Origin of the sequence: Streptomyces sp. NEAU-YJ-81, from assembly GCF_017592595.1 — a bacterium.
Classification (GTDB): domain Bacteria; phylum Actinomycetota; class Actinomycetes; order Streptomycetales; family Streptomycetaceae; genus Streptomyces; species Streptomyces hygroscopicus_B.
In genome coordinates this window covers 284,514-452,551 of sequence record NZ_JAGFNO010000002.1, presented here as the reverse complement: position 1 = coordinate 452,551, position 168,038 = coordinate 284,514, and the positions used below count along the sequence as shown (strand labels likewise).

Annotated in this window: 158 protein-coding genes, 2 tRNA genes and 6 pseudogenes (1 of these 166 only partly in view); 97 read left to right on the top strand and 69 right to left on the bottom strand. The window is 70.0% G+C overall.

The annotated features are described in order from the left end of the window. Positions 1–299 precede the first annotated feature (299 nt). From rsmA to rsmI, 5 genes are all read right to left on the bottom strand, one after another. Positions 300–1,166 carry a 16S rRNA (adenine(1518)-N(6)/adenine(1519)-N(6))-dimethyltransferase RsmA gene (gene rsmA, locus J5X86_RS07585; protein WP_208515988.1) on the bottom strand — a complete coding sequence of 289 codons (867 nt, stop codon included), beginning with the start codon at positions 1,164–1,166 and terminating at the stop codon, positions 300–302. A 323-nt stretch (positions 1,167–1,489) separates the two neighbouring features. Further along, the gene (locus tag J5X86_RS07580; protein WP_374229229.1) at positions 1,490–2,689 is read right to left on the bottom strand and encodes a ubiquitin-like domain-containing protein; all 1,200 of its coding nucleotides are present in this window, start codon (positions 2,687–2,689) and stop codon (positions 1,490–1,492) included. 130 nt (positions 2,690–2,819) lie between these two features. After that, positions 2,820–3,740, bottom strand: coding sequence for a TatD family hydrolase (locus tag J5X86_RS07575; protein WP_208515987.1), 921 nt, complete (start codon positions 3,738–3,740; stop codon positions 2,820–2,822). A gap of 134 nt (positions 3,741–3,874) precedes the next feature. Next, positions 3,875–4,369: a hypothetical protein gene (locus J5X86_RS07570; RefSeq protein WP_208515986.1), complete on the bottom strand. Its 495-nt coding sequence runs from the start codon at positions 4,367–4,369 to the stop codon at positions 3,875–3,877. A gap of 186 nt (positions 4,370–4,555) precedes the next feature. After that, positions 4,556–5,431, bottom strand: coding sequence for a 16S rRNA (cytidine(1402)-2'-O)-methyltransferase (gene rsmI / locus J5X86_RS07565; RefSeq protein WP_137967114.1), 876 nt, complete (start codon positions 5,429–5,431; stop codon positions 4,556–4,558). 118 nt (positions 5,432–5,549) lie between these two features. Between rsmI and J5X86_RS07560 the strand changes: the two genes are divergently transcribed. The 4 genes from J5X86_RS07560 (at position 5,550) to J5X86_RS07545 (ending at position 10,779) form a co-directional block, all read left to right on the top strand. Next, positions 5,550–7,328, top strand: a complete 1,779-nt coding sequence (locus J5X86_RS07560) for a dolichyl-phosphate-mannose--protein mannosyltransferase (protein ID WP_208515985.1) — start codon at positions 5,550–5,552, stop codon at positions 7,326–7,328. 150 nt (positions 7,329–7,478) lie between these two features. Continuing rightward, the gene (locus J5X86_RS07555) at positions 7,479–9,122 is read left to right on the top strand and encodes a penicillin-binding transpeptidase domain-containing protein (RefSeq protein ID WP_208515984.1); all 1,644 of its coding nucleotides are present in this window, start codon (positions 7,479–7,481) and stop codon (positions 9,120–9,122) included. A 260-nt stretch (positions 9,123–9,382) separates the two neighbouring features. Continuing rightward, the gene (locus tag J5X86_RS07550) at positions 9,383–9,883 is read left to right on the top strand and encodes a YbaK/EbsC family protein (protein ID WP_208515983.1); all 501 of its coding nucleotides are present in this window, start codon (positions 9,383–9,385) and stop codon (positions 9,881–9,883) included. After that, entirely contained in the window at positions 9,880–10,779 is a 900-nt protein-coding gene (locus tag J5X86_RS07545) for an EamA family transporter (protein ID WP_208515982.1), read from the top strand. The genes J5X86_RS07550 and J5X86_RS07545 overlap by 4 nt, the downstream gene beginning before the upstream one ends. Before the next feature lie 152 nt (positions 10,780–10,931). Here the strand turns inward: J5X86_RS07545 and J5X86_RS07540 are convergent, their stop codons facing one another. Next, positions 10,932–11,699, bottom strand: a complete 768-nt coding sequence (locus J5X86_RS07540) for an alpha/beta fold hydrolase (RefSeq protein WP_208515981.1) — start codon at positions 11,697–11,699, stop codon at positions 10,932–10,934. Then, positions 11,699–12,076 (bottom strand): DUF1330 domain-containing protein, encoded by a 378-nt coding sequence (locus J5X86_RS07535; RefSeq protein WP_208515980.1) that lies wholly within the window; start codon positions 12,074–12,076, stop codon positions 11,699–11,701. The genes J5X86_RS07540 and J5X86_RS07535 overlap by 1 nt, the downstream gene beginning before the upstream one ends. 74 nt (positions 12,077–12,150) lie before the next feature. Here J5X86_RS07535 and J5X86_RS07530 point away from each other — a divergent pair, with 74 nt between their 5' ends. From J5X86_RS07530 to J5X86_RS07520, 3 genes are all read left to right on the top strand, one after another. After that, a complete protein-coding gene (locus tag J5X86_RS07530; protein WP_208515979.1) occupies positions 12,151–12,768 on the top strand; it encodes a TetR/AcrR family transcriptional regulator in 618 nt (205 codons plus the stop codon). Positions 12,769–12,873: 105 nt separating this feature from the next. Further along, the gene (locus J5X86_RS07525; RefSeq protein WP_208515978.1) at positions 12,874–13,263 is read left to right on the top strand and encodes a hypothetical protein; all 390 of its coding nucleotides are present in this window, start codon (positions 12,874–12,876) and stop codon (positions 13,261–13,263) included. Between the two features lie 2 nt (positions 13,264–13,265). Next, the gene (locus tag J5X86_RS07520; protein ID WP_208515977.1) at positions 13,266–16,049 is read left to right on the top strand and encodes an ABC transporter substrate-binding protein; all 2,784 of its coding nucleotides are present in this window, start codon (positions 13,266–13,268) and stop codon (positions 16,047–16,049) included. Here J5X86_RS07520 and J5X86_RS07515 read toward each other — a convergent pair. Then, entirely contained in the window at positions 16,022–16,822 is an 801-nt protein-coding gene (locus J5X86_RS07515) for an SDR family NAD(P)-dependent oxidoreductase (RefSeq protein ID WP_119994609.1), read from the bottom strand. The genes J5X86_RS07520 and J5X86_RS07515 overlap by 28 nt on opposite strands. 143 nt (positions 16,823–16,965) lie before the next feature. Here J5X86_RS07515 and J5X86_RS07510 point away from each other — a divergent pair, with 143 nt between their 5' ends. From J5X86_RS07510 to J5X86_RS07480, 7 genes are all read left to right on the top strand, one after another. Then, positions 16,966–18,219 carry a serine hydrolase domain-containing protein gene (locus J5X86_RS07510; RefSeq protein WP_208516142.1) on the top strand — a complete coding sequence of 418 codons (1,254 nt, stop codon included), beginning with the start codon at positions 16,966–16,968 and terminating at the stop codon, positions 18,217–18,219. Positions 18,220–18,566: 347 nt separating this feature from the next. Next, the gene (locus J5X86_RS07505; protein ID WP_208515976.1) at positions 18,567–18,725 is read left to right on the top strand and encodes a hypothetical protein; all 159 of its coding nucleotides are present in this window, start codon (positions 18,567–18,569) and stop codon (positions 18,723–18,725) included. Further along, positions 18,664–19,845, top strand: coding sequence for a hypothetical protein (locus J5X86_RS07500; RefSeq protein ID WP_208515975.1), 1,182 nt, complete (start codon positions 18,664–18,666; stop codon positions 19,843–19,845). The genes J5X86_RS07505 and J5X86_RS07500 overlap by 62 nt, the downstream gene beginning before the upstream one ends. Then, positions 19,842–20,795, top strand: a complete 954-nt coding sequence (locus tag J5X86_RS07495) for a response regulator transcription factor (RefSeq protein WP_208515974.1) — start codon at positions 19,842–19,844, stop codon at positions 20,793–20,795. Before J5X86_RS07500 ends, J5X86_RS07495 begins: the two co-directional genes overlap by 4 nt. Before the next feature lie 182 nt (positions 20,796–20,977). Continuing rightward, entirely contained in the window at positions 20,978–21,418 is a 441-nt protein-coding gene (locus J5X86_RS07490) for a hypothetical protein (RefSeq protein ID WP_208515973.1), read from the top strand. Continuing rightward, positions 21,412–21,726 (top strand): hypothetical protein, encoded by a 315-nt coding sequence (locus tag J5X86_RS07485; protein ID WP_208515972.1) that lies wholly within the window; start codon positions 21,412–21,414, stop codon positions 21,724–21,726. The genes J5X86_RS07490 and J5X86_RS07485 overlap by 7 nt, the downstream gene beginning before the upstream one ends. Positions 21,727–21,805: 79 nt before the next feature. Next, positions 21,806–22,945 carry an ATP-binding protein gene (locus J5X86_RS07480; RefSeq protein WP_208515971.1) on the top strand — a complete coding sequence of 380 codons (1,140 nt, stop codon included), beginning with the start codon at positions 21,806–21,808 and terminating at the stop codon, positions 22,943–22,945. 6 nt (positions 22,946–22,951) lie between these two features. Here the strand turns inward: J5X86_RS07480 and J5X86_RS07475 are convergent, their stop codons facing one another. The 5 genes from J5X86_RS07475 to J5X86_RS07455 all read right to left on the bottom strand — a co-directional run bounded on the left by J5X86_RS07475 (position 22,952) and on the right by J5X86_RS07455 (position 28,799). Further along, positions 22,952–23,722, bottom strand: coding sequence for an energy-coupling factor ABC transporter ATP-binding protein (locus J5X86_RS07475; protein ID WP_208515970.1), 771 nt, complete (start codon positions 23,720–23,722; stop codon positions 22,952–22,954). Then, positions 23,719–24,483 carry a cobalt ECF transporter T component CbiQ gene (gene cbiQ / locus J5X86_RS07470; protein WP_208515969.1) on the bottom strand — a complete coding sequence of 255 codons (765 nt, stop codon included), beginning with the start codon at positions 24,481–24,483 and terminating at the stop codon, positions 23,719–23,721. The genes J5X86_RS07475 and cbiQ overlap by 4 nt, the downstream gene beginning before the upstream one ends. A 2-nt stretch (positions 24,484–24,485) precedes the next feature. Then, positions 24,486–25,616: an energy-coupling factor ABC transporter permease gene (locus tag J5X86_RS07465; protein ID WP_208515968.1), complete on the bottom strand. Its 1,131-nt coding sequence runs from the start codon at positions 25,614–25,616 to the stop codon at positions 24,486–24,488. Positions 25,617–25,809: 193 nt separating this feature from the next. Beyond that, entirely contained in the window at positions 25,810–28,053 is a 2,244-nt protein-coding gene (locus J5X86_RS07460) for an MMPL family transporter (protein ID WP_208515967.1), read from the bottom strand. 128 nt (positions 28,054–28,181) lie between these two features. Further along, positions 28,182–28,799, bottom strand: a complete 618-nt coding sequence (locus tag J5X86_RS07455; RefSeq protein WP_240450676.1) for a TetR/AcrR family transcriptional regulator — start codon at positions 28,797–28,799, stop codon at positions 28,182–28,184. Between the two features lie 133 nt (positions 28,800–28,932). On the opposite strand from J5X86_RS07455, the gene J5X86_RS07450 reads away from it, so the two are divergent. Beyond that, a complete protein-coding gene (locus tag J5X86_RS07450; protein ID WP_208515966.1) occupies positions 28,933–32,295 on the top strand; it encodes a S41 family peptidase in 3,363 nt (1,120 codons plus the stop codon). Between the two features lie 106 nt (positions 32,296–32,401). On the opposite strand, the gene J5X86_RS07445 is transcribed toward J5X86_RS07450, so the two are convergent. From J5X86_RS07445 to J5X86_RS07430, 4 genes are all read right to left on the bottom strand, one after another. Then, on the bottom strand, positions 32,402–32,755 hold the full coding sequence (locus J5X86_RS07445; RefSeq protein WP_208515965.1) for a hypothetical protein: 354 nt from the start codon (positions 32,753–32,755) through the stop codon (positions 32,402–32,404). A gap of 119 nt (positions 32,756–32,874) precedes the next feature. Beyond that, positions 32,875–33,780 carry an SDR family oxidoreductase gene (locus tag J5X86_RS07440; protein WP_208515964.1) on the bottom strand — a complete coding sequence of 302 codons (906 nt, stop codon included), beginning with the start codon at positions 33,778–33,780 and terminating at the stop codon, positions 32,875–32,877. Continuing rightward, positions 33,777–34,727, bottom strand: a complete 951-nt coding sequence (locus J5X86_RS07435) for an alpha/beta fold hydrolase (RefSeq protein ID WP_208515963.1) — start codon at positions 34,725–34,727, stop codon at positions 33,777–33,779. Before J5X86_RS07435 ends, J5X86_RS07440 begins: the two co-directional genes overlap by 4 nt. Beyond that, positions 34,724–36,253, bottom strand: a complete 1,530-nt coding sequence (locus J5X86_RS07430) for an NAD(P)/FAD-dependent oxidoreductase (RefSeq protein ID WP_208516141.1) — start codon at positions 36,251–36,253, stop codon at positions 34,724–34,726. The genes J5X86_RS07435 and J5X86_RS07430 overlap by 4 nt, the downstream gene beginning before the upstream one ends. 188 nt (positions 36,254–36,441) lie before the next feature. On the opposite strand from J5X86_RS07430, the gene J5X86_RS07425 reads away from it, so the two are divergent. Further along, entirely contained in the window at positions 36,442–37,143 is a 702-nt protein-coding gene (locus J5X86_RS07425) for a MerR family transcriptional regulator (protein ID WP_243979829.1), read from the top strand. Between the two features lie 76 nt (positions 37,144–37,219). Here J5X86_RS07425 and J5X86_RS07420 read toward each other — a convergent pair. Continuing rightward, a pseudogene (locus J5X86_RS07420) lies at positions 37,220–37,363 on the bottom strand (exodeoxyribonuclease III); the annotation flags it as partial. A gap of 28 nt (positions 37,364–37,391) precedes the next feature. Between J5X86_RS07420 and J5X86_RS07415 the strand changes: the two are divergent. The 10 genes from J5X86_RS07415 (at position 37,392) to J5X86_RS07370 (ending at position 43,897) form a co-directional block, all read left to right on the top strand. Continuing rightward, on the top strand, positions 37,392–38,978 hold the full coding sequence (locus tag J5X86_RS07415; RefSeq protein ID WP_208515961.1) for a recombinase family protein: 1,587 nt from the start codon (positions 37,392–37,394) through the stop codon (positions 38,976–38,978). A gap of 100 nt (positions 38,979–39,078) precedes the next feature. Continuing rightward, the gene (locus J5X86_RS07410; protein WP_208515960.1) at positions 39,079–39,297 is read left to right on the top strand and encodes a hypothetical protein; all 219 of its coding nucleotides are present in this window, start codon (positions 39,079–39,081) and stop codon (positions 39,295–39,297) included. Between the two features lie 1,131 nt (positions 39,298–40,428). After that, complete coding sequence (locus J5X86_RS07405) at positions 40,429–40,839, top strand: hypothetical protein (protein ID WP_208515959.1); 411 nt, start codon at positions 40,429–40,431, stop codon at positions 40,837–40,839. Next, positions 40,836–41,369 (top strand): hypothetical protein, encoded by a 534-nt coding sequence (locus tag J5X86_RS07400; RefSeq protein WP_208515958.1) that lies wholly within the window; start codon positions 40,836–40,838, stop codon positions 41,367–41,369. The genes J5X86_RS07405 and J5X86_RS07400 overlap by 4 nt, the downstream gene beginning before the upstream one ends. A 120-nt stretch (positions 41,370–41,489) precedes the next feature. Beyond that, the gene (locus J5X86_RS07395; RefSeq protein ID WP_208515957.1) at positions 41,490–41,696 is read left to right on the top strand and encodes a hypothetical protein; all 207 of its coding nucleotides are present in this window, start codon (positions 41,490–41,492) and stop codon (positions 41,694–41,696) included. After that, positions 41,696–41,992, top strand: a complete 297-nt coding sequence (locus tag J5X86_RS07390) for a hypothetical protein (protein WP_208515956.1) — start codon at positions 41,696–41,698, stop codon at positions 41,990–41,992. Before J5X86_RS07395 ends, J5X86_RS07390 begins: the two co-directional genes overlap by 1 nt. 106 nt (positions 41,993–42,098) lie before the next feature. Further along, positions 42,099–42,821, top strand: a complete 723-nt coding sequence (locus tag J5X86_RS07385; RefSeq protein ID WP_208515955.1) for a hypothetical protein — start codon at positions 42,099–42,101, stop codon at positions 42,819–42,821. Positions 42,822–42,893: 72 nt separating this feature from the next. Continuing rightward, on the top strand, positions 42,894–43,115 hold the full coding sequence (locus tag J5X86_RS50470; protein ID WP_243979660.1) for a hypothetical protein: 222 nt from the start codon (positions 42,894–42,896) through the stop codon (positions 43,113–43,115). Positions 43,116–43,314: 199 nt separating this feature from the next. Beyond that, complete coding sequence (locus tag J5X86_RS07375) at positions 43,315–43,686, top strand: hypothetical protein (RefSeq protein WP_208515954.1); 372 nt, start codon at positions 43,315–43,317, stop codon at positions 43,684–43,686. Beyond that, positions 43,676–43,897, top strand: a complete 222-nt coding sequence (locus J5X86_RS07370; protein WP_208515953.1) for a hypothetical protein — start codon at positions 43,676–43,678, stop codon at positions 43,895–43,897. The genes J5X86_RS07375 and J5X86_RS07370 overlap by 11 nt, the downstream gene beginning before the upstream one ends. Positions 43,898–44,157: 260 nt before the next feature. On the opposite strand, the gene J5X86_RS07365 is transcribed toward J5X86_RS07370, so the two are convergent. Then, the gene (locus J5X86_RS07365) at positions 44,158–45,375 is read right to left on the bottom strand and encodes a helix-turn-helix transcriptional regulator (protein ID WP_208515952.1); all 1,218 of its coding nucleotides are present in this window, start codon (positions 45,373–45,375) and stop codon (positions 44,158–44,160) included. 305 nt (positions 45,376–45,680) lie between these two features. Here J5X86_RS07365 and J5X86_RS50465 point away from each other — a divergent pair, with 305 nt between their 5' ends. Continuing rightward, positions 45,681–45,866: a hypothetical protein gene (locus J5X86_RS50465; protein ID WP_243979658.1), complete on the top strand. Its 186-nt coding sequence runs from the start codon at positions 45,681–45,683 to the stop codon at positions 45,864–45,866. Continuing rightward, complete coding sequence (locus tag J5X86_RS07355) at positions 45,863–46,117, top strand: hypothetical protein (RefSeq protein ID WP_208515950.1); 255 nt, start codon at positions 45,863–45,865, stop codon at positions 46,115–46,117. Before J5X86_RS50465 ends, J5X86_RS07355 begins: the two co-directional genes overlap by 4 nt. A 742-nt stretch (positions 46,118–46,859) precedes the next feature. On the opposite strand, the gene J5X86_RS07350 is transcribed toward J5X86_RS07355, so the two are convergent. Beyond that, positions 46,860–47,657: an exodeoxyribonuclease III gene (locus tag J5X86_RS07350; protein WP_208515949.1), complete on the bottom strand. Its 798-nt coding sequence runs from the start codon at positions 47,655–47,657 to the stop codon at positions 46,860–46,862. 63 nt (positions 47,658–47,720) lie between these two features. Between J5X86_RS07350 and J5X86_RS07345 the strand changes: the two genes are divergently transcribed. Next, complete coding sequence (locus J5X86_RS07345) at positions 47,721–48,251, top strand: GNAT family N-acetyltransferase (protein WP_208515948.1); 531 nt, start codon at positions 47,721–47,723, stop codon at positions 48,249–48,251. Between the two features lie 61 nt (positions 48,252–48,312). Here J5X86_RS07345 and J5X86_RS07340 read toward each other — a convergent pair whose 3' ends face one another. Further along, positions 48,313–49,479, bottom strand: a complete 1,167-nt coding sequence (locus J5X86_RS07340) for a serine protease (protein WP_208515947.1) — start codon at positions 49,477–49,479, stop codon at positions 48,313–48,315. A gap of 323 nt (positions 49,480–49,802) precedes the next feature. Between J5X86_RS07340 and J5X86_RS07335 the strand changes: the two genes are divergently transcribed. Beyond that, positions 49,803–50,303, top strand: a complete 501-nt coding sequence (locus J5X86_RS07335; RefSeq protein ID WP_208515946.1) for a Dps family protein — start codon at positions 49,803–49,805, stop codon at positions 50,301–50,303. Between the two features lie 94 nt (positions 50,304–50,397). Here the strand turns inward: J5X86_RS07335 and J5X86_RS07330 are convergent, their stop codons facing one another. Continuing rightward, positions 50,398–50,988 (bottom strand): hypothetical protein, encoded by a 591-nt coding sequence (locus tag J5X86_RS07330; RefSeq protein ID WP_208515945.1) that lies wholly within the window; start codon positions 50,986–50,988, stop codon positions 50,398–50,400. 274 nt (positions 50,989–51,262) lie between these two features. On the opposite strand from J5X86_RS07330, the gene J5X86_RS07325 reads away from it, so the two are divergent. Continuing rightward, positions 51,263–51,388: an integrase gene (locus J5X86_RS07325; RefSeq protein WP_208515944.1), complete on the top strand. Its 126-nt coding sequence runs from the start codon at positions 51,263–51,265 to the stop codon at positions 51,386–51,388. 73 nt (positions 51,389–51,461) lie between these two features. Here the strand turns inward: J5X86_RS07325 and J5X86_RS07320 are convergent. From J5X86_RS07320 to galU, 7 genes are all read right to left on the bottom strand, one after another. Next, positions 51,462–51,535: transfer RNA gene (locus tag J5X86_RS07320), tRNA-Ala, on the bottom strand. 75 nt (positions 51,536–51,610) lie between these two features. Further along, positions 51,611–52,798 (bottom strand): gephyrin-like molybdotransferase receptor GlpR, encoded by a 1,188-nt coding sequence (glpR, locus tag J5X86_RS07315; protein WP_308124461.1) that lies wholly within the window; start codon positions 52,796–52,798, stop codon positions 51,611–51,613. Positions 52,799–52,940: 142 nt separating this feature from the next. After that, positions 52,941–53,564, bottom strand: coding sequence for a GNAT family N-acetyltransferase (locus J5X86_RS07310; protein WP_208516139.1), 624 nt, complete (start codon positions 53,562–53,564; stop codon positions 52,941–52,943). Beyond that, a complete protein-coding gene (locus J5X86_RS07305) occupies positions 53,561–54,112 on the bottom strand; it encodes a molybdenum cofactor biosynthesis protein B (protein ID WP_208515942.1) in 552 nt (183 codons plus the stop codon). Before J5X86_RS07305 ends, J5X86_RS07310 begins: the two co-directional genes overlap by 4 nt. After that, positions 54,109–54,591 carry a cyclic pyranopterin monophosphate synthase MoaC gene (gene moaC, locus J5X86_RS07300; protein WP_208515941.1) on the bottom strand — a complete coding sequence of 161 codons (483 nt, stop codon included), beginning with the start codon at positions 54,589–54,591 and terminating at the stop codon, positions 54,109–54,111. Before moaC ends, J5X86_RS07305 begins: the two co-directional genes overlap by 4 nt. Positions 54,592–54,656: 65 nt before the next feature. Continuing rightward, the gene (glp, locus tag J5X86_RS07295; RefSeq protein WP_208515940.1) at positions 54,657–55,976 is read right to left on the bottom strand and encodes a gephyrin-like molybdotransferase Glp; all 1,320 of its coding nucleotides are present in this window, start codon (positions 55,974–55,976) and stop codon (positions 54,657–54,659) included. A gap of 4 nt (positions 55,977–55,980) precedes the next feature. Continuing rightward, the gene (gene galU / locus J5X86_RS07290) at positions 55,981–56,883 is read right to left on the bottom strand and encodes a UTP--glucose-1-phosphate uridylyltransferase GalU (RefSeq protein WP_208515939.1); all 903 of its coding nucleotides are present in this window, start codon (positions 56,881–56,883) and stop codon (positions 55,981–55,983) included. Positions 56,884–56,965: 82 nt separating this feature from the next. On the opposite strand from galU, the gene J5X86_RS07285 reads away from it, so the two are divergent. Further along, complete coding sequence (locus tag J5X86_RS07285) at positions 56,966–57,568, top strand: 5-formyltetrahydrofolate cyclo-ligase (protein ID WP_208515938.1); 603 nt, start codon at positions 56,966–56,968, stop codon at positions 57,566–57,568. Positions 57,569–57,692: 124 nt separating this feature from the next. Here J5X86_RS07285 and J5X86_RS07280 read toward each other — a convergent pair whose 3' ends face one another. Next, complete coding sequence (locus J5X86_RS07280) at positions 57,693–60,455, bottom strand: penicillin acylase family protein (protein WP_208515937.1); 2,763 nt, start codon at positions 60,453–60,455, stop codon at positions 57,693–57,695. 234 nt (positions 60,456–60,689) lie between these two features. Between J5X86_RS07280 and J5X86_RS07275 the strand changes: the two genes are divergently transcribed. The 5 genes from J5X86_RS07275 to mscL all read left to right on the top strand — a co-directional run bounded on the left by J5X86_RS07275 (position 60,690) and on the right by mscL (position 65,179). Continuing rightward, the gene (locus J5X86_RS07275) at positions 60,690–62,195 is read left to right on the top strand and encodes a potassium/proton antiporter (protein WP_208515936.1); all 1,506 of its coding nucleotides are present in this window, start codon (positions 60,690–60,692) and stop codon (positions 62,193–62,195) included. A gap of 190 nt (positions 62,196–62,385) precedes the next feature. Further along, positions 62,386–62,772 carry an FmdB family zinc ribbon protein gene (locus tag J5X86_RS07270; protein ID WP_208515935.1) on the top strand — a complete coding sequence of 129 codons (387 nt, stop codon included), beginning with the start codon at positions 62,386–62,388 and terminating at the stop codon, positions 62,770–62,772. 97 nt (positions 62,773–62,869) lie between these two features. Beyond that, the gene (locus J5X86_RS07265) at positions 62,870–63,715 is read left to right on the top strand and encodes an S-methyl-5'-thioadenosine phosphorylase (RefSeq protein WP_208515934.1); all 846 of its coding nucleotides are present in this window, start codon (positions 62,870–62,872) and stop codon (positions 63,713–63,715) included. A gap of 183 nt (positions 63,716–63,898) precedes the next feature. Next, positions 63,899–64,579 carry an RcpC/CpaB family pilus assembly protein gene (locus J5X86_RS07260; protein WP_208515933.1) on the top strand — a complete coding sequence of 227 codons (681 nt, stop codon included), beginning with the start codon at positions 63,899–63,901 and terminating at the stop codon, positions 64,577–64,579. Between the two features lie 132 nt (positions 64,580–64,711). Then, on the top strand, positions 64,712–65,179 hold the full coding sequence (gene mscL / locus J5X86_RS07255) for a large conductance mechanosensitive channel protein MscL (RefSeq protein ID WP_119994601.1): 468 nt from the start codon (positions 64,712–64,714) through the stop codon (positions 65,177–65,179). Positions 65,180–65,186: 7 nt separating this feature from the next. Here the strand turns inward: mscL and J5X86_RS07250 are convergent, their stop codons facing one another. Both J5X86_RS07250 and J5X86_RS07245 read right to left on the bottom strand, forming a co-directional pair. Then, positions 65,187–65,375 carry a hypothetical protein gene (locus J5X86_RS07250; protein WP_014054365.1) on the bottom strand — a complete coding sequence of 63 codons (189 nt, stop codon included), beginning with the start codon at positions 65,373–65,375 and terminating at the stop codon, positions 65,187–65,189. Between the two features lie 3 nt (positions 65,376–65,378). Beyond that, on the bottom strand, positions 65,379–65,921 hold the full coding sequence (locus tag J5X86_RS07245; protein ID WP_240450673.1) for an AMP-binding protein: 543 nt from the start codon (positions 65,919–65,921) through the stop codon (positions 65,379–65,381). Between the two features lie 202 nt (positions 65,922–66,123). Between J5X86_RS07245 and J5X86_RS07240 the strand changes: the two genes are divergently transcribed. Continuing rightward, positions 66,124–67,266 (top strand): P1 family peptidase, encoded by a 1,143-nt coding sequence (locus J5X86_RS07240; RefSeq protein ID WP_208515932.1) that lies wholly within the window; start codon positions 66,124–66,126, stop codon positions 67,264–67,266. Between the two features lie 89 nt (positions 67,267–67,355). Next, entirely contained in the window at positions 67,356–68,375 is a 1,020-nt protein-coding gene (locus tag J5X86_RS07235) for an FAD-dependent oxidoreductase (RefSeq protein ID WP_208515931.1), read from the top strand. Positions 68,376–68,382: 7 nt separating this feature from the next. On the opposite strand, the gene J5X86_RS07230 is transcribed toward J5X86_RS07235, so the two are convergent. From J5X86_RS07230 to J5X86_RS07220, 3 genes are all read right to left on the bottom strand, one after another. Next, complete coding sequence (locus J5X86_RS07230) at positions 68,383–70,500, bottom strand: fructose-specific PTS transporter subunit EIIC (protein ID WP_208515930.1); 2,118 nt, start codon at positions 70,498–70,500, stop codon at positions 68,383–68,385. A gap of 84 nt (positions 70,501–70,584) precedes the next feature. Beyond that, complete coding sequence (pfkB, locus tag J5X86_RS07225) at positions 70,585–71,529, bottom strand: 1-phosphofructokinase (protein ID WP_208515929.1); 945 nt, start codon at positions 71,527–71,529, stop codon at positions 70,585–70,587. Continuing rightward, positions 71,526–72,287: a DeoR/GlpR family DNA-binding transcription regulator gene (locus J5X86_RS07220; protein ID WP_014054359.1), complete on the bottom strand. Its 762-nt coding sequence runs from the start codon at positions 72,285–72,287 to the stop codon at positions 71,526–71,528. Before J5X86_RS07220 ends, pfkB begins: the two co-directional genes overlap by 4 nt. Before the next feature lie 335 nt (positions 72,288–72,622). On the opposite strand from J5X86_RS07220, the gene J5X86_RS07215 reads away from it, so the two are divergent. Then, positions 72,623–73,360, top strand: a complete 738-nt coding sequence (locus tag J5X86_RS07215) for a 3-oxoacyl-ACP reductase family protein (RefSeq protein ID WP_208515928.1) — start codon at positions 72,623–72,625, stop codon at positions 73,358–73,360. 177 nt (positions 73,361–73,537) lie between these two features. On the opposite strand, the gene J5X86_RS07210 is transcribed toward J5X86_RS07215, so the two are convergent. Beyond that, the gene (locus tag J5X86_RS07210) at positions 73,538–74,542 is read right to left on the bottom strand and encodes an RNA polymerase sigma factor RpoD/SigA (RefSeq protein WP_059148800.1); all 1,005 of its coding nucleotides are present in this window, start codon (positions 74,540–74,542) and stop codon (positions 73,538–73,540) included. 373 nt (positions 74,543–74,915) lie between these two features. Here J5X86_RS07210 and J5X86_RS07205 point away from each other — a divergent pair, with 373 nt between their 5' ends. Then, entirely contained in the window at positions 74,916–75,338 is a 423-nt protein-coding gene (locus J5X86_RS07205) for a hypothetical protein (protein ID WP_208515927.1), read from the top strand. Between the two features lie 214 nt (positions 75,339–75,552). Next, a complete protein-coding gene (locus J5X86_RS07200) occupies positions 75,553–76,683 on the top strand; it encodes a questin oxidase family protein (protein WP_208515926.1) in 1,131 nt (376 codons plus the stop codon). A 76-nt stretch (positions 76,684–76,759) separates the two neighbouring features. Here the strand turns inward: J5X86_RS07200 and J5X86_RS07195 are convergent, their stop codons facing one another. Continuing rightward, positions 76,760–77,542, bottom strand: coding sequence for a dioxygenase (locus J5X86_RS07195; protein WP_119991011.1), 783 nt, complete (start codon positions 77,540–77,542; stop codon positions 76,760–76,762). 122 nt (positions 77,543–77,664) lie between these two features. Between J5X86_RS07195 and J5X86_RS07190 the strand changes: the two genes are divergently transcribed. Further along, positions 77,665–78,165, top strand: a complete 501-nt coding sequence (locus tag J5X86_RS07190) for a MarR family winged helix-turn-helix transcriptional regulator (protein WP_208516138.1) — start codon at positions 77,665–77,667, stop codon at positions 78,163–78,165. Between the two features lie 118 nt (positions 78,166–78,283). On the opposite strand, the gene J5X86_RS07185 is transcribed toward J5X86_RS07190, so the two are convergent. After that, positions 78,284–79,792, bottom strand: coding sequence for an MFS transporter (locus tag J5X86_RS07185; RefSeq protein ID WP_208515925.1), 1,509 nt, complete (start codon positions 79,790–79,792; stop codon positions 78,284–78,286). A 176-nt stretch (positions 79,793–79,968) separates the two neighbouring features. Further along, the gene (locus J5X86_RS07180; protein ID WP_203348507.1) at positions 79,969–80,619 is read right to left on the bottom strand and encodes a TetR/AcrR family transcriptional regulator; all 651 of its coding nucleotides are present in this window, start codon (positions 80,617–80,619) and stop codon (positions 79,969–79,971) included. Between the two features lie 289 nt (positions 80,620–80,908). On the opposite strand from J5X86_RS07180, the gene J5X86_RS07175 reads away from it, so the two are divergent. Continuing rightward, entirely contained in the window at positions 80,909–82,240 is a 1,332-nt protein-coding gene (locus tag J5X86_RS07175) for a M6 family metalloprotease domain-containing protein (RefSeq protein ID WP_208515924.1), read from the top strand. On the opposite strand, the gene J5X86_RS07170 is transcribed toward J5X86_RS07175, so the two are convergent. Further along, positions 82,206–82,835, bottom strand: coding sequence for a TetR family transcriptional regulator (locus J5X86_RS07170; RefSeq protein WP_208515923.1), 630 nt, complete (start codon positions 82,833–82,835; stop codon positions 82,206–82,208). The genes J5X86_RS07175 and J5X86_RS07170 overlap by 35 nt on opposite strands. A 150-nt stretch (positions 82,836–82,985) precedes the next feature. Between J5X86_RS07170 and J5X86_RS07165 the strand changes: the two genes are divergently transcribed. The 13 genes from J5X86_RS07165 to J5X86_RS07105 all read left to right on the top strand — a co-directional run bounded on the left by J5X86_RS07165 (position 82,986) and on the right by J5X86_RS07105 (position 94,209). Continuing rightward, the gene (locus tag J5X86_RS07165) at positions 82,986–83,141 is read left to right on the top strand and encodes a hypothetical protein (RefSeq protein WP_208515922.1); all 156 of its coding nucleotides are present in this window, start codon (positions 82,986–82,988) and stop codon (positions 83,139–83,141) included. Between the two features lie 5 nt (positions 83,142–83,146). Then, positions 83,147–83,425 carry a DUF4190 domain-containing protein gene (locus J5X86_RS07160; RefSeq protein ID WP_208515921.1) on the top strand — a complete coding sequence of 93 codons (279 nt, stop codon included), beginning with the start codon at positions 83,147–83,149 and terminating at the stop codon, positions 83,423–83,425. 103 nt (positions 83,426–83,528) lie between these two features. Beyond that, on the top strand, positions 83,529–84,590 hold the full coding sequence (locus J5X86_RS07155) for an aromatic ring-hydroxylating dioxygenase subunit alpha (RefSeq protein WP_208515920.1): 1,062 nt from the start codon (positions 83,529–83,531) through the stop codon (positions 84,588–84,590). Then, on the top strand, positions 84,587–84,772 hold the full coding sequence (locus J5X86_RS07150; RefSeq protein WP_208515919.1) for a hypothetical protein: 186 nt from the start codon (positions 84,587–84,589) through the stop codon (positions 84,770–84,772). Before J5X86_RS07155 ends, J5X86_RS07150 begins: the two co-directional genes overlap by 4 nt. Further along, positions 84,769–85,737 carry a PDR/VanB family oxidoreductase gene (locus J5X86_RS07145; protein ID WP_208515918.1) on the top strand — a complete coding sequence of 323 codons (969 nt, stop codon included), beginning with the start codon at positions 84,769–84,771 and terminating at the stop codon, positions 85,735–85,737. The genes J5X86_RS07150 and J5X86_RS07145 overlap by 4 nt, the downstream gene beginning before the upstream one ends. Before the next feature lie 152 nt (positions 85,738–85,889). Further along, positions 85,890–86,915 (top strand): ABC transporter substrate-binding protein, encoded by a 1,026-nt coding sequence (locus J5X86_RS07140; protein ID WP_208515917.1) that lies wholly within the window; start codon positions 85,890–85,892, stop codon positions 86,913–86,915. A 61-nt stretch (positions 86,916–86,976) separates the two neighbouring features. Beyond that, on the top strand, positions 86,977–87,879 hold the full coding sequence (locus J5X86_RS07135; RefSeq protein WP_208515916.1) for a siderophore-interacting protein: 903 nt from the start codon (positions 86,977–86,979) through the stop codon (positions 87,877–87,879). Between the two features lie 344 nt (positions 87,880–88,223). Further along, positions 88,224–89,798, top strand: a complete 1,575-nt coding sequence (locus J5X86_RS07130) for an aspartate aminotransferase family protein (protein ID WP_308124460.1) — start codon at positions 88,224–88,226, stop codon at positions 89,796–89,798. A gap of 26 nt (positions 89,799–89,824) precedes the next feature. Next, on the top strand, positions 89,825–91,132 hold the full coding sequence (locus tag J5X86_RS07125) for a lysine N(6)-hydroxylase/L-ornithine N(5)-oxygenase family protein (RefSeq protein WP_208515915.1): 1,308 nt from the start codon (positions 89,825–89,827) through the stop codon (positions 91,130–91,132). Then, on the top strand, positions 91,129–91,728 hold the full coding sequence (locus tag J5X86_RS07120; RefSeq protein ID WP_208515914.1) for a GNAT family N-acetyltransferase: 600 nt from the start codon (positions 91,129–91,131) through the stop codon (positions 91,726–91,728). Before J5X86_RS07125 ends, J5X86_RS07120 begins: the two co-directional genes overlap by 4 nt. Next, positions 91,725–93,512 carry an IucA/IucC family siderophore biosynthesis protein gene (locus J5X86_RS07115; RefSeq protein WP_208515913.1) on the top strand — a complete coding sequence of 596 codons (1,788 nt, stop codon included), beginning with the start codon at positions 91,725–91,727 and terminating at the stop codon, positions 93,510–93,512. The genes J5X86_RS07120 and J5X86_RS07115 overlap by 4 nt, the downstream gene beginning before the upstream one ends. 163 nt (positions 93,513–93,675) lie before the next feature. Beyond that, positions 93,676–93,748: transfer RNA gene (locus tag J5X86_RS07110), tRNA-Arg, on the top strand. Positions 93,749–93,861: 113 nt separating this feature from the next. Next, positions 93,862–94,209 (top strand): hypothetical protein, encoded by a 348-nt coding sequence (locus J5X86_RS07105; protein WP_208515912.1) that lies wholly within the window; start codon positions 93,862–93,864, stop codon positions 94,207–94,209. Between the two features lie 91 nt (positions 94,210–94,300). Here J5X86_RS07105 and J5X86_RS07100 read toward each other — a convergent pair whose 3' ends face one another. Both J5X86_RS07100 and J5X86_RS07095 read right to left on the bottom strand, forming a co-directional pair. After that, on the bottom strand, positions 94,301–95,485 hold the full coding sequence (locus J5X86_RS07100) for a tyrosine-type recombinase/integrase (protein WP_308124459.1): 1,185 nt from the start codon (positions 95,483–95,485) through the stop codon (positions 94,301–94,303). 54 nt (positions 95,486–95,539) lie between these two features. Next, positions 95,540–95,821: a helix-turn-helix domain-containing protein gene (locus J5X86_RS07095; RefSeq protein ID WP_208515911.1), complete on the bottom strand. Its 282-nt coding sequence runs from the start codon at positions 95,819–95,821 to the stop codon at positions 95,540–95,542. A gap of 477 nt (positions 95,822–96,298) precedes the next feature. Between J5X86_RS07095 and J5X86_RS07090 the strand changes: the two genes are divergently transcribed. The 13 genes from J5X86_RS07090 to J5X86_RS07030 all read left to right on the top strand — a co-directional run bounded on the left by J5X86_RS07090 (position 96,299) and on the right by J5X86_RS07030 (position 106,201). Then, on the top strand, positions 96,299–96,520 hold the full coding sequence (locus J5X86_RS07090; protein ID WP_243979651.1) for an AlpA family transcriptional regulator: 222 nt from the start codon (positions 96,299–96,301) through the stop codon (positions 96,518–96,520). Positions 96,521–97,199: 679 nt separating this feature from the next. Continuing rightward, on the top strand, positions 97,200–98,369 hold the full coding sequence (locus J5X86_RS07085; protein WP_208515910.1) for a DUF3631 domain-containing protein: 1,170 nt from the start codon (positions 97,200–97,202) through the stop codon (positions 98,367–98,369). 181 nt (positions 98,370–98,550) lie between these two features. After that, positions 98,551–99,195 carry a plasmid mobilization relaxosome protein MobC gene (gene mobC, locus J5X86_RS07080; RefSeq protein WP_208515909.1) on the top strand — a complete coding sequence of 215 codons (645 nt, stop codon included), beginning with the start codon at positions 98,551–98,553 and terminating at the stop codon, positions 99,193–99,195. Then, complete coding sequence (locus J5X86_RS07075) at positions 99,195–100,904, top strand: relaxase/mobilization nuclease domain-containing protein (protein WP_208515908.1); 1,710 nt, start codon at positions 99,195–99,197, stop codon at positions 100,902–100,904. Before mobC ends, J5X86_RS07075 begins: the two co-directional genes overlap by 1 nt. A gap of 117 nt (positions 100,905–101,021) precedes the next feature. After that, positions 101,022–101,252, top strand: a complete 231-nt coding sequence (locus J5X86_RS07070) for a hypothetical protein (protein ID WP_208515907.1) — start codon at positions 101,022–101,024, stop codon at positions 101,250–101,252. Next, positions 101,230–101,742 carry a DUF6879 family protein gene (locus J5X86_RS07065; RefSeq protein ID WP_208515906.1) on the top strand — a complete coding sequence of 171 codons (513 nt, stop codon included), beginning with the start codon at positions 101,230–101,232 and terminating at the stop codon, positions 101,740–101,742. Before J5X86_RS07070 ends, J5X86_RS07065 begins: the two co-directional genes overlap by 23 nt. A gap of 27 nt (positions 101,743–101,769) precedes the next feature. Then, on the top strand, positions 101,770–102,615 hold the full coding sequence (locus J5X86_RS07060) for a helix-turn-helix transcriptional regulator (RefSeq protein WP_208515905.1): 846 nt from the start codon (positions 101,770–101,772) through the stop codon (positions 102,613–102,615). 95 nt (positions 102,616–102,710) lie between these two features. Then, positions 102,711–103,097: a hypothetical protein gene (locus tag J5X86_RS07055; protein ID WP_243979650.1), complete on the top strand. Its 387-nt coding sequence runs from the start codon at positions 102,711–102,713 to the stop codon at positions 103,095–103,097. 20 nt (positions 103,098–103,117) lie between these two features. Continuing rightward, the gene (locus tag J5X86_RS07050) at positions 103,118–103,330 is read left to right on the top strand and encodes a hypothetical protein (protein ID WP_208515903.1); all 213 of its coding nucleotides are present in this window, start codon (positions 103,118–103,120) and stop codon (positions 103,328–103,330) included. Positions 103,331–103,389: 59 nt separating this feature from the next. Continuing rightward, on the top strand, positions 103,390–104,190 hold the full coding sequence (gene dapF / locus J5X86_RS07045) for a diaminopimelate epimerase (RefSeq protein WP_208515902.1): 801 nt from the start codon (positions 103,390–103,392) through the stop codon (positions 104,188–104,190). Further along, positions 104,187–105,278: an ATP-grasp domain-containing protein gene (locus tag J5X86_RS07040; RefSeq protein ID WP_208515901.1), complete on the top strand. Its 1,092-nt coding sequence runs from the start codon at positions 104,187–104,189 to the stop codon at positions 105,276–105,278. The genes dapF and J5X86_RS07040 overlap by 4 nt, the downstream gene beginning before the upstream one ends. A gap of 36 nt (positions 105,279–105,314) precedes the next feature. Further along, positions 105,315–105,839 carry a C39 family peptidase gene (locus tag J5X86_RS07035; protein WP_208515900.1) on the top strand — a complete coding sequence of 175 codons (525 nt, stop codon included), beginning with the start codon at positions 105,315–105,317 and terminating at the stop codon, positions 105,837–105,839. After that, positions 105,839–106,201 (top strand): glutamate ligase domain-containing protein, encoded by a 363-nt coding sequence (locus J5X86_RS07030; protein WP_208515899.1) that lies wholly within the window; start codon positions 105,839–105,841, stop codon positions 106,199–106,201. Before J5X86_RS07035 ends, J5X86_RS07030 begins: the two co-directional genes overlap by 1 nt. Positions 106,202–106,313: 112 nt before the next feature. On the opposite strand, the gene J5X86_RS07025 is transcribed toward J5X86_RS07030, so the two are convergent. The 3 genes and pseudogenes from J5X86_RS07025 to J5X86_RS07015 form a co-directional block, all read right to left on the bottom strand. Beyond that, positions 106,314–107,480: a hypothetical protein gene (locus J5X86_RS07025; RefSeq protein ID WP_243979648.1), complete on the bottom strand. Its 1,167-nt coding sequence runs from the start codon at positions 107,478–107,480 to the stop codon at positions 106,314–106,316. Between the two features lie 172 nt (positions 107,481–107,652). Continuing rightward, positions 107,653–107,787: pseudogene (locus tag J5X86_RS07020) on the bottom strand (response regulator transcription factor); the annotation flags it as partial. Between the two features lie 205 nt (positions 107,788–107,992). After that, positions 107,993–108,248 (bottom strand): annotated as a pseudogene (locus J5X86_RS07015) (leucine zipper domain-containing protein); the annotation flags it as partial. A 654-nt stretch (positions 108,249–108,902) separates the two neighbouring features. On the opposite strand from J5X86_RS07015, the gene J5X86_RS07010 reads away from it, so the two are divergent. After that, positions 108,903–109,268 carry a hypothetical protein gene (locus J5X86_RS07010; protein ID WP_208515898.1) on the top strand — a complete coding sequence of 122 codons (366 nt, stop codon included), beginning with the start codon at positions 108,903–108,905 and terminating at the stop codon, positions 109,266–109,268. Positions 109,269–109,564: 296 nt separating this feature from the next. Further along, positions 109,565–113,059 carry a tetratricopeptide repeat protein gene (locus J5X86_RS52395; protein ID WP_208515897.1) on the top strand — a complete coding sequence of 1,165 codons (3,495 nt, stop codon included), beginning with the start codon at positions 109,565–109,567 and terminating at the stop codon, positions 113,057–113,059. A 175-nt stretch (positions 113,060–113,234) separates the two neighbouring features. On the opposite strand, the gene J5X86_RS07000 is transcribed toward J5X86_RS52395, so the two are convergent. The 3 genes and pseudogenes from J5X86_RS07000 to J5X86_RS06995 all read right to left on the bottom strand — a co-directional run bounded on the left by J5X86_RS07000 (position 113,235) and on the right by J5X86_RS06995 (position 115,961). Further along, on the bottom strand, positions 113,235–114,437 hold the full coding sequence (locus J5X86_RS07000) for an IS110 family transposase (RefSeq protein WP_208515896.1): 1,203 nt from the start codon (positions 114,435–114,437) through the stop codon (positions 113,235–113,237). Between the two features lie 257 nt (positions 114,438–114,694). Continuing rightward, positions 114,695–114,826 (bottom strand): annotated as a pseudogene (locus tag J5X86_RS52800) (site-specific integrase); the annotation flags it as partial. A gap of 148 nt (positions 114,827–114,974) precedes the next feature. Continuing rightward, positions 114,975–115,961: a hypothetical protein gene (locus J5X86_RS06995; RefSeq protein WP_208515895.1), complete on the bottom strand. Its 987-nt coding sequence runs from the start codon at positions 115,959–115,961 to the stop codon at positions 114,975–114,977. Between the two features lie 989 nt (positions 115,962–116,950). Between J5X86_RS06995 and J5X86_RS50455 the strand changes: the two genes are divergently transcribed. The 6 genes and pseudogenes from J5X86_RS50455 to J5X86_RS52790 all read left to right on the top strand — a co-directional run bounded on the left by J5X86_RS50455 (position 116,951) and on the right by J5X86_RS52790 (position 120,694). Beyond that, positions 116,951–117,184, top strand: coding sequence for a hypothetical protein (locus J5X86_RS50455; RefSeq protein ID WP_243979646.1), 234 nt, complete (start codon positions 116,951–116,953; stop codon positions 117,182–117,184). Positions 117,185–117,379: 195 nt separating this feature from the next. Then, positions 117,380–117,994 (top strand): CHAT domain-containing protein, encoded by a 615-nt coding sequence (locus tag J5X86_RS50450; protein ID WP_374229227.1) that lies wholly within the window; start codon positions 117,380–117,382, stop codon positions 117,992–117,994. 1,392 nt (positions 117,995–119,386) lie between these two features. Continuing rightward, positions 119,387–119,581: a hypothetical protein gene (locus tag J5X86_RS06985; protein ID WP_208515894.1), complete on the top strand. Its 195-nt coding sequence runs from the start codon at positions 119,387–119,389 to the stop codon at positions 119,579–119,581. A gap of 13 nt (positions 119,582–119,594) precedes the next feature. Beyond that, entirely contained in the window at positions 119,595–120,107 is a 513-nt protein-coding gene (locus J5X86_RS06980) for a DUF6879 family protein (protein ID WP_208515893.1), read from the top strand. Then, positions 120,065–120,301 (top strand): annotated as a pseudogene (locus tag J5X86_RS52795) (helix-turn-helix domain-containing protein); the annotation flags it as partial. The gene J5X86_RS06980 and the pseudogene J5X86_RS52795, both read left to right, overlap by 43 nt. Before the next feature lie 51 nt (positions 120,302–120,352). Next, positions 120,353–120,694, top strand: coding sequence for a Scr1 family TA system antitoxin-like transcriptional regulator (locus J5X86_RS52790; RefSeq protein ID WP_374229233.1), 342 nt, complete (start codon positions 120,353–120,355; stop codon positions 120,692–120,694). Positions 120,695–121,016: 322 nt separating this feature from the next. Here the strand turns inward: J5X86_RS52790 and J5X86_RS06970 are convergent, their stop codons facing one another. Beyond that, a complete protein-coding gene (locus J5X86_RS06970) occupies positions 121,017–121,463 on the bottom strand; it encodes a hypothetical protein (RefSeq protein ID WP_208515891.1) in 447 nt (148 codons plus the stop codon). A 39-nt stretch (positions 121,464–121,502) separates the two neighbouring features. Next, positions 121,503–122,393, bottom strand: coding sequence for a restriction endonuclease fold toxin-2 domain-containing protein (locus tag J5X86_RS50445; protein ID WP_243979642.1), 891 nt, complete (start codon positions 122,391–122,393; stop codon positions 121,503–121,505). Between the two features lie 487 nt (positions 122,394–122,880). Between J5X86_RS50445 and J5X86_RS06960 the strand changes: the two genes are divergently transcribed. Next, a complete protein-coding gene (locus J5X86_RS06960) occupies positions 122,881–126,345 on the top strand; it encodes a type ISP restriction/modification enzyme (RefSeq protein WP_208515890.1) in 3,465 nt (1,154 codons plus the stop codon). 776 nt (positions 126,346–127,121) lie between these two features. Then, a pseudogene (locus J5X86_RS52390) lies at positions 127,122–127,268 on the top strand (XRE family transcriptional regulator); the annotation flags it as partial. Positions 127,269–127,430: 162 nt separating this feature from the next. Here J5X86_RS52390 and J5X86_RS06950 read toward each other — a convergent pair. The 6 genes from J5X86_RS06950 to J5X86_RS06925 form a co-directional block, all read right to left on the bottom strand. Beyond that, on the bottom strand, positions 127,431–128,564 hold the full coding sequence (locus J5X86_RS06950; RefSeq protein ID WP_208515889.1) for a methyltransferase domain-containing protein: 1,134 nt from the start codon (positions 128,562–128,564) through the stop codon (positions 127,431–127,433). After that, entirely contained in the window at positions 128,561–129,523 is a 963-nt protein-coding gene (tgmB, locus tag J5X86_RS06945) for an ATP-grasp ribosomal peptide maturase (protein ID WP_208515888.1), read from the bottom strand. Before tgmB ends, J5X86_RS06950 begins: the two co-directional genes overlap by 4 nt. Before the next feature lie 27 nt (positions 129,524–129,550). After that, positions 129,551–129,811 carry a putative ATP-grasp-modified RiPP gene (gene tgmA, locus J5X86_RS06940; protein ID WP_308124458.1) on the bottom strand — a complete coding sequence of 87 codons (261 nt, stop codon included), beginning with the start codon at positions 129,809–129,811 and terminating at the stop codon, positions 129,551–129,553. 328 nt (positions 129,812–130,139) lie between these two features. Next, positions 130,140–130,319 (bottom strand): hypothetical protein, encoded by a 180-nt coding sequence (locus J5X86_RS06935; RefSeq protein ID WP_208515887.1) that lies wholly within the window; start codon positions 130,317–130,319, stop codon positions 130,140–130,142. Beyond that, positions 130,319–130,909, bottom strand: coding sequence for a hypothetical protein (locus J5X86_RS06930; RefSeq protein WP_208515886.1), 591 nt, complete (start codon positions 130,907–130,909; stop codon positions 130,319–130,321). Before J5X86_RS06930 ends, J5X86_RS06935 begins: the two co-directional genes overlap by 1 nt. A gap of 96 nt (positions 130,910–131,005) precedes the next feature. Beyond that, positions 131,006–132,256, bottom strand: coding sequence for a helix-turn-helix domain-containing protein (locus J5X86_RS06925; protein WP_208515885.1), 1,251 nt, complete (start codon positions 132,254–132,256; stop codon positions 131,006–131,008). 322 nt (positions 132,257–132,578) lie between these two features. On the opposite strand from J5X86_RS06925, the gene J5X86_RS06920 reads away from it, so the two are divergent. Then, entirely contained in the window at positions 132,579–132,800 is a 222-nt protein-coding gene (locus tag J5X86_RS06920) for a hypothetical protein (protein ID WP_208515884.1), read from the top strand. 417 nt (positions 132,801–133,217) lie between these two features. Here J5X86_RS06920 and J5X86_RS06915 read toward each other — a convergent pair whose 3' ends face one another. Both J5X86_RS06915 and J5X86_RS06910 read right to left on the bottom strand, forming a co-directional pair. After that, on the bottom strand, positions 133,218–134,162 hold the full coding sequence (locus tag J5X86_RS06915) for an NAD(P)-dependent oxidoreductase (RefSeq protein ID WP_208515883.1): 945 nt from the start codon (positions 134,160–134,162) through the stop codon (positions 133,218–133,220). A 56-nt stretch (positions 134,163–134,218) separates the two neighbouring features. Further along, positions 134,219–135,193, bottom strand: coding sequence for a chlorophyllase (locus tag J5X86_RS06910; protein WP_243979640.1), 975 nt, complete (start codon positions 135,191–135,193; stop codon positions 134,219–134,221). A 313-nt stretch (positions 135,194–135,506) separates the two neighbouring features. Between J5X86_RS06910 and J5X86_RS06905 the strand changes: the two genes are divergently transcribed. Then, complete coding sequence (locus tag J5X86_RS06905) at positions 135,507–136,097, top strand: TetR/AcrR family transcriptional regulator (protein ID WP_208516130.1); 591 nt, start codon at positions 135,507–135,509, stop codon at positions 136,095–136,097. A gap of 298 nt (positions 136,098–136,395) precedes the next feature. Here the strand turns inward: J5X86_RS06905 and J5X86_RS06900 are convergent, their stop codons facing one another. After that, positions 136,396–136,842 (bottom strand): cupin domain-containing protein, encoded by a 447-nt coding sequence (locus J5X86_RS06900; protein ID WP_208515882.1) that lies wholly within the window; start codon positions 136,840–136,842, stop codon positions 136,396–136,398. Between the two features lie 482 nt (positions 136,843–137,324). Between J5X86_RS06900 and J5X86_RS06895 the strand changes: the two genes are divergently transcribed. Next, on the top strand, positions 137,325–138,788 hold the full coding sequence (locus tag J5X86_RS06895; protein ID WP_208515881.1) for an FG-GAP and VCBS repeat-containing protein: 1,464 nt from the start codon (positions 137,325–137,327) through the stop codon (positions 138,786–138,788). Positions 138,789–139,011: 223 nt separating this feature from the next. On the opposite strand, the gene J5X86_RS06890 is transcribed toward J5X86_RS06895, so the two are convergent. Beyond that, positions 139,012–139,308 carry a GYD domain-containing protein gene (locus J5X86_RS06890; RefSeq protein WP_208515880.1) on the bottom strand — a complete coding sequence of 99 codons (297 nt, stop codon included), beginning with the start codon at positions 139,306–139,308 and terminating at the stop codon, positions 139,012–139,014. Positions 139,309–139,554: 246 nt separating this feature from the next. Between J5X86_RS06890 and J5X86_RS06885 the strand changes: the two genes are divergently transcribed. After that, positions 139,555–140,538, top strand: coding sequence for an alpha/beta fold hydrolase (locus tag J5X86_RS06885; RefSeq protein ID WP_208515879.1), 984 nt, complete (start codon positions 139,555–139,557; stop codon positions 140,536–140,538). Between the two features lie 175 nt (positions 140,539–140,713). Beyond that, complete coding sequence (locus J5X86_RS06880) at positions 140,714–142,219, top strand: subtype B tannase (RefSeq protein ID WP_243979638.1); 1,506 nt, start codon at positions 140,714–140,716, stop codon at positions 142,217–142,219. Here J5X86_RS06880 and J5X86_RS06875 read toward each other — a convergent pair. The 3 genes from J5X86_RS06875 to J5X86_RS06865 form a co-directional block, all read right to left on the bottom strand. Then, positions 142,214–142,945, bottom strand: a complete 732-nt coding sequence (locus tag J5X86_RS06875) for a sulfite exporter TauE/SafE family protein (RefSeq protein WP_208515878.1) — start codon at positions 142,943–142,945, stop codon at positions 142,214–142,216. The genes J5X86_RS06880 and J5X86_RS06875 overlap by 6 nt on opposite strands. A 59-nt stretch (positions 142,946–143,004) precedes the next feature. Beyond that, the gene (locus tag J5X86_RS06870; protein ID WP_243979636.1) at positions 143,005–144,237 is read right to left on the bottom strand and encodes a hypothetical protein; all 1,233 of its coding nucleotides are present in this window, start codon (positions 144,235–144,237) and stop codon (positions 143,005–143,007) included. 139 nt (positions 144,238–144,376) lie between these two features. After that, complete coding sequence (locus tag J5X86_RS06865; protein ID WP_208515877.1) at positions 144,377–146,035, bottom strand: serine/threonine-protein kinase; 1,659 nt, start codon at positions 146,033–146,035, stop codon at positions 144,377–144,379. A 188-nt stretch (positions 146,036–146,223) separates the two neighbouring features. On the opposite strand from J5X86_RS06865, the gene J5X86_RS06860 reads away from it, so the two are divergent. From J5X86_RS06860 to J5X86_RS06830, 7 genes are all read left to right on the top strand, one after another. Next, entirely contained in the window at positions 146,224–147,177 is a 954-nt protein-coding gene (locus J5X86_RS06860; RefSeq protein ID WP_208515876.1) for a TetR family transcriptional regulator C-terminal domain-containing protein, read from the top strand. Positions 147,178–147,243: 66 nt separating this feature from the next. Next, positions 147,244–148,137, top strand: coding sequence for a 3-keto-5-aminohexanoate cleavage protein (locus J5X86_RS06855; RefSeq protein ID WP_208515875.1), 894 nt, complete (start codon positions 147,244–147,246; stop codon positions 148,135–148,137). A 67-nt stretch (positions 148,138–148,204) separates the two neighbouring features. Continuing rightward, a complete protein-coding gene (locus J5X86_RS06850) occupies positions 148,205–149,218 on the top strand; it encodes a 3-hydroxyacyl-CoA dehydrogenase NAD-binding domain-containing protein (RefSeq protein ID WP_208515874.1) in 1,014 nt (337 codons plus the stop codon). Then, a complete protein-coding gene (locus J5X86_RS06845) occupies positions 149,215–149,688 on the top strand; it encodes a thioesterase family protein (RefSeq protein ID WP_078643048.1) in 474 nt (157 codons plus the stop codon). The genes J5X86_RS06850 and J5X86_RS06845 overlap by 4 nt, the downstream gene beginning before the upstream one ends. Before the next feature lie 151 nt (positions 149,689–149,839). Further along, entirely contained in the window at positions 149,840–150,769 is a 930-nt protein-coding gene (locus J5X86_RS06840) for a class I SAM-dependent methyltransferase (protein ID WP_243979634.1), read from the top strand. Between the two features lie 128 nt (positions 150,770–150,897). Beyond that, positions 150,898–151,953 carry an NADP-dependent oxidoreductase gene (locus J5X86_RS06835; protein WP_208515873.1) on the top strand — a complete coding sequence of 352 codons (1,056 nt, stop codon included), beginning with the start codon at positions 150,898–150,900 and terminating at the stop codon, positions 151,951–151,953. Between the two features lie 148 nt (positions 151,954–152,101). After that, entirely contained in the window at positions 152,102–153,118 is a 1,017-nt protein-coding gene (locus tag J5X86_RS06830) for a pyridoxal-phosphate dependent enzyme (protein ID WP_308124457.1), read from the top strand. 695 nt (positions 153,119–153,813) lie between these two features. Here the strand turns inward: J5X86_RS06830 and J5X86_RS06825 are convergent. Both J5X86_RS06825 and ligD read right to left on the bottom strand, forming a co-directional pair. Further along, positions 153,814–154,752: an ATP-dependent DNA ligase gene (locus J5X86_RS06825; RefSeq protein WP_208515872.1), complete on the bottom strand. Its 939-nt coding sequence runs from the start codon at positions 154,750–154,752 to the stop codon at positions 153,814–153,816. Continuing rightward, complete coding sequence (gene ligD / locus J5X86_RS06820; RefSeq protein WP_208515871.1) at positions 154,749–155,699, bottom strand: non-homologous end-joining DNA ligase; 951 nt, start codon at positions 155,697–155,699, stop codon at positions 154,749–154,751. Before ligD ends, J5X86_RS06825 begins: the two co-directional genes overlap by 4 nt. Before the next feature lie 30 nt (positions 155,700–155,729). Here ligD and J5X86_RS06815 point away from each other — a divergent pair, with 30 nt between their 5' ends. Beyond that, positions 155,730–156,803, top strand: coding sequence for a Ku protein (locus J5X86_RS06815; protein WP_208515870.1), 1,074 nt, complete (start codon positions 155,730–155,732; stop codon positions 156,801–156,803). A 241-nt stretch (positions 156,804–157,044) separates the two neighbouring features. Here J5X86_RS06815 and J5X86_RS06810 read toward each other — a convergent pair whose 3' ends face one another. Beyond that, positions 157,045–157,872, bottom strand: a complete 828-nt coding sequence (locus tag J5X86_RS06810; RefSeq protein ID WP_208515869.1) for an NAD(P)H-binding protein — start codon at positions 157,870–157,872, stop codon at positions 157,045–157,047. Positions 157,873–158,008: 136 nt separating this feature from the next. On the opposite strand from J5X86_RS06810, the gene J5X86_RS06805 reads away from it, so the two are divergent. After that, positions 158,009–158,617, top strand: a complete 609-nt coding sequence (locus J5X86_RS06805) for a TetR/AcrR family transcriptional regulator (protein WP_243979632.1) — start codon at positions 158,009–158,011, stop codon at positions 158,615–158,617. Between the two features lie 9 nt (positions 158,618–158,626). Here J5X86_RS06805 and J5X86_RS06800 read toward each other — a convergent pair whose 3' ends face one another. Next, complete coding sequence (locus J5X86_RS06800) at positions 158,627–160,093, bottom strand: glycoside hydrolase (protein ID WP_208515868.1); 1,467 nt, start codon at positions 160,091–160,093, stop codon at positions 158,627–158,629. A 302-nt stretch (positions 160,094–160,395) separates the two neighbouring features. On the opposite strand from J5X86_RS06800, the gene otr(A) reads away from it, so the two are divergent. Beyond that, positions 160,396–162,369 carry a tetracycline resistance ribosomal protection protein Otr(A) gene (gene otr(A) / locus J5X86_RS06795; RefSeq protein ID WP_208515867.1) on the top strand — a complete coding sequence of 658 codons (1,974 nt, stop codon included), beginning with the start codon at positions 160,396–160,398 and terminating at the stop codon, positions 162,367–162,369. A gap of 6 nt (positions 162,370–162,375) precedes the next feature. Here otr(A) and J5X86_RS06790 read toward each other — a convergent pair whose 3' ends face one another. Further along, positions 162,376–163,635 carry an IPT/TIG domain-containing protein gene (locus J5X86_RS06790; RefSeq protein ID WP_308124456.1) on the bottom strand — a complete coding sequence of 420 codons (1,260 nt, stop codon included), beginning with the start codon at positions 163,633–163,635 and terminating at the stop codon, positions 162,376–162,378. Between the two features lie 99 nt (positions 163,636–163,734). Next, positions 163,735–164,487: an IPT/TIG domain-containing protein gene (locus J5X86_RS06785; RefSeq protein WP_208515865.1), complete on the bottom strand. Its 753-nt coding sequence runs from the start codon at positions 164,485–164,487 to the stop codon at positions 163,735–163,737. Between the two features lie 467 nt (positions 164,488–164,954). Here J5X86_RS06785 and J5X86_RS06780 point away from each other — a divergent pair, with 467 nt between their 5' ends. Together J5X86_RS06780 and J5X86_RS06775 are read left to right on the top strand one after the other, a co-directional pair. After that, entirely contained in the window at positions 164,955–166,670 is a 1,716-nt protein-coding gene (locus tag J5X86_RS06780) for a serine protease (protein WP_243979630.1), read from the top strand. Then, a protein-coding gene (locus J5X86_RS06775; RefSeq protein WP_208515864.1) for a serine/threonine-protein kinase crosses the window boundary here: on the top strand, positions 166,667–168,038 show its 5' portion. The gene runs 1,184 nt beyond the window's last position; the window shows 1,372 of its 2,556 coding nt (coding positions 1–1,372); the start codon lies at positions 166,667–166,669; its stop codon lies off the right edge, out of view. Before J5X86_RS06780 ends, J5X86_RS06775 begins: the two co-directional genes overlap by 4 nt.

Genomic DNA, 168,038 nt, shown 5'->3' with positions numbered 1-168,038 from the left:
GGGGCGGGGGGGGGGGGGGGGGGGGGGGGGGGCGGGGGGGGGCCCCGGGGGGGGGGGGGGGGGGGGGGGGGGCCCCCGGGGGGGGGGGGGGGCCTGCGGCGGGCTCTTTCCCCACCCCGCCCCTTCCCGTAACCGGGGCTCCGCCCCGGACCCCGCTCCTCAAACGCCGGAGGGGCTGGGTGATGGGGCACCTCGGCCCAGAGCCCCCTTCGAGCCCCGCCACGCGGCGGAGCCGCATATCGATGCCGCGGGAAGGGGCGGGGTGGGGAACGAGCCGGCCGCAGGCGGGGCGTGTGGGGTCAGGCCGCGGGGCGATGTTCGGCGATCGCGGCGAAGTCCTCCACCGTCAGCGATTCGCCGCGCGCCTGCGGCGAGACCCCGGCAGCCTTCAGTGCCTCCTCCGCGGCCCCCGCCGAACCGGCCCAGCCCGCGAGCGCCGCCCTGAGCGTCTTACGGCGCTGGGCGAACGCCGCGTCGACCACCGCGAAGACCTCTTCCCGGGTGGCGGTGGTGCGCAGGGGCTCGTCCCGGCGTACCAGCGAGACCAGGCCGGAGTCGACGTTCGGCGCGGGCCAGAAGACGTTGCGGCCGATCGCGCCCGCGCGCTTGACGTGGGCGTACCAGGCGGCCTTCACGGAGGGGACGCCGTAGACCTTGGAGCCGGGTGGGGCGGCGAGCCGGTCGGCGACCTCGGCCTGCACCATGACCAGGGTCCGCTCGATGCTCGGGAAGCGCCCGAGCATATGGAGCAGCACGGGCACGGCGACGTTGTAGGGCAGGTTGGCGACCAGGGCGGTCGGGGCGGGCCCCGGCAGTTCGGTCACCCGCAGGGCGTCGCGGTGCACCAGCGCGAAGTGGTCGGCGCGGTGCGGCAGCCGGGCCTCGACGGTCGCGGGGAGCGCGGCGGCGAGAACGTCGTCGATCTCGACGGCGGTGACCCGGTCGGCGGCCTCCAGCAGCGCGAGGGTCAGCGAGCCGAGCCCGGGGCCGACCTCGACGACCACGTCCTCGGGGCGCACCCCGGCGGTCCGGACGATCCGGCGGACCGTGTTGGCGTCGATGACGAAGTTCTGGCCGCGCTGCTTGGTCGGGCGTACGCCGAGCCGCGCCGCGAGTGCGCGGATATCGGCGGGGCCGAGCAGGACATCGGGGTCGGTGGTGCTCACCCGGGAAGTTTACGGCCGCTCTTCGGGGCCCCGGTTCACGGACGGGACAGGGCGTCCCCAGGCCCGGGATGATTGGTCTTGCCCGTTTCCGGCCCGGGCACCTCCCAGCGGTAGCCCCGGGAGGCCGAAGCGGCCCGGAGGCGAACCCCGGAGGCGAACCGAGCCCCCAGCCTCAGCAGGTCGGACGAAGTCCACTGCGGTTCGGCGGGTGCCCTGAAGGGGCGCGGGGCTGCATGGGATATGCGGCTCCGCCGCGGAGCGCGGCCGGCCACGATGGCGCCACGGACGACCGACGGCACGGCGCGGCACATCCAGCGGAGCGCTTAGTGCTGGAGCTTGCGCCCGCACGTCGGCCACGGCCCGGTGCCGCGCTGCTGGTAGAGCTTCTTGGCGCGGTAGGTCTGTTCGGCCGGGGGCGCGTCCTGGGGGCGGCCGTGGCCGCCGAGGTCGTGCCAGGTGCCCTGGTCGAGCTGGTAGAGGCCGCCGTAGCGGCCAGAGCCGTCGACCGCGTCCGCCCGGCCGCCCGATTCGCAGCGCGCCATCGCCCGCCAGTTGAGCCCGTCCGCCGGGCCCCCGACCTGCGCGGGCACGGTCATCGTGCCGACCCGCACGATCCTGGCCACCGGCGGCTTGACGATCTCGCTGCGGATCTTCCGCGGCCGCTGCCGTACGCCGTTGACGCTGCGCACCCGGTAGCTGGTGCGCAGGGTGCCCGGTTCGCCGGGCCGCTCCACGAGCTCGGTGCCCTTGGGGAGCGTGGGGTCGGCGCGGCGGACGGTGGTGAAGGGCACCGGCTCGTCCCGGATCTTCTTGCCGCCGGTGATCCGCATCACCTTCACCATCTGGCCGTCGCGCGGGAAGCTGTCCAGGGGGACGGAGGTGGTGTCCTCACCGCGCAGGGTGAGCCCGGCCGCGGTGAGGGCCTCGCCGACGGTGGCAGCGTTGGTGCGGACGGGGTGTTCGCGCCCGTCGGCGCGGAAGGTGACGGTGCGCTCGGTGCGGACGTGCAGGAGCAGGCCGCGGCTGGTGATGGCGGCGGAGCGGGAGGCGGAGAGATACGCGCCCTCGGCACGTACGCCCAGTTGGCGCAGTGCGCCGTCAACCGTGTGAGCGGTGGTCCACACCCGGCGGCGCTCCCCGTCGAGGGTGAGGGTGACCGGGCGGCCGTAGCGGACGGCGATCTCGTCGCCGTTGGCGAGCCGCTCCCCGGGCGCGGGGGCGACGATGTCGTGCTCGCCGACGCGGACGTCCTGGTCCGCCAGCAGCTCGCCCACGTCGTCGGCGTAGGTGTGCAGGATGCGCGCGTCGCCATCCACGCTGAGCCGTACGGCCTTGTCCTGGGCGACGAAGGCGGAGGTGCCGCCCGCCAGCGCGGCGACCACCATCGCCTGCGGCAGCAGCCGGCGCATCGGGTCGGTCCGGCCGGTGGCGCCGCGGCGGGCGGCTCGGCGGGCGGCGGCTCGGCCGCCCGAGACGCGGTGGCTGCCCCTACGGCTCACAAGAACACTCCCGTAACACTCCACAAGTCCACTGGTCAGGGCGTTGAGTCCGGGACTGTAGCGGAGTGGGGGTGACTCTCCAAAGCGAAGTCATCACACAGTGTGATCGGTCGCGTCGGATCGCCACCGCCCCTCACGAGGCGTCAGCGCCGCCTCAATAGCCGAAGACACGCGCCGTATTGGCCGCTACGGCGGTCGCCAGGGTGTCCTCGGGGACGTCCTTGACCTCGGCCATGGCCCGCAGCGTGAGCGGAATCAGATACGGAGCGTTAGGCCGTCCGCGGTAGGGGACGGGGGTCAGGAACGGCGCGTCGGTCTCGACGAGAACGAGGTCGAGCGGGGCGACGGCGAGGGCATCGCGCAGCGGCTGGGCGTTCTTGAAGGTGACGTTGCCCGCGAACGACATGTAGTAGCCGCGCTCGGCGCAGATCTTCGCCATGGCCGCGTCACCGGAGTAGCAGTGGAAGACGACGGTGTCGGGCGCGCCCTCCTCGGCGAGCACCCGCAGCACATCGTCGTGGGCCTCGCGGTCGTGGATGACCAGCGCCTTGCCGTGCTCCTTGGCGATGGCGATATGGCGGCGGAACGAGCGCTCTTGGGCGGCCATGCCCTCGGGGCCGGTGCGGAAGTAGTCCAGGCCGGTCTCGCCCACGCCCCGCACCTGGGGCAGGGCGGCCAGGGCCGCTATCTGGTCGAGGGCCGCGTCCAGGGCCGCGTCGCCGCCGGGCTGCCGCGCCCCCTGCCGGGACCAGCCGTCGGGGTCGCCGAGGACGATGCGCGGTGCCTCGTTGGGGTGCAGGGCCACGGTGGCCCAGACGCTCTCGTGCGCCGCCGCGGTCTCGGCCGCCCACCGGGACCCGGCCAGATCACATCCCACCTGGACGACGGTCGTCACGCCGACCGAGGCGGCCTTGGCCAGTGCCTCCTCGACCGTGCCCGGCTGCATGTCCAGGTGGGTGTGGGAATCGGCGACCGGGACCCGCAGGGGCTCCGGCGGCGGCGGGGGCGCGTCCTTTTCCTTTTGCGCGCCGCTCGCCTTGCCACTACCGCCGGGGGTCGATGCTGTTTTCGCCATGGTCGCGATTCTATGAATCCCGGTGAATGTGCGGTGAATCGCGTCCGGCCGCTCAGTTGACCCGCGCCCGGCTCAGGTGAACCGGCTCAGGTGAACCCGCTCATGTGAAACAGCTCATATGAACCGGAACCTACTCAGTCGCGGTGGTGCTGAAAGGGGTGCAGCAGATTCGCCAGATGCCAATGGTGCGCACGGCGTCGCGCGGGGCCCTCATTTTCCGGCGCGCCATCCGCCCCGGCGCCCGTCCCGGCGTCCGCCCCGTCCGCCCCCTCCGTCGCGCCGGTGCCCGCCTCCGGGCCCCGGGCGGTGTGCGGCCTCCCGCGCCGCGCACTCTCCAGGACCGAGGAGACCTGCCCCGAGCGCATGATCCGCACCAGATGCGCACCGCAGTTGACGCAGTCGGGGCTCGTCAGCGGGGACGGAACGCGCAGGCCGCCGGTGAAGTAGACGACGAAGGCCCGGCCCTCGCCGTCCACGTGGTGTTCGATGTCGTACGACCGCTCCCAGCCGTGCCCGCACTTCATGCAGGCGAAGGCGTACGCCTCGTGGGCCACCTCGCCGGGCCCGGCGGAGGGGGTGTGGGCGGCTATCGGATGAGCACCGCTCGAGGTTCCCGCTATATCGCTCATGGCAGCTCCTCTTGTCACACAGGACAAGTCTTCCGGGATGGGATCGCCCCAGGTCTTCCACACCCAGTGGACGCCTTTCCCGCCGCTACCGCATCGACTCTTCCCGCTCTTTGAGCGAGATTTGGCACCGGCCTTCCCAAAACCGGCATGGAGCTGCCCGGCTACTAACCTGCGCTTTGCCTTTCGCTACGGTGCTTTACCTTCTCGTGGCGCGCTTCCCGTCGCGTTCTTCGCCGCCACCACGGCGTCGAACACCTGCCGTTTGGGCAGCCCGGCCTCCTGCGCGACCGCCGCGATGGCCTCCTTACGGCGCTCACCGGCCTCCTCGCGCACCGCGACCCGGCGGGCCAGCTCGGCGGGGCCCGCCTCCTCGGGGCCGGGCGCGGGGGCGCCCTCGACCACGATGGTGATCTCGCCGCGCACGCCCTCCGCCGCCCAGGCGGCCAGCTCCGCCAGCGGGCCGCGCCGCACCTCCTCGTACGTCTTGGTCAGCTCCCGGCACACCGCGGCGCGGCGGTCCGGGCCGAACACCTCGGCCATGGCCGCCAGGGTGTCGTCCAGCCGGTGCGGGGCCTCGAACCAGACCAGGGTGCGGCGCTCGTCGGCGACCTCGCGCAGCCGCGTCAGCCGCTCCCCCGCCTTGCGCGGCGGGAACCCCTCGAAGCAGAAGCGGTCCACCGGCAGTCCCGACACGGCCAGGGCGGTGAGCACCGCGGACGGGCCCGGCACGGCGGTGACGGTGATCCCGCGCTCCACGGCGGCGGCGACCAGACGGTAGCCGGGGTCGGAGACCGACGGCATGCCGGCGTCGGTGACCAGCAGCACCCGGGCGCCCTCGGCCAGCGACTCGACCAGCTCGGGCGTGCGGGCCGACTCGTTGCCCTCGAAATAGGACACCACCCGCGCGGCCGGGCGCACGTCCAGGGCCTGGGTGAGGCGGCGCAGCCGCCGGGTGTCCTCGGCGGCGATCACGTCGGCGGCCGCGAGTTCGGCGGCCAGCCTCGGGGGCGCGTCCGCCGTGTCGCCGATGGGGGTCCCTGCCAGTACGAGCGTTCCAGTCACGCCCACCATCCTCGCAGCCGCCCGCGGCAGGCCCCGCGCGCCCGCCGCCCCGGGCACGAATCCCCGGTTCGCCGCCTTTCCCCACCACACTCACAGACCCCTTCCCTACGATGGCCCGGTGAGCAGTGACACCGCGACCCACGCCCAGCCGGGCAAAGCCACCGGCCAGCAGCAGCCGGCCTGGCAGCGCCGGCTGCGCCGCTTCGGATACGCGGGCCGGACCGGGCCCGGCGTACGGGAGCGGCTGGTCCCGCCGTACGCGGAGCCGGGCACCCGGCTCTGGGAGGTCTTCGGCGCGACCCCCTCGGCGGCGGCCAGAATCGCCCGCTGGAGCGGCTGGGGCGGGCCGCTGCTGGTCGCGCTGTGCGCCGGGCTGACCCGTTTCTGGCGGCTGGGCAGCCCGGACAACGTCATATTCGACGAGACGTACTACGCCAAGGACGCCTGGTCGATCTGGGAGTACGGCTACGAGGGCACCTGGCCGAAGGCCGCCAACGACCGGATCCTGGAGACCCCGCAGCACATCCCGCTCAGCGACGCGGCCTCGTATGTGGTGCACCCGCCGGTGGGCAAGTGGGTGATCGGCCTCGGCGAGCAGCTCTTCGGGCTGCACCCGTTCGGCTGGCGCTTCATGGTCGCGCTGCTCGGCACGGTCTCGGTGCTGATGCTGTGCCGGATCGGGCGGCGGCTGTTCCGGTCGACGTTCCTCGGCTGTCTGGCGGGCGCGCTGATGGCCGTGGACGGGCTGCACTACGTGATGAGCCGCACGGCGCTGCTCGACCTGGTCGTGATGTTCTTCGTGCTGGCCGCCTTCGGCTGCCTGCTCGTCGACCGGGACCAGGCGCGCGCCAGACTGGCGGCGGCGCTGCCGGCCGGTGAGGACGGCACGCCGCGGCCGGATCCGGCGGTCGCCCGGGGCCTGAAGCTGGGCGCGCGGCCGTGGCGCATCGCGGCCGGGGTGCTGCTGGGCCTGGCCATCGGCACCAAGTGGAACGGGCTGTATGTGCTGGCGGCCTTCGGTCTGATGGCCGTCCTGTGGGACGTGGGCAGCCGCCGTACGGCGGGCGCCCTCCGCCCCTACCGGGCGGTGCTGCGGCGCGATCTGGGCTGGGCGTTCGTCTCGCTGGTGCCTGTGGCGATCGTCACGTACATCGCCTCCTGGTCGGGCTGGTTCGCCTCGAGCGGCACCTTCGACCGGGGGCGCGGCTGGCAGCACAGCGGCTACTTCCGCCACTGGGCCGAATCGCGGAAGCCGGACGGCGGCGGCTATGGCACCGGCGGCGCCTTCGACTGGCTGCTCAACCCGCTGCGCAGCCTGTGGCACTACGAGTCCGAGGTCTACCAGTTCCACGTCAACCTGGACTCGCCGCATGTCTACCAGTCCAATCCGTGGAGCTGGATGGTGCAGTCCCGGCCGGTCTCGTACTTCTACGAGTCCCCGCGGGCCGGCCAGGAGGGCTGTCCCACGGACGCCGCCGAGAAGTGCGCCCGTGAGGTGCTGGCGCTCGGCACCCCGCTGCTGTGGTGGACGGCCTGTTTCGCGCTGCTGTACCTGCTGTTCCGGTGGGCGCTGCGGCGCGACTGGCGGGCGGGCGCGATTCTGTGCGGGATCGCGGCGGGCTATCTGCCGTGGTTCCTCTACCAGGACCGGACGATCTTCTCCTTCTACGCCGTCGTCTTCGTGCCGTTCCTGTGTCTGGCGGTGGCGATGATGATCGGCGCGCTGCTGGGGCCGCCGGGGGCGAGCGAGACCCGCCGGGTGATCGGCGCGGTCGGCTCGGGCGCGCTCGTCCTGCTGATCATCTGGAACTTCATCTACTTCTTCCCGCTCTACACGGGCCAGACGATGCCGATGGACTCCTGGCGTGCCCGGATGTGGCTGGATACCTGGATCTGATCCCCGGCCCGCCGTCCGGATCCGGCCCCCCGCCCCCGCGTCCCCCCTACGGTGAGGGCGCGGGGGCTTCTCTTGGTGCCGGTAGAGTGCCGGGCACCGCGGCCTCCATCGACTGATGGAGGGAATCGAGAACACTGTGGGGGTTCTGTAATGCGGAGTGGCGCGAGAGCCGCGATCGTCGGTGCGGTGTTCGCCGCCATGGTCGGTGTTGCCGGTTGCGGCAGCGGCCAGGACGATTCATCCAGTGCGAAGGACGGTGCGAGCGCCGGCTCGGGTGACGACAAGCCGTCCCTGAAGAACGTGAAGACCGGCCCGCCCAGCGCGGCCGAGGTCAAGACCACCGCCCGCGCGTTCCTGGCGGCCTGGTCGGCGGGCGAGACGGCGAAGGCCGCCGCCCTTACGGACGACACCGGCGCGGCCACCACGGCGCTGGGCGACTACCGCAAGAAGGCCCATGTGGCCAAGGTGGCGCTGGAGCCGGGGCAGGCGAGCGGTGCGAAGGTGCCGTTCTCGGTCAACGCCCAGATCTCCTCCGGCGGTCAGAGCGTCCCCTGGACGTATGAATCCTCGCTGACCGTCACCCGCGACACCAAGACCGGTAAGCCGGTCGTCGGCTGGAAGCCCTCGGTGGTGCAGCCCGACCTCGCCGAGGGCGACACCCTGAAGACCGGCGCGTCCGAGGCGCCGCCGATCAAGGCGGTGGACCGCGACGGCAAGGAGCTGACCGCCGCCGAGCACCCGACCCTCAAGACCGTCCTGGCCGCGCTGCGCGAGCGGTACGGCAAGAAGGCGGGCGGCAAGGCGGGCGTGGAGACCTGGATCGAGCGCGCCAAGGGCTCCAAGTCCCCCGACAAGACGCTGAAGGTGCTCTCCAAGGGCACCCCGGGCACGCTCCGCACGACGATCGACGCATCGCTCCAGAGCACCGCCGAGCAGCAGGTGAGCAAGCGCACCAAGGCGTCGGTGGTGGCGGTCAAGCCCAGCACCGGTGAGGTCCTCGCGGTGGCCAACTCCCCCGCGAGCGGCTTCAACACCGCCCTGCAGGGCTCGTACGCACCCGGCTCGACGATGAAGATCATCACCTCGGCGACGCTGATCGACAAGGGTCTGGCGGCGTACGGCAAGGCCCATCCGTGCCCCAAGTACTTCTCGTACGGCGGCTGGAAGTTCCAGAACGACAAGAAGTTCGAGATCAAGAACGGCACCTTCGAGCAGAGCTTCGCCCGCTCCTGCAACACGGCCTTCATCAGCCAGGCGGGGAAGCTGAAGAACGACGACCTGACCAACGAGGCCCGGAACGTCTTCGGCATCGGGCTCAACTGGCAGACCGGTGTGCCCTCCTTCGACGGCGCGGTGCCGGTGCAGTCGGCGGCCTCCAAGGCCGCCTCGCTGATCGGCCAGGGCGGGGTGCGGATGAACCCGCTCAACATGGCGTCGGTCGCGGCCACGGCCTCCACCGGCACCTTCCGCCAGCCGTACCTGGTCTCGCCGTCGCTGGACGACCGGACGCTGGCCAAGGCGAGCAAGACGATGAAGTCGAGCACCCATGACCAGCTGCGCAAGCTGATGCGGCTGACGGCCACCTCGGGCACCGCCGCCGAGGCGATGGCCGGGATGAGCGGTGACTTCGGCGCCAAGACCGGTTCGGCCGAGGTGGACAACCAGGAGAAGCCCAACGGCTGGTTCAGCGCGTACCGCGACGACATCGCGGCCGCCGGTGTGGTCCCCGAGGGCGGCCACGGCGGCGACACGGCGGGCCCGATGGTGGCGGCGCTGCTGCGCGCGGGCGGCTGAGCCGGCAGTTGCCGGCAGTTCCACCGGCGTGACGGCACGGGAGCCGGGGGGGGGCGGGGGGGGCCCCCCCCGCCCCGTCGCCGTCAGCCCCCCCTGCGCCCGCCAGGCCCCCCGGCGGCCCGCCCCGGGCCCCGGGCGGCCGCGCCGCCCCCCCCCCCGGCTCCTTCGCGTTCAGCCGACCGGTCGAACCGGCCGGACGCGGGTGCGACCACCGGGAAATGCCCTGGCGTGGGCCGCGGGCCCGTCGATAGCGTCGCTGCATGGTCGATCCCACACCCACCCCTGACGCCGCCGCCCACCCCCGCTTCGCCGATGCCCTGCGCGAGCTCGGCCTGGACGTCGAGGTACGTCGCTTCCCCGACGCCACCCGCACCGCCGCCGAAGCCGCCGCGGCCATCGGCTGTGAGCTCAGCCAGATCGTCAAGTCGCTGGTCTTCGAGGCGGACGGACAGCCGGTGGTGGTGCTGATGGACGGGTCGTCACGGGTCGACGTCGAGCTCGTACGGCACGAACTGGGCGCCGGGAGCGTCCGCCGGGCGAACGCGGCGCTGGTACGGGAGACCACCGGCTACGCCATCGGCGGGGTGCCGCCCTTCGGCCACCGCACCCGCACCCGCGTCCTCGCCGACCGCCGGCTGCTGGACCACGAGACCGTATGGGCCGCCGCGGGCAACCCCCACACCGTCTTCCCGCTCGACCCCAAGACCCTGATCGCGCACGCCGACGGCGCCCTGGTGGATGTGCGCGAGCGGTCCGCATGACCCCGCTCGTCGCGACCGCGGTGCTCATCGCGGCCGTCACCCACGCGTCCTGGAACGCCATCGCGCACGGCATCCGCGATCAGCTGCTCGCCTTCACGCTGGTGGGCGGCGGCGGGGCGCTGTGCGGACTGGCACTGCTGCCGTTCGCCCCGCTGCCCGCAGCGGACGCCTGGCCGTATCTCCTGGCCTCCGCGGCCATCCACGTGGTCTACCAACTGCTGCTCATGCGCTCGTTCCACCTGGGCGACTTCGGCCAGATGTATCCCATCGCGCGCGGCACCGCCCCGCTGGTGGTGACCGTGGCCGCCGCGGTCTTCGTCGGCGAGCGGCCGGACCACTGGCAGGCGGCGGGGATCGCACTGGCCTCGGCCGGACTGGTGGGCTTGGCACTGTGGGGCATCAAGGGCTCCCGCCACGCTGACGACGAGGAAGGCGGGCAGAACGGCGGGCAGAACGGCGGGGGCGCACCGCAGTGGCTCGCCCTTACGGCCGCCATCGCCACGGGTCTGTCCATCGCCGCGTACACCATCGTGGACGGTCTGGGGGTACGCGCCTCCGGCAGCGCGCCCGGCTACATCGCCTGGCTGATGATCCTGGAGGGCTTCGCCATCCCCGCCTGCGCCCTGGCCATCCGCCGCGGCGCCCTCCTCCGCCAGCTACGCCCCGTCGCCGCGCGCGGCCTGCTCGGCGGATTGCTGTCGGTCTCCGCCTACGGCCTGGTCCTCTGGGCCCAGACCCAGGCCGAACTCGCCCCGATCGCGGCGCTGCGCGAATCGTCGATCATCGTGGGCGCGGCGATCGGGACGCTGTTCTTCAAGGAGCGGTTCGGCGGCCCGAGGATCGCGGCGGCGGGGCTGATGGTGGCGGGCATCGGACTGATGCTGCACGCCGGTTGATCCGCTTCCGTGTTTCAGGCTGCCTCCTGCTCAGCGAGCAGTGCCGCGACTTCCGGCACGTCCGCGTAATCCCGCAACCGGCGAAGGATGACCCGGACGCCTTCCGCCGTTCCGAACCTGATCGCTCGTGGCGGGCATCCACGTATGTGCGACTACCCCTGGTCCAGTGACGCCCAGAAACGGGTGAGCGCCTCCGCACCGCGGGCGGGGTCGTGCGTCATCCACCAGTGGCCCAGCCCATCAAGGACCTCCACCCGGGCACCGGCGCGGCGCGCGGCGCGGCGTCGCTGCTCGGCGGTTCCGACCGCGTGGTCCTCGGTGGCGAGCAGCACGAGCCCCGGCCGCCGCGCCGCGTTTTCCAGGTTCCGGCCGAGCTCGGCCATCACCGGTGGCATGGCGGAGGTGTAGAGCGCGATCACGGCCCGGCCCATCGCCTCGTTCTGCCCCTGGGCGACCCACTCGGCCGCCGCCTCGCCCATCCCCCGCTCGACGAGCGTGGCGATCCGCTGCTCGACGGGCGCGCCGAAGCGTGCGGCCACATCGGCCTCTCCGATTCCCGGTGTCTGCCATCGCTGGGCGAGCTCATGCCAGACGTAGTCGGGTTCGAAGGCCGCGATCGTGTCACTGGCCCAGCTGCGTACGAGGTCCGGGCGGCTCATCACCGCGTTGAGGACGTGTCCGCCGCCCCAGTCGTGGCCCACCAGGTCCACGGGCTCGGCGAAGCGTGTCAACTCACCGATCAGCCAGTCGCGATACTCCCCGACGGTCGCCCCGAACCCGGGCGGCAGCGGCGCGCCGAACCCGGGCGGGGACAGCCGGATGAGGTCGGCCGGAGCAGCGCCGGCGGCCTTCAGTTCGGCGAGCAGGGGATCCCAGACGGCCGCCGTCTCGGGATTGCCGTGTACGAAGACGGCGGGCATCAGACCACGCTCCCCTGGAGCGGGACGGTCGGCTGCAGGACCGATTCCACCAGCGCCTCGCTACGGAAATGGGACGCCGCCTGATAGTCAGGGTCACGGATCATGTCAGCGAATGCCTGGCGGCTGGGATAGCGCACCAGGAGCACCGCGTCCCACGCCTGCCCGTCTTCGGCGATCAAGGCGCGACCACCGTTCCCCAGGTACTCCACCCGCAATCCGTACCGCGCGTTGATCTCCGGGCCGAGTGCCTCCGCATAGCGCTGGTAGCTCTCGCGACCGCCGTCCGGGCGGAACCGCAGCAGGTTCAGCATCACCACGGGGCCGCCGGGGTCTTCGGCCAGGAAGACATCGAGGGCGCGCTCATCCATGTCGATCATCGAAACCTCCAGTCAGGATGAGTGGCACCGTATAAACTTGTTGGACAACACGCAAGCTAGTGAGGACTCTCGCCATGACGACCCCCCGTCGCACCCAGAAGCAGCGTCGCGACCAGGCCGAAGCCGCATTGCTGGCGGCCGCCGCCGAGCTGGTCATCGAGCAGGGAGTGCGCTCGCTGACGCTGGCGCGGGTGGGTGAGCGAGCCGGGTACAGCCGCGGAATCGTCACCCACCACTTCGGTTCGAAGCAGGCTCTCCTCGAACTCCTGGCCCGCAGCACACAAGCCGGGTTCGTGCCGGGCCTTGCCGATCTGCCCCCAGGGCTGGACCGCCTCCTGCGGCTGATCAACGGCTACATCGGCCAACTCGGCCAGGTGGGCGCCGCCAATCGCGCGTTCCTGCTGCTGTGGGCGGAGGCGCCCACCATGCCCGAACTGGCACCGATCTTCCGCGAGCGGGACGAGTCGTTCAGGGCCGATCTGCGCGACGATGTGGCGGCCGGAATCGCCGAAGGCACCATCCGCCACGACCTCGCGCCCGAGGAGGTCGCGGTAGCGATCGTCGGACAGCTCCGAGGAATCGGGCTGCAACGACTTCTCGACCCGCCCGCCGTCGACACGGAACGCCTGCGGCGATCGGTGACCGAGCAGTGGCGCCGGGCGCTGGCCACACCAGCGACGCGGCAGTCATGAGCGGGCGGCTTGTGCCCGAACTCCATTGACCTTGCTCTTCGTTGATCCTGCGCGGACGCCCCTGGGTAGGACAGAATCGGGAGACCGTCGTCACAAGGGGGCTTGGTGCGGATCGACGTAGCGGTGAACGGTGGGGAGGCGGAGCTGCGATCGCTCCTCGACTGGCTGAGACGGGATCCGGCCGCGCGCCGCGGCGCCCATGTGGAGCTGGTCCAGGCCGAGCCGTCACCGGGTCAGATGGGCGTGCTCACCGATGTACTGCAGCTGATCACCGAGAACGCCTGGAGCGCGGCCTCCTTCGCCCTGGCGCTGTCCACCTGGCGGCAGACACGTCCGCACGCCCAGCGGATCACCGTGCGCCGTGGTGACCTTACGGTCGACCTCGACGGTGGCGACGACGAGGAGCTGCGGCGTCTGATCGACGCCCTGGAGCGCCCGGCCGCCCCCGAACCGGAACGGGACCGGGACCGTCAGGGCGACGGAGGAGGGCGGTAGCCGTGACCGTTCTGCCCAACCCGTCCGCCACCCGCGCGGTGCTCATCGGCAGCAGCCGCTATGCCCACTTGGAGCCGATCCCGGCGGTGGCCAACAACCTGAGCGCGCTGGCCGCGGCCCTGTGCGCGCCGGGTTCCTGGGGGCTGGCCCCCGAGCACTGCACGGTCATCGAGGACCCCGCCACCGCGGTCGAGGTCCTCGAGGCCATCCGGACCGCCGCCGAGGAGGCCACGGACACCCTGCTGGTGTACTTCGCCGGACACGGTCTCGTGGAACCGCGCCGCGGCGAGCTCTTCCTGGGGCTGACCGGGTCCATACAGCACCGCTCCTACACCGGGCTGCCGTACGGCACGCTGCGCGACGTCGTGCTCGACGGACGGGCCGGGCGCCAGGTGATGCTCCTCGACTGCTGCTTCAGCGGACGCGTACTCGGCTTCATGAGCGCGGCGAGCGCCGAGGCCGTGATCGACCAGGTGGAGATCGAGGGCACCTATCTGCTGGCCTCCGTCCCCGACACCAGCTTCGCGCTCGCCCCGCCCGGCGAGCACCATACGGCCTTCACCGGTGAGCTGCTGCGGCTGCTGCGCGAAGGGGTGCCGGGCGGGCCGGAGTTGCTGGACCTGGACACGGTCTACGCGCAGGTGTACGCGGCGCTGCGGGCCAAGGGGCGGCCACTGCCGCAGAAGCGGGACCGCAATACGGCGGGCGGGCTCGCCCTGGCCCGCAATGCCGCCTGGGCACCGCCCGGCTTCGGCCCGCCGCCCCCGCCGTACGATCACGAGCCGATGCCACCGCCCACGTTCATGGGCACGCCCACGCCGCCGTACGAGCCGGGACCGGCGCCCGCGGACCACGAACCGGCCCCCGCGCCCGTGCCGCTGCCCGGGGTGCCGCCGATGCCCACCTGGTCGCCGATGGCCCTGCCGTCGCCCGCCCCGCTCCCCTCCCCCGGCGGCGCCTCTCCGGGCCGCCGCCGCGCCGTCACCTACGGGCTGGCGGGAGCGCTCTTCGTGGCCCTGGTGGCCGCGGGCATACCTCTGGCGATGTCGTGGATGAAGGGCTCTTCCAAGGACGACTCCGGGCACAACACCTCGAAGTCGTCCAGCACCCCGAAGCCTGGCCCCACCTCCGGGAACAACGCCGCGGCCAAGGGGGGCGTCGTCAACGCCTCGACCAAGCCGGGCGGGACGCTGAAGTTCATCAGCAAGGACGACGCGGATTCATGGGACCCTCAGCGCAGCTATTACGGCTTCGTCTGGAACTTCTCCCGCTACTACGCCCGCCAACTGGTCACCTATGCCCCCAAGCCCGGTAAGGACGGCACCGGGCTGGTCCCGGACCTCGCGGAGAAGAAGGCCGAGGTGACCGACGGCGGCAAGACGTACACCTACACCCTCCGCAAGGGGATCACCTGGCAGGACGGCACCGCGATCACGTCCCAGGACATCAAATACGGCATCGAGCGGATCTGGGCCCAGGACGAAATCTCCGGTGGCCCGATCTTTCTCCAGCAGGCACTCGATCCCGACCTCACCTACAAGGGTCCGTACAAGGACACTTCGAAGGACAAGCTCGGTCTGAAGGCCATCAAGACGCCGGACGACAGGACCATCGTCTTCACACTGCCGAAGGCCAACGGCGACTTCGAGCGCATGCTGGCGACGCCGTCGGCATCACCGGTGAAGAAGACGAAGGACACCAAGGACAAGTACCAGGACAACCCGTTCTCCTCGGGGCCGTACAGATTCGACTCCTACGAGCCGGGCACGTCGCTGGAACTGGTCCGTAACACCAACTGGGAGCGGTCGTCCGACCCGATCCGCAGCGCCCTTCCCAACCGGATCACGGTGAATATCAGCAGCGACGAGCAGACGAACACGAAAGCCCTGTTCTCGGGCGACTATGACCTGGATCTGCAATCCTCCGGACTCACCGGGGCCTCCCTCGCCCAGGCCACGAGGAGTTCCGACCTCAGTGCCCGGCTGGACAGCCCGTCCAACGGGTTGCTTCTGTTCGCGGCCCTCCCCCGCTCCGTCAAACCGCTGAACAACGTCCACTGCCGTAAGGCGGTCCTCTACGCGGCGGACAGGAAGAACCTGCAGACCGCCGCGGGCGGTCCACAGACCGGCGATATCGCGCCCCATATGCTCCCGCCCACCATCGCGGGCTCCGACTCCTCCTACGACCCGTACGAGACGCTCAAGAGCAAGGGCAAGCCGGACACCGACAAGGCGAAGGCCGAACTGAAGGCGTGCGGAGAGCCCAACGGATTCCGGACCACCATCGCGGTGCGCAACAACCACCCCACCGACGTGGACGTCGCCATGTCGCTCCAGGCGTCGCTGCGGAAGGTCGGTATCACCACCGAGATCGATCAGGTCGACGGCACCCATTTCAGCGAGACGATGGGCGCGCCCGCGACGGTGAAGAAGAAGGGATACGGCATCGTCCTGTACCGATGGCTGGCCGACTTCCCGACCGGCCAGAGCTTTCTGCAGCCGCTCGCCGACAGCCGTTTCATCCTGCCCGCCGGCAATTTCAATGTCGCGGAGCTGGATGACCCCACGGTCGACGACCTCTTCGACACGGCGATCGCCGAACAGGATCCGGCGAAGGCCGGGAGCGACTACGCGCAGATCAATCGGAGGATTTCCGACTCCGCCGCATATCTGCCCATTCTGTTCCAGAAGAGCGTGATCTGGCGCGGCTCCCGGCTGACCAACGTCTATACGAGCGAGCCCTGGGAGGGCCGTTACGACTATGTCTCGCTGGGCGTCTCCGAGTGACCGAAGGCCCTGCGCACCGCCACGTTCGTGGTCGTGATGCCGCCGTCCACCGGGAGGGTGGTCCCGGTGATCCAGGCGGCGTCGGAGGAGGCGAGGAAGGTGATGGCGGCGGCGATGTCGGCGGGTTCGCCGACCCGGCCGAGGGGGTAGACCTCGGCGGCGCGGCGCAGGGTGTCCTCCTGGCCGTCCCAGCCGGGGGTGCGGATCGTGCCGGGGGCCACGAGGTTGACGCGGACGCCCCGCCGGGCGGCGTGGGCGGCCAGGGTGCGGGTGAGGCTGCCCAGGCCCGCCTTGGCGGCGCTGTAGGCGTGGTTGCCGAAGTCCTGGAGGCCGTTGACCGAGCCGACGTTGACGATCGCGCCCCGGCCGTCCGCGGCGGCCAGATGCGGCAGCGCGGCGCGGGAGCAGCGGAAGGCGCCGCCGAGGGTGACATCGATGTCCTGCTGCCACTCGTCGTCGAGCTGGTCCTCGAACAGCGGGGTGTCGACGTGGCATGAGTGGGCGCTGTTGACCAGGACGTCCAGCCTTCCGAAGCTCCTTACGGCGTGCGCCACGGCCGCCTCGGCGTCCGCCCGCCGGGCCACATCGCAGCCCAGCGACTCGGCCTCGCCGCCGTCGGCCCGTATGGACGCGGCGGCCTTCGCGGCCCGTTCGCCGTCCAGGTCGGTGATCAGCACCCGGGCGCCCTCGTCGGCGAAGCGGCGGGCGGTGACCTCCCCGATCCCGCGTCCCGCGCCGGTGAGCATGACCGCGTAACCCTCGAATCTCCGCACCGTGTGCCCCTTCTCGTCGGCTCTCGGACCGCCGCAGCCCCATAGCGGCGCGTCCGCCGGTGATCCTGCCCGGCCCCGGCATGATCCTCACCCGCGGGACGTTGCACCATAAGGAGAAACACAGCACACACGCGCGGGTCGGCATGGCGGGAGTCGGATCAGTGGTGGACGTCCAGGGCACGGTGGCCGACGGTTTCGAACCGGTCCGGGACGCCTTCGCGGCGAACTTCACCCGGCACGGCGAGCGCGGTGCGGCCATGGTGCTCTACCGGGAGGGCGAGAAGGTCGTCGATCTGTGGGGTGGCACGAAGACCCCCGACGACGACGGCGAGAGCAGCCCCGAGGCTTCCGGCGGCGGTCCTGAGCCCTGGACCCAGGACACCGCGCAGGTCGTCCGGTCGGTCACCAAGGGCGTCGCCGCCGCCGTGCCGCTGCTGCTGCATCAGCGCGGCCAGTTGGACCTGGACGGCCGGGTCAGCACCTACTGGCCGGAGTTCAAGGCGGCCGGCAAGGAGCGGGTGCTGGTGCGGCATCTGCTCGCGCACCGCACCGGCGTGCCCGTGCTCGACACCCCGCTGACCCCCGCCGAGGCCGTCGACGGCATATCCGGGCCGCGGGCCGTCGCCGCCCAGCGCCCCGTATGGGAGCCCGGTACGGCCCACGGCTACCACGCCCAGACGTACAGCTGGCTGCTGGGCGAGCTGGTGCGCAGGGTCACCGGGCGGACCATCGGGCGCTGGATCGCCGAGGAGATCGCCCGGCCGCTGGGGCTCGACCTGTGGCTCGGGCTGCCCGAGGAGCAGCGAGCCCGGGTCGGCCGGATCGCGGCGGTGGAGGCCCTCGCCGCGCCCGCCGCACACGGGCCGCGGCTGCGTCCCAAGCGGTCGGTAGCCGAGGCGTACCGGGACCCCGAGTCGCTGACCCGGCGGGCGTTCGCCGCGATCACCCCGGTGCCGGACGAGAACGACCCCGCCTATCTCGCCGCCGAGCTGCCCGCCTCGGGCGGGGTGGCCACCGCCGAGGCGCTGGCCCGCTTCTACGCGGCGCTGATCGGACCGCTGCCCTCGGCCCGTACGGCCCGCTCGGGGGGCAGGCTGTTCGCCCCGGCGACGCTCACGATGGCCCGTACGGAGGAGTCCGCGGGGCCGGACCGGGTCCTGGTCGTCGGCACCCGATACGGCCTCGGCTACATGCTGCACGGCCCCGCCTGCCCGCTGTTGGGGCCGGGCTCCTTCGGCCATCCGGGGCGCGGAGGCTCCCTCGCCTTCGCCGACCCGGAGGCGCGCATCGGCTTTGCCTACGTCACCAACGGTATGCGGCGCGGGGTCACCGCGGATCCCCGTGCGCAGGCGCTGGTGCGCGCGGTGCGGACCAGCCTGGCGGCGCGGGAGGCGTAACCGCCCGAGGGGCCGCAGGTGCGGCGGGGCGGCGCGGAAGACATGGCGCCACGCGCCCCCGGTATGCCTCCGAGCGCCCTCCCGTACCCGCGCACGCGGCTCCGCCAGGGCCAAGGGTCCCTATTGCGCCGTCCCCCGGCCCCTCCACACTGGAACCAGGGAAAATCGGGGGGCACGTGGCTCGGTTACGGGGGCGGCTGACGCCGCGTTTATGGGCGTGGCCGTGGCCGCGCGAGGAACGACACCAGGGGCACGGGCGGGCGCCGCACCCCAGCGACGGACATCACCCGGCCGCCGAACCACCGGCCGACCGGCACCGGCTGGCCCGCCGGGACATGGAATGGCAGATGCTGCGCATCCTGCTGATCTTCCGGCTGATGCACGGCATCCAGCTCGCGGTGACGGTGCCCGGGATCGCCGGTCATCTGCCGCACCGGCCGGGCGTTGCTGCTGCTGATCGCGGTGGTGGCCGAATCCGTGTGGTTCGTCGGGCACATCAGCCGTAACCACCGGCGGGTGATCGCGGACGACACCGAGCGCCGGGAGGGCGCGGGCGGTCGGCCCGATCCGCAGGACACACCGCGGGCCACGCCCCAGGCCACGCCGCCGACCACGTACGACGGTCTGGCGGCCGGTGTGGAGCTGTGCTCGGCCGTCGCCTTCCTGTGGGCCTGTGCGCTGGTCCTGGGCTCGCACCGGTCGCAGGACATGGCCCCGCTGCTGGTGCTGACCACCGAGCAGATCTCCGCCGCGGGCATCGGCTCGGCGCTCGGCCAGCCGCGGCGGGTACTGATCGTCGCCACCTGCGCGATCGCCGCCTCCTACGCCGCGGTCATCGCCCTGGGCGACGGCGGCCCGCAGGCGCTGGCCCACTCCGATGTGCTCATCGGGCTCACCGGCTACGGGGCGCTGGCGTATCTCATCCGCCGCGGCGCCAAGTTCCTGCTGCAACTCGCCGCCGACCTCGGCGATATGAGCCTTCAGCTCCATGAGCAGGAGCAGCGGAAGCTGCTCGCCATCGAGCTCCACAACCACCTCGGCCACACCCTCAACGCCTTCCAGCGGATCGACGCCTCGGACCCCGAACAGATCGACTCGCTGCGCAAATCGGCGGTGGTGGCGCGGGAGCGGCTGGCCACCTTCATCGGCACCGGGCGGTTCAGCGAGTCGGTGCCACTGATCGGCATGGTCCACCGGCAGGTCGCGCTGGCGACCAACGACACCCTCACCGTGGAGCCCATCGTCACCGAGCGCGTGGTCGGCGCCGCGGCCCGGGTGCTGCCGTCCCAGGTGGAGCTGCTGGAGGCCGCGCTGCGCGCCGCGCTGATCAATGTGGAGCGCAGCGCCGGGGTGCACGACGCGGTGCTGCATGTGGACCTCGTCGAGGACGCCGACGGCGCCGGGCTGGTGGAGCTGGTGGTCACCGACGAGGGCGTGGGCTTCCCGCCCGAGGTGCTGGCGCGCGGCGTCGGCGCCATGCGGTCGCTGGCGCTCCACGACCGGCTGCTGCGCGAGCGGGGCGGGGCGCTGCGGGTGCGGTCGGTCGCCGGGTTCACCCAGGTGACGCTCACCCTGCCGATCCAACGAGACAGCACGACCGAGCCGAGTCAAGGGGGCGTCGGATGAGAGACGAGTCGGCCGAGCACGGGTCCGGGCAGCCGCTGCAGGTGGCGGTGGTCGAGGACCATGAGATGACCAGACGGGGCCTGGTGGCCGCGCTGAACGCCGATCCGCGGCTGACCGTGGTCAGCGAGGTGGACTCCGTCGAGCAGCTCGAGGTGAGCGGCGCGGAGTACGACGTGTGCGTGGCCGACATGATGGGCGTCGGCACCGCCGAGCAGTTCGCCGACCTGGTGCGGCGCTCGGATGTGGTGGTGTGCACGGCGGCGGAACAGTGGCGCCAGCGGGTGGCCCCCTGGGTGTGCGGGGCGAAGGCCGTCTTCGGCAAGACGGTCGGCGCGGCGGTCCTGGCCAACGCCGTATGGGACGCCCGCCACCATCCGCACTGGCTCAAACCGCATCTGGCCTCCGCCCTGGAGACGGCGGTGCGCGAATGCGGGCTCAGCGTGCCGCCGTACTTCGCCGATCTGCTGGGGCGCACGGCCCGCGGCGGCCGGGTGGCCTGGATCCTGGAGGAGCTGGAGGTCAGCGAGAAGCGCTACGGGGAGGATCTGCGGGACTTCCGGAGGCAGTGCGCGCGGGCCGGGCTCGGCCAGCTCACCCTGCTGGACGCGCTCTATATGGCCTCGTCGGCGCCGCAGGCGCCCGCCCATGAGCCCGTGGTGTTCTCCTCTTGGGCGGCGGGGCTGAGCGAGGGCCAGATCCGGGCGCTGGAGTGGTACGCGGACGGCTACTCGTACGAGGAGACGGCCGCCCAGCTCGATGTGAAGGTCTCGACGGTCCGTACGCAGATCGACCGGGCCATGACCGCCTGCGGGATCATCTCCAAACCGGCCGACGTCCGCATGATGTTCGCGATGTACGTGTGCTCCCGGCACACCAAACCGGATCTGCTGCTGCGCCGGCTGACCGCCCTGGGGGCGCATCCGCCGCGCCGGGGCGGGGCCGAGCGCTGATGGCCGCGTGGACCGCCCGGACCGCCCGGACGTCGGTTTCTGTCGTAGCGGGCGCCGACAGCGCCCTCCCGGATTCCCCACCGCATCGGGGGACGCGAAGCGACAGGTGTGGTGCGGAGTATGGTCATCGGGCCCTCGCGGGGGAACCGGGGGCCCGCCCTTTCGAAGGACGGGGGAGAAGCATGCCCGACCAGCGCGCCTTGGGTGATACGGCAGCCGACGGCCGTTGCCTCGGCACCTTCGACGTGACGCTCCGCGAGGTGAGCGCCCCGCTGGAGTGCGGCGGCCGGAGCCGCGCGGCCGGAAGCGGACGGAGCACCCGGAGCGCTCGTCGCGTACCGCTGCGGGCCGTTCTCACCTACCGCGATGTGGTCGCCTTCCTGGTACGCAACCGCGCGCGGGCGCCGGAAGCGGCGGCGGGGGCCGTGCTGCGGCAGCGCGAAGGGCCGGTGTTCCTCGTGCAGACCTTCTTCCTGGACCAGGAGGGCGTGCCGCTGCGCGACACCGGGACGCCGCCCGCCCCGGTGTGGGTCTGCCGGGCCCGGCGCCTGGACGGCGAGCTGCGCGCGGCCTTCGGCGACAAGGACCTCATCATCTTCGGGCAGGAGGCGCCGTCATGCTGAGCCTTTTGGGCATGGTCCTGCTCGCGCTCGGCGGGATCGGCGCGGTCGCGGTGGTCCATGTCGGTTGCGTGACCATCGAGTTCCTGGCGGACTGGTTCCGGTCCCAGGGCGAGCGGCTGCACTCCGATCCCGATCTGCGGGCGGTCACCGTGGCCGAGTCCATACGCGACGGCGAGGTCAGCTATATCCAGGGGCTGTTCGACACCTCGCGGGAGCAGTTCGTCGAGGGCCGCCGGATCGAGGCGAAGCAGGCCGAGAAGCGGGTGCGCAGCGCCCACGCACACCACAGGGTCGCGGTCTGGGGCTGAGGGCCCGGGGTTCGGGGTTCGGGGTTCGGGGTTCGGGGTTCGGTCCGGGGATCGGTCCGGCGTTTGAGGGGGAGATCCAGTGAGGAACCTGGCAAGGGCTTCGCGTATCGCCTTCGCCGTCACCGGGATTCCGGGCGGCGCCGACGATGTGGAGGCAGCGCTGCTGCGGACCCGGCTGATCGAGGCCGCCAAGGAGTTCAGCGGCCGCAACGGGCCACGGCCGCTCACCCTTACGGTCACCAACCAACCGCCGGGCAGGGAGGCGGGACCGGGGCCGGGATCGGGATCGGGGCAGGGGCCGGGGCCGGGGTCGGGGTCGCGGGCTGGATCGGGGGCGGTGGCCGAGGCGGGATCGGGGGCCGGGCCGGAGTCGGACGAGCCGTCGATCGGGGAGCGGGCGCGGCAGTTCACCGCGACGCCGCCGCTGTACACCTTCGACCGCCTGGTGCTCCCGGAGCGGACGCTGGACCAACTGCTGCGCGCCGTGCACACCGTGGAGCAGCGCCGGGTGCTCTTCGACGACTGGGGACTGCGCGAGATACAGCCGCATCCCGGCTCGGCGGTGAACCTGGAGGGCGCGCCCGGCACGGGGAAGACCCTGGCCGCCCACGCCCTCGCCGACCGGCTGGGGCGTCCGCTGATCGCGGCCCGCGCTTCGCAGTTGGAGAGCAAGTACCACGGGGAGGGCCCGAAGAACCTGGCGGCGCTCTTCCACGCCGCCCGTGAGCAGGGCGCGGTGCTCTTCCTGGACGAGGCGGACGCGCTCATGTCCGCACGGTTCGAGACCATCAGCCAGGGCGCGGAGCACGCGGTGAACGCCATGCGCAGCGAGATGCTCACCGCCCTGGACCACCACGAGGGGCTGGTCGTCCTGGCCACCAACCTGGTGTCCTGCTACGACACGGCCTTCGACAGCCGGGTGTGGCATGTGCGCTTCCCGGCCCCGGACGAGGCGGCGCGGGCCGGGATCTGGCGGCGCCATCTGCCCGACGCGCTCCCCCTCGCCGAGGACGTCTCCCCGGAGGGGCTGGCCGGGGTCGACGAGGTGACCGGGCGCGACATCCGCCGCGCGGTGATCGACGCGGCGGCGGAGGTGCTGCGGACGGGACAGCCGCGGGTGCGGCAGGCGGATCTGCTGGCGGCGGTGGAGCGGATCAAGGCCGGGCGGCCGTACCGTACGGGGCCGATACCGATGGCGGCATCCGGCGGGGCCGGATGACCGGCGTCACCTCACCGGCGCCGTCACCGAGCGGGGGTCGAAGCCGAAGGGGAGCTCCAGCCGGTGCTCGCGCATCAGCTCCTCGTCGCACAGCAGCTCCTGCGTCCCGCCGTCCGCCGCGATCACCCCGCCGCTGAGCACCACCGAGCGCGGGCACAGCTCCAGCGCGTACGGCAGATCGTGGGTGACCATCAGCACGGTCACCTCCAGGGACCGCAGGATGTCGGCGAGTTCGCGGCGCGAGGCCGGGTCGAGGTTGGACGAGGGCTCGTCCAGGACCAGGATCTCCGGCTCCATGGCCAGCACGGTCGCCACGGCCACCCGCCGGCGCTGCCCGAAGGAGAGGTGGTGGGGCGGCCGGTCGGCGAACTCCGCCATCCCGACCCGCTCCAGGGCGCGCCGCACCCGCTCCTCCAGCTCCGGGCCGCGCAGCCCGGCCGCGGCCGGGCCGAAGGCCACGTCCTCGCGCACGGTCGGCATGAAGAGCTGGTCGTCCGGGTCCTGGAAGACGATGCCCACCCGGCGGCGGATCTCGGCCAGATGTGCCTTCGCCACCGGCAGCCCCGCGACCGTGACGGTCCCGGCGCCCGCCGTAAGGATGCCGTTGAGGTGCAGCACGAGCGTGGTCTTGCCCGCGCCGTTGGGGCCGAGCAGCGCGACGCGCTCGCCGCGGGCCACGGTCAGATCGACACCGAAGAGAGCCTGATGGCCGTCGGGGTACGCATAGGCCAGACCGGCCACCTGGAGGGACGGCGCGGTGGTGGCGGGGTCGGTCATAGGAGCATCCATCCGGTCAGGCAGACCGCCAGCGCGGTCAGCGGGAGGGCGGCGGCGTGCATCCACTGGGCGCGGGACGCCGTCACATCGTCGATCACCGGCATGGTGCCCGTATAGCCCCGGCTGACCATCGCCAGGTGGACCCGTTCGCCCCGTTCGTACGAGCGGATGAACAGCGCCCCGGCCGAGGAGGCGAGCACCCCCCAGTGGCGCACCCCGCGCGCCTCGAACCCGCGTGACTGGCGGGCGATCCGCATCCGGCGCATCTCATCGGAGATGACGTCCCCGTAGCGGATCATGAACGAGGCGATCTGCACCAGCAGCGAGGGCATCCGCAGCCGCTGCAGCCCCAGCAGCAGGGCGCGCAGCTCGGTCGTGGAGGCCAGGAGGACGGAGGCGGCGACGCCGAGGGTGCCCTTGGCGAGGATGTTCCAGGCGCCCCACAGCCCGGACTCGCTGAGCGACATCCCCAGCACCGCCACCCGCGGGCCCTCCGCGATGAACGGCATCAGCACGGCGAAGGCCACGAACGGGATCTCGATCAGCAGCCGCCGCAGCAGATACCCGGCCGGTATCCGGGCCGCCGCCGCCACCCCGGCCAGCAGCAGCGCGTACGCCCCGAAGGCCCAGACGGCCTCGCGGGGCGTGGAGACGACGACGAGGACGAAGCAGAAGACTGCCGCGATCTTGCAGTGCGGGGGGAGGGCGTGGACGGGCGACCGGCCCGCCCGGTAGAGCTTGTGCGCGTGTCCCGCGCTCATCGTCAGCCCCGCCCGCTCTCGGCCGTCGCCCGGCGCCGCCGTACGACGATGAAGACCCCGGACCCGACGGCGAGCGTGGCCCCCACGCCGATCACCCCGGCGAGCCCGCCGGAGAGCCGGGCGTCGGAGATGTCCTTGACGCCGTAGTCGGCGAGCGGGGAGTCCTTGGCGGCGTGGTCCTCTTCCTTCGCGTCGATCCCCTTGTCATGGGCGACCTTCTCCAGCCCGTCGGGGCTGGCGGAGGCGTAGAAGCTCACGACCCCGGCGCACAGCAGCGCGGCCGCGAGCCCGGCCAGCCACACGCGCCGCGCCGACCGCTGCGGCACGGCGGCGGGCTCACGGGTCGCGGAGATCGCAGAGGTCTCGGGGGTCTCTGGGGCCTCGGAGGTCGCCGTCGCGGGTTCGGCCGCCGGAGCCCCGGCCCGGGCCACCGCTCCCGGAGCGGCCGGGGCCAGCGGGCTGTCGCGGATCTCCAGCGGACGCGCGGTCACGCCCCGCGCCCCGTAGACCAGATCCGGCCGTACGGCCACGACGGCACCGACCGTCAGCGCGGTGATCGCCGCCTCGCCGATGCCGATCAGCACATGCACCCCGACCATCGCCGCGAAGACCTTGCCGATCGCCACATCGGCGGTGCCGCCGAGCGCGTAGATCGCCGTGAAGGCCACCGCAGCGGCCGGTACGGAGACCAGCGCCGCCACAAAGGACGCGACGGTGACCGTACGGCGGCGATGCGGGGCCAGCTTCACGATCGTGCGGAAGATCGCGTACGCCACGACCGTGGTGACCAGGGCCATGTCCGTGATGTTGACGCCGAGCGCCGTAAGGCCGCCGTCCGCGAACAGGACGCCCTGCATCAGCAGCACCACGGAGACGCACAACACCCCCGTATACGGCCCCACGAGTATCGCGGCCAGCGCCCCGCCCAGCAGATGCCCGCTGGTCCCGGCGGCGACGGGGAAGTTGAGCATCTGCACGGCGAAGATGAACGCCGCCACCAGCCCGGCCAGCGGTGCGGTCCGCTCGTCGAGCTCCCGCCGGGCACCGCGCAAACTGACCGCGACGGCCCCGGCGGCGACCACACCGGTCACCGCCGACACCGGCGCGTCGATGAATCCGTCGGGCACATGCATGGCGGGACTCCGCTCCTGAGCTGCTGCTATCGGCCCGATGGTAGCCCGTACCTGCAAGTCATTCGCAAGAGCGCGGTCATCGCGGAATCGGTCGGGATGGCCCAGGATCAAACGCCGACGGCGGCCTTCCGGGATCGGAAGGCCGCCGTCGGGCCGAAGGTAACGCCGGCTACAGACGCAGGTCAGACGCAGGTCAGACGCGTGTCAGCTCGGCGTCCGGGTCGGAGTCGCGCTGCTGGGCCGCGGGGGTCGGCTCGAGCTGCTTGCGCAGGCCCTCGCCCTCCACGTCCACATTGGGCAGCGCCCTGTCCAGCCAGCGCGGGAGCCACCAGGCCGACTTGCCGAGCAGGGCCAGGACCGCCGGGACGATGGCCATACGGACCACGAAGGCGTCGAAGAGGACCGCGGTGGCGAGGCCGAAGCCGATCATCTTGATCATCGACTCGGACGAGCCGATGAACCCGGCGAAGACGCTGATCATGATGACCGCGGCCGCGGTGACCACCCGGGCGCCGTGCCGGAAGCCGGTGACGACGGCCTGGCCGGGGCGCTCGCCATGGACGTACGCCTCCCGCATCCGGGTCACCAGGAAGACCTCGTAGTCCATCGCCAGACCGAACACCACACCGATCATGAAGATCGGCATCATGCTCATGATCGGGCCGGTCTCCTCGACGCCGAACAGATCCGCCAGCCAGCCCCACTGGAAGACCGCGACCACCGCGCCGAGCGCCGCGACGACGGAGAGCAGGAAGCCGAGCGCCGCCTTGAGCGGGACCAGGACGGACCGGAAGACGACCATCAGCAGCAGGAAGGCCAGTCCGACGACGAGCACCAGATAGGGCACCAGCGCGTCGTTGAGCTTCTGCGAGATGTCGATGTTCATCCCCGTCTGGCCGGTCACCAGCACCTCGGCGCCGGTGTCGGCCTTGAAGCCGCTCGCCTCGTCCCGGATGTCGCCGACCAGGTTCTCGGTGTCGATGCTGCTCGGCTTGTACTTGGAGATGACGGAGAGCGTCGCGGTGTCACCGGCCTTGTTGAACGTGGCCGGGCTGACCCCGGCCACACCGTCCAGGCCGGTGATGGTCTTACGGACCTGCTCGGCCGCGCCCTTGGCGTCATCGCTGCCCTTGGCGTCGACGACCACCATCAGCGGACCGTTGTAGCCGGGGCCGAAGCCGTCGGAGATCGCGTCGTACGCCTGGCGCTTCTGGCTGCTGACCGGCTGCGAGCCGTCGTCCGGCAGGCCGAGTTCCAGGCTGACGGCGGGCACGGCGGCCGCACCGAGGCCGAGCACGGCCACCAGGAGCACCATCAGCGGGCGGCGCAGCACGAAGCGCGCCCAGCGGGTGCCCATGTTGGGCTTCTCCTCGGCGGAGGCGTCCGGACCCGCCACAAGGCGCTCCTCCAGCCGCCGGCGCGCCTTGCGCCCGAACACCCGCTTGCCCGCGAAGCCCAGCACCGCCGGGATGAGGCTGATCGCGATGAGGACGGCGATGACGACCGTACCGGCCGCGGCGAAGCCCATCTTGGTCAGCATCGGGATGTTGACGACGGCGAGGCCGACCAGCGCGATGACCACCGTAAGGCCGGCGAAAACGACCGCGGAGCCCGCGGTGCCCACGGCACGTCCGGCGGCTTCCTCCCGGTCCCGCCCCTCGGCCAGCTCCGCGCGGTAGCGGGAGACGATGAACAGCGCGTAGTCGATGCCGACCGCGAGGCCGATCATCATCGCCAGTGTCGAGGTGGTGGTGGACAGCCCCAGGGTGGTGGCGAGCGCGGTGATCGACGCGATGCCGATGCCGACGCCGATGAGCGCGGTCAGCAGCGGCAGTCCGGCGGCGACCAGCGAGCCGAAGGTGATGGCGAGGACGACCGCGGAGATCGCGATGCCGATGATCTCGGTCGATCCGGTCTCCGGCATCTCCTGGAGCGCGTCACCGCCGATCTGCACCTTCAGGCCCGACTTCTCGGCCTTCTCCCCCACCTCCTTCAGACCGTCCTTGGCGGGGTCCTTCAGCTCCATGGAGTTGACCTTGTAGCTGGTCAGGATGTACGCCGTGGAGCCGTCCTTGCTGACGGCCTGGGCCTGGTAGGGGTCGGCGACCGAGGCGACCTGCGGCGAGCTCGCCTTGAGGTCGGCGACGGTCTTGGTGACCACCGCCTTGTTGTCCGGGTCGGTCATCTTCTCGCCGCTCGGGGCGCGGAAGACCACACGGGCGGTGGCGCCGTCCGCGTTACCTCCGGGGAACCGCTGTTCCAGCAGGTCGAATGCCTTCTGGGCCTCGGTGCCGGGGATGGAGAAGCTGTCGTTGGCGGGCGGTGAGGCGGTGGCGGCGCCGACGCCCGCGACCGCGAGCAGCGCCACCCATATCAGGGCGACGAAGCCGCGTCGCCGGAAGGCGAACCGGCCGAGTTTATAAAGGAAGGTGGCCACGAGAAGAGGTGCTCCCGTCGGTTGGATGGCACTGGGCAGGGATGGGTAACCGAGCCGGCGACGAGAGCGGCGCGCCGGTCGGGGCCTTATGTGGCTGTGCGGGGAGGGAGGGAAGTGAGAGAGAAGGGCTACGCGGCGCCGAGCGCGGGGAGGATCACGGCGTCGATGTACTCCAGGAGATACGTCTGGTCCGGCTGCTTGTCCTCGACGAGCGCTCGGGTGAAGAACGCGCCGCACATCATGTGCATGACGTAGTTCAGAGCGGGCCGGTCCGGGGCGACTTCGCCCCGGTCGACGGCGCGCCTCAGCAGCGCGTGGAGCGCGTCGATCTCGGGGTAGATCAACAACTCTCGCAGGGCCTCATGAAGGTCCGGGTTGTCGTGGCTTGCGTGGGCGAGTCCCCTCATCAGCGCGGCATCCCGCTCGTGGGCGGTCTCCGAACACCGCGCGATCTCCCGCAGGTCCCCGCGGAGCGTTCCGGTGTCGACACCCTCGAGCAGAACGGGCTTGCTGTGCCGCAGCGCGGTCGCGACCAACTGCGGCTTGCCTTTCCACTGGCGGTAGAGCGTGGCCTTGCTGGAGTGCGTACGGGTCGCGACGGCGTCCATCGTCAGACCGTCGTACCCCACCTCGCCGAGCAGCTCCACCACCGCCTCGTACAACTCCCGCTCGCGCTCGGGGGAGAGTCGGCTGCGACGCACCCGGGCGGTGTCCCGGTCCTCCGTTGCCTGGTCCATGGCCGGCATGGCGTGTCGCCTCCCTCCGAACGAAACGGTTTCGTACTCCTCCAGCATAAGCGCGGCACTATCGAAACAGCACCGTTTCGCTCGTGGTCTAGGTCACAGAACCGAGTTGCTCCAAATGGCGTAGCTCGAAAACATGGGTGGGGTGGAGCCTTACGGAAGCGACGACGACCTGGCATACCTGCGATTTCCGCATCTGCACGGCGACTTGCTGTGCTTCGCGGCCGAGGACGATCTGTGGGTCGCCCCACTGACCGCTCCCGACGGGCCCCCGGGGCGGGCCTGGCGGCTGACCGTGGACCGTACGCGCGTGGGACCTGCCCGCTTCTCCCCCGACGGCTCCCAGATCGCGTTCACCACCTGGCGCAGCCTCGACCCGGAGATCTATCTCGTCCCCGCGGCCGGCGGCCCGGCCCGCCGGCTGACCTACTGGGGCAGTACGGACGCCCAGGTCTGCGGCTGGACCCCGCCGGACCAGGACGGCGTCTCCCAGATCCTCGCGGTCTCCTCCCATGAGCAGCCGTTCTCCCACTTCTCCTGGGCCTACACCCTGCCCACCGACGGCAGCCCCGGCGGACGACTGCCCTGGGGGCCGGTGGCCGATATCGCGGTGGCCGACCTCGACGGCGAGCGCCGCACCCTGCTGCTGACCGGCAAGCCGCCGCATGAGCCCGCCACCTGGAAGCGCTACCGGGGCGGTGCGACGGGGCGGCTGTGGCTGCACGGCACCCGGCTCGCGGAGGAGCTGAACGGCCATCTGGACGCGGCGATGTTCGTCGGCGGCCGGATCGCCTTCCTCTCCGACCACGAGGGCATCGGCAATCTCTACTCCTGTCTGCCCGACGGCACCGATCTGCGCCGCCACACCGACCACGCCGACTTCTACGCGCGCCACGCCTCGACCGATGGCTCCCGCGTCGTCTACCAGTGCGCGGGCGAGCTGTGGCTGGTGGACGACCTGGGCCCGGACGGCGTGCCGCGCAAGCTGGACGTACGGCTGGGCGGGGCGCGGACCGGGCGGCGGCCCTACCAGGTGCCGGCCGCCTCGCATATCGACTCGCTGTCGGTGGACACCACGGGCCGGGCCAGCGCGGTGTGCGTCCGCGGCAGCCTGTACTGGCTCACCCACCGCGACGGCCCCGCCCGCACCCTCGCCGACAGCCCGGGCGTCCGGGTGCGGCTGCCCGTGATGCTGGGCTCGACCGGCCGGGTCGCGTACCTCACCGACGCGGAGGGCGAGGACGCCATCGAGATCGCGCAGCTGCCCCGGGCCAGCGGCCCCGGCGAGCCACGCCGGCTGGCCGCCGGGCTGCTGGGGCGGGTGCATGAGCTGGAGTCCTCGCCGGACGGCGACCTGCTCGCGGTCGCCGCGGGCGACGGGCGGCTGCTGCTGGTGGACACCTCCGCCGACGGGGACGGCGAGGTCACCGAGCTGATCCGGTCGGACAACGGCCCGGCGGGCGACCTGGCCTTCTCCCCCGACTCGGGATGGCTCGCCTGGTCCCACCCCGGGATAGGCCGCACCCTGCGCTCGATCAAGATCGCGCGGCTGGCCGACCGGACCATAGTGGACGTGACCAACGGGCGGTTCGAGGACGAGGAGCCGGTCTTCACCAGCGACGGCCGCTATCTCGCCTTCCTCTCCTGGCGCGGCTTCGACCCGGTCTACGACGTGCACACCGGCGACCTCTCCTTCCCGCTGGGCTGCCGCCCCTATCTCGTACCGCTGTCCTCCGCCACCCCCTCGCCCTTCGCGCTGTCCCCCGAGGGGCGCCCGGCGGCGGGCGGGCTGGACCCGGACGACAGCGGGGACGACGGCGACGGCACGGTGACGGTCGAGGTGGAGGGGCTGGCCAGCCGGGTCACGGTCTTCCCGGTGTCCGCGTCCAAGTACTCCTCGCTGTACCCGGTCAGCGGCGGCGGACTGGTGTGGCTGCGCTGGCCGATCTCGGGCGCGCTCGGCGAGACGTTCGCCAACCCGGCCGAGACCTCGAGCCGCCCCACCCTGGAACACTTCGACCTGGCGAAGGCCAAACGGACCGAACTCACCAGTGAGCTGGACTGGTTCGCGGTCAGCGGCGACGGCACCCGGCTGGTGGCCTACGACGACGGCGATCTGCGCGCGATGCCCGCCACCGAGAGCGGCGACAGCGACTCCACGGTCCATCTCGACATGCGGCGGATCCAGCACACCGTCGATCCGGCGGCCGAGTGGCGGCAGGCGTACGACGAGGCCGGGCGCATCACCCGGCACTACTTCTGGGACCCGGGGATGTGCGGTGTCGACTGGGACGGGGTGCTCGACCAGTACCGTCCGCTGGTCGAACGGGTCGCCTCGCCCGACGAGTTCGCCGATCTGCTCCGCGAGACCCTCGGCGAGCTGGGCACCTCGCACGCCTACGTCGCCGCCGCGCGCCGCAACGAGGGTCCGCCCCACTACCAGCGCCCCATCGGACTGCTCGGCGCCAACCTCACCCGCACCAAGGACGGCCGGTGGGCGGTGGCCCGCATCCTGCCCGGTGAGTCCTCCGACTCCCGGGCCCGCTCGCCGCTGGCCGGTCTGGGCATCCGGGACGGCGCCGTCCTCACCCATGTCGACGGGCGCCCGGTGGACCCGGTGGCCGGTCCGTTCCCGCTGCTGACAGCCGGGGGCGGCACGACGGTGGAGCTGTCCTTCGAGCCGCCGGACGGCGAGGGTCCGGCGCGCCGGGTCGCGGTCTGCCCGCTGATCGACGACCGGCCGCTGCGCTACCAGGACTGGGTCGCCCAGCGCCGTGCCGTGGTGCGGGAGTTGAGCGGCGGGCGGTGCGGCTATCTCCACATCCCCGACATGGGCGGCTCGGGCTGGGCGCAGTTCAACCGCGATCTGCGTCGCGAGATGTCGCTGCCCGCGCTGATCGTGGACGTCCGGGGCAACGCGGGCGGCAACATCAGCGAGCTGGTGGTGGAGAAGCTCACCCGCAAGGTCATGGGCTGGGACCTCACCCGCAACGCCGAGCCCGTGTCGTACTCCAGCAACGCGCCGCGCGGGCCGATCGTCGCGGTCGCCGACGAGGCGACCTCCTCCGACGGCGACATGATCACCGCGGCCTTCAAGATCCAGGGCATCGGGCCGGTGGTGGGGCTGCGCACCTGGGGCGGGGTGGTCGGGATGACCGGCCGTCACCGCCTCGGCGACGGCACGTCGATCACGGTGCCGATGAACGCCGCGTGGTTCGACGCCTACGGCTGGGGCGTGGAGAACCACGGTGTGGAGCCGGACATCGAGGCGCCGCGCTCCCCCGTGGACTGGGCGGAGGGCCGCGCTCCGCAGCTCGGGGTCGCCGTCCGTACGGCGCTCGATCTGCTGGAGCGGCATCCGGCCGCGACCCCGCCGGACTACTCGGACGTGCCCGATCTGCGCCGACCCCAACTGCCGCCGCGCAAGGGAAGTAAGCCGCCGCGCAAGGGAAGTAAGTCCTCGCGCAAGGGAAGTAAGGCGCCCCGCAAGGGGAAGTGAGCGCTTCCACCGGGAGGCCGGGGCAGGAGCTGCGCCGGGCACAGACAGGCGCAGGGGCGCATTCCCATGGTCGACCATGGGGATGCGCCCCTCCGGCCCTGGCGCGTCACATCTCTTCGAAGGGCTCCTGGTCCATCGTCTCGTCGCCCATGCCCGGCTGACGGCGCTCACGGCTCATCCGCTGGGACTGCCCGCGGGCCTCCGGCCGGTCCTGCTGGCCACTGCGCTGCTCCTGCCCCGGCTCCCGGCGGGAGCGCTCCTCCATACGCTCACCGGACTGCGCACGGTCACCGGACTGCGCACGGTCACCGGGCTGCGCGCGGTCACCGGACTGCGGCCGCTCGCCGGACTGCATGCGCTCGCCGGGCTGCTGGCCGCGCCGCGGCTCCTGGCTCCGCCCGCCCTGCGGCTTCCGCTTGGCCTGCTGGCCCTTGTCTTTCGGCTGGTCCTTGGGGCCCATGTGTCACTCCTCATCGGGTGAATGGCGTCGGGCCCGACAAGAGTTACATGTGCCGACTTTCTCCGCATTTCGGATCGGAGGAGCCGACGAAAGCGCAGGTCAGCGCGGTTGACAGAGCGTTACTGGTGACGCTGCGTGCCCGCCGTGCGCGCCTTCTCGTCCGCCGCGCCGCCCTCGCCCACCAGACCGCCCCGCCCCTCCCGGGTCGCCGCCAGCCTCGGTTCGGCACGGCGCATCTCGCGCCGCCCCACGGCGTGGATGAACGCGGGCAGATAGCCGCGCACCGACTGCATACCGCGCAGCCACCACTGCGCGTACACATGCGCCGACCGGCGCTCGATGCCTGCCACCAGCCGGTCCACCGCCGGGCCCAGCGGATAGGTGCGGCCCGCGGGCCAGGGCAGCCGCTGCCGCAGCTCGCGCATCACCTCGTCCTGGTCGGCGCCGCGCACCATATCGGTGTCCGTCCAGCTCAGATAGCCCACGCCGACCCACACCCCACGGTGGCCCACCTCGGCCCGCAGACTGTGGGCGAACGCCTCGACCCCGGACTTGGACGCGCAGTACGCCGTCATCATGGGCGCGGGCGCGAGCGCGGCGAGCGAGGCGATCTGCAGCAGATAGCCGCGGCTGGCGGTCAGCGCGGGCAGGAAGGCGCGGGCCGTGGTGACGCTGCCCATCAGATTGACCTCGATCACCCGCCGCCAGGCCGTCTCGTCGGAGTCGAGGAACGGACCGGCCTGGGCCACACCAGCGTTGGCACAGACGATGTCCACCGCGCCGAACCGCTCCACGACCTCCCCCGCCACCCGCGCCATCGCCTCGGCATCGGTGACATCGGCGTGCCAGTGGGCGGAGTCGGTCGGCAGCCGCTTCGCGACCCGCTTCAGCTCCTCGGGCTCCAGGCCCACCAGCGCGACCTTCGCGCCGCGTGCGGAGAGCTTGCGCGCGAGCAGCTCGCCGACGCCCCGCGCCGCGCCCGTCACCACCGCGACCTGGCCCTCAAGGCTCCTGCGCGCACTCATGTCGTCTGCTCCTTCGCTTCGGCTGTTGCTGTCGGTTGAGACGTCCCGAACTCCTCGACCAGGCCGCGGATCACGCCGGTGACCGCCTCGGGGTCCTCCACCGGGGTCATATGGCCGAGCCCCGGAAGCTCGATGAGGCCGGTGCAGTGCGGCAGCGCGGCGGCCAGGGCATCGGCGTGCTCGGGCGGGGTGAGCCGGTCGGCGGTGCCGACGATGACGGCCGTGGGCATGGTCAGTTCGCCGACGCGCGCCTCCAGTTCGAGGTCGAGCAGGACGCGGCCCCATCCGGCGCGTACGGCGCGGGGGCAGGCGTGCAGGATCCGCGCGCACATGTCCACCGCGGCCGGGTCGGCGCCGGGGCCCATCGTGGCGTACCGCACCAGCCGCTTGGCGAGCGGGGTGACCGGGCCAAGGGGGGCGCGTGAGCCGAGGAGCACGCGGTGCACCCGCGCCCGTGCCCGCGGGGAGCGCAGCGGCACCACCCGCGACCGGTCCACCAGCCGTGAGGCGCCCGTACTGCACAGCACCACGGCGGCCGCGCGCTCGCGCAGCGCGGGGCGGTCGGCCGCGGTCATCAGCGTCATCCCGCCCATGGAGTGGCCCGCCAGCACGGCTCGCCGACCGGGCGGAAGGGTCGCTTCCAGCACCGCCACCAGGTCGTCGGCCAGGGCGTGGGTGCTGTAGCCGCCGGGCCCCGGGGCCGGGCTGCGGCCATGGCCGCGCTGGTCGTAGACGATCACCCGGTGGTCGGCCGAGAGGGCGCGCACCACCGGCGCCCAGAAGGCCGTGGAGCAGACCCAGCCGTGCGCGAGCAGGACCGCCGGGGCGCCCTCGGGGCCGTGCAGCTCCGTGTGGAGCCGGCTCCCGTCGGCCGAGACGACCGTCAACTCGCGCTCCGGGACGGGCGGGGCGTACGGCCCGACGGTCGGAGAAGGAAGCCGCCTCACCGCGATCCCCTCCCCGCACCCGCCGTGGACACCGTGGCCTTGACGGGCCCGGTGTGCGGCCGCAGCACCGTGTATTCGGCGAGGTCCACGCGCCGGGTGACCTTCCGCAGCTCGCTGGTCGTCCCGGGCCACAGGGTGGTGTTGCGGCCGTTGTCGAGGTACCAGCTGTCGCAACCGCCGGTGTTCCACACCGTGCGCCGCATCCGTTCCTGGATCATGTCCGTGTACGCCCGCACCGCGGACGGCCGGGCGTCCAGCGCGACCTTGCCGCCCAGGGTGTCCAACTGGCGCAGATAGTCGGCCATATAGGCCAGCTGCGCCTCTATGACGAGGATCATCGAGCTGTTCCCGAGGCCCGTGTTGGGCCCGATGATGGTCAGGAAGTTGGGGAAGCCCGCCGGGCTGGTGCCGCGCAGCGCCTCCATCCCGCCCTTCCATTCCTCCGCGAGCGTCGTCCCGCGCGCCCCGGTCACCCGCTGCGCAATGGGGACGTCGGTCACATGGAAGCCGGTGCCGAAGATGATCGCGTCGGCCTCGGTCTCGGAGCCGTCGGCACCGACGAGGGTGGCGCCACGCACCTCCTTCAGCCCGGCCGGGACCACGTCCACATGCGGCTGGGCGAGCGCCGGATAGTAGTCGTTGGAAAGCAGGATGCGCTTGCAGCCGATGCGGTAGTCCGGGGTCAGCGCCGCCCGCCGCGCCGGGTCCTTGATGGCCCGTCGCAAATGCGCACCGGCCAGCCGCTCGACGAACCGCATCTCGCCCGGCCGCTTGGTGAACGCCCCCACCTGCAGCTCCCGGATACCCCACAGCACCCCGCGGCGCAGCGCCCGGGTGGCCGGGATCCTTGAGTGCAGCCATCGCTCCAGGCCGCTGATCCGGCGGTCCATCCGCGGCAGCACCCAGGGCGGGGTGCGCTGGAAGAGGGTGAGCCGGCCGACCTCGCGCTGGATGGCGGGGACGATCTGTATGGCCGAGGCGCCGGTGCCGATCATCGCCACGCGCTTGCCGCGCAGATCGGCGGTGTGGTCCCAGCGCGCGGAGTGGAAGACGGCGCCGGGGAAGCCGTCGAGCCCGGGAATGTCCGGGATCCGGGGGTCGGCGAGCGGACCGGTGGCGCTGACCACGACATCGGCGGTCAGCGAGCCTCGCACCGTCTCCACCTCCCAGTGCACCGCCGCGGAGTCCCAGCGCAGGGACCGCACTTCGGCGCCGAAGCGGAGGTGCGGCCGCAGCCCGAAGGTGCCGGCGACCCGCTCCAGATACGCGCGGATATGCGGCTGGCCGGAGAAGTTCCGGGGCCAGTCGGGGTTGGGCGCGAAGGAGAACGAATACAGATGCGACGGGACATCGCAGGCGCACCCCGGATAGGTGTTGTCCCGCCAGGCCCCGCCGACCGCCTCCGCCCGCTCCAGGACCACGAAATCCGTGATGCCCGCGCGGCGCAGCCGCACCGCCGCTCCCAGACCGCCGAATCCGGCTCCGATCACCGCCACCCGCACATGCTCATGCGTCAGCCCAGCCATGCCGCCGCCTCCCACGAACGCGAATACGACCGTGCCAGCAATCACTGGCACGATGGGAGCGTAGGACAGGGATCTACCGAGCGGTAGGGGCTGTGGACAACGAAGTTACCGCCGGTCGCACCCGACCGGCCGCGGCATAGGCTTCAGTTGTGGCGACGAGCGAAGCGGACGAGGTACGCGAGTACCGCATGCCGGAACTGGCCGAGAAGGCCGGGATCACCGTGCGCACCCTGCGCTTCTACCGGGAGCGCAAGCTGATCCCGCCACCGCGCCGCGACGGCCGGATCGCCTGGTACAACGACCACCATCTGGCCCGGCTGCGGACGATCGCGGGGCTACTGGAGCGCGGCCACACCCTCGGCGGAATAGCCGAGTTGATCGCCGCCTTCGAAAGCGGCCGCCGGGACGTCGGCGAGCTGCTCGGGCTGCCCGGCGCGGCCCCCTCCTGGCCCTCGGAGACCCCGGTCCGGCTCACCCCCGAGGCGCTCGCGGACTACTTCCATGGCGAGGTCACCCCGGAGAACCTCACCACCTCGCTCGACCTCGGCTATCTGGCCGTCGACGGCGACGAGATCGTCCACCTCAGCCGCCGCCTGCTGGACGTCTCACACACCCTGGTCGAACAGGGCATCCCGCTGGCCGCGGTGCTCGCCGCGGGGCGCGAGGTGCGTGAGCATGTGGACGCGATCGCCGAGACCTTCGTCACACTGCTGCGCACCCATGCGGCGGCGGACGCCCTGGAGCGCGGCGAGGACGTACGCGAGACCGTGGAGCGGCTGCGGCCGCTGGCCACGAGCGTGGTGGACGCCGAGCTGACGATGGCCATGAACCGCCGCATGCGGGCGGAGATGGACGAGACGCCACCCGGCGGCGACTCCGGGAATCAGTGAGCCCACTGAGGTCGGCGAGCCGACGGGACCAGTCGCCGGACGTCAGCAAGCCCACGAGACCAGTGCCCCGCGAAGGTCAGTGAGCCGAGCCGTAGGCCACTGTCACCGGGGCGTGGTCACTCCACCGCTGGTCGTAGGCGGGCGCCCGCTCCACGACCGCCTTGACCGCGCGCCCGGCGAGTCCTGGGGTGGCGATCCGGTAGTCGATGCGCCATCCGGTCGAAACAGATTCCAGTACGCTCCCCGACATGACGAACCAACTGCGGGCGCTGAGCGCCATCCGACTGTCCGTCAGAACGGATGAAACGACGTCACCAGGCCGTCAGCGCGCTGCCAACTCCAACGAAGCCGCACGCCGTGGCGCCGTCGTCGTCGGCGAAGCGGAGGACCTGGACGTCTCAGCGACGAAGACGACGCCGTTCAACCGGCCGGAGCTGGGCGCCTGGCTGGCCCGCCCAGACGAGTTCGACATGATCATCTGGTGGCGTATGGACCGCGCAGTCCGATCCATGGCGGACATGGCGGAGCTGGGCCGCTGGGCGAAGGACCACGGAAAGCTCCTGGTGTTCGCTGAAGGTCCGGGAGGCGCACCGCTAGAGCTGGACATGCGGACCGTGTCACCCGTGTCGGAGCTCATCATGATGATGCTGGCCTTCAGTGCGCAGATGGAGGCCCTGGCCATCAAGGAGCGCGTGACCGGCGCCATGGCTGCTCTCCGCACACAAGGCCGATACTCCGGCGGCCTGGTCCCGTACGGGTACGGGAAGGTGAAGAACCCTGATGGCGAAGGCTTCAAGCTGGCTCCCGACCCGGAGGCCGTGAAAGTCCTGTCCGGCATCATCCGGGACGTCCTGGAGGGACAGTCCCTGACCGCCGTCGCCATGGCGCTGAACGAGAACGGCGTACCCGTACCCAGGGACTACCAGGCCATCAAGGCAGGCCGCGAGCCAGGCGGGACAAGGCGAGGCAACAAGATCGAACGCTTCCGCTGGACAGCGGGGACCATGTCGAAGGTCCTCCGCTCCCCTGCCCTGATGGGATACCGCATCCACCAGGGGAAACCCGTCCGCGACCGCGACGGAAACCCGGTCCTGATCGGGGAGCCTGTCCTGACGCGAGAGGAGTTCGAGACCCTCCAGGACCATCTCTCCACTCTGACGCCCCAGAAGAACCGCACCCGCAAGGACACCCGGGCCATGCTCCTGGGCGTCGCAAAGTGCCGTGGCTGCGGCGGGAATCTTTACCTGTCGAAGCGGGTCGGAGGCAGTGACTACAACTGCCGTGCGACGGCCCGGGGCGAACGCTGCCAGGCCCCCGCTGGCATCCGCGCTGACTGGCTGGAGAAGTACGTGGAGGAGGAGTTCCTGGCCCGCCTCGGACACTTCCAGATGACGAAGGTCATCACGCACAAGGGGTACGACCCGACCCCGGAACTGCGAGAGGTAGAGGAGGAGCTGAGGGCGCTCTACGCGGAGAAGGAGAGTCGCAAGTCCCGGACTGGCCGGATGATCTGGCAAGAGGAGGTAGACGCCTTGGAGCGGCGTGCGGAGTCCCTGGAGGCGACTCCCCGGACAGAGGCCCGGACAGAGGTCGTAGAGACAGGCGAGACGTACGCCAGCTTCTGGGCTCGGCATGACGCCCCTGGCCGCCGCCAGCTCCTCCTAGACGCTGGCGCACGCGTGACCGTGGCTAAGGGCCGTTCAGGCGGAGGGGCTGAGCGGCTGAAGGGCCCGGCCCCAGAGCGGCTGGCGTTCACGATCGGCGCGCACGACGACCCGTACGCAGCGGCTCTGGAAGCCGTGGAAGAGGAGGAGCGCGCGTCCCGTCTCGGCTGAGCCGACGACAGCACCACACATTCAGTAGGCGCCGGTCCGGACATCAACTTGCCGGAAGAGACCGGACCGGCGTCCGCCCTTAAGCGGAAGGACCATCGTAATGTCCGAGACCCGTACCCACCTCCAGGAGCTGGCCGCGCTCCAGCGCCAGGCGTCCCTCCTCTGGTCCCAGATCCTGGGCGGCCAGGACACGCCCCTTCTCCGCGAACGCGTAATGCGTCTGGAGACGATCCAGGCCGCGCTCCTGTGGGAGGCGCCCCAGATGCTGGCCGCGTGCGGATCGTGCGGCCGAGCGCCGGAGGCGTTGCCCGCCGCGTGAAGGAGGCGCCGCCAGCGGCGGAGGAGTGACTGGGGGGGTCGGCCCGATGGGGTCGGCCCCCTTCTGCGTTGTGGGGCTGGTCACTCCCGGGGGTACAACGCGATGGCCCGTCACATTCCATCTCAGCGTGGAGGAGAGGGCCGCACCCCCTCTGAGCTGGGAAAACAGCGCAAGAGTAGTATTTTTTGTTACGTAACTTGAAGAACAACTGCGCGGTCCTAATACCTGGTCCTCTGTGGTGCTCAGCTTCTTCGGGCTTATCCCCTAAAGGTCGACGGTCCTCGCGTTCCGTAACACAGCTCAGGACAGCGCCCGCGTCGCCCCCCTCCGCCGCCTCCGGCCAGCTCCCGCCAGCCTGGCCCAGGAAGCGCCACACGCCCGCCTGACGACCCCTTGGCCGCTCCAGGCCCTGGGGGCTCCGTGTGACTCTCAGGCCCTCCAGCGCCCGCGTATGCGGCTTCGACCGGGAGCCTGGCCCCCGCCTTCGTGAACGCACCATGGCCGCCTGACCCGCGTCTGCCTCCAGCCTGGCCCCGCGTCGCATGCCTCTGTCGCTGCCTCCGCTGTCCTGCCGCCGACCTGCACCACGTCTGCCGTTCACGGTCACGAGGGCGGCTCGAATCGGGAGAGGCCCGCACCTGTAAGGGAGCGAGGCAAGAACGCTCCGGCGCCTTCTCACATCCTCACCGGTCAGTAGGGAAGGCACTTCGCGTGCCTCCGTACGGCCGTCTGCGATCACAGGCCGTCCACTTGCTTGGCCTCTGGTCAGCGCCCCCGGAATCGCAGCCGGGCGGAGCGCGACCGGAGGCCATTTCTACTTCCTGGGGTCACACCCAGGGAGGCCATCGAGGGGTCGATGGTGACGCTTCGGCGTCCACGCCCCCGGTCGCTCACTTGCGCGGCTGGCCGGGGGCGCCCCTCCTCCTTCTTCCGTCTCCAGCGCGTAGGCCCACCACGCTGACGCGCTCCCTCAGTCTCCGGCCCGGACGCCGGTACCAACGTCCGAACCCTCTCCCTGGCCGATGCGGTTGGAGGAGCGACAGTCACGCGCCTGTGGTGGGCCCGCGTACCTGTCGTTCCCCCTGCCGCGTCGGCCTTCGCCATTTCACGATCAAGGAGGCCCACCACCTCATGACCACGTACGAGACACATTGCGGCGGCTGCGACGCACCGCTGACCGGCCGTCAGCGCCAGTGGTGCTCCGACGCATGCCGTCTGAGGCAGTACGGCAAGCCGCTGGCCCTCCGTGACTGCCGCCTCTGCGGCCAGCCCTTCCAGCCGATCAACGCCCGTCAGCGCGTCTGCCGCTACGGCGTGGACAACGAGCGCGGGGACGCGTGCTTCGACGCCCAGGAGGCCGCAGAGGAACACGAGGACGACGTCGTCAACTACTGGCGCGAAGTCCGTGACTCCGCCGTGTGTGAGGGCCCGACGTGTACGGCAGAGATCCCGTACGCGGGCAGTGGCCGTCCGAAGCGCTTCTGTTCCGCCCGATGCCGTGTCGCTGCCAACCGCGCCGCGAAGAAGGGGGCTGCCAAGTGAGTGCCGACACCGCTACCGCAGTCACGTCCATCGTGAACGCTCTCCGCCAGGAGGGGTACGGCTGGGTCATGAGTCAGCGCGCCTGGCTCCACGGTGAGCGCATCGACCCCGACGGGGTCCGCGCCGCTGCCATCGGCAAGGCCAGTGCCCAGGGCCTCCGCCCGACTGGCCGCCTGATCGGGGCAGTCATGAACCTTTGTGTCAACGTGCCGGAGAGTCGTCCCGCGCCGGAGCCGGAGCCTGCCGACCTGGCCCTTCCGGTCCCCTCCACGGAGGACCTGGCCCAGGACGCCGCGTACATGGTGGACCTGTTCTTCATGTTCTCCCTGGCCTTCACGCCGGAGCCCTGGGCGTTCACGAACGACGACGTGAACTGTGCCGCGCTTCCCGCCGACATCCGGCGCACCTGCTACCGCGCTGGCCTGACCGTCGCTGCTGGACACGGTGTACCTGACCGGGCCCCAACGATGCGCCAGGTAGCAAACGCCCTGATCCGTCGCATGGCCCGCGAAAGCCGAATCAAGCGCTGACGCTCCCCTGGTCCGTCCCTCCGTGGGGCGGGCCTTCGGGGGGGGGTGCCAGGCGCCTCAACTGGGGCGCCTACCTGTTGAACGGACACCACCGTGAACGCCTCCCCTTCCCCTGCCGACATGCCGCCCCGCACTCCTTCACCGGACGCCCTCCAGCGCCAGACGATCCGCGATCTGATCACGGGCACGGCCCTGAAGCTGTCCGCCTCCGCAGACATCGACCTGGACGGCCTGGAGGTCCTGGCCAAGATCCTGGACGCTCAGACGCGGGCCCAGGAGGCGAACCTTCGCCGGACCCAGTTCTACGCCGCGAAGGGTGACCGCTGATGGGCCGCGCGTCGGCCCCTCTGGGCACTGAGGACGCACCATTTATCGAGCCGCTGTCTGCGGTTCTGGCTGACGTTCTGGAACCGGACCCTGACGGGTCGGTCCTGGTGATCGGCCTTCACAAGATTGTGCTGTCTGTGATGCATCGCCGCTTCGGCCACGGCGTCCCGATCAGCACCCTGAAACGGGTCCTTCGTGCGACTGGCCTGGTCGTCCGCGCCCCGAATGGCGAAGACAGCCGCGTGTATGGCGTCAACGTCAAGCCGTACCAGTCGGGCGCCCCAGAGGCTGCCTGACGCCCTCTCTCGCCTCCCTGGCATCCGAAACGTCCAGGGAGGCCCAGCCAGCGGCTCAGACGGCCGCCTGGCCCCGTACATCACTACCTCCCGAATGGAGATCCTCGTGTCTGAGACCAACACCTTCCGTGCCATTGACGCTGGCGCTGCACAGTCCGTGGCTGACACCGCGTCCCGCTTCCTGTCTGAGTTCAGCGCCGCCGCCCCGCGTGGCTACGAGATGGGCGCCGATATCCGGGGCCTGGTCAACAACCTGACCAACACGGTGTCGGGGACGATATCGCTGGCTGCCCAGGCTGGCCGCGAGTCTGCCGCGATCCTCGCGGACGACACCCTGTACCCGGAGGGCCGTAGCCGCCTCGCCCGTGAGGCGAAGGAGTCGGCGCGCGCCAAGGTTGCGGAGGCGGACGCCGCCTTCGATGTGAAGTACACCGTCGCGGAGGCGGCCCTCTACCAGGCGGCCCGCCCGGTCGTCCCGAAGGCGGAGACGGCCAGCGCCCGCATGGATGCCCAGATGCTCCTCGACGGCGCGCTGAACCGTAAGGACGTCTCGATCTCCCGGGTCCTCCAGCGGCTGGCCGGTCGACAGGACGCAGTCGGCGCCCTGGTCTCGTCGGACTGGCTGGAGGACTACGCCGTGGCGCGCGGCATCGACACCGAAATCCTGGAGCCTGCCAAGGTCCTGATCCAACATTCGGCGCTGGAGGGCGCGGCCAAGTCGGGGGACCCGGAGCGGTCCGCCGCCGCCCGTGCCGCGCTGGCCCTCCGTTCGCTGCGGCAGGCGCAGACATCCGCCCGCGCCTTCGCCCGGCTGACCCTCGGACGCTGATCGTCAACTCACCTTCGGGGTCTGGGTAGTTCACGCGCCTAGGCCCCGCCCTGGCCCCTGAAGGAGGCCCGCATGAAGGTGCGTGTCGGCATGGGCCGCCGCTTGCTGGGCGGCCAGGTCCACGATCCTGGCGACGCCCAGCCTGACGCCCGATTCGTGGATCACGTCGATGGCCTGGGCCCGCTGGGTCCGCGTGGTCACGACTGGGCGAACCTGCGAGCGATGACGAAGGCGCACCACTCACGCGAGACAGCGAAGGCTCAGCCCGGAGGCTGGAACGACCGCACTTCGTGACGCTGTGACATTTCCGCAGGTCAGAGGCTTACAGGGACTCGCCGGCCTGACCTTTCCGCAGGTCAGGGCCCTGGGGGGTGACCCCTTCGAGGTAGGGGGCTCCGAACGCGAGGGAGGTCTCTGCCCAGTTTGCAGAGCGTACGACCCCAACGACGACCGTCTACGGACACACTCCGTGACACGAAAGGAGGCCCCGACCATGGGCCGACCCCGTAACCCGTCCGCGCCGTACTCCCGCTTCCGGAGCGGTGCCGCGTCCCCGGCGACGAAGGCCGTGGTCCTCCCGCCGGAATGCCCGTACGACCCGCCGCCCGTGCCCGCGTACGTCGACTGGGACGACGACCAGCGCGCCCGCTGGGACGACCTCTGGAAGTCCCCCCAGGCCACGATGTGGGACCAGTCCGCCGCCGTCGTGGTCGCCGTCCTGGTGACGTACGAACGCGCCATCCTGACCGGCTCCGCGTCGGCCTGGCAGGCGCAGGAGTGGCGCTACGCAACGACCGCGCTGGGCCTGACGCCCGAAGCGCTTCAGAAGCTCAACTGGACGATCGGAGATGGCAATGACAACTGACCGCCGCGCCCAGCGCGCCGCACGCCTGGACGCCGCGCGCCAGGCTGAGAACCCAACTCCGGTCGACCCGAACGCGTGGCTGGCCGCCCTCAGCGACGCGGAGCTACGCGCCTGGTGGGCCGAACATGCCCCGCTGGCGTGGGAGTTCTACAAGACGCTTCCGATCCGCGTCCGGGTCCGGCTGTCCCAGTTGGAGGACGCACGATCGTGAACGCTGTCCGTCGTCTGGCCGCCGACGCTGTCCGCTGTCCGGCCTGAAGGTGGCCAGGCGCAATGCCTGTCCACGCTCCTGGTCTGCGGGTTGTCCGCGCTGTCCGGGCCCGCAATGGGCCTGGCCGCGTCCTGGCCGCCGTCTGAGTTCACGATGTCCGCGCTGGCCGGCCCGCCGTGTCCGCGCTGGCCACTGTGTCCGGCCATGTGAAGGCCCCGACCGCTTCCCTGTCCGGGAGGTGGCCGGGGCCTTTCGTGCGTTCAGGCGGCCTGGTGTTCGGCCAGGAGCGCGGCCACTTCCGGTACGTCCGCGTAGTCCCCCAGGCGCCGCAGGATGACCCGGACCCGCTCCGCCGTCCTCTCGGACGCGACGTCGGACGAAATGCTGATGACGCGCCCCGCGACGGCCGCCGCCTCTTCTGGCTCGTTCGCGTCAGCCAGCGCCACGGCCAACCACGAGAGGTACAGCGCCATTTCACGCGTGTGTGTCGCGTCGTACCCGCCGAGGACCTCCCGAAGGAGAGGCACAGCGCGGAGGGGCTTGTGTAGTTCCGTGTAGACCCTGGACTCCATGACACGTAGTTCGCCAGCGTCGACCCAGTACAGGTACGCAGGGGACTCCGTCCCTGGATTGACCTCGCTGAGTGAGTGCCCGGCTTCCCCCAGCGCGCGCATGGCCCGCTGCCCGTTCTCCGTCCCGCCTGCCTTCGTGTGCGCCCAGGCGACGCGGTCCAGGTACAGCGCCCGTGCTTTCGCTGGGGCGTCCGGTCCCGCGTCGTGCAGCGCAGCTTGGGCCAGGGTCACGCCTTCGGCCTCACGGCCCGTGTTGCTGAACTGGTAGGCGAGTGACCCAGCAATATTGCCTGCCAGCGTGTGGTCCTCCGCCTGCCTTGCCGCGCTGATCCCCAACCTGTAGATCCGCTCAGCTTCGTCGTGCTGTCCGGCGTCGCTCGCAATCCATCCCGCGATCTGTGACAACTCGCCAATTTGACACAGGAGTTGATCTCCAACGTCGCCGCTGTACGTGCTCTCCCGGTAGAGGCTCACGGCGCGTCGGAGGTCACGCAGTGCGGGACGGATCAGGTCCCCACCTGCCAACACGTCATCAGCTAACCGGAGTCCGTGTACGCGCCGCTGAAGGTCACCCACGTCTCCCATGCCGATCCGGCGTCCGGGGCGCACCTCCAGCGGACTTAGTGGGTCGCCTCCGGGAAGGAAGTCAGCGAGCGTCGGCAGCGGAGTTTCGGCTGGAGCCTCTGGCGTCATGACTTCGTCCACCGGCACGCCGAAGGCCGCAGCGATGAACGGTAGCCATTCGCGCGGCTTGCGCTTCCCGTTCTCCCACCGGCTGACCTCCTGGCGCCCGACAGGGTCTCCCTGAACGCGGGCGGCTCGGCATACTTCGCGCGCTAGGTGTGCCTGACTCCATCCACGCTCTTCGCGAAGGCGCTTGATGTTGGCCCCGATGACGCTGGTCATTCCCCCATTCTGGCCGACAGTTGGCCGACAGTAGGCCGCTATGCAGTCACTCAATGGGGCGGAAACGTGAGGAGAGCAGCAAGGACCCCCGCACCGGGGCGAACCGGCCGGGGGCATGGTCACGCTGAATAGGAGCGCAACGAATGCAGGCTACCCGCCTACGTCTACTGCCATGGCCAGGGCCGAACGGCAAACCCGCGTACACACCGGATGACTCCCCCAACAGCCGGATTGCCCGGTTAGCCGATCGCGTCGAAGCTCAACAGCTCGCCACGGCAGAGGCTGTTCTGTCTCTCGCCAAGGGCATGTTGGACACCGGTCTCCGCATCGAACCGGACGAGTGCGGCTATCTGATGAAGCGCCTCACCGAATGCCTGGTGGACGTGCTCCGCGTGGCGGAGTCCCGGGGCGGACGTCTCCCGGCCCCGAACCCGCTGGAGCCCGAGGCGGAGCGTGTGCTGGAGGACAAGTCCCAGGAGGCCACGTCATGAGCCGACGCACGCAGTCAACGCCCATGTCCGCGCCCCTGCCTGACGGCTGGACGTACTTCCTCTCGGAGGCGGACCCGGTACCCGGCGGCCAGCTCCCCCAGTGGTACGCCACTGCTCCGTACCGCATTCCCCTGCTCCCGCCGGGGAAGGGCAGGGGGAAGCTGGACCAGACCGTGAGCGCGCCCACCTGGGCCGAACTTCATCGCCTGGTCGCTGAGCAGGTGGAGACGTACAACAGGCTGACGGGATGACTGCCGATCCGTATGCGGAGACCGCGTACGAGGGGTCGAAGGTCGGCTGGTGGACGAAGTACGGAGGCGCCCGGGACCCCGTTTCCGGCGTCGTCATCATCCCGGCGGGGGCTGACCTCCCGCCATGCCCGTACCCGTGCGCTCACTGCCGCCGGAAGGGCCTCCAACCGCAGACAGGGGAGACAGATGGGGAAGCCGCAGAGGGAGCGTCCAGCGGACATGCGGGGGGATCACGAGTGGTTCCCAGGGACCATCGGGGATGACCTGCTGACTGTGCATAAGTTCAGCGTGACGCCCCTGGTTCCACGGTGTGAGGCCGAGGTCTCCACAAAGCGAGAGGTGTCCAGGTGGCAGCGACGGGTGAACTGCCCGGCCTGTCTGGCTGCTGACTGAGCCACCGCACGGCCGACCGGCCGGAGCGGGCCCAGGCCCCGTCCATGCGCTCCCCCGTGGCGATGGGCGGGGCCTTGCCTTGCCTGTGCCCCTCCGACCAACAGAGGGCGCCGTGCACGAAGGGGCACCGGGACGCCCTGGCCCAGGCTGAGGCTCATTACCGGCTGAAGGGTCCGACCTGTCGTTGGCGTTCTCCTGGTCCGTCAGCATCGAGCGGCCAGTCCGGCGAAACGCCCCTGCCCGGTATGCGTCGGTGGGGGTGCGGAACCTATCCGCTGGTGAACGACAACGACCGTGGCCCCTGGCATCACCAGGGACCCTATGTGTGTCGCAATTCACTCAGGCGCATCTAGCGGTTGAACACGACTGTCACAGGAGCATGGTCTGACCAGCGCTCTTCGTATGTAGCGGGCCGCTCCACGTACGCCTTCACGGCACGCTCAGCGATGCCTGGCGTTGTGCAAACTAGGTCGATGCGCCAGCCCGCGTCATTGTCGAAGGCCCGCCCGCGGTAGGACCACCACGAGTACGGACCGGCGACGTCCGGATGCAGGGCGCGCACCACGTCCACGTACCCCGCCTCCTCGAAGACGCTGGTCAGCCAGGCGCGCTCCGCCGGCAGGAACCCGGACTTCTTCTGGTTGGCCTTCCAGTTCTTGAGGTCGGCCTCCTGGTGGGCGATGTTCCAGTCGCCGGCCACCAGCGCCTCGCGCCCGCCGGCCGCCGCCCGTTCGCGCAGCTCCTTCAGATACGGAAGGAACTCCGCCATGAAGCGCTCCTTCTCGTCCTGGCGGTCCGTGCCGACCTCACCCGAGGGGAGATACAGGCTGCCGACGGTCACGCCGGGCAGATCGACCTCCACATAGCGGCCGCTGCCGTCGAACTCGGACGACCCGAAGCCGACCCGGACGCCCTCCAGCTCGCGCCGGGCGTACACCGACACCCCGGCCCGGCCCTTGGCCGCCGCGGGGGCGTGCACCACATGCCAGCCGTCGGGTTCGCGGACCGCCTCCGGCAGCTCCTTGGGTTCGGCGCGTACCTCCTGGAGGCACACCACATCGGCCGCGGTAGCGTCCAGCCAAGGGCCGAAGCCCTTCTTGGCGGCGGCGCGCAGCCCGTTTACATTCACGGTCGTCACGGTGAGCACCTCCGGCACGATACGCGACAAAAACCACGCGCCCATCCACTGCATAGAAGTACGATTCGACGCATGAATATTCAACCAATCCGCTACGACCACCCCGACGCCCTCAAACTCGACGAGGAAGTGCAGGCGGAGTACGCCGTGCGCTACGGCGAGGGCGATCTGACGCCCATGGACGCGGCCCACTTCGACCCGCCGCACGGCCTCTACCTCATGGCCTACGACCCGGACGGCACCCCGGTCGCGACCGGCGGCTGGCGCAGCCAGGAGCGCAGCGAAGAGGGTTACGAGGACGGCGACGCCGAGATCAAGCGGATGTTCGTGGTGCGCGCGGCGCGGGGGCGCGGGCTGGCCCGGCGGATCCTCGCGGCGCTGGAGGACAGCGCGCGCGAGGCGGGGCGGGTGCGGATGGTCCTGGAGACCGGCACCGAGCAGCCCGAGGCCATTGAGCTGTACACCTCGTCCGGCTACGCACCGGTGACGAAGTTCGGGCTCTACCGCTTCGAGGAGAGCAGCCGCTGCTACGCCAAGCTCCTTACGGGCGCGCCCGTAGAGCCATCCACAAGCCCATCCGTAAAGCCATCCGTAAGGCCATGACGAGGGGCCCGCTCCGGATCCGGAGCGGGCCCCTTACGTCTGCCGTGCGACTGCGGGCCGGTCAACCCTGACCGGCGTACTTCTTGCTGATGGCCTCGAACACGCCCTTCGCCTCGGCCCCCAGATGCGGACCGGCGAGCCAGGTGTGTCCGTAAGAGCCGATCGAACTGTTGGACACCAGCACCGTCTTGCCGTCGTTGTTGACGAACCAGCCGCCGCCCGAGGTACCGCCGGTCATCGAGCAGCCGATCCGGTACATCGTCGGCGAGGTGGGCGAGAACGACAGCCGACCCGGCCTGCTGGTGCAGTTGAACATCTTCGCCCCGTCGTAGGGCGGGGCCTGCGGATAGCCGTACGCGCCGATCGAGCTCACCCGGTCCGCCGACGGCGCCCCGAACCACACCGGCACCGAGGCCCCGACCGTCTCCTGCAGCGACTTGCCACCGCCGCCCTCGGGCTTCACATGCAGCACCCCGAAGTCGTACGCCGACCCCACCCCGCCGGTCTTACCGCCGTTCGCGATCCACTCGGACGAGGTCTGCGACCAGTCCGCCCACCACACGCCGTAGGGGCTGACCTCGTTCTGGGCCGCCGTCTGGGTCTGCTCGGCCCCCAGTCCGTTGTCGTTGTACGAGGGCACGAAGACGATGTTCCGCATCCAGCCGCCCTTCTTGCCGGAGTGCACACAGTGGCCCGCGGTCCACACCAGGTTGGACTTCCCCGGATGCGCCGGGTCGTCGACAACCGTGCCGGAGCACACCATCGGCCCCTCGGGGCTGTCGAAGAACACCTTCCCGACCGGCGCCATGTTCTGGTGGTACGGCCGCGAGACCTGCTTGGCCGGCACGGCGGGCGGCTCGGGGTCGGTGGCCGCCTGGTTCTGGCCGGTGCTCTGTGTGGAGACGGTGGTCGACGAGTCCTTCGCCTTGGCCATCCGGGACGGCTGCCAGAAGTTCTTGATTATCGGATTGGCGAATTCCGATGCCTTGCGGGCCCACTTGTCCCAGTCCTTCCAGCCGCCCTCCTTCCACTTCTTCAGGTCGTCCAGACTCGTCGGGACGCCTTCCGGCAGCTGGATCCCGTCCTCGGCCTGCTGCCCGGCGGGCGCGGCCGAGGAGTCCGACGCGGAAGCCGCCTCGTCGTCACCGGGCCCGCAGGCGGAAGCGGAGACCACCAGCAGCGCGGTCATGGCCGCGACCGCCACGGTGGAACGGCGTATGAGTGGCATGGAGCCTTATCCCCCTGTTGTGGTGCAGTTGTTGTGCTGTGCTGTGTCGCGTCTGCCCTACGGCGCTTTCACGCCACGAAGCCACTGGACAGGGCATCTACTATGCCCGCGCCCCTGGCCTGCGCCATCACCTGTCCCCCGGCCCGCACCAAACACGAACGCGGTCAGCACGATTCCATGACATCGCCGATCTCGGGCGTCCACCCGACTGGATCAGGCGCGGTGGCGGCGGAGAGAGACCTCCATAGGCTGGATCGCATAGGAAGTCGGGCCTTCTGTTCCAGGGGTCTGCCGTGCCGTGATGTTTGCGAAGGAGACACGCCATGCCCGCTTCTGCCGGGGGTTCCCGACGCTCGGAGACCGATGCCGCCGGACTCACGGCCTCGCCGCAGTTCGCCCAGGCGTTGCAGCAGATCGTGGTGGATCTCGTCGAACTGCACCTCCAGGGAAAGCAGGCCCACTGGAACGTGGTCGGCCACAACTTCCGGGACCTGCATCTGCAGCTCGATCAGATCGTCGACGACGCCCGGGAATCGGCCGACACCATCGCCGAGCGCATGCGCGCTCTCGCCACCGTGCCGGACGGCCGCTCCGACACCGTCGCGGCGACCACCACACTCCCCGCGTTCCCGGCGGGAGAGGTGAATGTGAGCGCCGTTGTCGACCTCGTCACCACGCGCCTGCGCACCACCGTCGACACGCTGCGCACCCACCACGACCAGATCGACAACGAGGACCCCTCCACGGCCGACCTGCTGCACGCGATCATCGACTCCCTGGAGAAGCACGCCTGGATGGTCAGCGCGGAAAACCGATCCGTCTGACACCACTGCTGCTGGGCTGGTCAGCCCGTCGGGGGACGGGCCGACTCGAAACCCCACTTGGCTGACGGGTGGCAATCACGACGACGTCACTCAGTCATGCGTCACCGAGCCCCGCACGACGATAGACATGCACGATATTCTCCGCTTCCCGCCGCACGCGTTCGTCCGCATCGCTCTCGGCCATCACCTTCACGATGGGAAAAAGCTCGGGCCATTCCATGTAGGCGGTGGTTCGGGCGGCCGCGGCCCGCACCATGGGCTGTTCATTCGCCAACCCGTGTGCCAGCGGCGGCATGAACTCCGCGAAGTGGACAGGAGGAGCACCCAGGCCGAGACGGAAGAGGGACTGGGCCAGGCGACGAGGGTCCATCTCCTCGTAAGGCGCTTCGCGGAGCTCCGCCAGGGACCAGGTGTCCAACTCGTGTTCCGCTTCCCCGAGCAATTGACCGAGCCGTTCGCGGTCGGCGCCGTAGAAGAAGCAGCTGAATTCCCCGGAGTCGCGATCGCGCGTGGCCTGGAAGTGGATGCCGTCGTCCACTGACCAGATCCTCGACTTCCGTCCGGTGCCACTGTCCTCGGTGGGCTGCTCGAGCCAGCCTTGTCGCTCGGCGAGGGCCTCGGCCGCTGCCCAGTCACGCTGCTTCAGCACCAGGCGCCGGGTGCGGGTGGGAGCGTCCGTTGGCATGTGACCCCTCTTGTCTCTTTCCGGTGTTCAGGGCCTCGTCGGCCCTCTTGCTCCAGTACACCGCCAGCCCCACCCTTCACCAGCGCTCGGGCTTCCGTGTCATCGGCACCGCCCTGGCCCGAGCCGACTTGCATAAGGCTCTGGCCGGTTGAGGGTTGATCGCGGTCGAACAGGTCACGCTGTTGGTGCTGTCCGAATGGATAACGAACGCCGAGCGTGACCCCACGGACAGCCGTGGGCAAGGCGGTCTGGGCAGTCCTCGCGCTGCATCGCGATGCGGATCCTGCGGCACAGCAAGATCGCGGTGACCATGGAGATCTACACGCACGTCCCGTCCGAGGCCACCCGTAAGGCGCTGTGGGGGCTCGGCAAACAGCTGGGGAAGCAAGATCGGAAGTAATTACTGCACTTCGCTGCTGTACGGCACCAGAAAGCCCCCGCCGAATTTCCCCGGCGGGGGCTTTGAGCTGCGGTGGACCTGAGGGGATTTGAACCCCTGACCCCCTCGATGCGAACGAGGTGCGCTACCAGTCTGCGCCACAGGCCCTTGCAACGAGTGAAACTCTAGCATCCCCTCCGGGGTGCTTGGTAATCCGTTCCTCGCTGGTCAGTGAAGGGCCCGTCACTCGTTGGCAGCACGCGGCCGGTCCTCGTCGGCGTACTGGTCGAAGAGGGGAGTGCGGCCGCGGTCGCGGGCGCCGCGGGGCGGGGTGGCGGCCGGGTCCGGGGCCGGGGCGGGGCTCTGGGCGGAGGTGGGGTCGACGGTGCTGGAGCGGGCGGAGCTCCAGGCGTCGGGGGCGGCCAGGTCGACGCTGCCGGTGGCGCGCGGGGCGACTGGGGCGGTGACGTAGGTGGGCAGCGGGACGGGCACCGGCTCCCAGCCCGCCCCGGCGGCCGGGCCCCGCTCGCGCTCGCGCTCCTGGTCCACCCACTCGGCGTGATCGGTCTGCTCGACCAGCGCGCGGCGCCCGGCCGCGTGCCGGGAGGGCACGGGCGCGGGGGCGGGCTCGGCCTCAGCGGGGGCGGGAGGGCCTGCGGGGCCATCGTCGGCGGTCCGGCTCTCGGCGGGCGGATGGGCCCGGGGGCGGCGCTCCCGCAGCCGCTGCGCGGCCTGCTCGGCGTGGCGCTGGTCCATGGTGAACGCGAAGCGGCGGCGCTCCTGGGCGCGGAGGTAGGCGATATAGGCGCTGAGCAGTATGGCCGGGATGCCCGGGGCCCACAGGAAGGCGAGGCCACCGACGGCGGCGGCGATCGCGCCGAGGGTGAAGGCGAGGAAGAGCATCACGGTGGTGCGGCGGCGGCGCGCGAGCACTCGCGCGCGCCGTCCACGGTCCAGCGCGCTCCAGGCTCCGCTGCCGCCCGCGCCGCCCGCGCCTCCCCCGCCGCGCGCACCCCCGGCCGCCGGTGCCGGCGCGGCCTCGGAGGGGGCTTCGGCGGCGGGAGCGGGGGCGCGCAGGGTTACGGGGTCGGCGAAGGCCCGGACGTCGACCGCGTCGGTCACCGCTTCCGGGTCGGCCGCGTAGCGCCCCGGCCCGGACGCGGGGGCGCCCCCTGCGGCGGGGGCGTCCGCGTCCTCGGCGGTGCGCTCCACGGGGTCGTCCGCCTGGTCCCCGGGGCGCTCGAGGTCCGCACGGCTCTTGGCGTAACGGCGCTCCATGCCCGCCCGTCCGGACAGCAGCCGGATGGCGGTGCTGAAGCGTTCCGTCGGACGGGCCTCATTGAGCTCGTCCTGCCTACGAAGCCACATCGGCACCAAATAGGCGGCCCAGGCCCCGACGATGACTGCGTAGATGAGGCCACTGCTGCTCACGCTCACACGGTAGAGGGGTCCGCATGAGGCCATCTGCCAATTGGCGCGGTGTGTCGCACGATCTGGCTGATATCTCGAAAGTTTTTTGTGATTGATGGGATGACCAGGCTGGAAATGTTCTCCCGTTATTCGAACAGGTATTTCATTTCTGCGACGCGCCTGGTCGGGTCCGGTGCCACCGGCTCAGCAGTCCCTCGGACAGTTCCTCCACCGTGAGCGCGTAGACCAGGTGATCCCGCCATGCGCCGTCGATGTGGAGATAGCGCGGCCGCAGTCCCTCCTGGCGGAATCCGAGTTTCTCCACCACCCGGCGGCTGGGCAGGTTCTCGGGCCGGATGCACACCTCGACGCGGTGCAGTCCGACGGCGCGGAAGCAATGGTCGACGGCGAGCGCGACGGCGGTCGGCATCACTCCGCGCCCGGCCACCGACTGGTCGATCCAATAGCCGACGTGGCCCGAGCACATCGACCCCCAGGTGATCCCGGCGACCGTCAACTGCCCGGCCAGCCGCCCCTGGTACTCGATGATGAACGGCAGCATCCGCCCCGCGTGCGCCTCCGCCCGCAGATGGCGGACCATCTGCCGGTAGGTGGGCCGGTGGGTGACGGGGCCGCCCGGCGGGGGCGGCGGGATGGTCGCCTCCCAGCGCCGCAGCCACTCCCGGTTGCGCTGGTTGACCTCGCGCCAGGCGCGCTGGTCGCGCAGCTTTATGGGGCGGAGGACGGTGTCGCCGTCCGCCAGTGCGACCGGCCAGGGGGCGTTCAGCGCGCGCTCCCGTCCGGCCCCGCGGAATCGGCGGGAGCAGCGGGGTCGGCGGGTCTGCGGTGGTCCCCGCCGTGGATCTGGTCGACCGCGTGGGCCAGGAGGCGGCCGAGCACCTTAAGGCCGTCACGCACGCCTCCGGTGGAGCCGGGCAGATTGACGATCAGGGTGGTGCCGGCGACCCCGGCGAGCCCCCGGGAGAGCGCGGCGGTGGGCACCTTGGCGAGCCCCTCGGCGCGGATGGCCTCCGCGATGCCGGGGATCTCGTAGTCCAGGACGCCGCGGGTGGCCTCCGGCGTGCGGTCGGTGGGGGTGAGACCGGTGCCGCCGGTGGTCACCACGACGTCGTACGAGGCGGCCACGGCGTCCCGCAGGGCGGCCTCCACCGGATCGCCGTCGGGCACCACGCGCGGGCCGTCCACGGCGAAGCCGAGGGCGGCCAGCCCCTCGGCGATCAGCGGGCCCCCGGTGTCGGCGTAGACCCCGGCGGCGGCGCGGTTGGAGGCGGTGACGACCAGGGCGCGGCGGTGCGGCGCCGCTGAGCCGCTCATGTCCGGCTCCAGTCGCCGGACTTACCGCCCGTCTTCTCCTCCACCCGGACGTCGGTGATGACAGCTCCCTTGTCGACGGCCTTGACCATGTCGATCACCGTCAGGGCGGCGACCGAGACCGCCGTAAGGGCCTCCATCTCCACGCCCGTGCGGTCCGTGGTCCTCACGGTGGCGGTGATCTCGACGGCGTCGTCGGCGACCGCGAGGTCCACCGTGACGCCCGACACCGCGAGCGGATGACACAGCGGGATCAGGTCCGGGGTCCGCTTGGCGCCCATGATGCCCGCGATCCGGGCCGTGGCGAGGGCGTCGCCCTTGGGGAGGCCCTCGCCGCGCAGCAGTTCCACGACGCGCGGCGCGACGCGTACGCGGCCGCTCGCCCGGGCGGTGCGCGCGGTGACGTCCTTGGCCGAGACGTCGACCATGCGGGCGGCACCCGACGGGTCGAGGTGGGTGAGATGGTCCTGGGCGCTGCTCATCGTTCTCCCGGTCCGGGCCAGGTGGCTCCTGTGTGGGACGACACCGTACCCGCCGCTGATGGCGGCTAGGCCAGCAGGACGACGTCCACCTCGGCGCCGGGGGCGACCTTGGTGACGTCCTCGGGGACGACGATCAGCGCGTTGGCGTGTGCCATGGCCTTGATCAGGTGCGATCCCGCGCCGCCCACCGGGCTGACGGTGGCCGGGCCGTCGATCGTGGCCGGCTCGTACCAGCCGCGCAGGAACTGGCGTCTGTCCTTGGGCGAGGAGGCGACGCCCTCGGGGCAGACCGCCCGCTCGATGGTGCGGTGGATGTCGGTGCCGCCCAGCATGGTGCGGATGACGGGGCGCACGAAGAGCTCGAAGGAGACGTAAGAGCTCACCGGGTTGCCGGGCAGGGCGATCAGCGGGGTGTCCTCCGGGCCGACGCGGCCGAAGCCCTGGGGCTTGCCGGGCTGCATGGCCAGCTTGCGGAAGTGCACCTCGTGCATCGCCTCCTTGACCACGTCGTACGCGCCGACGCTGACCCCGCCGCTGGTGACGACGACATCGGCGCGGACCAGCTGGTCCTCGACGGCGGCGCGCAGCGTCGCCGCGTCGTCGGCCACCGCGCCCACCCGGTAGGCGATCGCGCCGGCCTCCCGGGCGGCGGCGGTGAGCTGGAAGCTGTTGGAGTCGTGGATCCGGCCGGGGCCCACGTCCTCACCGGGCTGGACCAGCTCGCTGCCGGTGGAGATCACGACCACCCGCGGCCGGGGCCGCACCTTCACGGTGGCGCGGCCGAGCGCGGCCAGCAGCCCGATCTGCGGGGCGCCCAGGAGCGTGCCGGCGCGCAGCGCGAGCTCGCCCGCGTCCGCGTCGCTGCCCCGGGTGCGCACGTGCTGGCCCTCCCGCACCGGGCGGAAGACGCGCACCCTGCCGCTTCCGCCGTGGGGGTCCGAGCCGCGCGCGGGCATATGGGTGACCGGCCCGCTGTCGAGGCCGCCGTCGGTCCACTCGACGGGGACGACGGCCTGGCCGCCGGGCGGGGTCGGGGCGCCGGTCATGATCCGGGCCGCCTCGCCGGGGCCCACGGCGGGCAGGTCACCACTGCCCGCCGCGATGTCGCCGACGACGGTCAGCACCGCGGGATGGTCCTCGGTCGCGGCCGCGACGTCAGCCGTACGGACGGCATAGCCGTCCATGGAGCTGTTGTCGAACGGCGGAAGGGCGCCGGGGACGGTGACGTCCTCCACCAGGACGCAGCCCTGGGCTTCGAGCAACTGCAGCTCGATGGGCTCCAGCGGGTGGACATGCCCGAGGATGTCGTCGAGGTGCTCGGCCACCGTCCAGACCCGGTCCTGGTCCGGGCCGTGATCGGCGGCCCGTTCTGCGGTGCTGCTCAAGGTGCTACATCTCCTCAGTGACGTAACTGCGAAGCCATTCCCGGAACTCCGGGCCCAGGTCTTCACGTTCGCACGCGAGTCTGACAATGGCACGCAGATAGTCGCTACGGTCGCCTGTGTCGTAACGGCGTCCCTTGAAGACGACGCCATGCACCGGGCCGCCGAGGTCCGGACTGGAGGCTAGCGCCTGCAGGGCGTCGGTGAGCTGGATCTCGCCACCGCGGCCCGGCTCGGTCCTGCGCAGCACCCCGAAGACGGCCGGGTCGAGCACATAGCGGCCGATGACGGCGTAGTTGCTGGGCGCGTCCGCGGGGTCGGGCTTCTCGACCAGGCCGGTGACCTGGACGACGTCGTCGTCCACGGTCGGCTTGACCGCCGCGCAGCCGTAGAGGTGGATCTGTGCCGGGTCCACCTCCATCAGGGCGATGACGCTGCCGCCGTGCTGCTCCTGGATGTCGACCATGCGGGCCAGAAGCGGGTCGCGGGCATCGATGAGGTCGTCGCCGAGGAGGACGGCAAAAGGCTGGTCACCTACGTGCGGGGCGGCACAGAGCACGGCGTGGCCGAGACCCTTGGGGTCTCCCTGGCGGACGTAGTGCATGGTCGCAAGGTCGCTGGACTCCTGGACGCGGGCGAGTCGGGTCTCGTCGCCCTTGCGGGTCAGTGCCTCTTCGAGCTCGTAGTTGCGGTCGAAGTGGTCTTCCAGGGGTCGCTTGTTACGACCGGTGACCATGAGGACGTCGGACAGTCCGGCGGTGACGGCTTCCTCGACGACGTACTGGATCGCCGGCTTGTCGACGACCGGCAGCATCTCCTTGGGGGTGGCCTTGGTGGCCGGAAGAAAGCGGGTTCCGAGCCCCGCGGCAGGGATGACAGCCTTGCTGATCCGAGTACGCGATTGAGTCATGTTCCGAACCCTATCCGGTCCCTTTGGGACGAATGATGAGCATTCGGTGAATATGGCATGAGACAGGAAGATTGCGCACCCAGTGATCAACTTCGACGGTAGTAAGCGCGCATTGCGGAGACGTCACCTGACGATGAGGTCCAGGTTTACGGCGGATGACATCGAGAAGGCCGGCGCCGCTCTGGCGTGTCGTGCCCTGGAGCTTCCCGAGATCGCCGGGGCGGCCACGGTGGCAGCCTATGTGTCCGTGGGGAGCGAGCCCGGTACGCACGCCCTGAGGGAGGCCCTGCGCGCCCGGGGGGTGCGGGTGCTGCTTCCGGTGCTGCTCGAGGACGACGATCTCGACTGGGGCGAGGACGAGGGGCCGGAGCGGCTGGTGCCCGCCCGGCGCGGCCTCCTGGAGCCCGAGGGGCCGCGGCTCGGCCCCGAGGCGGTGACCCGGGCGGACGTGGTGCTGCTGCCCGGGCTCGCGGTGGACCGGCGCGGGATGCGGCTGGGCCGCGGCGGCGGCTCGTACGACCGGGTGCTGGCCCGGCTGGCAGGGGCGGGGGCCGATCCGGCGCTGGTGGTGCTGCTGTACGACGGTGAACTGCTGGACGAGGTGCCCGAGGAGGGCCACGACCGCCCGGTGCACGCGGCGGTGACCCCGTCGGGCCTCCACCGCTTCACGCCGCGGCCCCGCTGAAGGCGCCCGGAGGCGTCTCCCGGCGGGGCCGCGAGGGTCGGCGGGCCCGGGACCGGCCGGGAGCGGAAACGCCCCTCAGACGGCCACCGGGCCCTTCAGAGCCCCGCGCGGGGCTCCGGGGTCACTACGGGGTGAGCGCCAGCTCGTCCTCCGTCGACTTGTCCACGGCGCTCTTGTTGAACGCCCAGGGCAGCAGCTCGCCCTTCGCCCACTTCTCGGTCTGGTCCGTGTAGTGCGCGTTGTAGGCGTGGCCGGAGGCACCGGTGAGGTTGATCCAGCGCGACTTGTCGAGGTTGTCGAGGTTGACGACCATCCGCATCGACGGGACCCAGGTGACGTCGTAACCGCCCGCCGCGTTCCAGCCGGTGGCGTTGACCGCCGCCTCGCCTCCCGAGAGGTTCCACGGACCGCGGTTGAGGAGCCACTGCACCACGCCGGGGCCATCGGTGCCCAGGGTCTGGTTCTTCAGCGTCAGCCGGTGCAGCCGGCCCCAGCTCCAGCTGTTGATGTCCTTGCCCAGCTTGGCGGTGAGCTCGGATCGCGCGGCCCGCATGGCCTGCCCGAGCAGCTCGTCACGGTTGGTGGCGCCGGGCTTGTTGCGGGTGCCCGCCGTCTTCCACCAGTTGTTCTTCGGATCCTTGATGATGTCGCGCATGACCTCGTACCAGCGGTCGCCGCCGTCCGGCTGGGCCATGTCGGCGTCGCGCTTACCGCATTCGCGCACCAGCCGGGCGTTGCCGTTCAGGTCCTCCAGCGGACCCGAGTCGTCGGCCGGGCGCACCCGCAGGCACTCCCCCTTGACCCGCAGCTCCTTGGGGAGCTTGTCGCCGAAGGCCAGCTTGAGGGTGTTGCGCCAGACGGCGTTGAAGTACGCGGCGGCCGCCGAGTCCGAGTCCTGGGTGTAGTCCCAGCTCTCCAGCAGCTTCTGCGCCTGCCGTACGTAGTCGTCCTTGACGTCGATCTTCAGCAGATAGGGCGTCAGCACCTTGGCGATCTCGCTGCTGTTGTCCATCTGCAGGGACTGCATGTCGTCCGTGGAGATCTTCCCGCCGTCCTTGGTCTTCGACTCGATGAGGTCGGTGATGCGCTGGCTTCGCGCGCCGTACCCCCAGTCGTCGGTCAGCAGATACGGGTAGTTCTTCTTGTCCACGACGGCCTGGTTGGCGGTGACGATATAGCCGCGATCGGGGTTGAGCTCCCAGGGCAGCGCCGACTGCGGGATGTACTTGCTCCACTTGTAGCGCGAGTCCCAGCCGGGCGCCGGATAGCGGCCGTCGCCCCTGGAGCGGACCGGGATCTGGCCGGGCGCCTGGTAGCCGATGTTGCCCTTGGTGTCGGCGTAGATGAGGTTCTGGGAGGGGACCGCGAAGTCGCGGGCCGCCTTACGGAAGTCGCTGAAGTTCTTCGCGGTGTCCAGCTTGAAGACCGCGTCCATCGTGTTGGACGGGGTGAGCGCGGTCCACTTCAGCGCCACCGCGTAGCCGTCGCCGCGGTCGGGGGCCACATCATCGGCGCCGCTGCCCACCGGGGCGTCCTTGCCGACGGAGGTGAGCTCGTCATCGCGGTCGGAGACGATCGGGCCGTTGTTGGTGGTGCGGACGGTGATCGTCCGGCTCTTGCCGCCCGCGACCTTGATGGTCTCCTCGCGGGTGGTGAACGGGAGCTGCTTGCCGTCGTAGAGATAGCCGTTGTCGGTGACCTTCTCCAGGTACAGGTCGCTGACGTCGGCGCCCAGGTTGGTCATGCCCCAGCTGATGTCCTGGTTGTGACCTATGACCACGCCGGGCAGGCCGGCGAAGGTGAAGCCCGCCGCGTCGTACGGACAGGCGCTGGTGACCTGCTTGCAGTGCAGCCCCATCTGGTACCAGACGGACGGCAGCTGGGGCGCCAGGTGCGGGTCGTTGGCGAGCAGCGGCTTGCCGGTGGTCGTGTACTTGCCGGAGACGACCCACGAGTTGGAGCCGATACCGGTCCCGTTCGGGCCGAGCAGCGCCGGGACGTCGTCCAGGGTCTTGGAGAGCGAGGAGAGCTGGCTCTGCAGCCCCTGAGCGGCTCCGGTGGCCCCTCCGTCCGCCGTGCCGCCCGTACCGCTCGTGGAGCCCGCCGGGGTGGCCTTGGGGTCGAACTCGTCCGTCAGCTCGTTGACGCCGCCGCCCTGGACGATCGGCTTGTTCCGGCTGTACGGGTAGGACGGGTAGAGCTCATCTATCTGCTTGGCGCTGAGCCTGCTGGAGGCCAGGGCGCGGTCCACCTCGTCCTGCATATTGCCGCGCAGGTCCCAGGCCATCGCCTTGAGCCAGGCCAACGAGTCGACCGGGGTCCACTTCTCGGGCTTGTAGCCGTCGTTCTTGAAGTCCAGGGCCGCGTACTCGACGGACAGCGCATCGCCCTGGTGGTCCTTGAGATAGGCGTTGACGCCGTCGGAGTAGGCCCGCAGATACTTCTTGGTGGCGGGCGACACCTTGGTGTCGTACTCCTGCTTGGCCACCCGGTGCCAGCCCATGGTGCGCAGGAACGCGTCGGTCTCCACCTGGCCGGAACCGAACATCTCCGAGAGCCGCCCGGCCGTCATATGACGGCGGACGTCCATCTCCCAGAAGCGGTCCTGCGCCTGGACGAAGCCCTGGGCCCGGAAGAGGTCCTCGGAGGTACCGGCGTAGATCTGAGGTATCCCATAGCCGTCACGTTTGACCTGAACGGGGCCGGACAACCCCTTCAGCTGCAGCGATCCCGTGGTCTCCGGGAATGAGGCACGAACTGTACTGATGCTCCAGTACGCGCCGTAGCCGACGCCCCCGACGAGCAGCAGCACGACTGCGATCACGATCAGGCGGAGACGTCGGCTCTTCTTCTTTTTGGGAGAAGAGCCGGTTGTGTTGGCGGGCATCGCTGTCCTTCGAGGGGCAGGGTGAACCTGGAGTGCTGGAGCAACCATAGGCGCAGCGCTGTCGCCGCCCCTACGCGGAGTCATGACTGACGCTTCGCACCGGCCACCGACCGGGCTCGTACACCTCGGCGAAGGCTCCTCGTGGGAGGCTCGCGTCAAGATCCCGTAAAATGTTAGGTAAGGCAATGAAGTTCCGGTCGGCGGGGACCTGTTCGCAGCGTTCCCTCCGCTCCCGTGAGAAAGGGTCGGCCCCTGACTGTTCACCACCTCAATGAACTGCTGTTGATCTGCTCGCTCGTCCTGCTTTTCGCGGTGGTGGCCGTAAGGATCTCCTCGCACAGCGGGCTGCCCACGCTGCTGATCTATCTCGGGATCGGCGTCGCGATCGGCACGGACGGGATCGGCGTCACCTTCAACGACGCCGAGCTGACGCAGGTCCTCGGCTACGCCGCGCTGGTCGTCATCCTGGCCGAAGGCGGTCTCGGCACGAAGTGGGGCGAGATCAAACCCGCCCTGCCGGCGGCCGCCGTCCTGTCCACCGTGGGTGTCGCGGTGAGCGTGGGGCTCACCGCGACCGCAGGGCACTATGTGGTGGGACTGGACTGGCGGCAGGCGCTGATCATCGGCGCGGTGGTGTCGTCCACGGACGCGGCGGCGGTCTTCTCGGTGCTGCGCACGGTGCCGCTGCCCAAGCGGCTCACGGGCATCCTGGAGGCCGAGTCGGGCTTCAACGACGCCCCCGTGGTGATCCTGGTGGTCGCCTTCTCCAGCCAGGGCCACATGGAATCCTGGTACGCCCTGATCGGCACGATCGCCCTGGAGCTCGCGATCGGCGCGGTGATCGGCCTCGCGATCGGCTGGCTGGGCGCGTACGGCCTGCGGCATGTGGCGCTGCCCGCCTCGGGTCTGTACCCGATCGCGGTGATCGCCATCGCGGTGACCGCCTACGCGGGCGGTGCGCTGGCACACGGGTCCGGCTTCCTCGCCGTCTACCTCGCCGCGCTCCTTATGGGCAACGCACGGCTGCCGCACTGGCCGGCGACACGCGGCTTCGCCGAGGGGCTGGGCTGGCTCGCCCAGATCGGGATGTTCGTCCTGCTGGGACTGCTGGTCACCCCGCATGAGCTGGGCGATGACGTCCTGCCCGCCCTGGCTGTCGGACTGGTGCTGACCGTGGTGGCCCGGCCGGTGTCGGTCCTGCTCAGCACGGCGCCGTTCCCGCTGCTCTGGCGGGAGAAAGCACTGCTGTCCTGGGCCGGGCTGCGCGGGGCGGTGCCGATCGTCCTGGCGACCATCCCGGTGGTCAGCGATGTGCCCGGCAGCAGCCGGATCTTCAACATCGTCTTCGTGCTGGTGATCGTCTACACCCTGGTCCAGGGGCCGACGCTGCCCTGGCTCGCCACCCGGCTGCGGCTCGAGGAACCCGAGCCGGCCGACCTGGGCATCGAGTCGGCGCCCCTGGAGCGGCTGCGCGGCCATCTGTTGTCGGTGTCGATCCCCCAGGCGTCCAAGATGCACGGCGTCGAGGTCGGCGAGCTGCGGCTGCCCACGGGAGCCGCGGTCACGCTGGTGGTCCGGGGCGGGAACAGCTTCGTACCGCTGCCCTCGACGATGCTGCGGCGCGGTGACGAGCTGCTCGTGGTGGCCACGGACCCGGTGCGCGACGCGGCGGAACGGCGGCTGCGGGCGGTGGGCCGGGGCGGCAAGCTGGCGGGCTGGCTGGGCACGGGAGCGGGCTGAGGGGGCGGGAGCGGGGGCCCGCCGGGGGCCCGCGAGGGCCCGGAACGAGAGCCGGGAGTGGGAGCCGGGAGCGGGCCTCGGACGGTGGGTTCGATCACCGTATATCCCGTCCCAGTGGACTGACGCGCAGGAATACTGCACTATGGAGCGTCGTTAGCACTCATTGAGTGAGAGTGCCAGGAGGAAGAACGTGCCGACCTACCAGTACCAGTGCACCGAGTGCGGCGAGGGCCTCGAGGCGGTGCAGAAGTTCACCGACGACGCGCTCACCGAGTGCCCCAACTGCGAGGGACGCCTGAAGAAGGTGTTCTCCGCGGTCGGCATCGTGTTCAAGGGCTCCGGGTTCTACCGGAACGACAGCCGCTCCTCTTCCAGCAGCACGAGCGGCGGTTCCAGCAAGCCGGCGGCGAAGAGCGACAGCTCCGACTCGTCGTCTTCCTCGTCTTCGTCCTCGTCCTCGGACTCTTCTTCCTCGTCCTCCTCCTCGACGTCTTCGTCGTCGGGGTCTTCGTCGTCCTCGGCGCCCTCCTCGTCTTCGTCGTCTTCGTCGTCTTCGTCGTCGAGTTCGGCCGCCTGACCCGGCCACCTCTCTTCGGCTTCATCGGCACCCCGCCGCCTCCACCGGGAGGAGGCGGGGTGTCGTTCGTGCGGACGCGGGTGGCTAGGGTGATCGCATGGTCGAGACCAGCAGGCAAGCAGACATAGGGGTCATCGGGGGATCGGGGTTCTACACGTTCCTCGACGACGTGACCGAGATCACTGTGGAGACTCCCTATGGGGCGCCGAGCGACTCGCTCGTCCTCGGCGACATCGAGGGGCGACGGGTCGCCTTCCTCCCGCGGCACGGCCGCAAGCACCACCTGCCGCCGCACCGCATCAACTACCGCGCCAACCTCTGGGCCCTGCGCTCGCTCGGGGTGCGGCAGGTCTTCGGCCCGTGCGCGGTGGGCGGGCTGCAGCCGGAGTACGGACCTGGAACGCTGCTCGTCCCCGACCAGCTGGTGGACCGCACGAAGGCGCGTACGCAGACCTACTTCGACGGCGAGCCGCTGCCGGACGGCCGGATTCCGAACGTGGTGCACACCACCTTCGCCGACCCGTACTGCCCGGTGGGGCGGAAGACGGCCGTGGACGCGGCACGCGGACGCGGCTGGGAGCCGGTGGACGGCGGGACGATGTGCGTGATCGAGGGGCCGCGCTTCTCCACCCGGGCCGAATCGCGCTGGCATGCGGCGCAGGGCTGGTCGGTGGTCGGCATGACGGGCCACCCGGAGGCGGTGCTCGCCCGTGAACTGGGGCTCTGCTACACGTCGTTGACGCTGGTCACCGACCTGGACGCGGGGGTGGAGACCGGTGAGGGCGTCACCCACACCGAGGTGCTGAAGGTCTTCGGGGAGAACGTGGGCCGACTGCGTGAGGTGCTCTTCGACGCAGTGGGCAAGCTGCCGGAGACCTCCGCGCGGGACTGCCTGTGCACCCACGCCCACGACGGCTGGGACCTGGGGATCGAGCTTCCGTAGGGGCGGTGCGGGGTGGACGGGTAGACGCGCACGGCGGCCACTGTGGGGCGGGTGTCGCTCGCCTGGGTGACCGAGTTGTCCACAGCCCGGTGGCCGTCCACAGGCCCGAGCGGGATCGGGTGGGGGCGGGCATGGTGAGGGGGCCAGAAGCACTCGGTCCCTCACGGCAGGCGGTGATGTGCCATGTCCCATCCGTCCCCCACCCTCGCGTTACCCCGCTCCGCTCCCCCGGTCCGTGCGGTGCCCCGCTTCGATCCGGTGCGCACCGAGCGCTCCGGCGGATTCCGGCTGCGGCGGGCCGTGCGGCGGCGGCGCCGCGCGATGGCGGCCGGGCTGGCGCTGACGGCCGCCGCACTCGCGGCCGCGGCACCGCCCGGCCGGGGCCACACGGACGCGGAGTCCTCGCGGGCGCCCGCTCCGGCAGGCGAGGAGCGGCGGGGCGGCCCGCGCCCCGCCATGGTGTCGGCACCGGTCCGGATCGCCGACGCGGCGGCGGTGCGGCTGCTGCACCCCGGCGACCGGGTGGATGTGCTGGCCACCCCGCTCCCGGACGCCGCACGGACCGGGTCGTCCGGTGCTACGGCACGGGTGGTCGCACGTGGGGTCCGGGTGGTCGAGGTGCCGGGATCCAGGAGCGGCCCCGCGGCGGGCGGCCGCTCGGCGGACGGTGGGACCGACGGCGGTGCGCCGGAGGCCGGTGCGGGGGTGGATGCGAGCGGTGACGGCGACGGAGCGCTGGACGGAGACAGCACGCTGGACGGCGGCGGGGCGCTGGTGGTGCTGACGGTTCCGCGAGCGGACGCCACCGCCCTGGCCGGGGCCGCGGCCGGCTCCCGACTGGCGGTGACGCTATGCCGCTGCTGACTCCCCCGACTCCCCTGATGCCCCTCTCACCTGCGGGTGTAGGTTGCGGAACCGTCCGCTCCAGCACCGACGCGGCGAGAGAGAGGCAGTGGGTTGAGCCAGGAGAAGGTAACCGAGGAGAAGAAGAGCGTCATGGAAGGGTTCAAAGCCTTCCTGATGCGCGGCAATGTGATCGATCTGGCCGTCGCGGTCGTCATCGGAGCCGCCTTCACCGCCGTCGTGAACTCGATAGTGAAGGGCCTCATCAACCCCATAGTCGGAGCCTTCGGCACGAAGGATCTCGAGAAGTACCGCTCCTGCCTCGAGGCGCCCTGCGAGACCAACGCCGCTGGCGATATCGTCCACGGCATTCCGATCCTCTGGGGAAGCGTGCTCTCGGCCGTGCTGACCTTCCTGATCACCGCGGCGGTGGTGTACTTCCTGATGGTGCTGCCGATGTCGCGCTATCTGGCGCGCAAGGCCGCCAAGGAGGCGAAGGCGGAGGAGGAGCAGGCCGTCGCGGAGGCCGAGGAGATCCTTCTGCTGCGCCAGATCCGCGACGAGCTGGTGGCGCAGCGCGGCGCCGCCGTCGACGGTGGCGGCAGCGGCTCCAGCGCCTAGGGAGCCGTCAGAGGTGGTGGGGCGGCTTCTCGTCGAGGAACCGGGCCAGACCAGCGGCATCGTCGGCGCTGTCACCGCCGGGAACCCGCTCACCCCACCCGTGGTCCGTATCGTCCGATGACCGCTGCGCCAATGGATCGTCGAAGATCAGCGCGGCGGCCGGATCGCGCGGTCCAGGGGCAGGGGCGGTGTTCATGCCTCAAGAGTACGGCCCGGGCAGCGGCTCGGTGTATCGGCCGAGCTCGTCGTGCCACCACAGGTCACGCCCGGGCGTCCAGGACACCGGGCAGGCGAGCCGGTGGACGACCAGCACGGACCGCACCCCGGGGCAGCCGGCCAGCGCCCGGTCGACCTGCCGCTTGAGCGGCTGCAGCTCCCCGCGGTGCTGCCCGGCGTCCGCAGTGATGACGACCTTCGCGTCGACCTCCCTGATCCGCTCACGCAGCTCATGGGGGCGCAGCCCCACGGGGAGGCTGGCGCGGACGACGTCGAGCCGTCCGCAGGCGAGCGTGGCGATCACTGACTCGGGCACCAGCGGCAGATGGACCGCCACCCGGTCCCCGGCGCGGACGCCGAGCCGGGTGAGTGCGGCGGCGGCCCGCGCCGCCTGGTCGAGCAGCTCGGCATGGGTGAGCTCCTCGGTGCAGTCCGGCTCGCTGATCCAGCGGAGGGCGACCCGGGCGGCCCGCCGAGTGTCGGCGGCCAGTGTCGGGAGCTCCTCCGTCCGAGACGTACGGGGCACGGCGGTCTTCTTTCGGACGGGGGCGAACGGCATACAGCCCAGACTGCTGTCACGCCATCAACGTCTGATGAACGCCCTCTATATGAGAGGTCCTCATCCCGTCCTGGGGCCTTCGCCGGCGATCGCGGGCGGGCGGACAAGGGAGTGGTTCGCGCCTCGGCACCCGACCATGCCATGGCTTCCCGTGCTACGCATAGCTTCCATGGATGCCGAGCGGACAAACTCCGAATCAACCCCCACCGGTCCGGCCGACGGTCTGACGGATGTCCACGGACTGCGGGTGGGCCATGCCCAGCGGTCCGGTGGCGGCCGGTTGACCGGGACGACCGTGGTGCTGGCCCCCGAGGGCGGTGCGATCGCCGCGGTCGATGTGCGCGGCGGTGGTCCCGGTACCCGGGAGACCGATGCCCTCGATTCGAGGAATCTGGTCCAGCGCGTCGATGCCATCGTGCTGACCGGCGGCAGCGCGTTCGGGCTCGACAGCGCCTCGGGGGTGGCCTCCTGGCTGGAGGAGCACGGCCGGGGCTTCCGGGTCGGTCCCGATCCGGCGCAGGTCGTTCCGGTGGTCCCGGCCGCCGCCCTCTTCGACCTGGGCCGGGGCGGCTACTGGCGGGCCCGCCCGGACGCCGCGCTGGGGCGCGAGGCGATCGAGGCGGCGGCCGGTTCGGAGGCCGGGGCGCCAGTCGCGCAGGGCAATGTGGGGGCGGGCACGGGCGCGGTGGCCGGTGGGCTCAAGGGCGGCACCGGTTCGGCCTCCACGGTGCTGCCGTCCGGCGTCACGGTGGCCGCGCTGGCGGTGGTCAACGCCGTGGGATCGGTCGTCGATCCCGGTACGGGTGTGCTGTACGGGGAGCACTACGCGCCGTCGGACGAGGGCGGGCCCCGCAGGCCCGGTGCGGCCGAGCACGCGGAGGCGATGCGCCGGCTGACCGCCGCACGGGCCGAATCGGAGCGGCGGCAGGCCGCGTCGGTGCGGCCTCCGCTGAACACCACGCTGGCCGTGGTCGCCACCGATGCCGTGCTCACCCGGGCCCAGGCGCACAAGCTGGCGGGTACGGCGCATGACGGTTTGGCACGGGCCGTCCGGCCGGTGCATCTGCTCTCCGACGGCGACACGGTCTTCGCCCTGGCCACCTGCGGGCGCCCGCTGATACCGGAGGGCGGCCCCGAGGGCTCCGAGGATCCGGCGTTCGGGGTGCACCGGGAGAGCGGCGCGCTGAACGAGGTGCTGGCGGCCGGGGCGGATGTGCTGACCCGGGCGGTGGTCAAGGCGGTGCTCGCGGCGGAAACCGTGGACGGCCCGGGCGGTGTCTTCCCCGCGTACCGGGATCTTTACAGCCGCTGATCCGGCCCGTTGCTCGCCCGACCGGAGGGAAGGAAGCGTCCGGCCGGGCGAGAAACGGGCCGGAGAGACGGAGAGAAGGGGGGCTTCACATGGACACCGATCTGCTGATCGTCGGGGGTGGCCCGGCGGGCTGCGCCGCCGCCGTGATGGCGGCGAGCGTAGGGATGCGCTCGGTGCTGATCGAGTCGGGCGACGCGGTGTGCGGGGCGCTGCGGCGCATCCCGGTGGTGAGCAATGTCCTCGGAGTCGCGGGCGGCCCGGATCTGGCAGCGGCGATCGAGGCCGATCTGGCGCGATGTGATCTGTGCCGGGTGGAGTTGGACAGCCGCGCCACGCTGATCGATGCCTTCGACGACCGCGTCGAGGTCTCGGTCCAGCCCGTGGCGCCGGTGGGGTCCGCGCGGGGGCCTGGAGCGCGGCTGACCGCTCCGTATGTGGTCGTCGCCACGGGGGTCGGGCCGCTGGGTCCTGAGGGCGCCGGATGGCTCGGGGGCGTGGCGGGCCGGGCGCTGCCGCCGCTGTGGGAGGCGGATCCGGCGGCGATCGACGACCGGACGGTGCTGGTCCTGGGCGCGGACCGCCCCCTGGGCACCGTGGCGCGGGCTCATCCGGAGCTGAGGACCCGCTTTGTGGTGGCGTATCCGCCCGAGGACGCCTACAAGACCGAGGAGATCCGGCGGGACTCGCGGGTGGAGCTGGTGGCCGTGCGGCGGTTGGAGTTGGGGCCCACCTCGGCACCGGTCACCGCCGAGGTCTGGACGGTGGAGGGCGAGCGGCGGGTCCTCACGGCCGATCTCGCCTTCCTCAACCTGGGCAGCGCCCCGGCGCCCCCGGCCGGGGCCGTGGCCGCCGACCGGTCCGGGTACTGCCCTCCCGGGAGCCAGCACCCGAGGGTCTTCACCGCCGGTGATCTGCGGTCGGCTCGCTTCCAGCGGATCGCGACCGCCATGGGGTCGGGTGGCGAGGCCGCGCTCGGCGCCTACTACGCCTCGCGCGGCCTGCCCACGAAGACCGGGGATCTGTCCACGGAGACCGGCGGCCCGCCCACGCAGACCGGCGGCCCGCCCATGGACGTGGGCGGGCCGCCGGACCCGGCAGGGGGTGGTTGAGATGCGGTCAGGCCGCGACCGCCACCTTCGACTCGTCCTCGGTGGTACCGCCCGGGGCGGCCTTGCCACCCGCCTGGCCGGTGACCTCCGCCTCCGCCGTCTTCCGCAGCCCCTTGAGGAAGACCACCAGACCGGCCGAGACCACCGTGCCCGCCACGATGGCCAGCAGGTAGAGGAACGGCTCGCCGATCAGCGGGACCACGAAGATGCCGCCGTGCGGGGCGCGCAACGTGCAGTCGAAGGCCATCGACAGCGCACCGGTGACGGCACCGCCCACCATCGACGAGGGGATCACCCGCAGCGGATCCGCCGCGGCGAACGGAATGGCGCCCTCAGTGATGAAGGAGGCACCCAGCACCCAGGCGGCCTTGCCGTTCTCCCGCTCGGTCTTGGTGAACAGCCGTCCGCGCACGGTGGTGGCGAGGGCCAGTGCCAGCGGCGGGACCATACCGGCGGCCATCACCGCGGCCATGATCTTGAGGCTTCCGGTGGAGGGGTCCGACACCGCGATACCGCCGGTCGCGAAGGCGTATGCCACCTTGTTGACCGGACCGCCGAGGTCGAAGCACATCATCAGGCCGAGGAGGACGCCGAGACCAATGGCGTTGGCGCCGGAGAGGCCGTTGAGCCAGTCGGTCATCGCCTCCTGCGCGGAGGCGATGGGCTTGCCGATCACCACGAACATCAGGACGCCGACGATCGCCGAGGAGATCAGCGGGATCACCACCACCGGCATGATGCCGCGCAGCGCCGCCGGGACCTTGAACCGCTGGATGCCCATGACGACCGCGCCCGCGATCAGACCCGCGACCAGACCGCCGAGGAATCCGGCCTTGATGGTGGTCGCGATGTAGCCGCCCACGAAACCGGGGACCAGACCCGGCCGGTCGGCCATGCCGTAGGCGATATAGCCCGCCAGGACCGGCACCAGGAAGGTGAACGCCGCACTGCCGATCTGGAAGAGCAGCGCAGCCCAGCTGCTGGTCTCGGCCCAGACGAAGTGGTCCGCCACCGACTTGGCACTCGCGATCTCGTAACCGCCGATCGCGAAGGCGAGCGCGATCAGCAGACCGCCCGCGGCGACGAACGGGACCATGTAACTGACGCCCGTCATCAGCCACTTGCGCAGCCGGGTGCCGAAGCCGTCACCGGCAGGACCGTCCTCGTCCATCGGCGCCGAGCGCCCCGCCGAGCCGTCGGCCGGTGCGCCGACCTCGCCGCGTGCGGCCTTCGCACGCGCCTCGGCGATGAGTTCGGCGGGGCGGTTGATGCCCGCCTTCACTCCGACGTCCACTGTCGGCTTGCCCGCGAAGCGGGCCTTGTCCCGGACCTCCACATCGTGGGCGAAGACCACCGCGTCGGCGGCGGCGATGGTGGCCGCGGGGAGCTTGTCGAATCCGGCCGACCCCTGGGTCTCGACCACCAGCTCGACACCGGCCTCGCGACCGGCGTTCTCCAGCGCCTCGGCGGCCATATAGGTGTGGGCGATACCGGTCGGGCAGGACGTGACGGCGACGATCCGGAAGGGGGCCACCGGCTCCGAGTCGGTGGCCTCAGCAGCGGCAGGCTCAGCGGTGGCGGGCTCAACGGTGACGGGCTCACCTGTTCCGGCGGGCTCCTCGGCCCCCTTCGGCGCGGCTCCCGTTCGCTCGGCCTCCGTCCCCTCAGCGGCGGGTGCGCTCTGCTCCTCGCCGCGGATCAGGGCGGCCGCCCGTTCGGGCCGGTCGGCCGAGCGCAGCGCATCGGTAAAGTCGGCGTTCATCAGCTGCCGCGCCAGGCTCGACAGGATGGTCAGATGGTCGCTGTCCGCGCCCGCCGGGGCGGCGATCAGGAAGATCAGATCGGCCGGCCCGTCCGCCGCGCCGAAGTCGATCCGGGCCGCGCTGCGCCCGAAGGCCAGAGTCGGCTCGGTGACATGTGCGCTGCGGCAGTGGGGTATGCCGATGCCGCCGTCCAGGCCGGTCGGCATCTGCTCCTCGCGCGCCGCCACATCGGCGAGAAAGCCGTCGAGGTCGGTGACCCGGCCGGCCGCGACCATGCGTTCGGCGAGCGACCGGGCGGCGGCTTCCTTGGTGTCGGCGGACAGGTCAAGGTCGACCAGATCCGCGGTGATCAGCTCACTCATCTCGCGGCTCCCTTGTGTGCGATGCCGCCCTGGGGGAGGCGGGCGGACGGAGTGGGGATTGGGGGTGGGAGTGGGGACGGCCGGTCACGCGGGCTCCTTGAGCACACGGTCCAGCGGGATATCCGCCGTCGTGACGACGGCGGACGGATCGAGGTCGGCCGGGGTCGGCATGGCGCTGCCCGGCAGCTGCACCGCGGCCGCCCCGTGGGCCACGGCCGAGGCGAGTGCGGCGGGCCCGGCGCCGCCCGCCGCGAGGAATCCGGCGAGCGAGGCGTCGCCCGCGCCGACATTGCTGCGCACGGCGGCGACCCGCGCGGTGCCGAAGTAGGCGCCCGTCTCGTCGACCAGCAGCTGACCGTCGGCGCCCAGGCTGGCCAGCACGGCGCGGGCACCGAGCCCGCGCAGCTCCTCGGCCGCCTTGACCGCCTCGCCCACGGTGGCCAGCGGACGGCCCACGGCCTGGGCCAGCTCCTCGGCGTTGGGCTTCACCACATCGGGACGCTCGCGCAGGGCGGCGGTCAGCGAGGGGCCGGAGGTGTCCAGGGCGATCCGGGCGCCCGCCCGGTGGGCCCGCGCCACCAGCTCGGCGTACCACTCGGGCGCGAGCCCGCGGGGCAGGCTGCCGCAGCAGGCGATCCAGTCGGCGCTCTCGGCGCTCGTCCGGACGGCCTCCAGCACCGCCTCGGCCTCGGCGTCGCTCAGCTCGGGCCCGCCCGCGTTGAGCTTGGTGAGGGTGCCGTCCGGTTCGGCCACGGAGATGTTGACCCGGGTCGAGCCCGCCACGGGCACACCCGCCGCCTCGATGCCCAGCTCCCCCAGCAGCCGTGCGAGCAGCGCTCCCTCCGGTCCGCCGAGCGGCAGCACGGCCACCGTGCGATGCCCCGCGGCGGCCACGGCACGCGAGACATTGACGCCCTTGCCGCCGGGGTCGACCCGGTCGGCCGTGGCCCGCAGCACGGCGCCGCGCTCCAGCGCGGGGATCTCGTACGTACGGTCCAGGCTGGGGTTGGGGGTGACGGTGAGAATCATGCGCGTGCCACTTCCGTGCCCTGACGCTCGATGGCCAGGGCGTCCTGCGGGCTGAGCCCGGTGTCCGTGATGAGCAGATCGACATCGTCGAGGCCGCCGAACCGGGCGAAGTGCTCCCGGCCGAACTTGGCGGAGTCCGCGAGCAGTACCACCCGCCGGGCCGCCGCGATCATGGCGCCCTTGACGGCGCCCTCCGCGAGATCGGGTGTGGTGAGCCCGCCGTCCAGCGAGAAGCCGTTGGTGGCGAGGAAGACCACATCGGCCTTGATCTCGCCGTAGCCGCGCAGCGCCCATGCGTCCACGGCGGCCCGGGTGCGGTGGCGGACCCGTCCGCCGACGAGGTGCAGCGCGATACCGGGGTGGTCGGCCAGACGGGCGGCGACCGGCAGGGCGTGGGTGACGACGGTGAGCTTGGCCTCCAGCGGGAGGGCGGCGGCGAACCGGGCCGCCGTCGAGCCCGCGTCGATGATCACGCTGCCGTCGGACGGCAGCTCGGCGATGGCGGCCCGCGCGATGCGGTCCTTCTCATCGGCGGCGGTGGACTCGCGCTCGGCGAGATCGGGCTCGAAGTCCAGACGGCCGGCCGGGATGGCGCCCCCGTGCACACGGCGGACGAGCCCCGCCCGGTCGAGGGTGCGCAGATCACGCCGCACGGTCTCGGCGGTGACCTGGAACTCCTCGGCGAGGGACAGGACATCCACCCGCCCGCTTTCACGGGCGAGCCGGAGAATCTCCTGCTGACGCTCCGGTGCGTACATGTGGGTTTACGTCCCTTCCATGCCCGAACCTGTGATTTCGCGGCCAGATTACGTGGGCGATGCCGGAAAGTAAACAGACTCGGGCACGAAACGAACCCGACCGGGCATGGACGGGTCGCGATCGCTCAGCGGTCGCCCAGCGATCGCTCAGCGACCTCCCTCGGCTGCCTGCTTCGGACCACTGCCGCCGAGCGCGCCCACCCCGCGCATCGCCGCAGCGCACCGTCCGTATCCCGCCGGACTTCGGCGACCCGCCCGACCAGGATCGACTCATGTCCGCGTCACCAAGACGGACCACCGCACAGCGGAATTTTCCCCGCATACAAGGAGAAAACATGACACTCGACGGCAAGGCAGCCCTGGTCACCGGCGGCAGCCGGGGCATCGGCGAGGCCGTGGCGATCCGGCTCGCCGAGGACGGCGCCGATGTCGCCCTGACCTACCACAGCCAGGCCGAACGCGCGGCGGACGTAGTCGACCGCATCAAGGCGCTCGGCCGTCGCGCCTGGGCGGTGCGGGTCGACGGCGCCGACGCGCAGGCGCTGCGCGCCGCCGTGGAGGGGGCCGCCGCCGAGTTCGGCCGACTGGACATCCTGGTCAACAACGCGGGCGTCGGCGCCCTCGGCCCCCTCGCCGAGCTGTCGCTGGAGGATGTGGACCAGGTCCTCGCCGTGAACGTCCGGGCGCCGTTCCTCATGGCGCAGGCAGCCGCCGCGCATATGGCCGACGGCGGGCGGATCATCAACATCGGCAGCTGTATGGCCGAGCGCGTCGCCTTCCCCGGCGGCAGCCTCTACGCGACCAGCAAGACCGCGCTCACCGGCCTCACCAAGGCCCTGGCCCGTGAGCTCGGCCCGCGCGGGATCACGGCCAACCTGGTCCACCCCGGTCCGGTGGACACCGATATGAACCCGGCGGACGGCGAGAGCGCCGCGCTCCAGAGCGGCTTCACCGCACTCGGCCGCTACGGCCGTCCGACGGAGATCGCGGCGACCGTGGCCCATCTCGCGGGCGACAGCAGCCGCTACATCACCGGGGCGTCGATCGCCGTGGACGGCGGCTTCGCCGTCTGACCGCCCGGCCCCGGCCCGCAACCGACCCCGACCACACCACAGGCACACCACAGCCACACCACACGGGCGGCCCGCACCCGGACACAAGCGAGCCCCGGCGCCAGGGGGGAGGCGCCGGGGCTCGGTCCATGGGTTGGAGAGGGTCTGGTGGCGGCTGGAGTCTGCTGTCCTGAGAACTCAAGCCGCTGCGTCGAAACCGGTCTGGCGGGCCATCTTCTTCAGCTCAAGCAAGGCATGCTTCTCGATCTGGCGGATGCGCTCACGCGTGAGGCCATGCTGCTTGCCGACCTCGGTCAGGGTGCGCTCCCGGCCGTCGTCGATGCCGTACCGCGCCTTGATGATGGAGGCGGTGCGGTCGTCGAGGCGGCCGATCAGGTCCTCCAGCTCCTCGCTGCGCAGCAGTGTCATCACCGACTGCTCGGGCGAAACGGCCGAGGTGTCCTCCAGCAGATCGCCGAACTGGGTCTCCCCTTCGTCGTCGACCGACATGTTCAGACTGACCGGGTCGCGGGCCCAGTCGAGCACATCCGAGACCCGCTCCATGGTGGAGCCGAGCTCCTCGGCGATCTCGGCGTGCTCCGGCTCGCGGCCGTGCTCACGGTTGAACTCCCGCTGCACCCGGCGGATCCGACCGAGCTCCTCGACCAGGTGGACGGGCAGCCGGATCGTACGGGACTGGTCCGCGATCGAGCGCGTGATGGCCTGACGGATCCACCACGTGGCATAGGTCGAGAACTTGAACCCCTTGGTGTAGTCGAACTTCTCCACCGCGCGCACCAGGCCCGCGTTGCCCTCCTGGATCAGGTCGAGCAGGGGCAGCCCACTGCGCGGATAGCGGCGCGCCACAGCCACGACGAGGCGCAGGTTGGAGCGGATGAAGATGTCCTTGGCGCGGGCACCTTCGGTGGCTATCGCCTCCAGCTCCTCGCGGCTCGCACCTGCGGCAGGGGCCTCCTCAACCTCGCCGTCCAGGATCTGCTGGGCATACACCCCCGCTTCGATGGACTGGGACAGCTCGACCTCCTTCGCCGCGTCCAGCAGCGGGGTACGAGCGATCTCGTCGAGATACATGCCGACCAGGTCGCGATCGGCGATCTCCCCGCCTGAGGCGCGAACGCTGTTGGCCCCATCAGCGCCACCAGCGGCGGCGGACTGATTACGGGCGACGGCACGGGTTGCCATGCGTGCTCCCTTACAGATGGATCGGGCGCGGACTATGGACGGACCCTCCGGTGTCGGGTGCCCCGTCCGAAGGAAACAACGACTGGAATCAGGACAGAATTCCCATCAGGCCCCCACCTTTTTACGATCATGCAGTATCCTGTCCACCCACACCGGGGTCAGCGCACTGCCGAAGCGGCGGGAAGCGCAGGTCAGACCCCCTGTGCCGCCGCCTTCTACGGCTCTCCCGCCCGTCTCTCATCCGTCAAGACGAATCTCGCGGGCTCCCGGTTGCCCGGATGGCCCATCGCGCCGGGTTGCCCGGCCCTCCGCATGGGTGTGCGCTGGAAAGTGACAGGTCAGGGCGGGGACGCGGCGACGAGGAGGTTCGGTCATGAATGCCCCCACAGCCCCGGTGAGCCACCGCCACCATCCGCGGCCGCGGCTCCACCTCCCACCGCACCCCTCCGCCTCCTGGGGCATCCCCGTCGTTCTGGCGGTGCTCTTCGGCGGCTGGGTGATGTTCGTGGACCACAATCAAGGCTCCACCATCCCCGCGTCCGCCGTCCTCGGCGTGGTGTCGGCGGTGGTGGTCGGGGCGCTCTGTTACGCCCTCGGCAGGATGACGCCGGGCCTGATGCCGGAGATCCGGGCCATGCTCTACGGGACACTCCTCGGCTGTGCGCTCGGCTTTCTGCACGCCGTGAGCGGAGGCTCGGTGTACCGGTCCGCGGGGATCGGGCTCGGGGCGGGGCTCGCGATGATGGGCATAGTGTTCTACGTCTTCCACGCACGGGAGGAGCGCCCTCCGCGGTAGCCCGTAACGCCGCAGCCCGTAACCCGCCGTAGCCCGTAACCCGCCGTAGCCCGGTAGCCCGGTAGCCGGCCGCAGCCCTCCGTAGTCCCCCGGCCCAGACCTCCGACCGAGGTCCCCGGCCCTCCCGCCCCGGCCCCGGCTTAGGTCGTTGGTCCCCGCACGCTTCCGTCCCCGGCCCGATTCGGGGCCGCCCCGCCCTCCCTAGCGTGAGGCCATGACAGACGACACGAGTGGAACCCTCGACGAAGCCCTCGAGCGACTGCATGCCTCAGGCCCCGAGCATGAGGGATGGCTGAGCAATCACGCGCCGATGGCCGTGGAGGCGCTGGTGCGTCATGGCCAGGGGCGCACCGTGCATCGGTGGCTGGACCGCTATCGCGACAAGCTGGAGGAGATGCCGGGCTCATACGCCCGGATCACCGAGGAGAACTGGCACGAGGCGCTCGGCGATCCACGCCGTCTCGCCGACTGGCCCGCCTACTTCGACCGGGAGCTCGCCGACCGCCCCTGGCGGGACGTGCTCGCCGCGTGGTGGCCTCGGCTGCTGCCGGGCATCGCCGGCGGCGCGACGCATCCGGTGATCCGCGTCGGCCACGCCGTACGGACCCTCCTGGACGACCCGGGCACCACGACCGCTCCCCGCACCGCCGAACTGGCCCACGCCCTCGGCTACTGGGCCGCCCGGCACGCCCCGCTGCCGCCGCTCCGGCAGCAGCCGGGCCCTGTCTCCGGGTCGGCGGCCGACGCGCTGGCCGCCGTGGAGCCGGTCGCGGACCAGAGCGGTGGCATACGGGCGCGGCTGGCCCGGCTCACCGCCTTCCCCACCTGGCCGCCCGCCCCGCAGCCCGGTCAGCCGACCTCCCCGCGGCCCGGTCAGCCGACCGCCCCGCAGCCCACCGGCCGGACGACCGCCCCCGACGCCGCCGACCCACCGGAAGAGGCGCGCCGGCGGCTGACCGAGCTCGTGCGGGCCGCGACCCATCGCTACGCCACCCACGGACACGGCGAACCGGTCATGCTGGTCCACGCCGCGACAGCGCCCAACGCCGTACTGCGCGTCCTGCCCGCGCTGCCGCGCGAGCTGTGGGCGCCGAGTCTGGACGCGGCGTGGGCGGCGAGCGCCGCGGTCACGGCGGTGTACGCGCCGCGGGAGCCGCTCCCGGCCGACCGGCTGCCGTCCACGGCAGGCGTCACCCCCGAGGAGGTCTTCGCCCGCGCCGCCGCGCACGGCGATGAGCACGCCATCAAGCTCACCGACACCGCCCTCGATGTCGCCCAGGGCCCGGACGCCATGGCCCTGGCCGCGGCACTCCACGCCTGCGCGATGATCGACCCGGCGCTCTGAGACGGGCACGAGCCGGTCCGTACCCGACGGGCCGGTCCGTCCCCACCCAGGCCCACCCCCTCACCGAGCGTCCCACTCACCCCAACTGCACCGACCGCTTCGCCAACCCCATCCAGAAGCCGTCGATCACGCTCCGCTGGCTGCCCAACTCCGCCTCTGCCGCGCCCAGCGTGACGAACAACGGCGCGAAGTGTTCGGTGCGCGGATGGGCGAGCCGTCCCGCCGGGGCCGTGTGCTCGAAGTCCAGCAGCGCGTCGATGTCCTGGGCGTCCAGGGCCCGTTGCCCCCAGTCGTCGAACTCGGCCGACCAACTGGGCGGCGTCGGGCCCCTCTGCCGCATCGCGGCCAGGTTGTGGGTGAAGAAGCCGCTGCCGACGATCAGGACGCCCTCGTCCCGCAGCGGCGCCAGCTTCCGCCCGATCTCCATCAGCTTCCGCGGGTCGAGGGTCGGCATCGAGACCTGCAGGACCGGGATGTCGGCCTCCGGATACATCTCGACCAGGGGCACATACGCCCCGTGGTCCAGCCCCCGATCGGGGATGTCCTGGACCGGGGTACCCGCCGTGCGCAGCGTCTTACGGATCCGCTCGGCGAGCTCGGGGGCACCCGGCGCGGCGTACCGCACCTGGTAGTAGTGCTGGGGGAATCCCCAGAAGTCATAGACCAGAGGCACCTGTTGGGTGGCCCCGACCGCCAGGGGCGCCTCCTCCCAGTGGGCGGAGATCATGAGAATGGCCTGGGGCCGGGGCAGGCCCGCGGCCCAGGCGGCGAGCTGTCCGGGCCAGACCGGATCGTCGGCGAGCGGCGGAGCACCATGACTGAGATAGAGGGCGGGCATACGCCCGTCGAGCGCGGACATGAAGTCTCCTCGGCAGAGCTCGACAAGGTACTTGAAGTCTCAAGCAACCGACGGCATCACTGTACCGCACACTTGTTTAAAGTTCAAAAAGTGTTCTCTAGAATGGACGCGTGGACGACGCCATGAAGACCCCCTCAGACACCGACGAACCGCGTTGGCTGACCGATGACGAGCAGCGCAGTTGGCTGGCGTATGTCCAGGCGAGAATGCTTCTGGAGGATCACCTCGACCGCCAGTTGCAGCGCGACGCCGGCATGCCCCACGTCTACTACAGCCTGCTGGTGAAGCTCTCCTGGGCGCCACGCCACCGCTTGCGGATGACCGAGCTGGCCGAGGCCGCCAAGATCACCCGATCCCGGCTGTCCCATGCCATCGCGCGCATGGAGAAGGACGGCTGGGTCCGACGCGAGGACTGCCCCGACGACAAGCGCGGGCAGAACGCGGTCCTCACCGACAAGGGACTCAAGGTACTGGAGGAGACCGCCCCCGGCCATGTGTCCGCCGTGCGGATGGCCGTCTTCGACCGGCTCACCCCCGAGCAGGTCGAGCAGTTCGGCACCATCTGCCGGATCATCGCGGACGGTCTGCAGCCGGAGGGCGCCGACCTCCCCTGGCTGCGCTGACGCCCCCGCCCCAGCACGCCGGGGACCGAACGAGCGAAGGACGGACGAAGGCCCCGCTCCCCCAGGATTCTCCCCAGGGGAACGGGGCCTTCGCCCTGCTGCGAACTACCTCAGCGCGTCAGTGCGCCATGACCGGAATGGCGTCCTCCGCCGCTCCTTCATCGGAGCCGGCGACCGTGCCGCCGCCTCCCTGATGTCCGGCGTTGACCATCGTGATGGCGATCACCCCGGCCAGCACCAGGATGCCGACCGCCCACCAGATGGCGGCGGTGTAGCCGTGCACCATCGACTGCAGCTCCAGCGCCGTGCGGGAAGGGGCGCCCGCCGCATGCGACTTGGCGTACGCGGTGGTGGCGCTCGCCGCGATGGTGTTCAGGAGCGCGGTGCCGATTGCGCCGCCCACCTGCTGCGAGGTGTTGACCATCGCCGAGGCGACACCCGCGTCACGCGGCTCGACGCCATGCGTGGCCAGGCTCATCGCCGGCATGAAGGCGGTACCCATACCGAGGCCGAGGAGCAGGAACCCGGGCAGGATCAGCGCGGGGTACGAGGTGTCCAGGTCGATCTGGGTCAGCAGCAGCATGCCGACCGAGGCGACCAGGAAGCCCGGCCCCATCAGCAGCCGCGCCGGGACCCGGGTCATCAGCCGGGCGCCGATCTGCGTCGAGCCGGTGATCATGCCCGCGACCATCGGCAGGAAGGCGAAGCCGGTCCTGACCGGGCTGTACCCCTTGACGACCTGCATGTAGTAGGTGAGGAAGAGGAACAGGCCGAACATGCCGATGATGGCGAGGCCCAGCGAGGCGTAGACACCGCCCCGGTTCCGGTCGGTGATCACGCGCAGCGGCAGCAGCGGCGCCTTCACCCGCGACTCGACGGCCACGAAGGTGATCAGCAGCACGGCCGCGGCGACGAACAGACCGATGGTCAGGCCCGCGGACCAGCCGTCGGACTCGGCGCGGGTGAAGCCGTAGACCAGCGAGACCAGACCCGAGGTGGCCAGGAGCACACCGGGGACGTCCAGCCGGGAGGTGTTGCGGCTCTCCACCGGGTCGCGGATCACGGCGACCGCGCCGATCGCGGCGACGATGGCGAACGGGATGTTCACGAAGAAGGTCCAGCGCCAGTCCATGTACTCGGTCAGCACACCGCCGAGGATCAGACCGACGGCACCGCCACCACCCGCGATGGCGCCGAAGACACCGAACGCCTTGGCGCGCTCCTTGGGGTCGGTGAACATCACCGCGAGCAGCGAGAGCGCGGAGGGGGCGAGCAGCGCGCCGAACACACCCTGCAGCGCACGCGCGCCCAGCAGCACGCCGGTGTTCAGCGCGGCGCCGCCGATGGCCGAGGCGGCGGCGAAGCCGGCCAGGCCGACGATGAAGGTCTGCTTACGTCCCCACAGGTCGGCGATCCGGCCACCGAAGAGCAGCAGTCCGCCGAAGGCGAGGGCGTAGGCCGTGATGACCCACTGCCGGTTGCCGTCGGAGATGCCGAGGTCGGCCTGGGCGCTGGGCAGCGCGATGTTCACGATGGTCGCGTCGAGTACGACCATCAGCTGGGCGAGGGCGATGAATATCAGCGCTTTCCAGCGCCGGGGATCCACGAATTGTGCCGTTTCAGGCATGGGCGAGCCTACCTAGCGGTGCGGAGAGTGATAAATGGGACGAGTGGGGCCGGTCGAAGTCAGGCCGGCGCAAGCCGTTGGGTAACAGGTAGCGAGAGGCGTCGACGCACGCACAGAAGACTTGTGAACGCGCGCGAAATAAGCGGTGCTCCGGGATCGGCCGGGTGCGATCTATGTCACGGCCGGTGCTGCAGATCCTCCAAGGTCACGGACTTGCCGGGTAGTTCGGAGCGCGCCGGGGCCTGCAATCCGTCCAGGAACAGCTGCAGATGCCGGTGCACAAAGGCGTCGAAGTCCACACAGAAGCTGCCGGGCAGCGGCCGGGTGAGCTGGTTGAGCGCGACCATCAGATCACCGACACCGATGTCGGTTCGCAGTCGGCCGTCGGCTTTCGCGGCCCCCATCAAGGCCTCGACACCGGCGGACAGACGGTCGCGGACGGCTATGAGATCAGGGTGCTCCTTGTCGAGGCCGTCGGAGAGCAGAAGGCACAGCGCGCCGATGCGCTCGTCCGCCGCGGCATGGACGAAGCGCCGCAGCGCCGAGAAGGCGTCCGCCTCCTCGGCCAGGGCGGATTCGGCCTGGTCGGCGACGCCGGACATCACCGAAAGCGCCACATGGTGGATAAGCTCACGGCGGTCCGTGAAGTGCCGATAGATCGTGGCATTCCCGACCCCCGCCCGTCGAGCGATTTCATCGAGGGGGATATGAGCCCCGGATTCGACGATCACCTCTCGGGCGGCCACGACAATACGCTCCCGATTGCGCAGGGCGTCCGCGCGCAGCCGGGGCTGCGCGGACTTCGCGGTCATCGTGTCGGCGGCCATGACAGCACTCCCTTCCGCGTACGGCATCCATGCGTACGGTTCTCCGGCGGCTTGGTGGCGACACCAGGCCCCGGCCCAGACGTTCGAGCTTCAACATTTCCGGGGAGTCAGTCCCCGTTTATGCGGTCATCGGGTTAAACGGGGGATCACTCCCCGGAATTTCCGCGTCCGCAGGTGACCTGCCTCACACCTGTCCGGCGCCCCCCGCCGCCCGGACGGAGCAGGTCATTCCCCCACTCGGCGGCACCCCACGAGCGCCCCGGCCCGTGCCGTCACACCGTGGTCGGCAATGAGGCAGACGCATGGGACCACCCGCCACCGCATACGAATACGCCGGCCCCGCAGAGGCAGCGCATTCGCCACTGCCGCCGTGCTCACGGTGGCGGTGGTCGCCCCGGCGGCGACTCCGCGCCCCGCATCCCCCGCACCCCCCGAGCTGGCCCCGGCACCCTCCGGACGGCCGGCCTTCGGTTCGCTCGCGCCCTGCGCCCTCGCCTCCGGCCGGGGGCTGCAGATGTCCGAGGGCATACCCACCAGCCGCGGCTACAGCCGCAGCACCGGCACGGTCCACGCCCTCAACCTCATGGTCGACTTTCCCGATGTGCGCGGCCAGGGCACCGCCCGCCAGCGCTTCGAGGAGTTCTTCCCCCAGACCACCCGGTGGTTCGCGCAGAGCTCGTACGGACGGCTGGACTACCGCCCCGAGATGCCGATCAGCCACTGGCTGCGGATGCCCCGCTCGTTCCGCGCCTACGGCATCAAGCGCGGCAGCCCCTTCGACCCGGGCTATCGCAAACTGGTCGCCGACATCGCCAAGGCCGCCGACCCCAAGGTCGACTTCCGCCGCTACGACCTGGTGAACGTCCTGGTCACCCCGAACGCCGGGCCGCCCGCCGCGCATGCCGTGCTGTCCGTCACCTACGCCGACAACCAGCAGGCCCCGACCGCCGACGGCGTGCCGCTGGCCAATGTCTCCTTCGTCTACAGCCGCCAGGACGACGGCTCCGGCTCGCTGCGCCGCACCGGCTTCCGCGTCCTGCCCCATGAGAACGGCCATGTCTTCGGGCTGCCCGACCTCTATACCCGGGGCGGCGGCGACAAGGCCGGCCACTGGGATGTGATGTCCGAGGACTGGGGGGCCGGCAACGACCTGCTGGCCTGGCACAAGTGGAAGCTGGGCTGGCTCGGCCCGCGGCAGATCGCCTGCGCCGCCCGCTCCGGGGTCTTCGCGCACGCCCTGTCCCCGCTGAGCCGCCCGGAGGGGACCAAGCTGGTCTTCGTCCCCGTCTCGCCGTCCACCGGCTATGCGATCGAGGCGCGCGCGACCGGCGGCAACGACGAGGCCATATGCAAGCCCGGTGTGCTGATCTCCCGGGTGGACACCGGTGTCGACTCCGGTGGCGGCCCCGTCACCATCATGGACTCCACCCCCCACGGCCGCGGCTGCACCCGGGAGCGCAATGTCCACCCCGGGCTCAGCGACGCGCCCTACGCGCCCGGCGAGACCTTCCACGCGGAGACGAACGGCCTGCGGATACGCGTCCGCGTCACCGGCCGGGACGCGGCCGGGGACTTCGGCGTGGAGATCACCCGTCGCGCCAGTGCCGGCGCCCGAGGCTGATCAGCATCAACTGCTTGCGCGCGGTGTCGGCGACCCGCCGCTCCAGCCGCGGATGATCCGGCTGCGCCTCCAGGAACGCCGTCGCCGTCATCACCATGTGGTCCACATACAGCTCCGCAAGCATCCGGACATCTTCCGGCGGCCAGTCCTCGGCCGAGAGCCGCGGACAGAAGTCGGTGGCCACCTCATCGGCGAATCGGTCCAGCTCGGCGGCGATGGCCTCGCGCACCGCACGCACCCCGCCATGCCGCTCACGTGCGATGAAGCGGATATGCGCGGGATAGCGGCGGACATGCTCGGCGACCGCCTCGACGGTGGCGTCGATCCGCTCCTCGTCACCGTCCTGACCTGCGAGTATCGCGCCGATCATATGGTGCAGGCTGCCCAGGGACTCCTCGACCAGCGCGACACCGAGATCGCTCAGATCCCGGAAGTGCCGGTAGAAGGCGGCCGGCGCCACCCCCACCGCCCGCGTGACCTCACGCAGCCCCAGACTGCTCAGGCTCTGGTCCTCCAGCAGCCGCAACGCCGCGTCCATCAGGGCGCGCCGGGTCTTCTCCTTCTGGGCCTGCCGGACCCCGCACCTGTGACTCATATCATTCAGTAAACAGCTGTTCGCTGAATTTCTCCAGGCCCCGGCAGGGTACTCTGGAACTCGGTGAACAGTTGTACTTCCAACTGTTCACCGAACAACGTCCACCCGCACGCCAACCGCATCCGGATCGTCACTTCGAGAGAGGCTCACATGCTCTTCATCGTCGCGGCACTCGCCCTGATGGGAGTTCTTCTGGGGGCGGCGGCGCACACTCCGCTCCCCCTGTTCCTCGCCGCCGCGGGCGCCATCACCGCCTGGCTGCTGATCTTCTTCATCCGCGAACGCACCGGGCACAAGGGGAGCTGAGACCCATGGCACTCACCGCACCGTCCCGCACCTCACCCATCCGGGCGCGCAGGGACGCCGATGGCATGGCCGTCGCCTCCTTCGTGCTCGGCCTGATCGGCCTGCTGCTCTTCAACGCGGTCTTCGGGCCCTGCGCGATCGTCCTGGGGACGCTCGCGCTCGCCCGGGAGACCCACCGCAGGGGCCGGGCGCTGCTCGGAATCATGCTCGGCATCGCCGACGTGGCCCTGCTCATCGTCCTGCTGACGCTGAATCAGTCCGTCTTCTGGCAGTTCGGGAGCTGATCCGCCCGGCGGTCCACCGACGCGGCACGCCTCCCCGCACGGCCCTTCCACTCAGTGGAAGGGCCGTTGCCCGTACGTGACGGGCGTCACCACGCTGGCACGCATGACCGCCTTCGCGAGAAACCAGTGGTACGTCGCCGCCTACGGCCGCGAGATCGGCCGGGAGCTGCTGGGGCGCACCATCCTGAACGAGCCCATCGCCTTCTACCGCGCCGAGTCCGACGACACGGTCATCGCGCTCGCCGATCGCTGTGTGCACCGCCGCTATCCGCTCACCGCCGGTCGTCTCGACGGCGACACGGTCGTCTGCGGCTACCACGGCTTCACCTACGACACCGGCGGCACCTGTGTGTTCGTACCGGGCCAAAAGCGCGTCCCGCGCACCGCCCGGGTCCCCTCCTATCCCGTCGTCGAGCAGGACTCGCTGGTGTGGGTGTGGATCGGGGACCCGGCGCTCGCCGATCCCCGCTCGGTGCCGCGCGCGCCCTGGCTGGCCGATCCGCGCTGGACGACCGTGGGCGGCATGGAGCCGATCGACGCCGACTACGGCCTGCTGGTGGACAATCTGCTGGACCTGTCCCACGAGACGTATCTGCACAGCGGCTATATCGGCACCCCCGAGGTCGCCGAGACCCCGATCACCACGGAGGTCGACGAGGGCGCGGGCGTCGTACGGGTCAGCCGGCATATGGACGACGCCGAGTGCCCGCCGTTCTACGCCCGTTCCACCGGGATCGACGGCCGCATCACCCGCTGGCAGGACATCGAGTACCACGCGCCCTGTCTCTATCTACTGCACAGCCGGATCGCCCCGGCCGGGGTGTTGCCGAGGCCGGACGGCTCCGACCCGGACGCCTTCCATGTGGAGATCACCTACGCCATCACCCCGTCCACCGACCACCATGTGTACGACTTCTGGGCCGTCTCACGGGACTTCGCGCAGGACGACGAGGAGGTGACCACCTTCCTCCACGACCTCAACCGGACCGTGGTGCTGCAGGACGTGGCGGCGCTGAACCTGCTCCAGAAGGCCCTGGACACCGAGCGCGAGGGCTATCAGGAGCTCAGCATCAACATCGACACCGGCGGTCTGGCCGCGCGCCGCATCCTCGCCCGCCTCGCCGCCGAAGGAGAGCGGACCGCGGCCGTGGCGGCGTCCCCGTGAGCGGCGCCCCCACGGCCGAGGTGTACCGGATCGACTGGCTGCCCGGCACCGATGTGCTGCACGGGGTCTGCCACTGCGGCGCCGAGCGCACCGCCGAGGACCCGGTCGAGCTGTGGCAGTGGATGCTCACCCATCCCACCGGGCACCATCCCGCCGACCACCGTAAGGAGACGACATCGTGAACCCCGGCGGCGAGTACGAGGACACCCTGCTGGTGGCCCGCCGGGAGGAGGTGGCCTCGGACGTGGTGGCGCTCACCCTGCGTCATCCGTCGGGCCGTGAACTCCCCGACTGGGAGCCCGGCGCCCATCTCGATCTCGTCCTCGACCCGGGCCCGACCCGGCAGTACTCGCTGTGCGGCGACCCCGCCGACCGCGCCTCCTGGCGGATCGCGGTGCTCCGCGCACCCGCCGGGCGCGGCGGCTCCGCCCGGGTGCACGAGACCCTCACCGAAGGGAGCAGGGTGCGGGTGCGCGGCCCGCGCAACCACTTCGCGCTGCGCCCGGCGGCCCGCTATCTGTTCATCGCGGGCGGCATCGGCATCACTCCCCTCCTTCCCATGACGGCCGCCGCCGAGGCCGCGGGCGCCGACTGGCGGCTGCTGTACGGCGGGCGCACCCGTGCCTCGATGGCGTTCGCGGACCAGCTCGCCGCCCGTTACGGCGGCAAGGTGCGGCTGGTGCCGCAGGACGAGGAGGGGCTGCTCGACCTCGCGCCGTATCTCGACGCCCCGGCCGCCCCCGGCACCCTCGTCTACTGCTGCGGTCCCGAACCGCTGCTCCGGGCCGCCGAGGAGACGTGCCGCGGATGGCCGGACGGGGCCCTGCGCACCGAGCGCTTCCAGCCCCGTACGGACACGGCGGGCGCCGAACCGGCGGGCGGGGCCTTCGAGTTGGTGCTCACCCGCTCCGGGCTGACCCTCACCGTGGAGCCGGAGCGCAGTGTGCTGCGCACAGTCGAGGCGGCGGGGGTACCGGTTTTGTACTCCTGCGAGGAGGGCACGTGTGGTACGTGCGAGACGGATGTCGTCGAAGGAGAGGTGGACCACCACGACTCCGTGCTCACCGGCGAGGAGCGGGCCTCGGGCGAGACCATGATGATCTGCGTCTCACGCTGCCGTGGCCCCCGATTGGTGCTGGACCTGTGAATCCGCCCTGAACCGCCGCGTGAGCCCCTCGATGTGAGGTTCGGAACGACCCCACCCACTGGACAACCAGGTTGGTTAGGCTAACCTAACTACGTCCTCGGGTTGCCGTCCCGCGAACCACGCCCCCGTATGCATCGAGAGAGAGCACCTTCATGCGCCAGGCCAGAGCACTCCCCCTCTCCCGCCGCGGTCTGCTCGCCGCGGGCGGCGCCCTCGGACTCGGAGCCCTGGTCACCGCCTGTGGCGACAACGGCGGTTCGGGCTCCGGTGGCGATGACGGCGGCGGCTCCTGGTCGTTCACCGACGACCGTAAGAAGAAGATCAGCCTCGACGGCCGGCCCCAGCACATCGTCGCCTACATCGCCGCGGCGGCCGCGCTCTACGACTTCGGCATCGAGAAGCAGATCACCGGCGTCTTCGGGCCGACCACGCTGAAGAACGGCAAGCCGGACGTCCAGGCGGGCGACTTCCCCGTCGACCAGGCCACCTCCCTCGGCAACACCTGGGGCCAGTTCAACGTCGAGAAGTACGCCTCGCTCAGCCCCGATCTGCTGATCACCAACATGTACGACCCGGGCGCGCTCTTCTACATCCCGGACGACAGCAAGAAGAAGATCCTCCAGCTCGCCCCCAGCGCCGCCATCACCACCGGCCGGGTCTCCATGCTCGAGCCCATCAAGCGCTACGCAGCGCTGGCCGAGGCGCTCGGCGCCGACCCGAAGGCCAAGAAGGTCACCGACGCCAAGGCGCGGTTCGAGAAGGCATCCGAGACGCTGCGCAAGACCGTCAAATCGCACCGGATCAAGGTCATGGCCTGCTCCGCCAGCGCCGACCTCTTCTATGTCTCCAACCCGAAGATCAGCGCTGACCTGATCTACTTCAGCGAGCTCGGCGTCGACTTCGTCGTCCCCGAAAAGCCCGACAAGGGCGGCTACTTCGAGAGCCTGAGCTGGGAGAACGCCGACAAGTACGACGCGGATGTGCTCTTCCTCGACAACCGCACCGCGACCCTCCAGCCCGGGGCCCTGACCTCCAAGCCGACCTGGTCCAAGCTCGCCGCGGTCAAGGCCGGCCAGATCACCCCCTGGAGCAGCGAGCCGCGCTTCTCGTACGCCGGCGCCGCCCCGCTCGTCGAATCCCTCACCAAGGCCATCCAGGACGCGAAGAAGCTCAGCTGAACGGTCAGCGCGACCGGCCGGCCCGGCCTCCCCACGGCAAGCGAAGGGAAGACCCCCTGCCATGACCACCGCAGCCACCACCACCGCCACGGCAGCCACCACCGCCACCACCGCCATTCCGTTCCGATTCTTCGACGCGCGGGTCGTACGAACCCGCCCGCTCGGACCGTCCATGGCACGGATCACCTTCGGCGGCGCCTGTCTGAAGGACTTCACCAGCGGAGGCCGCGACCAGCGCTTCAAACTGTTCCTGCCGCACCCCGGCCAGAGTGCCCCGGTGGTCCCGGTCGAGGCGGGGGAAGGCTGGTTCGCCACCTGGCGGGCGATGGACCCGGCCGAACGCGGCATCATGCGCTCGTACACGGTGCGCCGGCAGCGCCGCGACCCGCACGAGATCGACGTGGACTTCGCGCTGCACGACGACAGCGGCCCGGCCGCCCGCTGGGCCGCGCGCGCCGAGGCGGGCGACCGCGTGACCCTGCTGGGCCCGGCCGTGGAGGACAACGGCGGTGTCGACTTCCGGCCGCCGTCCGGCACCGACTGGGTGCTGATCACCGGCGACGAGACCGCGCTGCCCGCCATCGCGGGCATCCTCGAATGGCTGCCCGCCGACCTGCCCGTCAAGGTGTGGCTCGAGGTCCAGCACGCCGAGGACATGCAGGAGCTGCGCACCGCGGCGAAAGCCGAGATCACCTGGCTGGTCCGGGACGCCGTGGCCTCCGGCACCCCGCGCTCCGCGCTGCTGCGGAACGCGGTGGGCACCACCGAACTGCCCTCCGGTACGCCGTACGCCTGGATCGCGGGCGAGGCCGGGACCGTCAAGGAGCTGCGCCGCCATCTGGTGCGCGAACGCGGCTTCGACCGCAAGGCCGTGACCTTCACCGGCTACTGGCGCCTGGGCACCTGCGAGGAACAGCTCGTCGAGGAAGCCGTGTCGGGCACCAGCCCCGCGACCGACGACTGATCCCACGACTGACCCCAGCGCCGTACCGGACCGGATCGTCACCACCGAGTCCGGAATCCGGAATCCGGAATCCAAAATCCCCACAGCTGAATCCTCATAACTGAGTCCCCACAACCGAACCGCCATAACCGAATCCCGCTACGGGACCGCGAAAGACCGACCGCTGGACGACGGGCGGCCAACCGCTCGGCGCGCCCCCACGCGCCCTGTCGCCGCGTCCAGCGCCCCCGCACGCCCATCAATCAGGCCGTCAGGCCGCGGGCCGAGGGTCGCCTCGCTCCCCCACCAGCCGCATGCCCGCGCCCTCCGCACGCCCGCATGCTCATTTCCAGAAGGGACAGACCGTGAGTTTCCTCGCGCAGACCGCTGAGGACCCGTCACCGGAGCCGATACCCGGGGCGGCGGATGGCAGGGCCCACCTGTTCAACGGCCGTACGGCGGAACGCTATCGGCGCTCCGTGACCGACGGCGTCGGCCTGGTGGCCTCCACCGTCGCCCGCACCGAGCGCCCCTTCACCGGCGTCACCCCCGCCGAACTCGCCCCCGAGGTCTCCGGAATCGACCTGGAGCGGCCGCTCGGCGATCCGGACGCCGCGCTCAAGGAGCTGGAGAGCGTCTACCTCAAGGACGCCGTCTACTTCCACCACCCGCGCTATCTCGCCCACCTCAACTGCCCCGTGGTGATCCCCGCACTGCTGGGCGAGGCCGTCCTCTCCGCCATCAACTCCTCCCTCGACACCTGGGACCAGAGCGCCGGCGGCACCCTCATCGAGCGCCGGCTGATCGACTGGACCACCGAGCGCATCGGCCTCGGCGAGGCCGCGGACGGCATCTTCACCAGCGGCGGCACCCAGTCCAATCTGCAGGCGATGCTGCTCGCCCGCGACGAGGCGTGCACGCTGGTCGAGAAGGAGGCCGCCGCGGGCGGCGAGACGGTCGCCAAATCCGCCATCCTGCCGCGGCTGCGCATCCTCACCTCCCAGGTCAGCCACTTCTCCATCCAGAAGGCCGCCGCCATCCTGGGGCTCGGCTACGAGGCCGTTATCCCGGTTGCCTGCGACCAGGACCGCCGGATGCGCACCGTCGCCCTCGCCCATGAGCTGAACCGCTGCCGCCGTGAGGGCCTGATCGTCATGGCCGTCGTGGCCACCGCGGGCACCACCGACTTCGGCTCCATCGACCCGCTGCCCGAGATCGCCGAGCTGTGCGACCGGCACGGCACGTGGATGCATGTGGACGCCGCGTACGGCTGCGGACTGCTGGCCTCCCCCACCCGCCGCGGGCTGCTCGACGGCATCGAGCGCGCCGACTCGGTGACGGTGGACTACCACAAGTCCTTCTTCCAGCCGGTCAGCTCCAGCGCCGTGCTGGTCCGCGACCGTGCCACGCTCAGCCACGCCACGTACCACGCCGACTATCTCAACCCCGAGCGCAGCGCCCGGAACCTCATCCCCAACCAGGTCGACAAGTCCATCCAGACCACCCGCCGCTTCGACGCGCTCAAGCTGTGGCTGACGCTGCGGATCATGGGCGCGGACGCCGTCGGCGCCCTCTTCGACGAGGTGGTGGACCGGGCCGCCGAGGCTTGGGCCCTGCTGGACACCGATCCGCGCTACGAGGTCGTCACCGAGCCCCAACTGTCCACGCTGGTCTTCCGCTACGTACCGCCGTCCGACGGGCCGGGCGACCCGGACCTCGTCGACCGGGCCAATCTGCACGCCCGCGAGGCGCTGGCCGCCTCCGGTGCGGCGGTCGTCGCCGGAACCGTCGTCGACGGCCGTCACCACCTCAAGTTCACCCTGCTCAACCCGGAGACCTCGCTGAGCGACATCGCGTATGTCCTCGACCTCCTCGCCGAGCACGCCGGTCAGTACCTGGCCCTGCACATCGAGCCCGAACTCAGCTCGCGCGCCAGTTGAGCCCCCTCACCCCGCCGGAGACCCTCGTGCCCACCCCGCACACCCATGACTTCATCGCGGTCGGGCTCGGCCCCTACAACCTGGGCCTTGCCTGCCTGACCGAGCCGATCGAGGAACTCGACGGGCTGTTCCTGGAGAGCAAGCCCGAGTTCGACTGGCATCCGGGCATGCTGCTGGACGGCGTCACCCTGCAGACCCCGTTCATGGCCGACCTGGTGACGCTGGCCGACCCCACCTCCCCGTACTCCTTCCTCAACTACCTCAAGGAATCCGGGCGGCTGTACTCCTTCTACATCCGCGAGATCTTCTATCCGCTGCGCGCCGAGTACAACGACTACTGCCGCTGGGCCGCCGCGAAGCTCTCGTCCGTCCGCTTCGGCCACGAGGTGACGAGCGTCGAGTACGACGAGGCCGACGGCCTCTACACGGTGCGCGCCCTGCGTCCCGCCACCGGCGAGACCAGCACCCACCGCGCCCGCCATCTGGTCCTGGGCACCGGCACCCCGCCCTTCCTCCCCGAGGTGTGCCGCGGCCTGGACGGCGATCTGGTACACAACATGGACTACCTGGGGAACAAGGAGACGCTGCAGTCCAAGGAATCCATCACCATCGTCGGCAGCGGCCAGAGCGCGGCCGAGATCTACCAGGACCTGCTCGCCGACATCGACACCCACGGCTACCGGCTGAACTGGGTGACCCGCTCCCCGCGCTTCTTCCCGCTGGAGTACACCAAACTCACCCTGGAGATGACCTCGCCCGAGTACGTGGACTACTTCCACGCGCTCCCCGAGGACACCCGCTACCGGCTGGAGGGTGACCAGAAGGGCCTGTTCAAGGGAATCGACGCCGACCTCATCAACGGCATCTACGACCTCCTCTACCAGAAGAGCGTGAGCGGCCCGGTGCCCACGCGGCTGCTGACCAACACCGCGCTCACCGACGCGGAGTACGACGATCTGTCCGGCACGTACACCCTGGGGCTGCGCCATGCGGAGCAGCAGCGGGACTTCTCGCTCACCACCCACGGGCTCGTCCTGGCCACCGGCTACCGCTACCAGGTGCCCGCCTTCCTGGACCCCGTACGCGACCGCATCCGCTGGGACGGCCACGGCCGCTTCGACGTCGCCCGCAACTACAGCATCGACACCACCGGGCGCGGCATCTTCCTCCAGAACGGCGCCACCCACGCCCACAGCCTGACCTCCCCGGACCTGGGCATGGGCCCGTACCGCAACTCGTGGATCATCCGTGAGCTGCTGGGGCGGGAGCACTACCCGGTGGAGAAGTCCATCGCCTTCCAGGAGTTCGGCGCACCGGAAGGAGCCATCGCATGACACCGTCGCCGGTTTTCGAGCACACGGACGCGCGCCTGGGCACCTTCACCCTGCGCACCCTGGACCCGGCGGCCGACGCCGGGCTGCTGCACGGCTGGGTGACCCACCCCAAGGCGTCCTACTGGATGATGCAGGGGGCGGACGAGGCGGAGGTCGCCGCCGAGTACCGCAGGATCCACGAGCATCCGCACCATGACGCGTTCATCGGCCTGCACGAGGGACGCCCGGCGTTCCTGGCCGAGCGCTACGACCCGTCGCGGGTGGAACTCGAGGGGCTCTACCCCGCCCGGCCCGGCGACGTCGGCATGCACTTCCTCTGCGCGCCGACCGACACCCCGGTGCACGGCTTCACACTGGCCGTGATCACCGTCGTCATGGAGTTCTGCTTCGCCGATCCGCATGTCCGGCGCGTCGTCGTCGAGCCCGATGTGCGCAACGCGGCGGTGCACGCGCTCAACGCGGCCGTCGGCTTCGAGATCGTCGAACGGATCGCCAAACCCGAGAAGGACGCCTACCTCGGCGTCTGCACCCGCGAGCGGTTCGAGGCCGCCCGCACCGCCCTCGCCGCCCGCGCCGTTCAAGGAGTGACCCGATGAGCCCCCGCGACGCCGTCGCCCACCTCACCCCCGATCTGTGGGACCGGGCGGGCCGCCTCCTCATCCGTAAGGCCCTCGCCGAGTTCACCCACGAACGCCTGCTCGCCCCCGAGCTGGGCCCCGACGGCCGCTACGCCGTGACCAGCGACGACGGGGCGGTGACCTACCGCTTCGCCGCCCAGGTGCTCTCCCTGGACCACTGGCTGGTCGAGGCGGACAGCATCACCCGCCACGACCGGACCGGCGCCGAACTCCCCCTGGACGCCCTGGACTTCTTCATCGAGCTGAGCGAGCGGCTGGGCCTGAGCGAGGACGTCCTCCCCGTCTACCTCGAGGAGATCAGCTCCACCCTCTCCGGTACGGCCTTCAAACTGGCCGCCGAACCGATGGGCGCCGCCCAGCTTGCCAAATCCGGCTTCCAGGAGATCGAGACGGGGATGACCGAGGGCCACCCCTGCTTCGTCGCCAACAACGGCCGTCTCGGCTTCGGCATCCATGAATACCTCTCGTACGCCCCCGAGACCGCGAGCCCCGTCCACCTGATCTGGCTCGCCGCCCGCCGCGACCGCTCCACCTTCACGGCCTCCGCGGACCTGGACTACGACGCCCTGATCCACTCCGAACTGAGCGAGCAGACCCGGGCCCGCTTCGCGCAGACCCTCACCGACCTCGGCCTGGACCCGGCCGACTACCACCTGCTGCCGGTGCACCCCTGGCAGTGGTGGAACAAGCTGTCGGTCAGCTTCGCCGCCGAGGTCGCCCGGCAGTATCTGGTGTACCTGGGCCCCAGCGACGACGAGTACCTCGCCCAGCAGTCGATCCGCACCTTCTTCAACACCAGCGACCCGACCAAGCACTATGTGAAAACCGCGCTGTCGGTCCTCAACATGGGCTTCATGCGGGGCCTGTCCGCCGCCTACATGGAGGCGACCCCGGCCATCAACGACTGGCTGGCCGGCCTGATCTCCGCCGACGACACCTTCCGCTCCTGCGGCTTCTCGATCATCCGGGAACGAGCCGCCATCGGCTACCACCACCGCCAGTACGAGGCCGCCACCGCGAAGGGCTCCCCGTACCGCAAAATGCTCGCCGCCCTGTGGCGCGAGAGCCCCGTCCCGACCCTGGAACCCGGCCAGCGCCTGGCCACCATGGCGTCCCTCCTCCACACGGACCCCGACGGCGCCTCCTTCGCCAGCGCCCTCATCGAGGAATCCGGCCTCACCCCCGCCACATGGCTGCGCCGCTACCTGGACGCCTACCTCACCCCGGTGCTGCACAGCTTCTACGCCTACGACCTGGTCTTCATGCCGCACGGCGAGAACGTCATCCTGGTGATCGAGGACGGCGCCGTCCAGCGCGTGATCTTCAAGGACATCGCCGAGGAAATCGCCGTCATGGACCCCACCGCGGCCCTGCCCCCGACCGTCGAACGCATCCGCGTGGACGTCCCCGAAGACAAGAAACTGCTCTCGATCTTCACCGACGTCTTCGACTGCTTCCTCCGCTTCCTCAACGGCATCCTGGTCGCCGAGGGCCTCCTGGAGGAGGACACCTTCTGGCAGACGGTCGCCGACTCCGTCCTGGCCTACCAGCGATCCACCCCCCACCTCGCGGACAAATTCGCCCAGTACGACATGTTCACCGAGGACTTCGCCCTCTCCTGCCTCAACCGCCTCCAGCTCCGCAACAACCGGGAGATGGTCGACCTCCAGGACCCGGCGGGGGCGCTCCAGCTGATCGGCACGCTGAGGAACCCGATCGCCGAGTTTCGGGCGGAGGGCTGAAGCGTCCGGAGGCCCTTGGGGTGCTTCGGGCCGGGGCTTCGGGCCAGGGGCACCCCGGGCCCGAGCCTTCGGCGGCCCGGAGCACCCGAAACGATCCAAGTGCGCGACCCGCTACACTGTGGCGGTGCGACGCGGCGGCACCACCATGCCGCCCTGACGCCGGGCCTCCGTAGCTCAGGGGATAGAGCACCGCTCTCCTAAAGCGGGTGTCGCAGGTTCGAATCCTGCCGGGGGCACAGCAAAATGCCTGGTCAGAGGCCCTTCCGTCCAACGGGCGGGAGGGCCTTCGTACTCGCAGCACACATATGGCACACATGCCGCTGCGAGCAGCGGTGGGGAGCTGTGCGAAATGCCCGCAAAGGACGAGCTGGCCCGTCGCCGGTACGAGAAGCTGGTTGATCGGCTTGAGTCGCTGATGCGGGGCGCTCTGAAGCCCGAGCACGAGGGCTACTACGGACAGCTGATCCTCGGCGCGGACGATCTTGCAGAGATGGGCGAACTCAAGGACGTCCGGCGTGCCGCCAGGGAGGCGGGACGGCGCCTCGACTGGAAGACGACCACGCACCTCGTCGGCGGGAGGCTCTTCGTGCTCGACGAGCGCGAGGTGCCCGAGAGGATCGAGCGGTTGGCTGGGGATGCGGCCGCTGCTGCGATGGACCGGTTCTGGGAGGAAAGCCGCCGGCCGCGACTGACCTGATCCACGGCAGAGACGCAAGGGGCCACCCCACCGCTCAGCGCGGTGGGGTGGCCCCTTCTGCTACGGCTCCCCGGCACGGATCAGGCACACATCACGCGGAATCTTCCTCCAAGGCCGCCACCATCTCGGCGGCCTCGCGAGCCTTCCTCTCCGCCTTCTCCAGCTTGGTCTTCGCCTTGGCCAACTGCTTGGCGCGGCGCTTGTGCATCTTCTTCGAGACCTCGTCCAGGCGGTCCGGGAACAGATGCCCATACGTGTCCAAGGTCAGCGTCGCGGACTTGTGGCCCAGCATCGTCTGTACGACGTTGACATCTGCCCCGCTGGCGATGGCGAGCGAGGCTGCCGTGTGCCTCAGCTTGTGCGGGGTGACCTTGAGGTGCCCCAGCCCGGCCTTCACGACCGCCGGCGCGAAGAATCGCTGACGGAAGTTGCGGGCTCGCAGCGGCCCGCCCTGCGGGGCGGTGAAGAGCAAGTCGTCATCCCTCCGCCCCTGGACGTATGGCTTCAGCACGTCGGCCAGGAACCGCGGGATCGGTACGGACCGGCGCTCGTGGTTCTTAGGGGTGTCGAGGTAGAGCTTGCCGTTGTCCTCGACGTACGCCTCCACGATGTGAGCCCGGCAGGCGTCCAGGTCGACACGCCCCACCTTCAGCGCAGACGCCTCGCCCCAGCGCAGGCCGGTGTAGGCCAGCAGCAAGATGAACACCCGGTAGGTGCCTGACGCGTTGGCCAGGGCGTCGACCTGCATGTCGTCGAGGTACACGTGGTCCGCCGGCATCGCCTTCGGCAGGGGCACGCCGACAGCCGGGTTGACCGCCAGACGACGAGCCTTGACCGCGTAGCCGAGAACGCGGCTGAGGACGACGTATGCCTTGCGGACCGATCGAGGGCTGAGCTTCCTGCCGCCGGTCGCCTCGCCGGACAGCAGATCCGCGAGCCACTCCGCGATGTCCTCGAAGTGGATGCGGTCCAGCGGGGTGGTGCCCCACTTGGGGATCACATGGACGTCGAGAACGCCGCGGTAGCGGGCTCGGGTTGAGCGCTTGAGGTGGAGCTGGGCGGCCAGCCAGGACTCCGCCGCCTCGGCGAACTTCACCCGCGCGGCTGCGGGATCGCGGTAGGAGCCGTCGTTGAGACGCGCCTCCATCCTTGTCCGCTCCGCCTCGGCGTCGACCTTGCGGGCGAAGGTCTTCATCTTCGGCTTGCCATCTGGGTCGTACCAGCGCACGCGGTAGCGCCCTGGTGGCGTACGCCCCGCGCTCTTGGCTTCCGCCACGGCGCGCACGTAGGCCGCATGCCCTATGCGGTCCTCAATCCAGACCCGCGCCAACTAGCACCCCCTCCGGTCATCACTGGACACCGAGGGAAGCGGCAGGAGCAGGGTCGCGGGAGATACGCCGAGCGCGGTGGAGAGGGCAACAAGGTCGTCTACGTCGCAGCGGTGGTGGGCGCGTTCGGTGCGGCTGAGGGCGGTGTTGGCCAGCGGGTGGCCCAGTGCGGTGCAGCGGGCGGCGAGCTGGTGCTGGGTCAGGCCGCGCACGAGGCGTAGGCGCTCGATGGCGCGGGCGGTGCGGAGGCCGGCGGGTCCTATTTCGACAGGTCGGTTGGGCATGACAGATAGCTGTAACTTGCAGCCGGCCAGCATGGCAAGAGTTAGTTCTTAAACTCTCCAAAAGACGTCCGGGGGCGAAGTGGTGTTCGTCTCGTCGAATTCCGATACATCACGAGCCGTTTTAGCAGAGAGGTTGTGCTACCTTCCCTCCGCGTCAAAAATGTGGGCGATTTGAGCGGCTATTGGATGCGGTGTCCGGTGGGCCGGCCGTGTCGCTGCTGACTGCTGGATGCCACCTCTGAGCTGCCGAGGTATCGGATTCCGGCACCTCAGACGGCCGCTCCTCCGCAGAAAATTTCGGATTCCGCGGGAGCGATTTCGGCAACCGGGGATCCGCCCTTACTGTTTTGGTCTTCCCCAGCCACGCCACGGGAAGTAGCCGGGAGTTCAGAATCCACTCTGGATGCTTCCGCTGGCGGTGTGGCCGTGTTGTCCACGCCTGCCATCCAAAACCCTGATTCCGATATGGAGACCTCATTGCCGAACCATTCCCCGCGCCTTGCCGGCGCCGAGCGTGACCAGCTCGCCACTCCCACCGACGTGGCCGCCTACCTCGGGGTGCCGGTGAAGACGCTCTACCAGTGGAAGTACCGGGGCATCGGCCCCACCGTCCACAAGGTCGGCCGTCACCTGCGCTACCGCTGGCGGGAGGTGGACGCGTGGCTGGACACCCAGAGGTCGTACGACCTCACGGCCTGACCCAGCGCCCGGCGCGGACAACGGAACGGCCCCCGGCGCGCCAACGCCGAGGGCCGAAGACTTCCCAACTGATCGCCGCTCCCTGAACGAACGAACTGGTGAGGGGCGGGACCTTGCCCGTCCTGCCCCTCGCCGGAGAGGAACGCCTATGGAGGACTCTACGTCCCCCAGCACCACGAACACCTCCCCCACCGCCTGGCCCACTCCCGCCGTCCCCGGCGAGGGCATCCCCTGGCGCAACCGGGATCAGGCGGACACACGGTCCCCTGCGTCGGGGACCGTCGAACACCCCGCGGATCTGGAGGCACGCAGGGACCGTCCCCAGCCGTCTACCGATGCCGCTGTTGGGGACCGTCCCCGCGACGTGCCCGCTGCCCGGTCCCCGCACGTCCCGGTCCCCGTATCGACATCCGGCGCAAACTCGCAGGTCAGCGGCGTGAAATCGGGGACCGGTCCCCAAGAGGCTGCCGCTGCACCAGGGGACCGCGATGGGGACCCTGAGCACGGTCCCCGCCAGCCGCTGGGGACCGACAACCCCGTGGCGGGAACCGCACAGCAGGAGGGGACCGGTCCCGTCGACGCATGGGAACCAGATCACGGGACCCGCTCCTGGCCTCCTTCGGGACCGGCAGGCCCGGGGGAACAGGGTTCCGGTCAGGGTGCGGAACTGCTGGATGAATTGCGGGCGGCGATCGGCAAGTACGTCGTGCTGCCCAGCGACGAGGCTCTGACCGCCGTCACCCTGTGGGTGGCGGCCACGCACATCCAGAGCGTTCTGCAGCACGCGCCGCGTCTGGCGGTCGTCGGGCCGACGAAGGGCTGCGGCAAGTCCCGGGTGCTGGACGTGCTTCACGAGACCGTCCACCAGCCGATCATGACGGTGAACATGTCCACGGCTGTGCTCTTCCGCGTCATCGGCAAGAACCCACGAACGATCCTGGTGGACGAGGCCGACACCATCTTCGGCCCCAAGGCTGGCGACAACGAGGAACTGCGCGGCCTGCTGAACGCCGGACACCAACGCAACCGGCCCGCCTGGCGCATCTCCGGTCCGGAGCACAAGCCGACCCCGTATCCGACCTTCGCCATGGCCGCACTGGCCTCGATCGGTGACCTCCCCGACACGATCACAGACCGGGCAGTCGTGCTCCGCATGCAAAAGCGCAAGCTTGGCGAGAAGGTGACCCCGTTCCGCTCGCGCCACGCCACACCAGAGCTGAACACGCTGCGGGACAAACTGGCCGCCTGGCTGGGACCGCTGCACGGCACGGCCGGCCGCATGGCGCCGACGATGCCGGTGGAGGACCGGGCGGCGGACACCTGGGAACCGCTGGTCATCATCGCCGACCTGGCCAGCGACCACTGGCCCGCGAGCGCCCGTGCGGCCTGCGTGGCGATGACCCGGTTCGAGGCCGTCCAGGACGAGCAGACCAACCTGAAGACACGGCTGCTGCGCGACATCCACCGCGTCTTCGAGGCACACGGCAACCCCGAAGCCCTGTCCAGCCTGGATCTGGTCACCGCCTTGCTCCAGGACCCCGACGCCCCCTGGGCGGAACACGGCACCAAGGGACTCAACGCCTACCACCTGGGCAGCATGCTCCGGGACTTCGAAATCCGCCCGGCCAACTACCGTTTCGACAAGGGCAGGCAGGCCAAGGGATACGCCCGTAACCGGTTCCTCGACAGCTGGGCCCGGCACTGCCCCGACCTCACCGAGACGGCGCCCGCCCCCGCGCACGACGCCACACCCGCGCGCCCGGCCCGGGGCAAGCCGCCCACCGCCCCGGCGGGCTCGCTGCCCATCGGTCGGCCCGGCGGCCCTGCTGGCCCTAAGCGCGGCCGCTGACCCACCTTCCCCTGGGTCCGTATCACTGCGTCGCATCCGTCCCCGCGCAGGTCAGCGCGGGGACGGATGTCCTCACCGGGACGGACTTCTCCGTACCTGCCCGAATGTCCGTACCTGCCCTGACCAGGCATGGGACGCATGCGACGCACGTGACACATCCCTTCACCACCGGAGCACCCCCATGCACGAACAGCACCACGAACTCCCCACAGCTCAGCAGCAGACGCACACCATCTCAGCCCCGGACAGCGCAGCAAGGTATGGCGTTGGACCGTCCAAGGGCCGGTCCAACGCGGATGCCTCCGCCCCGGGGGTGGCGGAGGACCTCGGGCACCAGGGGGTGCCCGAGGAGGAACAGCCCGCCGACGCGCCCGAGCAGTCGCCCGTCGTCCGCGCCGACGATGCTCTGCGGCGAGTCGCCCGCCGTCGTGCCCGCGAAGACGTCCAGCGCAAGGAGCGTGTCGATGTCCGCTACAGCGTCGATGAGAAGGACGCGATCATGGCCAGGGCTGGGGAGATGGAGATCGCCGGCGCCCATCTCGTCGGCGCCCTGGTCATGGCTTACCTCGAAGGCAACCTCCGCCTCCCCGGCCAGCGCACCCAGTTCGACGACGTGATCGACGAGCTCTCCGCCCTACGCGCGCAGGTCGCCGCGATCGGCAACAACGTCAACCAGATCGCGTTCCGCCTCAACTCCGGAGGCGACCCACGCCCTGTGGACACCACCGTCCTGGCCCGGGCGGAGCGCACCTTGGACACCGTCCGCGTCACGATCCAAGACATCGCAGCGGTCATGAACCACGCCGTCTCCGCGAAGGCGACCTGATGATCGCGAAGATCAGCAGCGGCAAGGACACCGCCGGCCTGATCAGGTACCTCTACGGTCCCGGCCGGGCCAATGAGCACACCGACCCGCACCTGGTCGCCTCCTGGGACGGCTTCGCCCCCGACCCCGGCCGCAGCAACAACTTCAACGCCACCAGGAAACTCCTCGTGGCAGACCTCGACCTACGCCTCCACCAGGCCAAGCGCCTCGGCCGAGCGCCGAAGCAGCACGTGTGGCACTGCTCCCTGCGCGCATCCCCCGAAGACCGGATCCTCAGCGACGACGAATGGGCCGCGATCGCCCGCCGCATCGTGGCCGCCACCGGCATCGCCCCCGAAGGCGACCCCGACGGCTGCCGCTGGATCGCCGTACGCCACGCACAGGACCACATCCACATCGCCGCCACCAAGGTCCGCGGCGACCTGCGCACCGCCCGCCACTGGAACGACTACCTCACCGCCGACAAAGAACTCGCCACCGTCGAGAAGGACTACGGCCTCCACCAGGTCATACGCGGCGACCGCACCGCCGCGAAACGCCCCACCCGCGCCGAGCAAGAGAAGGCCCGCCGCACCGGCCACCAGCGGGCCGCCCGCGAGCGCCTGCGCTCCACCGTCCGCACCGCGGTCTCCGTCGCCACCAGCCCCGAAGAATTCCTGGACATCCTCACCCGCACCGACAGCGTGCAGGTGGACATCCAGTACTTCCCCTCCGGCGAGATACGCGGCTACAAGGTCGCACTCGACGGCGACACCAACGCCGCAGGCGACCCGATCTGGCACTCCGGCTCCAAACTCGCCCCCGACCTGTCCTTCCCCAAGATCCGCGAACGCCTCACCGACCTCGACACCCCACCCACCACCACACCGGAAAACCACCGCCGCCCCAACCCCTGGCACCAAGCCACCGCAGCCGCCGAACGCATCCCCCACCGCCTCGCGCAAGCCGACGACGCAGCCGCCCAGGCCCACATCGCCGCCTTCGGCGAAGCCCTCGACGCCCTGCCGATACTCGCCCCCAAGAACCTCCGACCCCAGCTCCAGCAAGCCGCCATCACCCTCGAACGCGCCACCCGCTCACGCATCCGCGCCCAACAGGACCAAGCCCGAGCCCTGCGCAGCGCCATCCGCGCACTGCGCACCACACCCATCACAGAGGACGGCACCGGCCTCGCGATGTTCCTCGACGTCGCCCTCCTGGTCGTAACCGCAGCCGCCCACTGGCACCAGCTCCGCCAACACGACCAACAGGTCGCCGCCGCCCACCAGACCCTGGCTCATCTCCAGACCGCCTACCAGCAAGCAGCTCGCACACCGCTGGCTACCCTTGCCCAGCGTCAGCCCCCGGCGCACACCATCGAACGGCACGCCAAGCAGATCCGAACCGTCGTACCCGACTACGCGGAAGAGGTCCTCGAGGACCCCGCGTGGGCAGCACTTGCCACCGTCCTCACCGAAGCCGAGACAGCCGGCCATGACCCCGAACGTCTTCTGCAACACGTCGCGCGTCAGCGCACCCTGGATGACGCCCACTCGGCCACACATGTCCTCACCTGGCGCATCCTCCGCCTCTCCCAGAGGCAGGCACCCAGCGCTCGGGCGCGGGCGGCCCAGAATCGGTCCACCATGCGGAGCGTTCCGTCGCCAGCGGAGGTGTCACCTGCCAGGACCGTGCAGGGATGGCCTGCTCCTCGTGGACCACGCCGGTAGGCCGCTGGGGGGCACTGCCCAATAGTCCTGGCAAGTTCGGGCAAGTTCCTGGCTAGGCAGCCGAGTCACGGGCAAGCTCTGGCACAGAGATCGTTACCGGCACCCGAGGAGGTCATCATGGCCCTGATCAAGCTCGGTAAGGACCCGGAGAGCCCCAGCGGCGGCTCCCCCACCGTCTACCTCGACGACGAGAAGGACACCTACGTCGTGCAGGGGTGGAGGGTAGAGGACGACGAGCGGCTCGGGCAGATGGAGATCCCCGGACATGAGACGGTGGTAGAGATCCCCCGGCGCATGGTGCAGTTCTTCCAGGAGGTGAAGAAGGGTGACGAGGACCCCGACGTTTGAGGAGCTGTTCCGCGACTGCCAGAGGACCGCGGTCCACCTGGAGATGCGTGACGCCTACATGAAGTCGGACCCGGCCTTCATCGACTGGAAAGCCGGCGTTGTCCTCGACCCGGCCGCACGCTGGGCCGACTGGCACGCCATCGTCACGGAGGCGACCTCGCGAGGCGTCGAGGTTCGGCGTGCACGCGTTGTGTCGACACCGGCCAGCGAGTACATCCGCTTCGAGTACGACGTGACCGACGGGCTGAACATCGCTGCCGGCGAAAGCGTGCGGTGGCTCTCGCGGCGCAACGCGACCGCCATCGCACTTCCGGGCAACGACTTCTGGTTGTTCGACTCCAGCCTCGTACTCGTCAACCACTTCGACGGCGAGGGCGAGAACATGGAGATCGAACTCACGGAGGATCCGGAGGCGGCGAAGCTGTGCGAGTCGGCCTTCGAGGCCGTATGGAAGCGGGCAACGCCACACGCGGAATTCGAGTTGGCCTGACAGTCCGAACAGCACCGTCACACTGACATGACATCGCCATCTTCGAGCGTCCAGGAAGCCCGCAAGGCCCTCGGACAACGCCTGGCCGAGATGCGGCAGGCAGCCGGACTCACCAAGCGAGCACTGGCCCAGTGCCTGGGTTGGCATGAGTCGAAGGCTTCACGCTTCGAGAGCGGCACTCGCGCCCCCTCGGAGCGTGACCTTCGCGCTTGGTGTTCCGCCTGCGGCGCGGAGAGCGAGACCGAGGATCTCATCTCCACAGCCCGCGGAATTGAGGGCATGTACGTCGAGTGGCGCAAGATGGAACGCCATGGGCTCAAGTGGGCACAGGAGTCCGTGGTTCCTCTCTGGGAGCGCACCGAGCGCTTTCGCATTTACTCGCCCTGGCTCATCCCCGGCCCCGTGCAGACGGCCTCGTATATCACCGCACTTCTGACCTCTATTCGCGACCGCCGAGGACTCATCGACGATGTGCCCGCAGCGGTAAAAGTGCGCGTGGAGAAGCAGCAGGTCGTCTACGGGAAGCGTAAGTTCGCCATCCTCCTGGAAGAGAGCGTCCTGCGGTACCGCATCGGCGGCACTGAGGTGATGGCGGGCCAGCTCGGCTATCTCCTCAGTGTCATGGCCCTCCCGTCGGTGAGCATCGGCATCATCCCCCAGGACGCCGACCGCTCCGGCCTGTGGCCCGTCGAGGGATTCTTCCTGTACGACGACGAGCTGGTGAACGTCGAACTGATCTCGGCTCATCTCACCGTCGTCCAGAAGAACGAGCTTGCCATGTATGCCAGGACGTTCAGCGAGCTGGCCGAACTTGCCGTCTACGGCCCCACCGCGCGTGAACTCATCACCGCTGCCATCGAATCTCTAGGGTGAACCTCCGGCAAGTTCGGGCACACTCGTGGAGCCCTACCCCTACCCCTTCCTAGCTTTATCGGCACGGCTGAAAGCGTGCTCGGGAAGGGTCAGTGATGGCTGTGGCAAGTACGGGCAAGGCGCTGGGGGCGGCCAAGGACACTGAGGTCGATTTCTCCCTCATCGACGTGGCGGCGATCTCCTGGCAAACGGATATCGTCCTTCGCCTGCGGATGGGCACCACGACCCGCGCGGCAATGGACAGGCACTTGCCGAAGATGGCAAACGAGTTGAACCGTCTGCTCGGTGAGGACTTGGGTGCCGAAGACAATCGCGAGGTGCGGGAGCTGATCCGCGAGGGGACCAGACTGATCGACCTCACGAATCGACCGACCGTCGAAACGCTTACGTTCGGGACTTTCGTGTACCTCCGCGATATCGCCCTTCTGACGCGACGGCTGCTGTGGATCTACTCCGAGCGGAACGGGCTGAATGCGCCGTGAGCCCCCAGGAGCAGTCCTTCATGCCCTCTCCGCCTGTCGGCACGGTGGGTGCTACGAGGCCGCCGTCCGATGTCCGCATCGGCGACTTCATCCTCCTCGACGGCCAGTACCAGCGGGTCCAGGACATGAGGTCCGCCGGCCCTCCGGCCCACCGCGTTCTGCACTTCGCCGGACGCGCCCCGTTGATCATGCGAGAGGCCCGGACCACCTACCGGCCCCTCGAACACCTTTGATCACGGCCCGCTCGGGCAACGCGCCTTCCTTCTCACCTCACCACGCGAGGAGCACTGTCATGCGCTTTCGCAAGATCCACGGAGCGGGAAACGACTTCGTCCTGCTTTCCGGCCACGAACCGGACGACGACAAGGACTGGCCCAAGGAGGCCGAGCGCCTGTGCGCCAGACGTACCGGCGTAGGCGCGGATGGGCTGGTCCTCAGCCGATTGGTCAGCGAGGACCCCGCCGTTCTCGACATCGCCTGCTTCAACGCGGACGGGTCGATCGCAGCGATGTGTGGCAATGCCTTGCGATGCTCCGCCTGGGCCGCTCGCCGCGATCACGGCTTCCAGCAGATGAGTCTCCGCATGGCCGGAGTAGTGCACGAGGCGGTCGTGTCGGATGACTCCGTGTGGGTCACGGTCGAGGTGAACGAAATCCTCCCCCGGCGCTTACAAACGGTCATCAACGGCAGACCGACCTGGTTCGACAGCGCCCACACCGGCACGGAGCACGTCGTAGCCATCGTGGGCAACGTGGACGCCATCGACGCGGTGGTGGTCGGTCGCATCATCCGTCACCATCCCGATCTGGCCCCGCTGGGCACGAACGTCAACTTCGTTCAATCCGCCGGCCACCAGGCGCTGAAGATCCGCACCTACGAACGCGGCGTCGAGGCGGAAACCCTGTCGTGCGGCAGCGGGGCCGTCGCGGCCGTCGTCGTCGCGACCCTGCGCGGGCTCGTCGCTCGCCGCGCCGTCACCGTTCACAACCGCGCCGGGGAGCCGCTCACGGTCCGGCCACACGACGCCCGGCCAAACCGCACGCAGTGGGTCGGCGGTCCGGTCACCAACACCTTCGAAGGGGTACTCGCATGACTCTCTTCCTCAGCCCCAGCTCGGATCGCGCGGTGCGGAAAGCCGCCGAGGATCTTCGCGCGTGGGGACGGAGCCGTCAGGGCCTCGGTGTCGCCCTGATCTATGGGCCCGTGTCAGCCGAGGACCGGCTCTACCACGCGAAGTGCCCCGTCGAGCAGCGATCCGTCACTGCCCTGGCCGGGGCGCTGGAGGAGATCGGCACCCGCTGGAAGGTGCTGGACCCGTGCGAACCGGACTTCATCATGGATCTGGTCGGGTACGACGTGGTCCTCTCCAACCTCCACGGGCCGTACGGGGAGGACGGCCGATTGCAGGGCCTGCTCGACTACCTTCGCGTGCCCTACTGCGGCAGCGGGGTCGGGGCATCCGCGGTGGCCGCCGACAAGATCCTTTGCAAGCGGGTGATGCTGACTCTCGGCGTCCCCACGCCTGGCTGGCATGTCTGGACCGGCGGCCCGGCTGCTTGGAAGGGCCGCCCCGTGATGGTCAAGCCGTCCTTCGGCGGGTCCAGCGTGGGCATGAACCTCGTACACGACCCAGCTGAGCTGCCCGGCGCCCTGGCGGAGGCTGCCGTCGACGAGGGCGCGGCCGTGCTCGTGGAGGACTACGTGAGCGGCACGCCGCTGACCGTGGGGCTGCTGGAGCTTCCGGGCGGCTCCGTCATCGTCTTCCCCCCGCTGGCCACCGAAGCCAACGAAGCCGAGTTCTACGACGCCGACACGAAGATCGACGTGGATTCCAGGGGCACCGTAACCGTGCGCGCCGCCGAGCTGGCGCCCGAGGTGCTGGACAGGATCGCCAGGGACGTCCGGACCCTGTGGGACGGGATCGGGCTGCGCGGTTCAGCCCGTATCGACTTGATCCTCACCGAGGACGGCGAGCCGTACGTGCTGGAAGTCAACAGCACGCCGGGCATGTCCCGTGACAGCAACTTCGCGGTGGGGGCGGCGATGGTCGGGCTCACGCACACGGATGTCGTCTTGGCGATGCTGCACGAGGCCCTGGCCCGCCCGCCATACGATGTGCCCCTGCCCGCTCCCGCGTTCTCCAGCGCCACACCGACGCGGGAGGCTGCCGTCTCCCCGTAGGAGCTTGCCGCTGTGCCGCACATCCACGATGTCCCCATGTGCCGACAGCTCATCGCCCCCGCCGAGTGGGATCTCCACGGGGGCTGGGCACTGGGAGACAGGACCGAATGGTCCAACCGGGCGTGCGGCCTGGCATCGCTGAGGATGATCCTGCTCACCTACGGGCACGGGGCGCCCACGGTGACGGAACTCCTGAAGCTCGCGGTCAAGCATGAAGTTCTGACCCCGCGCGGAGCACTCCACGCGGGGATCGCGAGACTGGCGACCGACCTGGGAGTGCCCGCTCTCGCAGGGCGCGTGCCCGTCGAAGAACTGCTCGGCCGCCTCGATGACGCCCCGCTCATCGTGTCGGTGACCGAGCAGTTCCCCGACGACGGCCGTTCAGGCGGTCATCTCGTCATCCTCCGCGGCTACGAGGACGGCCCCGACCCGACGATCCTCTTCCGGGACCCGTCGGCGTGGGGCCAGACGCACGATCGCATCCCTCTCAGCCGCTTGTCCCCCTCCTACACCGGCCGCGCGATCACCTTCGCGCCCCTGACTCACAACGGAGACTCTTGATGACCGAGATGAACGGCGAGCCCACCGAGGCCGCAGGCGGCCGAAGGATCGCCGTACTCGGAGAGATGCTGGAACTGGGCGACGAGGCAGTGGAAGCCCACCGCGAGATCGGGCGCTTCGCGGCGGAAGCCGGCGTCGATCTCGTCTTAGCGGTCGGCGGTGACCTCGCCAAACAGCTCGCCCTCGCGGCAGGCGCGGCAGGGGTTCCCGAGGTCGGCATCGTCCGCGACAACATGACCGCTGCCGCCTACCTCGAATCCATCCTCCGCCCCGATGACGTTGTGCTCGTCAAGGCGTCCCGCGGCGGCCAGCTCTGGCAGATCGCCCAAGCGCTCACCGGGCAGGCTGTCACCGGGCTGTAGGAATATATGGCTCTGCCAGCGCCTGGCGGGAGCATGTCTTCGTATGGGCGCGTGTTCACGTGTTGAGGAGGAGTTCTCGGTTACGAAGCCGCCGCCGTCCTCTTGGGTCACTTCAATGACGTCGCGGGAAGGCGTCGCCGGTCGGCCAGTGCTCCGGCAGACCGAGAGCGGTGTGGATGGGGCAAGCTGCTAGCCGGTGTTCGACCTGGGCCTCGACCAATTGTGCGGTTGCCCAGGCGGGAAGGACGGGTGCTGGGAGCGAGTTGGGGTCGGGGCTTTGCCAAAGAACGGGGGTGTTCTTCGTCCAAGTCCAGGGCGCTGGGTTGTCGAGGATGAGGACGCCGCCGACCCGGCTGTGGGCGTGGTCATAGGTAGCAGTCCAGTAGCCGTCGGGCTGTCGGGCGAGGGTCGGTGTGCGAGCGGAGGCGTACTCAATCGAGGTCCCGTACAGCGCGTTCTCGGTGTCCTCAATCTCAGGGAAGAGGGCCGCGTGGCCGACCGCCACGATGAATGGGAGCGCTAGGTCACCGTATTTCCCACCCTTCTTTCTGACGGCGTCGAGTACCCGATCCGACTCGTCGTCGACCCATACCGCAGGATGGATGCCGATTGCCCTGCTCGTTGGATCGCCTCGTCTTCCGGGGCTGCGGGGGAACGCCTCAAACGTGAGGCACCATCCGGCCTCCTGCCAAGTGTGCCTGGGCAGCGGGAACTTGCATTCATACTGAGCGATGACCTGGTCGGGATCCAAGCTCGCAAGCCACCGCGTCAGGCCCGTCTTCAGTCGTTTCTGCGGCGGCGTTCCCGACCCGGCACTGTCAAGCTTGTACGAGAGGAGAAAGTTCGGGCTCGGCACGCGATCGATGGCATCGGTCAGCTGAGGTGGGAGCGACTTGGGCCCGGTGTCGCCCAGACGTTGGGCCGTCCAGATTGCCTCGACGACGAATTGCTGGCCGTCGCGAGTAACCAGGAAGTCGGGGTTCTTGCCACGTGTTCCCCTTTGTTGCTCGATCTCCACGGTACAACCGGAACCCAGCAGCATCTCGTGCAGGTACAACTCCCACAGTGCGGAGAACACGTTCGTATCAGAGTTGCGATCCAGCAGCCGACTACGCAGGCTGGGCTGAGCCTGGGCAGGGAGGTGTGACCACCACTCGTTGATCACATCTCGAACCTGGTCCCAGAACGGACCGGCGATCCTTACGAAGAATTCGGCATTCGGCTCCGCCTCCCGCTTTGGTGCCGCATCCGTACGATTCCGACTTGTATACACGCCCATGGCGAACGATCGTAGGTGGCTTCGTCAACCACTCTCATACATTTTCCGCAGCTCCAGTTCGCCACCCGAGACTGTCGGATCGGCGCGTGGACAACTCTGTTGCTCTCGTAGGACGGCTCGATTAGGCCGGGCCGCCCCCGAGGCGCCGGGCGGTGGGACCGAGACGGCGTCGTCAGAAACCGGGCGGCCCCGACCGGACGAGACCGTTCTGATAGGCGCTGACGGCGAGTTGGGCGCGGTTGCGGGCGCCCAGCTTGGTCATGGCGCGCTGGATGTGAGTGCGGACGGTCAGGACGCTGAGGACTCCACGACTTCCTGTCCGGGGGGATGAGGCTGGGAGGCGTTCGGTGGAGGGAGGGGCGGTCCGGCGGCGGGGGTGGTCGGCGTGTTTGGTGGCGTTGGTCAGGGCTTCCTGGATGATCCGGTACGCCATGAGGTCCACGCCGGGGCCAGCGGCCGGACCTGTTCTTCGGTGGTGACGGTGCGGTCAGGCCGGCGGACGCGCAGGCGGCCAGCTGCAGCGGGCCGATCTGGTGGGCACGGAACATCCGCAGCACCCGCTCTTCCAGGCGGCGGGTGTCCGGTGGGGTGAGTGGTGGGGGCGGCTGGACCGGTCATGCAGCCCCGCGGTCCTGTGGCGGCGGTAGTGTCCAGCCCAGCGGGCAGCGGTGGTGTGGCTGACCTGGAACCGTTCCGGGCCACTCGGCGAAGGGGCCATCCGTCCTCGACGACACACTGGGCCAGGCGCAGCCTGCCGGTCGAGGTCAGCGGGGCGTTACGGTGGGATCAACGAGGGCCTCCTGCGGGCCGGTGGTAGATGTCGCAATCCACACCGAAACCAGAGGCCCTCGTCCCGTTCAAGCACCGCATACGGCACGTCGCCCGTCACCAACGTGCCGTGACAGAACATCTAGTCGCTGTCCCGGGCTTGTGGGCTGGGCGGTCGCCTATTCATGACTTGTCCCGTACAGCGTCACGACGGCGACGCCCACCAAGAGCGCAGCGCCACCCGTTAAGACGAGACTGCCACCTCCTACCGCGCCATATTCCACCTCGCCGCCATTTTCATCTGGTCAGCGATGTGATCCGAGGGAAATGGTTTAAGGCCGCCAGGTACAGGAACGCCTTCCTTCGAATCCCTGCAGGCGTCGGCGGCCGACGCCGCTCCGATTCGGAACGGCCTGCCTGTTCCGAAATGGAACACGCCGCGGTGCGGGATCGGCCCGGCGGCTGTGCGCGCGGCAGCGGATGCGTGAGCGGACGGTCCGGCACGAGGTCCCGTCCTCGCAATCCCCAGTGCGCAGCCCACAGTGCAGATCCATGTTCTCCAACGGACACGCCCAGGGCACAACGCGTCGGCTGAGCTTCACCCCACTAGAGTGGCCGCCAGGCACGATGATGTGTGTAACTCCTGGGGGCAACATGGACTTAGCGTTCTCCGAGCTGGCGCTGGCGGCACTAGGTGGCGCCAGTGGAAGCCTGAGTGAGGCTGTCGTCACGGACCTCTGGCAGCGTCTCCGAACGCGCTTCTCCAGCGACGACCGGACCGTTGCCGCACTGGAGGGGCAAGGCGCCGACGATCCGGATGCTGTCGCTGTGCTGAGCGAGGCTCTGCGTTGCGAGGCCGCAGCCGACCCGGAATTCCGGGGCGAGCTGGAGGACTTGCAGTCCCTACTGTCCCGGCCAGCGGGCAGCACCATCAACACCGTGCGTGACTCCCACGGCCTGAACGCGCCTGGAGCGACATTCAACGGCGCGATCAACATGTCCTTCGGTCGCTCCGAGTAAGAGCAGTGACTGCAAACCCGCCCGAGCCCACTCGGGACACGACGACGAATAGCGTCATCGGCTCAACGGGCATAAACGCCCCGGGAGCGGACCTCCGCGGTGCCACCATCAACATGGGGGCGGGGCTCACCAGCCCCACCCCCAGCACCCAGGAACTGCTCGCACTGGGGTCGGTGGAGGCTCCCTACGGCAGACTTCCGGATGTCGTACTGGGCCGAGACGGAACCCTCTCGGCTCTCGCGCAGGCCAACGCGGCGAACTATCCGCGCATCCAAGTCCTATCCGGAATGGGCGGGGTGGGCAAGACGACGGTAGCCCTGAGCGCTGCTCAGCGGGCCAAGGAGGCCGGCGTCGAGGTCTTCTGGATCCGGGCCGGATCCGCAGCGGCTGTTGCTGACGGGATGCGCCACGCAGCTCTTCTCGCTGGGGCTTCGGCCGAGCACGTCGCCCATGCGTGGGAGAAGGGCGGACGGCCCGCAGCCGACTTGGTGTGGCGCCACCTGGCGATCCTGGACCGTCCGTGGCTGCTCATCTTCGACGATGCCGATGATCTCAATGTGCTGTCCTGCCCGGGCGCCGCGCTGGCCGACGCCACGGGCTGGGCCAGACCCCCGGTCGGCGCCTCACACGGTGTCCTGGTCACCACGCGCGACGGCGACGAGCGATCCTGGGGCAGCCGAATCGCTCACTTCCACCGACTGACAGTTCTGGAACGCGAAATCGCAGGTCGAGTTCTCCAGGAACTGGCTCCGGAAGCGGGTGACACAGACTCCGCCAGGGTTCTGGCCGACCGGCTGGGTTCCTTGCCACTCGCGCTGCACTTGGCGGGTACGTACCTGGACATGGCGCACGGCGATCCGTTGGCTGAAGCAGAGACCTTCGTCGAGTACATCGACGCACTCGGGGATTCTCCGATGTTCTTGGACGACGCCACGGAGGGCGTGCAAGGAGATCTTCGCAGTGACGAGGAACGGGCCCGCCGGACCATTGCTGGTACGTGGGAGCTGTCCCTCTCCCTGCTCGAACGGCAGGGCACGGCGCATGCCCGCGGCTTGCTGCAGTTGCTGTCTTGCTTCGCGCCTACCGCACCTCTGCCAAACGCCTTGCTCGATCCATCCGAGGTCGCCGCTCTAGAGATGTGGCCCGCGAACGTTCAGCCTCGTGCGATCAGAACGTCCCTGAGCGGCCTGCGCAGGTTCGGCCTCATTGGGGTCGACACACATTCGACGGAACCGGCGTACCAAATCCATCGGCTCGTGGCCGAAGTATCGGCCGCTCCACTCCTGGCAGAGCCCGTGGACTACAGAGAGGTGTGGGAGTCGGCCGCCGACCTGCTGGTGGCGGCTACCCCCTACCGGGAGAATCCGCGGGATCCAAGTTCCTGGCCGGCCTGGCAGGGGCTCAACCCTCACTGGCAGGTCATGATGCAGCGTCTACCGCGATGGGGCACCGCAGCTGATGACCGCCTGACCGGGGTGTTGATCGGCGCCGGGGTCGCCGTGTCCTATTTGCACTTCCGAGGCGAGTATGCGGCAGCCTGTGCAATGGCGGACGAAGCATTGAAGCGCGCCATCGCCTCGGAGGCCGCCCCCTGGATCAAGGTGAACATCCGCAGGCATCGCGCGGTTGCGGTCGAGCAGATGGGCGATCTCAAAGCGGCGGAGTCCGAACTCGACCACATTGTGGAGGATTGCGTCAAGGAGTTCGGACAGGATGATCCCACCACTCTGTCTGTGCGCTATCAACGGGCGAGAGTGGCATGTCAGCGAGGAAAGCTTGCGGACGCGGAGCGCGAGTATGACGAGGTGATTCGCCACGAAACCCTGCTGTTCGGCGCGGAGGCGGCCACTACGCTGCGTTCAAGGCACGGCCGTGCGATCTGCATCAGGAGCATGGGACGCCTCGACGAAGCAGCAGATGAGGGAAGGAAGATCCTGGAAGGGCTGCGAGTCGAGCTAGGAGAGAAGCACCCCGATGTCCTCGAAGCCCAACACGAATTCGCGATCTCGTTGCGCGATCAAGGGGAGAACGAGCGTGCCGAGCAGGTCTTCCGCCAAATTCTCAAATTGGAGGAAGAGGTTCTCGGGTCCGAGCACCCGTCCACGCTGATCACTCGTACGAACCTGGCCACCACACTTATTCTGCGCGAGGAGTTAACCGCAGCGGAAGCCGAGATCCGGACCGTGCTTGACGCACGGACCCGCATCCTTGGGTCCGATCACCCCGAAACGCTAGACGCACACCACAGCCTGACAATGTTGCTCATGCGGCAAGGGGAACTCGATGCAAAGAGCGCTGCGACAATCTTCGCGGAGCTGACCGACGCGCAGAAGAGGCAACTCGTCGAGGACCACCCCAGTGTGCTGGCAGGCCGCAACAGTCACGCTGCGGCGCTACGCCTCCTGGGCGAACTGGCCGAGTCAGAATCGGAGTACAGGTCGCTCCTGGACGCAGCAACCTCACGCCACGGGGAGCTGCACACAGTCACACTCAACGCCCACTTCGAGTGGGCGATGGCCTTGGGACGCGTCGGGCGCAGAGACGACGCGGTGTCTGAGATGCGTAAAGTTCTGGCTCTTCAGGAACGCGTTCTCGGCAGCTCGCACCGTAACGTCGTCAGTGTCCGGGCGGCGTTGGGCGCACTCCTGCAGCAACAGGGAAGCCTCGCTGAGGCCGAGGAACAGTTGTCAGAGGCGCTGAATGCTCTGCCGGAGGAGGACGGTGGACGCCTGGACGTCCGACATGATCTGGCAGCGGTGCTTCAGGCACGTGGACGGCCGCAGGAGGCCATTCGTCAACTGCGAGACATCGCCAATGCGGAACAGCGGAGGTCTGGCCCCTCACACCCCGACACGATCACCGCACGCAATAGTCTCGGGGTAGTCCTGAAGGACTTCGGAAGGCTTGACGAAGCAGCGGCGGTGTATCGCGAGGCGCTCAGAGACGCGAGCAGTAAACACTTCAATGACCAGCCTCTGGTACTGACGTTACGCCATAACCTTGCTGTCGTCATGCGCATTCAAGGCGAGCTCGACGAAGCCGAGAAGGAACACTCAGCAATCCTGGAAATCCAGAAGCGCAGGCTCGGACCTGAGCACCCCGAGACGCTCACGACACGGCTGTCGCTCATCCGCATCCTGGATGACAGGGGGGCCACTGCCGAAGCCGAGGCCGCATACCGCGAGCTCTTGTCCGTATGCACCCGCGTCCTGGGGTGCAACCATCGACAGACCCAGTCCATCTGGGGAAATCTCGCCTTCCTGCTCGCCGAGCAAGGACGATATTCCGAAGCAGAGGCGGAGTACCGCGATGCGCTGGACGTATGCCGAGAGCTCCTCGGAGACGACCACCCGGAGACCATCACCATGAACCATAACCTGGCCATGGCGCTGGGCAATCAAGGAAAACTCGCCGAAGCTCTTCCTCGGTTCCATGACTCCGTGGAGCGTCGAGCGCGCGTACTGGGATCCGATCACCCGGAGACACTGGTAGCACGCAAGAATCTCGGTGAGGGCCTGAGCCGGGCGGGACAGCCAGCAGAATGCGCCGAACACTTCAAGGAAGTGGCAGAGGGCTGGGCACGTACACGTGGCACGGACCACGACTCAGTCTGGGACCTACGCTACCGACGAGCCCAACTACTATGGGAAGCCAAACAGCCGCGCGCCGCGCAGAAGGAACTCGAAGCTCTGCTGGCGGGCGCCCTGACGACCCGGTCTGACGGTGATCCGCGCATCACCACGCTTCAACGGGTACTGATGGCTGTGCGTGCCGACGATGGCGATTCCTAGCCAGGGGTCACATCGAAGGCTCGGCAGCCCTTACTCATACAGAGCAGCCATTCCGGGCGTCGTGCAGCCGGATCACCCGGAGCCCGACGCCTGCGGCGACTCGGGTGAACGACCGGTAGATGTTGCCCAGCTCGACCTGGCGACCGGTGCGGGGGGGGTGCCTCTATGTCTTTCGTCAAGCGAGGCGTGGGGTTCTGGGTTCGTAGAAGGTGCCGTTGCGGAGCATCGCGAACAGCACGTTGATCCTCTGGCGGGCCAGGCGGAGAAGTGCCTGGGTGTGGGTCTTCCCGCGGGCCCGGCATCGGTCGTAGTAGGTGCGGGAGGCGGGATCGTGCAGAGCGGCGAACGCGGACAGGAACATCGCGCGTTTGAGTTGCCGATTGCCGCCTCTGGGCGCGTGTTCGCCGTGGATCGAGGTCCCGGAGGACTTCGTGGTCGGGGCGAGGCCGGCGTAGGAGGCGAGGTGGGCGGCGGTGGGGAAGCTGGTGCCGTCGCCGACGGTGACCAGCAGCGTGGCGGCAGTCCTGACCGCGACCCCCGGCATCGAGGTCAGGACTTTGGAAAGAGGGTGTGCCTCCAGCAGGGCGCTGATCTGGGCTTCTGTGGCCCGGCGTTGTTCGTGGACGGCGCCGAGCGAGCGAGCCAGGGAGGGGATCACGATGTCGAGGGTGCCGGTGCCCGGGACCACGACGGTCTGCTCGTCGAGGGCGTCGAAGACGTCGTCGATCAGCCGTGTCGCCATGCGCGGGGCCTTGGGCCGGATCACCTCGACCAGCCTGCGGCGTCCGGCCTTCCGCAGGGCGGCCGGGGATCCGTAGCGTTCCAGCAGCCAGGTCACAGCCTGGTGGTCCAGGCGCGGCCCGAGCACCCGCTCGAGGCTGGGGTGGAACTGGGTGAGCAGGCCGCGGATCCGGTTGGAGGTGCGGGTGGCCTCGGCCGCGAGGTCCTGGTCGAAGCCGACGAGCACGGTCAGCTCGGCGGTGATCTCGTCGGTGAGTTCCAAAGAGCGCAGGGTGTGCGGCATGGTGCGGGCGGCGTCCGCGATCACCGCGGCGTCCTTCGCGTCGGTTTTGGCCTCGCCGGGGTAGAGGTCGGCGATCCGCCGCATGGCCAGGCCGGGCAGGTAGGCGACCTTGCATCCGGTGTCCCGGGCGACCGTGAGCGGGAGGGCGCCGATGGAAGCGGGCTGGTCCACCACGACGAGGACCGTGCCGAACTTGGTCTTCAGCTTCTCGAAGACGCCCCGCAGTTTCGGTTCGGTGTTGGGCAGTTGCTTGTCGAAGACCTTCTTGCCGGCCGGGGTGAGGCCGTGGCCGTGGTGGGCACTCTTGCCGACGTCCAGGCCGAGGAAGACGCCTATGTCGTCGCTGTCGTTCAAACCGTCCTCCCGAACGGGTGCCGTGCGTGCTGGCCTGGGCGTTGGCGTTGTGCGCGCATCCACGTTATGCAGACCTGCCGCCCGCAAACGGCCGGGCGTTGCACCAGGCCAGGCGGTAGTCGGGCCTCTCATCAGCGTCTCCAACGGCGCCTCTCGGGCCCGGTGGCACCACCCCCCAGGTCATGCGTTCGACAGGGGGGACCAGCCATGCCGGGCCCGGAGGCCAGCGGCCCTCTTGCAGGACCGCGAAGAAGATAACGGGGGGTGAAGACCTGCCCGCCGTTTCCCTGCCACCGCTCCCCCGCCCGCTCCCGGATGTCTACCTGCCGCATCCGATGCCAGCGCAGCGGAGCGATGCACATGGCGGGCAGTGCGACCGCGCGGCGGCGGCAGCGTGCACCTAGAGATGGAGCACGCGGCTTCCTCGCCGGCAGAAACCGGGGCGCGGTCTCTAAAAGCTTCACGTGCTGCGTAGTGAGGGGATCCCGGATACCCATGCGCGGTCCCGCTCACGGGGCGCGGCGGAAATTATTCGCGTCAATCGGCAAGTGCAACTACAACACTCCGAGGAATGGCTCGATACACGGCAAACGGGATTAGCGAGAAGCCGGGATGCTGCGGGAGATCAATGAATCCCAAGCGTCCCAGGTTTCGCATCTGCGCGTTCATGGTCTCCGCAAACTCCGCCCTATTTAGACTTCCGTCTGCATTGTAGAAATTCATGTCAGGTAGAGAGGTTTCCTCTGTGCCGTAGCTGCCAATGCTGCCAACTACTGTCCACTCCTGTTGCTCCGTCCTGTATCGAGCGAACAGGACGTCTGCTTCACTGTCCAAGTACTGGCGCCCTTCTTGCAGGCGCGAGTTGATAAGGACGCCTTTCGCTGGAGTAAGGTTCACGTGAAGGCCAGGCGCAAAGACACCCTTGGAAATGCGCACGAAGGCTCTCAGGGTTCTCCCGTCAGCACCGCCAATGTCAGGGAAGTCAGGGATTGAGTCTTCCAGCGCGGCTGGCCCGTCCGCTGGTTTCTGCTTAGGCGTACGCCTCTGCTGTCCTCCTTGCTTCGCTTTGCTTTGACTTGCTTGCTTGACGACCGGCAGATGCCCCATGTCGTTCAATCCGACCATCACGGAACCAAAGGCCGAGAATGCCGAAGTCGCGTAGCGAGTATCAAACAGCGAACCCATGGCTGTAACTCTGACCAGGGACCCTACAGGCAGTCTTCTTTTCAGTTCGCCGGAGCTCCACTGTCCGGGCTCGCGGACTTCTTCTGATATATCTCGAAGCAGCGACTCTGACTCTAGGGCCTGCTCGAGCATCGGAAACAATGCGTCACCCAGAGACTTATTGGTATATGTTTCACTTCCAGAGCCTTGAAAATATTGCCCGGCGACCCGCGGGCCGACAGTTGTCCTTTTTTCTTTGCGCTCGGTCTCCCGCGATTCTTCTGCGATCCCTCCGTCAATTTGGGCCAGCATTGCCCTGACTTTGTCAGTGTCTACGTACAGGAACTCGCGGAGTATCATTCGCACCCTCCTCTTAGAGTGGGCCACATCGTAAGGGACAGATGCGTCTGCAATGGCGCATATAGCGAACATTGGCACCACGTGCGGGACGTTTGGCACGGAGTGCCCTCAGGACAGCTCCTTGCACCGCGCCAGCCTCCGCGGCTGGCTCTGGTCGATAGCAATGCAGCGTGGCTAAGGTCTTTGGGGGTGCAGCGAGGCATACACGCGCCTGGTCGGGCGTTTGCATCCGCCGTCGTGGCTGACTGTCGTCGGCTGAGGTTTCGTGCCACTACCCCGTCAGATGCAGGGGTCACCCACGGTCAGCGAGGGGGTGGTCGAGTCTCCGGCTGTCTCACCAACTACCGAAGCGCCAGGTCAGCGGCGTGACCCTCCAGTCTCTCTCCTAATGTGATTGTCCGGCGCGCTCAGCGAGTCCAGAACGAATCGAACAGCGACGTGCAGTGACCAGATTCGGCCACCGGCCCGCGCGGACCTCGCGCCGCAGAGCAGCGGCTATGCCTCCCATACGAACGGCTTCGTGCGTGCGCGATGCGTGAGCGGACTGCCCGGCACGGACCGTCATAAGCAGGGTCGAGCAATCAGCAAACCTTGGCTCTGAACAGGTGAAACAGCACCAGATAACAGCGTCGAGCACCACCCGGCAGAGGTCCGATCCCACTCCTAAAGCCGGGGGTGTCGCGGATTCGGATCCTGCCAGGACGCAGAGAAACACCTGGTTACGGGCCCATCCACCCGGCAGACGGGAGAGACCGTCCGCGAGCAGGGCGAACTGGCCGGACGCCTGCTCCTGGACATCCTCCGCGGCAAGGAGACCGACCACGACGTCGTCGAACCTACCCAGCTCGTCATCCAAAGCAGCACGGCACCACCACGTTCTGATCGCGACCGCACCATGCTCGCGTGCGGATCGAAGAGGCGGTTGGGGAGGGCGATGTCAGTGGTCGTCCGTAGCGTGGTGGTACGAGAACCTCGGGAGGCTACCGGACATGAATGCGAGCTACTACGGCAGTCAGCTGGAACGCAAGAACAAGGCACGCGCCGATGCGGAGAACAAGGTCGGCGAGTATCGCCGTAAGGAGGCCGACAAGCGCGCCGCCGCCGCGAAAGCTCGCGCCTCTGCCGCAAAGTCGAAGAACGCCAGCACGGTGCGGAGCAAGCTCCGGGAAGCGGGCCGGTACGAGGACCAGGTGAACACTGCGGCTCGTGACGCTGCGTCCTAGAGCACCAAAGCCGCGAAGTACGGAAAAGAAGCAGCAGACCTGCAGGTCAATCTCGCCAAGGCAGAGCAGGCCGAGCAGCAGGCAGCCGAGCGAGCACGTCAGCGTGAGCAGAAGGAGGCCGAGCTCCGAGCCACGGCCGAGCGTAAGAAGATCCAGGGCCGCCTGGCTGCGACCGAAGAACAGGTCAGCATCGCGTTGCGGCAGCTGCGGAAGCCGAAGCCGGAGAAGCTGCGCGTGCTGATGCTGGGCGCCGCATCGGAGGGCGACTTGCGGGTAAGCCGCGAGCAGGCACGGATCCGGACAGCGGTCGAAAGAGCTCTACACCGCGACCTCGTCGAGCTGGACGTCCACCCCGCCGCTACGACAGGGCATCTACTCGACGGCCTCACCAGGTTCCGTCCCCACGTGGTGCACTTCTCCGGCCACAGTGACACCGATCTGATCGTCTTCGAGCAAGACCTCGATGAGCCTCACGAGGGCGCGATCGTTACAGATCGGGCCTTCGCAAGCGCCATCAAGGCCACCGACGACCCGCCGCTGCTGGTTCTGTTGAACTCCTGCCACTCCGCCGCCCAGATCAAGAACTTGGTCGAAACGGTGCCCTTCGCCATCGGCATGGCGGACGAGATCGGCGACGGCGACGCGATCACGTACGCCGCTGTAGCCGACGGCCAGTCGGTCCGGGCAGCGCACAACCTGGGCCGAGCGGCCATGGAACTCGCTGGTTTGCCGGACCACGAACTGCCGACCCTCGAATGTGCCCCTGACGTCGACCCCAGCACCACCTTCCTGGTCAAGCCGCCTCAGTGACCGGCCGTGTGCCACGCGGTGGGCGGCGCTTCAGCCGTTGCGACTGGTGGACTACCCGCGTGAGGGCACATCCAGGGCACATGAGCCTGGGGAGTTACGCCAACCGATGAGAACTACCGAGAGTGGTTTTCGCTGGTCAGCGCATACGTTGCCAGGAAAACCCCCGGTCACCGCCTCGCCCCAATTGCCGCATGAGTGGCAGGGCACGGTCCAGAGCAACCCGGCAGCAAGCACCGTCTCCACCCCCATGCGGGCGCGAGGCTTGAGCGGATGGTCCAGCACGAGGTGTCGCCGAGTGAAATGAAGTACGAAGCCACGTGGCGCTGACCAGGTACGGCGTTCACTTCCCGTGCCACTCATCACGCAGTCGGCGCACCGCAGCGATGGCGCGTACGGCCTTATCGACAAGCGTCGGAACTTGATCCAGGACATACCCCAGTACGAGGACGCACCCACCGAGCGCAGCAACCGTAGCGGTTGCCCAACCGACCGTTTCCATCCGAACTGTCTCGCCTTCCTTTAAGAAGGTGGTCGGTTCGGAGGCATAGCAGGCTCAGACCGACCACCTGAATTGGTGGTCTGGTCGAGAGCCCAGGCCCGCACGCCGCTTCTCGGTGCTGTATTCGAGTCTCTGACGTCTTGAAGGTCGCGTACCGCGTGGCCCGGGTACCGCCCCTCACGGCTCCCCGGTGGTGTGTCGGACCGTCCGGAGCTACCGCCCCTCCCATGCTCGCTGTGGTGCTCGACTTCTGCAGGCCAAAACTCGTCGTGTTATTGCTTCGTGACCAAATAGTGGCAGGCTTCGCGGAGCGCCTGAAACAGTACCGGCGACCAGGTCACCGCCGCCCCGCGCTCCGCCGGCTGCTCGGCGCAGAGGTCGAACGGGCGCCGAGGTCTACCGCATCCTCCTCGAGAGCGACACTGCTATACCCGACCCGATGCAGGCTGACCCCATGCCGTCAGATCGGCGCCCACTCGGAACGGATCCAGCACACATGGGGACGAGAAGCCCCGTGAACACGCGAGAACTACGGAGGGATATTTTCCCAGGCCAGACGCACCACACCCGACGTCTCCGCAGGTCACAGTCCTGGCCCGGGAAAACTCCTAAAGCGGGTGTCGCAGGTTCGAATCCTGCCGGGGGCACCACGCATTACGTCGCTGACCTGGGGTTTCTCCCCCAGGGAGGCGCTCTCTTCGGCCTCGGACTCCTCGTCCGGGGCCGTTTGCGTGAGAGGTGCGTGAGCGGCACCCGCGCGGCGTCGACCAGGTTTCCCCACTGAGGGTCGCTACCCGAAAGTTCGGGCAAGTTCGGGCAAGTTCCTGGCTCGGCAGCTGAGTCGCGGGCAAGCTCTGGCACAGAGATCGTTACCGGCACCGGAGGAGGTCATCATGGCCCTGATCAAGCTCGGTAAGGACCCGGTGAGCCCCAGCGGCGGCTCCCCCACCGTCTATCTCGACGACGAGAAGGACACCTACGTCGTGCAGGGGTGGGAGGTAGAGGACGACGAGCGGCTCGGGCAGATGGAGATCCCCGGACACGAGACGGTGGTGGAGATCCCCCGGCGCATGGTGCAGTTCTTCTAGGAGGTGAAGAAGGGTGACGAGGACCCCGACGTTTGAGGAGCTGTTCCGCGACTGCCAGAGGACTGCGGTCCACCTGGAGATGCGTGACGCCTACATGAAGTCGGACCCGGCCTTCATCGACTGGAAGGCCGGCGTGGTCCTCGATCCGGCCGCGCGCTGGGCCGACTGGCACGCCATCGTCACGGAGGCGACCTCGCGAGGTGTCGAGGTTCGGCGCGCCCGCGTTGTGTCGACACCGGCCAGCGAGTACATCCGCTTCGAGTACGACGTGACTGACGGACTGAACATCGCTGCCGACGAAAGCGTGCGGTGGCTCTCGCGGCGCGACGCGACCGATATCGCACTTCCGGGCAACGACTTCTGGTTGTTCGACTCCAGCCTCGTACTCGTCAACCATTTCGATGGCGAGGGCGAGAACATGGAGGTCGAACTCACGGAGGATCCGGAGGCGGCGAAGCTGTGCGAGTCGGCCTTCGAAGCCGTATGGAAGCGGGCAACGCCGCACGCGGAATTCGAGTTGACCTGACCGTCCGAACAGCACCTCACCCTGACGTGACAACGCCATCTTCAAGTGTCCAGGAAGCCCGCAATGCGCTCGGCCAACGCCTGCGAGCGCTGTCCCAGTGCCTGGGTTGGCATGAGTCGAAGGCTTTGCGCTTCGAGAGCGGCACTCGCGCCCCCTCGGAGAGTGACCTTCGCGATTGGTGTTCCGCGTGTGGCGCGGAGAATGAGACCGAGGATCTCATCTCCACTGCCCGCGGAATCGAGGGCATGTATGTCGAGCTGGAAGAGAGTGTCCTGCGGTACCGCATCAGCGGCACTGAGGGGGTAATGGCAGGCCAGCTCGGCTATCTCCTCAGCGTCATGGCCCTCCCGTCGGTGAGCATCGGCATCATCCCCCAGGACGCCGACCGCTCCGGCTTGTGGCCCGTCGAGGGGTTCTTCCTGTACGGCGACGAGCTGGTAAACGTCGAACTGATCTCCGCTCATCTCACCGTCGCCCAAAAGAACGAACTTCCCATGTATGCCAGGACGTTCAGTGAGCTGGCTGAAATTTCCGTCTACGGCCCCACCGCGCGTGAATTCATCACTGCCATCGAATCTCTAGGGTGAACGTCTGGCACGTTTGGGCACACTCGTGGAGCCGCACCCGTGCCCCTTCCTAGCTTTATTGGCACGACTGAAAGCGCAGTGACGACTGTGGCAAGTACCGGCAAGGTATTGGGGGCGACCAAGGACACTGAGGTCGTTTTCTCCCTCATCGACGTGGCGGCAATGAGCACTCGAAACCAGCGATTCGTCTATGTGCTTTGCCTCATAGCAATCGGCGGCTGAACACCGCTGATCACGGCTCGCTCCGGCACCGCCCCACCGCGTGGCCCCGTGACCGCCGAACGGCTCGTCTGCCACGCGGGGCGGCCGTCGAGCTCCGGGGTCAATCGAGGTCTCCGGTGTCCTTGAGGTGCTCCATGAACCCGGCCGCGATGCGCGGGCGTGTCGCCTCCGGGACTGGGGTGTCCGGCAGCTCGGCCTCCAGGCCCCATTCCGTGTTGAACATGACGGCCACGCCCGTCGGCACCACGTTGTTCGAAAGCCAGAGGGCGAAGGCGGCCGCTGTGTGAACGGTGCAGTCCTTGACCGAGACTCCCTGGGGGGAGAGCAGGGCCATGCCCTCCAGCTCTTCGTCGTCCAGGGTGATGCCGAAGTGCATGGACGATCCGCTGACCGGGCCGTCGGAGCCGTCGTCGATGCGGATGAACTCCTCGGGGTCGCGCTCACGCAGCAGGGCCTCCAGGCCCTCGTAGGTCAGGCCCCAGCTCTGCCCCTCCGGCGGGCTGAAGATGTACATGGTGCGGAGTTCGGCGATCTCTTCCGGTTCCATCGGTGGCGCTGTGCTTCCTGTGCGGCGGGGCGGCGGTCGTCAGGGTACGTAGCGGGCGTGGCCTTTGACACCGTAGGCGGCCATCATGACGCGCCAGTACTGGACCGACTCCTGGTTGTTCGTGACCGTCTCGACCCCTCGCATCTCCGTGTTCCTCGGATCATTGAGCGCGGCGGCGTACTTCTTGAGCTCATCGCGGTCCGACCGGTAGAGGAAGTCCTTCTTCCCCTTCTCATGGTTCTCGCGAAGCTCGTCGAGGGACCGGTAGCAGCGCTGGTCCGGTTTGTTGACGTACTTCGCCTCGATGGCCATCCCGTCGAGGTCGCGGAACCCGTCCACCATCAGCGTGTTCCCCTTGCTGTGGCCGGGCGGGATGGGGACCTCGTACTCGGGGTAGCCGGCCACGCGCTTCTGGTAGGCGATCTCCGCCGGCCTGCCACCCGAGATGTCGCCCGGCCGCAGGGAACTCAGCCAGGTCTGGAAGTTCTTCTGCTGTCCGGGCGCGAGCGGCGGGAAGCGGGGGTCGGGCGGCGTGCCCGGGGGGATCGGCTGGACGCGCGGGCCCTTGGGAGGGCGATAGGCGGCCGGAACCAAGGTTGGGACGCGGATCAGCGGAGCCAGGAACGGCGGCAGCCCGGGTGGCACGAGGCTGTCGTTGTCGGGCTGCGGCATCTTCACCCTGGACTTGGACGTGTCCAGAGCGGCAGGGATCTTGCCGAGGGCCGCGATCCGCGTGTCCCCGGCGATGAGTTCGTGGAGGTCGCCGTCGTGACCGTCCCCTCCGAACCTGGGCTGCTCCCAGGGCCAGAGGGACTCCCCGGTGAACGGCATGGACTCCATGGCCCGGCGTTTCTTGGCGGTCTCTATGTGCCCGGCGTAAGCGTCACACGCGTTGGCGAGCATCTTGCAAGCGACGGGAAGGTTCGCCATGAGCGTCTCGTCCTCGCCCACCTGGCTCGGCGGCGCGGCCTTGCCGACGAACTTCTTGAAGAAGTCGCAGAGCGGCAGCTATGCCTCTCAGACGAACGACTTCGTGCGTGCGCGATGCGTGAGCGGACTGTCCGGCACGGACCGCCATAAGCAGGATAAAGCACTCAGCGACCGTGACGCTGACCAGGTGGAACAGCGCCGGATAGCAGCGCCGGGCACCACCCGGCAGGGATTCGATCCCACTCCTAAAGCGGGTGTCGCAGGTTCGAATCCTGCCGGGGGCACAGAGAAACACCTGGTCAGAGGCCCCTCCGTCCAGATCGCGGAGGGGCCTCTACGCTTCCTGAACCCGTGCAGCGCGCGGAGAAGGGGCGCTGTCGCAGGCCGGTGGGTGTACGCAGCCCTGAGACCCTCTCGACGGTCGGTGTTGTTGCACTTACCGTGTGTTGAGTTGGATACCGGGAGTGTGCTGGCCTCTGGGGGCGGGATGCAGCGCAGGGACGGGTTTCGGCGGATCATCAGCGAGTTCGGTGCAGCGTGCAAGCAGGCATTGCTGCATGGGCAGAAGGAAGCCGCGATCCGTCGCGCCGTGGAGACGCTTCTCGTCGACGCGGCGAACGTGTTAGGGCTACAGGCCGTCCTACATGCCGAGGTAGCGATCGCCGCGCACCGAATCCGCCCCGACCTGGCTGTGCGGATCGGGAAGTTATCTCGCAACATCGTCGGTTACGTCGAGCTAAAGAGCCCGGACAAAAGCGTGATCCATCCTGGCGGGCTGAACCAACGTGATCGGCGGCAGTGGGAGGGTATGTCGAAGCTCCCCAACTTGATCTACACCAACGGCCAGACCTGGATCATGTATCGCTCAGGTCGGCAACACGGCGACACCATCTACCTCGAAGGCGATCTGCGTACTGCCGGCTCCCGCCTACGGCTACCGGCAGCCAGCGAGGCGCCCTTCGAATCAATGCTGACAGCGTTCTTCAGTTGGCAGCCGCATCCACTGACATCGATGCGGGAAGTTGTCGCTCAGGTAGCCCCGCTGTGCACACTCCTGCGCGATGCCGTCCACGACCGGCTCGACGCCGAGGCCAGCCTCCCGCGCCACCGGCGTCCCTTCACTGACCTGGCCTCCACTCTCGAAGTCGATCTCTTTCCCACCACCGATGACCGGGACAAACGCGCGGCCTTCGCCGACCGCTACGCCCAATCCGTCACCTTCGCGCTCCTGCTCGCCAGCTCGGACACCGCCGATGGCCATGACAGCTCACTGGCCAAGATGAGCCTGCATGAGGTCGGCCGCCGTCTGGGAGCGGAGCATTCCGTTATGGGCCGCGCTCTGCAGATCCTCACCGACCAGGTGGAGGGAGAATTTCGCGACAGCCTCGACATGCTCGTTCGCGTCATCGACGCCATCGACTGGCGGAGCGCCCTGGCCAGCGAACCCGGCTTCCACATCCACCTTTACGAACACTTCCTACAGGAGTACGACCCCGACCTCCGCAAGGACTCCGGCACCTACTACACCCCAGCGCCGCTGATGGAGGAGATGATCCGCCTTGTCGACGAAGTGTTGATCACCACGCTGGGTTGCCCAGACGGTTTCGCCGACCCCGGGGTGTCCATCATCGACCCGTCCATGGGCACCGGCACCTTCCTCACCGGCATCATCGACCTCGTCGCCCGCAAGCAGTCCGAGGGCGGCAATGACGGCTTCCGCGCCGAATCCGTCCAAGAACTCGCAGGCCGACTGATCGGCTTCGAGAAGCAAATGGGGGCTTTCGCCGTTGCACAGATGCGCGTCGGGCAGATGCTGCGTTCTCTCAACGCCCGGGTCCGGCTGCGCGACATGCGCCTACATCTAGCCGACACCCTTGCCGACCCCTGGCGGCCGAGCGAACTTTTCACCCGCTATGGCGCCCTGTGGGGTCCCTTGCGCGACGACGCTGAAGCCGCCAGCTTCATCCAGCGCGAAGGCCGCATCACTGTCGTCATCGGCAACCCTCCCCACCGCGAACAGGCGGAAGGCCAGGGTGGATGGATCGAGAATGGCTCACCAGACCGAGGCGCCCCACCGCTGGACGCCTTCCGGCTGCATGGTGCGGCAGGAGTGTACGAGAACAAACTGAAAAGCCTATGCACCTACTTCTGGCGCTGGGCCACGCACAAGGTGTTCGACCAGTACGACGACCACCGTCACGGTGTTGTCTGCTTCGTCAGTACCGGCGGGTTCATCCGCGGCGCCGGCTTTCAGGGCATGCGCTCGTACCTGCGCCGCACATGCACCGAGGGCTGGGTCATCGACCTCACTCCTGAAACGAAGAGACCCCCGCTCAACAGCCGCTTTTTCGCCAGCGTCCAGCAGGAATTAGCCATAGCCATTTTTGTCCGCAAGCAAGGCGAGCGGCGAGATCAACTGGCCCCTGTCCACTACACGGCTGTCCATGGCACTCGCCAGGACAAAGAAGAGCAACTACACGACCTGCACATCAACGGTCCCGGCTGGCGCACTTCCCGGCCTGTCAAGCACGCCCCCTTCACACCAGCCTCCCACAGCGGTTGGGATGCCTTTCCCTCTCTCACCGACCTCATGCCCTGGCGTAAACCGGGCATAAAACCCAACCGGAACTGGGTCTTTAGCCCATCCAAAACCACCCTGCATCGACGCTGGAACCGCCTCGTCCAGGAACGTGACCTCGCCACGCAAAAGGCACTGTTCAAAGAGACCCGCGACCGCACCCTGGACAAGGAAGCCCTCCAGATACCCGGTCACCCCCACCCGCCGGCCCTTCTCCGCGACGAGCGCAGCCCCTGTCCGGTTCCGATACGCGTCGCCCGCAGAGCCCTGGACCGCCAATGGCTCATACCCGACGGGCGCGTCATCGACTTTTCGCGCCCGGAGCTGTGGCAGGCCGCCATAGACGGCCAGGTCTTCATCGTCGAACAGCACTCCCAACGCCTGCAGACCGGCCCAGCGCTGCTCTTTTCCGCTCTCATCCCCGACATGCACTACTTCAACGGCAACGGTGGTCGCGTGCTGCCGTTCCTGCATGCTGACCGCTCCCCCAACATCGCCCCCGGGCTGTTACATCACCTCGCCAACTCCTACGGTCTCCAAGAGGTCATCCCGGAAGACCTGCTGGCCTACATCGCCGCCGTCACCGCCCATCCCACCTTCACCGAGCGCTATGCAGACGACCTCAACTCACCCGGCGTACGCATCCCCTTGACCGCCGCTAGTGGCCTCTGGCATGAGGCCGTCAGCCTGGGACACCGCATTCTGTGGGCTTCCACCTTCGGCACACGAAGCATCAGTCCAGGTGACGGCCGCCCAGCAGGCACATCGAACTGGTGGCGAGACCCGCATCCCGAGATCACATACGCCCGACGAGTCGCGCCTGATGGGCTCCCTTCCACGATCACCTACGACCCCGAAAACGAGCACCTGATCATCGAGGGAGGCGTCTTCACTGGCGTCACGTCGCGCATGCGCAACTACACCACCGGTGGACGTAACGTACTCGACAGCTGGCTCGCGTACCGCAGCAACCGCAGCGCTGGCAAGGTGACCAGCGAACTCGACCGCGAGCGCCCGGAGCACTGGGAGCACGAGTGGAGTCGGGAACTCGTGGAGATCCTCGCCGTACTCAGTGAGCTGACTGCCCTGGAGCCGCGGCAGGCAGAGTTACTCGACCGCCTAGTGACCGCGCCTCTGATCGATGTGGCTGAACTGAATCGGCGCCGCATCCTCCCGGTACCCGAGCGCGCCAAGAACGCTCGCACTGGCCCGGACCACGCGTTTCTGCCCGGCCTGGAAACAGTCGATGGTCAACCTCCTGGACCTGTCGAGCCGCTAACGTCCCCGAACGACTCCCCGGCTGACGCGGCACCCGGCCGGCACTCACCTGTGCGACCCGGCCCTCATGCCCGACGGCACCGCGGTCGGGCATGATCTGCGCGGAGAGCAACTGCTTCGTGGCTCGCGATACCCCCTCCTCCCATTCCCTTGCCAACGACCTCACTGATCGCTGACCGCCCGAAAGAGGAAGGGCAAGCCAGAACGGATTCAGCACACATGAGGCCGGGAAACCCCGCGAACACGTGAGAACTACGGAGGGGTGTTTTCCCAGGCCAGGCACCACGCAGTCGACGTTTCCGCAGGTCACAGCCCCGCCCAGGGAAGACTCCTAAAGCGGGTGTCGCAGGTTCGAATCCTGCCGGGGGCACTTCCTGCGCAGCAGGTCAGAGAGCCACAAGGCCCCTCGTTCATTCGAACGGGGGGCCTCCTCCATGATCAACTGCCCACATAGATGCCACACCCCCAAAGGATCATGGATTCCGACCGGGTGTATCCCTGGGCGACACGGGTACGTCGTTCGTAAAGTGAGACCCCGAGGGGCGGCGCTGCTCCCGATCCAGCGCCGCCGATTCCTGCCTCAGCAGACCCGTGGTCCCTGGACGGGGAGGTTCACACCACGGGAGAGCGCCCCCGCCGCGAATACCGGCCGGGACGCCTTGACCAAAGCCTTAGCGTCTAACGGCGCGATCCGGCGGATTCCTGTACGCCACCGCACCGCTCCTGTGCACCACCCGCGCGCCGGGCAGTGCCGTCTCACGCTCCGCCGATCAGGCGGAGAAGCACACCAACGAGGGCCCGCTGCCTCCCGCTTCACGCGATGACCCAAGTTCGGTGCCGACAAACGATCATCATCGGCCGAGCGTAAACGGGTGCCGTCCGAACCCCTCCCCGACTGGGTGCTCCAGCAGCGCCGCCGGGTGGGCAGCCGGGTTCGGGAGCTACGCGATGCGCGAGAGCTGTCGCAGGAGCGCCTCGGCGAGCTGGAAGGGCTCGACCGAAAGACCATCTACCGGGTCGAGTTGGCGCAGTACGGGACGTCTATCGACCATCTCGCACTGATCGCCCGTGCGCTCGGCCGCGGAGATCATTGCATTATTCAATTAGGCGCCGCCACTGTCTGCGACTACCTCGGAGTACGCGTTACGTGTAGTGGAACACCGGCGGAAGATTCCGGGCGCTTAGTCCAGCAGGCGCCAGCTCATGCCGTCCGGCTCGTCCAGCCACAGCGAATGGGCACCGCCCGAGGAGACCGTCAGGCCGTAGCGCTCATGCCCCGGCCACCCGGCATCCCGCCACTGGGTGAGCAGCGGCTCCCGCTCGGCCCACAGATCACGCGGTCCCCCGTGGTCGAGCCGAGCTGTCATAACTCCGGCCCCGGTCATGGTGATGCGCGCCCACGACGAGCTCTCCGCGTCAAAGAGGCACCGGATCTGCCGACCCTCATCATCCACCAAAGCGAAGTCGGTCACCGCGGGCTGCAGCAGCGAGGAGAGGAACTGCGCTCCGGGGGCATCCAGCACCGCAGGGAGGGTGATCTCCCGAGTCTGGCCGGACCACGTCAGCAGCGGCTGCACGAGCCGCCCCGCGGTGGTGCCCATGGCGTCGGGGGTCGGCCGGGCGGTCATGAAGGTGGCCAGGCCGGGGAGGAACTTGCCGCCAGCGGAGTGGTCGGCCGCGAGGACCAGGCGCACGATGGCACAGCCGATGTTGGCCACGATCACCCCGCCCGGCCGGAGTTGATCCCGCCAAGGTGTCGGGATCCGGCCCACTCCGCACGTCGCCAGCAGGCGGTCGTACGGCGCGCGCTCCGGGTGCCCGGCCATCCCATCCCCGGCAACGAGGGTGGGTTCGTACCCGGTCTGTCGCAGGCGTGTCTGCGCGGCGGCCACGAGCTCGGGGTCGACGTCGACCGTCACGACGTGGTCAGGCCCGAGGCGGTGGGAGAGCAGCGCCGCGTTGTAGCCGGTGCCGGCGCCGATCTCCAGCACGGTGTCGCCGTCCCGTACGTCCAGGGCCTCGAGCATCTGGGCCATGAGGGAGGGCTGCGTAGACGAGCTGGTCGCGGTGCCGTCCTGGTCGAACTGGGTTAGCAGGGAGGCGTCGCTGTAGGCCGCGGCCAGCCATGCGGGGTCGCCCTGGCTGTACCGGTGCAGGCTGCCCTGAGATCGGACGGTGAAGTCGGGGACGAACTCGTGGCGGGGGACGCTCAGGAAGGCGGCGCGCCAGGGCTTGGACCGGATGCAGCCAGCCCTCACCAGGTGGTCGGCCATGTGGTGACGCAGTTCGTCCGCCGATGGTGCCTGAGTGATCATGTGCGGGCCCTCTCCAGTAGGTCAGCGAGTGCTCGGGTGATGGGCGTGCGTAGGTCGGGGATGAATCCCCACTGTCCGTTCGGGTTGACGTCGATCAGGTACCAGTGCCCTTGTGGGTTAACGAGGAAGTCCAGTGCGACGTACTGGAGTCCGAACGTGAACGTCAGCATGTTGACGCCCCGGGCGATGTGTTCGGGCACCTGGCAGGGCCTGTAGGTCAGGCTGTCGTAGTCAGCCCGGAAGTCGAGACGGGAGGCATTTGAGCCCGCGTGGATTTCGGCGGCGAACAGGCTGTGCCCGATGGCGGTGAGCCGCACCTCGTACTCCTTGTCCACCCACTCCTGGAACTGGTGGGCGGTGCGCCTCACGGACTCGTCGATCTCGCCGGGCCGGACCTGCCTTGTCCACAGGGCCTGTGGCCGGTCGTCGTGGTCGCTGGGGTGGGTGGCCCCGAGCGCCTTGTACGCGGCAACTTGGCCGGGCAGTGCGGAGACGAACTCGCGGGCCTCGCCAGAGTCGTTGGTTATCAGCGTACGGGGGACGGAAAGTCCGCTGCGGGCTGACGCGACCAGCGCCACGGGCGGATACGCGGCGAAGGCGTTGCGGTGGGGGTGGTTCACCCACAGGCCGGGCAGTGAGTACATCAGCCCGCCGAACCCAGCCCGTGCCTCAGCGTCAGCCCACCGCGCGTCCTGATGCGACATGTCCGGGTGCAGGCGGTGTGCGGCCGGCCGCCGGTAGTACACAGACCGGACATCGGTGAGAGACACGTCCCGGTGCTGACCGCGTAAGACGCCATCCCACAGCCTGCCGTCGGGGCCGATCCCGGCCGCCATCGTCACAGCTTCCGGGAAGTCCCCGGGATCGACGCGGCACACAGGTATGGATCGCTCGTTGAGCTCGGCTATGACCAGGTCAGCGGTCGCATCTTGGGGCCGGGTCAGCACCAGGACGGTCATGATTCAGTTCCTCCGGTCATTCAGCGATCAGTCGGTGTCGTTCGCCTTGTCGGTTGCCAGCTGGCTGTCCTCCCTGGTCTGGCTCACGGTCTCGAACGCCGACTTCATCGACGGCTCGTGGATGAACGGCGTCCCGGTCGCGGTCACGCTGATCTGCCGCTCGGGGCAGAGGTGCAGGGCCGGCAGGGTGAGCGTCTCGTCGGCGACGGGTACGGCCTTGGACAGGCCGAACGGCCTCACGGCCGAGGTGGTCGGGCGGGTCTGCGTGCGGTCCATGGTCAGTGCCACGGTGTTCTCCATTCGTGTGTGGATCTTCTATGAGGAGACTCCAGCCCCGCGGTCCCATTTCGGGGCCGGAGTCCCTGCCCTGCGGCCGACGGCCGTGCCTGGCTGCACCGGCCGCAGGGTGTCTGGAAGGGTGGGCCGCTGACGCCGTCGTCCGGTACGGGGCCCGGAACACCAGCGACCCACCCGGTCTATCGGTATGGGTCGCCCGCGATGCACAGGTAGATCGCGAGCGCCAGCAGCAGCGGAATAGTGCTGAGCAGCAGGCCCAGCCGGGCGGCGCGGAAGACGAACAGCGCTGCCTACTCGGCCGGAGTGGCCCTGTGGTGCCTCATCCGGCACCTCCTGACCGGGCCTGCCGCGTGACCCCTTCGTAGGCGCGCAGCAGCCGCTCGCCGGTCCCGCACCCGACGCCGGGGATCTTGCACGCCTGACAGCCTGCGGCGTGCTCGATGGCCGCGCGCCACGTCTCGTCGGCGAATGGGTCGGTGATCGGCTGGCTGTCCGTCATCAGGTCCTGCCCTGCTGGAGCGCGCGGCGCATGGCGGCGGCCTGGTCGCGCGGGTAGTCCCGGGCGTGGGTGGGGCAGGCATAGACGGTGGGGCTGGCCACACTGCCGCTGTGCTCGATGGCGACCGGGACCGGTTCGTCGGTGGGCAGTTGGCAACGGTGGCACAGCTGTCGACCGTCCGGTGCCGGGCCGAAGACGTCGTCGACGGCCCGGCGCAGGGCGCGGACCAGGTGATGGGGATCGGTCAGATACCGGTCCGGGCCGAGCGGGATCCGCCAGTACGTCCGGCGCTCACTTCTCCAGGAGGCGGGTGGCACGCCGAGGAGGGTGCCTTCGTCGGCGAGTGCGGTGAGGACGCGGACCTGGCGCATTGCCCAGCTGCGGGCGGTGTCGATGCCGATCAGCCAGTACGTCTTGCCGTAGGTGTCGTCTTGGATCACGGCGCCCGAGTCCCGCCCGAGCAGGTCCAGGGCACGGTCTCCGACGGCTGTGGGCGCTGATACGGCGTCCCACCATTTGCCCACCGGTAACGCCTCGACGTCCTTGGTGTTCGGCGGCGTCCACGGCGGGACTTGGAGATTCGTCGGCACGGTCAGCTCCCGGCGTCATCGGTGATCAGGTGCTAACCGACCGTAAGAGCGCCGGGGGCGTAGAAGGGGCAGAGATTCTGCCCCTCGAACGCTGGTTCAGGCAGCCAATACGCCGATCTTCATCGCCAGTTCGGCAGCGCGACGGCGACGTGCTGGTGACTTCGACTCGGTCTCTTCCAGGATGATGCGGCGTGCATAGCCGTTGTAGCGGATCGTCTCCGGCGCGGCCCCGTACGCCTTGTCCAGCGTCGCCAGCGCGGCCTCCGGCTGCCCGTCCAGGTGGTAGCCACGTGCCTCCTCGATTCGGTGCCGCGCTCGCCTCGGCCGTGACGGGATCGTCTTGGCGTCCGCCTTCGTGGCCTGCCGTACGGACTCGCCACCCGCGTGCAGCTCGACGGCGACCGTGACCGCGTGCGCGCCCATGATGGCCCGGGAGAACGACGTCATGGGGTGGTAATAGTCGGCAGGCAACCGCTTGGCCATCTTGCGGGCGGTGTCCCAGTAGCCCCAGGCGCTGCCGGTGTCACCGCGGCGGGCGGCGGTGTATCCGGCCTCGAACTGCATGGCGCCGGCGATGGCACGTACGTTGTCCGGCGCGTCCGGCAGCAGCGGGGTGAGGTAGCGCAGCGTTTCCATGGTGACCGCGTCGGCTGCGTCGTAGTGGGCCGGGCCACTGTCTCGGTGAGCCTGGGCGGTGAGCCATGCTGCGATGCCGATCGCGTGCGGGTCTTCGCTCTCCTGGGCTGCGACCATGCCGCGTTCGGCCACCCGCCAGAGGAGGGCGGAGTCGGGCTGGTAGGCGATGAAGAATTGGCTGAGGCTGTAGACCTCGGCGAGGACAGCTTGCGCTGCTCGCCGTTCGGGGGCGCGGTCGGCCTGACGTACGGCGAGTTGCGCATCCCGAATGAGGTCTGGCAGGAGGCCGCCGATCACTTCGCGGTGGTTGGGTGCGGAGTGGCGGGCTGCCCAGGCGCTTTCGAGTCGTGCGCTCAGATGCGCGGGCGACGGCGCTTCGCGTTCAGTGGTGAAAGGGAACACGTCAATCGCGGCACGCACTGCGGGCAGCTTGGCGTGACCAGGGCCGATGAAAAGGTCGATGGACATGGTCTGGTTACCGGTGAGCTCGGAGAGATCGCGGACGCGAAGCACCTCGGCGATACGCAAGATCATGGGAAGTCCGGGGGTGTGGAGAGTGCCGTTCTCGACCTGCTTCACCCAGCTCGGGGACTTACCGAGGAGGCCGGCGAGGACGGTACGGCTCATGCCCCGGCGTGTACGGAGGACTTGCATCCGCTGGCCGAAGACCAGCGGGTGGTCAAGCGGGTCCGGGGTGTCATCGGGTGACATGGCCTTGCCCCTCTCTGTCCAGCTCGTCACTGCCAGGGTATGGGGCAGGGCCGTCGTCGTGTGAGGCGATTCACCCGGCAGGGACTCGATCCCACTCCTAAAGCGGGTGTCGCAGGTTCGAATCCTGCCGGGGGCACCAGCCAAAACGCCCCGAGCCGATCAGGGCCCGGGGCGTTTGACATCCGCTGGAGAGTCCGCAGGTCAGACCCTTGATCGCCCAGCCTCGCTCCCAAAGCGGTTGGTGCCGTCCGGGTCTATGCTGCGCGGGGGACGTGGACAGCCGCAGCGAACGGGATGGACGTAGGCGCATACTGGTGGGCCAATGACAAAACCTGCTGCATCGAAGCGTCATCTGCCTACCAGCCCCTTCAAGGCGCCGGCCACACCAGCTCCCAAGCACTTCGCCGTGGGCGACCAGGTCACACACGACATCTACGGCCTCGGCCGGGTGATCGGCATCGAGGATGGAATCGCGGCGCTCGTGGATTTCGGCTCGGCGCAAATGCGGATCTTGAGCCCGTACGCCAAGATGACCAAGCTGTAGGGTCCGCTGTGCCCGGTCACGGCACGCCAGAGCCCTTCAGGAACCTGCAACGAAAGAGAGACCTCTCATCGATCTCACGTCGCTGTTCTCCGCTCCGGAAGCGCAACCCCGCTGTTCCACCGCAGCAGCATTGCCGCTTCCGACGACAAACCCGTTCCAGGCCCCGGACTTCGGGGAAGACGAGGTCTTTCTGCTCGAGGGTGCACAGGGACCCGTTTCGGGCATGTGTGTGGCGGGCCCCAGGGCGGCTTAGCTCCCACGAGTCACGGTGGTGTCGGGAGCCGGCCGGGGCCGTCTGAGCCCCGTTCACCATCGTTCGGACGAGACCGTGTGCCGGGCCCTTCCCACTTCAGCGGGCGTCGGGCGTGGTGGTGTCAGCCTCCGGTGAGGGTCCGCCGCAGGCCGGTTGAGCCTTGGTCAGATCTTGTTGCCTGCGCGCAGCCATGCGATGTAGTCGCCGGCGGCTCGCTCGGTGTCGTACTCGGCCTGGTAGCCGGTGTCTTCCTGGAGGCGGCTGATGTCGAGGACCATGGGCGGGGTGTCGCCTCCGGTGGGGAGGTCGACCTGGGCGTCGGGGGCCACCTTCTTGATCGCTTCGGCGAGCTGGGCGTTGGTCGTGGCGCGGCCGGAGCCGACGTTGTACGTGCGGTGGTTCAGCTTGTCCGCGAGCTGGAGGAGGGCGAGCGCACGCCCGGTGTCCGGCACGTAGTTCAGGTCGATCCCGTCCTCGGCGAAGGCCGGCCCCATGAGGTGGGAGAGGTCCGGGGCGGTGCCGCGGGCGGCGGCGTGGATGAGGGCGGGCGCGGCGAAGAACGGTTCGGTGTGGCCGAGCGGGCCCCAGGTGCCCGAGATGCGGTAGTCGACGATGTCGATGCCCGTGGTGTCGGCGAGGAATCCGCCCAGCAGTTCGCCGACCTTCTTGAAGGTGGGGATCGAGACGGGTGCGCTCAGCGGCAGCGGGGCGTCCTCGCGTAGTGGTCCGTCGTTCTCGGCCCCGAAGTAGACGCCGATCGTGCTGGCGACGCCCAGACGCCGCACGCCCCACTCCTGCGCCGCCTGTGCGATGTTCAGGAGTCCGTCGAGCGCCCGCCGTGTCCCCTCGACCGCCTCGTCGGGGGTCGCGGACCAGGGATGGGACATCGCCAGGTGCACGATGCCCGTGATGTCGTGGCGGCGGCCGATCGCGAGCACGGCGTCGCGATCGGTGATGTCCGCCTGCTCCACCGCCACCCGCTCTCCGGCGAGTATGGCCGGGAGTTCACGGGTGTGGCGCTGGGCCACGACGCAGTCTTCGCCCAGGTCGAGCAGTGCTCGCACGGTGTGGGATCCGATGAAGCCGAGACCTCCGGTGACGAGGATCATCGCTTGTCCTTTCTGTTCTGTAGCGGTATAGCGGTCTTGATCGTTGGAGGGCTCTCTTACTTGCTCTGCAGCTTCCCCAGCGCGCTGGGGTCGTCTTCCAGGGCGCTGACCGCCGTCTTCCAGCTGGTGTCCTCGGGGTGGAGGGCGCTGCGGAGGAAGGCCGTGCTGAGGTGCTGGATCAGCGCGACGCGCGCGGGGCTCTCGTCCGTCGTCTCGGCGACCTCGTAGCCGGGGATGCCGCCGAGCGAGTGCTCCGCCCCGAAGAGAGTGAGCAGGGCCTTGCTTCCCGGGCTGTAGGTGTACGGGTCGGTGAACCAGTCCGGTCCGCGGGTGGACAGGTGGGACTGGTCGTTGTCCCCGGCGACGATGAGGGCCGGCGTGGTCATGGTGTCGAAGGACGGTCGCATGAAGGGGAGGTGTTCGACGGCGAACGGGGTCAGGTCATCGCCCAGGCCGGTCAGGGCGAACAGCACGCCCGCCTTGACGCGGGGGTCGGACATGTCCTCGCCGGGAACGCCGTCGGATCCGGGAACGCCGTCGGAGCCGAGGACACGCGCGCCCAGCAGCGCGCTCGCACTCTGGGCTCCCCAGGAATGGCCGGACACGGCGATGCGGTCGCGGTCGAGGCGCCCGCCGAGGCCCGGGACGGCGGCTTCCAGGACGTCGAGTCCGTCCAGTACGCGTGTGAGGTCCTCGATACGGAAGCGCCACATCCGCGGCGTACGGGGGTCCTCGGCGGGGATGCCGAGCGTCCGGGAGTCGAGGTGGGTGGGCTGGATGACCACGAAGCCGTGAGCGGCCCAGTAGTCCGCCAGCGGGGCGTAGCCCTTCATCGACCAGCCGAAGCCGTGCGAGAAGACGATGACGGGCAGATCGCCGCCGGTCGCGGGGGCGGACACGCGGACCTGGAGATCCTCTCCGCGGCCCGGGGCGGGCAGGACGACCGGCTTGGCGGATACCACTGTGGTGGGCGCCGCCCCCGGGATCCGCTGCGCGTTCGTGGTGTTCGAGTCGGGCATGGGCGTGGGCATGGGCGTGCCTTCCGTTCGGTTTCTTCGCGCTGGTGGTTCGGTGGCCCTCTGCTGCGCGTTCGTGGTGGTCGGTGGCGTCGGAGGCCGGGCCGGGGAGGGAGCGAGGAGGGTTTCTCATGCGCGGCCACAACGGCACCGGGTGTCGGCGACCGCGTGTGCTGTTCGGTCCGGTGGAGCGTGCGAGGGCAGGAGACGGCCTGGTCGCCCGTCCCCCGGTCTGTCATCATGACCGAAGCGGAACGTTGCTCCGCTAACAATACGGAGCGATGTTCCGCTTTGCAAGGCCGGTCATGGAAGGAGTGCGAGTGCCGTGGTGAGCGACAGCGGCCAGAGCGCGGGAAGCTCAGCCGGGTCCAGGCGCAAGGACGCCCGACGCAACCAGCAGACCCTGCTGGACGCGGCCGCCGCGGTCTTCGTCGCCTCGGGCGTGGAAGCACCGGTGCGCGACATCGCGGCCGAGGCCGGTGTCGGGATGGGCACGATCTACCGCCACTTCCCCACCCGGGCGGACCTCATCATCGCCGTCTACCGCCACCAGGTCGAAGCCTGCGCCGAGGCAGGCCCGGCCCTGCTGGCGACCAGCCCGACACCGCACGCCGCCCTCGAACGGTGGGTCGAGCTGTTCGTGGACTTCCTGGTCACCAAGCACGGCCTGGCCGCCGCGATGCAGGCCGACAACACCGGCTTCGAAACGCTGCACGCCTACTTCCTCGACCGCCTTCTGCCGGTGTGCACCCAGCTCCTCGACGCCGCCGTCGCCTCCGGTGAGATCCGCCCCGGCCTCAGCGCCTACCAACTCATGCGCGGCATGGGAAACCTCTGCATCGGCGCCGAAAGCGATCCCCACTACGACGCCCGTAGGTTGGTCAAGCTCCTCGTCGCGGGGCTACGCCAACCTCGCTGACCGCGGCGCCGGTTCCGTTCGATCCACTCGTCGATCCCTGGAGGGCTCGGCCAGAGGACAGGGCCGGACCTCCTGCGTCGGGGATGGGCCGCCCTCTGAGGCGGGGTGCTCGCGTGCGGAGTAGACCGCTGATCGTGACACCCCCCGACGCCGGCGTTCTATGCGGCGCTGGGCGTGGAGCCACGCGACGGCAAGGTCATGTATCGCCTCCAGAAGTAGCGTGGCCCAAAGGCCGCCGCTGGCTGCGCGGGTGGCAACTGGCGGGGCATTGGGCGGCCGGAGTCGGTGTCAGGGTGGGTCAACTGCCCGGGCGGGGAGCCCGTAGGTGTTGGCGCTGGGCCAGCTCTTCGTCTTCGACCAGGGTGAGCATGGGCTGGTCCGGGGCGCAGATCATGGTGACGACGAAGCGGCTCCGCGAGTCTGTCCGGTTGTTTCCGTCCTGGTAGTGGATGACATCGCCACCCGGCTCCCAGAACGACTCCCCGGCCCTGATCACCCGCTCCGGCTCGCCTTCCAGCTCGAAGAGCATCTCGCCCTCCAGCATGTAGCCGAAGGCGGGGCCCGAGTGCCGGTGGGGAGGGGCGCCGGGGTCGCCGGGAGGGTACTCGACGAGGACCGTCATCGCCTCTGCCTCCTCCGGAACGAACGGCGGCTTCGCCGACTGCAGCATGGTGAACGCCGTCTTCCATGCTTCCGAGCGCTGTGTGCTCTGAGCGGTGCCTGCCGCCGGCTCTTTGTTGGACATGGCGAGACCTCCAGTGGTGGGCCGGCCGGATCAGCAGCGCCAGTCGGTGTGGTTCGTCGTGTACCGATAGGTCATGCGTCCAGATTGCGACGATGTGGTGCGCGGCGCACGCGGGGCCGGTCGCTCCCCCGATTGACCGACTCGCCTGCGCATCGGAGCCACGGGGCGGAAAGTCGCCTCAGATCTCCACGGAGAGGGTCGCCCTGCCATCGCCCTGCCATCGCCGTGCCGGATAGGGCGATTCGTCACGCTCAGTTACGGGGGCTGGTGGGCGCATCCGCACCCCAGGGGCAAGCGCCCTGCATCGCAAGGGAGTTGGGCCAGCCGGGCGGAGATCACGACCCGATCTCGTTCTTCTTTGGTTAGGCAACCATTCAGCTTCCGGACAACTCTACTTTGGCGACCCTTCCGTTCCGGCCGCCGGGGGAGACAGATGGCAGTCGGGGCTCAGGGGCGACCAATGCGTTACTGATGGAGGATTTGTGCGCAATAGAACCCGAGGTGTGGTGGGTGTGGCGGTCGGCGCCGTCGTCACCGCCGCTGTGGCCGCCGGGGCCGGCGCCGTCGTGTCGAACGGCGACGGGCCCGACCAGAACCAGCCCTCCCCCAGGGCTGCCGCGGCAGGAAAGACCACGGGCGACATCGACGGCGACGGCTATGCCGACCTCGGCGTGGGCGCGCCCGACGGCACCGTCTCCGGGAAGTCCAAGGCGGGCTACGTGGGCGTGACCTACGGGGCCCAGAGCGGCGTGGACACCGGTCGGCACGGCACGTTGTCGCAGGCCAGCGCGGGGGTGCCCGGCACGCCCGAGGCCGGGGATCACTTCGGCTCGGCCGTGGTGCGCGGCGATGTGGACGGGGACGGGTACACCGATCTGATCGTCGCCGCGAACTACGAGGCCATCGGCGACGCCAAGCGGGCCGGTTCCGTCACGGTCGTCTTCGGCTCGAAGGACGGCCTGTCCAGCGACGCCATCGCCTTCCACGCGCCGAAGGCCACCGCCTACGCGATGTTCGGCGACACCATGGCCGTGGGCGACTACAACCACGACGGCCGCGACGACATCGCCATCTCCGACGGCACCGCGGTCCAGATCGTCAGCGGCGCGGCGAACCTGCGCGAGACGGCCACCCCGAAGATGTCCAGCGTCACCCCGCCCGGCGGCGGAGCGGGCGTCGAGCACCTGTCCTCGGGCGACATCAACGGGGACGGCTTCGCCGACCTGGTCACCGTCGCCTACCAGGACGACCCCGCCGACGAGGGCACGCTCGGCGTGCTGCCCGGTTCGTCCGGGGGGCTGAAGAGCACGTCGCTGGGCGAGGACGTAGCGTTGCCGTTCGCCTCGTACCAGGCCGTGGTCGGTGACATCAACGGCGACGGCAAGGACGACGTCGTCACGGACACCGGCTTCGAGGACGGTCCGGAGGACCAGCGCCTGCGGACGTACCCGGGCACCGCCCAGGGCCTCGACACCGCGAACCCGGTGAACTGGAAGGGCAAGGCGCAGAACGGCACCGCCTCCCAGCTCACCGACATCAACGGCGATGGCCTTGACGACCTCGTCGTCAGCGACACCGCCGCCGAGGCCCCCGGCGGCTACAACGACGCCGGCGCCATCACCGTGCTCAAGGGCACCAAGAGCTGGCTGACCGACGCGGGGGCGCAGACGTTCTCCCTCGACACCGAGGGCGTTCCCGGCGAGATGGCGGGCAACGACAAGTTCGGTGGCGCCGTCTCGGCGGCCGACTACAACGGCGACGGCAAGCCCGACCTGGCCATCGGGGTCCCGAACCGGACCGAGGGCGCGGGCGCGGTGGCGCTCCTGTACGCGGGCGCCGACGGGCTCACCGCCGAAGGCTCCGCCCTGATTGGGCCGGGCGATCTCGGCTCCCCGGCGACCGATGCCGCCTTCGGCACGGAGCTGTCCGGCCGCGCCACGCAGTAGCACCACCGCACGTAGCACCACCCCGTTGTTGGTTCGGTGGCCTGGCCCGACTCTTCCGGGCCGGGCCATCGGCCAAATACGACCCAGCCGAAAGCGACCATCTCTCCGGGGGCCCGGGCACGAACGTCGTCCACCAGGACTGACGCTTCGCGCCATCCATCCCTTCATCGGGTGAGTCACAGGGCCGACCCTTCGCGGGTCGGCCTTCCCCCGCGTAATCTCCTCAGCCCGCGGCCTTGGCGATGATCCCCCGCATCTCCTCACGGCCAAAGGCCCGCAGGGTCGTGGTGCGCACGTTGCCCACCGCGCCGAGCTGCAAGGACGCCGCGGTGGCGGTCTCGTCGTCGGGGGCCTCGACCATGCACACGAGGTCGTACGGCCCGTCCGTCCAGTAGATGTCCACGAGCCTCGCCCCGAGCTTGTTCAGCGCCGCGGAGAAGTCCTCGGCGCGCTTCGTGGTGTCCTTGTAGCCGCGGACTCCCTGCTCGGTCCAGTTCAGCAGCGTGATGTAGGTCGCCACGCCCCTCACCTCCCAGGAGAAGAACCCCCTGAGATCAATTCTGGGAGCGACGTCCTGACTCCGCACATCTGGCACATCTGGCACATCTAGTACACCTGGCCCACATGGCCCACCGGACGCGGTCGACGGCCACGGTCAGGTTTGCCGAACCGGCAACAGGCATGGCCCGCGTCACCGAGGTCACGGCAGGATCGGATCGTCGGCCGCCACGCAGAGCGCGTGCCCGAGCGCCCCCGGGAGAGAACCATGCCGCAGCCACCCACGACCGACCTCACCCACCGTCTGGTGTCCTCCCCCGCCGGGCGGATCCACCTCGTGGAGCAGGGCACCGGCCCACTGGTGCTGCTCGTCCACGGCTTCCCGGAGTCCTGGTACTCATGGCGCCACCAGCTCCCGGCGCTCGCCGCGGCCGGGTACCGGGTGGCCGCCATCGATGTGCGCGGATACGGGCGCTCGTCCAGGCCCGAGGCGGTGGACGCGTACCGGATGCGGGAGCTGGTGGCGGACAACGTCGCCGTGGTGGAGGCGCTCGGCGAGGAGTCCGCCGTGGTGATCGGCCACGACTGGGGCTCGCCCATCGCCGCCAACTCCGCCCTGCTGCGGCCGGATGTGTTCCGGGCGGTCGGCCTGCTGAGCGTGCCGTACTCCCCGTCCGGCGGCCCCAGGCCCAGTGAGGTCTTCGCCGGGATGGGCGGGGAGGAGGAGTTCTACGTCTCCTACTTCCAGGAGCCGGGACGGGCCGAGGCGGAGATCGAACCGGATGTACGCGGCTGGCTCGCGGGGATCTACGCCGCACTGTCCGGCGACACCATGCCCGGCCCCGACCTGCCCGACCCGCACTTCATCACACGCGGCGCGACAATGCGCGAGCGGTTCCCCGCCGGGCCCCTGCCCACCTGGCTGAGCGAGCGGGACCTCGATGTCTACGCCGGTGAGTTCGAGCGCACCGGAATGAGCGGGGCGCTGAACCGCTACCGCAATATGGACCGGGACTGGGAGGACCTGGCCGAGTTCGACGGTGCGCCCATCACCCAGCCGTCGCTCTTCATCGGCGGCGGCCTGGACGCCTCCACCACCTGGATGGGCGACGCGATCAAGGCGTACCCGACCACGCTGCCCGGGCTCGTCGGCTCGCACATTCTCGAGGACAGCGGCCATTGGGTCCAGCAGGAGCGCCCCGAGGAGATCAACCGACTGCTGGTCGACTGGCTGAATTCCCTTCCCGCGTGACGCATTTGGCCCGCCCCGATGGGTGTGCGCCTATGAGTTCCCTGTGCATGACTTAGGCGTTCACGATGAAATCAACATAATTGTTGACGATTTTGCGGCCACCGCTTTACGTTCTCGCATGCGCCACAACCCAGCACCTGCAGACAGCAGGTAGCAGAGCGCGCCATGTGAGGAGATGTCCGTGAAGCGCAGGACCATGGTCATGGGGCTTGCCGCGGCCGCCGCCGCGCCGGCGGTCGGCGGAGGATTCAGTGCGTCGGCGGCCGGTGCGACGGGCCCGGACCCGTTGGCCTTCGACAAGGACGGCTACACGACCGAGACGAAGACCGTGTCCACGGACGACGGCGACAAGAAGGTGACGTACCGCCTGTACAAGGGCGTGGTCTATGTCGCCAGGCCCGTGGACACGAAGTATCAGAGCCTCAACGTCAGCGTTCCCGTCGAGATCGACGGCAGGGCCGTCGACGCCACCGGCGCCCCGATCCTCCTCGCCAACCGGATAGGCGGCTATCTGTCGTCATCGGTGACGAGCGACAGCGGGCCCGGAGGCCCTGGCGGTCCCGGGATGCCCGGCGGCATGGTCAGCAACGCCGACTGGGGGCTCGCATCGGGCTACGTCGTGGTGGAGCCGGGCGCGCGGGGCCGTGACCTCGTGGCGTCGGACGGTACGTACTACGGCGTGGCGCCCGCCGCCATCGTCGACCTCAAGGCCGCCGTACGGTATTTGCGCCACAACCAGGGCCGCGTCCCGGGCAACACCGACCGGATCGTCTCCTCCGGCACCAGCGCCGGAGGCGCCCTGTCCGCCCTGCTCGGCGCGTCCGGCGACAGCCCGCTGTACGAGCCGTATCTGAGGGAACTGGGCGCGGCCGACGCGAGCGACGCCATCTTCGCCGGCGGCGGCTGGTGCCCCATCGCCGATCTCGAGCACGCCGACATGGCGTACGAGTGGATGTTCGGCGGCAGCGCGCTGAGCACCGGCGAGGTCGTCGACCAGACCGTCTCGAAGCAGGTGAGCGCCGCGTTCCCCGACTACCAGGCGTCCCTGCGGCTGCGGGGGAAGCGGGGCTTCGGCCCCATCACCGCGCGCAATTACGACGACTACCTGCTGAGGACCCACCTCCAGCCGGCGGCCACCCGGTACCTCACGGCACTGCCGGACGCCGATCGCGCCGCCTACCTCGGCACGAACGCGTGGATCACCTGGTCCGGCGGCCGGGCGACGTTCGCATGGGCGGACTTCCTGAAGCATGTGGGGCGGAAGAAGAACGTACCGGCCTTCGACTCCTTCGGCCTCTCCGCCCCCGAGAACAACCTCTTCGGCCGGGGAACCACCAAGGCCCGGCACTTCACGCTGTACAGCCTGCGGCACAGCACCGGCAACGACAGCGCGCGGCTCGACGCCGATCTGCCCGCGAAGCTGGCCCTGATGAACCCGATGCACTTCATCAGGCACGCCAACCCCGGCCGGGCGCGCCACTGGTGGCTCCGCGTCGGCACCAGCGACACCGACACCTCCCTCACGGTCCTCGGCAATCTCGCCGCCGGTCTGGAGAACCTCGGCGACGATGTCAACGCCCTGATGTACTGGGACGGCGGGCACGGGGCCAACCAGGACCCGGGTGACTTCATGCGATGGGTCGGCGAGGTGACGGGCTACCAGGGCCAGGGGCCCTCATAGCCCCCATGCCCCCTTCGCCAGCGTGCACAGCCCGCCTGCCAGCGCCAGCAGCAGGACGAGCAGGCGGGCTCCGCGGTCCGGGACGCGGGTGGTGAGGGACTTGCCGATAAAGGCGCCCGCCGTCATGCCCGCCGCCGCCAAGGTCCATACGGATCGGCTGAGTTGGGGGACGCCGTTGGTGGCGACGGAGAACGCGTTCACCGCGATCCCGTAGAACTGTGCGTTGGGCACGAACTCGCGGACCGTCCAGCCCGCGTTCACCGCGTACAGGGATACCGGCGGGCCGCCCACGCCGGCCGACGCGTTCATGAAGCCCCCGGCGGCGCCGGCGGTCAGGGCTCCTTTGACGCCGTTCAGGGCCGGGACGCGCATACCGGCCATCACCAGCAGGACGGCCAGGCTCACCAGGCTGCCCGTGCCGGCCAGGAGGACGGGTTCGGGGAGGCGGGCGGCCACCCAGGTGCCGGCCGGGACGGTGCAGGCGGAGGCGGCGACCAAGGGGACCATCGCGGTGAGCCGCACCCGCCGCCAGCCGCCGTCGATGAGCCCCAGCGCGCAGATGGCACCGGCCCCGCAGTTGGCGAGGGCGACGCCCTCGGCCGGGCCGAGCAGCAGGGCGAGAGCGGGCACCGCGATCAGCGCGAACCCCATGCCCGTCAGCCACTGCACGGACGCCCCCGCCATGACGATCCCGCCGAGAATCAGCTCCGCGCCACCACCACTCATCGCACGGAGTCTCTCGCATCCGGGCCGAAGAGGGATCAGTCCGGCCGTGGTCAGTGGTCCTATGAGCGCTGGAGGGCGTGGAAGTCGTCGAAGAAGCCGTAGTTGTGGGCCGGTGAGCCGTCGTCGGCCCGCTCCACGGTGCGGTTGGCGTACAGGCTGTTCAGGAGCCAGGGTTGCTTGTCCGGGCCGAAGTTCTCGGTCATGGCGGCGCCTTGGGTGACTCCGTACGTCGCCACGGCGAGGCGTCCGGTGTCGCGGAAGCGGCCCATCTGGTCCCGCAGGAAGTGCTTGTTGTTCTCGAACCAGGGGCTCATGGCGAGGAAGTCGCGCCACTTCTCCTCGGGGAAGGGGTGCTCGATGGCTTCCTTGATCACCTGCCACACCAGGGTGTCGGGAGGTAGGTGATAGCGGCTTGCGAAGCGTGCGGGGATCTTGTCTTTCAGGTGCAGCTTCCAGAGCTGTACCAGGGAGAACTCGGTGACGAGGAATTTCTGGCCGTCGCGGAGGCGGGGAAGGATGTAGTCGAGGTAGGGCTGTACCCGCTGCGGTGCGGCGACGTGGGGGTGGATGTCCACGCCCTCGATCTCCGGGGTCCGACGCGTGAAGGACAGCCAGTGGTCGGTGGCCGCCGTCTGCTCGTCCGGCTTGTCGAGGTGGTTGAGCGCACCCATGTAGAGGTGGGTCCGGCAGGGCGCGGGGAAGTGCTTCTTCCGGTACGCGATGATGTGCTCCGCGACCGTCTCGTAGAACGTGTTCATCGCGCCCGAGCGGCGGTCCTGCGGGAGGCTCTCGATGAAGGGCTCGTTGCCGATGGCCAGGACGTCGACGGTGTCGAGGACGGTGTGCAGGACCCGGTCGACCCGGGCGAGTTCCGCCGTCATGGCCGAGCTGCCCGGTCGGGGTATCGGCCGGTGGTTGTACGGGAACTTCAGCGAGAGCACCGTGCCGTAGCCCTGGTGGTGGGCGTCCAGGAGCTTCGCGATGGCGCGCTGCTGGGCGGCGTCGGCCGTGACCTCGGGCATCGGAACGAAGCCCCGGAGCCAGCTCGCGGAGAGCTCTCGCAGTTCGCCGAAGGCCACGCTGTCGGGGTCCTCGTTGAAGTTCGCTCCCAGCGCGCCGTCCGGACCCTCGGCCGGACCGTCGGCGGACGCTCTTCCCTCGGGGTCGTGGCTGGTCTTGTCGGCGGGGCGTTGTTCGCCCTGCGTGCACCCCGTGGCGATGAGAGCTGCCCCACCCATCAGGGCCAGAACACGCCGCCGTGCCAGCGGGTTCTTCCTCGTCTCCGTATCCAAGTGACGTTCCCTGTTCGTGCTGGTTTCCCGGCCCGTACCGGCCGGACTGCCCGGGAGGATACGTCTGCGGGGGCTGCCAGTTGCCCAGGGCACCCACCTTTTTCGCGGGGTCGGGCCCCGTGGGTGTGCCGTTGCCCGGTCAGCGGGTGATCTGCACGGTGACGGTGATGGCGCCCCTGTTGTCGTGGAGGCAGCCCTCGCCGTCGTTGATGCGGAGTTGGAGGGTGCCCTGGCGGGTTGCCTGGAAGTGCCAGGCGCGGCCCACGGCGTGCGGGTTTCGGGGGTTTCCCGGGTAGCGGCCCAGGAGGGCGCCGAAGGGGGCGTCGGAGTTCACCTTGCAGTCCTGCCAGGCGAAGCGGAGGGCTTCGTCATCGACGCGGGTGTGGCCGACCGGGCCGACCAAGGGCAGGTTGGCGGCGTCCACCGTCCAGGTGCCGGTGGTGTAGCGGACGCTCACCTTGTCGCCCTTGCGGACCGGGGTATTCGTCGCGGACTGCCAGCCGCGTGCCGCGTCCACGGTCACCTTCGCCGTGCTGGTGACGGGAGTGGGCGATGCGTCGTCTTCGCTGTCGGACGGGGGGCCGAAGGTGAAGAAGAGCGCGGTGGCGAGGCCCGCCACCGCGAGCGTGGCGCCCGCCGTCCACCACCATGTCCGGGCCCGGCCACGGGACCGAGGGGGTGGCGGCCCGGCCGGGGCGACGAGCGTCGGGTCCCGGTCCAGGTCCGGGGTCCGGGTCGGGGCCGAGATCAGCGTCGGGTCCCGGTCGAGGGTGGGGGTCCCGGTCACGGTGTGGGGCGCGCCTGCGGTGGAGGTCGCGCTCATCGTCGGGGTCGCGGTCATCGTGGGCGTGTCCGCGAGGTCCGCAGGGGTGTCCGCGTCGCCGCCCGGGGTTCGTACCGGACCCGGCGTTGGTACGGGCCCCGGCGTGCGTACGGGCCCCGCGGGCGCGGCCGGGGGCAGCGGGCCCGGGTCGTCCGCGCCGTCCGCGACGCGTTGCAGGGCGGTGCGGAGCGTGGCGGCGGAGGGTCGCTGGGCCGGGGACTTGTTCAGCAGGGCCTGGACGATGGGCCGCAGGGGGCCAACCCGTTCCGGGATGACCGGGTCCGCGAAGGTGACGGCGTGCAGCGCGGCGGCCCCGGTGGGGCGCTGGAAGGGCGGCACGCCGGAGGCCACCGCGGACAGGGTCGCGCCCAGCGACCACAGGTCGGACGGCGGGCCGGCCTCCTCCGCGGTCAGCCGCTCGGGCGCCATGTAGCCGATGGAGCCGATGAGTTCGCCGGTGGTGGTGAGCGACTCGTCGTCTTCCAGGGCGGCGATGCCGAAGTCGGTGAGGACGGCGCTGCCGTCCCCGCGCAGCAGGATGTTGGCGGGCTTGATGTCGCGGTGCAGCGCCCCGGCGGCGTGCACGGCCTCCAGCGCGCCGAGCAGTTGCAGCCCGAGGGCGGCGGTGTGGCGGGGCGGGAGGGGGCCGCTGTCGGCGATCCGGCGGGCCAGGGAGGGGCCGTCGATCAGCTCCATCACGATCCAGAGCCGGTCGTCGTGTTCGACCAGGTCATGGACGCCGACCACATGGGGGTGGCGCAGCCGGGCGACGGTACGCGCTTCCCGCTGGGCCCGGCGCAGCCGTCGGTGGTGCTCGTGGTCGTCGCTCGCGACGTGCAGCTCCTTGGCGGCGACCTCGCGCGCCAGCATCTGGTCGTACGCGCGCCAGACCGTGCCCATGCCGCCGCGTCCGAGCCGGTCGCCCAGCTGGTAGCGGCCGGCGATCAGCCGCATGTCGTCCCCGCCCGATGTCACCCGATCTCTCCTGCTCTCACGCCCGGTGAGCATAGTCGGAAGTGTTCGAACCGAATCGATCTCAACTGATTCAACAGTCAGTCCGCATCGCAATGCCTGGGTGAAATTCCCCCTCATTTAAGGAGGAAGCGGGCATTCGTCATCCACATTCATTGCGCTTATCTCAACGCGTCCGTACCGTGTCGGCCATGCGGCAACAGTTCGAGGTGGCGGAACGCGTGCGTGAGGTGATCGGCAAAGCCGGTTGTACCCAGCGCGAATTCGCCCGGCGGGTCGTGATGGACCCGTCCAAGCTCTCGCGTTCGCTCAGCGGGAGCCGGCGCTTCACCGTGGCCGAGCTGGCGCGGATCGCCGACGCCGGAAACGTGGACGCCGGATGGCTGCTCGGCACCGCGGCGACCGGCGGGACCGCCGACGCGCCGCGGCCGCCCGCCCCGGCCGCGCTCCCCGACAGCGGGCGGCCGCTGCAGATCGTGCGGGAGACGGTGCGGCTCATCGCCGAGCGCGGCTTCCACGCCGTACGCGTCGCCGACATCGCCGCCGCCTGCGACACCAGCACCGCCACCATCCACTACCACTTCCCGGGCCGCGCCGAGCTGCTCGAAGCCGCCGTGCGCTGGTGCATGGACGAGGACACCGCACGCCGCGCCGCCCGGACCGCCACGGCCGACGACGCGCGCGAGGAGCTGCGGCAGCTCATCGCGCTGCAGGCGCCGTACACCGAGCGGCAGCGGCAGCAGTGGCTGGTGTGGATGGACCTGTGGGCCGAGGCCGCGCGGTCCACGTCCATCGGGCGGCTGCACGCCGACTTCTACCAGCAGTGGCGGCAGACCGTCGCCGAGGTGATCCGGCGCGGGATCGAGCAGGGAGTCTTCCGCACCGTCGACCCGGAGTTCAGCGCGCTGCGCCTGACCGCGCTGATCGACGGACTGGCCATTCAGGTGCTCGCCACCGCGCCCGGAGAGGGCGGCACGACCGCCGAGGCCATGGACCTCGCCTGCAACGCGTACGTGGACTCCGAATTGACCGTACGCACGACCGCACGTCCGTCCGCACAACCGTCCGCACGCCCGTCCGCACGACCGACCGCACGGCGCTCCGGCGCCGATGAGGCCGGGCCGCCCGACCAGCCCGGACCGTAGGACGGCCGACCAGCGCGGACCGTAGCTCCGCGCTGTTCCGCACCGTAAGAGTAGGGAGAGAAGCCCATGCCCATGAACGACAGCGTCATCATCACCTGTGCCCTGACCGGCGCCGGTGACACTGTGGGCCGCAGCCCCCATGTCCCCGTCACCCCCGAGCAGATAGCCCGCTCCGCCGTCGAGGCCGCGGAGGCCGGGGCGGCCGTGGTCCACATCCACGTACGCGACCCCGAGACCGGCGCTCCCGCCCGCGATCCGCGGCTCTACCGCGAGGTCGTGGAGCGGGTCAAGGAGACCGGCACCGACGTCGTCATCAACCTCACCGCGGGCATGGGCGGCGACCTGGTCATCGACCCGGAGAACCCGCTCACCCACCTCCCCGGCACCGACCTGGTCAGCGGCCTGGACCGGCTCCCCCACGTCGAGGATCTGCTCCCCGACATCTGCACCCTGGACTGCGGCTCGCTCAACTTCGGCGACGGCAGCAACCTCTACGTCTCCACCCCCGACATGCTGCGTACCGGCGCCAAGCGCATCCAGGAGCTGGGCGTCCGCCCCGAGCTGGAGATCTTCGACACCGGGCAGCTCTGGTTCGCCAAGCAGTTGCTGGCCGAGGGGCTGCTGGACAACCCGACCGTCTTCCAGCTCTGCATGGGCATCCCGTGGGGCGCCCCGGCCGAGCCGGGCGTGCTCCAGGCCATGGTCAACATGCTGCCCGAGGGCGCCCAGTGGGCCAGCTTCGCGCTGGGCCGGACGCAGATGCCGTGGGTGGCGCAGTCCATCCTGCTCGGCGGCAACGTACGGGTCGGGCTGGAGGACAACCTCTACCTCAGCCGGGGCGTCAAGGCCACCAACGGCCAGCTCGTCGAGCGCGCGGTCCAGATCACCGAGCTGCTGGGCGCGACGGTCGCCACGCCGGACGAGGCCCGGCAGCGGCTCGGCCTCAAGCCCCGCGCGTAATCCCCCCACCAGCTCCTCGTCTCTCTCTTCTCCCTCTTCTCCCTCCCCTCACACCCTTAGGACCGCCATGCCCTCATCCCCCTGCGCCCCCGAAGAGGTACGCCGCGTCGCCTGCGTCGGCGCCGGAGTCATCGGCGGCGGCTGGGTCGCCCACTTCCTGGCGCGCGGCTACGACGTCACCGCCTGGGACCCGGCCCCCGACGCCGAGGAGAAGCTGCGCCGTCTCGTGGACGCCGCCTGGCCCGCCCTGACCCAGATCGGCCTCGCCGACGGCGCCTCCCCCGACCGGCTGACCGTCACCGCGACCGTCGAGGAGGCCGTGGCCGACGCGCAGTTCGTCCAGGAGAGCGCCCCCGAGAAGCTGGAGCTCAAGCGGTCGCTGCTGGCCCAGCTGGACGCGGCGGCCCCGCCCGGTGTCGTCATCGCGTCCTCCACCTCCGGCTATCCGATGACCGATATGCAGACCGAGGCCGCCGACCCCGGCCGCCTCGTCGTCGGCCACCCCTTCAACCCGCCGTATCTCATACCGCTGGTGGAGGTCGTCGGCGGGGAGAAGACCGACGCCGCGGCGGTCGAGTGGGCCTCGCGCTTCTACAAGGTGGCGGGCAAGTCCGTCATCACCATGGAGCGCGAGCTGCCCGGCTTCATCGCCAACCGGCTCCAGGAGGCGCTGTGGCGGGAGGCGCTGCACATGGTCGCCAACGGTGAGGCCACGGTGAAGGAGATCGACGATTCGATCACCGAGGGGCCCGGACTGCGGTGGGCGTTCATGGGTCCCTGCCTCACGTTCGCCCTGGCGGGCGGCGAAGGAGGCATGGGACATATGCTCGACCACTTCGGACCCTCGTTGAAGTCTCCGTGGACCCGTCTCGAGGCGCCTGAGCTGGACGACACGCTGCGTGCGGCCATGGTCGACGGCTGTGACGAGGCGGCGGGCAGCCGTACCATCGCGCAGCTCGTCGCGGAGCGGGACCAGGGCGTCATCGACGTCCTGCGGGCGACTGGCCGACTGCCGCGGCAGCGCGCCGAGGGGACGGATGCCATCGCACATACCCCCAGCACCATGGGAGACGAGAAGTGAGCACCACGCTCCCCGACTACCGGCAGACCGTACGTCCCGAGTGGATCGACTACAACGGCCATATGAGCGAGGCGTTCTACGTCCTCGTCTTCGGCCACAGCACCGACGAGATGATGGTGGAGACCGGCCTGGACTCCGCCTATCGCGCCAAGACCGGCTGCTCCCTCTACACCGTGGAGTCGCACATCCGGTATCTGAGCGAGGTCGAGGAGGGTGCCGAACTCACCATCCGTACGCGCGTCATCGGCGTGGACGAGAAGAAGGTGCGGTTCACCCACGAGATGCATGTGGGCGAGCCGGTCGGCGCCCCCGTGGCCACGACCGAGCTGCTCGCGCTCCACATCGACCAGAACGAGAGCCGCTCTGCTCCGTTCCCCGAGGAGATACGGGAGCGGCTGACGGACCTGGTGGAGAAGGCCCCCGAGTGGGCGGGCCGGGCGATCGGCCCGGTTCCGGCCGAGGCGGGTTGAACGACCGCCGTCCCTCCTGAACGCCCCGGCCCCGGATTCGTCCGGGGGCCGGGGCGTTCACCGTTCCGGATGAGGGATCGGGTGAGGTTGAATGGCGGTGGGGGCGGTGGCGGAAACGCCGAGGGACGCGTGTGCGAGGAGTGACGACGCCATGGCGGACGCCGGAGCGGGCATCGGACCGGACGCCGAACCGGACGGCAACGGCAACGGCAACGGCAACGGGAGCGGGAGCGGGAACGGGAACGGGAGCGGCAAGGGTGGTCGGCGCGTCGAGCTGAGCGAGGTGCCCGAGACCCTGCTGTGGAACCTCTATATGCGGGCCGCCGAGGCCCGCCGGGCGCGGACCGTGCTCGACGACCCCAAGGCCGTGGAGCTGATCGACCGCATCGACTACCCCTTCGAGGAGACCTTCGGAGCGCCCACCCCGCTGCTGGCACAGGGCCACGCGCTGCGCGTCCGCACCTTCGACACCGCCGTACGGGCCTTCCTCGACGAGCATCCGGACGGCACGGTCGTCACACTCGCCGAGGGTCTCGAGACGCAGTTCTGGCGGGTGGACAACGGCCGGGCGCGCTGGCTGTGCGTGGAGCTGCCGGAGACCGCCGAGGTCCGTCGGGCGCTGCTGCCGGACGAGGATCGGCGGCGCACCCTCGCCCGCTCGGCGCTCGACCTGTCCTGGCGGGACGAGGTCGATCCCGCGCGCGGGGTGCTGATCACCGCCCAGGGGCTGCTGATGTATCTGCGGCCGACCGAGGTGAAGGACCTGATAGCGGGGTGCGCCGAGCGGTTCCGGGGCGGGACGCTGGTCTTCGACGCGGTGCCGCGGTGGTTCAGCGCCCGGACGATGCGCGGCGAGATGCGCACCGCGCAGGGCTATCGCACACCGCCCATGCCGTGGGGCATGGACGCGGGTGAGCTGCCGAAGGTGCGGACGGCGCATCCGGCGATCATGGACGTACGCGAGGTGCCGCCGCCGCGTGGGCGCGGCTTCTACTACGGGGCGGTGGCGCCCCTGATGCGGTGGCTGCCCGCGGTACGGAACCTGCGGCCGACGATGACGGCGATCGCCCGCTTCTCGTGACGTTCCGGGCCGCCACGCTCCGGGCCTGACGTCCCCGGCTGACGTCCCCGGCTGACGTCCCCGTCCTGACGTCCACGGCTGTTGGGTCCGGTTGACCTTGCCGCATGCCTCACGTTTGGTTGGAGTCCATGACGAACCACACGCACCGCGAAGTCCGACTGGTGGCCCGCCCCGAGGGACCGGTCAAGGATGACCTCTTCGAGATCGCGGAGGTGCCGGTCCCCGAGCCCGGACCGGGCCAGGTCCTCGTGCGCAACACCCATATGGGCGTCGCCGCCGTGATGCGCACACTGATGGACGAGAACACCGATGTGCCCATGCCCTCCTTCGAGATCGGGGCACCGCTGAACGGGCCGGCGGTCGGCGAGGTCGTAGCCGCTCCCGGTACCGACCTCACCCCCGGCGACCTGGTGGAACACCGGCTCGGCTGGCGGGAGTACGCGCTGCTCGACGCGGATCAGGCACACCGCCTCGAACCGGGCCTGATGCCCGACCCGGCCGCCTACCTCTCCCAGGGCCCCACCGCTCTGATGGGCATCGAGCGCGGCGCCGAAGTGCGGTCCGGCGACACGGTGTTCGTCACCGGGGCGGCCGGTGGCGTGGGCTCCCTGGCCGGCCAGATCGCTCGGCAGTTCGGCGCCGCCCGGGTCATCGGCAGCACCGGCTCGCGGCAGAAGGCCGACCGGCTGATCGGCGAACTGGGCTATGACGCGGTGGTCATCCGCGGCGCGGGCCCCATCGAGGACCAACTGCGCGAGGCCGCCCCGGACGGCGTCGACGCGGTCTTCGACAATGTGGGCGGCGAGCAGCTGACGGCGGCCATCGCCGTCGCCAACAGGGGCGCCCGGATCGCCATCGTGGGCGCGCTGGCCAGTCAGCTCGCCACGGAGGCCACGAATGCCTCCGATACCTCTGATGCCTCTGATGCCTCTGATGCCTCTGATGCCTCCAAGACCGAGATCGACACGCTCTCGCTGCTCTCCCGCAGCATCACCCTGCGGGGCATCGCCCTCTACGACCACCTGGACCTGATCCCCCAGTGGAACCGCCGCTTCGCCGAGGGCCTGCGCACGGGCACCCTCTCCTTCCCGCACGCCCGGCTGCGCGGCATCGAGCAGGCCCCCCAGGCACTCCGCGAGCTGACCGAGGGACGCCACCTGGGCGCCGTCATCGTGGAGCTGTGAGGCCACGGGACGGGCAGTTGCCGACGGCCGGTTCCCAGCCGGCCGTTGTCAGCGGCCGATCGCAGTCTGTGGACACACCGTGGCCCGGCCCTCGCAGTCTGTGGCGCCGTGGCCCGGCCCGGTCGCGGGCAGCGGCGAGAATGGAGAGGTGAGACGCTCGGTGGACACCTCCGGCCCGATACGGCCCCGGCTGCCGTCCCCGGTGTGGGACGTGCCCGACCCGTGGCTCGCCGAGCGAGGCGTGGAGCTGCGGCTGAAGCGGGACGATCTCATCCATCCGCTGGTGCCGGGCAACAAGTGGCGCAAGCTCACGCCGAATCTGCGCGCGGCCGTCGAGCAGGGTCATACCCGGCTGCTCACCTTTGGCGGTGCGTACTCCAACCACATCCGCGCGGTGGCGGCTGCGGGGACCGCGTACGGGCTGTCGACGGTCGGGGTCATCCGGGGCGACGAGCTGGCCGGCGCGCCGCGCAACTGGTCGTTGGCGCGGGCCGAGGAGCATGGCATGGAGCTGGCCTTCGTCACCCGCTCCGCCTACCGCGAGACGCTGCGCGGCCTGAGCGAGGACGACCCGGGCACGCTGCGGGGGCTGGAGGAGCGGTGGGGGCGCGCTTACGTCCTCCCAGAGGGCGGTACGAACGTCCTGGCGGCGCGCGGGGCGGCGGAGCTCGTCGCGGAGCTGCCCGACCTGGGTCCGGGCGATGTGGTGTGCTGCGCGGTGGGCACCGGGGGCACGCTGGCCGGGGTCGCGGCCGCGCTCCCGGCCGGTGCGCGAGCGGTGGGGTTCGCCGTGCTGAAGGGGGCGGACGGCTATCTGGAAGGCGAGGTGGCCGAGCTGCACCGGCGCGGCTGGGGGTGCTCGTTCGGCAACTGGCGGATCGAGCACGGCTATCACGGCGGCGGGTATGGGCGCGTTCCGGTGGAGTTGGAGGCGTTCGCGGCTCGGTTTGAGGAGCGGCATGGGGTGCGGGTGGAGCGGCGGTATGTGGCGAAGATGCTGTGGGGTGCGTACGGGCTGGCGGAGCGGGGCGAACTGGCCCCGGGTAGCCGGGTGACGGCGGTGGTCACGGGGCCGCCGGATCCGGTGGATCCGGTGGGTTCGGTGGGTTCGGAGGGTTCGGAGGGTTCGGAGGGTTCGGAGGGTGGTGCGGCGCTGTCGACCTGACGGGCGTCGCCGGTACTGCCCTGTCAGGGTTGCCCGGGTGCAGGCCCCCACCAGAGGGCACCCCACTACCGGGCAACCCGCGCCGGGGTGTGTGGTGGGTGGCGGGGGCGGGGCCTCCGGTGCGGTGCCCTGGACCGCATATTTACGGCGCCGGTGCCCGGAGGCGTGGGGTGGGCCGGAGATTGGCGCCACAAATATGCGAAAGCGTCCAGGACACCACCCCTGCGACCCCACCCCCTCCCGTCTCGTCGGCGGCTGCCCGCCGGTGGTGCGGGGCGCCTGTCCGTCCCGCGTTCGGCCCGGGGGCCGTGAATTCAGCCTCTCCGGCGTTTGAGGAGCGGGTCCGGGGCGGAGCCCGCCTTTCAGCCTCTCCGGCGTTTGAGGAGCGAGGTACGGGGCGGAGCCCCGGTGGGGGTGAGGGGGCGGAGCTCCCCCACGCGGCGGAGCCGCATATTGATGCTGTGGGAAGGGGCGGGGTGGGGGCTGTCCGCCGGAGGCGCCCACGGTCCGCACTCGGTATTCGGCCGTGGAGCCAGCTGCTGGGTGGGTGCGAGCCCCGGCCCTCTGCCGGCTCGTCGGCGGCAGGGCACCCGTCCGTTCCACGTTCAGTCGGGGGGGGCCGGGTCCTGGGTGGCGGTGGGCCCCACCCCCCTGCCGCCGTCTCGCGGCCACCCGCCGGTGGCACAGAGGGGTGGTCAGTCGGGGATGCGGAGGCGCATGACCGTCGTCGCCGCGTGGCGGACCGTGCTTTCCTGGCGGACCTCGACCGTCAGGTCCGGGGCGATCGGGCGGTAGGCGATCTCGGCGCCGACCCGGTCCAGTGCGGTGGGGAGTTCGGCGGGCGGGGGCTGGGGGTCGGGCAGATCGCGCAGGGCCGTGCTGAGCTGGGCCCGGACGGCCGTGGCAAGCGGCGCGGAGATGACGGGCGCGTCGTCGCCGGGGAGCACCAGCGCGAGGGCGCGCGGGCGGAGGCGGGGGCCGACGACGCCGACGACGACGGCGTCACGGGTCTCCGAATGGCGCAGCTTCCGCCAGTGCCGGCCAGGCCGGTAGGGCTGGTCCAGGTCCTTGATGACCAGGCCCTCGACCCCGATCTCCGGAAGCGCCTCGTACCAGGTGGCGGCGAGCTGTGGATCGGTCGTCATCGGCACGGCCTGCAGCGGTGGGCCGAGCGGTTCGAGGAGCGCCATCAGCCTGGCCCGGCGCTCCGCGTACGGAAGCGGCCGCAGATCCTCCTCGCCGATCGCGAGCAGGTCGAAGGCGGCGTAGGAGGCGGGCAGTTCCCGGGCGAGCCGGCCCGCCCGGGACTCGGACGCGGCGAAGGCGCGCTTCTGGACGGCGGCGAAGTCCGTACGGTTGCCCGCCCACACCACCACCTCGCCGTCGAGGACCGTGCCGGGCGGTAGCGGCCGCGCGGCGGCCTCCAGGTCGGGGAAGGCGCGGGTGATGATGCGGCCGGAGCGGGCCTGCATCCTTACGGCGTCCGCCAGCCGGAAGATCAGCAGCCGATGGCCGTCGAACTTGGGCTCGTAGGCCAGCCGCCGTCCGGGCGGGGCGGTCGGCAGGGTGGGGACGACGCGGGCCAGCGCCACGTCCACGGGCGGCTGAAGGGGCGGCTCAGGGGACGACGTCATCGGTCGACCGCGCCTTCGTCGTCCTGTTCTCCGTCGCTTTCACCGGCACCGCCCTCCCCCGTCGGCAGCGGGCGCGCCTGCGCCGGATCCAACAGCGGGGCGAGCAGATCCCCGTGGCGGTCGAGCCGCGCGGGGATGTCGTCGATCAGGAAGGACAGCGCCGCCGGGGCGTGGCACTCCTCGACCTCCTCCCAGGTGACGGGCGTGGAGACGGCCGGTTCTGGGACGGCTCGGGGGGTGTAGGGGGCGGCGGTGGTCTTCGCGGCCGCGTTCTGGCTGAAGTCCACGTACACCTTCCCCGGCCGCAGCGCGCGGGTCATCTTGCGGATGACCAGGTCAGGCATGGCGTTCGCGGCCTCCAGGGCCAGCCGTCTGGCGTAGGCGGTGACCTGCCGGGAAGGGGTCGGCTCCACCGGCACCAGCAGATGCAGCCCCTTGGAGCCGCTGGTCTTCGCGTACGCCGTAAGGCCGTCGGCGGCCAGCCGCTCGCGCAGCCATACGGCGACGACGCGGCAGTCCACGATCGTGGCGGGCGGCCCGGGGTCGAGGTCGAAGACGAGCCGGTCGGCGATGCCCACGCCCTGGTCGATCCGCCACATCGGGGCGTGGAGCTCCACCACGAGGTTGGCCGCCCACATCAGCGAGGGCAGGTCCTGGATCAGCACCTGCTGCGCGGTCTCCCCCTTATGGCGGGTCACCTCGGCCGTCGTCACCCAGGAAGGCGTGCCCGGAGGCGGGTTCTTGGTGAAGAACTTCTGGCCGTCGGGGCCGTCCGGGTAGCGGAGGAACGCCAGTGGCCGACCGTGCAGATGGCCGAGGAGCGGGTCCGCGGCCGACGCCAGGTAGTGCAGCAGCTCGCCCTTTGTGGTGCCGGTGGCCGGATGGATGACCTTGTCGAGGTTCCTGAGCGTGATCCGCCGCCCCTCCACCTCCGCGATCGGGGACATACGATAAGAATCTCACGAAAGGGATCAAGCATGCGATCTATCTGGAATGGGAACATTTCCTTCGGCCTGGTGAGCATTCCGATCAAGATCTATCCGGCCACCGAGGACCACTCGATCTCGTTCCGGCAGATCCACACCCGCGACGGCGGCCGCATCCGCTACCGCAAGGTCTGCGAGCTCGAGGACAGTCCGGTCGAGTCCAGCGAGATCGGGCGGGCGTACGAGGACGCGGACGGCGCGCTGGTCCCGATCACCGACGAGGACCTCGCGGCCCTTCCGCTGCCCACCACCCACACCCTGGAGATCGAGGCGTTCATCTCCGCCGCCGAGATCGACCCGCTGCAGATGGGCGACGCCTACTACCTGGGCACCACCGGCGCCGCCGGGGCCAAGCCGTACACCCTGCTGCGCGAGGCGCTCAAGCGCAGCGAGAAGGTCGCCATCGCCAAATACGCCCACCGTGGCCGCGAGCGGCTGGGGATGCTCCGCGTCGTGGGCGACACCATCGCGCTGCACCGGCTGCTCTGGCCGGACGAGGTGCGCGAGCCCGCGGGGGTGGCCCCCAAGGAGAGGGTGACCGTCAAACCGGCCGAACTGGACCTCGCCGACACCCTGATGGAGACGCTCGGCGAGGTGGATCTGAGCGATCTGCACGACGAGTACCACGAGGCGCTGGAGGAGCTGGTGGCGGCGAAGGTGTCCGGCGCCACGCCCACCGCCGAGCCCGGTGAGCGGCCCGCGGGCGCGCAGGTGGTCGACCTGATGGCGGCGTTGAAGGAGAGCGTCCGCAGCGCCAAGGAGGCTCGGGGCGAGGGGGCCGGGGAGGGCGGGGAGGCCGCGGAGGCCCCGGAGGGCGAAGCCGAGGAGGAGGGAGAGGCGACGGTCCACGAGCTGCGCGGCCGTAAGAAGGCACCGGCGAAGAAGGCCGCGTCGGCGAAGAAGGCGCCCGCAGCGGCGAAGAGGGGCGGGACGAAGACGGCGAAGGCCGCCAAGTCGGCCGAGGAGCCCGCGGGGAAGAAGCAGGCGGGCACGAAGAAGGCCGCGGCCAAGAAGGCCACCGCGAAGAAGCAGACGGGCAAGCGCGGCACGCGGACCGCCTCCTGAGGCGGCCCTGGCACCGGCGAGCGCACACCGCCTGCGCGCCTGCGGCGGGCCATCCCCTACCCGCCCCTTCCCGAACCATGGGGCTCCGCCCCCTGGACCCCGGACGCCCTTCGGGCGTGTCCTCAATCGCCGGACGGGCTGAAATCAGCCCCTCCGGCGTTTGAGGAGCGGGGTCCGGGGCGGAGCCCCGGTTGTGGGAAGGGGCGGGTAGGGGAAAAGCCCGCCGCAGGCGCTACCGCGGTCAGCGGAAGGCGGCCACCCGGTCCTCCACCCACTGTGCGAACGTACGCCCGGGACGGCCCGTGATGCGCTCCACCTCCGGCGAGACCGCCTGCGGCCGGTCCACCAACTCCGCGAAGACGCGCAGCAGCGAGTCCGCCATCTCCGGCGTGAGGAACCCGCCGACCATCCGCTCCCGCGCCGCCTCGTGCGGGATCTCCTCGTACCGCAGCGGCCGACCGACGACCTCACCGATGATGCGCACCTGGTCGGCGAAGCTCAGCGACTCGGGTCCGGTCAGCTCGGGCGTCTGGCCGACCAGGTCGTCGGCGAGCAGGGCACGGGCGGCGACCGCGCCCATGTCGGCCTCGTGGATGGCGGCCATCTGCGCCCCGGCGTACGGCCCGTACACCACGTCCCCGGCCTTGATCTGGTCCACCCACTGCAGGGCATTCGCGGCGAAGGCGCCCGGGCGGACGAACGTCCACTCCAGCCCCGTGCGCTCGACCTCGTCCTCCAGTGCCCGGTGGCGGACGCCGATCGGGTTCGTGTGCGGATCGAGGTCCTGTAGGACGGAGGACGAGGAGAGCATCACGATCCGCCGTACACCGCTCTCCTTGGCCCGCTCCAGGAGCTTCTCGGTCCCCACCTGCCACACCACCGCGGGGTTGAGGAACAGCGCCGTGGCGCCGTCCAGGGGCATCTCCTCGGTCCGGGCCGCCCGTACGCCCTCCGGCAGCCGGGCCGCCTCGGGGTCGCGGGTGAGCGCGAGCACCTCGGCGCCCGCGTCGGCCAGCTCCTTCACCACATAACCGCCGACGTTTCCGGTGGCTCCGGTCACCACGAACATGATGAATCTCCTCGCGTGTCCTGCGATGGGTACATAACCCCAGTCAGGTTCATCCAAACGGATGACGTTGTCAAACGGTTAGATGAGACCCTGTCGGGAACCCCCCGGCTAGCCTGTCCGGGCCGAGGAAGAGGAGATGACGACCATGCAGGGGACGCCCAAGAGGCCCCGCCGCGCCCCCACGCCCGAGGAGCGCAAGCAGTGCCCGGAGCGCTCCCGGCGGCTGCTGATGGAGGCGGCCAGGGACGTGTTCTCCGAGAAGGGGTTCGCGGGCGCCCGCGTCCAGGACATCGCGGACCGGGCGGGCCTCAACAAACAGTTGATCGCCTACTACTTCGGCGGCAAGGAGGGCCTCTACCAGGAGCTCACCCGCGAGTGGCTGGCGCGCGAGGCGTCCTTCAACGACCCCGCGGTCCCTTTCGAGGAGCTGGTCGTCCGCTACCTCCGGGAAGCGTTCGACGACCCCCGCGCCATCCGGCTGGCCGTCTGGCGCGGGCTGACCGACGAGGTGGGGGACGAGCATCCCGAGGACCTGTCCGACATGCGGCGCCGGCAGGCGGCGGGCGAGCTGGCGGACGACCTCGACCCGGCCGCCGTGATGCTGATGTGCTACGCCGTGGTCTCCGCACCCGCCACGATGCCGCACGCCGTCCGCCAGATCTTCGGCATCGAGCCGGACTCGCCGGAATTCCAGGAGCGGTGGGAGGAGCAGTTGCGCCGCATCGTCCGCCACCTGGCGGCGTGAGACCCCGCCCTACTCCACCACCCCGTCGATCTGGAACGTCTGCACCGACTTCTCGGCGAACGGAACGCTCAGCCGCTTGCCGTCCAGCGCCGTGTCCTGGCGCGCGGTGTACAGATCGCCGGTGCCCGCGGTGTGGGTGGACCAGCGCGGCACCAGCCCGCCGGTGCCCCCGGTGACCTGGCCGAAGCGGGACAGGTCGAAGGTCAGCGTCTGCGCGGCGCCGGGGTTGACGGCGACGAGGACGAGTCGCCGCGCGCCCGGGTCGTATGCGGCGACCGCGTGGTCCGAGCCGGTGTCCAGGATCCGCATCCCGGGGCGGAGATGCCGGGTGAACTGGGCGAGCACGTAGTACTTGGTCTGCACGGCGCCGGGCTGGGCGGAGTCCGGGTCGTAGTGGATCAGCGCCCAGCCGGCGCTGGGGTCCATGACCTGCCAGTAACACCACGCGGTGGGGTGCAGCCAGCGGAAGTCCAGGCAGAGGTTGGTGGCCAGGGTCAGGCCGGTGCCGTCCCCGTCGCCGGTCTCGGAGTTCCAGAGCTTCTTACCGGCCGCACGAACATCCGTGTACAGCAGATCGCGGCGGCCGCCCGAGCCCTGGTAGCCGTGGACGTTGACCTGGTCGACCAGGGCGCGGGTAGCCGTGTCGAACGAGCCCCAGGTGGTGCGGGCCAGGTCGTAACTGGTCTCGTCCGACGCCGAGATCCGGGTGCCGGTCAGCCCGCGCGCGTCGAGCTCGGTGCGGAGGTGGCCGAGGACGGTCCGCTGGACCGCCGCGTCGATATGGCAGCCCTCCTGCGTGCCGTCGGCCTTCCACCACGCGGAGGACGGCTCGTTGAACGCCTCGACAGTGGCGAAGCGGACGCCCCAGTGGTCCTGGGCGTAGCGGGCGGTGGCGGCGAGATAGAGCGCGAACTGGCGGTAGTTCCAGGACTGGAGGTTGTTGCCGCCGTCCGCCGCACCGGACGGATTGTGGTTGAGACACATCCACCACATGGGCGAATTGGAGAACAGCTCGCTGACGGCGCCCCGTTGGACGGCCTTGACCAGCGCCGCCCGCTGGACCGCGTCGGCGCCCCAGTGCCAGGCCGAGGAGGCGGGGTCCTCGCTGTTCCAGTCGTGCCAGTAGCCCTCGATCTGCTTGAACCGGGGGATGTTGGGCGAGGCCACCATCGACTCGCCGCCCACGCTGGTCCAGGAGCAGCCGCCGAGGTTGTAGCGGGCGATGTTCAGTCCGAGGCCGGGCAGCGATCTGCCGCCGTAGCTCACCGGTTTGGTGGTGAAGAAGAGATCGGCGAAGTCGTCCCGCTGCCCGAAGAGATTGGCCCACCAGGCGAGCGAGGTGCCCCAGCCCTCCCAGGCCCCGTATTCGGTGCCGGGGTCGACGCCGATGGTCTCGTCGGCCCAGGCCGTGCCGGTCGTGAGCGCGGCGCCGAGCATTGTGGTGCCCGCCGCCGTCAGAAGCGTTCTGCGCCGCATCGTACGTCCCCTCCGCCGCACCGGCCCCCGTCGCTTACGAAGCGTCGGGGCAGCGGCGGGCATTGTCGAGAGGCGTGACAGCGCTTTCTACGGACGGGTCATAGCCGGACGGGGCCACGGCCGGACGACGGCCCGGCACGATGACGGGCCGTCGGTAATTCGGTTGCCTCCGCCCGCCGCCGTGTCCACGATGTCCGGGACCTCACCGCTACGAGCAGGAGCACAGGAGCAACAGATGCGCCGATTCCTCGGAACGACTCAGCGCCCCTACCGGACGACCGTCTTCGAGGACTTCAGCATCCATGCCCAGCTCTCCACGGGTCTCCCGGACCCTGAACATCGGCGTGCTCGCCCATGTCGACGCCGGTAAGACCAGCCTCACCGAGCGGCTGCTCTACGACGCCGGGGTGATCGACCGGCTCGGCAGCGTCGACGCCGGGGACACCCAGACCGATACCGGCGAGATCGAGCGGCAGCGCGGTATCACCGTACGGACCGCGGTCGCGTCCCTCACCGCCGGGGACACCCAGCTCAACCTGATCGACACCCCCGGCCACTCCGACTTCATCGCCGAGGTCGAACGCGCCCTCGGCGTGCTCGACGGCGCGGTGCTCGTGCTGTCCGCCGTCGAGGGCGTCCAGGCCCAGACCCGGGTGCTGATGAAGACGCTGCGGCGGCTGCGGCTTCCGGTGCTGCTCTTCATCAACAAGATCGACCGTGCGGGTGCCCGCGACGCGGGGCTGCTCGCCGACATCCGGCGCACCCTGGCGCCGCATCTCCTCCCCCTGACGGCGGTACGGGAGCTGGGCACGCGGAACGCGCGCGTCCGCGCGCGCTCCCTCGACGATCCGGGGATGCGCACCGAGGCGGCCGAGGTGCTGGCCGAGCTCGATGACGCGATGCTCGCGCGCGTCGTGGACGGCCCGCTCCCCTCTGCCGAGGAGGTACGGGCCGCGCTGGCGGCCCGTACGGCGGAGGGGCTGGCGCATCCGGTCTTCTTCGGCTCGGCGCTCAGCGGTCAGGGCGTCGGGGCGCTGGTCGAGGGGGTCGCGCGGCTGGTGCCGCCCGCGCCGGGCGGGGCGGAGCCGCGGGGCACGGTCTTCGCCGTGGAGCGTGGTGGAGACGGCCGGGGCGGCGGGGGCGGGGCCCGGGGTGGACGGGGCGGCCGTACGGCGTATCTGCGGCTGTTCTCCGGTGAGGTGGCCTTGCGGCAGCGGGTGACACTGCACCGCCGCGGGCCCGGCGGCGCCCTGACCGAGCACACCGGGCAGATCACCGCACTGGAGGTCGTCGGCGCGGCGGGGGCCGCACGGGGGCCGCTGACCGCAGGTAACATCGCGCGGATCAAGGGGCTGCCCGGCGTCCGGGTCGGCGACCGGCTCGGGCCCGTCCGTGACGTCCCGTCGGACCGGCCGCACTTCGCCGCGCCCACCCTCCAGACCCTCGTCCACGCCCGCGAGCCCGGCGCCGCCGCCGCGTCCCGGCTGCACACCGCGCTGCTCGACCTGGCCGACCAGGATCCGCTGATCCACGCGCGGGCGATGCCGGGCGGGGCCACCTCTGTGCTGCTGTACGGCGAGGTGCAGAAGGAGATCATCGCGGCCACGCTGGTCCAGGACTACGGCGTCGAGGCGGAGTTCGAACCGAGCCGTCCCGTGCTCGTCGAACGCCCCTCCGGGGTCGGCGAGGCCGGTCGTGAGATCGCCCGTTCCGGCCACACCGGGCCGTGGGCGACCGTCGGGCTGCGCGTCGAGCCCACCGCGCGCGGCGCCGGGGTGGTCTTCGGCTACGAGACCGAACTGGGCGCGCTGCCCCGCGCGTTCCACAACGCGATCGAGGAGACCGTGTACGACACGCTGTTCCACGGTCCCCGGGGGCGCTCGGTGACGGACTGCCGGGTCGTGCTCGTCCGCTCCGGCTTCCTCGGCCCGGAGAGCACCGCGGCCGACTTCCGCGACGTCACCCCTGTGGTGCTCGAAGAGGCGCTGGAGCGGGCGGGGTGGCGGGTGTACGAGCCGTACCACGCCTTCGAGCTGGAGTTGCCGCCCGAGACGCTCGCCGCGGTCACCGCCCAACTCGCCGCCGCCGAGGCGGACATCGGCGAGAGCGTGGACGGTGCCACGGGATGGCTGCTCCGGGGCGAGATCCCGGCCCGCCGGGTGCACGGTTTCGAGCACGTCCTGCCCCGGCTGACGCACGGCGAGGGGGTGTGGTGGTCCCGGCCGTGCGCCGACCGGCCGCTGCGCGCCGGGGCGGCGCGCGAACCGCACGCCTAGGCGCGGCTAGATCCCGGGCGCCGCCACGCGGGTGTAGACGAGGCTGTTGCTGGTGCCGCCGGGCGTGGTGACCCGCACGTTCACCGGCCCGGCGGGCCCGGACGGGGCGAGGGCGGTGACCCAGACGTCGGAGACGACGGTGAAGGAAGTGGGTGTGGTGCCGAAGAGCACCGTGCTGGTCGTGGTGAGACCGCTGCCGAAGAGCGTGACCGTGGTCCCGGCGATGAGCGGCCCCTCGGTCGGCGACAGGCCGGTGAGGACGGGAACGGCGACATAGGTGTACGGGACGCCGTTGCTGGCGCCGCCGGGCGTCACCGCCGTGATCTGCACGGTGCCGCTGCCCGGCGGGGCCACCGCCGTGATCTGCGTGGCCGACACCACCGTGAACGACGAAGCCGGCGTCGCGCCGAAGCGCACCGCCGTCGCGCCGAGGAGATTGGTGCCGGTGAGGGTCACGGTGTTGCCGCCGACGACGGGGCCCAGGGCGGGTGCGGCGCCGGTGAGGGTGGGGACGCCGACGTAGAAGTACGTCACCCCGTTGCTGGTGCCGCCCGGCCCGGTCACCGTGATCTGCACCGGCCCGGTGGCCCCCGGCGGGGCGACCGCGGTGATCTGGGTGGCCGAGACGACGGAGAACGACGTGGCGGGCGTGGAGCCGAAGGTGACGGCGGTGACGCCCGTAAGGTCGTTACCGGTGAGCGTCACCGTGTTCCCGCCGCCGACCGGCCCCTGCCCCGGGGACACGGAGGTGAGCACGGGCACGGGCGCCGACACATAGCCGTACGCCACCCCACTGCCCGTCCCGCCCGGGCCGGTCACCGTGACCTGGACGGTCCCGCTGCCGGGCGGTGCCACCGCCGTGATCTGGGTGGCGGAGATCACCGTGAAGGTCGTGGCGTTGGCGGCCCCGAACCGTACCGCCGTCGCACCCGTAAAGCCGCTCCCCGTCAACGTGACCGTATTCCCCCCGGCCGCCGGACCCTGCCCCGGAGACACCCCCGACACCACCGGCACCGGCACCGGCACCGACACATAGCTGTACGCCAGCCCATTGCTCGTCCCACCCGGCCCGGTCACCGTGACCTGCACAGTCCCACTGCCCGGCGGCGCCACCGCCGTGATCTGCGTGGCGGAGACAACCGTGAACGACGTGGCCAGGATCGGGCCGAAGCGGACCGCCGACGGCTGGATGAAGTTGCTCCCGGTCAGGGTGACCAGGGTCCCGCCGCCGGGAGAACCGGCGGCGGGAGTGACGGAACTGATCACAGGAGGGGACGCCACGGCCGTCGAGGGACCGGTGCCTGTGCCTGTGGCTTGAGGGGTACTCAAGGTGGATCTCCTTCTGGCGAGTCGTCCCACGGGTGATCAGATGCCGGGACCGGCCACGTACTGGAACGGGGTCGCGGCGGTGGCGCTGCCGGCCAGGGTGGTGACCGTGATGTCGGCGGGGCCGGGCGCCCCGTCCGCGGTGGGAGGCGACACCGCGGACAGGGAGGTGTCGTTGATGACGGTGAACGGCGCCGCGATGCCGCCGAAGGTCACCGACTGGGTGGTGGACAGGTTGGTGCCGGTGATGGTCACCGCGGTGCCGCCGGAGGGCGGGCCCGAGGCGGGCGTGAAGCCGATGACCGTCGGCACGTCCACATAGGTGTAGGAGAAGCCGTTGTTCGTGCCGCCCGCCGTGGTGACGCTCACCCCGACCGTCCCGGCCGCGGCACCGGTCGGTACGACCGCGGTGATCTGGCTGTCGGAGACGATGGTCGGCGTCGCGGTGTTGGCGCCGAAGTGCACGGCGGTGGCGGTCGACAGGCCGGTGCCGTTGATGGTGATGGTGTTGCCGCCCACGAGCGGCCCGGCGCCGGTGCTCAGCGCGGACTTGAAAGGCGCGCCGACGTAGAAGAAGTTCAGCGGATTGCTGGTGCCGCCGGCCGTGGTCACGGTCACCGGCACCACCCCGCTGCCGGACGGCGTGGTGACCGTCGCGGAGGTGGGGGTATTGCCGGTGATGGTGGCCAGCTTGCTGCCGAAGTGCACGGCCGTGGCACCGCCGAGGTTGGTGCCGGTGATGGTGACGGTCTGTCCGCCGGCGGACGACCCCTGGCTGGGTGAGATGGGCATGGCGCATGGCCTCCTGAGGTGAGGGCGGGGCGTGGGGTGGGGTGGACGGGACCGGACGGGCTGGGCCCGCTCGCGCTCACGGAAGTCCGTTGCGCGACAGCGGACGTTGGGGCACCCGCCCGGTCCTCCTCGCGGTACGCCTGGCGCCCGGCTCCGGCGAGGACGCGGCGCCCCCAGCACCGGAAAGAGACCGGCGGGGTTCCACCGCACACTTTCAGTAATCCATCCGACGTAGCCCGCCACAAGAAGGGTGACGCCACGTCACCCAAATGGCCGGGCGTGCGGAACAGGCCGGGCCGGGCACCGCACTGCGCCCGGCCTGCCGTCCCGCTCCACGCCGTCCCGGCACGCCCCTCTCCGGCCCCGGCCCCACTCCTCTCCGGCCCCGGGTCCACCCCTCACCCGTTCCCGTGACCCATCGGACGGACGGGTCACTTCCGTACCTCCCGGGCGTATGCTCTTGCCACATGGGGGCGGAAATGGGCATTACCGCCGATGAGACCTCCAGCGGGGGCACTTGGCGGGTAAGGATCCGGAGTTCGGCCGGTGACGTCCTGGGCGCCGGAATCCTTCTGGGCAGCGAGACGGTGCTGACGTGCGCCCATGTGATCCCCGACGACGGGCTCCCGGTGCCCGCCACCGAGGTGCTGGTCGACCTGGTCGAGGTGCCCGACGCCGCACCGGTCCCCGCGCGCGTCGCCGACGGCGGCTGGGTGCCCCAACGCTCCGACGGATGCGGCGACGTGGCGCTGCTGCGGCTGGGCCGGCCGCAGCCCGCCGAGCACGCCGCGCCGCTCTACCGGCTGCCGCCGGTGCTCGGCCGCCCGGTGTGGATGGGCGGCTTCCCCAAGGGGCTCGACAACGGCCACTATCTGCGCGCCAAGACCGCCGGGCGCGTCGGCCCCCGGGCGGAGTGGGTGGGGCTCGACCCCAAGTCGCCCAGGGATGTGGTCCGTAAGGGCTTCAGCGGCGCCGGGGTGGAGGACGAGGCGACCCGGCATGTGATCGGCATGGTCGTCAGCCGGTACGACGACCCCGTCGGCGTCCCCTCCGCCGAGCGCCTCAGCGTCTCCTACATGATCCCGGTGGAGACGATCGTGCGCCATCTGCCGTTGGTCCACCGCTGGTTACGGGGCGACCCCGGGGTGGACCGGCCCCTGGTCTCCCCGCTGACCACCGGCGTCCAGGACATCGGCTTCGCCCAGCGGCTCGCCGTATGGCTGCGCCGGGAGCCCCTCACCGGGCGCCCGGACATCGCGGACGTGGAGACCGTGGTCATCGAGGACGACGACCACGTGCGGTACGAGGCGCTCAGCCGCGCCATCACGCTCGCCGACCGCGAGCTGTCGGGCGGCGGCCCGGACGAGGCGGTCTCCGCCGCGCCGCACGGCACCGTACCGCCGCTGGGCAGTGTGGACCTGGCCATCGACGTCACCGGGCGCACCGACACCGAGGTCGCGCTGCGGGTCGCGGACCGGATGGATCTGCGCTCGCCCGGCGACACCTCCCCGCTCAGCCGGGTCCGGGCCAACGCGGTGCCGCTCACCATCGTGGCCGTCGGCGTGGACCGCGCCCGCGACCCGGAGGCGCTGGTCGGCTTCATGAAGCTGCTCGCCGACCGGGGCGGCCGGCTGATGCTGGTCTTCCGCGATCCCCACTCCCGTGGACTGTGGCTGGCCGAGCGGCTGTTCCGCCCCGAGGCGGCCCGGATCGACGCCTGGCTGGACGAGCTCGCCGGGCGGGTGGCCCTCGCCGCCGACCGCGAGCACGAGGCGGCCGAGCGCGGGGCGCGCCGCTCGTCCCTGTCGGACGCCGAGGACGCGACGGCCTTACGGATCAATCTGACCCGGCTGCGCTCCGACCCCGAGCTGCGCTCCCACCGCATCGTCGCCAAGCTGGCCGCGTTCGAGCACACGGTCCGGACGGTCGCCGAGCGGGCCGAGGAGACGCTCAGGGTGATAGAGGCCCAGCAGCCCGCGGTCCAGGAGCTGAAGTGGCAGCTCGTGTCGTACACGGCGATGCTCGGGAGCAAGGCCGAATCCGAGCGGGCGGAGCTGATCCCGCTGCACCGCGCCGCGGTGCGGCTGCTGGCCACGGTGCCCTGTGATCTGCCGGAGGCCCGCCGCGCCGTCGACCGGTTCGTGGCCGCCGTGCACACACCGCCGGAGGGGGAGGCGCCATGACGGAGGGCAGTCGTCCGGACGGCAGTCGTAGGGACCGTAGTCGTACGGGCGGCAATCGTCCGGACCGCAATCGCCCGGATCACAGTCTTACGGACCACGATCGCCCGCACTGCAATCGCCCGGACTGCCGCGGCGAGGGCCTGGGCCGGATCAACGCCCGGGGGTTCTGCACGGAGTGCGGCCGCAGGGCCCTGCCCACCGCCCCCGAGCCCACTCCCCCACCCACCCAGGCGCGCACTTCCCCACCCACCCAGGCTCGGACTCTCCCACCCGCCCGGCCCGGCGAAGCTCTGGTGTCCGAGTCCACCGCGACCACGGCCCGTGCCCGCCGCCGCGATGTGGCGCGGAAGTTCACCGTCCGGCCGGCGCGCGAGGATCCGCTGGCCCTGCCCCGCGTCGAACTGCCGTCGCTGCGCGACCTGGTGATGGACGATCCGCATCCCCCCTCGCGCGGCCAGACCTGCGGCTGGGAGGGATGCGAGGAGATCGTGGGCGCGCCCTACGCCGGGCAGCCCGCGCTCTCCAGGGGCTACTGCCCGCGCTGCCGCCATCCGTTCGACTTCGCCCCGCGGCTGAGCCCCGGGGATCTGCTGGGCGATCAGTACCGGGTGATCGGCTGCGTGGGGTACGGCGGGCTCGGCTGGGTCTATCTCGCCGAGGACACCCAGCTGGACGACCAGCCCGTGGCCATCAAGGGCCTGATCAACAACGAGGACGAGGCGGCCCTGCGGACGGCGGTCGAGGAGCGCCGCTATCTGACCATGCTCGACCACCCCGGCATCGTCCGGATCATCAACTACGTCACCCAGCCCGACCCCCGCGACGAGACCGCGCTCGCGGGCTACATCGTGATGGAGTTCGTCGGCGGGATGACGCTCGCCCAGATCAAGGACCACATCGCGGACGCGGTGGAGCCGTACGACGGGCCGCGGCTGTACGAGCACATCCTGGCCTACGGCTGTCTGGTGCTGCGCGCGGTGGGCTATCTGCACGGCGAGAAGCTGCTGTACTGCGATCTCAAGCCGAGCAACGTCATGCACTACGAGGACCGGGTCAAGGTGATCGACCTCGGCGCGGTGTGGCGGCTGGGCCAGCGGGACGGCGGGCCACCCGTGATCACCGAGGCGTTCGCCGCCCCCGAGGTGCTGGCCCGGGGCGCCTCGGCCCTCACCGAGCGTCATGACCTCTTCGGGGTCGGCAGGACGCTCGAAGAGCTCTCCGACAAGGCCACCCGGCAGGCCCAGCGGCCGCCGGGCCTGGGCGCCGAGTCCTACCGCCGGGTGCTGGCCCGCGCCACCGCGGCCGACCCGGAGCGGCGGTTCGGATCGGCCGCGGAGATGTCCGAGCAACTGTGGGGCGTGCTGCGGG

What these genes read in the sequence shown, in the direction of transcription:
- J5X86_RS07575 (WP_208515987.1), bottom strand. Translation starts at nt 3,740, where the DNA reads ATGGCGAAAACAGCATCGACCCCCGGCGGTAGTGGCAAGGCGAGCGGC.
- J5X86_RS07570 (WP_208515986.1), bottom strand. Translation starts at nt 4,369, where the DNA reads ATGAGCGATATAGCGGGAACCTCGAGCGGTGCTCATCCGATAGCCGCC.
- J5X86_RS07555 (WP_208515984.1), top strand. Translation starts at nt 7,479, where the DNA reads ATGCGGAGTGGCGCGAGAGCCGCGATCGTCGGTGCGGTGTTCGCCGCC.
- J5X86_RS07550 (WP_208515983.1), top strand. Translation starts at nt 9,383, where the DNA reads ATGGTCGATCCCACACCCACCCCTGACGCCGCCGCCCACCCCCGCTTC.
- J5X86_RS07545 (WP_208515982.1), top strand. Translation starts at nt 9,880, where the DNA reads ATGACCCCGCTCGTCGCGACCGCGGTGCTCATCGCGGCCGTCACCCAC.
- J5X86_RS07540 (WP_208515981.1), bottom strand. Translation starts at nt 11,699, where the DNA reads ATGCCCGCCGTCTTCGTACACGGCAATCCCGAGACGGCGGCCGTCTGG.
- J5X86_RS07535 (WP_208515980.1), bottom strand. Translation starts at nt 12,076, where the DNA reads ATGATCGACATGGATGAGCGCGCCCTCGATGTCTTCCTGGCCGAAGAC.
- J5X86_RS07530 (WP_208515979.1), top strand. Translation starts at nt 12,151, where the DNA reads ATGACGACCCCCCGTCGCACCCAGAAGCAGCGTCGCGACCAGGCCGAA.
- J5X86_RS07510 (WP_208516142.1), top strand. Translation starts at nt 16,966, where the DNA reads ATGGCGGGAGTCGGATCAGTGGTGGACGTCCAGGGCACGGTGGCCGAC.
- J5X86_RS07505 (WP_208515976.1), top strand. Translation starts at nt 18,567, where the DNA reads ATGCTGCGCATCCTGCTGATCTTCCGGCTGATGCACGGCATCCAGCTC.
- J5X86_RS07495 (WP_208515974.1), top strand. Translation starts at nt 19,842, where the DNA reads ATGAGAGACGAGTCGGCCGAGCACGGGTCCGGGCAGCCGCTGCAGGTG.
- J5X86_RS07490 (WP_208515973.1), top strand. Translation starts at nt 20,978, where the DNA reads ATGCCCGACCAGCGCGCCTTGGGTGATACGGCAGCCGACGGCCGTTGC.
- J5X86_RS07485 (WP_208515972.1), top strand. Translation starts at nt 21,412, where the DNA reads ATGCTGAGCCTTTTGGGCATGGTCCTGCTCGCGCTCGGCGGGATCGGC.
- J5X86_RS07475 (WP_208515970.1), bottom strand. Translation starts at nt 23,722, where the DNA reads ATGACCGACCCCGCCACCACCGCGCCGTCCCTCCAGGTGGCCGGTCTG.
- cbiQ (WP_208515969.1), bottom strand. Translation starts at nt 24,483, where the DNA reads ATGAGCGCGGGACACGCGCACAAGCTCTACCGGGCGGGCCGGTCGCCC.
- J5X86_RS07465 (WP_208515968.1), bottom strand. Translation starts at nt 25,616, where the DNA reads ATGCATGTGCCCGACGGATTCATCGACGCGCCGGTGTCGGCGGTGACC.
- J5X86_RS07455 (WP_240450676.1), bottom strand. Translation starts at nt 28,799, where the DNA reads ATGCCGGCCATGGACCAGGCAACGGAGGACCGGGACACCGCCCGGGTG.
- J5X86_RS07450 (WP_208515966.1), top strand. Translation starts at nt 28,933, where the DNA reads ATGGGTGGGGTGGAGCCTTACGGAAGCGACGACGACCTGGCATACCTG.
- J5X86_RS07445 (WP_208515965.1), bottom strand. Translation starts at nt 32,755, where the DNA reads ATGGGCCCCAAGGACCAGCCGAAAGACAAGGGCCAGCAGGCCAAGCGG.
- J5X86_RS07440 (WP_208515964.1), bottom strand. Translation starts at nt 33,780, where the DNA reads ATGAGTGCGCGCAGGAGCCTTGAGGGCCAGGTCGCGGTGGTGACGGGC.
- J5X86_RS07430 (WP_208516141.1), bottom strand. Translation starts at nt 36,253, where the DNA reads ATGGCTGGGCTGACGCATGAGCATGTGCGGGTGGCGGTGATCGGAGCC.
- J5X86_RS07425 (WP_243979829.1), top strand. Translation starts at nt 36,442, where the DNA reads ATGCCGGAACTGGCCGAGAAGGCCGGGATCACCGTGCGCACCCTGCGC.
- J5X86_RS07415 (WP_208515961.1), top strand. Translation starts at nt 37,392, where the DNA reads ATGACGAACCAACTGCGGGCGCTGAGCGCCATCCGACTGTCCGTCAGA.
- J5X86_RS07410 (WP_208515960.1), top strand. Translation starts at nt 39,079, where the DNA reads ATGTCCGAGACCCGTACCCACCTCCAGGAGCTGGCCGCGCTCCAGCGC.
- J5X86_RS07405 (WP_208515959.1), top strand. Translation starts at nt 40,429, where the DNA reads ATGACCACGTACGAGACACATTGCGGCGGCTGCGACGCACCGCTGACC.
- J5X86_RS07395 (WP_208515957.1), top strand. Translation starts at nt 41,490, where the DNA reads ATGCCGCCCCGCACTCCTTCACCGGACGCCCTCCAGCGCCAGACGATC.
- J5X86_RS07390 (WP_208515956.1), top strand. Translation starts at nt 41,696, where the DNA reads ATGGGCCGCGCGTCGGCCCCTCTGGGCACTGAGGACGCACCATTTATC.
- J5X86_RS50470 (WP_243979660.1), top strand. Translation starts at nt 42,894, where the DNA reads ATGAAGGTGCGTGTCGGCATGGGCCGCCGCTTGCTGGGCGGCCAGGTC.
- J5X86_RS07375 (WP_208515954.1), top strand. Translation starts at nt 43,315, where the DNA reads ATGGGCCGACCCCGTAACCCGTCCGCGCCGTACTCCCGCTTCCGGAGC.
- J5X86_RS07370 (WP_208515953.1), top strand. Translation starts at nt 43,676, where the DNA reads ATGACAACTGACCGCCGCGCCCAGCGCGCCGCACGCCTGGACGCCGCG.
- J5X86_RS07365 (WP_208515952.1), bottom strand. Translation starts at nt 45,375, where the DNA reads ATGACCAGCGTCATCGGGGCCAACATCAAGCGCCTTCGCGAAGAGCGT.
- J5X86_RS50465 (WP_243979658.1), top strand. Translation starts at nt 45,681, where the DNA reads ATGTTGGACACCGGTCTCCGCATCGAACCGGACGAGTGCGGCTATCTG.
- J5X86_RS07355 (WP_208515950.1), top strand. Translation starts at nt 45,863, where the DNA reads ATGAGCCGACGCACGCAGTCAACGCCCATGTCCGCGCCCCTGCCTGAC.
- J5X86_RS07345 (WP_208515948.1), top strand. Translation starts at nt 47,721, where the DNA reads ATGAATATTCAACCAATCCGCTACGACCACCCCGACGCCCTCAAACTC.
- J5X86_RS07340 (WP_208515947.1), bottom strand. Translation starts at nt 49,479, where the DNA reads ATGCCACTCATACGCCGTTCCACCGTGGCGGTCGCGGCCATGACCGCG.
- J5X86_RS07335 (WP_208515946.1), top strand. Translation starts at nt 49,803, where the DNA reads ATGCCCGCTTCTGCCGGGGGTTCCCGACGCTCGGAGACCGATGCCGCC.
- J5X86_RS07330 (WP_208515945.1), bottom strand. Translation starts at nt 50,988, where the DNA reads ATGCCAACGGACGCTCCCACCCGCACCCGGCGCCTGGTGCTGAAGCAG.
- J5X86_RS07325 (WP_208515944.1), top strand. Translation starts at nt 51,263, where the DNA reads ATGCGGATCCTGCGGCACAGCAAGATCGCGGTGACCATGGAGATCTAC.
- J5X86_RS07305 (WP_208515942.1), bottom strand. Translation starts at nt 54,112, where the DNA reads ATGAGCGGCTCAGCGGCGCCGCACCGCCGCGCCCTGGTCGTCACCGCC.
- moaC (WP_208515941.1), bottom strand. Translation starts at nt 54,591, where the DNA reads ATGAGCAGCGCCCAGGACCATCTCACCCACCTCGACCCGTCGGGTGCC.
- galU (WP_208515939.1), bottom strand. Translation starts at nt 56,883, where the DNA reads ATGACTCAATCGCGTACTCGGATCAGCAAGGCTGTCATCCCTGCCGCG.
- J5X86_RS07280 (WP_208515937.1), bottom strand. Translation starts at nt 60,455, where the DNA reads ATGCCCGCCAACACAACCGGCTCTTCTCCCAAAAAGAAGAAGAGCCGA.
- J5X86_RS07265 (WP_208515934.1), top strand. Translation starts at nt 62,870, where the DNA reads ATGGTCGAGACCAGCAGGCAAGCAGACATAGGGGTCATCGGGGGATCG.
- J5X86_RS07260 (WP_208515933.1), top strand. Translation starts at nt 63,899, where the DNA reads ATGTCCCATCCGTCCCCCACCCTCGCGTTACCCCGCTCCGCTCCCCCG.
- mscL (WP_119994601.1), top strand. Translation starts at nt 64,712, where the DNA reads ATGGAAGGGTTCAAAGCCTTCCTGATGCGCGGCAATGTGATCGATCTG.
- J5X86_RS07250 (WP_014054365.1), bottom strand. Translation starts at nt 65,375, where the DNA reads ATGAACACCGCCCCTGCCCCTGGACCGCGCGATCCGGCCGCCGCGCTG.
- J5X86_RS07240 (WP_208515932.1), top strand. Translation starts at nt 66,124, where the DNA reads ATGGATGCCGAGCGGACAAACTCCGAATCAACCCCCACCGGTCCGGCC.
- J5X86_RS07235 (WP_208515931.1), top strand. Translation starts at nt 67,356, where the DNA reads ATGGACACCGATCTGCTGATCGTCGGGGGTGGCCCGGCGGGCTGCGCC.
- J5X86_RS07230 (WP_208515930.1), bottom strand. Translation starts at nt 70,500, where the DNA reads ATGAGTGAGCTGATCACCGCGGATCTGGTCGACCTTGACCTGTCCGCC.
- pfkB (WP_208515929.1), bottom strand. Translation starts at nt 71,529, where the DNA reads ATGATTCTCACCGTCACCCCCAACCCCAGCCTGGACCGTACGTACGAG.
- J5X86_RS07220 (WP_014054359.1), bottom strand. Translation starts at nt 72,287, where the DNA reads ATGTACGCACCGGAGCGTCAGCAGGAGATTCTCCGGCTCGCCCGTGAA.
- J5X86_RS07215 (WP_208515928.1), top strand. Translation starts at nt 72,623, where the DNA reads ATGACACTCGACGGCAAGGCAGCCCTGGTCACCGGCGGCAGCCGGGGC.
- J5X86_RS07210 (WP_059148800.1), bottom strand. Translation starts at nt 74,542, where the DNA reads ATGGCAACCCGTGCCGTCGCCCGTAATCAGTCCGCCGCCGCTGGTGGC.
- J5X86_RS07205 (WP_208515927.1), top strand. Translation starts at nt 74,916, where the DNA reads ATGAATGCCCCCACAGCCCCGGTGAGCCACCGCCACCATCCGCGGCCG.
- J5X86_RS07200 (WP_208515926.1), top strand. Translation starts at nt 75,553, where the DNA reads ATGACAGACGACACGAGTGGAACCCTCGACGAAGCCCTCGAGCGACTG.
- J5X86_RS07195 (WP_119991011.1), bottom strand. Translation starts at nt 77,542, where the DNA reads ATGTCCGCGCTCGACGGGCGTATGCCCGCCCTCTATCTCAGTCATGGT.
- J5X86_RS07190 (WP_208516138.1), top strand. Translation starts at nt 77,665, where the DNA reads ATGAAGACCCCCTCAGACACCGACGAACCGCGTTGGCTGACCGATGAC.
- J5X86_RS07185 (WP_208515925.1), bottom strand. Translation starts at nt 79,792, where the DNA reads ATGCCTGAAACGGCACAATTCGTGGATCCCCGGCGCTGGAAAGCGCTG.
- J5X86_RS07180 (WP_203348507.1), bottom strand. Translation starts at nt 80,619, where the DNA reads ATGGCCGCCGACACGATGACCGCGAAGTCCGCGCAGCCCCGGCTGCGC.
- J5X86_RS07175 (WP_208515924.1), top strand. Translation starts at nt 80,909, where the DNA reads ATGAGGCAGACGCATGGGACCACCCGCCACCGCATACGAATACGCCGG.
- J5X86_RS07170 (WP_208515923.1), bottom strand. Translation starts at nt 82,835, where the DNA reads ATGAGTCACAGGTGCGGGGTCCGGCAGGCCCAGAAGGAGAAGACCCGG.
- J5X86_RS07165 (WP_208515922.1), top strand. Translation starts at nt 82,986, where the DNA reads ATGCTCTTCATCGTCGCGGCACTCGCCCTGATGGGAGTTCTTCTGGGG.
- J5X86_RS07160 (WP_208515921.1), top strand. Translation starts at nt 83,147, where the DNA reads ATGGCACTCACCGCACCGTCCCGCACCTCACCCATCCGGGCGCGCAGG.
- J5X86_RS07155 (WP_208515920.1), top strand. Translation starts at nt 83,529, where the DNA reads ATGACCGCCTTCGCGAGAAACCAGTGGTACGTCGCCGCCTACGGCCGC.
- J5X86_RS07140 (WP_208515917.1), top strand. Translation starts at nt 85,890, where the DNA reads ATGCGCCAGGCCAGAGCACTCCCCCTCTCCCGCCGCGGTCTGCTCGCC.
- J5X86_RS07135 (WP_208515916.1), top strand. Translation starts at nt 86,977, where the DNA reads ATGACCACCGCAGCCACCACCACCGCCACGGCAGCCACCACCGCCACC.
- J5X86_RS07120 (WP_208515914.1), top strand. Translation starts at nt 91,129, where the DNA reads ATGACACCGTCGCCGGTTTTCGAGCACACGGACGCGCGCCTGGGCACC.
- J5X86_RS07115 (WP_208515913.1), top strand. Translation starts at nt 91,725, where the DNA reads ATGAGCCCCCGCGACGCCGTCGCCCACCTCACCCCCGATCTGTGGGAC.
- J5X86_RS07105 (WP_208515912.1), top strand. Translation starts at nt 93,862, where the DNA reads ATGCCCGCAAAGGACGAGCTGGCCCGTCGCCGGTACGAGAAGCTGGTT.
- J5X86_RS07095 (WP_208515911.1), bottom strand. Translation starts at nt 95,821, where the DNA reads ATGCCCAACCGACCTGTCGAAATAGGACCCGCCGGCCTCCGCACCGCC.
- mobC (WP_208515909.1), top strand. Translation starts at nt 98,551, where the DNA reads ATGCACGAACAGCACCACGAACTCCCCACAGCTCAGCAGCAGACGCAC.
- J5X86_RS07075 (WP_208515908.1), top strand. Translation starts at nt 99,195, where the DNA reads ATGATCGCGAAGATCAGCAGCGGCAAGGACACCGCCGGCCTGATCAGG.
- J5X86_RS07070 (WP_208515907.1), top strand. Translation starts at nt 101,022, where the DNA reads ATGGCCCTGATCAAGCTCGGTAAGGACCCGGAGAGCCCCAGCGGCGGC.
- J5X86_RS07060 (WP_208515905.1), top strand. Translation starts at nt 101,770, where the DNA reads ATGACATCGCCATCTTCGAGCGTCCAGGAAGCCCGCAAGGCCCTCGGA.
- J5X86_RS07055 (WP_243979650.1), top strand. Translation starts at nt 102,711, where the DNA reads ATGGCTGTGGCAAGTACGGGCAAGGCGCTGGGGGCGGCCAAGGACACT.
- J5X86_RS07050 (WP_208515903.1), top strand. Translation starts at nt 103,118, where the DNA reads ATGCCCTCTCCGCCTGTCGGCACGGTGGGTGCTACGAGGCCGCCGTCC.
- dapF (WP_208515902.1), top strand. Translation starts at nt 103,390, where the DNA reads ATGCGCTTTCGCAAGATCCACGGAGCGGGAAACGACTTCGTCCTGCTT.
- J5X86_RS07040 (WP_208515901.1), top strand. Translation starts at nt 104,187, where the DNA reads ATGACTCTCTTCCTCAGCCCCAGCTCGGATCGCGCGGTGCGGAAAGCC.
- J5X86_RS07035 (WP_208515900.1), top strand. Translation starts at nt 105,315, where the DNA reads ATGTGCCGACAGCTCATCGCCCCCGCCGAGTGGGATCTCCACGGGGGC.
- J5X86_RS07030 (WP_208515899.1), top strand. Translation starts at nt 105,839, where the DNA reads ATGACCGAGATGAACGGCGAGCCCACCGAGGCCGCAGGCGGCCGAAGG.
- J5X86_RS07025 (WP_243979648.1), bottom strand. Translation starts at nt 107,480, where the DNA reads ATGGGCGTGTATACAAGTCGGAATCGTACGGATGCGGCACCAAAGCGG.
- J5X86_RS07010 (WP_208515898.1), top strand. Translation starts at nt 108,903, where the DNA reads ATGGACTTAGCGTTCTCCGAGCTGGCGCTGGCGGCACTAGGTGGCGCC.
- J5X86_RS06995 (WP_208515895.1), bottom strand. Translation starts at nt 115,961, where the DNA reads ATGATACTCCGCGAGTTCCTGTACGTAGACACTGACAAAGTCAGGGCA.
- J5X86_RS50455 (WP_243979646.1), top strand. Translation starts at nt 116,951, where the DNA reads ATGAATGCGAGCTACTACGGCAGTCAGCTGGAACGCAAGAACAAGGCA.
- J5X86_RS06985 (WP_208515894.1), top strand. Translation starts at nt 119,387, where the DNA reads ATGGCCCTGATCAAGCTCGGTAAGGACCCGGTGAGCCCCAGCGGCGGC.
- J5X86_RS52790 (WP_374229233.1), top strand. Translation starts at nt 120,353, where the DNA reads ATGTATGTCGAGCTGGAAGAGAGTGTCCTGCGGTACCGCATCAGCGGC.
- J5X86_RS06970 (WP_208515891.1), bottom strand. Translation starts at nt 121,463, where the DNA reads ATGGAACCGGAAGAGATCGCCGAACTCCGCACCATGTACATCTTCAGC.
- J5X86_RS50445 (WP_243979642.1), bottom strand. Translation starts at nt 122,393, where the DNA reads ATGGCGAACCTTCCCGTCGCTTGCAAGATGCTCGCCAACGCGTGTGAC.
- J5X86_RS06960 (WP_208515890.1), top strand. Translation starts at nt 122,881, where the DNA reads ATGCAGCGCAGGGACGGGTTTCGGCGGATCATCAGCGAGTTCGGTGCA.
- J5X86_RS06950 (WP_208515889.1), bottom strand. Translation starts at nt 128,564, where the DNA reads ATGATCACTCAGGCACCATCGGCGGACGAACTGCGTCACCACATGGCC.
- tgmB (WP_208515888.1), bottom strand. Translation starts at nt 129,523, where the DNA reads ATGACCGTCCTGGTGCTGACCCGGCCCCAAGATGCGACCGCTGACCTG.
- J5X86_RS06935 (WP_208515887.1), bottom strand. Translation starts at nt 130,319, where the DNA reads ATGACGGACAGCCAGCCGATCACCGACCCATTCGCCGACGAGACGTGG.
- J5X86_RS06925 (WP_208515885.1), bottom strand. Translation starts at nt 132,256, where the DNA reads ATGTCACCCGATGACACCCCGGACCCGCTTGACCACCCGCTGGTCTTC.
- J5X86_RS06920 (WP_208515884.1), top strand. Translation starts at nt 132,579, where the DNA reads ATGACAAAACCTGCTGCATCGAAGCGTCATCTGCCTACCAGCCCCTTC.
- J5X86_RS06915 (WP_208515883.1), bottom strand. Translation starts at nt 134,162, where the DNA reads ATGATCCTCGTCACCGGAGGTCTCGGCTTCATCGGATCCCACACCGTG.
- J5X86_RS06910 (WP_243979640.1), bottom strand. Translation starts at nt 135,193, where the DNA reads ATGCCCACGCCCATGCCCGACTCGAACACCACGAACGCGCAGCGGATC.
- J5X86_RS06900 (WP_208515882.1), bottom strand. Translation starts at nt 136,842, where the DNA reads ATGTCCAACAAAGAGCCGGCGGCAGGCACCGCTCAGAGCACACAGCGC.
- J5X86_RS06885 (WP_208515879.1), top strand. Translation starts at nt 139,555, where the DNA reads ATGCCGCAGCCACCCACGACCGACCTCACCCACCGTCTGGTGTCCTCC.
- J5X86_RS06880 (WP_243979638.1), top strand. Translation starts at nt 140,714, where the DNA reads ATGTCCGTGAAGCGCAGGACCATGGTCATGGGGCTTGCCGCGGCCGCC.
- J5X86_RS06875 (WP_208515878.1), bottom strand. Translation starts at nt 142,945, where the DNA reads ATGAGTGGTGGTGGCGCGGAGCTGATTCTCGGCGGGATCGTCATGGCG.
- J5X86_RS06860 (WP_208515876.1), top strand. Translation starts at nt 146,224, where the DNA reads ATGCGGCAACAGTTCGAGGTGGCGGAACGCGTGCGTGAGGTGATCGGC.
- J5X86_RS06855 (WP_208515875.1), top strand. Translation starts at nt 147,244, where the DNA reads ATGCCCATGAACGACAGCGTCATCATCACCTGTGCCCTGACCGGCGCC.
- J5X86_RS06850 (WP_208515874.1), top strand. Translation starts at nt 148,205, where the DNA reads ATGCCCTCATCCCCCTGCGCCCCCGAAGAGGTACGCCGCGTCGCCTGC.
- J5X86_RS06840 (WP_243979634.1), top strand. Translation starts at nt 149,840, where the DNA reads ATGGCGGACGCCGGAGCGGGCATCGGACCGGACGCCGAACCGGACGGC.
- J5X86_RS06835 (WP_208515873.1), top strand. Translation starts at nt 150,898, where the DNA reads ATGACGAACCACACGCACCGCGAAGTCCGACTGGTGGCCCGCCCCGAG.
- J5X86_RS06825 (WP_208515872.1), bottom strand. Translation starts at nt 154,752, where the DNA reads ATGACGTCGTCCCCTGAGCCGCCCCTTCAGCCGCCCGTGGACGTGGCG.
- ligD (WP_208515871.1), bottom strand. Translation starts at nt 155,699, where the DNA reads ATGTCCCCGATCGCGGAGGTGGAGGGGCGGCGGATCACGCTCAGGAAC.
- J5X86_RS06815 (WP_208515870.1), top strand. Translation starts at nt 155,730, where the DNA reads ATGCGATCTATCTGGAATGGGAACATTTCCTTCGGCCTGGTGAGCATT.
- J5X86_RS06810 (WP_208515869.1), bottom strand. Translation starts at nt 157,872, where the DNA reads ATGTTCGTGGTGACCGGAGCCACCGGAAACGTCGGCGGTTATGTGGTG.
- J5X86_RS06805 (WP_243979632.1), top strand. Translation starts at nt 158,009, where the DNA reads ATGACGACCATGCAGGGGACGCCCAAGAGGCCCCGCCGCGCCCCCACG.
- J5X86_RS06800 (WP_208515868.1), bottom strand. Translation starts at nt 160,093, where the DNA reads ATGCGGCGCAGAACGCTTCTGACGGCGGCGGGCACCACAATGCTCGGC.
- J5X86_RS06785 (WP_208515865.1), bottom strand. Translation starts at nt 164,487, where the DNA reads ATGCCCATCTCACCCAGCCAGGGGTCGTCCGCCGGCGGACAGACCGTC.
- J5X86_RS06780 (WP_243979630.1), top strand. Translation starts at nt 164,955, where the DNA reads ATGGGGGCGGAAATGGGCATTACCGCCGATGAGACCTCCAGCGGGGGC.